This window comes from Arcanobacterium phocisimile, from assembly GCF_016904675.1.
GTDB lineage: Bacteria > Actinomycetota > Actinomycetes > Actinomycetales > Actinomycetaceae > Arcanobacterium > Arcanobacterium phocisimile.
This window is the reverse complement of sequence record NZ_CP070228.1, coordinates 576717-807402: the sequence shown is the minus strand read 5'-3', so window position 1 is coordinate 807402 and position 230686 is coordinate 576717. Positions and strand designations below refer to the sequence as shown.

At 51.8% G+C, this 230686-nt stretch carries 215 protein-coding genes, 5 tRNA genes and 10 pseudogenes (2 of these 230 only partly in view); 72 read left to right on the top strand and 158 right to left on the bottom strand.

Annotation, left to right across the window (positions count from 1 at the left end; all coding sequences use genetic code 11):
- The 3 genes from aceE to JTE88_RS03575 all read left to right on the top strand — a co-directional run.
- On the top strand, positions 1-1879 hold the 3' portion of the coding sequence (gene aceE, locus JTE88_RS03585; protein ID WP_204425442.1) for a pyruvate dehydrogenase (acetyl-transferring), homodimeric type. 875 nt of this gene lie to the left of the window's left edge; the window shows 1879 of its 2754 coding nt (coding positions 876-2754); its start codon lies beyond the left edge, outside the window; its stop codon occupies positions 1877-1879.
- 123 nt (positions 1880-2002) lie between these two features.
- Positions 2003-3775, top strand: a complete 1773-nt coding sequence (locus tag JTE88_RS03580) for an ABC transporter ATP-binding protein (protein WP_204425440.1) — start codon at positions 2003-2005, stop codon at positions 3773-3775.
- Complete coding sequence (locus tag JTE88_RS03575) at positions 3775-5568, top strand: ABC transporter ATP-binding protein (RefSeq protein WP_204425438.1); 1794 nt, start codon at positions 3775-3777, stop codon at positions 5566-5568. The genes JTE88_RS03580 and JTE88_RS03575 overlap by 1 nt, the downstream gene beginning before the upstream one ends.
- On the opposite strand, the gene JTE88_RS03570 is transcribed toward JTE88_RS03575, so the two are convergent.
- The 3 genes from JTE88_RS03570 to JTE88_RS03560 are packed head-to-tail and all read right to left on the bottom strand — an operon-like array spanning position 5543 to position 7529.
- A complete protein-coding gene (locus tag JTE88_RS03570) occupies positions 5543-6256 on the bottom strand; it encodes an HAD hydrolase-like protein (protein WP_204425436.1) in 714 nt (237 codons plus the stop codon). The two genes, JTE88_RS03575 and JTE88_RS03570, sit on opposite strands and share 26 nt — an antisense overlap.
- A 22-nt stretch (positions 6257-6278) precedes the next feature.
- A complete protein-coding gene (locus JTE88_RS03565) occupies positions 6279-6899 on the bottom strand; it encodes an L-threonylcarbamoyladenylate synthase (RefSeq protein ID WP_204425434.1) in 621 nt (206 codons plus the stop codon).
- A 24-nt stretch (positions 6900-6923) separates the two neighbouring features.
- On the bottom strand, positions 6924-7529 hold the full coding sequence (locus JTE88_RS03560; protein WP_204425431.1) for a hypothetical protein: 606 nt from the start codon (positions 7527-7529) through the stop codon (positions 6924-6926).
- 52 nt (positions 7530-7581) lie between these two features.
- On the opposite strand from JTE88_RS03560, the gene JTE88_RS03555 reads away from it, so the two are divergent.
- A complete protein-coding gene (locus tag JTE88_RS03555; RefSeq protein ID WP_204425430.1) occupies positions 7582-7911 on the top strand; it encodes a hypothetical protein in 330 nt (109 codons plus the stop codon).
- 6 nt (positions 7912-7917) lie between these two features.
- Here the strand turns inward: JTE88_RS03555 and JTE88_RS03550 are convergent, their stop codons facing one another.
- A complete protein-coding gene (locus JTE88_RS03550; RefSeq protein ID WP_204425428.1) occupies positions 7918-8424 on the bottom strand; it encodes a DUF3145 domain-containing protein in 507 nt (168 codons plus the stop codon).
- Between the two features lie 102 nt (positions 8425-8526).
- The gene (locus JTE88_RS03545) at positions 8527-9471 is read right to left on the bottom strand and encodes a TIGR01777 family oxidoreductase (protein ID WP_204425426.1); all 945 of its coding nucleotides are present in this window, start codon (positions 9469-9471) and stop codon (positions 8527-8529) included.
- Between the two features lie 188 nt (positions 9472-9659).
- Here JTE88_RS03545 and JTE88_RS03540 point away from each other — a divergent pair, with 188 nt between their 5' ends.
- Positions 9660-10406 (top strand): CDP-alcohol phosphatidyltransferase family protein, encoded by a 747-nt coding sequence (locus JTE88_RS03540; RefSeq protein ID WP_239519564.1) that lies wholly within the window; start codon positions 9660-9662, stop codon positions 10404-10406.
- A gap of 298 nt (positions 10407-10704) precedes the next feature.
- Here JTE88_RS03540 and JTE88_RS03535 read toward each other — a convergent pair whose 3' ends face one another.
- Both JTE88_RS03535 and JTE88_RS09250 read right to left on the bottom strand, forming a co-directional pair.
- Positions 10705-11076 carry a hypothetical protein gene (locus JTE88_RS03535; RefSeq protein WP_204425424.1) on the bottom strand — a complete coding sequence of 124 codons (372 nt, stop codon included), beginning with the start codon at positions 11074-11076 and terminating at the stop codon, positions 10705-10707.
- 422 nt (positions 11077-11498) lie between these two features.
- Positions 11499-11636, bottom strand: coding sequence for an IS1/IS1595 family N-terminal zinc-binding domain-containing protein (locus JTE88_RS09250; protein WP_420826939.1), 138 nt, complete (start codon positions 11634-11636; stop codon positions 11499-11501).
- Between the two features lie 66 nt (positions 11637-11702).
- On the opposite strand from JTE88_RS09250, the gene JTE88_RS09065 reads away from it, so the two are divergent.
- The 5 genes and pseudogenes from JTE88_RS09065 to JTE88_RS09190 all read left to right on the top strand — a co-directional run bounded on the left by JTE88_RS09065 (position 11703) and on the right by JTE88_RS09190 (position 14565).
- Positions 11703-12221, top strand: a complete 519-nt coding sequence (locus JTE88_RS09065) for a carbohydrate ABC transporter permease (protein WP_239519563.1) — start codon at positions 11703-11705, stop codon at positions 12219-12221.
- On the top strand, positions 12199-12450 hold the full coding sequence (locus JTE88_RS09060; protein ID WP_239519562.1) for a hypothetical protein: 252 nt from the start codon (positions 12199-12201) through the stop codon (positions 12448-12450). Before JTE88_RS09065 ends, JTE88_RS09060 begins: the two co-directional genes overlap by 23 nt.
- Positions 12447-12992, top strand: coding sequence for a carbohydrate ABC transporter permease (locus JTE88_RS03525; RefSeq protein ID WP_239519561.1), 546 nt, complete (start codon positions 12447-12449; stop codon positions 12990-12992). The genes JTE88_RS09060 and JTE88_RS03525 overlap by 4 nt, the downstream gene beginning before the upstream one ends.
- Positions 12993-12997: 5 nt before the next feature.
- Entirely contained in the window at positions 12998-13240 is a 243-nt protein-coding gene (locus JTE88_RS09055; protein WP_239519560.1) for an ABC transporter permease family protein, read from the top strand.
- Positions 13240-14565 (top strand): annotated as a pseudogene (locus JTE88_RS09190) (family 20 glycosylhydrolase). Before JTE88_RS09055 ends, JTE88_RS09190 begins: the two are co-directional and overlap by 1 nt.
- Before the next feature lie 311 nt (positions 14566-14876).
- Here the strand turns inward: JTE88_RS09190 and JTE88_RS03510 are convergent.
- The 6 genes and pseudogenes from JTE88_RS03510 to JTE88_RS03490 form a co-directional block, all read right to left on the bottom strand.
- Entirely contained in the window at positions 14877-17189 is a 2313-nt protein-coding gene (locus tag JTE88_RS03510; protein ID WP_204425418.1) for a Rib/alpha-like domain-containing protein, read from the bottom strand.
- A 277-nt stretch (positions 17190-17466) separates the two neighbouring features.
- The gene (locus JTE88_RS03505) at positions 17467-17919 is read right to left on the bottom strand and encodes an ABC transporter ATP-binding protein (RefSeq protein ID WP_275586625.1); all 453 of its coding nucleotides are present in this window, start codon (positions 17917-17919) and stop codon (positions 17467-17469) included.
- A 62-nt stretch (positions 17920-17981) separates the two neighbouring features.
- Positions 17982-18104 (bottom strand): annotated as a pseudogene (locus tag JTE88_RS09150) (ATP-binding cassette domain-containing protein); the annotation flags it as partial.
- A 19-nt stretch (positions 18105-18123) separates the two neighbouring features.
- Positions 18124-19383 carry an ABC transporter permease gene (locus JTE88_RS03500; protein ID WP_204425416.1) on the bottom strand — a complete coding sequence of 420 codons (1260 nt, stop codon included), beginning with the start codon at positions 19381-19383 and terminating at the stop codon, positions 18124-18126.
- A gap of 1010 nt (positions 19384-20393) precedes the next feature.
- Positions 20394-20708 carry a hypothetical protein gene (locus JTE88_RS03495; RefSeq protein WP_204425414.1) on the bottom strand — a complete coding sequence of 105 codons (315 nt, stop codon included), beginning with the start codon at positions 20706-20708 and terminating at the stop codon, positions 20394-20396.
- A 119-nt stretch (positions 20709-20827) separates the two neighbouring features.
- A complete protein-coding gene (locus tag JTE88_RS03490; RefSeq protein WP_204425412.1) occupies positions 20828-21922 on the bottom strand; it encodes an IS1249 family transposase in 1095 nt (364 codons plus the stop codon).
- A 708-nt stretch (positions 21923-22630) separates the two neighbouring features.
- Between JTE88_RS03490 and JTE88_RS03485 the strand changes: the two genes are divergently transcribed.
- From JTE88_RS03485 to JTE88_RS09145, 3 genes and pseudogenes are all read left to right on the top strand, one after another.
- Positions 22631-23236, top strand: coding sequence for a transposase family protein (locus JTE88_RS03485; RefSeq protein WP_204425410.1), 606 nt, complete (start codon positions 22631-22633; stop codon positions 23234-23236).
- A pseudogene (locus JTE88_RS09245) lies at positions 23196-23582 on the top strand (ISL3 family transposase); the annotation flags it as partial. The gene JTE88_RS03485 and the pseudogene JTE88_RS09245, both read left to right, overlap by 41 nt.
- A gap of 83 nt (positions 23583-23665) precedes the next feature.
- Positions 23666-23908, top strand: a complete 243-nt coding sequence (locus JTE88_RS09145; protein WP_275586624.1) for a transposase — start codon at positions 23666-23668, stop codon at positions 23906-23908.
- 192 nt (positions 23909-24100) lie between these two features.
- Here the strand turns inward: JTE88_RS09145 and JTE88_RS03475 are convergent.
- The 7 genes from JTE88_RS03475 to dnaG all read right to left on the bottom strand — a co-directional run bounded on the left by JTE88_RS03475 (position 24101) and on the right by dnaG (position 28664).
- A tRNA-Asn gene (locus JTE88_RS03475) sits at positions 24101-24172 on the bottom strand.
- 117 nt (positions 24173-24289) lie between these two features.
- Entirely contained in the window at positions 24290-24784 is a 495-nt protein-coding gene (locus tag JTE88_RS03470; RefSeq protein ID WP_204425406.1) for a hypothetical protein, read from the bottom strand.
- On the bottom strand, positions 24778-25017 hold the full coding sequence (locus JTE88_RS03465; RefSeq protein WP_204425405.1) for a hypothetical protein: 240 nt from the start codon (positions 25015-25017) through the stop codon (positions 24778-24780). Before JTE88_RS03465 ends, JTE88_RS03470 begins: the two co-directional genes overlap by 7 nt.
- A gap of 9 nt (positions 25018-25026) precedes the next feature.
- On the bottom strand, positions 25027-25815 hold the full coding sequence (locus JTE88_RS03460) for a hypothetical protein (protein WP_204425404.1): 789 nt from the start codon (positions 25813-25815) through the stop codon (positions 25027-25029).
- Positions 25808-26434 carry a DUF6318 family protein gene (locus JTE88_RS03455; RefSeq protein ID WP_204425403.1) on the bottom strand — a complete coding sequence of 209 codons (627 nt, stop codon included), beginning with the start codon at positions 26432-26434 and terminating at the stop codon, positions 25808-25810. The genes JTE88_RS03460 and JTE88_RS03455 overlap by 8 nt, the downstream gene beginning before the upstream one ends.
- Before the next feature lie 121 nt (positions 26435-26555).
- Positions 26556-26629: transfer RNA gene (locus JTE88_RS03450), tRNA-Ile, on the bottom strand.
- A 64-nt stretch (positions 26630-26693) separates the two neighbouring features.
- Positions 26694-28664 carry a DNA primase gene (gene dnaG / locus JTE88_RS03445; RefSeq protein ID WP_204425402.1) on the bottom strand — a complete coding sequence of 657 codons (1971 nt, stop codon included), beginning with the start codon at positions 28662-28664 and terminating at the stop codon, positions 26694-26696.
- A 137-nt stretch (positions 28665-28801) separates the two neighbouring features.
- On the opposite strand from dnaG, the gene JTE88_RS03440 reads away from it, so the two are divergent.
- Positions 28802-29137 carry a rhodanese-like domain-containing protein gene (locus JTE88_RS03440; RefSeq protein ID WP_204425401.1) on the top strand — a complete coding sequence of 112 codons (336 nt, stop codon included), beginning with the start codon at positions 28802-28804 and terminating at the stop codon, positions 29135-29137.
- Between the two features lie 143 nt (positions 29138-29280).
- Here the strand turns inward: JTE88_RS03440 and JTE88_RS03435 are convergent, their stop codons facing one another.
- From JTE88_RS03435 to JTE88_RS03405, 7 genes are all read right to left on the bottom strand, one after another.
- Positions 29281-30939, bottom strand: a complete 1659-nt coding sequence (locus JTE88_RS03435) for a galactose/methyl galactoside ABC transporter permease MglC (RefSeq protein WP_204425399.1) — start codon at positions 30937-30939, stop codon at positions 29281-29283.
- Between the two features lie 14 nt (positions 30940-30953).
- Positions 30954-32462 (bottom strand): sugar ABC transporter ATP-binding protein, encoded by a 1509-nt coding sequence (locus JTE88_RS03430; protein ID WP_204425398.1) that lies wholly within the window; start codon positions 32460-32462, stop codon positions 30954-30956.
- A 90-nt stretch (positions 32463-32552) separates the two neighbouring features.
- Complete coding sequence (locus JTE88_RS03425; RefSeq protein WP_204425396.1) at positions 32553-33785, bottom strand: substrate-binding domain-containing protein; 1233 nt, start codon at positions 33783-33785, stop codon at positions 32553-32555.
- Positions 33786-33904: 119 nt separating this feature from the next.
- Complete coding sequence (locus JTE88_RS03420) at positions 33905-35155, bottom strand: deoxyguanosinetriphosphate triphosphohydrolase (RefSeq protein ID WP_204425394.1); 1251 nt, start codon at positions 35153-35155, stop codon at positions 33905-33907.
- A gap of 43 nt (positions 35156-35198) precedes the next feature.
- Positions 35199-36422, bottom strand: coding sequence for a tRNA dihydrouridine synthase DusB (dusB, locus tag JTE88_RS03415; RefSeq protein ID WP_204425392.1), 1224 nt, complete (start codon positions 36420-36422; stop codon positions 35199-35201).
- Entirely contained in the window at positions 36419-37720 is a 1302-nt protein-coding gene (locus tag JTE88_RS03410) for a YibE/F family protein (protein ID WP_239519559.1), read from the bottom strand. The genes dusB and JTE88_RS03410 overlap by 4 nt, the downstream gene beginning before the upstream one ends.
- Positions 37644-39038 carry a glycine--tRNA ligase gene (locus JTE88_RS03405; RefSeq protein ID WP_204425390.1) on the bottom strand — a complete coding sequence of 465 codons (1395 nt, stop codon included), beginning with the start codon at positions 39036-39038 and terminating at the stop codon, positions 37644-37646. The genes JTE88_RS03410 and JTE88_RS03405 overlap by 77 nt, the downstream gene beginning before the upstream one ends.
- 192 nt (positions 39039-39230) lie before the next feature.
- On the opposite strand from JTE88_RS03405, the gene JTE88_RS03400 reads away from it, so the two are divergent.
- The 6 genes from JTE88_RS03400 to JTE88_RS03375 are packed head-to-tail and all read left to right on the top strand — an operon-like array spanning position 39231 to position 43167.
- Positions 39231-40352 carry a metal ABC transporter substrate-binding protein gene (locus JTE88_RS03400; protein WP_204425388.1) on the top strand — a complete coding sequence of 374 codons (1122 nt, stop codon included), beginning with the start codon at positions 39231-39233 and terminating at the stop codon, positions 40350-40352.
- A 4-nt stretch (positions 40353-40356) separates the two neighbouring features.
- The gene (locus JTE88_RS03395) at positions 40357-41082 is read left to right on the top strand and encodes a metal ABC transporter ATP-binding protein (protein WP_204425386.1); all 726 of its coding nucleotides are present in this window, start codon (positions 40357-40359) and stop codon (positions 41080-41082) included.
- Positions 41075-41938, top strand: coding sequence for a metal ABC transporter permease (locus JTE88_RS03390; protein WP_204425384.1), 864 nt, complete (start codon positions 41075-41077; stop codon positions 41936-41938). The genes JTE88_RS03395 and JTE88_RS03390 overlap by 8 nt, the downstream gene beginning before the upstream one ends.
- Before the next feature lie 49 nt (positions 41939-41987).
- Complete coding sequence (locus JTE88_RS03385; protein ID WP_204425382.1) at positions 41988-42374, top strand: Fur family transcriptional regulator; 387 nt, start codon at positions 41988-41990, stop codon at positions 42372-42374.
- 3 nt (positions 42375-42377) lie between these two features.
- Entirely contained in the window at positions 42378-42938 is a 561-nt protein-coding gene (locus JTE88_RS03380) for a DedA family protein (protein WP_204425380.1), read from the top strand.
- Position 42939: 1 nt separating this feature from the next.
- Complete coding sequence (locus tag JTE88_RS03375; protein WP_204425379.1) at positions 42940-43167, top strand: RNA-binding S4 domain-containing protein; 228 nt, start codon at positions 42940-42942, stop codon at positions 43165-43167.
- A 112-nt stretch (positions 43168-43279) separates the two neighbouring features.
- Here the strand turns inward: JTE88_RS03375 and dnaE are convergent, their stop codons facing one another.
- The 23 genes from dnaE to dinB all read right to left on the bottom strand — a co-directional run bounded on the left by dnaE (position 43280) and on the right by dinB (position 68663).
- The gene (gene dnaE / locus JTE88_RS03370) at positions 43280-46831 is read right to left on the bottom strand and encodes a DNA polymerase III subunit alpha (protein WP_204425378.1); all 3552 of its coding nucleotides are present in this window, start codon (positions 46829-46831) and stop codon (positions 43280-43282) included.
- A gap of 57 nt (positions 46832-46888) precedes the next feature.
- Positions 46889-47350 carry a GNAT family N-acetyltransferase gene (locus JTE88_RS03365; protein WP_204425377.1) on the bottom strand — a complete coding sequence of 154 codons (462 nt, stop codon included), beginning with the start codon at positions 47348-47350 and terminating at the stop codon, positions 46889-46891.
- Positions 47350-48207 (bottom strand): RluA family pseudouridine synthase, encoded by an 858-nt coding sequence (locus tag JTE88_RS03360; RefSeq protein ID WP_204425742.1) that lies wholly within the window; start codon positions 48205-48207, stop codon positions 47350-47352. The genes JTE88_RS03365 and JTE88_RS03360 overlap by 1 nt, the downstream gene beginning before the upstream one ends.
- A gap of 62 nt (positions 48208-48269) precedes the next feature.
- On the bottom strand, positions 48270-48782 hold the full coding sequence (gene lspA, locus JTE88_RS03355) for a signal peptidase II (protein ID WP_239519558.1): 513 nt from the start codon (positions 48780-48782) through the stop codon (positions 48270-48272).
- 86 nt (positions 48783-48868) lie between these two features.
- Positions 48869-49450, bottom strand: coding sequence for a DivIVA domain-containing protein (locus JTE88_RS03350; protein WP_204425376.1), 582 nt, complete (start codon positions 49448-49450; stop codon positions 48869-48871).
- Between the two features lie 170 nt (positions 49451-49620).
- Positions 49621-49917 carry a YggT family protein gene (locus JTE88_RS03345; RefSeq protein WP_204425375.1) on the bottom strand — a complete coding sequence of 99 codons (297 nt, stop codon included), beginning with the start codon at positions 49915-49917 and terminating at the stop codon, positions 49621-49623.
- Between the two features lie 2 nt (positions 49918-49919).
- On the bottom strand, positions 49920-50330 hold the full coding sequence (locus JTE88_RS03340) for a cell division protein SepF (RefSeq protein WP_204425374.1): 411 nt from the start codon (positions 50328-50330) through the stop codon (positions 49920-49922).
- A gap of 54 nt (positions 50331-50384) precedes the next feature.
- A complete protein-coding gene (pgeF, locus tag JTE88_RS03335) occupies positions 50385-51164 on the bottom strand; it encodes a peptidoglycan editing factor PgeF (RefSeq protein WP_204425373.1) in 780 nt (259 codons plus the stop codon).
- Between the two features lie 99 nt (positions 51165-51263).
- Positions 51264-52499: a cell division protein FtsZ gene (gene ftsZ, locus JTE88_RS03330; protein WP_204425372.1), complete on the bottom strand. Its 1236-nt coding sequence runs from the start codon at positions 52497-52499 to the stop codon at positions 51264-51266.
- A gap of 121 nt (positions 52500-52620) precedes the next feature.
- Positions 52621-53625: a cell division protein FtsQ/DivIB gene (locus JTE88_RS03325; RefSeq protein ID WP_204425370.1), complete on the bottom strand. Its 1005-nt coding sequence runs from the start codon at positions 53623-53625 to the stop codon at positions 52621-52623.
- Positions 53622-54974, bottom strand: coding sequence for a UDP-N-acetylmuramate--L-alanine ligase (murC, locus tag JTE88_RS03320; RefSeq protein ID WP_204425738.1), 1353 nt, complete (start codon positions 54972-54974; stop codon positions 53622-53624). The genes JTE88_RS03325 and murC overlap by 4 nt, the downstream gene beginning before the upstream one ends.
- Entirely contained in the window at positions 54974-56080 is a 1107-nt protein-coding gene (locus JTE88_RS03315) for a UDP-N-acetylglucosamine--N-acetylmuramyl-(pentapeptide) pyrophosphoryl-undecaprenol N-acetylglucosamine transferase (protein WP_204425368.1), read from the bottom strand. Before JTE88_RS03315 ends, murC begins: the two co-directional genes overlap by 1 nt.
- Positions 56080-57312 (bottom strand): FtsW/RodA/SpoVE family cell cycle protein, encoded by a 1233-nt coding sequence (locus JTE88_RS03310; protein ID WP_204425366.1) that lies wholly within the window; start codon positions 57310-57312, stop codon positions 56080-56082. Before JTE88_RS03310 ends, JTE88_RS03315 begins: the two co-directional genes overlap by 1 nt.
- Positions 57312-58814, bottom strand: a complete 1503-nt coding sequence (gene murD, locus JTE88_RS03305; protein WP_204425364.1) for a UDP-N-acetylmuramoyl-L-alanine--D-glutamate ligase — start codon at positions 58812-58814, stop codon at positions 57312-57314. The genes JTE88_RS03310 and murD overlap by 1 nt, the downstream gene beginning before the upstream one ends.
- Complete coding sequence (mraY, locus tag JTE88_RS03300; protein WP_204425362.1) at positions 58796-59881, bottom strand: phospho-N-acetylmuramoyl-pentapeptide-transferase; 1086 nt, start codon at positions 59879-59881, stop codon at positions 58796-58798. Before mraY ends, murD begins: the two co-directional genes overlap by 19 nt.
- Entirely contained in the window at positions 59882-61300 is a 1419-nt protein-coding gene (locus JTE88_RS03295) for a UDP-N-acetylmuramoyl-tripeptide--D-alanyl-D-alanine ligase (RefSeq protein WP_204425360.1), read from the bottom strand.
- On the bottom strand, positions 61297-62802 hold the full coding sequence (locus tag JTE88_RS03290) for a UDP-N-acetylmuramoyl-L-alanyl-D-glutamate--2,6-diaminopimelate ligase (protein ID WP_239519557.1): 1506 nt from the start codon (positions 62800-62802) through the stop codon (positions 61297-61299). The genes JTE88_RS03295 and JTE88_RS03290 overlap by 4 nt, the downstream gene beginning before the upstream one ends.
- Positions 62778-64664: a peptidoglycan D,D-transpeptidase FtsI family protein gene (locus JTE88_RS03285; RefSeq protein WP_239519556.1), complete on the bottom strand. Its 1887-nt coding sequence runs from the start codon at positions 64662-64664 to the stop codon at positions 62778-62780. The genes JTE88_RS03290 and JTE88_RS03285 overlap by 25 nt, the downstream gene beginning before the upstream one ends.
- Before the next feature lie 19 nt (positions 64665-64683).
- On the bottom strand, positions 64684-65082 hold the full coding sequence (gene ftsL, locus JTE88_RS03280; RefSeq protein WP_204425359.1) for a cell division protein FtsL: 399 nt from the start codon (positions 65080-65082) through the stop codon (positions 64684-64686).
- Entirely contained in the window at positions 65079-66089 is a 1011-nt protein-coding gene (gene rsmH, locus JTE88_RS03275; protein ID WP_204425358.1) for a 16S rRNA (cytosine(1402)-N(4))-methyltransferase RsmH, read from the bottom strand. Before rsmH ends, ftsL begins: the two co-directional genes overlap by 4 nt.
- A gap of 112 nt (positions 66090-66201) precedes the next feature.
- The gene (mraZ, locus tag JTE88_RS03270; protein WP_204425357.1) at positions 66202-66633 is read right to left on the bottom strand and encodes a division/cell wall cluster transcriptional repressor MraZ; all 432 of its coding nucleotides are present in this window, start codon (positions 66631-66633) and stop codon (positions 66202-66204) included.
- A gap of 336 nt (positions 66634-66969) precedes the next feature.
- Entirely contained in the window at positions 66970-67359 is a 390-nt protein-coding gene (locus tag JTE88_RS03265) for a DUF3040 domain-containing protein (RefSeq protein ID WP_204425356.1), read from the bottom strand.
- 71 nt (positions 67360-67430) lie between these two features.
- Positions 67431-68663: a DNA polymerase IV gene (gene dinB / locus JTE88_RS03260; protein WP_204425355.1), complete on the bottom strand. Its 1233-nt coding sequence runs from the start codon at positions 68661-68663 to the stop codon at positions 67431-67433.
- 66 nt (positions 68664-68729) lie between these two features.
- Here dinB and JTE88_RS03255 point away from each other — a divergent pair, with 66 nt between their 5' ends.
- Positions 68730-69557, top strand: coding sequence for a spermidine synthase (locus JTE88_RS03255; RefSeq protein WP_204425354.1), 828 nt, complete (start codon positions 68730-68732; stop codon positions 69555-69557).
- Here the strand turns inward: JTE88_RS03255 and JTE88_RS03250 are convergent.
- Positions 69529-70548 carry a PAC2 family protein gene (locus JTE88_RS03250; protein WP_204425353.1) on the bottom strand — a complete coding sequence of 340 codons (1020 nt, stop codon included), beginning with the start codon at positions 70546-70548 and terminating at the stop codon, positions 69529-69531. The two genes, JTE88_RS03255 and JTE88_RS03250, sit on opposite strands and share 29 nt — an antisense overlap.
- Before the next feature lie 168 nt (positions 70549-70716).
- On the opposite strand from JTE88_RS03250, the gene JTE88_RS03245 reads away from it, so the two are divergent.
- Both JTE88_RS03245 and JTE88_RS03240 read left to right on the top strand, forming a co-directional pair.
- Positions 70717-72972, top strand: a complete 2256-nt coding sequence (locus JTE88_RS03245) for a HelD family protein (RefSeq protein ID WP_204425351.1) — start codon at positions 70717-70719, stop codon at positions 72970-72972.
- Between the two features lie 102 nt (positions 72973-73074).
- A complete protein-coding gene (locus tag JTE88_RS03240; protein ID WP_204425349.1) occupies positions 73075-75195 on the top strand; it encodes an AMP-binding protein in 2121 nt (706 codons plus the stop codon).
- A 131-nt stretch (positions 75196-75326) separates the two neighbouring features.
- Here the strand turns inward: JTE88_RS03240 and nrdR are convergent, their stop codons facing one another.
- Both nrdR and JTE88_RS03230 read right to left on the bottom strand, forming a co-directional pair.
- Complete coding sequence (gene nrdR / locus JTE88_RS03235) at positions 75327-75776, bottom strand: transcriptional regulator NrdR (RefSeq protein WP_204425348.1); 450 nt, start codon at positions 75774-75776, stop codon at positions 75327-75329.
- A gap of 49 nt (positions 75777-75825) precedes the next feature.
- The gene (locus JTE88_RS03230; protein ID WP_204425347.1) at positions 75826-76431 is read right to left on the bottom strand and encodes a LysM peptidoglycan-binding domain-containing protein; all 606 of its coding nucleotides are present in this window, start codon (positions 76429-76431) and stop codon (positions 75826-75828) included.
- Positions 76432-76595: 164 nt separating this feature from the next.
- Between JTE88_RS03230 and lexA the strand changes: the two genes are divergently transcribed.
- On the top strand, positions 76596-77417 hold the full coding sequence (gene lexA / locus JTE88_RS03225) for a transcriptional repressor LexA (protein WP_239519555.1): 822 nt from the start codon (positions 76596-76598) through the stop codon (positions 77415-77417).
- A gap of 117 nt (positions 77418-77534) precedes the next feature.
- Here lexA and JTE88_RS03220 read toward each other — a convergent pair whose 3' ends face one another.
- Together JTE88_RS03220 and hflX are read right to left on the bottom strand one after the other, a co-directional pair.
- Positions 77535-79469 (bottom strand): ATP-dependent DNA helicase, encoded by a 1935-nt coding sequence (locus tag JTE88_RS03220; RefSeq protein WP_239519554.1) that lies wholly within the window; start codon positions 79467-79469, stop codon positions 77535-77537.
- The gene (gene hflX / locus JTE88_RS03215; protein WP_420826938.1) at positions 79462-80970 is read right to left on the bottom strand and encodes a GTPase HflX; all 1509 of its coding nucleotides are present in this window, start codon (positions 80968-80970) and stop codon (positions 79462-79464) included. Before hflX ends, JTE88_RS03220 begins: the two co-directional genes overlap by 8 nt.
- Before the next feature lie 46 nt (positions 80971-81016).
- Here hflX and JTE88_RS03210 point away from each other — a divergent pair, with 46 nt between their 5' ends.
- The gene (locus JTE88_RS03210) at positions 81017-81703 is read left to right on the top strand and encodes a class I SAM-dependent methyltransferase (protein ID WP_239519553.1); all 687 of its coding nucleotides are present in this window, start codon (positions 81017-81019) and stop codon (positions 81701-81703) included.
- On the opposite strand, the gene miaA is transcribed toward JTE88_RS03210, so the two are convergent.
- The 9 genes from miaA to JTE88_RS03165 all read right to left on the bottom strand — a co-directional run bounded on the left by miaA (position 81669) and on the right by JTE88_RS03165 (position 90713).
- Positions 81669-82610 carry a tRNA (adenosine(37)-N6)-dimethylallyltransferase MiaA gene (gene miaA, locus JTE88_RS03205; protein ID WP_204425346.1) on the bottom strand — a complete coding sequence of 314 codons (942 nt, stop codon included), beginning with the start codon at positions 82608-82610 and terminating at the stop codon, positions 81669-81671. The two genes, JTE88_RS03210 and miaA, sit on opposite strands and share 35 nt — an antisense overlap.
- A gap of 3 nt (positions 82611-82613) precedes the next feature.
- Positions 82614-84158, bottom strand: coding sequence for a tRNA (N6-isopentenyl adenosine(37)-C2)-methylthiotransferase MiaB (gene miaB, locus JTE88_RS03200; protein ID WP_204425345.1), 1545 nt, complete (start codon positions 84156-84158; stop codon positions 82614-82616).
- 94 nt (positions 84159-84252) lie between these two features.
- On the bottom strand, positions 84253-84837 hold the full coding sequence (locus JTE88_RS03195; protein WP_204425344.1) for a regulatory protein RecX: 585 nt from the start codon (positions 84835-84837) through the stop codon (positions 84253-84255).
- A 58-nt stretch (positions 84838-84895) separates the two neighbouring features.
- Entirely contained in the window at positions 84896-85942 is a 1047-nt protein-coding gene (recA, locus tag JTE88_RS03190) for a recombinase RecA (protein ID WP_204425343.1), read from the bottom strand.
- A 287-nt stretch (positions 85943-86229) separates the two neighbouring features.
- The gene (locus tag JTE88_RS03185) at positions 86230-86466 is read right to left on the bottom strand and encodes a DUF3046 domain-containing protein (protein ID WP_204425342.1); all 237 of its coding nucleotides are present in this window, start codon (positions 86464-86466) and stop codon (positions 86230-86232) included.
- A 2-nt stretch (positions 86467-86468) separates the two neighbouring features.
- A complete protein-coding gene (locus tag JTE88_RS03180) occupies positions 86469-86822 on the bottom strand; it encodes a helix-turn-helix domain-containing protein (RefSeq protein ID WP_420826935.1) in 354 nt (117 codons plus the stop codon).
- Positions 86823-86955: 133 nt separating this feature from the next.
- The gene (locus JTE88_RS03175) at positions 86956-87444 is read right to left on the bottom strand and encodes a CinA family protein (protein ID WP_204425340.1); all 489 of its coding nucleotides are present in this window, start codon (positions 87442-87444) and stop codon (positions 86956-86958) included.
- Between the two features lie 5 nt (positions 87445-87449).
- Positions 87450-88034 (bottom strand): CDP-diacylglycerol--glycerol-3-phosphate 3-phosphatidyltransferase, encoded by a 585-nt coding sequence (gene pgsA / locus JTE88_RS03170; RefSeq protein WP_204425337.1) that lies wholly within the window; start codon positions 88032-88034, stop codon positions 87450-87452.
- A 54-nt stretch (positions 88035-88088) separates the two neighbouring features.
- Positions 88089-90713, bottom strand: coding sequence for an FtsK/SpoIIIE family DNA translocase (locus JTE88_RS03165; RefSeq protein ID WP_204425336.1), 2625 nt, complete (start codon positions 90711-90713; stop codon positions 88089-88091).
- A gap of 136 nt (positions 90714-90849) precedes the next feature.
- On the opposite strand from JTE88_RS03165, the gene JTE88_RS03160 reads away from it, so the two are divergent.
- The 7 genes and pseudogenes from JTE88_RS03160 to JTE88_RS09040 all read left to right on the top strand — a co-directional run bounded on the left by JTE88_RS03160 (position 90850) and on the right by JTE88_RS09040 (position 94404).
- Entirely contained in the window at positions 90850-91758 is a 909-nt protein-coding gene (locus JTE88_RS03160) for a 2-hydroxyacid dehydrogenase (protein ID WP_204425334.1), read from the top strand.
- Positions 91758-92027: pseudogene (locus JTE88_RS09240) on the top strand (histidine kinase dimerization/phospho-acceptor domain-containing protein); the annotation flags it as partial. The gene JTE88_RS03160 and the pseudogene JTE88_RS09240, both read left to right, overlap by 1 nt.
- 54 nt (positions 92028-92081) lie before the next feature.
- A complete protein-coding gene (locus JTE88_RS09045) occupies positions 92082-92576 on the top strand; it encodes a sensor histidine kinase (protein ID WP_239519552.1) in 495 nt (164 codons plus the stop codon).
- Positions 92577-92591: 15 nt separating this feature from the next.
- A complete protein-coding gene (locus JTE88_RS03150) occupies positions 92592-93269 on the top strand; it encodes a response regulator (protein WP_204425330.1) in 678 nt (225 codons plus the stop codon).
- 213 nt (positions 93270-93482) lie between these two features.
- A complete protein-coding gene (locus JTE88_RS09235) occupies positions 93483-93638 on the top strand; it encodes a hypothetical protein (protein ID WP_366499767.1) in 156 nt (51 codons plus the stop codon).
- Positions 93575-93871, top strand: coding sequence for a hypothetical protein (locus tag JTE88_RS03140; protein ID WP_204425328.1), 297 nt, complete (start codon positions 93575-93577; stop codon positions 93869-93871). The genes JTE88_RS09235 and JTE88_RS03140 overlap by 64 nt, the downstream gene beginning before the upstream one ends.
- A 2-nt stretch (positions 93872-93873) precedes the next feature.
- A pseudogene (locus JTE88_RS09040) lies at positions 93874-94404 on the top strand (HipA domain-containing protein).
- Between the two features lie 165 nt (positions 94405-94569).
- Here JTE88_RS09040 and JTE88_RS03125 read toward each other — a convergent pair.
- The 3 genes from JTE88_RS03125 to JTE88_RS03115 are packed head-to-tail and all read right to left on the bottom strand — an operon-like array spanning position 94570 to position 100306.
- Positions 94570-96294, bottom strand: a complete 1725-nt coding sequence (locus tag JTE88_RS03125) for an ABC transporter ATP-binding protein (protein WP_204425325.1) — start codon at positions 96292-96294, stop codon at positions 94570-94572.
- Positions 96295-96299: 5 nt separating this feature from the next.
- Positions 96300-98039 (bottom strand): ABC transporter ATP-binding protein/permease, encoded by a 1740-nt coding sequence (locus tag JTE88_RS03120; RefSeq protein ID WP_204425324.1) that lies wholly within the window; start codon positions 98037-98039, stop codon positions 96300-96302.
- A 32-nt stretch (positions 98040-98071) separates the two neighbouring features.
- Positions 98072-100306: a YcaO-like family protein gene (locus tag JTE88_RS03115; protein WP_204425323.1), complete on the bottom strand. Its 2235-nt coding sequence runs from the start codon at positions 100304-100306 to the stop codon at positions 98072-98074.
- Positions 100307-100805: 499 nt separating this feature from the next.
- Here JTE88_RS03115 and JTE88_RS03110 point away from each other — a divergent pair, with 499 nt between their 5' ends.
- From JTE88_RS03110 to JTE88_RS03080, 7 genes are all read left to right on the top strand, one after another.
- On the top strand, positions 100806-101933 hold the full coding sequence (locus JTE88_RS03110) for a prolyl oligopeptidase family serine peptidase (protein ID WP_204425322.1): 1128 nt from the start codon (positions 100806-100808) through the stop codon (positions 101931-101933).
- Positions 101934-101940: 7 nt separating this feature from the next.
- The gene (locus tag JTE88_RS03105; protein WP_204425321.1) at positions 101941-102969 is read left to right on the top strand and encodes a FecCD family ABC transporter permease; all 1029 of its coding nucleotides are present in this window, start codon (positions 101941-101943) and stop codon (positions 102967-102969) included.
- Between the two features lie 18 nt (positions 102970-102987).
- Positions 102988-103980, top strand: a complete 993-nt coding sequence (locus JTE88_RS03100; RefSeq protein ID WP_091282028.1) for an ABC transporter substrate-binding protein — start codon at positions 102988-102990, stop codon at positions 103978-103980.
- A 5-nt stretch (positions 103981-103985) separates the two neighbouring features.
- Complete coding sequence (locus JTE88_RS03095) at positions 103986-104750, top strand: ABC transporter ATP-binding protein (protein ID WP_204425320.1); 765 nt, start codon at positions 103986-103988, stop codon at positions 104748-104750.
- A 157-nt stretch (positions 104751-104907) separates the two neighbouring features.
- The gene (locus JTE88_RS03090; RefSeq protein ID WP_338021082.1) at positions 104908-105921 is read left to right on the top strand and encodes an ABC transporter substrate-binding protein; all 1014 of its coding nucleotides are present in this window, start codon (positions 104908-104910) and stop codon (positions 105919-105921) included.
- Between the two features lie 31 nt (positions 105922-105952).
- A complete protein-coding gene (locus JTE88_RS03085) occupies positions 105953-107743 on the top strand; it encodes an ABC transporter permease (RefSeq protein ID WP_204425316.1) in 1791 nt (596 codons plus the stop codon).
- 47 nt (positions 107744-107790) lie between these two features.
- Positions 107791-108915 carry an ABC transporter ATP-binding protein gene (locus tag JTE88_RS03080; protein WP_204425314.1) on the top strand — a complete coding sequence of 375 codons (1125 nt, stop codon included), beginning with the start codon at positions 107791-107793 and terminating at the stop codon, positions 108913-108915.
- A gap of 594 nt (positions 108916-109509) precedes the next feature.
- Here JTE88_RS03080 and JTE88_RS03075 read toward each other — a convergent pair.
- Positions 109510-111099: a ribonuclease J gene (locus tag JTE88_RS03075; protein ID WP_239519581.1), complete on the bottom strand. Its 1590-nt coding sequence runs from the start codon at positions 111097-111099 to the stop codon at positions 109510-109512.
- A 171-nt stretch (positions 111100-111270) separates the two neighbouring features.
- On the opposite strand from JTE88_RS03075, the gene JTE88_RS03070 reads away from it, so the two are divergent.
- Entirely contained in the window at positions 111271-111852 is a 582-nt protein-coding gene (locus tag JTE88_RS03070; RefSeq protein ID WP_204425310.1) for a hypothetical protein, read from the top strand.
- A gap of 37 nt (positions 111853-111889) precedes the next feature.
- Here JTE88_RS03070 and JTE88_RS03065 read toward each other — a convergent pair whose 3' ends face one another.
- The 22 genes from JTE88_RS03065 to JTE88_RS02965 form a co-directional block, all read right to left on the bottom strand.
- The gene (locus tag JTE88_RS03065; RefSeq protein WP_204425308.1) at positions 111890-113212 is read right to left on the bottom strand and encodes a M16 family metallopeptidase; all 1323 of its coding nucleotides are present in this window, start codon (positions 113210-113212) and stop codon (positions 111890-111892) included.
- Between the two features lie 96 nt (positions 113213-113308).
- Positions 113309-114484, bottom strand: coding sequence for an MFS transporter (locus tag JTE88_RS03060; protein ID WP_204425306.1), 1176 nt, complete (start codon positions 114482-114484; stop codon positions 113309-113311).
- Positions 114485-114613: 129 nt separating this feature from the next.
- Positions 114614-116977, bottom strand: coding sequence for a polyribonucleotide nucleotidyltransferase (locus JTE88_RS03055; RefSeq protein ID WP_204425304.1), 2364 nt, complete (start codon positions 116975-116977; stop codon positions 114614-114616).
- A gap of 68 nt (positions 116978-117045) precedes the next feature.
- A complete protein-coding gene (locus JTE88_RS09140; protein ID WP_275586622.1) occupies positions 117046-117168 on the bottom strand; it encodes a hypothetical protein in 123 nt (40 codons plus the stop codon).
- Positions 117169-117299: 131 nt separating this feature from the next.
- Complete coding sequence (gene rpsO / locus JTE88_RS03050) at positions 117300-117569, bottom strand: 30S ribosomal protein S15 (RefSeq protein WP_204425302.1); 270 nt, start codon at positions 117567-117569, stop codon at positions 117300-117302.
- 142 nt (positions 117570-117711) lie between these two features.
- Complete coding sequence (locus JTE88_RS03045) at positions 117712-118119, bottom strand: hypothetical protein (RefSeq protein ID WP_204425298.1); 408 nt, start codon at positions 118117-118119, stop codon at positions 117712-117714.
- A 169-nt stretch (positions 118120-118288) separates the two neighbouring features.
- The gene (locus JTE88_RS03040) at positions 118289-119284 is read right to left on the bottom strand and encodes a bifunctional riboflavin kinase/FAD synthetase (RefSeq protein WP_204425297.1); all 996 of its coding nucleotides are present in this window, start codon (positions 119282-119284) and stop codon (positions 118289-118291) included.
- A gap of 3 nt (positions 119285-119287) precedes the next feature.
- Positions 119288-119578, bottom strand: coding sequence for a hypothetical protein (locus JTE88_RS03035; protein WP_204425296.1), 291 nt, complete (start codon positions 119576-119578; stop codon positions 119288-119290).
- Positions 119579-119749: 171 nt separating this feature from the next.
- Positions 119750-121009: an ABC transporter permease gene (locus JTE88_RS03030; protein ID WP_168917520.1), complete on the bottom strand. Its 1260-nt coding sequence runs from the start codon at positions 121007-121009 to the stop codon at positions 119750-119752.
- Entirely contained in the window at positions 121002-121667 is a 666-nt protein-coding gene (locus JTE88_RS03025; protein WP_204425295.1) for an ABC transporter ATP-binding protein, read from the bottom strand. The genes JTE88_RS03030 and JTE88_RS03025 overlap by 8 nt, the downstream gene beginning before the upstream one ends.
- Positions 121664-122935 (bottom strand): peptidoglycan-binding protein, encoded by a 1272-nt coding sequence (locus JTE88_RS03020; RefSeq protein ID WP_204425293.1) that lies wholly within the window; start codon positions 122933-122935, stop codon positions 121664-121666. Before JTE88_RS03020 ends, JTE88_RS03025 begins: the two co-directional genes overlap by 4 nt.
- A 53-nt stretch (positions 122936-122988) precedes the next feature.
- A complete protein-coding gene (locus JTE88_RS03015; RefSeq protein ID WP_204425290.1) occupies positions 122989-123963 on the bottom strand; it encodes a hypothetical protein in 975 nt (324 codons plus the stop codon).
- 537 nt (positions 123964-124500) lie between these two features.
- On the bottom strand, positions 124501-125340 hold the full coding sequence (locus JTE88_RS03010; RefSeq protein WP_204425288.1) for a hypothetical protein: 840 nt from the start codon (positions 125338-125340) through the stop codon (positions 124501-124503).
- A 381-nt stretch (positions 125341-125721) separates the two neighbouring features.
- Entirely contained in the window at positions 125722-125919 is a 198-nt protein-coding gene (locus tag JTE88_RS03005; protein ID WP_204425286.1) for a hypothetical protein, read from the bottom strand.
- A 96-nt stretch (positions 125920-126015) separates the two neighbouring features.
- Positions 126016-126963, bottom strand: a complete 948-nt coding sequence (locus JTE88_RS03000; RefSeq protein ID WP_204425283.1) for a hypothetical protein — start codon at positions 126961-126963, stop codon at positions 126016-126018.
- Between the two features lie 91 nt (positions 126964-127054).
- The gene (locus JTE88_RS02995; RefSeq protein ID WP_204425281.1) at positions 127055-127864 is read right to left on the bottom strand and encodes a hypothetical protein; all 810 of its coding nucleotides are present in this window, start codon (positions 127862-127864) and stop codon (positions 127055-127057) included.
- Positions 127865-128403: 539 nt separating this feature from the next.
- Positions 128404-129429, bottom strand: a complete 1026-nt coding sequence (gene truB / locus JTE88_RS02990; protein WP_239519551.1) for a tRNA pseudouridine(55) synthase TruB — start codon at positions 129427-129429, stop codon at positions 128404-128406.
- On the bottom strand, positions 129429-129884 hold the full coding sequence (gene rbfA, locus JTE88_RS02985; RefSeq protein WP_204425279.1) for a 30S ribosome-binding factor RbfA: 456 nt from the start codon (positions 129882-129884) through the stop codon (positions 129429-129431). The genes truB and rbfA overlap by 1 nt, the downstream gene beginning before the upstream one ends.
- Positions 129885-129916: 32 nt before the next feature.
- Entirely contained in the window at positions 129917-132817 is a 2901-nt protein-coding gene (infB, locus tag JTE88_RS02980) for a translation initiation factor IF-2 (RefSeq protein ID WP_204425278.1), read from the bottom strand.
- Positions 132818-132887: 70 nt separating this feature from the next.
- On the bottom strand, positions 132888-133310 hold the full coding sequence (locus JTE88_RS02975) for a YlxR family protein (RefSeq protein ID WP_239519550.1): 423 nt from the start codon (positions 133308-133310) through the stop codon (positions 132888-132890).
- Positions 133311-133377: 67 nt separating this feature from the next.
- Positions 133378-134355 (bottom strand): transcription termination factor NusA, encoded by a 978-nt coding sequence (nusA, locus tag JTE88_RS02970; RefSeq protein ID WP_204425277.1) that lies wholly within the window; start codon positions 134353-134355, stop codon positions 133378-133380.
- Positions 134355-134825, bottom strand: a complete 471-nt coding sequence (locus JTE88_RS02965; RefSeq protein WP_204425276.1) for a ribosome maturation factor RimP — start codon at positions 134823-134825, stop codon at positions 134355-134357. The genes nusA and JTE88_RS02965 overlap by 1 nt, the downstream gene beginning before the upstream one ends.
- Positions 134826-134944: 119 nt before the next feature.
- Between JTE88_RS02965 and JTE88_RS02960 the strand changes: the two genes are divergently transcribed.
- Positions 134945-135856: a hypothetical protein gene (locus JTE88_RS02960; protein ID WP_204425275.1), complete on the top strand. Its 912-nt coding sequence runs from the start codon at positions 134945-134947 to the stop codon at positions 135854-135856.
- Between the two features lie 170 nt (positions 135857-136026).
- Here the strand turns inward: JTE88_RS02960 and JTE88_RS02955 are convergent, their stop codons facing one another.
- The 11 genes from JTE88_RS02955 to JTE88_RS02905 all read right to left on the bottom strand — a co-directional run bounded on the left by JTE88_RS02955 (position 136027) and on the right by JTE88_RS02905 (position 146996).
- Entirely contained in the window at positions 136027-137814 is a 1788-nt protein-coding gene (locus JTE88_RS02955) for a proline--tRNA ligase (RefSeq protein WP_204425274.1), read from the bottom strand.
- A 163-nt stretch (positions 137815-137977) separates the two neighbouring features.
- The gene (locus JTE88_RS02950; RefSeq protein ID WP_204425273.1) at positions 137978-138826 is read right to left on the bottom strand and encodes a GNAT family N-acetyltransferase; all 849 of its coding nucleotides are present in this window, start codon (positions 138824-138826) and stop codon (positions 137978-137980) included.
- Position 138827: 1 nt separating this feature from the next.
- Positions 138828-139988 (bottom strand): flavodoxin-dependent (E)-4-hydroxy-3-methylbut-2-enyl-diphosphate synthase, encoded by a 1161-nt coding sequence (gene ispG / locus JTE88_RS02945; RefSeq protein ID WP_204425271.1) that lies wholly within the window; start codon positions 139986-139988, stop codon positions 138828-138830.
- A gap of 30 nt (positions 139989-140018) precedes the next feature.
- Complete coding sequence (locus JTE88_RS02940) at positions 140019-141260, bottom strand: M50 family metallopeptidase (protein WP_204425269.1); 1242 nt, start codon at positions 141258-141260, stop codon at positions 140019-140021.
- A gap of 15 nt (positions 141261-141275) precedes the next feature.
- Entirely contained in the window at positions 141276-142505 is a 1230-nt protein-coding gene (gene dxr / locus JTE88_RS02935; protein WP_204425267.1) for a 1-deoxy-D-xylulose-5-phosphate reductoisomerase, read from the bottom strand.
- Positions 142505-143056, bottom strand: a complete 552-nt coding sequence (locus tag JTE88_RS02930) for a DivIVA domain-containing protein (RefSeq protein ID WP_204425265.1) — start codon at positions 143054-143056, stop codon at positions 142505-142507. The genes dxr and JTE88_RS02930 overlap by 1 nt, the downstream gene beginning before the upstream one ends.
- Positions 143049-144338, bottom strand: a complete 1290-nt coding sequence (gene rlmN / locus JTE88_RS02925) for a dual-specificity RNA methyltransferase RlmN (RefSeq protein WP_204425263.1) — start codon at positions 144336-144338, stop codon at positions 143049-143051. Before rlmN ends, JTE88_RS02930 begins: the two co-directional genes overlap by 8 nt.
- A 35-nt stretch (positions 144339-144373) precedes the next feature.
- Positions 144374-145267, bottom strand: coding sequence for a phosphatidate cytidylyltransferase (locus JTE88_RS02920; protein ID WP_204425261.1), 894 nt, complete (start codon positions 145265-145267; stop codon positions 144374-144376).
- 2 nt (positions 145268-145269) lie between these two features.
- Positions 145270-145827, bottom strand: coding sequence for a ribosome recycling factor (gene frr, locus JTE88_RS02915; protein WP_204425259.1), 558 nt, complete (start codon positions 145825-145827; stop codon positions 145270-145272).
- Between the two features lie 9 nt (positions 145828-145836).
- Positions 145837-146577: a UMP kinase gene (gene pyrH, locus JTE88_RS02910; protein WP_204425257.1), complete on the bottom strand. Its 741-nt coding sequence runs from the start codon at positions 146575-146577 to the stop codon at positions 145837-145839.
- Positions 146578-146612: 35 nt separating this feature from the next.
- Positions 146613-146996 (bottom strand): RNA-binding S4 domain-containing protein, encoded by a 384-nt coding sequence (locus JTE88_RS02905; RefSeq protein ID WP_091282091.1) that lies wholly within the window; start codon positions 146994-146996, stop codon positions 146613-146615.
- A 154-nt stretch (positions 146997-147150) separates the two neighbouring features.
- Here JTE88_RS02905 and JTE88_RS02900 point away from each other — a divergent pair, with 154 nt between their 5' ends.
- The gene (locus tag JTE88_RS02900; protein ID WP_204425256.1) at positions 147151-148632 is read left to right on the top strand and encodes an MFS transporter; all 1482 of its coding nucleotides are present in this window, start codon (positions 147151-147153) and stop codon (positions 148630-148632) included.
- Here the strand turns inward: JTE88_RS02900 and JTE88_RS02895 are convergent.
- The 7 genes from JTE88_RS02895 to rpsB all read right to left on the bottom strand — a co-directional run bounded on the left by JTE88_RS02895 (position 148591) and on the right by rpsB (position 154503).
- A complete protein-coding gene (locus JTE88_RS02895; RefSeq protein WP_204425255.1) occupies positions 148591-148905 on the bottom strand; it encodes an SdpI family protein in 315 nt (104 codons plus the stop codon). The two genes, JTE88_RS02900 and JTE88_RS02895, sit on opposite strands and share 42 nt — an antisense overlap.
- Before the next feature lie 227 nt (positions 148906-149132).
- The gene (locus JTE88_RS02890; protein WP_204425254.1) at positions 149133-149435 is read right to left on the bottom strand and encodes a ferredoxin family protein; all 303 of its coding nucleotides are present in this window, start codon (positions 149433-149435) and stop codon (positions 149133-149135) included.
- Entirely contained in the window at positions 149435-150736 is a 1302-nt protein-coding gene (locus JTE88_RS02885) for an FAD-dependent oxidoreductase (protein WP_204425253.1), read from the bottom strand. Before JTE88_RS02885 ends, JTE88_RS02890 begins: the two co-directional genes overlap by 1 nt.
- A gap of 80 nt (positions 150737-150816) precedes the next feature.
- Positions 150817-151689, bottom strand: a complete 873-nt coding sequence (locus JTE88_RS02880) for an electron transfer flavoprotein subunit alpha/FixB family protein (protein ID WP_204425252.1) — start codon at positions 151687-151689, stop codon at positions 150817-150819.
- A complete protein-coding gene (locus tag JTE88_RS02875; RefSeq protein ID WP_204425251.1) occupies positions 151689-152465 on the bottom strand; it encodes an electron transfer flavoprotein subunit beta/FixA family protein in 777 nt (258 codons plus the stop codon). Before JTE88_RS02875 ends, JTE88_RS02880 begins: the two co-directional genes overlap by 1 nt.
- Before the next feature lie 313 nt (positions 152466-152778).
- On the bottom strand, positions 152779-153651 hold the full coding sequence (gene tsf, locus JTE88_RS02870; protein ID WP_204425250.1) for a translation elongation factor Ts: 873 nt from the start codon (positions 153649-153651) through the stop codon (positions 152779-152781).
- A 27-nt stretch (positions 153652-153678) separates the two neighbouring features.
- Positions 153679-154503, bottom strand: coding sequence for a 30S ribosomal protein S2 (gene rpsB, locus JTE88_RS02865; protein WP_204425249.1), 825 nt, complete (start codon positions 154501-154503; stop codon positions 153679-153681).
- 320 nt (positions 154504-154823) lie between these two features.
- Here rpsB and JTE88_RS02860 point away from each other — a divergent pair, with 320 nt between their 5' ends.
- Positions 154824-155438: a M23 family metallopeptidase gene (locus tag JTE88_RS02860; RefSeq protein ID WP_204425247.1), complete on the top strand. Its 615-nt coding sequence runs from the start codon at positions 154824-154826 to the stop codon at positions 155436-155438.
- Positions 155439-155507: 69 nt separating this feature from the next.
- Here the strand turns inward: JTE88_RS02860 and JTE88_RS02855 are convergent, their stop codons facing one another.
- From JTE88_RS02855 to rpsP, 12 genes are all read right to left on the bottom strand, one after another.
- Positions 155508-156443 (bottom strand): tyrosine recombinase XerC, encoded by a 936-nt coding sequence (locus JTE88_RS02855; RefSeq protein WP_204425246.1) that lies wholly within the window; start codon positions 156441-156443, stop codon positions 155508-155510.
- Positions 156440-157615: a DNA-processing protein DprA gene (gene dprA / locus JTE88_RS02850; RefSeq protein ID WP_204425245.1), complete on the bottom strand. Its 1176-nt coding sequence runs from the start codon at positions 157613-157615 to the stop codon at positions 156440-156442. The genes JTE88_RS02855 and dprA overlap by 4 nt, the downstream gene beginning before the upstream one ends.
- Positions 157615-159138 (bottom strand): YifB family Mg chelatase-like AAA ATPase, encoded by a 1524-nt coding sequence (locus tag JTE88_RS02845; RefSeq protein ID WP_204425244.1) that lies wholly within the window; start codon positions 159136-159138, stop codon positions 157615-157617. Before JTE88_RS02845 ends, dprA begins: the two co-directional genes overlap by 1 nt.
- On the bottom strand, positions 159135-159506 hold the full coding sequence (locus JTE88_RS02840) for a YraN family protein (RefSeq protein ID WP_204425243.1): 372 nt from the start codon (positions 159504-159506) through the stop codon (positions 159135-159137). Before JTE88_RS02840 ends, JTE88_RS02845 begins: the two co-directional genes overlap by 4 nt.
- 146 nt (positions 159507-159652) lie before the next feature.
- Positions 159653-159964, bottom strand: a complete 312-nt coding sequence (locus JTE88_RS02835; protein ID WP_204425242.1) for a DUF2469 domain-containing protein — start codon at positions 159962-159964, stop codon at positions 159653-159655.
- Between the two features lie 15 nt (positions 159965-159979).
- Entirely contained in the window at positions 159980-160648 is a 669-nt protein-coding gene (locus tag JTE88_RS02830; protein WP_204425241.1) for a ribonuclease HII, read from the bottom strand.
- Between the two features lie 13 nt (positions 160649-160661).
- The gene (gene lepB, locus JTE88_RS02825) at positions 160662-161495 is read right to left on the bottom strand and encodes a signal peptidase I (RefSeq protein WP_204425240.1); all 834 of its coding nucleotides are present in this window, start codon (positions 161493-161495) and stop codon (positions 160662-160664) included.
- 153 nt (positions 161496-161648) lie between these two features.
- A complete protein-coding gene (rplS, locus tag JTE88_RS02820) occupies positions 161649-161993 on the bottom strand; it encodes a 50S ribosomal protein L19 (protein ID WP_275586621.1) in 345 nt (114 codons plus the stop codon).
- 131 nt (positions 161994-162124) lie between these two features.
- Complete coding sequence (gene trmD, locus JTE88_RS02815) at positions 162125-163468, bottom strand: tRNA (guanosine(37)-N1)-methyltransferase TrmD (RefSeq protein ID WP_204425238.1); 1344 nt, start codon at positions 163466-163468, stop codon at positions 162125-162127.
- The gene (rimM, locus tag JTE88_RS02810; RefSeq protein WP_204425236.1) at positions 163468-163989 is read right to left on the bottom strand and encodes a ribosome maturation factor RimM; all 522 of its coding nucleotides are present in this window, start codon (positions 163987-163989) and stop codon (positions 163468-163470) included. Before rimM ends, trmD begins: the two co-directional genes overlap by 1 nt.
- 64 nt (positions 163990-164053) lie before the next feature.
- On the bottom strand, positions 164054-164290 hold the full coding sequence (locus tag JTE88_RS02805) for an RNA-binding protein (protein WP_204425234.1): 237 nt from the start codon (positions 164288-164290) through the stop codon (positions 164054-164056).
- A complete protein-coding gene (gene rpsP / locus JTE88_RS02800; RefSeq protein ID WP_204425233.1) occupies positions 164290-164754 on the bottom strand; it encodes a 30S ribosomal protein S16 in 465 nt (154 codons plus the stop codon). Before rpsP ends, JTE88_RS02805 begins: the two co-directional genes overlap by 1 nt.
- Before the next feature lie 246 nt (positions 164755-165000).
- Here rpsP and JTE88_RS02795 point away from each other — a divergent pair, with 246 nt between their 5' ends.
- Together JTE88_RS02795 and JTE88_RS02790 are read left to right on the top strand one after the other, a co-directional pair.
- On the top strand, positions 165001-165933 hold the full coding sequence (locus JTE88_RS02795) for a cation diffusion facilitator family transporter (RefSeq protein WP_204425232.1): 933 nt from the start codon (positions 165001-165003) through the stop codon (positions 165931-165933).
- A gap of 131 nt (positions 165934-166064) precedes the next feature.
- A complete protein-coding gene (locus JTE88_RS02790; RefSeq protein ID WP_204425231.1) occupies positions 166065-166454 on the top strand; it encodes a hypothetical protein in 390 nt (129 codons plus the stop codon).
- A gap of 100 nt (positions 166455-166554) precedes the next feature.
- Here JTE88_RS02790 and JTE88_RS02785 read toward each other — a convergent pair whose 3' ends face one another.
- The 9 genes from JTE88_RS02785 to ileS form a co-directional block, all read right to left on the bottom strand.
- Complete coding sequence (locus JTE88_RS02785; RefSeq protein ID WP_204425230.1) at positions 166555-167628, bottom strand: amidohydrolase family protein; 1074 nt, start codon at positions 167626-167628, stop codon at positions 166555-166557.
- 8 nt (positions 167629-167636) lie between these two features.
- Complete coding sequence (gene ffh / locus JTE88_RS02780) at positions 167637-169190, bottom strand: signal recognition particle protein (RefSeq protein WP_204425229.1); 1554 nt, start codon at positions 169188-169190, stop codon at positions 167637-167639.
- 91 nt (positions 169191-169281) lie between these two features.
- The gene (gene ftsY / locus JTE88_RS02775; protein WP_204425228.1) at positions 169282-170439 is read right to left on the bottom strand and encodes a signal recognition particle-docking protein FtsY; all 1158 of its coding nucleotides are present in this window, start codon (positions 170437-170439) and stop codon (positions 169282-169284) included.
- A gap of 37 nt (positions 170440-170476) precedes the next feature.
- Positions 170477-170860: a hypothetical protein gene (locus JTE88_RS02770; RefSeq protein ID WP_204425227.1), complete on the bottom strand. Its 384-nt coding sequence runs from the start codon at positions 170858-170860 to the stop codon at positions 170477-170479.
- Positions 170861-170935: 75 nt separating this feature from the next.
- Entirely contained in the window at positions 170936-174550 is a 3615-nt protein-coding gene (gene smc, locus JTE88_RS02765; RefSeq protein WP_204425226.1) for a chromosome segregation protein SMC, read from the bottom strand.
- A 4-nt stretch (positions 174551-174554) separates the two neighbouring features.
- Positions 174555-175163 carry a dihydroxyacetone kinase subunit DhaL gene (gene dhaL, locus JTE88_RS02760; RefSeq protein ID WP_204425719.1) on the bottom strand — a complete coding sequence of 203 codons (609 nt, stop codon included), beginning with the start codon at positions 175161-175163 and terminating at the stop codon, positions 174555-174557.
- Entirely contained in the window at positions 175163-175579 is a 417-nt protein-coding gene (ndk, locus tag JTE88_RS02755) for a nucleoside-diphosphate kinase (RefSeq protein ID WP_204425225.1), read from the bottom strand. Before ndk ends, dhaL begins: the two co-directional genes overlap by 1 nt.
- The gene (locus JTE88_RS02750) at positions 175576-177096 is read right to left on the bottom strand and encodes a bifunctional folylpolyglutamate synthase/dihydrofolate synthase (RefSeq protein ID WP_204425224.1); all 1521 of its coding nucleotides are present in this window, start codon (positions 177094-177096) and stop codon (positions 175576-175578) included. The genes ndk and JTE88_RS02750 overlap by 4 nt, the downstream gene beginning before the upstream one ends.
- Complete coding sequence (gene ileS, locus JTE88_RS02745; protein ID WP_204425223.1) at positions 177097-180282, bottom strand: isoleucine--tRNA ligase; 3186 nt, start codon at positions 180280-180282, stop codon at positions 177097-177099.
- Between the two features lie 584 nt (positions 180283-180866).
- Between ileS and JTE88_RS02740 the strand changes: the two genes are divergently transcribed.
- The 6 genes from JTE88_RS02740 to JTE88_RS02715 all read left to right on the top strand — a co-directional run bounded on the left by JTE88_RS02740 (position 180867) and on the right by JTE88_RS02715 (position 191127).
- Complete coding sequence (locus JTE88_RS02740) at positions 180867-182579, top strand: ABC transporter ATP-binding protein/permease (RefSeq protein WP_239519549.1); 1713 nt, start codon at positions 180867-180869, stop codon at positions 182577-182579.
- On the top strand, positions 182576-184318 hold the full coding sequence (locus JTE88_RS02735) for an amino acid ABC transporter ATP-binding/permease protein (RefSeq protein ID WP_204425222.1): 1743 nt from the start codon (positions 182576-182578) through the stop codon (positions 184316-184318). The genes JTE88_RS02740 and JTE88_RS02735 overlap by 4 nt, the downstream gene beginning before the upstream one ends.
- A 465-nt stretch (positions 184319-184783) precedes the next feature.
- A complete protein-coding gene (locus tag JTE88_RS02730) occupies positions 184784-185512 on the top strand; it encodes a DUF1643 domain-containing protein (RefSeq protein ID WP_204425221.1) in 729 nt (242 codons plus the stop codon).
- Between the two features lie 4 nt (positions 185513-185516).
- A complete protein-coding gene (gene proC / locus JTE88_RS02725) occupies positions 185517-186314 on the top strand; it encodes a pyrroline-5-carboxylate reductase (protein WP_204425219.1) in 798 nt (265 codons plus the stop codon).
- An 81-nt stretch (positions 186315-186395) separates the two neighbouring features.
- On the top strand, positions 186396-189068 hold the full coding sequence (valS, locus tag JTE88_RS02720) for a valine--tRNA ligase (RefSeq protein WP_204425218.1): 2673 nt from the start codon (positions 186396-186398) through the stop codon (positions 189066-189068).
- A gap of 232 nt (positions 189069-189300) precedes the next feature.
- Positions 189301-191127, top strand: a complete 1827-nt coding sequence (locus JTE88_RS02715) for an AMP-dependent synthetase/ligase (RefSeq protein WP_204425217.1) — start codon at positions 189301-189303, stop codon at positions 191125-191127.
- A 123-nt stretch (positions 191128-191250) separates the two neighbouring features.
- On the opposite strand, the gene clpX is transcribed toward JTE88_RS02715, so the two are convergent.
- The 6 genes from clpX to JTE88_RS02685 all read right to left on the bottom strand — a co-directional run bounded on the left by clpX (position 191251) and on the right by JTE88_RS02685 (position 197863).
- Positions 191251-192525, bottom strand: coding sequence for an ATP-dependent Clp protease ATP-binding subunit ClpX (clpX, locus tag JTE88_RS02710; RefSeq protein WP_275586620.1), 1275 nt, complete (start codon positions 192523-192525; stop codon positions 191251-191253).
- A 234-nt stretch (positions 192526-192759) separates the two neighbouring features.
- A complete protein-coding gene (locus JTE88_RS02705) occupies positions 192760-193440 on the bottom strand; it encodes an ATP-dependent Clp protease proteolytic subunit (RefSeq protein ID WP_420826937.1) in 681 nt (226 codons plus the stop codon).
- A gap of 41 nt (positions 193441-193481) precedes the next feature.
- Positions 193482-194123 (bottom strand): ATP-dependent Clp protease proteolytic subunit, encoded by a 642-nt coding sequence (locus JTE88_RS02700; protein WP_204425215.1) that lies wholly within the window; start codon positions 194121-194123, stop codon positions 193482-193484.
- 434 nt (positions 194124-194557) lie between these two features.
- Positions 194558-195652 (bottom strand): IS1249 family transposase, encoded by a 1095-nt coding sequence (locus JTE88_RS02695; RefSeq protein WP_204425214.1) that lies wholly within the window; start codon positions 195650-195652, stop codon positions 194558-194560.
- Between the two features lie 300 nt (positions 195653-195952).
- A complete protein-coding gene (gene tig, locus JTE88_RS02690) occupies positions 195953-197503 on the bottom strand; it encodes a trigger factor (RefSeq protein ID WP_204425213.1) in 1551 nt (516 codons plus the stop codon).
- Between the two features lie 283 nt (positions 197504-197786).
- Positions 197787-197863: transfer RNA gene (locus tag JTE88_RS02685), tRNA-Pro, on the bottom strand.
- Between the two features lie 139 nt (positions 197864-198002).
- On the opposite strand from JTE88_RS02685, the gene JTE88_RS02680 reads away from it, so the two are divergent.
- Both JTE88_RS02680 and JTE88_RS02675 read left to right on the top strand, forming a co-directional pair.
- Positions 198003-198073 (top strand) — tRNA-Gly (locus JTE88_RS02680).
- A gap of 282 nt (positions 198074-198355) precedes the next feature.
- Entirely contained in the window at positions 198356-199222 is an 867-nt protein-coding gene (locus JTE88_RS02675; protein ID WP_204425212.1) for a hypothetical protein, read from the top strand.
- Between the two features lie 113 nt (positions 199223-199335).
- Here the strand turns inward: JTE88_RS02675 and rpmG are convergent, their stop codons facing one another.
- The 4 genes from rpmG to rpsN form a co-directional block, all read right to left on the bottom strand.
- Positions 199336-199503 (bottom strand): 50S ribosomal protein L33, encoded by a 168-nt coding sequence (gene rpmG / locus JTE88_RS02670; protein ID WP_204425211.1) that lies wholly within the window; start codon positions 199501-199503, stop codon positions 199336-199338.
- Positions 199504-199511: 8 nt separating this feature from the next.
- Entirely contained in the window at positions 199512-199745 is a 234-nt protein-coding gene (gene rpmB, locus JTE88_RS02665; RefSeq protein ID WP_204425209.1) for a 50S ribosomal protein L28, read from the bottom strand.
- On the bottom strand, positions 199745-199867 hold the full coding sequence (gene ykgO, locus JTE88_RS02660; RefSeq protein ID WP_091282213.1) for a type B 50S ribosomal protein L36: 123 nt from the start codon (positions 199865-199867) through the stop codon (positions 199745-199747). The genes rpmB and ykgO overlap by 1 nt, the downstream gene beginning before the upstream one ends.
- Before the next feature lie 143 nt (positions 199868-200010).
- Entirely contained in the window at positions 200011-200316 is a 306-nt protein-coding gene (gene rpsN, locus JTE88_RS02655; RefSeq protein WP_204425207.1) for a 30S ribosomal protein S14, read from the bottom strand.
- Positions 200317-200414: 98 nt separating this feature from the next.
- Here rpsN and JTE88_RS02650 point away from each other — a divergent pair, with 98 nt between their 5' ends.
- On the top strand, positions 200415-201473 hold the full coding sequence (locus JTE88_RS02650; protein ID WP_204425205.1) for a CobW C-terminal domain-containing protein: 1059 nt from the start codon (positions 200415-200417) through the stop codon (positions 201471-201473).
- Here the strand turns inward: JTE88_RS02650 and JTE88_RS02645 are convergent.
- A complete protein-coding gene (locus tag JTE88_RS02645) occupies positions 201460-202281 on the bottom strand; it encodes a YdcF family protein (RefSeq protein ID WP_204425203.1) in 822 nt (273 codons plus the stop codon). The genes JTE88_RS02650 and JTE88_RS02645 overlap by 14 nt on opposite strands.
- Before the next feature lie 391 nt (positions 202282-202672).
- Positions 202673-202885, bottom strand: a complete 213-nt coding sequence (locus tag JTE88_RS02640) for a hypothetical protein (RefSeq protein ID WP_204425202.1) — start codon at positions 202883-202885, stop codon at positions 202673-202675.
- A 47-nt stretch (positions 202886-202932) separates the two neighbouring features.
- Here JTE88_RS02640 and JTE88_RS02635 point away from each other — a divergent pair, with 47 nt between their 5' ends.
- Entirely contained in the window at positions 202933-203310 is a 378-nt protein-coding gene (locus JTE88_RS02635; protein WP_204425201.1) for a hypothetical protein, read from the top strand.
- Positions 203311-203316: 6 nt separating this feature from the next.
- Here JTE88_RS02635 and JTE88_RS02630 read toward each other — a convergent pair whose 3' ends face one another.
- Entirely contained in the window at positions 203317-204711 is a 1395-nt protein-coding gene (locus JTE88_RS02630) for an FtsX-like permease family protein (protein WP_204425200.1), read from the bottom strand.
- Positions 204708-205391, bottom strand: coding sequence for an ABC transporter ATP-binding protein (locus tag JTE88_RS02625; protein WP_204425199.1), 684 nt, complete (start codon positions 205389-205391; stop codon positions 204708-204710). The genes JTE88_RS02630 and JTE88_RS02625 overlap by 4 nt, the downstream gene beginning before the upstream one ends.
- Positions 205392-205517: 126 nt before the next feature.
- Between JTE88_RS02625 and JTE88_RS02620 the strand changes: the two genes are divergently transcribed.
- The 6 genes and pseudogenes from JTE88_RS02620 to JTE88_RS02595 all read left to right on the top strand — a co-directional run bounded on the left by JTE88_RS02620 (position 205518) and on the right by JTE88_RS02595 (position 209644).
- A complete protein-coding gene (locus JTE88_RS02620; protein ID WP_204425198.1) occupies positions 205518-206261 on the top strand; it encodes a sensor histidine kinase in 744 nt (247 codons plus the stop codon).
- A gap of 35 nt (positions 206262-206296) precedes the next feature.
- The gene (locus JTE88_RS02615; protein WP_204425714.1) at positions 206297-206953 is read left to right on the top strand and encodes a response regulator transcription factor; all 657 of its coding nucleotides are present in this window, start codon (positions 206297-206299) and stop codon (positions 206951-206953) included.
- Positions 206954-207053: 100 nt separating this feature from the next.
- A tRNA-Gly gene (locus tag JTE88_RS02610) sits at positions 207054-207127 on the top strand.
- A gap of 792 nt (positions 207128-207919) precedes the next feature.
- A pseudogene (locus JTE88_RS02605) lies at positions 207920-208279 on the top strand (terminase TerL endonuclease subunit); the annotation flags it as partial.
- Positions 208280-208283: 4 nt separating this feature from the next.
- A complete protein-coding gene (locus JTE88_RS02600; protein WP_204425196.1) occupies positions 208284-208781 on the top strand; it encodes a DUF4258 domain-containing protein in 498 nt (165 codons plus the stop codon).
- 164 nt (positions 208782-208945) lie between these two features.
- Positions 208946-209644: a hypothetical protein gene (locus JTE88_RS02595; RefSeq protein WP_204425194.1), complete on the top strand. Its 699-nt coding sequence runs from the start codon at positions 208946-208948 to the stop codon at positions 209642-209644.
- 299 nt (positions 209645-209943) lie between these two features.
- Here the strand turns inward: JTE88_RS02595 and JTE88_RS02590 are convergent, their stop codons facing one another.
- The 3 genes and pseudogenes from JTE88_RS02590 to JTE88_RS09230 all read right to left on the bottom strand — a co-directional run.
- Entirely contained in the window at positions 209944-210291 is a 348-nt protein-coding gene (locus tag JTE88_RS02590) for a hypothetical protein (protein ID WP_204425192.1), read from the bottom strand.
- A gap of 333 nt (positions 210292-210624) precedes the next feature.
- A complete protein-coding gene (locus tag JTE88_RS09035; protein WP_239519547.1) occupies positions 210625-210819 on the bottom strand; it encodes a hypothetical protein in 195 nt (64 codons plus the stop codon).
- A gap of 163 nt (positions 210820-210982) precedes the next feature.
- Positions 210983-211153: pseudogene (locus tag JTE88_RS09230) on the bottom strand (hypothetical protein); the annotation flags it as partial.
- An 802-nt stretch (positions 211154-211955) separates the two neighbouring features.
- Here JTE88_RS09230 and JTE88_RS02580 point away from each other — a divergent pair.
- Positions 211956-212252, top strand: coding sequence for a type II toxin-antitoxin system RelB/DinJ family antitoxin (locus JTE88_RS02580; protein ID WP_204425189.1), 297 nt, complete (start codon positions 211956-211958; stop codon positions 212250-212252).
- Positions 212252-212584: a type II toxin-antitoxin system RelE/ParE family toxin gene (locus JTE88_RS02575; protein WP_204425187.1), complete on the top strand. Its 333-nt coding sequence runs from the start codon at positions 212252-212254 to the stop codon at positions 212582-212584. The genes JTE88_RS02580 and JTE88_RS02575 overlap by 1 nt, the downstream gene beginning before the upstream one ends.
- Positions 212585-213073: 489 nt before the next feature.
- On the opposite strand, the gene JTE88_RS02570 is transcribed toward JTE88_RS02575, so the two are convergent.
- On the bottom strand, positions 213074-213361 hold the full coding sequence (locus JTE88_RS02570) for a hypothetical protein (RefSeq protein WP_204425185.1): 288 nt from the start codon (positions 213359-213361) through the stop codon (positions 213074-213076).
- A gap of 208 nt (positions 213362-213569) precedes the next feature.
- Here JTE88_RS02570 and JTE88_RS02565 point away from each other — a divergent pair, with 208 nt between their 5' ends.
- Positions 213570-213776, top strand: coding sequence for a transposase (locus JTE88_RS02565; protein ID WP_204425183.1), 207 nt, complete (start codon positions 213570-213572; stop codon positions 213774-213776).
- Between the two features lie 34 nt (positions 213777-213810).
- On the opposite strand, the pseudogene JTE88_RS09030 reads toward JTE88_RS02565, so the two are convergent.
- Positions 213811-214160 (bottom strand): annotated as a pseudogene (locus tag JTE88_RS09030) (phage tail protein); the annotation flags it as partial.
- Between the two features lie 56 nt (positions 214161-214216).
- Between JTE88_RS09030 and JTE88_RS02560 the strand changes: the two are divergent.
- Complete coding sequence (locus JTE88_RS02560; RefSeq protein ID WP_204425181.1) at positions 214217-214837, top strand: hypothetical protein; 621 nt, start codon at positions 214217-214219, stop codon at positions 214835-214837.
- 279 nt (positions 214838-215116) lie between these two features.
- Here the strand turns inward: JTE88_RS02560 and JTE88_RS02555 are convergent, their stop codons facing one another.
- From JTE88_RS02555 to JTE88_RS02520, 7 genes and pseudogenes are all read right to left on the bottom strand, one after another.
- Positions 215117-215266, bottom strand: a complete 150-nt coding sequence (locus tag JTE88_RS02555) for a hypothetical protein (RefSeq protein ID WP_204425858.1) — start codon at positions 215264-215266, stop codon at positions 215117-215119.
- Positions 215267-215503: 237 nt separating this feature from the next.
- Positions 215504-215623, bottom strand: a complete 120-nt coding sequence (locus JTE88_RS02545; protein ID WP_204425179.1) for a DUF2283 domain-containing protein — start codon at positions 215621-215623, stop codon at positions 215504-215506.
- Between the two features lie 152 nt (positions 215624-215775).
- On the bottom strand, positions 215776-216204 hold the full coding sequence (locus JTE88_RS02540; protein ID WP_204425178.1) for a hypothetical protein: 429 nt from the start codon (positions 216202-216204) through the stop codon (positions 215776-215778).
- A gap of 32 nt (positions 216205-216236) precedes the next feature.
- Positions 216237-216395: pseudogene (locus tag JTE88_RS02535) on the bottom strand (BRO-N domain-containing protein); the annotation flags it as partial.
- A gap of 202 nt (positions 216396-216597) precedes the next feature.
- Positions 216598-216795 carry a hypothetical protein gene (locus JTE88_RS02530; protein ID WP_204425177.1) on the bottom strand — a complete coding sequence of 66 codons (198 nt, stop codon included), beginning with the start codon at positions 216793-216795 and terminating at the stop codon, positions 216598-216600.
- Positions 216796-217045: 250 nt separating this feature from the next.
- Positions 217046-217396, bottom strand: a complete 351-nt coding sequence (locus JTE88_RS02525; RefSeq protein ID WP_204425176.1) for a hypothetical protein — start codon at positions 217394-217396, stop codon at positions 217046-217048.
- A 167-nt stretch (positions 217397-217563) separates the two neighbouring features.
- Positions 217564-217812, bottom strand: a pseudogene (locus JTE88_RS02520) (terminase TerL endonuclease subunit); the annotation flags it as partial.
- A gap of 1219 nt (positions 217813-219031) precedes the next feature.
- On the opposite strand from JTE88_RS02520, the gene JTE88_RS02515 reads away from it, so the two are divergent.
- From JTE88_RS02515 to JTE88_RS02505, 3 genes are all read left to right on the top strand, one after another.
- On the top strand, positions 219032-219412 hold the full coding sequence (locus JTE88_RS02515; RefSeq protein WP_197672575.1) for a DoxX family protein: 381 nt from the start codon (positions 219032-219034) through the stop codon (positions 219410-219412).
- A gap of 21 nt (positions 219413-219433) precedes the next feature.
- Positions 219434-220888 (top strand): dihydrolipoyl dehydrogenase family protein, encoded by a 1455-nt coding sequence (locus JTE88_RS02510; protein ID WP_204425175.1) that lies wholly within the window; start codon positions 219434-219436, stop codon positions 220886-220888.
- A gap of 271 nt (positions 220889-221159) precedes the next feature.
- On the top strand, positions 221160-221807 hold the full coding sequence (locus JTE88_RS02505; protein WP_204425174.1) for an endonuclease III domain-containing protein: 648 nt from the start codon (positions 221160-221162) through the stop codon (positions 221805-221807).
- Between the two features lie 326 nt (positions 221808-222133).
- Here the strand turns inward: JTE88_RS02505 and argH are convergent, their stop codons facing one another.
- Both argH and JTE88_RS02495 read right to left on the bottom strand, forming a co-directional pair.
- Complete coding sequence (argH, locus tag JTE88_RS02500; protein ID WP_204425173.1) at positions 222134-223507, bottom strand: argininosuccinate lyase; 1374 nt, start codon at positions 223505-223507, stop codon at positions 222134-222136.
- Positions 223507-224727, bottom strand: a complete 1221-nt coding sequence (locus tag JTE88_RS02495) for an argininosuccinate synthase (RefSeq protein WP_204425172.1) — start codon at positions 224725-224727, stop codon at positions 223507-223509. Before JTE88_RS02495 ends, argH begins: the two co-directional genes overlap by 1 nt.
- Positions 224728-225361: 634 nt before the next feature.
- Here JTE88_RS02495 and JTE88_RS02490 point away from each other — a divergent pair.
- Entirely contained in the window at positions 225362-226027 is a 666-nt protein-coding gene (locus tag JTE88_RS02490; protein ID WP_204425171.1) for a deoxynucleoside kinase, read from the top strand.
- 184 nt (positions 226028-226211) lie between these two features.
- Positions 226212-227918, top strand: a complete 1707-nt coding sequence (locus JTE88_RS02485; RefSeq protein ID WP_239519545.1) for an SLC13 family permease — start codon at positions 226212-226214, stop codon at positions 227916-227918.
- An 11-nt stretch (positions 227919-227929) separates the two neighbouring features.
- On the opposite strand, the gene betT is transcribed toward JTE88_RS02485, so the two are convergent.
- Complete coding sequence (gene betT, locus JTE88_RS02480) at positions 227930-229954, bottom strand: choline BCCT transporter BetT (protein ID WP_239519544.1); 2025 nt, start codon at positions 229952-229954, stop codon at positions 227930-227932.
- A gap of 235 nt (positions 229955-230189) precedes the next feature.
- Between betT and JTE88_RS02475 the strand changes: the two genes are divergently transcribed.
- Both JTE88_RS02475 and JTE88_RS02470 read left to right on the top strand, forming a co-directional pair.
- The gene (locus JTE88_RS02475; protein WP_204425167.1) at positions 230190-230492 is read left to right on the top strand and encodes an ArsR/SmtB family transcription factor; all 303 of its coding nucleotides are present in this window, start codon (positions 230190-230192) and stop codon (positions 230490-230492) included.
- 30 nt (positions 230493-230522) lie between these two features.
- On the top strand, positions 230523-230686 hold the 5' portion of the coding sequence (locus JTE88_RS02470) for a hypothetical protein (RefSeq protein ID WP_204425166.1). The gene runs 133 nt beyond the window's last position; only the first 164 of its 297 coding nucleotides appear in the window; it begins with the start codon at positions 230523-230525; the stop codon falls past the right edge of the window.

Genomic DNA, 230686 nt, shown 5'->3' with positions numbered 1-230686 from the left:
ACTCGAAGCTTCCTTCAAGGGCGCTGGCTGGAACGTTATCAAGGTCATTTGGGGCCGTGAGTGGGATGAGCTCCTGGCCGCGGATAAGGATAACGCGCTCGTCAACATCATGAACGACACCCTCGACGGCGACTACCAGACCTTCAAGGCGAACGACGGTGGCTACATTCGTGAGCACTTCTTCGGTCGCGATCCGCGCACCAAGGCAATGGTTGCCGACTGGTCTGATGAAAAGATCTGGAAGCTCAAGCGCGGTGGCCACGATTACCGTAAGGTCTACGCAGCATACAAGGCAGCAACTGAGCACAAGGGCGCCCCAACAGTTATCTTGGCACACACCGTCAAGGGCTACGTGCTCGGCTCGAACTTTGCGGGCCGCAACTCCACCCACCAGATGAAGAAACTGAACTCCGACGATCTGAAGTTGTTGCGCGATACGCTACACCTCGATATCCCCGACTCCCAGCTTGACGATCCATACAACGCTCCGTACTACAAGCCAGATGAAAACCATCCAGCTATGCAGTACATGCAAGAGCGTCGCCGTCAGCTTGGCGGATACCTTCCAGAACGCCGCGTTCAATTCCACGGCATTGAGATGCCAAAGGACAAAGCCTTTGACGGGATCCGTGCCGGTTCAGGTAAGCAGAAGGTCGCTACCACGATGGCCTTCGTGCGTATGCTCAAGGATCTGTTACGTGATAAGGAATTTGGTAAGCGCTTAGTTCCCATCATCCCGGACGAAGCTCGCACCTTCGGTTTGGATGCGATCTTCCCATCCGCAAAGATCTTCAACATCCAAGGCCAGAACTACACCGCAGTTGATTCTGAAATGTTGCTGTCCTACAAGGAATCTGACTCCGGCCAGATCTTGCACACCGGTATTACCGAAGCTGGATCAGCTGCTGCGTTCACCGCTGTGGGCACATCCTATGCAACCCACAATGTGCCAATGATTCCGGTCTACATCTTCTACTCGATGTTCGGTTTCCAGCGCACAGGTGATCAGTTCTGGGCTGCAGCCGACCAGCTCACCCGTGGCTTCATCATGGGTGCAACCGCTGGCCGCACCACACTCACCGGTGAAGGCTTGCAGCACTTGGACGGTCACTCACACGTCTTGGCTTCCACTAACCCAGCAATGGTTCAATACGATCCAGCATACGCCTACGAGATCAGCCACATCGTCAAGGATGGTATCAAGCGTATGTACGGTGATGGCTCCGACGGCCGTGACCAGAACGTCATGTACTACATCACTATCTACAACGAGCCAATCCACCAGCCGGCAGAACCAGAAAACCTCGACGTTGAAGGCCTGCTCAAGGGTATCTACAAACTTGACGAAGGCGAAGGCGAAGGCCCTGAAGTACAGCTCTTCTCCTCCGGCGTGGGTGTTCCATGGATCCGCGAAGCGCGTGAAATGCTCCGCAACGACTGGGGCGTAAAGGCCACAACGTGGTCCGTTACATCCTTCTACGAGCTGCGTAAGGACGGCTTGGCTGTTGATGAACACAACTACCTCCATCCAGAAGAGGCTCCACGAGAGGCGTACTTGACTTCCGTATTGAAGAATACCAACGGCCCGGTAATCGCCACCTCGGATTTCGAAAAGCAAGTCCAAGATTCCATCCGCCCATGGGTACCAACCGACTACTATGTCCTCGGTGCTAACGGCTACGGTCTTTCGGATATGCGTGCAGCAGCACGTCGCGAATTCAAGATTGATTCTGCTTCGGTTGTTGTTCGTGCACTCCAAGCTCTCGCTGACCGAGGTGAAATCGATCGCTCTGTGGTCAAGCAGGCTATCGACAAGTACGATCTGTTCAATCCAAACGCTGGAACTTCCGGCATGTCGGACCCGAACGAAGTAGCGTAAGCGACTTTCACTATTGCGGGAGGGGCAATCAGCTAACAGCTGATTGCCCCTCCGTAGTTTTAGCATGCCCCACATCCGCGAACAGAGTAGCCTAAGAAAAGATAGTTGAAAGTAGGAGGACTCGTGACGCTCGTTCGATTGGTATGGCGATACCTGCACGATAAGAAACGACTTCTGGCATTAATCGTTGTACTACAATTTAGTCAAGTCTTGTTGAGCCTTTTACTGCCCAATCTCAACGCCCGCATCATCGATAATGGCATCATCGTCGGAGATACTTCCTATATTTGGCGTACCGGACTGCTGATGCTCGGAGTCTCGCTCGCGCAAATCACATGTATCGTGGGTGCCATGTATGTTGGTGCCCGTACTGCCATGAATTTAGGTCGCGAACTGCGTTCAGACGCTTTTCGCCACGTCCAAGGGTTCGCAGCCACAGAACAACACAAATTCGGCGCCTCGACCCTCATCACGCGTGCCACCAATGACATTACACAAATACAAAGTATCGTACTGAACTCCTTCGCGATCCTGATCATGGCTCCGCTTTTAGGCATCGGCGGAATCGTTATGGCAGTTCTCGAAGATGCACAACTGTCGTTATTGCTTCTCGTTGTGGTTCCGCTCTTATCGATTCTTATCATCGGAACAATGAAGGCCATGATCTCCCGATCGGTGCTTCAACAACAGCGTATCGATCGAATTAATACACTATTGCGTGAGCAACTGATTGGAGTCCGGGTTATCCGTGCTTTCACTCAAGAACAAGCCGTTGCAAAAAAGTTCGACCGAGCAAATCGGGATCTACGTGACGTCTGGCTACAGATAGGTCTGCTCTGGGCCTTCCTCATGCCAACTGCGCAACTCGTCGTCGGCGTTTCCTCAGTAGGTGTGGTCTGGTTCGGAGGCCAACGTATTGCTGAGGGCTTGATGAATGTTGGCGCGTTGACTGCCTACATCTCATATCTGATGATGATTATGGGCGCGGTGTTGATGTCGGGCTTTATGGTGATGATGTTCCCGCGTGGCCAGGTATCCGCCGGGCGCCTACAGGAAATTTTTGATACGAAGTCGTCGATCGCCTCACCTACCCAGCCACTTCTCTTCCCTCACCGCCCTCGCACCTACCAGCTACGCGAGGTCTCTTTGCAATATCCCGGTGCCGAACGAGCAGTCCTCAACGAGATCAACGTTGAACTGCGCCCAGGAAGAACCGTCGCGCTTATCGGTTCAACTGGTTCTGGAAAATCCTCAATCTTACGACTCTTGCCCAGACTCATGGATCCAAGTGCTGGCACAATCTTCGTCAACGACGTCGATATTCGCGATCTTGACCTAGAAAAGTTACGTTCGACCATTGCATTCGTTCCACAAAAATCCTTCCTATTTTCGGGAACCATCGCAACCAACGTCGCTGGTGTTGGCCGTGGTAACACTGATATTGATGTCGAACGCGTCAAACAAGCGTTGCGCGCGGCACAAGCCTGGGAGTTTATCTGCGAACTAGACGATACGATCGATGCCCCGGTGGAATCAGGCGGAGTGAACTTCTCTGGCGGGCAACGCCAACGCCTAGCTATCGCCCGCGCAATATACCGCTGCCTACCTGATGCTGAGGGCAACCGATCGGCTGATCTCATCGTCTTCGATGATTCTTTCTCCGCGCTCGATAATGCTACCGACGCGCAACTACGCGATGCCCTGCCGTCATATATTGGCGATGTCGCAGTTTTGATAGTCGGCCAGCGCGTATCGACGATCCGCAATGCCGACATCATCCACGTCCTCGATGAAGGAGAGATCGTAGGATCTGGCACACATGCCGAACTACTCACCCACAACTCCACCTACCAAGAGATTGTGGCATCTCAGATGAGCGAAGAGGAGGCGAAGTAATGGCACAACGTGGATCCTTAGACGATACCACCCGCGATATGAAGGGCTCTTTGATGCGCTTGGCGCGATTATTCCGGCCTGAGCGTGCTCGGATCATCGGCGTCGTCTTTCTAACACTCGTCGGCACAATCGCCATGCTCATGACACCGAAGCTCTTAGGCGATGCCACAAATATTGTGGTCGATGGCGTAGCACGCGACGGTGTTGACTTCACCAAGCTCGGCAATCTCGCTCTGTTCATCATCGGCCTATACGCCTTGCATGCTGTCGCCAATATTTCTGGAGGCGCTCTGGCACGCATATCAGTACAAAACCTCGGCTCTCGACTGCGTCGCGATGCTCAAGAAAAAATCGATCGCCTCCCGCTCGCCTACGTCGACCAACAAGCTCGCGGCGATCTGCTCTCGCGCGTGACGAACGATATTGATAATATCGTCCAAACCCTCATGCAGACCCTGGGGCAAACGATCTACGCCATCTATATGGTCATTGGCGTCCTGAGCATGATGTTCTATCTTTCGTGGTCGCTCGCACTGTGGTCCCTCTTCGTGGTACCTATCGGTATGTTTGCGGTGGCGAAAATTCTTAAACGATCAAAACCGGCCTTCCGTGAACAGTGGAAGCGCACCGGCGATGTCTCTGCAATCGTCGAGCAGACGTTCACCGGGCACGACGTGGTAGCCGTCTACGGTATGGAAGCCGATATTAATGAATCCTTTGATGAGGCGAACGAGAAACTCTTCAACGCCGGTTTCCGTGGCTTTTTCTTATCGATGCTCGCCCAGCCCATCATGGGCTTGGTATCGAACCTATCGTTCGTGGTCATCGCCGTCGTCGGTGGGCTACAAGTCATTAACGGATCCCTATCAATTGGCGGCATTCAAGCATTTATCCAATATTCTCGCCAGCTGAACAATCCAGTTGCGATGATCGCGTCGGTAGCAAATATGTTGCAGTCATCGGCCGCTTCCGGTGAGCGACTATTCGATTTTCTTGACACCCCTGATGTTCCGGCCGACGCCGATGCTGCCCTCCCACCGTTCAGTGGCGGGGGCACGATCCAATTTGAGAATGTGGAGTTTGGCTACGAGCCTGGAAAGGCAGTAATCAAGGGACTTAATCTTGACGTTGCGCGTGGTTCTCAAGTCGCAATTGTGGGACCGACCGGGGCAGGGAAAACAACATTGGTTAACCTGTTGATGCGGTTTTACGAAATCGATTCGGGTTCGATCCGGATTGACGACGTCGACATCCGCGAATATTCGCGCCAATCACTGCGGTCACGTACCGGTATGGTTTTGCAAGATACCTGGCTATTTGATGGAACCATCGAAGAAAATATCGCCTTTGGTGCCCAAACAGCCACGCACGACGACGTCGTTAAAGCGGCGAAAGCAACCGGCGTCGACCACCTTATCCGTCAACTACCCAACGGCTACAACACTCATATTGATGACGAAGATGGCAATCTTTCCACGGGCGAAAAACAGTTAATCACGATTGCGCGCGCATACCTGTCAGATCCCGATATTTTGATCTTGGACGAAGCCACATCTTCAGTTGATACCCGAACTGAAATGTTAGTGCAACGAGCTATGGGTGAGTTGCGTGCAGGGCGAACCTCGTTCGTGATCGCGCATCGACTCTCAACAATTCGCGATGCAGATCTCATTCTGGTAATGGTGGACGGCAATGTTGTGGAGCAAGGTAACCATGAAGAGCTCATGCGCGCTGGCGGGGCTTACTATGACCTCTACCAGGCCCAGTTCACAGGCTCCCAAGAAGCTGAGTGAGTTCGTCTATCGTACGCACATGTCGCCAAGCATGGGCATGCTCTGCGGCGCTACCTTCTCCCCAGTCCACAAGGATGGTACGAATACCGTGGACCGCTGCCCCGTCGGTGTCAAAATTACGGTCACCAACCATCACCACGTCATCCCGTAGATCACGCTGAGACCAGTCGGTTCCTAGTGGCAGAACCGGGCAACGCTGAGCTGCGTCGAGCACTCCAGTGTTTTCAAGTAGGTTCAAAGCTCGTTCAACGACTTGATGTTTGTGCGAGCGGCCGATGGCAGTATCGGCACCTGCAATTACATCAAAGAACTGATCGATCTGGGTTAATTTGAGGATTTTACGGGCAGGTTCTTCGCCTTTCGAAGTGGCAGTAGCAGTAGCTAGCCCTAAAGCCTTCACATCAGCTAGCAACTTCGCAATCCCGTCGAAAAGCGGAGTTGTCTCCACGATAAGGGCATAACGTTGACGATACTCTTCGATATAGTCATCGATCTGGTTAACCGCCACGCCGAGATCCAGGAAGGTCTCTTCCAATGGCGGACCAACATACCGTGAAAATGCTTCGTCTGGCATATTTATTCCGGCTCGACTTCGCATAACATCTGCCATAGTGCGTTTAATCAGCGGAGCCGAATCCGTTAGCGTCCCGTCGACATCGAAAAGTACGGCGCGCAGCATACCAACCATGAAACCTTTATTCTCTTTCTCCCTAGTCAAACATCGACGTATCGCCGGCACCTTGCCGAGCAACCGTGGTACCGCCGTCGCTCATATCGATCACCGTTGTTGGACCAGCTTCACCAACAGGTCCTTCAATGACGACGTCGAGGGCATTTCCTAAAACGTCAGCGATTTCCCAACCTTGATCCATCGGTTCTTCGTCCCCAGGCAAAATAAGCGTCGACGATAGGAGTGGCTCACCGAGGGTTTCAACAATCGCTTGGGTAATCTTATGGTCTGGAATACGCACACCTACCGTTGCTTTCTTTGGGTTAAGAGTCATCCGTGGCACTTCTTTTGTGCCTTTTAGGATGAAGGTATACGGCCCAGGCGTCAATGACTTCACAAGACGGAAAACGGCATTATCGACAATGACCAACTGCCCAAGTTGAGCAAAGCTATGGCACAGCAAGGTGAAATGATGCTTATCGCCAACTTGGCGAATGCGACGAATGCGCTCTAAACCACCCTTGTTGCCCATGGTACATGCGATCGCATATCCAGAATCAGTAGGAAGAGCAATGACTTCTCCGCGCCGTAACCGATCAACAACCTTGTCGATCAGACGTTGTTGTGGATCTTGCGGATGGATATCAACATACCATGCCATCTGGTATACGCCTTCTTTCGAATGCTAAAGCAGTTGCGCTAGTTCTTCTTTAATATCAAGTACGTCGTGATCGTGAGCAAAACGTTCATCTAAATAACTTATGAAACGTTGCGCATCACTGAGCTTTCCACTAGCTATCGCAGCCTTCGTCAACGCAACACCGACGCCGACAATATGTTCTTGTGGATTCCATCTTCCCATTCCGATCTGCATCGCCGTATCAGGGTATCCGGCTGCCACCAGTAAAGAGATGCCTTGCTCTAGCGCAAGGCCTGTCTCTTCACGACCCGCCGCAACTTCGATTTGATGAACAGCTGCTTCGGCGTCGTCCTTGATCGAAAGACGCGCCAGCTGAATCAGCGGATACCATGCCCGCGAATCAGAAGCGAGATCCTCTGATAGCGCCCATAAAACAAGCTTAATCGGAGTCTCGTGTGGTGGTTCTTCGTCAGCAGTAAGAGGATCGACGGTTGGATGTGATTGTCCCAGCGCCCAAATTATCGAGATAAGTTCCTCAAATGCTTCGCGATCGTTGGGATCTGCGGCTAACGCGACGCGCAACTCTCCTGCACGGTCGACGAGCGGAGATGATTCATCTGCTAGTTGCTGAATGAGATCTATAAAAGCCATACCTACAGCCTATAGTATTTAAGTAGCACGTAAGGGTTTATCTGGGAGAAAAATGAACAATACTGAAGCAAAAGATTTAGCACTGGCGCAAATTCGGGTCGCATTACATGAAATTGCACCAGAAATTCCAGATGATGAGATTGTTCCAGATGCGCAACTACGCACTGAACTACGGCTCGATGAGGTAAGCATCTGGGCTCTGGTAACCAATGCGGAAATGCTATCAAAGAAACATGTGGCTGACTCCCAGATTCCACAACTGCTCACGGTAGCGGATTTGATCGAGCTTATTGCAGACGAACCGCGTCACGTGCCTGAGGAGGAGACACGCGACGTAGCGTCAGCTGCAGCTGATCTCGCCTCGCTGTTTAACCAGCGATAATCTCGCCTAGCCTACGCGGTGTAGCCAGCGTACTGGAGCACCGGCACCAGCATAGCGGAACACTTCAAGTTCTTCGTCCCATGCGGTCCCCAATGCAATATCGAGCATTCGGCGAATCTCTACGGGATCGTCCCCGGCTTGTTCAAGAGCCGCGCGTACCCGGTTTTCTGGGACAACGACGTTGCCCAACAAATCAGTTTGAGCATAGAAAATACCGAGCCCCGGCGTGCATGACCAGCGTCCACCATCAGAAATTGGTGATGCTTCTTCAGTAATTTCAAATCTTAAATGCTCCCAGCCGCCAAGTGCTGAGGCGATAGCTGCCCCCATGCCGACTTCACCAGTCCACAGGACCTCGCCACGATTCATCGATGGCACTGCAGGCTGCGCGGTCCATTCAAAATGGACGGGGTATCCAAGTATGCTTCCGACCGCCCATTCAACATGCGGTTGAACAGCCGGCGTAACAGAGTGGATAAATATGACACCACGAGTAGTGTATTTTTTCTTCACCGTGACCTCCTCATGTAGGTGAAATTCCCCGTAACACCTATATTGAGATCACTCGCTATTTACACTATGCCATACTTTGACTAGGTTACGCTATCGTTCATCTCACTTATGAGCTTGCGGCAAAACTTGAGCAAATATATCGCGCACGGTTGGCGCAGTGAACGCGAACCCAGCCTCAAGTAGCACCTGCGGATAGACTCGCTGGGAAGCTAAAACTGTCTCCCCAACGGCATTTGGAAAAAGCTTTGCCAACGGTCCCAGCGGAGCACGCAAGACTGCTGGACGATCAAGATGCTGTGCCAGCAACTTATTCCACTGTTCATTACGTATCGGTTCTGGACAGGCCATATTCACCGGCCCATGGACAGTATCATGGCTAACGAGGTAAAGAGCCGCACGAGCATAATCGACAATTGATATCGTTGACATCCACATCTGACCATCCGAAAGCTGTGCTCCCAACCCCAAACGGTAAAGGTTCTTGAGCATGCCCAGCAATCCCCCCTCGGCTCCCATCACCAGACTCGTGCGTAGTTGGACACTCCGGACACCAAATTCTTCTTCGCACCGCTGAGCTGCTTGCTCCCACTCCTGGCAAAGATCTGCAAGGAACCCAGAGCCAGGCGCATCTCCTTCGGTCAATACGGCATCGCCCGAATCAGAACCATAGACGCCAATGGCGCTTCCTGAAATAAAGCAACGCGGTCGCTGCCGAGATGGAAGCCTGCCGATTGCATCGACGATGGTATTAACAGAGTCAATTCGAGAGTCTCGCAGGACTTCCTTATATTCGTCTGTCCACACCTTTCCAATCAGCGGTGCACCATTCAAACACACGACGCCAGCGCTTCGCACTAAAACCGATTCATCGAGCTTGCCCTCTCCTGGCAACCACAATATATCTTCGCAATGCGCCGGACGCTCCTGTGGATATGAACGAACGAGACGGATGACATCGTAGCCCACATGAATCGCTGCTTTCACAAGCATCGCGCCAATAAAACCAGTAGCACCCGCAAGAACAAGGGTTGGTCGTTGTTTACTCATACCAACAAGTCTACCAACGTATCACATACATCTTCGCCCGTTTACTAAATTCCAAATCTACCACTGACCATGTTTGTCTAGACTTTTACAAAATCAATTTCATACCCAAGCCATTGTAAATACCGCGTTTTTCGCCAACCGTCAGGTAGGATAAAACCCGTGACAATCGACTACCCGACGGAGAAAAAGTGAAAGAGACCGTTCAGCGCCCTTACCCCATCTCGCGTTATATGACGGCATGGGCAATTCACGCCTTTACTATGACGGGGGTTATCTGGGTAATCCTTGCCACCCGCGCCTTAATGGTGAGCGATTACAAAATGATGTGGCTTTGGCTTGGAGTCGCGCTCATTGTCGATGCTGCTGATGGACCGATGGCTCGCAAGGTGAAAATCACTGAGGTCATCCCCTGGTTCTCGGGTGTGATGATGGACAACATCGTCGATTACATGAGCTGGACCATGGTCCCAGTAATTTTCATGGCGCAGGTCTTGCCATTTGGCGGTGAAATATTGAGCATCATTGCTGCTGCGATGGCTGCGATGTCATCAATGTTCTGCTATGCCAACACCCGTATGAAATCCTCCGATTGGTATTTTGTTGGGTTCCCGGCTGCCTGGAATGTGGTTAGTGTAATTTTGTGGTTGTTTGGCACCAACGCTATCTTCAACTGGATAGTTGTCCTCGTATTCTCACTTCTTGCTCTCATACCGTGGAAGTGGGTACACCCATTCCGTGTGAAGCACCTTCGCGTTCTCAATGCGGTCGCAGCTATCGTCTGGGTTGCATCTACGGCAGTTTGGGTCGGGTTCTATCCGCAAGCCCCGTGGCTCGTTGTTATCCCGTGGTGGATTGCTGGTTTATGGCTGATGGTTGTTGGGGGCATTCGTACGTGGCGTGACCGGCCTGATCCGGAGGCGCTCGCCGAAAAGTAAATCCTTGTGTAGCGACGTTTTAAGAGGGTTGTGGTTAGTTACTTCCACAGCCCTCTTTCCTGTCTATAGAAGGGTTAAAGGTCAAAAAGTGTGTCTGGGTCGGGCGTGTCGGGGTTATTCTCGGTAGCGTCCGGCCCAGCCTTTTCTTATCCAGATACCGTCTTCCCATGGTGCGTGTTGGTTGTATGCGGTATCGAAGGTTGGGGTGCCGTGTGGAGTTGGTGGTGCTGGTTGTTCCGTTTGTTTTTCCTGGTTGTCGTGTTGCGGGGTAATCAGTTGTGTTGGGTCGGCGGGAAACTTACGTTTTCGTGTTCAGATACCATTCGGCTGGTCGGCAGGCGTGAGCGATACTTAGCCCGCGGTGTTGGGACAAGAGCCGTTTGATTGCGGCGTTGACTGTCCCTTCAAGTGGCGATGTTGTTTGGGTTTGTGGGTTTACTGTCAGTGGTTTGAGGCAGGTAAAGAGTGTGTTGTTTTTGATCATTGCTCGGTACATGCCTCGTACTGATCGTAAGTTTCGGTGAGTCCACCACCAACGGCGTTGGTCAGTGATTGATGTGGGGCGTGGGCCAAGGTAGGAACGTTCTTTGCCCATGTCGTGCCAGAGAGTTTCCCATTGGGTGTATTGGACTAGCCATGAGGATGCCTGGGTTGGAGTTGATATGTTCATCAACGTTTTTGTGAGCTGGAGAATCTCGATACCTGCTCGTGTTCGTGGGCGGGTAGTTATGAGTTGGATAACGCGTTGATAGATGTGGAAAAAGCACCGTTGTATGGGACGGGTTTGGCCATGTTTGTTTGATTGCTTGAGCACACGCACGGCGTCCGTCAGTGATGATGATATCGGGTTGGGCTAGGTGTGATAGTAGCGCGGTGTAGGCGGCTGTATTTTCACGCATAGCCCATTGCCAAGCAACAACATGTCTCCCGTTATAGACCACGAGTAAACACCATGAAGCGAAGTAGGTGCCATCGACCATGAGGGTTTGATATACCTCGCCAGTGGGTTGGGGATGTGGGACAGGGACATTCCAACACCATTGGTGGCTACGGCGTTGGGAACGAGTTATGGTGCGTTCTTTACGCGAACTATTACCCAGTATCGAAGTTGATGAAGCTTTTCATTTGAGCTTCTTTGGTCAGTCCTTGTCGGTGAGCTGTTGAAGACGCACCACAGGAATTACAGCGGTAACGTGTTTTACCCGCCGAGGTCTTACCATTCTTTTTCAGCTCACCACTGCATATATCACAACGTCGTTGGTCTACGTTATCGTCTGTGTTCCACTATTGACGTTCTTGCCACTTTTATTGGCACTCCTCGTTCACAACAAAATTCCTGGTATCGGATTCTTCCGAACCACGTTCTACTTCCCAGTAATCGCATCAGCTGTTGTGGTTGCTATCGTATGGGAATTCCTCTTCTCTGGTTCAGGTACTATCAACGAGGGCCTGCGCTTTTTCGGTTTAATTGATCGCCCGATCGAGTTCCTGTCAGATCGCTGGTTACTTATCGGCTGTGCTATCGGCCTAACCGTCTGGAAGGGCTTGGGCTACTACATGGTGGTCTACCTTGCTGCGCTCGGTAATGTTGGCCGTGATCTTCATGAAGCAGCCTCCTTGGATGGCGCTGGCCGCTGGCGCCGATTCTGGTCTGTCACCTTTCCGGGTGTTCGTGGCCCTATGTTGCTCGTTGCGGTTCTTATTTGCGTAGCCGCAATGCGAGTCTTTACTGAACTTTATATTCTCTCTGCCGGCTCGGGCGGCCCTGGCGGCCGTGCTATGAAGTATCGTAATGCTTATCCGGTCCAGTGGTAAGGGCTTGAACGTCCAAGTCGGATACGCTTCAGCTATCTCGGTCATCTTGTTCCTACTCACACTCTTCCCACTCCTTATCGTGGGTCTATCAAATAACAAAGATATGCTCCGTGAAGCGCTCTCCTCCTGGCGTAACCGCCGAGCCAACAAGAGTGTAGCAAAGAAGAACACGAAGCAGACCGCTAACCTGGCCGCTCAAGCAAATATCACTGAGGGAGTGCGATCATGAGTAAAGTAGCTGACATGGTCCGTCACGACCGTCCGTACCGCGCCAAGGGTTCTTCTGACATCATGAAGCCGTCACTAGCAGGCTTAATTGTTAAATATTTGATGCTCTTTGCCGTTTTCTGCATCATGGTGTTTCCTTTCTTTTGGCAACTCTCCACCTCATTCAAGGGTGCTAGCGAGAACATCTACGACTTCCCACCAACGATGATTCCAGCTGAGCCCACTTGGGATAATTACAAGGAAGTTTTCCGTACCATTCCAGTTTTGAACTACGCATGGCATTCCTTGCTTGTTGGTGTAGGCACGGTAATCTCTAACGTCATCTTTGCAACGTTAGGTGGGTATGCTCTAGGCTGCTTGAAGTTCAAGGGCAAGGCGATCATCATCGCGATCTTCTTCTCTACCCTACTTCTTCCCGGCGAAGTCACCCTCACCAGCCAGTATTTGACCATCAAGTCAATCGGTTTAGCAAATACTTTATGGGGCGTATTCCTCCCTGGCGCTATCGCTGCCATTAACGTTCTGTTGGTTTCCGCGACATGATCTCCGTGGTAGCACTCTTTTCCTTCATTGCCGCTTGGGACGACTTCCTTTGGCCACTGGTTGTGCTCTCGGATCCAAAGAATTACACGCTCACTGTTGGTATGCAGTACCTGAATTCTAACTTCTCCGCTAATCCGCGTGTGATCGCAGCAGGTACGATGATTGCGTTGATCCCGATCATCATCTTATTTGCCGCCCTCCAGAAGCAGTTCTTCAAGGGTGTTGAAGAAGGTGGCGTCAAGCAGTAATGGGCACCCGGCCTAACACCGCAATTGTGCCGGAAACTGTTGTCATCATATCCGATTCGGCTTTCAGCCATGAGGCACACCGGTTAGCCACTGAATTCGGTGACCGCGGCATTACTGCAATACTTGACGACGCTGCAATACTTCACGACGCCGCAAAACCCAACAGCTCGATCACTATCGATAGCTTCACAGATGCGGCTAAGGCTGCGCGTGTGAACAGCACTAGCCCCGAAACCTGCGCTATCGTTTTGCGTGCGCACACGCAGGCTATGCACCCCACAGAAGCCGTCCAGATCGACGTCGGCGAAACAACTATCGTCATATCATCTGCCAGCCCCCTAGGTATTTTCCGTGGCACCCGGCATCTGCTTGCCACCTACGATAAACACGGTTCGCTTCCGAGTGAATCGATCCGCATGTATCCGTTGGTTGGCGAACGCGGTATCCATATTGATGCAGGGCGAAAGTATTTTGATGCCCAGTGGATGAAGGATCTGATCCGCGAAGCAGCCAATCTTGGGTTGAATACGATCCAGTGGCACTTTTCTGAAAATGAGGGGTTCCGGTTAGAATCCTTGGCGTTTCCGCAGATCGTTTCTCAGGAACATATTACTCGCGCCCAAGCACGCGACATCCTTGCTTTAGCACGCGATCTGCATATTGATATTATTCCGTCCTTAGATATGCCGGGGCATTTACGGCAAGCCTTGGCTGCCTTTCCACAGTTACAACTGCCACCGGCTAATCTTGCGGCTGATGCGCAACCGTTAGCGATTCCAGATACTGGCCATGCTCTGAATATTACGTTGCCTGAGGCTTTGGACTTTGCGCGGGCACTCATCGATGATTTTGCTGATTTATTCGCTGATTGTCCATCATGGCATCTAGACGGGGATGAATTTGTTGATTTTGCGTGAATATCGGAATATCCGCTGTTAGCGCAAGCCGCCCAGCGTCGTTTTGGTCCAGATGCGAATGCTTTTGATCTGCTCACCGATTTCGTTAACCAGATCAGTGCGCACGTGAAGTCTCGCGGTTTCATTCCGCGGGTGTGGAATGACGGTATGTTGCGCGCACATGTGGTGCCTCTTGATCCAGACGTGATTTTAACGTGGTGGACTAATTGGCATGTACAAATGCGCCCTCTGGCATCGGCGCTGGAGGCTGATTATCGGGTGGTTAACTTCAATGATTCGTTGTTGTATTACGTGCTAGGTGAGAATGCCGGATACCGTTACCCAACTGCGGAGCGGTTGGCAGCTGCCGGCTGGCACCCTGGTCTTTTTCCGCAGTTACCGGCGAAGCTAACAGACTGCGTTAACTAGGAGCTTCAGCCTTCTGCTGGGCACTACCCTGATTCGCTCGTGGGGGCGTTCTTCTCAATTTGGTCTGATCAACCTGATGCGCAAACAGCTGCTGAGGTTGCGGCTGGTATTCGCGGCCCGTTTACTGAATTTGCTGCCCGCTGTTGGCATACGGAATTGGTTGACAAGTAACTACTTCAGGTGCGGCACTATGGTGCCCTTGACGCAGCGGTAGCGTTAGATACAAAAATACTCCCGGAAAGTTAGGAACTCGTTTGAGTCTAACTCCCGGGAGTATTTTACTGTAGCCTTGCGGCTAGCTGTGTGTTGGGTTAGGCCTTACGACGGCGTAGCATCGCTGCGCCAGCAAGTGCTGCAAGGAGCGCAGTTCCAGCTAGGCCAGCAATTCCAACACCGGTTTTTGCTAGACCAGTTGATGGTGTTTCTACCGGCTTAGGCTGGGTTGGCTTAGGATCACTTGGCTTAGGATCACTTGGCTTTGGCTCTTGTGGCGTCGCGTGTGGCGTTGCCGGGGTGAGCTTCAAAGCTGGGATTACAACCTTTCCAGGCTTTTGTGGTTGAGGTTCTTCCATCTGTGCATCAGCTTCAGTGACCTTGATGTTCACTGCCAACTTTTCCGTTTCGCCGTTGAGGTGTGTGACAACAACGTGGAATACGTAGCTCTTAATTTCTACGAATTCTGATGGCTTAACGGTAATAGCGCCGGTCTTTTCATCTACGGTTACCCAGCTTGGCATATCTGCACCCGGAGCGAATGTAACTCCGCGTGGTAGGGCGCGTTCCTTGCCGAACAAGGTTGCAGTGAGTTTAACTGTGGCACTCTTGAGTTGCTGGAGTGTGGTATCAGCGTAGGAAAGCTTCCATAGCTGGGACTTGAGCTCAGGTGCGTCGCCAGCCTTGGCAACCTTGACCATCACTGGAACTTCAGTCTTTGCACCGTCAGCTTGTGTAACCGTCACCATGTAGTTGTAGGTTTCAGCTGGAACATACTCATCGGTGGTTGCGGTAATTACACCAGTCTTGGCATCTACGGTGATCCAGTCAGGCATCTTTGCATCGCGAGTGAAAGATACATCAGCTGGAGCTGAGCTCTTCTTACCATCGAGCGTTACCTTAAGCTCAACGCTCTCAGTTTCACCCTGAGTCACAGCAAGATCATCATAAGAGAACTTGTATGCAGGCTTTTCAGGTGCTGGAGCCGGTGGCTGAGGAGCCGGAGCCACAGGCTTGGCAACAATCTTGATGTTCACATCACCTTGAGCAATTAGCCTACCATTATTGGTTGCGTTAACACGGACATTAAATTGGCCGATTGCTGCATCAGTTGCTGGGGCTACTGCAATAACACCAGTCTTTGAGTCAAGAGTAATCGCTGGATGGGGTGAGTCACCCTCAAATGCGTAAACAGTAGTGTTAGGTGCCGTTTGATCCTTGCCATTGTACTTAATCTTAGGAGTAAGCGTCTGAGTTTCCCCTTGGCGCACTTCTACATCGGCCGGAGTGTAGCCGATATCCCAAGGAGTATCGACGAATACACCGACAGATACTTCGTCGGAAGATCCATCCTCATATGTCACCATAACGAAAATATTGTACAGACGTGTTGCGACACCCGGTTCTGGTGCTACCGTAATCTCACCTTTATCATTGATACGGGCATGCATGACAGCTGAGGTTTTTTCACCGACAATAGCGTACTGTACCCCTCGGGGTGCTGCAGTCTTTACGCCCTTCGCATCCGTAAACTCTGGTGCAGCAAGAGTTTTTGCTGCACCAGTGTCCACTTTATCACCGGTGAATGCCGGCTGATACATATCCTTCTGAGGAGTTGATGGCACTTTTGGAGCCGTTTCCTTGGCAGCGATCGTAATCGTCACGGTACCACGAGCAATAACCGATCCAGTAGTTGCTGTTACCTTTACGACATATGTTTTAAGTTCAGCATTATCAGTGGCATTTACCGCGATATTGCCATTCGTTGGGTCAATTGAAATCACATCATTATTGGATGATCCACTCTCAATTGCGAACACAGTAGTCGTCGGAGTATTTTTCGGAGCACCATCTAGCTGAAGTTGAGGAGTAAGCGTCCGAGTTTCTCCCTGAAGCACTTCCACATTTGCTGGAGTGTAAACAATATCCCATAACGCTGTGACATTAACAGTGAAATTCGCAAAATCAGAAGTTCCGTCTGCATATGTTACCGTCACGAACACGTTATAGAAGTCTGCATTGAGATTAGCATCTGGCGCTACCGTGATCACACCCTGACCATCAATACGAGCATGGAGACGAGAGTCTGTTTTTTCATCAATGGAGTACTGCACTCCTGCAGGTGCATCAATCGGCCGTTTGTTAGCATCCTCGAACGTTGGGGCGTTAAGCGTAACTGTTTCTCCGCGTTCTACGCCAGCACCAATGAAGTTAGGCTTATACGCGTCAGCCATCTTCGCTGGAGCCGTATCTACAGCCGGTTGAATTGGCGCTGACTGACTTGGTTCAGCACCACCTTGCACATCTGCATGGGCAAAGCGTGGCACTAACAAACCACCGCCCAAAGTCATCAAAACGAGCGCTGCGGCTGTTAAGAAAGCCCAGACTCGTTGTGTTCGTTCAATAACCATCACTCTTCCTCAGTATCAAATTAGGGTAAAGCATTCCACCGAGCAGTGCTTCGCTTTACATACTCAATTCTTAAATCGATTCACCGATTCTTGAAATTTGAATGAATTCTCAATTCCTAAAAATGATAACGCAAAACGCCACCGAAAATAAACCCAAAAATAGCAATCAGTGATATATACCAAACAAAGATCTGAAAATACCGAAAGTCCTTACTATACGTTTCACCAAACCTGCATATCCCTAGGGAAAACTCGTAGTTTAACGTTAGTCCAGCAACTACACTTCGCGAACAATCCTGCCCGCATCCATAACACACACCCGGTCAGCAACCGCGTCGGCTTCCATCCGATCATGGGTAACAAAAATCGCCGTCATTTTCGCTTGAACCAGAATATCGCGTAAATCCCCCGCCAAACGTTCGCGCAAATCCTTATCGAGAGCCGAAAGCGGCTCATCTAACAACAACACATGCGGGCTAGGAGCAAGCGAACGCGCCAACGCAATACGCTGGGCCTGCCCGCCAGAAAGCGTTGCCACATCCCGATCCCCATAGCCAGATAAGCCAACTAAATCCATCATCTCCCGCACACGCTCATCACGCTGAGAACCACCAACCCCAGCCATCTCCAAAGCATACGAAATATTGCGGGCAACACTACGATGAGCAAATAACTGACCATCTTGAAACACCATGCCGATATTACGCTGATGAGTAGGGATACCAGCCATATCTTTCCACCCACCACAATACTGCCGCTATCGATCGGCTCTAACCCAGCAACAGCGCGCAACACCGTCGATTTGCCCGAACCAGAAGCCCCATGCAAACCCACAACCTCACCATGTGCAATCTCAAGGTTCACATCACGTAACGCCTGGAAACCATTAGGGTAGCTCAGATTCACATCAGACATCGAAATCGTACTCATTTTCTTACCCCTCACTAACAGTCGAATTGTTGCGCTGTTGCGCGTTAGTGCTCGTAACCATTTCAACACAGAGCATCACCACAGCCGTGATCGCACATAACACCACAGTGCCCGCATAACCCATCCCCTGATCGGCAGCGCCCGCTCGCCCAACCAACTGATAAATCATTACCGGCAGCGTAGGTTCGCGTTGTAATACCAAAAATGATGTAGCCGAAAACTCACCGATACTGATCGCAAACGCAAAACCACTCGCAACCCCCAGTGCACGCAACAATACTGGGCCTTCCACAGTGAAAAAAGCCCGCCACGGCGGTGCACCAAGCGTGAGGGCTGGCCGATATAGCGCTCGATTAACCCGCTGCAACATCGGAACCATCGTACGAATAAGGATCGGTAAACATACCAAAGATTGAGCCAACGGAAGCAACAATTGCGAATCAGCAATGACGTTCAACGGGCCACCCAAAGCCACCAACATGCCAAAACCCAAGGTGACTGAAGAAATTCCCACCGGGAAAATAAAAATACCATCATACATATTGTGGATCGTTTCCCAACGGTCTGCATGATGCCGGAACTTCCGGGTAACCAGTAATGACACCGCGCCGCCAATAACCACCGCAATCACCGTAGCGTAAAGCGCCGATTGCAGCGAATTCCCAATCGTCGTGGCAATAGCAAAATCAACTGATCGAGCAGCCCCAGGAATAAATAAATCAGTGTAGTAAGCGAACGTAAACTCACCATTGCGCCGCAATGACCGCAACACCCCCTGCCGGATCGGCAACACAATAAGCACAAAAATAAAGACGATCAAGGCATATAATAATAGCCGTTGGCGGGCAGATATCGGCCGTGGCGCAGCAACAAAACGCGAATACCGATCCACCACCACCCCAGATTTGCTCCACCGCTGGGAAATCACCAACGCAATAATAACGATCACCGCTTGGATCAATGACAAAATCGCGGCAGCACCCAAATTCAAAAACTGCGACGTTTGCCGATAAATTTCAGTTTCTAACGTGCGCGTACGAGTAGAGCCAAGCACCATCACCAACGAATAGGACGTAGCGCAATACAAAAACACCAACATTGCTGCCGAATAAACAGCCCCAGATAATCGCGGCCACGTAACCGAAGTAAAAACGCGCACCGGCGAAGCACCCAAAGTTCGGGCAGCATCCTCATAATTAGGGTTCAGATTCGCCCAAGCCACCCCCACCGTACGAGCAATCACCGAGATGTTAAAAAACATCATCGCCAAAATAATCACAACCGGCGATCCAGCCACATTAAGGAAACTCAGCAAACTGAAGTGCCCCGGGTTTTGTTCCTAGGTATGTGCTTTGATTTCTATTATTTTCTTGGCCGGTGTTGTCGTTCCAAAACTCCTGTTCAACCTCAGCCGGTGTACGGTAGCCCAAGCTCTGGTCAAGCCCTGACTCGTTCGGCCACGAAACCCATTCAAACGCCCGCGATTTCAACATCAAACCACGCCCCGCCCCATGACCACCTATGAATGAATCAGCTCATTCTTGAAATGAACCGTTGACGTTCTCAGCCAAAGCATTGTCATCCGAATCGCCAACCGTCCCTGGTCGAGGTAAGTAATCCCATGCTCGGCAAGACGCTCATTGTCAACAATGGACACATACTGCGAGCCGCGGGTTGCAATGGTGAATCAGCCCAGTTGTTTTCTTCGCACATACGATCGCCTGATAGTATGCCTGCAACAGTAACGCTTTACGTTCGCATTGAACCGACCAGCGCCCACCCGATAAATCCGTCCGTAGAGAACACATCGGTCACAAAAGCGGTGTAGAGAAAACCCCTTACGGGTACGGACATAGGTAATGTCACCCCACCCACAACCGATTCGGCCTCGAAAGCTCGACATTCACGTCACGCCAAGTCTAGGCGAGTATCTCACCCCTTGAGGTTTACGAGTTCTCACAAGCAAGCGGCCCTTACCTTTACCACTAACTCCAGCAAGGCGCATCAAACGAGCGGTATGCTTCACGACCAATATATTTTCCCCTCACGGCCCAACGCCGACCGCATCTTAACCAATCCCGTAGACATTGTAGTTACCTTCATAAATCTCAACGATATGTCCTATCGGCAGCAGCATCACGCAGGCTACGAGCACTCACACCACGGGATTTTGATTGACGATAGCCACAAACCACCAACACGGTCAGTGTTTAACGTCGTGCAGATGAACTGAGTAGAGAAACGATTTCGATACTCATCAATGACCCGAATCATTTACCAATGTTTCGGGGCCAGTTCCAACGTTAAAAGCCGACGCTGCTTATCTGAACTCATGAGTATCACAAAGCTCCTGATTCTCACGGCGTAGCCGCGCATTTTCGACTTCCAAGTCCTCCGGCAAGCGTTCAAGAACGCGCCCCTTCCACGGCGAGCTACCTGAGTCCATTGCCGAGCAGTGTGCCAAGAAACACCTAGTTTCGGTGCCACAATCTTGCACGCTTCTTGCAAGGAAACATTCTCCGCCACAATACGGTCTTCTACCAAGCGGACGACACGATCCTTCGCATCCTGATCAAATTCCTTTGGCATAGTCCAGACTATGCCCATCTACTCAAACGGAACAAAACCTGGGGCACTTCAAACTTGGGCCTAACTTATGCGGGACGTCAGAAAAGCAGGGTTATAGGACAAAAGTTATTGATTTTGGGTTAGTAGTCGTTGCGGTAGGGTGTGTGGGTGTGGAGTTCGTTCCAGTCAAGGCCGTTGCCCCAGCGATGGTTGTTGTGGTGGGCTCGGTGTCGGGCTGCGGCTTGCTGGTAAGCGCGCATGATGTCCGTGTTGGTGGGCATGATACGCAGGATTTCGGCTGGGTTGGCAGGGTTCTCGGTGTGTAGGTAGCACCACCATGACACTGCACGGATCCGGTGATCGATACTCATACCCCGATGACGGCGCAGCAGTTCACGTAAAGGCGAGTTGATACCTCCCTCGATCTGGTTATTCATCGCTGGTAGAGAACCGATTATTTCTCCGTCATCGTAAAGATCGGGATTGAGAAACGTGAACAAATGGCCACTATCGACCAGCCTAGACAGACTATTGCCAGCCTTGACGAGCCGCTCGTGTTTATCGACTAGTTTTCCTTTCTCGTTACGGGTTTTCTCGGCCAGGAACCCAGCCCAACGGTGACGCCAAGCATAGAAGCTATCGATCCATACGTGCGCGTGTGCGGGAGTTTTCACATGCAATAGATCAACACCGATCCGGTAGAGCTGTCTGCCACATTCAGTTCGTGAGCGTGTGGTCGTGTAGCGTTTGACCTGTTGATAGGCGTGGAACGTGCAGCGTTGGACACGCGTGGAGGGCCACAATTGTGCCCGAGCTGTTGTGAAACCTGTGCCCCCGTCAGCCACGACCATACCGGGTGGTGGGATTTTCGCGAGCAGGTCCAGCCAGGCTTGGGTCGATTCACGTCTGGCCACATGCCAGGCAATCACATATTCGGGGCTGCAGGCGATCAGAATGACAGCATCGCGGCCTAAATGGATACCATCAACATGGATCACGCGGTGGGCTTGCCCATCGGGTTCGCATATCGGCCAGATCTCCCACAACACAGCGCTCTTGCGTCGGAAGGTCCGGCCCTGTCCAGGAAGTTCTCGCTGCGTGGTTTTCCCAGTCAGAACCTCTAAGAACGCACGCAAATCCCGCGAAGTGACGTCGTTATGCCAACGCGAGGTTACCTTGCATGAGCGGCAGATCCAGCGTTGGTGGCCGCATTTGTCTTTACCGTTTTTGACCATGCCTTCACCACAAGTAGGGCAGTGTTTCTTGTTCGATCTCATACCCACTAGTATGCAACCGACTTTCACTACAATTTTTCCCTGCTATCACGCGGATAACTGGCAACAAAATCAATAACTATTGTCCAACCAAAAACTCGAGTCGAAACGAGTTTCTTTCCAGAAAACCCCACCCTAGCAACGAAAAACGGCAAAACCATCAATAACAATTGTCCGCTAGCCCGAAAAGCAACGTGGGGCTTTACGACGGTGGATATAGTAGCACTGGCCTGTAGTACTATCGTCCAGCAAATGTTTTCGCCGAGCTATTTTGGGCATAAAAAATGCGCACCCCGTTGTGCGCCTTCTTATGAGCATTGCTCTATTCACCATGTGCGAGAGTCGATTGCGAAATCGATATCCTTCGCACGTGCTTCGACGATGAGTGCATTCGCTGTCTCGCGGGTGCGGAATAGGTTCTTGAACTTCTTCATTTAGTTTCACCCCCTGCTTTTCTTCTTGATTTGCATGACAACTATAACTCTACGCCACGAGGGTCTTTTTTCCTACTCCTTGAGTTCGAATGTGAGGTAGGGATCGATATTCGAGCTGGTAATTGTGCCCGGCACAACATTCCCCTTTATTCAGGGCGATCTGAGCCATTCAAAGCGACTCTTCGCATTTTAGCGGGGTGTTGTGAAGATGGTGAAGAGAGTTCATGCTTAGAGTGTGAGCAAAAAACCTGAAACTATCTTCACCAGTTCTGATCCTAACGTAATCGTGGCTCGTTTACTGAGTTTAAAAGATGTTGTGCCTGTGGCTTATCATCGTCACGGACCACACCAATCAATCGAGATCGAGCAAGATCTTGATACCGTGCTATGTCCTCGATGCAAGGTACGGGCACGAGTCAAGGATAGACCACGAGTTCCTTATATCGATCTGCCCGTTTACGGACGCCCCATGGGTCTGATCTGGCGTAAACACCGCTGGTATTGTCCTAGCAATGATTGTGCTATGGGTTCATGGACTAGCCAGGACAAACGCATTGCTAGTAGACACTCTCGGTTAACGACCAGGGCAGCTAAACGGACGACCAAGCAAGTAGGAATGGGACGAACAATAAGTAAAGTCGCTGGCGAGCTGGGCTGTGATTGGCACACGATTAACCATACCGTGACCGTCTACGGGCAGGCCTTACTTGATGCTGATCGTAAACGTTTATCTCAAACTCCTGCGATTGGTCTTGACGAGACACGTTTCGTTCGTCTTAAACAAACGCCCTACCCAATATGTGACCACGCTACGCGATATAACCAACCACCAGACCATTGATATTATTCCAAACCGTAGCTATGTTGAGGTTGCCCGTTTCCTTCACCGCTTCCCTACCTATTGGAAACAAAAAATCAGCTATGCCCCACTCGATATGAGCCCGACCTACCGGGCTGTTTTCAACACGATCACACCGCACGCTACCCAAGTTGCTGACCACTTCCACGTCATCACATTAACTAACCAAGCCCTTGATCGTGTACGCCGGCGTGTTCAACAACAAACACTTGGACACCGCGGACGAAAAACCAACCCGCTCTACCGTATAAGACGCCAACTTGTCTACGGACAAAAACTCACCGATAAAACACAACATCGGATCGAATCACTCTTACGCCTAGGAGAGCCCTATGGTGAAGTAGCTATCGCTTACCGTGTCAAAGACACGCCTACGAAATTTCTACACCCGACATCACCACCACTCAAACCATGCTTGATCAACTCATCAACCACACCAGCCAAGACTTCATACCCCAAGAAATCCAACAACTTAGCCGAACACTCAAAAACTGGTATCACCAGATCCTGGCCTACCACCACGCCCGCCTATCGAACTCGATCACCGAAGCCATGAACAACCTCATCAAACGCATCAAAAGAATCGGCTACAGATTTACCAACTTCACCAACTACCACACCAGATGCCTCCGCTACACCAGCAAACCCAACTAGCGACTCCTCAACACAATCTACCCCACACCCCACCAAAATCCGAAGAGCCGCTATTCAAAGCTGGGCTAAGTTAGAGAGATTTTGTATATCGCTCTGACATCACTGATGGGCGAAGAACGACTTTCGAACCTACGATTTATCTACTGGGAAATAGAATGAGACCCGGTCAAATGACCGGGTCTCATTCCTTTGCTCCCGCAGCTGGACTCGAACCAGCAACCCTTCGATTAACAGTCGAATGCTCTGCCATTGAGCTATGCGGGAAGGCGACTCCAAAAACTATAGACGGTGACGGAGAAGGATGCAAATTCAAATTCGCATTTTTCTACGTTTTGTAAGCGCCATCACAAAATCGCCTGTTCCTACAGTCGATCGGCAACGCTAGCTAACCATGCCGACCATATCGCGCAACTCTATCTCTAAACCGTTTATTGCCTGCAAATCCGCCGATGTAGGTTCCCTGTCAACAATGATTTGAACGAAAAGGGTCTCATCAGAGCGTCTACGCACTTGCCCTCGGGCGACACCGCCTGAAGGTAAATCTGCAAACCCTTGACAGACAATTGATCGCTCAACTCGCTCATGAATCATCGTCAGTAGGTAATCATTTGCATCGTCATCGAGTGTGATTTTCAACGCCTCGACTCCTGGTTCGACGAATGTCAGTGTCAGGAGGCGTGCTTCATCGTCCCAGGAGGCTGTTTCAAACTCATACCATTCGTATGTCTGACGGCTGCCGTCATTTTCGATGATCGCCATTTCAGTGGCCCAGGCGGCTATCCAGCGCTCTGTTTGTCCAGCGATCTTCGTGGCAGTGGCTGGTCTTTTTCCGAGGCTGTTCTTGAGCTTCTCAGGATATTTTTTCTTTCCTAGCACAGTTGTTCTCCCAAAATCTCTATAGCGATGCTACTCCCCTGCTCCACTTCACTCGACGTCGAGTGGGCAAAGTTTTGACCAGCAATTATTCCCAGAACAAGAAGGATCAGCCCTGCTATCAAGGCGAGGAAGAAGTATTTTTTCTGCGCGGCTTTGAGCGTTGCCAGTTCGTCCTCAGATAGACCTGTTCCGGTGTTCACATCTTTTTCTTGCGAATTTTCATTTAGTTTCACACTGGTAGTCTAGCGTGTTCTGTAAGTGAGGACTGCTCGAGCTTCTCGTACTGTGAACTCCCGCCCAGTACTTTGTGTATAACCAGTTCCGGGCACCTGGATCCACGTTCCTGACGGTAATCGAACTACTGCCGACCAGGCCACGACTACTGTTGGTCGATAGGTACCTTGTTGGTGATACGGGTGTCGAATCTGCCCATCAGGCCACCCTCGGCCTCCAGTGGAAGTTATCTGCTCTTCGCCATCGCCAAACTGCCAATGATACGACTGCGGAGTAATTTTGATGGGAATTTCTTGTTCAGCAACTGTGAGCATAGTTGTGTGCTCAACTGCTGTACTTGAGAAATAGGTGTCTTTGTTTATAAGGATCGACGTGGTTTCTGGCTGTATATGGAATTCACCGGCATCAATAATTGTGGAGGCTTGGTCTTGAAACGCTGTTGAAATAGCCTCTAAGGTTAGGGATTGGTTCATATCTGCGGCACATATTTCTTCGCGTCTTGATTCAAGCTCGCCGAGATTTCCTATTCCCCATCCAACAGGCACGGTTCCAGGTACAGGAATACCCGCACAAAAGTCGCTTATCGTATAGCGCGGCGGTACAAATGTTGGCGCCGAGAGATCTGGTGGGAGCACCTCATCTGAGTCGTTTCTCGTATAACTATTAATCGGCACGACCATACCCACCTCAACAATGTTATCGGTCACTGATGATCCCCAACGGTCGCCCTCGGTCATAGCAGGAGTGTCGGCACTAAAAGTTCCAGTCAGAGCAAGAAAGAAGAAAAAACTATTCATTATTTTCTGCAGCTTTTCCGATTTGGAAATTTTTAACAGTCCATTGAGAATCTTTGCTCACGATCAGCAGAACTCTATTTTCATGGTTAGGAACAACTTTTTCGCCAGTCGACAAGTGCTCAACTACACCAGTGCGTTCCACGCTAAATTCCACTTGAAAGAGGGTTTCACCTTCATTCGCTACCCGTAGCAGCGGATTCTTCAGTTCCAGATCCCCATCGATCCACGCTCCGGACTTATTGCGTTCACGCGCAGCGTCGAGAGTCTCTTGACAGAATTTGCACTCAGGAGACGAGTAGCGCTGCCAAAATGACGTATCACCAGTCTTCAACATGTACGGATACACCTGCACAAAATGTTGAGCGACTGCCACAGCATCGGCACGGTTATCACCAGTCAACACCGGATCAACCGGTGGGTCCACAATAGGACGTTGAGGGATTGCTCGTTCCCCGCCTGACTCGCTGTTCTCTAATACTGTCGCTTCTTGTGAACTTAACGCCTCCATAGGCCGATCTGCCGGCTCACTTTTAGCCGTACATGCGCTAAGAAGTACTATCGAAGCGATGAAAATACCTGCCCATCGGTAAACCATTTGAGAAAAGTCTGTGCTGCTCATAGCGTAAATCTAACAACCTTTTCCTATACGCGAAAAAAGTTTTCCACAGCTCAAAAGGTTCTCGGTACACCGACGAAAAATCCTCTAGTAGTCAAACAAACTACTAGAGGATTTTACATTGTGCCCCCGGCAGGACTTGAACCCGCGACCAAAGAATTATGAGTTCCCTGCTCTAACCAGCTGAGCTACAGGGGCAACGGACACTATCGTACCGAAAACTTACACGCCGGCATAATTGACAACCGTAAAACTACACACATCACACGCCGTTAACCGAATCATACGCACGTCGGGCCGTTTCTAATTTCATGAGCATTTCAAACAAGTACTCCTGCTGTGGAGAATCCGCACTTAACGTGTTCATTTCCCGGCGCACATCAGCAATCTGTTGGGTAATCCCCTGCCGGATAAGGGAAACAATAATTCCACGCACGTAACGCCACGACTCTTCACCATCTCGTTCTGGTAAAGGCTCAACCGTAAGCTGACGAATAGCACCGCGAACAACGTCGTCAGCATGTAACTCTACTTCCTCAACGAACCACGAACTTGCACGAATCGAAGCAGTGTTCTTATCCATACCGCCAGCAGTCAGTTCACGGAACTTTGCGTCGTAAGCGCCAACCCCACCAGCGGCCATTAGCGCATCAAAAATACTTTGATGGATCGGGATGCGGAAGGTGCGCGACGGAATACGATCCGCATGCGCTCCCAACGCAAGTCCAGGCAATTGCAGCATTACTTCAAGTGCCTGGCGTTCAACCAACGCTATCGGGTCACGTAGCGCATCGCGCGGTTGTAAAACCGGGCGCGAATACTCTTCTTCAACTTGTTGAATTTGGACCGGCAATCGCGAATTTCTCCCCGCCCGGCGCACACTGTCACGAACCAGTGCCTCATCCATACCAAGCCAACCAGCGAGCTGGCGAGAATACTCCGACTGTAAGACGCGATCTCGGATATGTGCCACCACCGGAGCAGCCGCAGAAAGCCCAGCAGCTCGGCCCTCAACCGTGTTCAATGGAAGCTGATTAAGCATTGAACGAATAGCAAATTCAAATAGCGGACGACGATCGTCGATCAATTGCCTTACCGCTGCATCGCCCCCAGCCATCCGTAAATCACACGGGTCCATGCCATCTGCCGAAACAGCAACGAAGGTTTGTGCCGCAAAACTTTGATCTTCTTGGAAAGCACGCAACGCGGCCTTCTGACCCGCGGCATCGCCGTCGAAAGTGAAAATAACTTCACCGCCAAAAGCACGACCGTTACTCATCATCACACCAGCTGCTGGATTAGCAGAATCGCCCATCAACCGTCGCACAATCTTCACATGTTCACTACCAAAAGCAGTACCACAGGTAGCCACCGCGTTAGTCACCCCAGCAAGATGGGCAGCCATCACATCCGTATAGCCTTCGACGACGACAATAGCACGTTGCTCAGCAATTGACTTTTTCGCTACATCCAGCCCGTAAAGTACTCCAGATTTTTTATATATCATCGTTTCTGGAGTATTGAGGTATTTCGGCCCCTGATCAGAGTCGAAAAGTTTACGTGCACCAAACCCGATCGGGTCACCTGTAATGGACCGTATTGGCCACATGACTCGGCCTCGAAACCGATCGTAGAGTCCACGAGTTTTCTGCGTGGCAAGGCCTGACGCCAAGATCTCTTTATCATTAAACCCGCGACGGCGAAGCTCGGTTAGTACACCGTCCCACGAATCCGGAGAATACCCGACGCGGAAATCAGCGATAGCTTGCGGACTGAATCCGCGTGCTTCCAGCATGTCACGAGCTGGTTTCCCGGCTTCAGTCGCCAATTGCTGAATATAGAATTCTTCGGCGACTCGATGGGCATCGATTAGTCGCGAGCGCGTCACATCGCGTGGGCCGCGTTCTTCTCGCTCACCGTATGCACTTTCCTCATATTCGATTGTTACTCCGGCTTTACGGGCGAGGAGTTCTATTGCTTCAACGAAGGAAACATGTTCGATGCGTTCGATAAAAGAGATGGCATCTCCGCCTTCGCCACATCCAAAGCAGTGCCACCGGTTGACGTGCGGGCGCACGTGGAAAGACGGCGTCTTCTCATCGTGGAATGGGCACAACCCTTTCATTGAGCCGACTCCAGCGGTTTTGAGCGTAACGTATTCGCCAACAATATCTTCGATGCGCGTCTTGTCACGCACATCGTCAATCACTGATCGTTTTATCATCCCGCCCATGGTTCTATATTAGCCGGCAGTGTCAAATGATAACACCCCTCTGAGTTATGCTCTTGCAAAACATCTTTTCAAAGCTCGTTTGATACAGGTCTCATCGTCTAAGGCACCGATCGAGAAAATCTGGTTAGAATATTTCTATGGGTTTTTTCGATTTTCTTTATCCAGAAGGGCGTTCGCCTCAACTCACCACTGCGCAGGCATATAAGGAATATCAAGCTGGTGCTCGCCTAATCGATATTCGCGACCTCATTGACTGGAATAAAGGGCATATAGCAGGTAGCGAGCATATTCCACAAGCGCGTTTGCTTCGCCCGTCGTCTGGATTGGACAAAACTCAACGTCTGATACTGGTGTGTTCTGATGGGCAACAATCGCTACACACCGCATATCGCATGCAAAATGCAGGTTACGATGCGATTTCGATCCATGGTGGCTTAGCTAGCTGGAAGAGTTCTGGATTGCCGTTTTCATAGTAGTTCTTCTCCCGATCCATCTCGACGTCGTCGGTTGTTTATTTTGGCCGCAAGCATGCTATAAAGCATATGCGTACAAGACTTATAAAAGGATGGTGACTCGAGCGTCAATACTGGGGTCACCATCCTTTTACCACGTAGTATTACTTCTTCTGAACATACTTGAGAGAATCAAGTGTGACCGCAGCCAAAATAATGATTCCTTCGAATACGAACTGAAGATTGGTGTCAATACCGAGAATAGTCAACGAGTAGGTCAGACCGGTAAAGATCATCACACCGGTAACCACACCAGAAATCTTTCCAATACCACCGGTGAAGGAAACTCCACCGACCACACAGGCAGCAATAGCATCCATATCCCAACCCTGGCCGTAGGCGGCCGAACCGGAACCGAACATACGTGCTGCTTCAAGCCACGATCCGAAGCCGTAGAGGATACCGGCAAGGATGAAGGCTCCCATGGTCACCTTGAAAACAGAAATACCCGAAACGGCTGCTGCTTCAGGGTTACCTCCAACTGCGTAGAGGTTCTTCCCGAAGGTAGTCTTGTTCCAAATGAACCAGACCACGATGGTTGCTGCGATTGCCCACAGAATAATGGTTGGGAATCCGGAAACATTTGGCACGATCATCTTTGGAATATCGGATTCGATTGCACCGAAGCTAACACCCTTGGTTGCGTAGGTAACCAAACCGAAGATGATCAGCATATTTGCCATAGTGGAGACGAATGGGTGCATCTTGAATCGCGCGGTAAAGAATCCGGCGATCATGGTGAAGATCGTCGTTGCGATAATACAAGCGATCAATGCCAGCACAACACGACCACCAATCGGGATGCCGGTGAAGTCAAAGGCATGACCAAAGACGCTACCGGTATTCGGCCCCTTGTGCATAACTACTGTTGCAATAACCATGCCCATACCGACCATACGTCCGATAGACAAGTCTGTACCAGTAAGCAAGATCAATCCGGCAACACCCAAGGCTAAGAACATACGTGGGGAAGCCTGTTGCAAAATGTTCAGAACATTCTGCGTGGTGAGCAGGTCAACGCCCTTCGTCATCGGAGCCAAAATCGCCATTGCGATAAAGATTAAAATGATAACGATGTACAAGCCGTTCTTCAGCAGGAACTGGCGACGGTTGAAGGAGTAACGGTAGTTTTCCCACTTCTGCGCCAGGGACTGCTTAACTGTAAAGTTCGAATTACGCAGTAAGTCGATCATGTGGTACTTTTCTGCAACTGCTGCGTGGCGGCGATCTTTCGCAGCCTGCAAGCTGTGTTGCATAGATACCTTGGCGTCATATTGCTTATTTTTGTAAACGACTTCTTCGTCTTTAAGCTCTTGTGAAACGTCAGCTCCATCGCTCTGCTTCAGTTGAGCAACGGCTTCTTCGTGCTCCTGCTTAACTTCGTCTAAACGCCGTTGATACTCTTCTCGCGCCTGCTTCTTTTCTTCTTCAACGCTTGCTTCAACCTTGCTCAAATACTGCTTGTCAAAGTTCTCTTCAATATACTTTTCGGCTTTCGCGATTAGTTCATTGATGCGCGGACGATGAGCGGACTGCACCTTCTTAGCTTCTGCTAACTCTTTTTCATCCTGACGACGCAATTGTTCGCGCTCTTCTTTCGAGAGCGTGCGATCTGCTTTCATGTTGCGCAACTCATGCTGAAGGCGGGTAGCCTTGGTGGTTCCGTCTTCGCGCAAGGCATCAATCTCAGCTTGAATCGTGCCAACATATTCTTTGATTGGCGCGAGAAGCTGTTCTTCCTTCTCATAGGTGAGGATGGTCATTAAACTTCCCTTTCTTACAAATACTTTGCGCTGAGCCGGAGAAGCTCTTCTTGGTTAGTATCTTTAGTTTCAACAATGCCGGCGAGACGGCCGGCCGACATAACACCGATGCGGTTGGTAATGCCAAGAATTTCTGGCATCTCGGAGCTCACGAGGAGTACGGTCTTTCCACGCTTAGCCATCTGGATGATCAGTTCATAGATTTCATATTTTGCACCGACGTCGATACCACGGGTCGGCTCATCCATCATGAAAACTTTCGGTTCCCGCTCAAGCCACCGACCGAAAATAACCTTCTGCTGGTTACCACCAGAAAGCGCGGAAATAAGCTCTTCTGGGCCGGTAGTCTTCGTGTGCATCGTACGAATCTCAGACACCGTCGCAGCTTGCATACGCCGGTCAGAAAGAGCCACGTTCTTCTTATATGCTGGCAGGTTCGCAATCGTTGTATTGAAGGTCAAATCACCTTTCAAAAATAGACCGTCCGCTTTGCGCTCTTCAGTGATAAGCGCGAATCCGGAATCGATTGCTTCACGTGGTTTGTTAAAGTTCATGAGCTTGCCACGGTAGTAGACACGCCCAGTTGCACGGGTTCGGACACCGAAAATTGTTTCAAGGAGCTCAGTTCGTCCCGCCCCCACAAGACCATAGAGACCAAAAATTTCGCCTTCACGGACATCAAAAGACACGTCTTTAATGTAGGGAGCAAACTTAGTCGAAAGATGACTGATCGAGAGAATCGGTTCACCCGGAGTGTTATCTACTTCTGGGTAACGATTATCGAGTGAGCGCCCCACCATAGCGGTGATGAGCTCGTTCATGTTCGTCTTATCGGTATCCTTCGTCATCACTAGCTTACCGTCACGCAGCACTGAAACTTGATCGCAAATTTCGAAGATTTCATCCATCTTGTGCGAAATGTAAACCAAAGATATACCGTTGTCCCGCAACTTGCGCATCATTTCAAACAGCTTACGCACTTCCGGTTCAGTCAACGACGACGTAGGCTCGTCCAGTACAATAACTTGCGACTTATACGAAATAGCTTTAGCAATTTCACACATTTGGCGTTGCGACACTGACATTTTCCGCATTGGCTGAGTGAGGTTAACCGTCATTCCCAACTGCCGGAAAAGGTCAGCTGCTTCGCGCCGCATACGTGTTTCATCAATGGTTCCCAAGCTTGTTTTTGGGTAACGGCCTAGAAAGAGATTATCAACGACGGAACGCTCCAGTGCCTGGTTGAGCTCCTGGTGGACCATCGCAATTCCGTTTTCCAGAGCTTCCTTAGGTCCAGCGAAGGCAACTGGATGTCCATCGAGTGTAATTTCGCCTTCGTCTTTTTGGTACGTGCCAAAAAGACATTTCATCATTGTTGACTTGCCGGCGCCGTTTTCCCCCATCAAGCCAATGATTGATCCGCGTTTCACATCGAAATCGATATGGTCTAAGACTCGGTTACGACCAAACGATTTTGACATTCCCCGAATCGTCAAAACTAAATCTTCAGTGGTGTGTGTCATGAGATCTTTCCTCTTTAGAATGGGGTAATCGAAGCCGATGTTCGATTACCCCATTCTTTTATTTTCAGCTATTAAAACGACGGCTGAAAATTACTGGTTGAGAAGCGAGGTGTAGGACGAAGCGTTATCGGTCTTCACCATGTTGATCGCAAATGCATCATACGATCCTGGGTTACCTAGACGGTTGGTGATGTTGGATTCGGTCTGTCCGTCTCCACCGATGTACTCAACATCGAGGTTGAGGAGCTTGTCGTACTTCTGAAGAAGTGGCTGGTAGGTTGAACCGAGGAAGTTATCCGCCGAGTTGTAAATGTCAAGCCATACCTTCTTGGTGTCAGCGGTAACCTGGTTGCTCACTGGCTTGTAGGTAACGGTTGAGTCGAGGAAGTCTTGGTAGTTATCTGCACCTACTGCAACGTTCAATGCATAGAAGGAACGCTCGTCTTCTACATACTTGAAGTCCTTATCGGACAAGACGTTTCCAGCTTCGTCAGCCTTGGAAATGCCTTCCATGACATCCTTGCCGTCAAGCGCATTACGTAAAACGCGCAAGGTGAGGTATGCCTGAACGTCTGCGTGCTGGGAAATGGTACCGCCGTATCCATCAGCGATAGCTGCAACGGCGTCAGAATTTGCATCGTAGCCGAAAGTTGGAACCTTGGAAGCCTTCGCCCACTTATTGAACATTGCCATGCCCATACCATCGTTATTCGAGATGACAAGGTCGATATCATCGCCGAACTTACCGCTCCATGCTGTGATGGTATCGCCAGCTGTACCTGCATCCCAGGTTGCGCCGGCACCGGTCTTCATTTCCTTAGAAGCAAGCTCAACTACTTTGAAGCTTCCAAGTTCGCCTTCCTTAACCGCCTGTGCATTGGTTTCGGTAGGATCGGAAAGGATAGCTCCACCTTCTTCAACTGCGGTACCAAGTGCTTTACGAACACCTCGGGTGCGAGCAATCGAGTCATTATGGCCTACGTCGCCAATAGCAAGAACATAACCGATCTTGCCATCACCATTACGGTCAACTGTGTCCTTGTGAGCCTCGATATATTCCGCAACCATTTGGCCTTGGAGCTCAGCACCTTGGGATGCATCGAATCCGACGTAGTAGGTGTTGTCATTAAAGCTCAACGCGTCCATATCAAGATCTCCGGTTGAGGAGTTAGATGGTTGACGGTTGAACCAAACGAGTGGCTTTTGGTTATTTGCTGCACTTGAAGTTTCTGATGATGACGACGTAGCGTCTCCACCCGAGCAAGCTGCAAGCGCCATCAGCGATCCTAGGGATACAGCTACGACTTTGGTCATATTCTTCATTGCGAATCCTCTTCTAAGTCTTCATTGACAAACTGGCTTACCACGGACATCATCGTTGATGGGCTTCGCCAGACATCAGAAAGAATACACGGAAAATAATGCGACCTGCAACACATAGATCAATGGCGTAACATTCCACAAAAACGCGCATGCCATACCCTAGCCGACTGATCGGTCAAGGAAGCTATCTGGTCAATAATCACGCGAAGTTTTGCATCCTCATCCGGAGCTTGTTTCCACAGTTGGGCGAACATTGGTTCAAGGCGTTCCAGCGGATCTTCCACAAGCGCATCCATTAAGTCGAACAGCAACGAACGTTGCTCGAAATATGGCGCTTCGAGCTCCCGTGGTGCCATAACATAATGCACCGCTATCCCCTTAATAAACATTATTTCCAAAGCCGTATCGGTTGGAACAATGACGTCTCCGTCATACCTGCCCAGCGGATCAGAATACCGTTCTCGAGTCGCAGAGGTGACAGAGGAAACGAACCGGCCAATCAAATCGGACGTGTAATCTTTTAACCGGGCAATATCCCGTTGCGATCCTTGATAATCCACTGGGCGTGCAGCCATCTGTAACACTCGTCGCCCAGCCGCTGCTAAGTCATCAGCACTACACGCGGGTTTGTACCACGAAAGTGTCGAGTCAACAATCGCCGTTAGCTCAGATTCGTTCGAAGCCGATATCCGCTTCGGATCGATATAACCAGAAAAAATACCGTCTTCCAAATCATGCACAGAATAAGCAATATCGTCAGCCAGATCCATCATCTGCGCCTCAGCAGACCGCGAGCGTCCATGATCCTCATGTGCCCATAAGAAAGCAGGAACATCGTCGTCGTATGCACCAAACTTCGGCGAAGCATTGCCCGCCGGACCAGTGAAACGCGTCCACGGATACTTCACCGTAGCGTCCACGATCGCCCGGGTAAGATTTAACCCTGCGGGCGTACCATCACTGTGAAAACGTTTAGGTTCCAAACGGGTAAGAATACGTAGCGTCTGAGCGTTACCTTCAAAACCACCGAAAGACTGTGCAAGCTCGTCTAATGCTTTTTCACCGTTATGCCCAAACGGTGGATGTCCAAGATCATGGCACAAACAAGCCGTCTCTACGATATCTTGGTCAGCACCAAGATTCTTCGCCAACGAACGACCAACCTGTGCGACTTCCAGAGAATGGGTCAAGCGAGTGCGGATAAAATCATCTGATTCCGGCCCCATAACTTGGGTTTTCGCACCCAACCTACGCAACGCAGCTGAATGCAGCACTCGAGCACGATCACGTTCAAAATCAGTACGTGACGTACTCTTAATCCCTTCACTCAACCACCGTTGTGTATCTTGCGAGGCGTAACTGTAGCTCATAATCTTGCTATATCTTTCACTATCTCAAAAACTGAGTGTCGTCTCAACCACCAGACGTATTAACTTCTGCTTCATGAATTTTTGCTTGCTGGAGCTCAGAAAGCTCGTGCGAATCCAACCAGAATTCTGGAAGATGCGGGCGCTTTGCTCCACCGGCTCTGCCCCGTGGTCCGCCAGCGGCTTCTGGGAACGGTTGATCAAGATCTAACGTATCGAGTAGTTCCCTAAGCTGTTCAACTGATTCGATCAGACCTAGCTGATGGCGCATCTGCCCACCAACAGAAAAACCGCGCAAATACCAGCCCACATGTTTGCGAAGCTCACGCATAGCCCGGTGTTCATCAGCGAAATGGTCGACGGATAATTGAGCATGCCGGACAATAATATCGGCAACTTCTCGCAAATCAGGACGATACCGTTCCTGACTACCGTATGCTGCGGCAACAAGGTCAAAGAATAGCCACGGGCGCCCCTGGCATCCACGGCCAACGCTCACACCGTCAGCACCTGTTTGCCTAAGCATACGGGCCGCGTCATCAGCTTCAAAAATATCCCCATTACCAAAAACTGGTAACTGTGATAGCGACTTCAGTTCTTCGATATACTCCCAACGCGCCTGCCCAGAATAGTGTTGCTCGGTTGTGCGTGCATGGAGCGTCAATGCGGAAATTCCCGCGTCCGCACTCATCTGGGCTACGTCGCGGAAGGTGGTGTGATCGTCGTCGATACCAATCCGGAACTTTGCGCTCACCGGCACTACATGGGAGCGCCCAGCTTCGCGCGATGCCTGCTCAGCAGCTTCCACAGCGCCAGAAACAATATCGGAGAATAACTGATGCTTCCACGGTAGCGCTGAACCACCGCCCTTGCGGGTGACTTTGGGGACCGGGCATCCAAAATTTAGATCGATATGGTCAGCACGGTCCTCGCGTACCAAAATATCGACAGCTTGCGCGATAGTTCTTGGTTCAACACCATAGAGCTGAATCGACCTAACCGGATCGAGTGGATCTGGTTTGATCATCGTCATCGTTTCTGGACTGCGCTCGATCAGTGCCCGCGAGGTGATCATTTCACAAACATATAGGCCTGCTTGAGAAACACTCCCGCCACTATCAACTTTATCATTGAGTTCTACTCCAGCAGCACGCGCGCCCGCTTCACCAAATTCACGACACAACTGCCGAAACGGCGGATTGGTTACGCCTGCCATCGGGGCAAGAATAATCGGTGCCTCAAGTGATACGTCGCCAATGTGAACACTCATTCGTCAGTATTCTCTTTCGTGGTTGTCGGCGCTACCGGTGCGAAAATCGTGGCAATCGCAGTCGTCATTGGGATTGCAAGAACCAGACCGACGGAAGCTACCAGGGTGCGGACGATTTCTTCAGTAACCTGCCCGATCATCAAGAAATCGACAAATCCGCGATCTACTAACGTCGCACTCATCAGCAGCGGCAACGCCGAACCGACGTAGGCGAAAGCGAGGGTATAGACAGTTGAGGCAATATGGTCACGGCCAATAATCATTGCCTGCCGGAAGATTTTACGACGCCGGGCCGCTGGGTTGGCAGCATGTAATTCCCACACGGTCGACACCTGGGTGATTGTCACATCATTTAGCGCACCCAGACCGGCAAGAATCATGCCACACAGCAAGATCTGATCCATACGTAGATAGCCTAGTTGGCTATACAGCCCAACTGATTCTTCTCCGTAAGTGCCCGTTAAGTTAATTGAATCGATAGAAATCCACGCTACGACTCCGGTAATCAACAGGCCACCCAGGGTGCCAAGAATCGCAGTTGTGGTACGAATCGAGATTCCGTGTGCTAAATAGATAGACGTGAACATCATCGATACCGCGCCGATAATTACCACCATAATCGGTGATTTTCCGGCCATTAAGGCCGGCAACATGAATGCTGCAACAACAGCTAGCGAGACTCCTAAGCCAAGAACCGCTGCCAGCCCTTTTCCGCGCGCCACAATGAGCACAACAAGAATATAAAGAGTAATCAGAATCCAAACCGGAACAGCACGGACGAAATCGACGAATATGTATGGAGTATCCGTTTCAATAAGTCCCGGTGAAAAAATAGCGTTAATGCGATCGCCAACGTCAAGGCCGTTGTGGACGTACTCGTAAGGGACGTGCACGCCAACTTCCACCCCGTCAATTTTCATCTTTACAGGGGTCTGACGATTCTCATCTGTTTGCCCGATAAAACTAATCTCGCCGATCACTTTTTCTGTACCGGGAGCAAATTCCGCACGCGATGCGATAGCAGTAGATCCCGAACCGCCCAAAGTTCCCGTAGTCGGCCAGAATATGAATAGGCCAAGCATCGTAAGTAGGGCGATGGGTATCACGACGCACGCCAACGCAAAACGCACGCGACGGCGATCCTCCGGTGTAAGAGTTAAAGTACCGGAGTGAGAATGTGTGTGGTTGGTGAAGGAAGGACCTTCACCAACCACTGAATCATTAGCATCCAACAAGTTTACCTGCAAGATAAGATTCAACTTCTGCCAATGGAATACGGATTTGTTCCATGGAGTCACGATCTCGGATCGTTACCGAGTGATCCTCAAGAGAATCGAAGTCGACCGTGACGCAGAACGGAGTTCCGATTTCATCCTGGCGGCGATAGCGACGACCAACAGCGCCGGCGTCGTCAAAATCGACATTCCAGTGGCGGCGTAACTTTGCCGCAAGTTCGCGAGCCATTGGCGACAAGTCAGCAGAACGCGACAATGGCAAAACAGCAACCTTGACTGGGGCCAAACGTGGATCGAGCTTGAGAAGAACTCGCTTATCAACCCCACCCTTAGTGTTTGGTGCTTCGTCCTCCGTGTAAGCCTCGGTCAGGAAGGCCATCAGGGAACGAGTCAAACCTGCGGAAGGTTCGATAACGTATGGCGTGTAACGGTCGCCTGAAGCCTGATCGAAGTACTCCAGTTTCTTACCAGAAGCCTCCGAGTGGGAAGAAAGATCGAAGTCGGTACGGTTAGCGATACCTTCAAGTTCTCCCCAATCCGATCCTTGGAATCCGAATCGGTATTCGATATCCACTGTGCGCTTGGAGTAATGCGAGAGCTTCTCTTGCGGGTGCTCGTAGAGTCGGAGGTTACCACGGGAAATTCCAAGATCTTCATACCATGAGAGGCGAGCATCGATCCATGACTGGTGCCATTCTTCGTCGTCACCAGGCTTAACGAAGTATTCGATTTCCATCTGCTCGAATTCACGGGTACGGAAAATGAAGTTTCCTGGTGTGATTTCGTTGCGGAACGACTTTCCGACCTGGCCGATACCAAACGGTGGCTTTTTACGAGAAGCAGTAACAACGTTGAGGAAGTTAACGAAAATTCCTTGAGCGGTCTCAGGACGCAAGTAGTGTAGGCCTTCTTCGTTATCGACTGGACCAAGGAAGGTTTTCAGGAGACCGGAGAATGGCTTTGAGTCCGTCCATTGACCACGTGTTCCGCAGTTAGGGCAAGCGATGTCGGTCATAGAGACATCGGATTCGGCGATGCCTTTCTTTTCTGCATGCTGTTCGATGAGATCATCTTCGCGCAAGCGCTTATGGCAGTGCTGGCATTCGATAAGCGGATCAGAGAAGGTTGCGACGTGGCCGGAAGCTACCCATACTTCACGAGGAAGAATGATGGAGGAATCTAGTCCAACCATATCTTCACGAGCAGTCACATTAGCCTTCCACCATTGACGCTTGATGTTTTCTTTAAGTTCGACTCCCAATGGGCCGTAATCCCATGCAGATCGGGTTCCACCGTAGATTTCTCCGGAGGGAAAGACGAATCCGCGTCGTTTTGCAAGTGAAATAACGTTATCGAGTCGCGATGGGGCCTGCTTGGCCATGCGGCTGCTCCTTTCAAGTGTCTGCATCTGGATGATGCAGTGGGTATCTGTCCTTTCATTCTACGTCCCCACCAGATGAATCTCTCGTTTGAGTTGGTGTCACGGGAGTTTTCTCCACGTTAAAGCCACCACACTTCACGAATTCCGCACGCTACTGGTGACAATCGTTCTCATTTACGGTTACATGAAGATATGACACAAAATAACTTCCGAGTATCGACTCTCGCAAAATTTATCGCCCTGACTAGCGCTAGCGCTTTGGCGCTCATTGGTTGTTCAACTGACGCTTCTGAGAAAGCGACGACGGCGGATGGCAAGATTTCTGTCACCACCAGTTTTTATCCGCTAACATACCTTGTATCTGAAGTTGGTGGCGAGCACGTCAGCATTACTGACCTCACCCCACCGGGAGCCGATGCTCACGGCGTTGAACTCTCCCCTAAAGAAATTTCAGATATGCAAAAATCTGATATTGTCTTTTACCTTGCAAAGCTTTCGCCGGCAATTGACGATGCCGTTGCTTCAGCAGATGCAAACGCAATTAACATCGGCGAGTCAGTTCATTTACTAACAAATGAAGAAACTGGCGGTGAAGCTCATCATCATGAGCATGAGTCGGATGCTGATCACGACGAACATGCCGACCACGATCACGAAGCAGATCACGATGAACACGCCGACCACGATCACGACCACGAAGCAGATCACGACGAACACGCCGACCACGACCACGACCACGAAGCAGATCACGACGAACACGCCGACCACGACCACGAAGGACATGACCACGGCATCTACGACCCACATTTCTGGACCGACCCTGAGCGCATGGCTGAGGCTGCAGACGCAATTGCAACCACGCTAAGTGAAAAAGACCCAGCAAACGCTGAGGACTACAAGGCCAACACTAAGGCTCTCATCACTAAGCTCACTGACCTAGACCAGAAATTCGACACCGCCTTCAGCGCAACCTGCGAAACAAAGTCATTTGTTGTAACACACGCAGCTTTCGGATATCTCGCACACGAATACGGTCTCAAGCAGATTGGCGTTGCCGGAATTGATCCAGAATTCGAACCGTCCCCAGCTCGAATTGCAGAGATTAAGAAACTGGTTGAAACCGAGAAAATCAATACTATCTTTACCCCAACTAATGGTGAAGAGAAGGTAGCCCAGACTGTCGCTAAGGAAACCGGCGCACAATTCGCTGTCCTCGACGTCGCCGCAACCCGGGGTGAAGATTCCGCTGACTACATTTCCATTATGGAAAAGAATCTTCAATCTCTCACAAACTCCATGAGGTGTGTAAAGTAACCCCATGACTCAACCAGCTGTTAGCATCCAAGGACTGCATGTAAAACTCGGCGGAGTGCCGATTCTGCACGGTATCGACCTCACCATCGACGCCGGTAAAACCGTAGCAATCTTGGGGGCTAACGGTTCTGGTAAGTCAACGTTAATCAAAGCAATTGTTGGGGCAATCCCCTGCTCGGCTGGCAGAATCTCGTTATTTGGCCAACCGTTGGGACGTAAAACTCCATGGCAACGGGTTGGCTATGCCCCACAACGTGTTGCACAAGCCTCTACAGTTCCTGCCTCCGCCTTAGAAACCGTTCTTTCCGGTTTCGTCCACGGCTGGCATTTCTGGCTACCTGGGGGAGCCAAAACGAAAGCCCTGCAAGCTCTCCGCACTGTAGGGCTAGAGCACCGCGCCGACGAGTCGGTTCAAACATTTTCCGGTGGGCAACAACAACGAGTACTGATCGCGCGAGCTCTCGTGCGCGAACCAGATCTACTTATTCTCGATGAACCGTTTGCCGGTATCGATTCCCAATCTCGCGAACAGATCACGACGACGCTTACCGACTTGCGTAATTCTGGGACCACTATCGTCATGGTGCTACACGATATTTATAATCTTGGTTCCATTATTGATCAGGTTCATGAAGTATCACAAGGATGCCTACTTTCCGCGGAAAAAACACGATCTTTGACGGAACATCTTAGCCCGCTAGCATGCGAATGCGAGGATACTCATGCTTGAACTGCTCTCTTCTCCCCTGATGGTCCGTGCCCTGATCGTAGCGGTACTTGTTGGTCTAACTGCCCCCGTCGTCGGCACTTATCTTGTTCAACGTCGACTAACACTTCTCGGTGACGGCATCGGCCATATCGCACTAACCGGCGTCGCGCTAGGGTGGCTGGCGGCCAACGCAGCGCAAGCTACTAATCGTGATGCTTGGGCTGTTCCCGGTGCCATCATCGCCTCCGTTGTAGGCGCTTTACTGATCGAATGGATGCGCAACCGAGGTAACTCCTCAGCAGACGTTGCCCTAGCTCTCGTCTTTTATGGGGGTATCGCAGGTGGTGTGATTCTTATCGGAATCGCTGGCGGAACGACGTCGAACCTCACATCATACTTATTCGGCTCGATTTCTACCGTGACTGAAATCGACGTCTGGCTTACCGGCTTACTCTCAATCATTATCCTCGGTATCGGGCTCGGCTTACGTCCAGCGCTGTTCGTTTTGTGCCAAGATGAAGAACATGCACGCGCCTCAGGTCTGCCTACCGTGTTTCTCTCAGCGTTAATTGCGGTCACAGCGGCCCTTACTGTTTCGGTCGCAATGCGAGTTGTGGGCGCGCTACTCGTGTCTGCTTTAATGATCATCCCGGTTGCGATCTCACATATGGTAACTCGCTCTTTTCGTTCTACGATGCATCTAGCGATGCTCATCGGTGTTGTCGTCGCAACTTCTGGACTAATCACCACCTATTATCAGCCTTGGTCCCCCGGTGCAACAATCGTTTTGTACGCTGTTAGCCTTTACCTTCTTGTCGCAATTTTTCGTCCAGTTATACTAGGGTTACTAGGCAAGCAATATCGTGCCCGACGATAATACGTTTCGGGTACTGTACGAGCGATAATAAGGGGAACCAGTGCAACGCATGACGAAGCAGCGCGAAGCTATTTGGGAGCTGTTACGGACGGAAAATAACTTTCTCTCCGCACAAGAGGTCCATGATCTTCTCGAAAACTCTGGTGAATCTATTGGTTTAGCAACCGTCTATCGCAATCTCCAAGCGCTAGCAACCAATGGTTATGTTGATGTTTTACGTCTTGAAAACTCCGAAACTCAACTTTTCCGCTTCTGTGGCGAAGCTGTTCATCACCACCATATGGTATGCCGCTCATGTGGGAAGACCATCGAGATCTCTGGCGCAAATATCGAGAAATGGGCGGATGGAGTTGCCGCCGAACACGGATTTACTCGGGTATCCCATTCTTTCGAAATATTTGGCCTGTGCGCCGAATGCTCCGCAAATGAAGCTTAAGATATGAGCGATTTAGTTTCGATTATTTCGAATTTTATGTCCGAAGGACCATTCCTTGCAGTTTTCCTTTTCCTGTGCGTGGTTATTTTCTTCCGAGCACAAGGAACTTACTGGTTGGGCCGTTATATCACGCGTGTTGTTCAACGCACTGTAACAACGCCAGGATCCACCGCTGAATCTTCGTCACGCTTTGCTCGCTGGCTCGCGAGCGAACGCGTTCAAAACGGAGTCCATAGTGTACAACGACGGGGTTGGCCCGTCGTCACGCTCTCGTTCCTCACAGTAGGTTTCCAAACGATTGCTAACATGGCTGCTGGAATTTTGCGAATGCCTTGGCCACTATATACCGCTGCGATGATTCCAGGTGGCCTTGCCTGGGCTGCAATCTATTCAACTATTGGCTGGGCCGTGTGGAAAGCCACAGTGGCATCAGCAACCTACTCATGGTGGGGACCACTAATCATGATTAGTTTGCTCGGACTCTACGGAGTCTTTTTCCTTCGCCGCAAACGCGCTGGTGATGACATCATAAAGGCAGAAAATCCGTCCAATTCAGGAGAATAATATGGTTGAAGAATTCCCAGTCCGCCTCCCTATCCAATTGGGACAGTTTGTCAAACTAGCCGGGCTCGCAGAAACCGGCGGCCAAGCTCGCGAGATCATTATCGATGAGCTTGTTTACGTCAACGGTGAGCTCAACACTCACCGATCGTCAAAGCTCAACGACGGAGACCTTGTCGAAGTGCACTACCCTGACCAAAAGCCACTGCGTGCTCGGGTGGTTGAAGCGTAACATATCTGGCTCTCATTCCAGACGAATGACAGTGTGCGCAGGTATCTCGTCGATACCTGCGCACACTCATTTCTGTCTGGTTAAGGGAGGGCCACGGTTGTTACTAGTTCTCCTATTGGTCCATCATTAGTGCGTTCTTCCCCAGCAAGACACGCAAACTAGAAAGCAATGCAGGATTGACTTGGACCGCATAGGAATCATGAAGCTGGACAACAGTGGTCTTCCCCATCTGCCGAACGTGCACTCGAATCGGAGCTTTGCCAGGATGCTGAGCTAAGGTATCGGCAAGTTTACGCATCATCTGTTGAGTAAGCATGCGTTCCGGGATCTGAATATCCAGCGGTGAATCTTCGGCAATACCAGCTAACTGCGGAACTTTCATATCCATCGCGTTTAGCTGTACCCCACTGTCACGAACCGACATGCGAGCCTTGATCGTGACCACGGAATCTGGGATTAAAAACTGTGAGACCGACTGGTAAGTAGCCGGGAAGAAATTCACTTCAATGGAGCCAGTGAAATCCTCGATAGTTGCGGTAGCCCACGTCTTTCCATTCTTTTGCGAAATACGAGTTTGGACGGCCGTAATCAAACCCGCAACAGTCACAATATGTCCATCTACCGGGTTCTCATCGTTTTGGATACCCAAAATGGTGTGGTCAGCAGCCCGATCAAGAAACGCTTCCAATCCCGACAATGGATGATCAGAAACATAAAGTCCGAGCATATCTCGTTCAATATTAAGCTTTTCTTTCTTGTCCCATTCCGGAAGATCTGGAACTTCAACGTTGAACGATTGTGCAATCGGATTGTCTTCCCCGAGACCGCCAAAAAGATCGAATTGCCCGCCTGCCTCGTTACGTTTAACTGGCAAAACTGCTTCGATAGCTTCTTCGTGGATGGCTACAAGAGCACGCCTGGAGTACCCCAACGAGTCAAAGGCGCCAGCCTTGATCAAGCACTCAATCCCACGTTTGTTCAATACCGAAGCCGGAACTTTATCGAGGAAGTCTTGGAAGGAAGTGAAAACTCCCTTCTCTTGTCGCGTCTGGATAATGCCTTCAACGACGTTCTTGCCAACATTGCGAACCGAGCTCAAACCGACTCGGACTTCGTCGCCCACTGCAGAATACACATCCATTGACTTATTAACGTCTGGAACATTGACACGAATGCCCATACGGCGAGTGTCAGCAAGGTAGGTTGCTACTTTCGTCTTGTTGTTTTGATTTGAGGTCAGTAACGCTGCCATATATTCACTTGGATAGTGTGCTTTAAGATAAGCCGTTTGGTAGGTTACTAATGCGTATGCTTCCGAATGGGACTTGTTAAACGCATATTGAGCGAATGGCACAAGAATATCCCACAGAGTATTAATCGCGTTATCAGAATATCCATGATCGCGCATGCCTTGGGCAAAGCCTTTGAACTGCTGTTGCAGCACGTCAGCTTTCTTTTTTCCCATTGCCTTACGCAAAATATCTGCTTGTCCTAAGGAGAAACCAGCAAGCTTCTGCGCAATACGCATAACTTGCTCTTGGAAGACAATCAAGCCGTGCGTTGAACCTAAAATATCTTCAAGGGCTTCGGCTAACTCCGGATGGATAGGAGTCTTTTCTTGCAGACCGTTCTTACGTAGAGCGTAATTAGTATGCGAATTCGCACCCATCGGACCTGGACGATAAAGCGCTGAAACTGCCGAAATATCGCCGAACATATCGGGCTTCATCTGTTTGAGCAACTGGCGCATACCCGGAGAATCTAGCTGGAAAATACCCAAGGTTTCAGCGCGACCTAACAGCTCGTACGTTTCCTTATCATCGAGCGGGATAGCATCAATATCCGGAGCTTGTTTGCCATTGTTACGAATATTTGCCAACGCACCTTCGATAACAGTCAAGTTGGACAATCCGAGGAAGTCCATCTTCACCAGACCCAATTCTTCACATTGCGGATATTCAAATTGGGTAATAATCGCCCCGTCCTGAAGACGTTTCATCACCGGAATAACATCAGTTAACGGCGTGGAAGACATGATAACTGCACACGCGTGAACGCCGGTCTGACGAGTCATTCCCTCCAAACCAAGCGCGAATTCAAAGACACGTTTAGCCTCCGCGTTACCATCCACAAATTCGCGGAATTCATCTGCTTCGTTGTAGCGAGCCGCCTGCTGATTGTATATATCTTTAACCGCAATCGATTTGCCCTGAACATCAGGCGGCAAAGCTTTCGTTAACTGGTCACCCATCTGGAATGGCATACCTAAAACTCGGGCGGCATCCTTCAACGCTTGCTTCGTTTTAATGGTTCCATATGTAACGACCTGCGCCACTTTATCAGTTCCGTACTTTTCTTCAACGTAACGGATAACTTCATCGCGACGACGATCGTCGAAGTCGACGTCGATATCAGGAAGCGAGACACGCTCGGGGTTTAAGAATCGTTCGAACAGCAAGTCGTGCTTAATCGGATCGAGTTGAGTAATCTCAAGCGCGTAAGCCACCATCGACCCAGCGCCTGAACCACGACCAGGACCCACTCGAATACCGTGTTCTTTCGCCCACTTAATATAATCGGAAACAACCAGGAAGTATCCTGGAAATCCCATCGAGGTGATAACGCCAACCTCATAATCGGCACGTTCTCGTACATGTTGCGGAATACTGCCGTTATAGCGCTTCATCAAACCAGCTTCTACCTGGTTAATGAACCACGACGTCTCATCTTCCCCCGGTGGCACTGGGAAAGCCGGCATGTAGCTAATGCCATCCGCAGTAGTTTGGAACGAAACGTTGCATCGTTCAGCGATAAGCAACGTGTTCTCAACCGCTTCTGGAAGATCTTCAAACTGGCGCCACATCTCCTCCGAAGACTTGATGTAGTAGCCATCCCCGTCGAATTTGAAACGATCGGGATCCATAAGTGTCGAACCGGAATTAATACACAACATGGCGTCTTGAATATCGCGATCTTCGCGTTTGACATAATGCGAATCGTTGGTCGCAATCAACGGAGCACCGATAATACGAGCAATTTTGATCAAGTCTTTTTGCACTCGGCGTTCAATCTCTAGGCCGTGATCCATCACCTCAACGAAGAAGTTATCTTTGCCGAAAATATCTTGTAATTCACCAGCAGCTTTAAGCGCCTCGTCCCAATGGCCTAACCGCAGGCGGGTCTGAATTTCTCCTGAAGGACACCCGGCAGTACCAATCAAACCATCATGATAGGTTTCAAGTAGCTCACGATCCATACGCGGCCACTTGCCCATTTGCCCCTCGAGTGACGCAAGAGAGTTCATCCGGAACAAGTTATGCATACCGGTATTGTTCTCCGACAGAAGGGTCATATGGGTGTATGCACCACGAGCTGAAACATCATCTGAACGTTGTGCCTCAGTACCCCACAACTGACGGGTCTGATCGAACCGCGACGTACCTGGCGTCATATATGCTTCAAGACCAATAATAGGCTTAATCCCAGCCGCCGTAGCCGCCTTATACATTTCATACGCACCAAACAAGTAACCATGATCCGTAATCGCAACGGCGGGCTGTTCGAGGCGAGCAACTTCTGCCACTAGTTTATTAATCTTCGCCGCTCCATCAAGCAACGAATAATCCGTATGAACATGCAAGTGCGCAAAGTTTTTTCCAGCCATGGCTATAGTCTAATGACTGCGTCCCACACATGTCTGGTGTCTAGGTCACGTAGATTCTCACATGCTCGATAACTTGACCGACATATCTTGATGCTCGATACCCGCGTCAAGATAGATCTCATCACTCACCGGTTGATATCCAAGCCGGCGATAAAAATCTATTGCTGTGAGCTGCGCCGACAAGAAAATCTCCACACCCTCATCGCCGGCAAAAATTTCGCGCGCAATCTCATGCAACTCAGCCATCACGCGTGCGCCAATACCCATTTTGCGTGCCTCACGGCGCACCGCAATCCGGCCGATATGAACATGTCCATCGTCATCGGCGAAAACCCGCCCAGTTCCAGCCGCCTCGCCCTCCCCAACTAAACGTACAACCACATGGTATGTACCTGGTGCAGTATCGCGCTCATCATACTCAAGTTCGAACGGAACATGTTGCTCGTCGACAAAAACTTCCCGACGCAACTGATAGGCCGCAGTTAAATCACTATTCCACAAAAGACGTTGAACATCCATTACAGTAAACCTGCACGCATCATGTCCAACGATTTTTGCAAGTCCTGCGGATAGTGCGATTCAACCTCTAGGTAATGTCCCGTCCGAGGATGATCAAAACCCAACCGCACTGCATGCAACCATTGACGCTCAAGCCCTACACGAGCAGACAGACGAGGATCAGCTCCATACATATCATCACCCACACACGGATGTTTCAACGCACTCATATGAACACGAATTTGGTGGGTGCGCCCAGTTTCAAGATGAACCTCAAGCAGGCTCGCTCCGGCCATCGCTTCAAGGGTGTCATAGTGTGTCACCGATGGCTTGCCGTCTGCTCGTACATTCATTCGCCATTGATGGCGATGATCACGCCCAATAGGAGCCTCTACCGTACCATTCATCGGGTCTGGATGGCCTTGGACAAGAGCGTGATAAATCTTGGTGACAGTACGATCTCGGAACGCCCGCTTCAAAACCGTATACGCCAGCTCTGACTTAGCGACAACCATCGCTCCAGTAGTACCTACGTCGAGCCGGTGCACAATTCCCATACGTTCTTGTGGCCCCGACGTCGTTAGCCTCACTCCCGCGGCAAGCAACGCACCTAATACATTCGGACCTTCAAAATTTTGCGAGGCGTGCGCAGCAACACCAGCGGGTTTATCGACGACGATAATATCTTCGTCTTCATACAACACACCCATGCCATCAACTGGGGTAGGCTGCGGTTCGAGACTCGCCGGTTGCGGAAGACTTACCGAGACCAATGCTCCAGCTGCAACTCGCTCAGACTTTCCAGGAACATGGCCATCAATGTGGACCTCGCCTCCCGCAATAAGCTCTGCAATTTGCGAGCGCGAAATCCCTGTCATTTTAGCTAGAACAACATCGATACGTTCGCCAGCAAAACCATCAGGAATGAAATATGTATGTGTCACGGCTTCTCCTCTGAGATGGTTTGAACCGTATGCGTCGTGGCATTGGGCGAACTGGGACTAAGTAGCTCATATATACCCCATACGGCAAAGCCAGCAACGAGCGCTATATCTGCAACATTGCCAATGAACCAATCTGAGTATTGAATAAAATCAACAACATGGCCTTGTGGGAAACCTGGATCGCGAAAGAGACGATCAATCAGATTCCCGATCGCGCCACCCCAAACTAGCGCAGCGGAAACGAGAACGACGCGAGAGCTTACCGACCGCAAGAAAAATGGAAAAGCGACGACGAAGGCCGTTGCTATGAGCGTAAATACCCACGTAGCGTTATCTAAGAATGAGAAAGCCGCACCCGGGTTATGTACCAGATGTAGGCTCAACCAATCGCCCAAGATAGGGAGAGTCCTGCCATCATTGAGAGCCAAAAGAGCCCAATGTTTAGATAATTGATCAATGATAACGGTAACGGTTGCAATGGCTAGGAGTATGAGATTCTTTTTCGTCACCTAGTGATTGTAGCAAAACTCCTGCGCAAGCAACGAGAAAGGGACCGACACTAACCGAGTGCCGGCCCCTTGAAACTCATATGCGACTACTGCTGGCTTGAGTCGACGTTGTGCAACAACGACTCCAAGTAGCTCTTCAAGCGTGTACGGTAGTCACGCTCGAAGTCACGAAGTTCAGCGATCTTGCGTTCGATGAGCGAACGCTCTTCTTCGAGCTTAGCCAAGGTACGGTTGTGAATATCCTCAGCTTCAGTGACGATACGTACCTTCTCGGCTTCACCTTCAGAAATCAATCGAGCATTCTCAGCCTTGCCGTCAGCAACAAACTGATCGTGCAGTTGCTTAGCCATTGCCAAAACGGATGCTGCTTCAACTGCTTCATTGTCAGTTGGCACAGGGGCCAATGATGTTGTGGATGTAGCATCGGTTGGAGCACTAGCCGATGCCTGTGGCTGGGAAGTACCCTGCGCATTTTCGAGTTCAGTGACCCGAGCCTCTGCACGTGCTAGCTTCTCCTGTAACTCTGCCTTTTCAGCAGTAAGCTTCGCAATAGTCTCAGCGACTTCATCCAGGAAGAAATCGACATCATCCTGATCATAGCCATCTGTGATGGATGCGGGCTCCTTGAACTGCTTGTTTACGACATCTTGTTCAGAAAGCTGAGCCATTTTTCACCTCGTTATAATTCTTGTACTCCGAATTGAGTACCTACCAGCATAGATTACTAGAGGATTGGCTTGAACGGGTAATTAAAGGCGAATTTTATCTAGGAGAAGGCGAAATAAAACACTTTTACCATAAGCTACTAGCATCTTATAGGATTAAGTACCCAAAGGAGCTAAAGTGCCGTAGCAAGTGCAATAGCGATGTTTTGTATCACCCGCACTGCGATGAAAACCACGATGAACCCGAGATCCAATGCAATCCCGCCCAAACGTAACGGAGGGATGTACCGATTGACCAAACGTAACGGCGGGTCAGTCAAAAAGTACACAGCATTGAAAACCACAACAAAGGCACTATCCGGATGCCAATCTCGCGTGAGGGATAACGTCAGGTCAACAATCACGCGTGCGAAAAGTACGAACGTGTAAAGACTGCAAAGCCAAATAACGGCGATAAAGAGATATGACATTATCACCCGAAGTTATGCGGTTCTTCAGCACCCATAGAATCAAGCTTAACTGCCTGAGGAGTTAGTAGGAAGACGTCCTCAGAAATCCGCGAAAATGCACCTTCAAGACCGAATACGAGACCGAGCGCAAAATCGACGATTCGTTTACGGTCTTCATTGGTCGCGTCAGAAAGATTCAAAATCACTGGAAGCCCATGTCGGTACTCCGTTGCAAAATCTTTCACATCCTTGAAGTCGGTTACCCAAACCGTAACGATCCGAGCGACCTCAGGAACTGCTGGAATCGAATGCAATGGGGCCACTGGAGCCTCATCCTCGAAATACTCCTCCTCTGGGTACTGATCGTATTGCTCGTAATCAACCTCATCTTCGTAAGGTGTAGCTTTTGCTGCGATTCGATCAAAAATTCCCATTGCACTCTCCTTTGGTCCTACTGTCATTAAACTATGCGCAAATCGCTGAAAAACCTAGTACATTGCGAGCGTGTCGTGCGGAATCAGCGAAATAATTCCAGCGAAGCGACCAGTGGGCCCAGATAACTGGGTGGCACGACGGTGGGAATAGTAGAGGGTAGATTCATAAGTACACTGATTGCTGATGTGAACAGATACTCCTCGTTCTTGCAATTGATGGATCCCACCGAGCGCAATATCAAGCCCCGGGCTCCCCCACCGGGTTACAGATCTCACTGCAGTGGGCATCTGTTGCGCGAGCTCTGCACCCACTTCATAGCATGCCTTACAGATATGCGGTCCAAACCAAACAGATATGTCATTAGTGTGTGAACCTCTAGCCAAAAACATGTCCACTGCCTTTCCCACAATCTCTTTTTCCATTCCAGCTCTGCCCATGTGTACAGCAGCAATTCGAGAACCTGTGCGGTCGGCTAAGAGGACAGGGACACAATCGGCAACCATAACAGCGAGTGCTAAACCTGTTTCGGGCACATCTCTACGCTCGAGAATAATCCCGTCTGCTTGTCCGACAGTAAGAAAACCATACGGATCTGTCGGTAAAATATCTGGATCCTGTGGGATGACCGACGCAACGTGCGCTCCATGGACTTGTTCCATCCACACAATCGGAACTCCGGTTCGCTTTTCCAAAAGTTTTCGATTCTGGACTACATTATCGGGGCGGTCACCAACATGAAAACCGAGATTCGCAGACGCGTAGAGCTTCTTAGACACGCCCCCTTCAACTGTCGTGAAGAAATGCGATATTCCAAAATTGCGATCATCAGCCATCAACTATTCCCTTGCTAGTACGTGATGCCAATGACAATATACAGCAGAGGCTGCAATGCGCCGAGCATTGCAGCCTCTGGATTGGACGTGGAATCGATCTTAATTACCGTTGACGAGGAAATCAGGAATGTCGAGGTCTGGTCGACGGTTAAACTTCTCATCTTCCAAAGTTGGCGGGACGTCCAAGGAGGTTGGTTGTTGCGGGGCTGGTTGAACTGGCACCACTGGAACATCTGGTGCAGGAGCTACTGGGGTACTCGCCTGCGGAGCAGGCTGACTTGGCTGCGAAGCAGGTTCAGCACTATGCGATGCTGGGTCAGCAATCACGTGCTTAGCACGGCTTTCATGACGCGCTTCACCTGGAGTGTGCTTCTTGGTTTGGGCGAGCAAATAATCGTTTTCCTGATCAAATCCAGCCGCAATAACAGTGAGGCGAACTTCGTCGCCAACGTTGTCATCGAACGTAACACCGAAGATGATGTTCGCATCGTCTGCGACCGATTCCTTGATCAGATCTGATGCCTGAGCTAATTCGTTCAAGCCGAAGCTCTCGGAAACTGTATAAGCGAGCAAAACACCGCGTGCACCATCGATGCGCGCTTCGAGCAGTGGCGATGATATTGCCATTTCAGCAGCACGCATTGCGCGATCTTCACCGGTAGCCACACCAATACCCATCAGCGCAGTACCAGCATCCTTCATGATTGCCTTCACATCCGCGAAGTCGAGGTTCACGAGACCCGGCTTGGTGATGAGATCTGAAATTCCTTGAACACCAGAGCGTAGGACTTGGTCTGCTAGACGATATGCCTCAATAACGGAAAGTGATTCCTCAGAAATCTGTAATAGGCGATCATTTGGGATGACGATTAGCGTATCGACTGCTTCACGTAGAGCTGCAATACCAGCATCGGCATTATTAGCACGCTGGCGACCTTCGAAGGTGAATGGGCGTGTGACTACGCCAATCGTCAAAATATCAAGGTCGCGTGCTATTTGCGCGACAACTGGCGCTGCGCCGGTTCCTGTACCGCCACCTTCGCCTGCTGTCACGAATACCATGTCAGCATCTTTAAGGGTTTCTTTGATTGTATCGGCGTTCTCTTCAGCAGCACGGCGACCGACCGTTGGATCTGCGCCGGCACCTAGACCGTTAGAGATATCGCGACCAATATCGAGTTTTGTCTCAGCTTCTGACTTAGCAAGACTCTGGTTGTCAGTGTTAACTGCAACGAAATCGACGCCAACCAGGCCGTCTTGAACCATGCGATCAACCGCGTTGACGCCGCCACCACCAACACCAACAACTTTGATGTTTGCATTGCTACTAAACATTTCTCTCGTTTCCCTTCGAAACCCTCAAGTGGAACTTGAAGTTTTATTCGTCCAACCTCGCGCAAAAGGTAGAGAAATATGGTGGCAGTTGCAAGAGTTTCCGGGGCGTGTTGCGAAATTGCTAACTAGTTACCGGAGCATTCGGTGCAGAAACATCAATTCTTGACACCGGCTGATTGACTAAGACCGCCAAAATACCAGCTTTTTGCTCATTATGTTCTGCCTGTCCCCACACAACGTTCCGCCCGTCACTCAAGGTTAGCGATATGAGCATATTGCGATCGATTGAAATCTGTCCGACAATCGCTCGCAGAGCCTCATTGAGCGAATTGAGTACTGTGGTCATCGAGTCCATGGCGATTTCTTGATCTAATTCTTCGGGGAGCTCACCAATCTTGATAAGTGAAGCCACACGATCTTGCGGCACCGCAATCCGTGTTCCATCCTGCGCAATCGCCTGACATTGCTCGCCGCTAACAACACATGCTACCGCCACACGTTCGACGACGTTGAAAACCAGCTTGTTTGGGAACTGATACTCCGAGGAAATCTTCGCTATTTCTGGGAGTACCTGGGAGACTTCTGCTTGGAGCTTCTGATCATCAAAAAGCAAGATTTGTTCCCCGTTATGTGCCCGCAGTACATCAGCTAATCGCGCACGATCGACGATCGATTCAGCAGACAGACCGCGAATATCCGTATCTTGAAACGAGTATGTCATAATCGACGAGAAGAAAATAAGCCAGATCAACACTGTGCTAGCAATTATCGAGCCAGAGAAAATCGCAAATCGCTTGAACTGAATACGACGCTGTTCCGCGCGCCGTTCGAGACGTCGTTGGCTGAGTTCAATCGGCTCGTCTGCACGATCAACTAAATCATGATCATTTTGGACAGATATCTCCAGATAGCCGGCTTCCTCGGTGGTGTCGCCATAATTATACGATTCATCCGACTCATCGATGTCTAAATCCGCAAAATCCTGAGGGTCAACCGGAGCAGTAGGAACGTAGTCTTGCGTATAATCTGGCAGATCACGCGCCGACGTTTCACCCCCAGAGGTTCGTTCGACGACCGCACTCGGATCGAGCGGCATAGGCTTGCGCGGTTTTCGTGGTGTCCTCATGAGTTCAACTCATCGATGATTACTGCAGCCATACGTGTGATATTACCGGCTCCCATTGTCAAGATGACATCTCCAGGTTTGGCACGTTGAGCTATAAGGCGTGCCGCTACTGACATATCCGGTTCATAGCTCGCCTTGGAAGAGAGCTCCACGATGGCATCACCTTCGACACCGTCAGTAGGGACTTCTCGTGCTGCATACACGCTGGTGACGATCACGTCATCAGCAAGGTCAAGTGCCTGTGCAAAAGCTGAGGCGAAGTTTTTGGTGCGCGAATACAAATGTGGCTGGAAAATGACGTGCACCCGCTCAGAAGTAATAGATCGTGCAGTATGCAAGGTCGCTTCAACTTCTGTCGGGTGATGAGCGTAGTCGTCTATCACTCGGATGCCGTCAACCTCTCCACGCACTTCGAAGCGGCGCCCGGTCCCTCGGAAGGATTCCAAAGCGTGTCCACATGCTTGAGGCTCATAACCGAGATCACAACATGCCAACCACGCACCAACTGCATTAAGTCCCATATGCTCCCCGGGAACAGGGAGAACAAAATTCACTGTCTGAGAAGCACGCTGTGCACCTATTTGAGTTTTACCCCTGTAGTTGGTGTCGAAAATTACCAGAGTGTGATCGCCGGGATAGGGACGGGTTCCGTAGGTGGCAACACGTCTGCCCGCTTCACGAGCGATATCTGCAAGCCAGCGAGCCCCTGGATCATCGGTGCAGCAAATCAATAAACCGCCTGGCACAATCTTATTGGCGAAATCAACAAAGGCTTGCTGAAACTTTTCGGTGCTTCCATAGTGGTCTAAGTGATCGGGTTCCACATTGGTCACTACCGCGATACGCGGAGAATAGTTCAAAAATGAGCCGTCGGATTCATCGGCTTCGGCTACCATGGCCGATCCAATACCCAAGTATCCTCCTGGTTGAGCGCCGGCCAAATGACCCCCAATAGCACGGGAAGGATCGGCTCCTAGTTCACCTAGCGCAACAGCGATCATTGCTGAGGTAGACGTCTTTCCGTGCGCACCGGCAACAGCGATAAAATCGCGATCTCCGGCAGCATAGGCAAGAGCTTGGGAACGATGCCAGATTTCTTGGCCGCGTTCGACAGCGATTATCATTTCGGGGTTATCTGGCTTGATGGCGCTTGAGCGTACAACGACCGCATCTGAAGGCACGTTGAGCGCATTATGCCCAACCGACGTCGCTACACCAAGCTCACGCAGTTGTTCCAAGACAACCGATTCTTCCCGGTCCGATCCCGATACAGTATGCCCTTCGGCGGTTAACAAACGAGCGACGACGTTCATCCCCGCTCCGCCGACTCCAATAAGATGAAACTTCATCATTCACCTGCAATTTCAATCGCGAACTGAGCCAACTTCGTCGCCGCATCTGAAGGAGCGACACTGCGCGCCTGCTGACTCATGTGTTGGCGCCGATCAGTTTCTAACAACGCTGGCACATGCTCACGCACCCACTCAGGAGTGAAATCACTGTTGTCAACGAGTACTCCTCCGCCTACATCGACCACATCTTTTGCATTTTTTGCCTGCTCGCCATTGCCAATGGGAAGCGGCACAAAAACTGTGGGGATGCCAAGGCTTGAAGCTTCTGAGACCATGCCCGCCCCAGAGCGTGCGATCAGTACATCTGCAAGAGCATAGACTTCTTCCATATCTGTCACATAGTCGACAACAACATAATCTGGGTTGTCCCCTACTGAGTCACGTACAGGCCGGTCTTTTTCTTTTCCGGTGATATGCAGTACCTGGGCCTGCAGATCAGGACCTGCTTCTTGCATGGTTTCGTTAAGTTTGACAGCACCGAGCGAACCGCCAGAAACGACGACGATGGGCCGCTGGGGGTCTAATCCAAAGCGTTGAGCTGCGACTTGACGACGGCGAAGTCGCGACGAATCATCAGAATTTGCAAGTTCCGAAATTGCGGAACGCAACGGCAACCCGACAGTGACCGTAACGCCTTTCTTTGCCCGGAGCGGCGTGGACGGGAACGTGAGCGCCACAACACGCGCATGCTGGGCACCTAACTTGTTAGCCATACCGGGAACCGCATTTGCCTCATGGACAATAATCGGAATTCCTTCTTTCACTGCCGCGCGATACAGGGGCGACGAAGCATACCCGCCAAATCCAATCACACAAGATGCTTGAGTGTCCCGCAGTATTTTCCTGCCTTGGCGCACTGCACGCAAAAAACGCCATGGAAATGTCACCATGTTGGTGTTGATACGACGCGGAAAAGGAGCCCGCTCTACTAATTCCAGGTCGAAGCGAGCTGCCGGAATGAGATCGTTTTCCAAGCCCCCGGTAGTTCCGACTGCAGTAATGCGGGCCTCAGGAACAGCCGAACGAATTGCCGACGCGGTTGCAATCAAAGGATTGACGTGACCGGCTGTACCGCCACCACACAACACAACACTTAAAGTCATTACTTCCTCCGAATAAGTGCTCGAGCTTGGCGTACAAGACCACGTCGGGCAGTAAACGATTCTTTCACGCCCGGAACATCAAACGCGGTTGCGGCCACAACACCTAACATCCATACGGTAGCCATCATAGACGAACCACCCATTGAAACGAACGGCAACGGCACACCGAACACTGGTAGTAATCCAGCCACAACCCACATATTTGCAAATGCTTGACCACACAGCCATAGTGCTGCACCAACTGCCAATAACTGTGCATAGCGATCATAGTGGTTCATAGCAATGCGCAACAGTGCCCAGCCAAGAGCTAGGAAAAGCAAAATGATCGTCACTACACCAATTAATCCCAACTCTTCGCCAATAACAGCGAAAATAAAATCGGTGTGAGCTTCTGCCAAATCCCGCCATTTCTCTTTCCCAGCACCGATACCGGCACCAGTAACACCACCAGAGCCGAACGCAAATAATGCATAGTCAGACTGGGTGGGTGTGATTGTTCCTGGTAGCGTAAACAGATTCGCAAGATAATCACCCACACGGTACAAGCGTGAGGGACGGATGACAACCAAAATAGTTGCCGCAAAGCCGAACAGGAATGCTGGTGGGACTAGCTGACGTGCGCGCATGCCAGAAAGCCAAAACATTCCGCCACCAATAAGCACGAACACCAGGCCCGTACCCACGTCACCGCCCATCACAACGACGCCGATAGAAATTCCGAATCCGAGTGCCGGGATGATGATCGTTTTATAGCTTTGAATTTCTGCCAACGATAAGCGAGCGAGCATCATAGCTAACCATATGATGAGCGCCAGTTTGAGAAACTCCGAAGGCTGGACGGCAGCGCCGCCGATACGCAACCAGTTGTTGTTTCCTGCCACGCCGTCACCGTCTTGGAGCAAAACTAATGTTTGCAAGAAAATACCTAGGAAGAGCAAAAGTGGTGAAAAACGTTTGACGAATCGGAACGGGACTATGGCAAGCACAATAGCACCCACGATACCGAGCACAGCAAAGACTGACTGACGCAAAGCTACGGAGAATAACTGCGTCGTCGGGTCGTTAGCAACTGCTGAAATTGATGATGGCGCGGTAGCGGAAAACACCATAAAAACGCCAATAGCAATGAGCATCAATGCCGAAGCTACCATCAATAGCAATGAGTGCAGAATGACATTGCGCCGAGCAAGATCCGCGTCCTCAAGATCGTGTGCTGGCCGGTGTGTCGTCATTAGTCCTCCTCGCCAACAGTCACAAGCTCTTCAACGGCCTGCGCAAACTTATCTCCGCGTTCGCCGTAACTGAAAAATTGATCTTGCGAGGCAGACGCAGGAGCTAGAAGAACAGTTTGCCCTGGCTGTGCAAGGTGGTATGCCTGTGCCACAGCTTCCATCATAGGGTGTTCCACATGAGCGTCTATATATGTTACTGGGATATTGAGCTGGTCTAAGGCGGCACGCCACGGCGATTGATCTACGCCGATGACGACAACCCCGGCTAGTCGGTTTGCTATGCGGGTAACCAGATCGTCAAATGTCGCACCTTTTGCGAGACCACCAGCGATCCAGACGGTGCTTTTCGGATCTTGAGCGAGTAGGGAGGCTTGTGCCGCATGGGCGTTCGTAGCTTTCGAATCGTCAATAAACCGAACCCCGTTATGTTCAGCCACAAGTTCAATTCGATGCGCGCCGGGATGGAAATTGCGTAAACCTTGCGCAATCGCCGGAGCCGGGGTGCCTACAGATCGTGCTAGGGCACTCGCAGCTAATGCATCTTTAACTATATGGACAGGGAGATCGTATCCAGGTGGCGCTAAGTGGGCAAGATCGTCAATCGTAAAAAGCTCTGTAGCGTTGGCATGCGCCTGACGAACAAACGCTCGATCTACTGCAACCTCTTCAACAAAGCCAAGTTCTCCGCGCGAAGGAATACCAAGTGAAACACCGATCGCACGCGCACCTTCGGTAACGTCTGCATTATCAACCATACCTTGTACCACCCGATCTCCTATTGGATATACACAGGCAATATGGGTACGTTCGTAAATGGAGGCTTTTGCACCAGCATACTCGGCGCGGCTGGCATGCCATTCGAGGTGGTCGTCAGCGAGGTTGAGCACAACGGCCGACGTCGGTTCCATCGAATAGGTTGCAGCTAATTGGAAAGAAGATAGTTCCAAGGCGAACACTTCAGGTGCTTGATCACTGAGATCCGATACTGCAGTAACCGCTGGCGTGCCAACATTGCCCACCGCAAGAGCGCGTTTCCCCCCGGCGTTAAGCATAGCTTCGAGCATGGAGACCGTTGTTGTTTTACCGTTTGTTCCAGTGATACACAACCATGGTGAGAACTGGCCGTCTTCATCACACGAGCGCAGATGCCAAGCCAATTCAATCTCGGACCACACTGGCACCCCTGCTGCACGCAAGGCCTGCCATTCAGGGCCAGTTTGCCGGAAGCCAGGCGCAATCACCACGAGTTCTGGTTCCCAAGCAAGGAGCCGAGCAAGCAACGTCGCGGGCTCGTCAGAGGCGAAAGACTCTTCAATCCGGGCAGAAGTTATCTGTAAAATCGCCTTTTGCGAGCTGTCCCAGATACTCAAACGTGCAGAAGTATGCTCCGTGAGGGCATCAATGCATGCACGTCCGGAAACCCCCACACCAAGAATCGCAATCTTTTTATTATCGAAAAACTGAGCTTCTGGAATATGCCGCTTCACTGTTGAGCCAACCATTCAGCATAAAATAAAAACATTCCAGCGGAGATGAACAAACCTTGGATTAGCCAGAAGCGTACTACGATAGTGACTTCTTTCCAACCTTTCAGCTCGAAATGGTGATGCAACGGAGCCATGCGGAAAACTCGTTTACCCGTCATTTTAAAAACGCCGATCTGAATAACGTCGGAGATAACGATAACGACGAACAGACCACCAAGTAAAACAGCGAGAACTTCGGTACGCGTCAAAATTGATACCCCAGCAAAAGCGCCACCGAGAGCTAGCGAACCAGTGTCACCCATGAAAATCGCTGCAGGTGAGGTGTTGTGCCATAAGAATCCAAAACAAGCACCAACGATGGCTGCACAAATAATGGCGATTTCGCGCGGATCGCGCACATCGTAACAGCCAGTGTTCGTCGCTACAATCGACTCACACGGCTGATAATACTGCCAGATCCCAACGATCGTGTATGCACCAAACGCCAGCATAGAAGCACCGGCGGCCAAGCCATCCAAGCCGTCTGTAAGATTGACTCCATTTGACCATGCACTAATGAGGAAATTTGCCCATAGTACGAAGAGGACAACGCCGAGGATTGACCCCCAGGCGGCAAGATTAATCGGAGTATCGCGGACAAAGGAGATAGCTGTCGAACCCGGAGTGCGGTGTGCCTCATTCGGGAATTGCAAGGAAAGCACCGCGAACGTGATGCCCACGGTTCCCAGACCGAGCATTTTTGCGCGGGGAGTCAAACCAAGCGATCGTTCTTTTCGGACCTTAATAAAGTCGTCCATAAAACCGACAGCACCCATTCCAAGCATCAAGCCGAGCAACAAGTATCCGGTGATGGTCGGGATGCGCTGAGTAGCGATATTTGCAATCGCCCAACCTACAATGGTTGCGGCAATGATGACGACACCACCCATCGTCGGAGTACCACGCTTGACGAGATGGGTTGTTGGCCCGTCTTCACGAATAAATTGACCATACGAACGTCGTTCAAGGACCCTGATTAAGAACGGGGTACCTAGCAACGCAATGATCAGCGCTGTTCCAAGTGCTATAAGAATCGCGAGCATTTAGCGATCTATCTCCTTTAAAGCATCTGCGAGGCGCCATACCCCAGAACCATGTGAACCTTTTATTAAGACTACGTCGTCAGCGAGCATAAGAGTATTAAGCAACTCTATACCTTCGCTCACACTAGGTAGTTCATATACATGCACTCCGCCTTCACGGGCCTGCGTGATAGTTGGTTCCATTCCAGAACCAATCCCGATAAGGATGTCGATCCCTAGATCGGCCACGATTCGACCGACTTCGTGGTGCTCAAGTACTGACGACTCCCCCAGTTCAAGCATTTGGCCAAGCACAGCAATAGTGCGTTTGCCCCGCCCTAGATGAGCTAAGGCCCGCAAACCGGCACGCATTGAATCCGGGTTTGCATTATAAGAATCATCAATGATTGTGACTTTGTCACGATCCCACACATCCATCCGGTGCGGACTTCCAGCATGGGTGTGGGAGAGAATATGGGCGCATTGGTCAACTGTTGATCCCAAAAGAATCGCAACGCTTGCTGCAGCCAAAGCGTTTGCCACATGATGTTCGCCAACCAAACCGAGTTCGACTGCCGCTTGTTGGGTGCCATAATGGAGAACAAAAGAAGCATGACCGGTATCGGATGTGTGTATATCGGAAGCCCACACGCCTTCGGTATAAGCTCCCGAAGCGGAGAAAAAGAGAACCTCACCGTGGGCTTTGTGTACCATGTGGCGTACTCGTTCGTCGTCGTAGTTCAAAACGACGACGCCGCCGGCGCGAGTTCCACGAACGAGCTCTGACTTGGCAAGAGCAATGTTGTCGATTCCACCAAATTCACCGACGTGGGCTCGCCCCACCGCTAAAACTACAGAAATGTCTGGTTGTACGATGCCAGTCAGGTAATCGATATTACCGATATGGTCCGCACCCATTTCCACAACCAGGGTGGCAGTTTCTTTCGTGGCTTGGAGGACAGTTAACGGCAAGCCCAGCTCGTTGTTGAACGAGCCTGGCGGGGCAACCACTGGCCCGCGGGCTGCAAGTAACTGCGCTAGCAGATCTTTCGTCGTTGTTTTCCCTACTGAACCGGTGACACCAACGACGCGAAAATCAGGTGCCCCACCAGCACGCAATGCTGCTGCTTGGTCGTGTGCCAATAACCCCAAAGCACGAATCGGATCATCAACTGTCACCAGTGCCTGCGGGTCAGCACCACTGGCTATCGCTTGTTGCGGATTGGCTGTTAAAACACCTGCCGCGCCGGCTTCAATAGCCGCGTGCGCGAATCGGTTTCCATCCACCCGCTCTCCAGCGATAGCAACGAACAAATCACCGGCACTGATACGACGATTATCAGTCGACACTCCGTTCACTTCACGCACTGCCATATCGGCAGGTGCTGTGAGGCACCCTTTAACACTATGTGCTACCTGCTGTAAGGAGACGGTAATCATCTACTGGCCTTTCGCTGAGAGAGTCCGGCACGAGCAACCTCACGATCGTCGATTTCAATCAGAGTACCGTTGACGTCTTGGAAACGTTCGTGCCCTCGTCCAGCAATCAGTATAGTATCTGCTGGTTGTGCGCCCACAATTGTCTCTACGATTGCGGTGCGCCGATCCGGTATTTCCTGCCATGTAAAGCCGTCTGGGATCCCGGCAATAAGATCTTGGCGAATTTGGGCTGGATCCTCACTGTGTGGATCGTCATCTGTAACTATTAATACGTCAGCAAGTTCAGCAACAACGCGAGCCATTGCGGGGCGTTTCGAGACGTCACGGTCGCCTGCCGAACCAGTAATCACAATAAGTTTTCCGCTGGTTGATGAGCGAAGCGCAGTCATTGCCTTAGCAAGCGCATCCTCGTTGTGGGCAAAATCGACCACCACCCGCGGCTCCTGGCCAATGATTTCCATCCGGCCAGGCACTATTGTGTTCACTCCACCGGTTTGTTGGAGTGCCCGCTCGATGCTCTCTAACGAATGCCCTCCACAGGCGACCATTGCGACCGCCAATGCCGCGTTGGCAATATTGAACTCCCCAGATAGCGACGACGTGGTGTGCACACGTTCTCCATTCGGCGCAACCAACGTAAATGCTTGTCCATCACGATCTGTCAGGTGCCAAGCATCAGCGTTGATTTCGTTGATATAAAGCGCCTCGAGATGTATGCGATCGCGCCCGACGATACGTCTACCCCATTCACTGTCGGTAATAACGACGCCAGTTTTTGCATATTTTTCCGTGAAAAGTTCAGCTTTGGCCTCAAAATATTCAACCAAAGTGTGATGAAAGTCCAGATGATCTTGTGTCAGGTTTGTAAATCCAGCAACCGTATATTGCACTGGATCAATTCTTCCTTGCGCGATGGCATGAGAAGAGACCTCCATAACAAGGCTCGTTCCGCCTTGTTCGACCAGTGTTGCCAACATTGCCTGCAAATCCGCTGGCTGTGGAGTTGTGAGTGTAGCTGGAACCTCGACGCCAGCTATCTGCACCGAAACCGTACCGATAAGACCGGTTGTTTCGCCGAGCGCACGTAGGATGTGGTCAATCATAAAAGCGGTCGTGGTTTTACCGTTGGTCCCGGTAACCGCGTACGTTGTCAGGTGTTGTGCTGGATTGCCATAGATGACCGCTGCTAGTTTGCCAACATTAGCGGTGACATGCGGATCTATCACTAACGGGATATCGGCGCTAATCAGTTCAGCTCCAGCAGGATCAGTGATAATAGCGTGCGCACCGGCTGCCGCCGCCGCATCCCCATAACGGGCGCCATGAACGTGTTGCCCTGGCAACGCAAAGAAAAGATCACCAGGGAGCACGTGGCGGTTATCAGCAGTTGCTCCGGTCAGAAGAATATCTGCGTACTGGGGGTCGCAATCAGGCACTACCTGGCCTAAGCTGACCGGGCTAACATGTTGAGGACGTATCATTGCATCTCGCTTAGAGTCCATGGATATTTCATAAGAGGTTCACTTGAGGGGGCTACGCCTAACAGGCGCATCGCAAATTTCCCAATATCGGCAAATACTGGGGCTGCGGTAACCGAACCATAACCGGGGCCTGAAGGATTATACATAACCACGGCGATAGCTACTTGTGGTTTCTCCGCAGGCACCAATCCTACGAAGGTACCCACACGTTTAGTCAAGTTTCCGTTTTCATCTGGAACTTCCGCAGTACCAGTTTTTCCGGCAACGTTATATCCCGGTATTCGCGCTAATTCACCGGTTGAATCGCTACGGGTGACGCCTTGGAGGATACTATTTGCTGCACGAGCTGCTTCTGGAGAAACAACTTGTTCGGATGCACCAATCACGGTTGGTTCAAAAACTCCGTTCCCGTCGTAGACACCATCGACGATATGTAACGGGACGCGCACCCCATCATTTCCTACGATGGAGATCATCTGTCCGAGTTGGACGGTTGATGCTGCCCATGACTGGCCGATCATCGTGGTATATCGTGTTCGATCATCCCATTCGGCGTCGGACTTCAGGAAACCATCTACTTCGCCAGGCAGTTCGATACCGGTTTTATGGCCAATTCCGAATTTTTGGAGCATGCCGTACCGATAGTTATCGTCAACCAAGTCACCTATCTGAATGAGACCGGTGTTGTAGGATTTCCCAATGATACCTGCAACCGTCATTGTTTCAGTCGCATGGGGGTCATTATCCGAAAATTCTTGACCGTTGGGCATGGTGATGCGATCTGGGACGACGAAAGTCGACGTTGGTGAAATAGCACCTGTTTCCAATGCGCTAGATAGGGTGATAATTTTTCCGGTCGATCCCGGCTCAACAACTGCCTGGACAGCTCGAGAATTCCAATCTCCTGGTTTCACTTCAGCCAAGTTTGACGGATCTGGCGTTGAAGAGTCGCCTAAAGCCAAAATACGCCCAGTACCGATTTCGATAGCAACAGCAGCTCCCCACTCGGCGTTTGTACGCTTGACAGCAGAATCGAGGGCTTCTTGTGTAGCTAGCTGCAAATCACGATTAATAGTGAGTTGCACTTTACCGCCATCAACAGCAGGTACTTCTTTCTTCGGGGCTTGTGGGAAGACCGTACCCCATGGCCCTACTTCAACTGATAGCTCACCGTTTTCACCACTTAACAAACTGTTGTAACTAGCTTCGATACCAGCGCGACCAGCAACGGTGTCGTCGTCAGCGGTGACACCTGTGTACCCGAGAATATTTCCACCCACATATCCGTTGGGATAAAAACGTTGCATATAACGCTCTGGATAGATGCCATGAATCCCCAAGGCTGAGATATCTCGCCAGGTATCCGGTGAAACATCACGCTTAACAAGGGTCCACTGATTTTTTTCTTCACCGCCGAGGAATATACCGGCAAGTTCTGCTTGATCCATATCCAAGATTGGAGCAACTTTTTTTGCAGCCGCCGCCGCTCCCGTTCCAACGAGATTATTATCATCGTCGTATTCGTTAAAGCTCGCAATTTCCAGCTGATTGACGCGAATATTGTAGCGTTCAACTGATGTTGCCAGGATATTTCCTTTGCCATCAACAATATCGCCGCGCTTGGCTTCTAGCATGATGGATTGCGTACGCAGCTGCCGAGCAGTCTGCGCTAACTGTGGTGCACTGAGTACTTGTAGTTGGAAAAGACGGAGGAACAATAGTAAGGCGACGATCAACACGACGACTATCGTGAACGATAGTCGCTTGTTAGTAAATTTCCGGCCAGCAACTCCGCCACCCCGCCCTTGGCCCATCCCGGCGCGATAGTTGTCAATGAGTCGCTGGGTAAGGGAGACCGAGTCGTTTTCTATACGGTCATCCACCTTGACCCTCCTGACTAACTTAATCGTTGCGAACTTGTGGTGTGGAAACTAAACCTGCCTCTACATCGATATATAGCATATCGGCTGCTGGCACCATTCCCAGACTTTCAGCGGCGTTTCGAAGGTGATTCGGAGACGTGTTAATAATAACTTCGCTCTTTAACGTTGCTGCACGGGCCGAAATCTCATTGTTTTCAACAGCAATATCTTTTAGCTCATAAGCACCCGCCACCATAAGGGTATTCAGATAAAACGCTGCGGCCAACGCTCCTAAAAACAAGGTTGCACAAATGACGACGGTGCCAATGAACCCACGAGCAGTGGCCGGTGTAGGCACTACTTGCAGACCTGGAGTGTCAATGACCGGACGCGAGGACTGCGAAAAGTTAAGCTTTCGTGCTTGCGATAGGGCACTCATGAGGCACTTCCTTGACGACGATATGGCTGGCTAATATGGGACGGGGTAGGGCGAAGACGTTCAACTGCTCGTAGACGTACGGACGCTGAGCGTGGGTTCTGCTCTTGTTCGTGCCTGTCAGCCTTCTGCGCTCCGCGCGTCAAACTCTTGAGATATGGGGCATGATCATCAAGCTCTATCGGTAGTCCTGGTGGCGAGGTAGACACCAAACCGGTATTCAACGCATCTTTAACGATTCGATCTTCCAGCGATTGGTATGACTCAATAGCTAAGCGCCCGCCAACCCTTATTGCTTCGATGGCTCGTGGAACCGCTGCCTCAAGGACGGCAAGCTCATTGTTGACTGCAATGCGTAAAGCTTGGAAAGTTCGCTTTGACGGGTTTCCACCTTTGCGACGAGCTGGGGCTGGGATTGTTTCTCGCACGAGATCAGCCAACTGACCGGTACGCTCGATAGGTTGCATTTCACGTTGCCTGATGATCTCCCGTGCAATCGGCGAAGCGAATTTTTCCTCACCATACACTCGTAAGACCCGAGTGAGTTCTGCGTGCGAAAGTTCGGCGAGCAATTGAGCTGCCGTCTCGCCGCGAGAGGTATCCATCCGCATATCAAGCGGAGCATCATGCGAGTAGGAAAAACCACGATCGGTTTCATCTAATTGTAAAGAAGAAACTCCCAGGTCCATCAAGATAGCATCAACCTGACCGTCATGCCCGAATTGTGCCGCGACTTGATCGACGTCGTCATAGGTGGTGTGAACTGCAGTAAAACGCTCACCAAACTGACTCAAACGTTCACTAGCTAGAGAGATCGCTTGCGCGTCACGATCAATACCTACCACCTTGAGCTTTGGAAAAGCAGTTAAGAACGCTTCGGAGTGGCCTCCCATACCCAACGTACAATCGATGAGCACTGCTTCATCCTGAAGTGCCGGCGTTAACAAATCAATAATCGGTTGCAGTAAAACAGGAACGTGTAATGCGTTGTTGTGCGCACTTAATGACATAACACATTCCTTCCTTTTGAGTCAGATACTTGTGTGCATTAGTGGTCCCCCGCCAATTGCCTGAAATTGGGGAAGTATCTCAGGAGAATTGGAGAAGGGCCACTAACTCACATCAGAAGATTCCAGGGATGAGCTCTTCTTCGCGATCAGCAAATTCGTCTTCGCTTGTTGCAAGGAAGGACTCCCAGGCTTGGGCGTCCCAAATTTCAACATGGTCACCAGATCCAATGACAGCGAGGTCACGCTCCAATCCTGCATAACCGCGTAACGCGGCAGGTAAGGTAATGCGACCTTGCTTATCAGGAACCTGATCATTAGCTCCAGAGAGAAACACTCGCGTGTACGTACGTGCTTCTTTCGATGTCATCGGAGCCTGACGCAACCGTTCCAAGATGTTTTCGAATTCTGCGAAAGGGAAAACATATAGACAGTGCTCTTGACCGCGGGTGACAACGAGACCATTTGCCAATTGATCACGAAATTTTGCCGGGAGGATCAAACGCCCCTTGTCGTCGAGCCGTGGCTCATAGGTGCCAAGAAACATTTTTCACCCCCTTTTCTTCCATTGGCTCCACTTTACCCCAAAACCCACCACTTATGTTACCGAAACGCAAAATCACTCCGATTTTTGATTGGATTTTAGAGGAAAAATAAGTGGAGTGAAAAACGTTATAGATATTACATTTGTCCCTTTAGCGAATAAGAAATGACGAAAATAAGCATGACTGAGCGCTAGACAAAGCGATAGTGGGGCAAAGTGGAGCACTGCGCACACACAACAAAAAGCAGTGAGAGCTGGAACATGACGTTCCAGCTCTCACTGCATAACTTGTTATTTCGCGTTCACATAGTTGCTACCCGCAAATGGCTAGGGTCCGCTTTATCGGCCGCCTTCTTCACGGCGTTGCTCGAAAGCACGCTTTTGACGTTCCATAAAACTTTCCACTGTGGGTGGAGCTGCCTTCGCAGGCCTTCTCCCAGGTTCAGCCGAAACTCGGGACATTCCACCAAGGATGTACATCAGACCAAACCACACAATGACCGCTCCAACAACACCAATAATAATCATTTCAGTAGCAACACCAGTTGCAACTACACCTAAACCCGCCACTGCTGCGATGAGACCAAGAACCACGTGTCGGACGGATAGTGCCAGGCGCGTTTGTTCGACATCATCCGACGCCAGCGATGTGGCCAACTGCGGATCTTCGCCTTTTAATTGCGCTTCAAGCTGTTCCAACATATTGCGCTCGTAGTCTGATAGAGCCATGAATGGTTCCCTCCTTCGACGGTTATACCCTCACAATACCCGAACTGAGCTAAGTATCAAATAGCGAAGCATCAATTAACAGGCGGTTGGCGACGTTCCGTTTCAAGCAAAGACCCATGCTGTAAAATTTCGCCGCCAAACTTTTGCCTAATCTCATCCATCGTCTCTTCCGCACGCGAGCGCCGGCCGTCATCATCCAACGCCAACTGGACTCCTTGTGCCGAACGTGAAAGTTGCCCTACTCGCACTCCTAACAATCGAATCCCCATACCTGACGCAGGGAGCTGGTCAAAGAGGTTTCGCGCCGCATCATAGATATCGGCACCGGTGTTTGTTGGGGCACCGAGGGTAACTGAACGGGTAATAGTAGAGAAATCGGTGTATCGAACTTTAATCGAGACAGTACGTCCGAAAAACTCGTTCGCTCGTAACCGCCGGGCAACATCATGGGCTTGATCTAACATCATTTTCCACGCAGCTGGCGGATCATCAATAGGATCGAAGAATGTGTGCTCTTTCGAGATAGATTTTTCTTCGCGGTAGGGCTGGACTCGCCTCTCATCTCTCCCGATTGCTAAATCGTAAATATGGTTCCCGTGCGCTTGACCGAGAATTGCCACTAGTCGTGGCCGACCGAGAGCAACAATATCTGCTACGTCGACAATACCTTTTTTCTCAAGCGTTTCACGGGTCTTATCCCCTACTCCCCACAGTGCTCCTACAGGCAGCGCATGTAAGAAATCTGTTGTGCGTTCTTGCGGGATTAAAAGTAGCCCGTCGGGTTTGGCATGGGCGGAAGCAACCTTGGCGACGTGTTTGGTGCTGGCGATTCCGATGGATGCAGCCAACCCTTCGGTTGAGCGGATATGTTCGCGGATACGTTGGGCAATCTGCATTGGAGTTCCGAATAGTTTTCGTGCACCGGCGACGTCGAGAAAGGCTTCGTCGACGGAGAGCTGTTCGACGAGCGGAGTTATGGAGCGTAAGTAGTCCATAATACGGCGTGAAACTTCGGAGTACTTGTGGTGTTGAGCGGGCAAAATGATCAGCTGTGGGCAACACCTCCGAGCTTGGGCAACCGGCATTGCCGAGTTCACGCCGAAGGTACGTGCTTCGTATGACGCTGCAGAGATAACGCCGCGTTCTTGCCCACCAACTGCGACAGGTTTTCCCACAAGTTCGGGGCGTTCAAGTAATTCGACGGCGACGAAGAAGGCGTCCATATCCATGTGGAGAATTGGGGTATGAGAATCATCGTCACCCCAAAATCGCCGAGCGGCTGTTGAGCGGGGTGCGCGCGACATCGTGTCTCCTTCATCGTTTCTTCACTATCTTTAGCGTAGCGTGGCTCACCCCGATATGCTATGGGGATGGCTCGAAGAACACGGATTGACACTTTCGACACTGCTAGTTCAACAATACGTATCGATACACGTGAGAATCTTCGCACGCTGTTTATCGATGACGCCGAATCGTCAGCTATCGATTTATCGGATCCTACCCACCTCGAGTTCGAATATATGCAACATATTCGAGTGGCGGTCGATGCAAGTTTCCCGGGTAATGGTGGCCTGCGCGTATTGCATTTAGGTGGGGCTGGTTGTGCGCTCGCCCGTTGTTTTGCCGCGTTGCGTCCGCGTTCACGTCAGTTAGCTATTGAAATCGATCCGGAGCTGGCAACGATTGCTCGCGCCCATTTCGATCTGCCTGCTTCGCCAGCGCTTCGGATCCGCACCCAAGATGCGCGAACTACCCTGGATACAAATTCGGGGAAATGGCAGGTGATTGTGCGCGATACGTTTATGGACGGGGTTATCCCCCAGCATATGGCAACCGTGGAAGCTTATATACAAGCTGCTCGATTGCTTGCCGAGGACGGGATCTACTGCGTCAATATCGCAGATCGGCAGATACTGCCCTCGCTATATCGCGAGGTTGGTGCAGCTAGTGGGTCCTTCGCTCATCTGGCCGCTATTACCGATCCAGCGATTATGAAGAAACGCCGCTATGGCAACGTCATACTGTTAGCTTCACACAGCCCGATCGCACACGATGATATCAACCGTGCGTTACGCAAATTACCGATGCCAGCCCAGGTTGTCTCCGGGGAAAGTCTCCTGCGGCAAAGTAACGGATACACGCCGCTGACAGATCAAGGCATAGGCTGGCCTAGTTCTCCGGATCCTGCTTCCGATTAAATAGCTGCGCTAACGAATTCTTCAGATGCGTACGTAGATCGTGAACGTCGCCGTCTTTCGACTTGGTCTTTGCTACCGGCTCTGGCTCTGATTTCGCGCCTTCGAGCGGGTTGGAGTTTTGCATTGCAAGAAACTTTTCCACGACCGCGCCGATTTCTTCCGACGTCGGCAACGGACCGGCGTCGTCATGGGCCGTGACGAACCCTTCTTCAGACGAATCGTAGCCGGTCTCGAACTGTTCAACCATGGCAGAGAACTGCGAATCCTGTTCAGCTATTGCCGCTAGCTCAACACTTTGCTGGTCTTCATGCTGTTCGAGATCGCCCAGTGGAATTGTTGGCCCGCCCAAAGCCGCAAGCTGGCGGACCACCGCGAGCGCGCCTGAAAAGAATGGCATATCCGAACGTGACATATACAGCGGAACGCGTACTCGGATGTTTGTTGCAGCGTGCCCTGACTGCCCTAGATGAAACTCAAGATAGTCAGCTAACGACGCTGGGTGGCTAGCTTGTCCATAAACCACGTCAGAGTTCTCTACCTTCTGTGTGGTGCGAATGAGCATATCGGCTGCTCGAGTGTGCGGAACTGGAGCTGGCATGCCGTGGATCGAAAAGACTTTCTCTACGCCGAAACGCTCGATAATCTCAATGATATCTGCCGTTAACCGAGGCCAATGGAAATCTGGTTCAGTTCCATGCAAGAACAAGAACGATTCGCCACGGACGTCAGTGACTAAATCGAGTTCCATGCTTGGCTCAGCACTTGAGGCAAGTTGGCCGTCAACATAGGTCACGATCGGTCGCTGAGCTCGGTAGTCGTAGAGCGGATCGGAATCGAAGGACAGCACCTCAACTGAATCTAAAAGATCTATACAGGCGTTCACGGCCTGCCCGATAGCACCGGGATCGACAAGGTGATCGACAAGACCGATAACAAGAGTTGGAACTTTGAGTTCTCCAAGTTGTTCTGGGTATATCGCGTAATTCGTCATCTCTCCCCCTGGCAAGCTATTGTATGCCTCTACCTTAAATCATGGAGGGCTTCGATGTCTGTATTGAATAATGAGAACCACATTTCATGATCTGCACTTAGCTATGCTTTCATCCGTGAAATAGGGAATAATTATGGAACTCAGTTTCTCAAGCGAAGGGCATAAGTGATGGCTGAAACCTCAGAACAGAATGCACAATCCAGGGCGATTGCTGAAGAACAAGAGTTCGTTTCTTATGCTTACCAAGCACTCGATAAGCAACGCCAGTACTACGATGAGCAACTGAGGAAAGTACGTGCGCAAGGCGGGCGCGGCACCCCGGGCCAAGTCTCTGAACGCGATTCGTTCGCTACACATTACGAGGACAATCTTGCTCGACTACGCAATGTCGAAAATCGATTGGTTTTAGGCCGTCTCGATTCTCAAGACGGCGCAGTCCACCATATCGGTCGCACCACATTACGCGATGTGAATAATGATATTGTGCTCACAGACTGGCGCGCTCCCCAATCAGAGCCATTTTATCAAGCAACCGCCGCACATCCGGGCAATGTTCGCCGTCGTCGACATATCCAAACAAGGCTACGTGAGGTGATTGGCGTCGAAGACGAACTCTTAACTGATTCCGGTGAACAATCAGACGACCTTAACCTCACTGGTGAAGGCGCACTGTTCGCAGCAATGAGTAAAGCCCGCGACGGACGTATGGGCGATATTGTCGCCACAATACAAACAGAACAAGACCGTATTATCCGCTCTGACATTAACGGAATTATGGTTGTCCAAGGCGGTCCAGGAACTGGGAAAACCGCAGTAGCATTGCACCGTGCGGCCTACTTGCTCTATACCTATCGTGAACGTCTGGCCCGGTCTGGAGTGTTGATCATTGGCCCGTCGCCAATTTTCTTGCGATACATTGATCAGGTTCTACCCGCATTGGGTGAATCCGACGTAGTTTCGACGACGGTGGAGGATCTACTCCCCGGCGTGCGCGTAACAGCACACGAGGACGCTCGCGTAGCCGAGCTGAAAGGGGACCGACGTTGGGTAACGTTTGCCGAACGCGCCATCACACGGATCGTGGAAAAACCACGTCGTAGCACTGCCTCGATCACCGTCAATGGCAAGAAACTCCATCTCACACCGAAGATGGTTGAAGCTGCCCAACGCCGGGCCCGGCGAAGCCAAAAAGCACACAACCAGGCACGCGAGGTGTATGCGAAATATTTGGTGGAACGGCTGGCTGAACAGTTAGCCGATGCGTTAGAGATCGACTTGTCGAATAACGACTTCCTCTATGGCGATATTGTGGAATCGATTGATGCCCGTCGGGAAATTAATCTTCATTGGCTACCTTCTTCAGCAACCACGCTCCTAACGCGTATCTATCACTATCCTGAGTTACTGGCACGAATCGCACCGGAGCTGACCGAAGAAGAACGTCAGTTGTTGCGCCGGGACCGTAACTCCGGGTTCACCCGCGCCGACATTCCCATTCTTGATGAACTAGCTGAGCATCTTGGCGAGTTCAGTTCGGATGCGGAACTCGCCCAAGAACGTGCCGTGAACGAACAACGTCGTCGTCACGATTCCTATGTGTCTGAAACCATGGATGCAATGGGTTTAGGCGAAGGCATTGTCAACGCCGGAGATGTCGCTGATCGTCTTTACGGCGATCGCTCAGCTGACTCGCTTGCGGATCGAGCCGCCGCCGACCGCGCATGGACCTACGGGCATGTTGTGGTTGACGAAGCTCAAGAACTATCTGATATGCAGTGGCGGATGATTGCTCGACGCAATCCAGCACGCTCGATGACTATCGTCGGGGACGTCGACCAGCGCCCTGACGGTGCTCCAGCAGGCGGATGGAAGCAAGCTCTCGGAGCCCTCGGTGAGTTCACCCGGATTGACGAACTGACGATGTCCTACCGCACCCCATCGTCGTTGCTAGAGCGAGCCGCGAACGTTATGACGCATATCGGCCATCCCGTTCGCCCTATCAGAGCCGTCCGGGATCTACCTGATACCTACGGCTACGACGAAACAACAGCAGAACAGCTCAACGACACGCTGGTCAAACGCATCGCCGTTGAATCAGCTCGTTTGGATGCTGAATATGGCACCAACCACGGGACTTTGGCGGTGATAGTCCCAACTAGCATGCGTTCAACTGCCGGTTCTGCTATCACCAACCATCCTGATCTCGCTCAATGGTCCATTGACTCGTCAGGCACCGACGTCAGCCAACGTATCCACGTCATGACCGCCCGTCAATCGAAAGGCCTTGAGTTCGACACGATAGTCCTAGTCAATCCATTGTCTCTTGGCGACGAGGGCCCGGGCGATCTGTATGTCGCCATGACGCGAGCAACACGAAGAATGGCTGTGGTTTCTGATGCCCACCTGCCTGAAGCGTTGCGCTAAACACACATAAAAATAGAACTTCACACACAACTTACGGTCTGGTAAGTTTACAGATGAAAGTAGTTCGTTATCCACTCACAACCACATTGAAGGAGCACGGATATGACAACCCCGCCGCGTGGCACAGAACACTACCCTGAAGGTGTCAGCACCACAGTCTCGATTCCAGATTTCACTATGGAACAGATGCTTGTTGAGGCCATTGCGGATTTTCCGAAGAGAGTTGCAATTGATTTTCTTGGTCGTGAATGGACATACGAGGAAATCGGCGCAGATGTTCAGCGTGCGATTACTGTTTTGAAAATGTGTGGCGTACGCGAGGGCGACGTCGTTTCAGTTATTCAACCCAACTGCCCGCAGCATTTCACTGCTTTCTATGCCATTATCGCTTTAGGAGCCACGGTTGCGGAACATAATCCGCTAGCACCTGTCGCGCAACTCAACCGGGAGATTGACCTTGTTGGCTCTAAAGTTGTCATTGCCTGGGAACAGACTATCGAAAAAATGCTTGCCGACGGCGATTTCCGCGGACGGACTTACCTATCAGTCAATCTTGTTAAATCTTTACCTACCAAATCGCAGCTACTGTTGAAGCTACCGATTAAGGCAGCTCGCGAGCAACGTGCAAAACTACGAGGAAAAGTACCTGCGGGCGTACACTCGTGGGACAATCAAGTTCGTTATGCCGATCCTTCGGATATCGCTAGTGCATCACATGTCACGCAAGATGCGATCGCAGTTTTACTACAAACTGGTGGAACAACTGGCGTTTCAAAAGCGGTTAAACTTTCGCATCGCAACATTATTGCAAACGCGAAGCAAAACGAAATGTGGCTCAATGGATTTAAACGTGGCGATGAGACGGTAGCTGCTATTTTGCCGTTCTTCCATGCGTTCGGCCTTCAACTATCGTTGAGCTTATGCGTCAATTCTGCGACAACGATTGTGATGACGCCTTCCTTTGATGTCGATATTCTACTCGCTGGGCATGCCCGCCATCCGATTACTTTCTTCGGTGGTGTCCCGCCAATGTATAAGAAGATTTTGGACGCGCTGGATTCGGGCAAAAAGGCCGATCTTTCGACGATTCGCTTCTCAGTTTCTGGCGCAATGGCATTAGACCCCCAACTAGCCACACGCTGGGAGAAAGCCACAGGGGGCTATCTCATCGAAGGTTACGGCATGAGTGAAGCATCCCCGGTTATTGCAGCTTCCCCGGTTGCTCCGACACGGCGACCCTCCACTTTAGGCGTTCCATTTCCAGGTACCGAAGTCAAAATAGTTGATCCAGATGACCCTTCCCGCGAGTTCACCGAGGACGGTCAAGTCGGTGAGATTTGCGCTCGTGGACCGCAGGTTTTCCAAGGTTACTTAGGCAACGATGAAGAAACCGCCTACGCACTGCTAGAGGGGGGCTGGCTTCGCACTGGCGATCTCGGGAAGTGGGATAACGGTTTCATTGTGATGGCTGACCGGCGGAAGGAAATGATCATCAATGGTGGCTTTAACGTCTACCCATCACAAGTTGAAGAGGCCGTCCGCCAAATGCCGGGCGTCGTTGACGTAGCCGTAGTAGGAATGCCTACTGACTCATTTTCGGAATCCGTTGTCGCAGCTCTCGTGCTGGAACCGGGTTCGAAGGTTGATTTGGAAGCTGTTCGTAGGTGGACTGAAGACAAACTTTCGCATTACGCAATGCCGAAGTCGATTGCCATTCTCGATGAGCTGCCGCGATCGCAGATCGGTAAAGTGATGCGTCGCTCGGTCCGGGAAAAACTAGCTTCGTTCGAGTTGAGTTCGGGTCAGTGGCGGGAGAAGATTTCCGAAGTTTCGGCATCTGCATCTTCGATGGTTGATGACTATCTGGCAAGTCTGCGCGATCGTACTGAGGCTTCTCGTGAAGATTGGAAGGTGTGGACGGAGCAAAATGCTGAGAAATTTGAGGCTTTCCGTGCACGCATGGCCGATCAGCTCTCTCAGCTATCGGATCGGTCACAGATCGAAAAAGAGCTCGAAGTATCTGCAACCCAGTCCGGTCTTTCGATCGAGAACTTCAAGATGTGGTTAGCGCAGCAACGTGAGGGCATTGACGGATTTTTCGCTTCAAAAGGAACAACAACACAGAGCGAGAAACCTGCACCAGCTGATGAGCCGGAACACGACCGCAATACCGAAGCAGACGGTTCAACAGATGATTCTTCAGATGGTCCGACCAACAAGTAGCTGACGTGCTGACGAAGTATCTATGAGTGTGGCCCAGATAGTTATCTGGGGCCACACTCATACTATTAATGACTAAACTGTGTCAGAAACTTGGACCATCTGAGACATTGGCAAAACTAAGTCGGATACAATCATTGCGCTTCTGCACGTAAATCGGCTATTGCCTCTTCGAAATCTTCGAGTGAGTCGAAGTTGGAATATACTGAGGCGAATCGAAGATAAGCAATTCGATCGAGGTTCCGCAGAGGATCAAGAATTTCGCGACCGATATCGTGTGCTTCGATTTGAGCGAGCCCCTGGGCACGGATGCTTTCTTCGACCTGTTGAGCCAGTACTGCCAACTGATCGTCAGTAACCGGCCTGCCTTGGCAGGCCTTTCCAACACCTGAGACGATCTTTTCACGTGAGAATGACTCTGAGGTTCCCGAGCGTTTCACAACCATCAGTGTTGCAGATTCAGACGTTGAAAAACGCCGTTTACAGTTGGGGCACTCACGACGGCGACGAATGATCATTCCGTCATCCGACGTTCGGGTATCTATGACGCGCGAATCAGCGTATCTGCAGAAAGGACAATGCATACAACAAGATTATCGCGATATTGCAAAGTTTTACAGTTTAAGAGACACCTTAGTATTGCGGAAGAACGATTTCTTGACCTGGAATGATTCGCTCACCCTCAATAGCGTTGAGAGCATAAATATCTGCCACTACTTGATCGGTTTCGATCGGTGCTTGCATTGACGAAGCGATGGACATAACTGTATCGCCTGGTTGGACCACGCGAACCGCTCCGGCACTGGGGAAAAGGCCGAGTGCTCCAACGACTAACACGCCAGCGATAACCGAACTTGCCATTAATCCAAGGAATCCCGCTACTGCTTTGAAATGCAATGAGACTATAACTTCCTTCAACTGCTGCCATCCCGATACGAGGTTACTGGCTAAGTCAGAACGGACGACCTCTTCTCGCTGATCTACAGAGCACTGACCTTGTTGGAGCCGCCATACGGCTCCAACTGCCCCGGCTGAACTAGCCGAAGGCGCTGTAGGTACAGCATAAAGCGCAGGAGCTCCGCTCGTACGGGGATGATCCGGACACACAAGACGAGGTTGACGAACAGCGGCCGATGTGGAGCGCAACTGATCAGCGCGCACAACTTTTAATTGCGGCTTCTTGACAGGCTGAGCACCAGCATTAACGGCTTCATAATTACGGATATCTGCTACCGACATGTTAGCCCCCTCGTTTTCCTATTCGAACATCTGTTCTAAGTGTAACGGATGTTCGAACGCTTGTCTAGAACACATGTTCGAACGCGTCCGAACATGTGTTTGATTCTTTCTTCCACCTGCATTAGGCTTGATATCAGTTAATCAACGAGCTCCCACACATTTTGATGTACACCCCCTATCGAGATGTCGTTAAAGCTCACCGCCAACACCAGCCAGCCGTACGTAGAATTGAGCCTGATATGCCACTGCCCTCATCACTTAGCGCCAGGCAACTCGCTATCGTTCAGGCCATGCGCGACCTGACTGCGCAACGTGGCTATTCACCCACAGTTCGTGAAATCGGTGAATATGTTGGTTTGAAATCGTCATCGTCGGTTAAGCACCAAATCGATGTTCTTATTAAAGCCGGTATCCTCACGTCCGATCGCGGCAGATCACGCACTTTGGAAATCACCGAACTCGGCATGCGGTTAGATACCGAAACTGGCACATTCAGTGGTTCCATTCTCGAAACTGGTTCTGGATCTACCCCGCGTACTCACCAAGTGTCTGATCCAACTAATTCGTTCTCCGAGCGCCAAACGGATATTGCGTCACCTTTCTCTGAACACAATACTGTCGCTGTTCCACTCGTTGGCCGGATTGCCGCCGGTGCACCAATTCTTGCCGAACAGCACGTCGAAGATACCTTCCCACTCCCCCGTCAGCTAACTGGATCGGGCGAACTCTTCATGCTCCAAGTCAGCGGGGATTCAATGATTGATGCAGCGATCTGTGATGGCGATTGGGTGGTTGTGCGCCGTCAGCCCAACGCTGAGCAAGGCGAAATCGTCGCTGCCATGATCGATGGCGAAGCAACCGTTAAAGTTTTGTCGCGTACAGATGGGCACCAGTGGCTACTCCCGCGCAACCCAGACTACGCACCTATCCCAGCAGATGATGCGCAAATTATTGGCCGCATCGTCACTGTGCTGCGTGCACTATAACAGTCGGAGACGCGCGCTATAAGGCCCGGCTACACTGGCTATTAAACCCGGCCACGCACCACGTTACACCTAGCGAACGCGTACAACCAACGCTCACGCAAACAACGGCCGCGCTCATCAGTCTTTTTTAGCGAGACGTTGTAACACCTCACGCACAATCATCGGATCCACCGTCGGCCACATTCGTGGCATTGAAGCAAGAAGAAAACCCGCATATCGCTTAGTTTTCAATCGCGGATCCAACACCGCTACTACCCCACGGTCAGAAGAACGACGCAATAACCGGCCAGCGCCCTGTGCCAACAACAACGCAGCTTGAGTCGCAGTAATGCTCATAAAACCACTACCGCCTGCTTGTTCCACCGCTTCCGTACGTGCCTGAGTCAACGGATCGTTAGGCCGCGGAAACGGAATCCTATCAATAATCACCAACCGGCACGTCCGGCCCGGAACATCAACACCTTGCCACAACGATAACGTGCCAAACAAGCATGCTCGCTCGTCGCCTGCAAAGCTAGCCACCAACGTCGACAGCTGATCTTCACCCTGCACAAAAATCGGAAGATCAACTCGCTCACGCACATACTCCGCCGCACGCACTGCCGCAGCCCGCGAAGTAAACAAACCCAGCGCCCCGCCGTCGGAAGCCAGAATCAACTCCGTAATCTCTTGCAACTGCTCGTCGCCATATCCCTCTTTACCAGGAATCGGCATATGCGCTGCAATATACAACACACCTTGCTTTTCCGGAGTGAACGGACTACCAACATCGACGCCCTCCCACGGGCCCTGGCTCGGGAACGACAGTCCAGCGCGACTCGCCATCGCATCGAATGAGCCGCCGATCTTCAACGTCGCCGATGTCAAAATCGTTGGCTGGTCTTCAAACAAATTATCAGCCAACGAATGCGCAACATCCAACGGCGCGATATACAGCGCAGACGTACCATCGCCATATTCGGCCTTCCACACCACCAGCTGATCGTTGCCAACCGCGTCACCCAACAAATCGCTGCACAGGTCATGGAGTTCACTCACTCGCGAGCGCAAAATATACTTCGCCGTTGCTTGCTCTTCGTTCAGATTCGATAACCCTGCAATATCCTCACCGGCCACCTGCAAACGGCCCGCGATTCGGGCAATAACGTCGAGTAGCTCTTGAGAAAGTTCAGTTAACCGCCCCTCTGGCAGCTCGGCAAGCAGTTCACTGAGCTCGTCCGTACAATCATCGAGTCCGGCATCATCCAAACCACTTCGTCGCATGAGACGTGCCACCGCCGCAATCTCATATTTGGAAAGCATACGCGTAAGCTGGGACGTCACTCGATCGGCAAGGTCATGAGCCTCGTCAACGATATATGCGTGGGCTTCAGGTAAAACAGGGAAACCAGTAGCAGCAACACCTAACATGGCATGGTTGGTGACGATCACTTGCGCGTCATCAGCCTTTTCCCGGGCAAGATACGGGAAGCAGCTTTGCCGCACAGGACATTTATCGCCGATACATTCGCGTTTAGGAACAGATACTTGTGCCCATGCCCGATCGGACACACCCGGCACCAAATCGTCACGATCGCCAGTGTCGGTGCTCATCGCCCATTCGCGCGCACGCATGACTTCTTCGCCGGTTGCAGTTGCCCCCACCTCGCCTTCGGCGCGCGACAGCAGTGTTCCTTCTTCCGGATATCCGCCAGTGGCTTTCCGCAAGCACACATAGTTGTGCCAGCCTTTAAGTAACGCTACTTCAACGTGTGTGCCGAGTTCTTTATGGATGACGTCTTTGACACGCGGCGCATCGTTGAGCATAATCTGGCGTTGGAGGGCCAAGGTTGCAGTGGAGATAATCGCTCGTTTGCCACTGGTTGCCGCCCACTGTAGCACCGGCACAAGATACCCGAAGGATTTACCAGTTCCGGTTCCCGCCTGAACTAGGAGGTGGCCTTGACTTTCCAGGGCTTCTGCGACCCGGTGAGCCATCTCGATTTGCCCTTCGCGTGCGCTACCACCAACCGATTCGACGACGCCGGAGAGTAGCCCTTCAAGGTCACTCACGTGGCATCAGTCCAGCCTCGTGTAATAAGCCGACGATTTCTTCAGTGACGTGCGCGTTGATGTGGGTGCCGTCCTCGGCGAATGTTTCAGCGAAAATTTCGCCGTCGTCGTGGATACGCGAAACGATGTCACCGCGTGAAAATGGCACGGTGACGTCGATTAAAATTTCTGGATGTGGCAGGAGCTGATCGATACGTTCGTTGAGTTCATCGATCCCCTCTCCGGTGACGGCCGAGACGAGAACAGATTTTGGGTATCGGCTACGTAACGTGGCAACATCGATGGGGTCTGCGAGGTCAGCCTTGGACAAGACGATAAGTTCGCGAACTGTATCAGCTCCGGGCACATCTGCTAAAACGGCGCGCACTGCCTGGATTTGGCTGACCGGATCGTGGTGGGAGGCATCGACGACGTGAAGCAAGAGATCTGCTGAACCAACTTCTTCAAGTGTGGAACGGAAAGCTTCGACGAGCTGGGTAGGCAAGTTCCGTACGAAGCCGACTGTATCGGTGAGGGTGTATTCGCGCCCGTCACGGGTTTGGGTACGTCGAACTGTAGGATCAAGGGTGGCAAACAGGGCGTTTTCTACCAGCACCCCGGCACCGGTGAGGGTGTTAAGCAACGAGGATTTTCCGGCGTTTGTATAACCGACAACGACGACGGCGGGCACGGAGTTTTTGGTACGTGAGGCACGCCGGGTGACACGTGCCGGTTCCATCGCTTTGATATCGGCACGTAGTTTCGCCATGCGGGTACGGATTCGGCGCCGATCCATTTCGAGCTGAGTTTCACCTGGTCCACGTGATCCGATACCAGCACCGCCTGCCACTCGCCCTCCGGCCTGGCGGGACATCGATTCACCCCATCCGCGTAGACGCGGCAAGAGGTATTCCAGCTGAGCAAGTTCGACTTGGGCTTTGCCTTCTTTTGATTTCGCGTGCTGGGCAAAGATGTCGAGGATAAGTGCGGTACGGTCAATGACTTTAACATTGACAACGTCTTCTAATGCGCGACGTTGGGAGGGAGCTAGTTCTGAATCAACGATGACGGTGTCCGCTCCGGTACTTTCGACGATAGCGGCGAGTTCTTTCGCTTTTCCAGAGCCGAGGTAGGTGGCCGGGTCTGGCAGTTGGCGTTTTTGGATCAAGCCATCAAGGACGGTCGAGCCGGCGGTTTCTGCCAGTGCAGCTAGTTCGCGTAGCGAGTCTTGGGCGCCTTCATAGGGCCCTTCTCGCCACAGGCCAACAAGTATGACGCGTTCGAGCCGTAGCTGGCGGTATTCGACGTCGACCTTGTCGTCGCGTTCGGTGGCCAAGCTGGTAACTCGGCGGAGTGAGGAGCGTTCTTCACGTTCGAAGGACTCGCCTGCCCACTGGCCGTCATAGGCTGGGTTTTCTTGAAGCGCGGTTCCTTCATAGGAACTCAGATCGACGTGTGCGCCGTTGGACGTGTCATTTTCGTGTTGTGTTGGCTGTGCTGCCTTTGGTTCAGAAATTGAAATCTCCTTTTGTAAAAATACGTATTCTTCATTATCTCACTTTCTGCCGGTGTACACAGCATGGACATCTATTCTTCGGCAACGTATCGTTGGATGGGTGAACGATCATTACTTTTCTGATTCTCCGCTTAGTGCTTCTGATCCGCGTACCCGTTCGTATTCAGCGTTGGGGCGCGAATGGTCTGCAACAACTGATGGCGGTGTTTTTTCCCCTTCTGGTTTGGATAAGGGCACGGCGGTTTTACTTCACAAGGTTCCGCTGGTCGAACTTGATGCGGGCGCGCTGGTTGCCGATATTGGTTGTGGCTGGGGTCCGATTACGCTGGGTCTGGCCTATAGCTATCCGCAGGCGCGGGTTGTGGCGTGTGACGTCAATGAGCGTGCACTGGATTTGACTGCACACAATGCTGCTGAGCAGGGTTTTTCAAACGTCGAGGTGAAGCTGGCTGATGAGCTTTCGGCTCAGTTGGATGCGGAGATTGCGGCTGGTCGACATGAAGGTATCGACTTGTTGTGGTCCAATCCGCCAATCAGGATCGGTAAGGCGGCGTTGCACGAGTTATTGCTGACATGGTTGGATAAGTTGTCCCCTACCGGCCAAGCGTTTTTGGTGGTTCAGAAGAATCTTGGTGCTGATCCGTTAGCGAATTGGCTCAACGAGCAGGGCTTCCCAACCGAAAAACTGGGTTCAGCGAAGGGCTTTAGAGTCCTGCACGTGCGTTCTCGATCAAACTAACAGCTTCGTGCGTGGCGCGGTCGAGGTGTTCGGGAGAGATATCTATCCAGTTGATCCGAGGATCTGGCCGGAACCAGGTGCGCTGTTTTTTCGCTAGGCGTCGCGTAAAGAATGCGACTTCTTCGGCAGCTTGTTCGATACTGATTTTCTTATCGACGACGTCGATTGCTTGCGCATACCCGGTTGCTTTGGATGCTGTGGGACTTTCGCGCAAACCGTGGTCAATAAGGACCAGAGTTTCTTCGACGAGGCCGTCATCAAACATGTTTCGTGCACGCTCAGCGATGGCCTGATCAAGTTGGGCTCGTTCGCGCCGCACACCGAGATGGATCGTATGTTGGTAGTGGCTGGTATGCCGCGGGAAGACCGGCGTATAGGATTTTCCGGTTAGCCGGACGACTTCTAATGCACGTATAACACGGCGGGGGTTTGCAAGATTAATGGTCTGCGCCGAAACCGGGTCTTTTTCAGTAAGTTCGGCTATCAGCGGCTCTAGCCCACGGGTTTCAGCGATTGATTCAAGCTCAGCACGAATCTCCGGATCGGTTCCAGGGAATTGGAGTTCATCAAGCAGGGCACTGACATACAGTCCTGATCCGCCAACAACGAGTGGTATTTTGCCGCGTTGTTGGATCTGCGCAATATTTTCCCGCGCATGTTCTTGATAGGCGGCAACGGACGCGGCTTGCGAGATCTCGAGGACGTCAAGCTGATGATGTTTGATTCCTTGGCGTTCTTCGCGGGTTATCTTTGCAGTTCCGATATCCATGCCTCGATAGAGTTGCATGGCGTCTGCGGAAATGATCTCAACTTTTTCGGGGCCGCCGAGCGCATAGGCGAGGCGGATAGACAGCGCAGTTTTTCCAGATGCTGTTGGCCCGACAAGAGCAATAACCGGCGATGACATGTGTTAGTTCTTTCGGACTAGGATACCTGGAATGCCGAGTGAAACTGGCGCACGTCCAGCGGCTTCTTCAGCGAGCTGTGCTTTGCGGCGTTCACCGGATTCGTAGGCGTCTCCCGCACGTGTTGGACGTACTTCAAACAATCCGCCGTCGAGTGCGGAATCGGCGACGAGGTGCGAGGGTGCCGCATGGGTGACGATTGCCGACACCATATCCCCTGGGCGCGGCTGGGGGGCAAGTTCGTTGGGCAATGCAATATGGACGAGGCGGTTATCTGCCGCACGGCCGGTTATACGTGCCGTGGCGGCATCCTTTCGGCCTTCGCCACTAGCGATGAGCACATCAACCCGTTGGCCGACGAGTTTCTCATTTTCTTCAAGCGTGATCCGCTTTTGTAGCTCGTGGAGGCGCTGGTAGCGTTCGGAGGCTACTTCGGCCGGAACCTGGTTGTCCATATCAGCTGCCGGAGTACCTGGGCGCGGTGAGTAGAGGAAGGTGAATGCTGAAGCGAAACGAGATTTTTCGACGATATCGAGGGTCGCTTGGAAATCTTCTTCAGTTTCGCCTGGGAAGCCAACAATAATATCGGTGGTAATGGCAGCATGCGGGATACGCTCACGAACCCGATCGAGAATACCAAGGAATTTCGCCGAGCGATATGAACGACGCATTGCCCGCAAGACGGCGTCTGAACCCGATTGTAACGGCATGTGCAGCGACGGCATAACATTTGGTGTTTCTGCCATGGCGTCGATGACATCGTCAGTGAATGCTGCCGGATGTGGCGAAGTGAAGCGCACACGCTCTAGCCCTTCAATATCTCCACAAGCGCGCAGCAACTTGGCGAACGCTCCGCGATCGCCAAAACCTACGCCATAGGAGTTGACGTTTTGACCCAGGAGGGTAACTTCGATCGCTCCTTGAGAAACGACTGCCTCAATTTCGGACAAGATTTCGCCTGGTCTACGGTCACGTTCTTTTCCGCGCAAATGCGGCACGATGCAGAAGGTGCAGGTGTTGTTACATCCTACTGAGATGGAAACCCAACCGGCATATGCGGATTCGCGGTGGGTTGGTAGCGTGGACGGAAAGACCTTTAAGGATTCTTCAATTTCCACTGCAGCTTTTTTATTGTGCCGAGCGCGTTCAAGAAGTGCTGGTAAAACATCGAGGTTGTGGGTTCCGAGGACAACATCCACCCACGGTGCCCGCTCAACGATACCTTCGCGCAATTGTTGCGCTAGGCATCCGCCAACTGCGATTTGCATTCCCGGGCGGGAATCTTTAACTGCTTTAAGCTGACCGAGATGTCCAAACAGCTTATTCGCAGCGTTTTCGCGCACCGAACAGGTATTAATGACGAGAATATCGGCTCCTTGATCACCGGCTTCGGTGGCACGAGCAGCCTTTTCGGGTACGAGCTCGACGGGCACTACCCCCGCATCATCTAATAAGCCGGCTAGTCGTTCAGAATCGTGTACGTTCATCTGGCACCCTAAAGTGCGTACCGCATACGTTTTGAGTTCTGAACTACCTTGTGTGTTAGTCATCGATTGCCTATCCATCTCGTATGTCCTACAACCGGCCAGTCTAGTAGAGGTGGTTGTTGCCTGGCACCTCGAGGCATATGCGATTTTAGACGCACTATGCTTCGTCTTGGAGAGATTCCAGCGCCTGATTGAGAGCCTGGCTGATATGGCTCGGACTAAATCCGCGCCGGGCGAGTGCGCCATATAATCGCCGCTTGATAACGTGGGGCTCAAGCCCGCGCATCGTGCGGATCTTGCGTATCGCAAAATCTTGCGCCGCTTGGCGTTCATCTTCCCCATCGATCTGTTCTAACGCGGCTTGGGCTATTTCCGGATCGATTCCTTTGCGTGACAGCTCTTGTTGTAGCCCCCGCCGAGAGATTGTTTTTTCCGCGAATTTCGATCGCACAAACATCATGGCGAAACGTTCATCATTGACCAGGTTGGCAGCAATAAAAGCATCCAGCGTCGATTCGATAATCTGTGGTGGGACGAGATTGCGTTCCATCGATTGACGCAGTTGTGCCACCGAACGTTCCATCATTCCTAGTTGCCGGTAACAGAGATCTTTTGCGTACTGGATCCACTCTTCTTCACTACGTGCTTGCGCGCGTTCTTTCTTCCGCTGAGCAATCTCACTCGCAGACCGATACTTGCGTTTAGCAGATCGCTCCTCAGCATCTTCAGCGTAATTCACCATGATTTCACCACTAACAGTTAGGGTAGCTATCTTCCCAGACAACTACCCTAACTATCGCTTACAGCTCTGGAGCTTCTTCTGGTTCTTCAATCGGTGTGCCATCTTTATTGATGCCAATCGAAGCGAGAACTTTACGTTCGATCTCTTCAGAAATTTCTGGATTATCTAGTAGGAATTGGCGAGCCTTTTCCTTACCCTGACCCAGCTGATCGCCTTCATAGGTGTACCAGGAGCCTGAACGACGAACGATTCCAGTATCAACAGCGAGATCGATAATGCCTCCTTCGGTGGAAATACCCTTACCGTAGAGGATATCGAACTCAGCCTGCTTGAATGGTGGCGCCATCTTATTCTTGACGACTTTGACGCGGGTGCGGTTACCAACCGGGTTCGAGCCTTCCTTCAACGTTTCAATGCGGCGTACATCCAAGCGCACTGAAGCATAGAACTTCAACGCCTTACCGCCAGTAGTTGTTTCTGGGTTACCGTAGAAAACACCGATCTTTTCACGCAACTGGTTAATGAAAATTGCGGTAGTTCCCGCAGCAGAAAGTGCACCGGTGAGTTTACGCAATGCTTGCGACATCAAACGAGCCTGCAAACCGACGTGTGAATCACCCATCTCGCCTTCGATTTCAGCCTTCGGCACGAGGGCAGCAACGGAATCGATAACGATAATATCTAACGCTCCCGAACGGATCAGCATATCGGCAATCTCTAGCGCCTGCTCTCCAGTATCTGGCTGAGAGACGATCAGCGCATCGGTATCAACGCCGAGCTTACGGGCATATTCTGGATCTAAAGCATGCTCAGCATCCACGAAGGCGGCAATACCTCCCATTTTCTGAGCGTTTGCCACGGCATGCAACGCCACGGTGGTTTTTCCAGAAGATTCAGGTCCATAAATTTCTACCACGCGACCACGAGGCAAGCCACCGATGCCAAGCGCCACATCCAGCGCCAAAGAACCAGTAGGAATAACTGCGACGCGTTGTGGCGGAGCATCACCCAACCGCATAGCTGAGCCTTTCCCAAACTGTCGATCGATTTGGCCGAGGGCAGTTTCGAGCGCCTTGGTACGCGCTTCCTTATCTTTTGCAGCCATAAAGCTTCCTCACATCCGTGATAGTAATGAATGAACAGAACAGGTCCTTTACACGAGACCTCTCCCCGAGTACCTCATGAGAACAGCTTATGCCCGACCTCCGACATAAAACGTTGGCGCCTAAACATTCGGTGGAAAGGACGTACCTCCAACGTGTTCCGTGGACAACCTTATCCGAACACTTGTTCGATTTCCACCCGACATTCATAGATTTCACCCGACACCCATGAGCCACATATTCCTTGAAAAACAAGAAGAATGGGCGACTAAAAGTCGCCCATTCTTCTTCATCCATCGAGACTCACATCTCGTGGATGAATCTTATGTAAGTAATCAAATCTTTCTGGAAGATCCATACTCCTGCGCAATGCGCTCCACACTATCTGCGGATCCATATGGTCTTCTAAAGCCTGTTGCGCAGTCCGTGAACCCAGCTCTGGTATCACCAGATCGTTAACTAATCCATGCCCTAATCCAGGCGGAAAAGCTCGCTCAACACACTGCCAGAACTCCGTATGCTTCATTACTAGCCACGCATAGCAGCCAATTCAGCACGCACGATCGATTCTGGAACAGAATCCGGAATACGTGGCTTGCGCATCATTGGCGGGATGCGACCTTCAGCAACATCGATGCGATCTGCAACAAGGCGAAGTACGTGGCTCATTGGCACGTTGAGCGCCATAGAGATCGACTGTAGCAATTCAGAGGACGCTTCCTTCTGGCCGCGTTCGACTTCCGAAAGGTAGCCAAGTGAGACTCGGGCATCAGAGGACACTTCACGAAGTGTGCGTCCTTGACGCTGACGGTACTCACGAAGGACTTCGCCCAATTCACGACGGAACAGGACAGTTTCGCGGGTGGTGTCATTCATAGTCATCTTTATTCAACCTCTTCTTGCCAAGCTATTTCAGCTCTTGGCATTAGCTTTCATCAATAAGCTCAACGCCTCTTGATGTAGATATCTTCCCAAGTGAACCTGTGAATTGCCTGAATAGCTCCTGCACAAGCTCTCAAACACATTCAATTTCCGCTAGAAGCCGGGACAAACTCGCTATCACTGTACGATACCTCACATCGGATCGGTCGCCGTCAAAATCGTACACGAATCCTTGCGCATCTCCTCCACGCCGCCACAGTCCAATCCACACGTGACCTGCCGGATGCCCATCAGCTGGACCCGGACCAGCTACTCCGGTTGTTGCCAAAGCTGCATCCACATCAAACAACTTCCCAACGCCAGCGGCCATCTGCTTGGCCACTTCACGGTCAACCGGGCCGAAGTCCGCTAGACGTTGCGCATCAACACCTAACACATGCGCTTTGGTATCCGTAGCGTAAGTAACTGCTCCCCCACGAAAAACGCGAGAAGCTCCCGGTACAGAGACAAGCGTAGAAGCTAATTGTCCACCTGTCAGGGATTCAGCAACCGCTATTGTTAAACCCTTTTCGGCACAACGTTCTAATAACTGGTGAGCTAAATCGTCTTGGTACTCAACCATGAAAATCACTCCGCTTCAGGCTGTGAACTAATCTTTCGCGCTTCGACGATGTATTCCACTGCGCTGCTAATGGCAAAGACCAACGCGATGCCCATTAGTGCATAGGACGCAGTAACTAGCAAATCAGCTATTGTCAGAGGTAGAAAGGTATGCCATGGCAAAATCAAGCCAGCAATACCAAATGATTGAGCGACCATCTTAATCTTGCCGCCCATACCCGCAGCCATAACCTTCTTCTTCACCATAAACATACGCATGAGGGTGATACCTAGTTCGCGCACGATGAAGATGATGGTCATCCACCACCATAGTCGCCCATGCCATGACAAAAGCAAAAGCCCAGAAATAATGAGCGCCTTGTCGGCGATAGAATCTGCGAGTTTTCCGAAGTTAGTCACCATATTGTATTTACGAGCATAGTGACCATCGAGTTTGTCGGTAAAAGCAGCGATCGCAAAAATTCCCCACGCCAACCAGCGGCGCGGATCAGTATCTTCGATAAAGGACACGACAAATACCGGCACAAGTGCCAATCGGATAACCGTGAGCACGTTGGCGATATTGAGATTAGAGATACGCTTTTCTTTCACACTACTATCATAGAGGTTTTATTACCAAAGTGTAACTAACGCACCGGCAGGCTTTCAGCGACCAGTGAGTTGCCACGCATCCTCGCCCGATTCACCTTCGTCGTCAAGCTCGTCGTCATACCAATTTTGCGCAACCGGCATTTCGCTGGTTGCTTCTAACGGGTCAGTTTCGTAGCGATTCGTAGACATCACGACGGTACCTTCGTCAGCGTTGGCATACTCTTCGGTGTTCACGATCTGCGTTGCCTCAGCGTTCACGTCACCGTCGACGATTTCCCCATTAGCAATATCCTCAATCGCCGGATCGTCCTTCGGCGCCGAAAGATCGACGTCTTCGCCCTTAATGAGTGCGATGACATCGTCGAGTTGATCTGGGGTGACCAGCACATCGCGTGCTTTTCCGCCGGTTCCCGGCCCAACGATTTCGCGCGATTCGAGCAGGTCCATCATGCGGCCAGCTTTAGCAAACCCGATACGCAGCTTTCGTTGAAGCATAGAGGTTGAGCCGAACTGGGTATTAACAACGAGTTCTGCGGCTTGGAGCAAGACGTCGAGGTCGTCACCGATTTCGTCGTCGACCTTCTTCACTTCACCGGGCTTCGGAATGACATCGTCACGATACGACGGCTGCATTTGTGCCTTGACGTGCTTGACGGTGGCGCCGATTTCTTCTTCGTCCACCCAAGCGCCTTGCACACGCATAGGCTTCATCGAGCCTGCTGGTGCGAAGAGCGCATCACCCATACCGATGAGTTTCTCGGCACCCACCGAGTCGAGAATTGTACGTGAATCGGTTGCCGACGACGTCGAGAACGCCAAACGTGACGGAACATTCGCCTTGATCAGGCCGGTAACGACGTCGACGGATGGCCGCTGGGTTGCCAAAACCAAGTGGATTCCAGCAGCCCGCGCCAACTGAGTAATACGCTGAATGGAGGCTTCCACGTCACGCGGAGCGACCATCATCAGGTCAGCTAATTCGTCAACGACGACGAGCAGGTAGGGATACGGTTGAAGATTGCGCTGCGATCCCTCGTGTGCGGTAACTCGCCCTTCGTTAACTGCCGCATTGAAATCGTCGATGTGCTTAAAGCCGTAAGCAGCCAAGTCATCGTAGCGTTGGTCCATCTCACGCACCACCCATTCGAGCGCTTCAGCAGCCTTCTTCGGGTTAGTGATAATCGGGGTGATTAAGTGTGGGATGCCAGCATAGATTGTTAGTTCAACGCGCTTCGGATCGACCAGAATCATGCGTACCTGCTCTGGGGTGGCACGCACCATAATAGAGGTGATCATCGAGTTGATGAACGAAGATTTACCGGCACCGGTTGCACCAGCAACCAGCAAGTGAGGCATCTTTGACAGATTTGCAACCACATACTGCCCGCCAACGTTTTTACCAACGCCCACGACAAGTGGATGGGTTTGCTTACGTGCCACTGAAGATCGTAGGACGTCGCCGAGGAGAACAGTTTCGCGGTCCGCGTTCGGAATCTCAATACCGACGGCGGACTTGCCTGGGATCGGCGACAAAATACGGACATCGGAGGATGCTACAGCGTAGGCAATGTTCTTCGACAGCGACTCGATTTTGTCGACCTTCACACCAGGTCCGAGCTCAACTTCGTACTGGGTAACTGTTGGGCCCCGCGAGAATCCGGTAACTTCGGCGTCGACCGAAAATTCGGAGAAGACGCGGGTGAGGGATTCGACAACCTTGTCGTTAACCTCCGAACGCTCCAGGTGTGGTGGTCCTTGTTTGAGCATCTCCATTGACGGCAAGGTGTAGGTGATATTCGAGGCAAGTTCGAGCTGCTCGATACGTTCCGGCAATGGTTCTGGCTTGGGCGCTTTGCGTTCTGGTTCGCTCGCAGTTTTTGCTGGAACCGGGGCGACTGGAGCTGGCCGGGAGGCTGGCTTTGGCTCAACAGGCTGCGGTTTTTGCGCTTTAGCAGGTTGCAGGATTTGGGTAGCGTCGGCTGCCTTCGCCTTCTTTCGTGGGCGACGCAGACGTGAAACTGGTTCTTCGTCATCGATTTCTTCTGGGTGATCGAACGGAACCGACGGCGTGTGCTCTGGCTCGAATTCGGTACGTTCGGCACGTTTGTTCGACACCCAATCCATAATGTCTTTGACGGAGGTGCCGGTGGCGTACAGCAGTGCATACATGATGAGGAAGACTAACGATGGAATCGCGCCCCATACTGACAGTAGTTTCGCTAATCCAGTTCCCACCAGGAAGCCGATCAACCCGCCGGCTGCCTCGATTGCTGCAAATCCGTCGGTGACCATAGGTTGCCCCATAAAGATATGGATCATGCCGGTTACCGCGACCACGATCAGTGCGATACCTACAAGGAAGCGTGGCGTGGAATCGGCACGCGAGCGCCAGAAGAGTTTAACGATAATGCCGAGGAGGACGATAGGTACAAGGACAGACAGCACGCCAACGAAGCCTGCTGTTGCATGGTGTATTACTGGGCCGATAACGCCAGCTAGTCCGAACCATTCGCGTAATGCGACGATGATGGTCAGACCAATCAGTATGAAAAGCCGGCCACCGTTTCCACCGAGGATACGATCCGATGCGCTCAGCGCCGGAGCTTCTGGTTCGGCTTTGGCGCGTGCGGGTTTCTTCGGTTTACGTGATGAACTCTCGGCTGATTCAGACCGTGCCACTATGTTTCCTCCTCTTTGCTATGCGATGGGCATAGCTGTTAGTTAGCCTAGGACGTTTCCGAAAATAGTTCATTAGTGGCGCGCCGGATGGTCGATGATTGCGACCCAGATCGCTCCCATGCATTACGCTAAAGGTATGGCTTTTATTGTTTCTTCGCCCAACGATATTGTTCGCGGCGCTCTCGAAAAATTTGGTTCCGATGTTCAGATCGTTGATTGGGATATTCGCGGTCCGGCACCGGTGAAGAAAATCGACATGGTTGTTACGCCGTTGATTAGTGGGAATCCAGAATACCAGTATCTTGACGACGTCGAGTTCACCTATATGCAGTGCTCGACTCTCGGATACGAGGCGGTTCTCCCCCATCTTTCGGCTCACCATGTTTTGGCTAACGCGAAAACTGTTCACGAAACATCGACGGCGGAGTTGACGCTTGCGCTCACCCTTGCGATGCAGCGCCAAGTTCCACGTTCGGTGCGCTCCCAGGCTGCCGGGAATTGGGATACATTCTATTCGCATGGTTTAGCTGATCAGCGTGTTGTGCTGGTGGGGGTAGGCGGCGTCGGAACAGCGATTGCTCAGCGTTTGGCGCCGTTCGAGGTTGATCTGGTGCGTGTTGGTCGTAGTGAACGTGACGACGCCGATGGTCATATTTTCGCTACATCGCAGCTTCCGCAATTGTTACCGGACGCCGATATTGTTATTTTGATTGTTCCAGCAACCAACGAGACGCGCGGCATGGTTGACGACAAGTTCTTGAGCTTGTTGAAGGATGACGCGTTGGTTGTGAACATGGCTCGCGGCGTGATTGTCGATACGGATGCAATGGTGAAGCATGCTGACCGGTTACGCTTCGCGTTCGACGTCGTTGATCCGGAACCGCTACCAGCTACTCACCCGCTCTATGCTCACCCTAACGTGCTTATCTCAGCACACAATGGCGGATATTCCGAGGCTTTAGCACCACGCCTCGAGCGGTTAATTGAACGCCAAGTTCGCCACCTGCTCGCTGGTGAGGAACTCGAAAACATTATTCGACGTTAATGCTCATGGTCATACTATTGGTCACATTGACGACACTGTGCGGCATCAGCGCAGTCATGTGGTTATGGACGTACCGTTTGCTACGCAAAACACGGCAACAAAACGCCACTCTACAGCAGCGCGTCTTATCCAACCTTGTTTCCCCAGCATATCTTTCTCACGAAATCCGAACTCCATTGACAGTTATCAAAGGCGCCTCAGAGATCCTGACGACTGGGGATTTGGGACCAATCAGTTCCGTCCAAAGACAATTCCTGAATACCATAGCTGAAAATTCAGCAACGGCCTGCGCTCTAGCAGAGGATTTTCTAGTACTGTTTCGTATGGAAAAATCGCTCGCCACTGTGGATCTAGTAAAGATCGACCTTCGGCAACTCATCCGCGAGGCAGTTCACGAATTCCGAATTATGCACCCGTGCGATATTCGCCTTGATAACCACGGAGCACCAATTTTTGTCGAAGCAGATCCACGCATGTTGAAACAGGTCGTATGGAATTTACTAACAAATTCCATACGACACGGTGGCAAGAATGTACAAACTTTTATTCGCGTCTCTTCCGACGATGGAATTGCTCTTGTCGTTGTCGAAGACAACGGAAAAGGTATTACAGCTCGTCCATCTTCGCCTCAAGCCTCCCCGTCAGCCCTAGAAGTACATGACGATTTACCGCAGGCCGGTTCTGGAATAGGAATGAAAGTCGTAGACCATATCATTGCTGCGCATCGCGGAAGGCTGATTATTGATACTGTACTTGGCAGTGGAACCCAAGTACTTATTCAGCTCCCGATTCACGGGACACACAGCTTTTTCTGCTAGAACGGAAGAAATAGTATGAACGTTGTCCTTGTTGTCGATGATGAACCTCAAATTCGCGCCATTATCGGATTCGTTGTTGAATCAACCGGGCGGGAATGGATAGGCGCGCAAAGCGCAGAAGAAGCACAAGAAATATTGAAAATTCACAATGTTGAACTCGTATTGCTTGATGTCATGTTACCAGGATCAAGTGGAATCGAGTTATGCCGTTCTATCCGGAAGAGCTCCACACCAGTTATCCTTTTATCGGCTCTGGGCGAGGAAGAGGACCGTATCCGAGGCTTGGAGGCCGGAGCAGACGATTATATCGTTAAACCATTCTCACCGCCTGAAGTCGGCTTGCGCATTGAGGCGATTCTACGGAGACGTGGTGAAACTTCGTGGAGCGAGGCCGAAGGCATCCGAATTGATTCAGACACCGGTGAATTGAGTTTTGCCGGATCGACGACGGTGTTGCCGGCGATGGAGTCTCGCGTCTTGGAGCAACTCTTGCATAATAACAATCGCACGGTGAGTTTCCATGATCTGTTGCTTCACGTATGGAATACGGATGAGAGTGTGGGTGGGCGTGAAATGGTGCGGATTACGGTGCATCGGTTGCGTGCGCATTTGAAGGCTCTTGGGGTACGGGAGAATCTGATTGAGACGGTGCGCGGAACGGGCTATCGGGTGCGTCAGCAGTCAACTACATGATTTAATGTTCACTTCACATAACATAAAGATATATATTGTTATGTATTAAGAACATTATAGAAGATGAAAGAAATGGGGAGCTCATGAAAAGTAATGACTTTGTTACTCGTCAGAATCTCCTAGAATTCGGTAAACACCTCCGCAACTGGCAAATTTGTTTCAAGCGAGTTTACCTATGATTCAGAATGGCTTCATCGCAGAGATTCTTACGCAATTAGTCCAGATCTACCGCTCACTAATAAAACTCTGCCATTTTTCGGAAACCCGTCCTTACCTGGTGCAATTGATGATGCAGGACCAGATTCTTGGGGCAAAAACTTATTCGCATCCAGCAAGGTCCTCAAGAGCTATCTATTTTTGATTATATAAGCCTTGTAGACGATAGAAGCCGGATGGGAAACCTACGGTTTTTCAGCAATGGTGAGTTACTTGCAGAGCACACTTCTCTTCTCCCAACAGAAAATGACGTTCTTTCTATTGCAGGTAAGGCTCAAAATCTCACTCATCTTAGCGAAGAAGATATTTCACATATTGCTTTCGCAGGATCGTCTCTCGGTGGCGCGCGTCCCAAAATTAACGTAATTGATTCACTTTCGGGCTGAGCTTGGTCAAATTTTCATATAAATCAGATGATGATGACGTTGAAGCGTGGGAAGCTGTTGCACTCTCATGTGCACGTGATGCAGGACTGCCTGTTCCAGAATTCCGCCTTGTTCGGATTGACACCTATGGTTCAGCATTGATCGCTAAAAGGTTTGATCGAATTGGAGACGAACGGATCGGATATATTTCCGCCACCTAGCTTCTTCATCTTCACAATCTTTCTCAACCATATTCCTTCGAAATGCTGGCGAGCTATATGGATTCTTTCTGTGTCTCTCCCTGTGAAGATAAGACGTCCCTTTTTGATCGGATCGCTCTATCAATCATTTTGAATAATGTTGATGACCACATGCGAAACTATGGTTTCATTCGCAATGATAAAGGATGGAGTTTGGCTCCACTTTTCGATGTCTCGCCAGATTTTCGTTCTCAAAGGATTGCAGGAACACCCATTCTTCATAACAGCACAGGTTTTCAACGTAATAAGAAAGAACTAATCCAAGCCGCCCATTGTTTTGGCCTTACAGCTTAACAAGCAGCCGGACATTATTCCCAAATTCAAGAAGCTTGTTCTGCGTTTAAAGATTATGCAAACACCTATAACATCGCAGAAATTGATGGCAATATCCTCGTCAAAAATATCGAACAACAATTAAACGAATAACACGCGGAGCCTTGAACACGTGCTAGCACGACCCTAGGATAGCTGGTCTCCTAATAATTCCTGATATGAGGGTTCGTGCATGAGTTGTTCGTGAGTACCTTGTGCACATATCTGGCCATTTTCGAGTAGGATTATATGGTCTGCCATCAAGATGGACGTCAATCGATGTGCGATGACGATCGTTGTTCGGTTGTTTCGTAGAGTCCTGACATTGTGAGCGATACTCGATTCTAGGATCGGATCGATATTTGCTAGGGGTTCGTCGAGTATGAGCATCTCCGGATTGCGCAAGAAGGCGCGGGCAATACCGATACGTTGGCGTTCTCCTCCAGATAGTGTTGTCCCACGGTCGCCAATGTGAGCGTCTAAACCGCCAAGTTGGGTGACTAAATGATCGATGTGGGCAGCACGAAGGGATTCCCATATCTCCTCATCGGAGGCGTTCGGAGCGGCTAATGCGAGATTATGCCGTACAGTTCCGGCGAATATATGGCAATCTTGCGGAACGAGCGCGAGTTGTTTCCGGTAGTCATCAGGACCATACGATCGTAGGTTGGTTCCATTAAACCTGAGTTCGCCGTGTTGCGGGTCTAAGAATCGCATGACTAGGTTGGCGAACGTCGTTTTTCCGGCACCGGATCGCCCCACCAGAGCTATTGTCTGGTTTGGCTTTGCAACAAGACTGACGCCGTTGACAACAGGTTCGTTTGCGTAGGAGAAAACGACGTTCTCGCTGACTAACGTTCCTTCTTCATGTTCTCGCGTGAGTGATTGCATCTCTATAGCAGCAGGTATTGGATCTGGAGCAGCGATGATAGTGTTAATACGTTCTGCGCAGGCGCCAATTTCTCCAATTCGTCCCATCATGGCAACGAACGTCATTGTTGGCATCACACACATATTTGCCGTAACGATGGCGATTGGCAATATTTGTCCATCACTATGCCCATCAAGAACGCGGCCAGTGAGGATGATCAGAATGATGGTTGTCCCTACTGCAGTGATGACCGAGGCAAATGTACTTTCCCAGGTTCTGCGCAGCATTTGGCGAGCGTATATATGTTGGACTCTATCGGCGATTTCTCCGATGTGTGCATGCTGATGCTCGGTCATTCCCAAAGAACGTAATTCGCGTTGTCCTTGGATGGAATCAAGCACAGTTGCTCGTAAATCCACGAGCCCGGATCGTAAAATCTTCCCTTGCTGGCGTTGAATCGGCATAAGAAGTAATGGAAAAACTACCATCAGGGCAATCGGAATGATCATGACAAGAGCGAGAGGTCCGATAAGCACGTATAAAATGGATATAAGAATGCTTGGAGTTACCACCGCGCAGACAGCTGTGGAGGCGGTGTGGGCGTAAAACCATTCAAGTTTTTCTGCATCGTCCATGGCTGCCGATGCGATATCTGCCGTGCGGCGTCCGTGAAGGCCTAAAGGCGCAATGCGGCTAATAGCAGCATATATATGGCGCCTGAGTGTGTGAAGAATCCGGTAGGCAACTTCATGGGACCACCACACTTCACATAGGGTTGCTACGGCCTGCGTAAGAACCAAAGTCCCCAAGAGAGCCACAAAACCAGTGAGTTCTGCGTGCGTATCGAGGAGAAAAGACGTGGAAATCCACACTGATGTTATCCCCGCGCCAACGACTGCTAATTGCGCTAGCATCGTGACGATCGTGGATGCTATAAAAAGTGGGAGACATTCGTGTAACCGCACCATCAGTTGCACGATATTGTTCATGGTGTTCTTCATATCTGCTACTGTCTTTTCTGCATTTCAAGGAGGCGCGACCATGCTGATTCTGGATCTTGAGCTAAGAGATGTGCATTACCAGAACACGCCAGCTCTCCATGAGCCATCACGATAATGTGATCCGCTTTCGCGGCAGTATCAATTCTGTGCGTTACGAGTATCAAGGTCAGATCAGGACGAGCCGTTCTTATTCCGGTAAGGAGTAGTTCTTCCGTATGCGTATCAAGTGCAGATGTGGATTCATCCAAGATCAACACGTCAGTGTTCCGGATGAGTGCTCGCGCAATCGCAAGACGTTGCTTTTGTCCACCTGATAGATTCGTTGCATGTTCGTTTATAAACAGATCCAACACATGATTGTGCGAACAGGTGTCCTCCATTTCCATCTGCAACATATCTGCCTGGGCTAGCCGAAGCGCACTAATCATGTCGTCGTCGTTCGCGTCCGGTTTAGCCATGTGGAGAATTTCTCGCACAGTTCCTGGGAAAATAAGTGGATCTTGAGGAACTAACGTCACTAACTGAGATATATCAATATCTGCAGGGTTGTTCTCTCCCACCAGTACAGAGCCTGATTCTGGCTGATCGAACCCCATAAGTAATCCGAGTGCCGTGGATTTTCCTGAACCTGATGATCCTACTAAGGCAGTCGTTTGCTTTTCTGCAATGGTGAGGTTGAGGCAAGGAAGCGTTGGAGTATCGGACCCCACATACGTGTAAGTTACGTTCTGAAACGTGATAGTCAAAGGCACGTCCTTGTGAGTTTCTGGCTCTTTTTTACAGTTTTCTGTGGCGGACATAGATAAGATGCTGTTCATCGACGGCAATGCAGAAATGCCAAAGAATGCCTCATGCCAGGATGCTGACAGTTGGTTGAACGGCCGGAACATCTCAACCGATACCAAGGTCACTGTAAATACGTCGCCAATTTTAAGGCTCCCCGACCGAACCTGAATAAAAGCAATGATCAATGCTACAGCAGGCCCTAGGCCTTTCATTAACGTACTGAGCCCCGTCTCCCCTAAAGAAAGACGTAACTGCCCGAGCGTCGTCGCCAATAAATCACGTGACTGACGCTCAAGTCGTTCTCCGTACGCACCCGCTGCGCCAAAAGATTTCAAGGTAGTCATACCGAACATCGCGTCAATAAAATCTGCGTTCAATTCTTCGTAAGCTGCCCAGTGAGATTGACCTCGCTCCGCTAAAGCTTTGTCCCATAGTCGAGGAATAGCCACCACAGCAATCCCACACGTCAATAACACAACGGAAATTAACGGCGATATCATCGCAAGCCCAAATGCGAGCCCTATTGCTGTTACTACTGTAACAACCAGCTGGGTAAAATATTTAATAAAGTAGGTTTCAACCGCTTCAACGCCATCTGTTATCACAGATTGAACAACGCCCGCCCTATCAAGCCCAATTCGCATCGGCCCTTGTTGCTCAACTTTATTCAACAATGTTTGACGAAGATTGCGCTTCACGATTAACCCGGCACGGTTCTGTGCAAGCTGCCCAACAACATCTATCAGTGGGCGAATCAGAAGTAACACTGACACGATACACACGAACCAGATGATTCGCGTTGTATCTCTTTCGCCTAGTAACTCTACGAATAGGCGCGCATTAACTAGCGCTGTTATGACGTATATACAGGAAACGACGAGGCCGATCACGATACACGGGAGCAAGAGAATCACACGTAAACCTGCTGATCGAATAACCATCATTTGTTGAGTGAACATGCGTTATTACTTTCTTTGTGAGATGAGCCTGCTCATGCATGCGGCATCGGAAATAGATTTATCTCAGCATCCGTCAAGGCACGTTCTCGCCATCCAAGTTCTACCGCTTCACGCGCCACGACACCTTGCCCTAGATACGGGAACGCAGCCGGAGAGTTCCCAACTGAACCCGGGACAAGAGCACGTACCACCCTCAAACCACACGAAGCTACATCAGGGGACGTGATATCAACGATTATGACGCGCTTCCCTCGAGCTTCAATTTTTTCTACATAGGAAGCAAGAGAATTGTCTTTTAGGTGAGGAACACTATTGGCCTGACGCGTTGCTGGGCGATCAATCAAATGTGCAACACGCCGTACAGCACGTGGATCCAGAAATACTTCTTGTTGTACGAGTAAATCGTCAACATCTTTCATATCTTGGCGGAAGTCATCCAGATAGCACCGATCGCCGCGCCATTTTTTATAGGATCTGCCAGGCAAGAAGCCTTCTGCAATAGCTTTCCAATGGACTCCCTCTGGATTTAAGAGATCAAGGGCACCTTCTTGCAACGTTAACGCCTCGCTCCATGCTTTTAACGCAGCATCATCTATCGTTGAACGACACGAGAAACCAACATGTACCAATTGGTGTGAATCATTATGAACGATTCCAGCTGCTACAGGCACATCAAACGTGTTATCAAGATGGACCAAGGAAGGGCGCAGAATATCTTGTGAACTCTCAAATAGCTGGCATTGTCCTGGCGCTAATTCAATACTCGGAAGAGCCTGTGCATTAAGCCACCACACCATCGTGGCATGGCGTTCCAAGATCTCGCTGACTCCTGAACGCGTAGCTTGTTCTATTGTTTCGCCTGCCGCAACTCCTGCAAAAGCTGGAAAGTTCACGCGAGGTTCATGGTGGTACTGATTCGTATACCAGTTGACATACACAAGAGAGGCAGGAACAAAAACGGGAGAATCCGAACCATAATAACGGCCTTCTACCCATGAAACTGGCAAATCATGAGAGAATTTTTCAAAAGGAAAGCCTGGTTCCGCATATTGTTGTTCAGAAAACAATACTAATTCTGAAGGATCAAGAACAGGGTAGCCACGTCGAAGAAGGCTATCGTAACTTCCATGAATAACTGGGAGAAGATCAATAAGATTCGAACAGTATCGCTCTACAGACTCCCCGATTGCGGACTTCATGTTATATTCAATTTTTTTCTTTCGTTCCGAACCAGCACAAGTATCAGAAATAAGCGTGGAACCTTGACAGAATACCGTATTGGCATACCCCGCTACCCGAGCCAAGTCGGTGACTCTAGCTTGTGTTGTGTGAAGAGTTTTAGGCATCGAAGGAGAATAACGGACCTCATTCAACTCTCTAACTATGCCGAATTTTGAGTCTACCAGGTATGTTGGTGGGTGTATCTGAATTTGTTTTGAGGGTCCGTTAATAAAGGAACACTGCAGTACTGCACGCACATCTAGCTGACCATCTAACCCAATTTCCCAGACAGTATCGAGTGGAGATACTCCTTCTTTGTTTTCTACGTCTTTCTTAATTAGTCCCCTTACCAGATGTGCAAGCATTTCCATTGCAGGATGAGCAGAGATTAAACGACTGAGGAAGTTTCCCCATAACGCTGGTTGTAACTCTGCCAAATAAACTTCTTTATTGATAGCGTTTCCCCATGATCGTTTCATACAATCAGAAAAACGTGCACCTTTCCCATCTTGAACAACTGGGCCAAACAAGAATGATCTCGCAGCATAGTCAACCACTGCCCAGGTTATATCTAAAACTTCTAAAGCCCTCACTTCATCAGCAAACAGCTGACGCGACCCAGGGCCTCTACATATAAGTAGAAATCCTCCTCGAATAACTTCATACGAGCACTCTCGGATGGTTTTAGAAGAATACTGGGCCTTGACCCCCTCATTATGTAATATTGCCACCAAGCGTGTCCCAACAGGTTCATAACCACATACAAGAACCTCAACGCCGCTTTCGCCTTGGTGTACATGACAGTCATTTTCAGCAATAACTGCTTCATTGCAAGGACGTTCAATTGGAAGCACAGATCCATGCTTAAGAAGCATCTTTTTGAGAGGGACACCCAAACAATCAAGATCTTGACATTCTTCAGCACGTTTGATTTCCTCAATAACGGAATACGTGTTAGCAGTCACAATTATCTTGGCATCATCTACACAGTGGATCAAAGTACGTCCTTCAGAAAGGTGACGAGCCTCAAGACATAACGAAAACATCTTCTCTTACCATCCGATTTTCAATACACACTATTGAAAATGTGGAAGGCGATAGATTTCCTACCACCTTCCATATCACCCATTTTTGCTATGCCCACGCAAAGGTTGGCGTGACTTGAGCGTGATGGCAATGCGGAACAGTAATCTGATCCGTAATAGTTTCGTCTACCTCAATGATTTCAATATCGGACATAATGTTCTCCTCTTTGACGAACATCCTTTTCACTACAGGATAGCCAGGTTAGGCTAACCTAAGTCGATTCTAACCATCCAACACTTTTTTCACAAGAACCAAATTTCCCCAACTAAGGTTATCGACACAGTAAAAATGAATTGTTCCAAGGTCTTGAACTTAGGTAAACCTAATTATATATTTTTGTCCATGCACACTCGATTCCCTTCCTTGATGGAGTATATAGATCTACAACAACATAATGAAAACGCTCAAAGAGCTACGTTGGAGACATTCTCGGACCCCGCATCCCGCTTTAAAGGGAAGATGAGCCAAATTAATGGATGCGCACATATTCAAGGCACACAAAAATGTTATTTAACGTCCGCGATCTCAAATGAGAATTCTATCTATATCGGACACTACGATGCCGCTTGTGCAATAGTTTTCTCTTCAAAAGGTTCAGCTAAGGCACTAGTTACCGGATTCGATCTCCCAGCGGGGAACCGAATAGATGTTCTAAGTTACACAGCAAAAAACATATTATTCCAAACATCTTCCTTTATCGACCCTGGAAAAATATGGAGTGTGGATTACCCCTCAGGGAAAGTCAAGCTTCTAGGATCCCTATCTACCCTTGTTCCCAATCAAGGATTGCACTATCGTCGACTTTCTTCTTTTTCAGTTGATGGCACCAAAATCCCAATCGATTGCTATGGTTCATTCGATCAACCTCGGCCAACAATAATACACATATATGGAGGTTTTGGAATTAACAATGACCCTTTTTTCTCCTTCCCTATTTATGCTTTATGGCTAGCTCAAGGAGGCAATATCGTCCTTGTCCGCAGTCGTGGCGGAAGAGAGTTTGGTCCAGCATGGCATACCGCTGGACAACGATCAGGACGATCTCTCGTTAGGAAAGACGTTGAAAATAGCGTAAGGACACTCATCCAAGAAAACATATGTAATGCAGATACAACTTTCCTTCATGGTATGTCACATGGCGCGCTTCTTACAGCAATAACAGCGCTACATGCTCCTGATCTCGTAAAAAATATTATCTGTCAAGTTCCTATAACCAATACCAAGTCTTTATTAGAGAATAAATTTGGTTCTTCCTGGATAACAGAATATGGAAATCCAGAGAGTGCTGACTGGGATAGGTTCATGGCATCCGAGGATCCAATCTTTTTTTATCCTCGACACAGTCTCCCCTCAGACTCAACATGCTATATCTCTGGCTATGTTAATGACCAAACAACACCAATAGTTCATTCGGACCAGTTGGCTCAAAAACTGGCAGAAATGGGATCTCAAGTTACATACAAACGATATAATGTCCCTGGTGACCATCACGGCGCTAAAAATAAAGATACCCGCATAAAACACACATATGAGTTATGGGCTTACCTTGAGAAAACGACGTCACGCCGTTTTCATAACAATATTTAGGGAAACTATGCTCCTCACAAGAAAATCACGCCTATTAATCACCCTTGTCACCGCAATAATTCTCAGTGTCAGCCTGATCCTTGCCATCATGATCGGGGCAAGCGATATCTCAATCAGCTCTACTGTGGACGGAATTTTCTACGCCTTCGGCACGTCGGATAGTTCACCTACAGACGTCGATTTACAGATCATCATCGAAATACGAATTCCGCGCGCGCTCCTCGGAGCAACTATCGGCGCGGGGCTCGCTATCTGCGGGCTCATAACTCAATCTCTTTTACGCAATCCTCTTGGCGATCCATATATTTTAGGTATCTCTTCTGGCGCGTCCGCCGGAGCTGCGCTCGTTATCGTCGTGGGAGCTTCGAACACGTTGTTGGCTTCATTAGGAGTCACTCTGGGCGCCTTCTTTGGAGCTTTAATCGCAATCGCCGCGGTTTCGTTTCTTGCCACGGCTGGTGGTGGCGCTTCCCCTACCCGAATTATTTTTGCGGGAATGGCAGTCAGCTATCTGTTTTCCGCCCTCACCAGCCTCATTGCTATTTTGGCGAAGAATGCTGCAGGAACGAAGTCGGTTATGTTCTGGACGCTTGGTTCACTTGGTTCAGCTTCGTGGAACGACGTCGGGATCGCATCGATCACCACAAGCATCGCGTTCATTCTGTTCTTTGTTTTTGGACGACGAATCGACGTGTTAAATCTTGGCGACGATTCAGCTCGAGCGTTAGGCACACACCCAGCGTTTTATCGAAATCTTTTATTTATCATCGTTGCATTTACTATCGCGGTGCTCGTGTCCTTAACCGGCGCAATAGGTTTCATCGGACTTGTGGTTCCACATCTTGCCAAGCTACTGGTTGGAGAGATGACTCGTTGCGCACTTCCACTCACTGCCTTGCTTGGTGCCATTCTGGTTGTCAACGCAGACATCTGTACACGAATTATGCTGCGCCCCGCAGAACTTCCTATTGGAATTCTGACCGCCATCGTTGGGACTCCTATGCTCATGGTCCTTATCAAAAAATATGCCTCATAACTATCAAAGGAATACCTTATGAAAACTAGCAGAAAACTTGTATCGGGAATATGCGTGCTAGCTCTAGTTGGAGCTTTGGGCGCGTGTTCCACTCCTTCTGGAAAAGCAGAAGCTTCAGATTCTATTGCCTACGATTCTCCGGTAGTAGTGAAGAACTGTGGGCAAGAGACCACACTAACCAGGATTCCAACAAAAGTAGTCTCTATGGGAGTCACTGGTTTGGCGTATCTTCTTGCCGCAGGAGGCGAGAACAATGTTATTGGGCGTGCCAACGAATGGGGCGAACAAGCAGCATCATGGATGGGAAAGCGCGCGGATTCCATTCCCGTTATCACAGATGACGCACTTTCGATCGAAGGGCTTATGAGTGTAAAGCCAGACTTGGTGTACGGCGGAGGCTTCGATTCAGCTGGCCTCTCCCCTTCGAGTGTTGCCGATAAGGGAATTCCCGCGATTGTTGATTCTTCAGAATGCCACTATTTCTACCCAGACCAAACCCCTGATGAATCTTTCACAACTATTCTTCGTGAGATCACCCAGCTTGGAAGAATACTGGGAACCGAAGATGCCGCACAAAAAACTGTACAAGATCTTCAGACTCGCATCGCAGAAATCAAAAACGAACAACCCGGTCATGGAGAACGAGTCTCCTATGCCTACTACTTCGGCGAAGACGATGGCTTGTTTAGTTACGGAGAACAAGGTGTCATTGGTGATATCAACAAAACACTTGGCATCCATTCGGCAATCGATCCGAACTACCATCCACACCAAGGCCCGCTCGCACCCGAAGTATTCGTGAAATCTGATCCAGATATGATCATCATTCTGACGGGCATGGGCGGTGCAACCAAAGAAAGCACGCTCAAACGGCTTGAAAAGATTCCAGGATATGGCGATATGAAAGCAGTTAAAAATAACCGGATCTACTATGCGGAATCTGCGATGGCCTACGCCTCCCCTAGTGCCATTTACGGAACTATCGATCTTGCCCAACAGCTCAAGAAATAACACTCATGTCTGATTTCCCTCTCTCAGTACGAAACGCTTCCATCAGCTTCGGAGAACGAACAGTTCTTAACCACGTTTCTTTCAATGTTTTACCTAACCGAATTTTGGGGATTGCGGGCCCCAATGGTTCTGGTAAAACCACGTTGTTACGGTCACTCTTCGGTGCACAACCATTACACGAGGGGGAAATCAGACTATTCGATGTGCCTCTTAAAAAGCTCAAGCCTTCGCAGATTTCGACCCAGTTAGCTGTTGTTTCTCAATTCGAATATGACGCAAGCCGTATGAGAGTGTGGGATCTTGTTATGCTTGGCCGTGCCCCGCATCGCAAAGACATGCAAGGATACAGCAAAGTTGACGTGACACATGCGCAGCGTGCGCTGTCATTAGTCGGCATGTCCGACGCGAAGGATCGTTATCTCCACTCTTTATCGGGAGGTGAACGGCAGCGTGTGCTCATTGCGCGTGCACTCGCCCAAGACTGCCCGTGTATTGTGCTTGACGAACCCACGAATCATCTAGATATCACGTATCAGCATCAGATCCTGGCTCTCATACGTGAGCTATCAACAACCGCAGTTATCGTACTTCACGATCTCAACCTTGTCTCTCGATATTGCGATGACGTTATCGTGTTAAAAGACGGAAAGGTCGCCTGCTACGGGACGCCATCCGATGTACTCACGCCCTCAACCATCAGAGAAACATATGATATCGATACGTTAGAGGTCCGCGATTCTGGAATGAAACAATTTATCTTTCGTGGCTAAATATTCGTGCATGTAACACATCTGTAACGATCTGTAACAGAAAATGCTCCCTAAAAAGGCATCATATGTGAGACTGTGGAATCATCACAATGATGTGATTTATGCAAAGGAGCAACCAATGTCATCGTTGACTAAAAAATCGTTTACACTAGTCTCCGTGCTCACTTTAGGAGCCGTTTCGCTAACTGGATGTGCAGTTGACGAAGGTAAACAAGCAGAAGGTAGTGGAAGCCTGACAGTCGCTTGCGGCGCACTCGATCAGCTATGCCAAAAGTGGACCGAAACATTCCAAGAAAAAACTGGTATTCCAACTAAATTTGTCCGTCTTTCGTCAGGTGAAACAGTAGCTCGTCTCACCGCCACCAAAGGGAATCCAGAATTTGATATCTGGCACGGAGGCCCAGCAGACGGATTCGGCGCCGCAAATGAAGAAGATTTGTTAGAGCCTTATAAGTCACCAGAAGCTGAAAAGATTCCGGCGAAGTACAAGGATGAAAAAGGCACATGGACCGGAGTTTATATCGGCGTGCTCGGCTTCTGCTCTAACCAGAAACAACTTGCTAAGCTCGGTTTGCCCGCTCCAGAGTCATGGGACGACCTGCTCAAACCAGAACTGGCTCAACAAGTCGAATCTGCCCACCCATCAACCTCGGGTACCGCCTACACCACACTCTGGGCACAAAACCTCCGACTAGGAGGCGAAGATGCAGCTATCGATTACATGAAGAAACTCTCTGGAAACATTCTCCAATACACAAAGTCTGGTACTGCGCCCGGCCAAGCAGCTGGACGTGGCGAGGTAACTACCGGAATTTCATTCATTCATGACTGCGCTCTCTATAAAGAACAAGGCATGAGCGACATGGTTATCACTACACCTAAGGATGGAACCGGATACGAAGTCGGTGGCGTAGCAATCATCAAAGGCACCAAGAATCTTGACCTAGCGAAAAAGTATGTTGATTTTGCTATCTCGCCTGAAGCACAGAACATTGGACCTGAGGTTGGTTCCTACCAGGCACACACTCATCCAGATGCCAAAGACGATCCTCGTATCACCAAGCTTGACGAAGTCAACCTACTCACTTGGGACTTCGCCGAAGCTGGCGCAAAGCGAGCTGAACTAACAAAACGGTTCGATAACGAAGTCGTCGCGCCACCGTCGAAATAAGTTGTCACACGAATAGGGAGCGACAAAAATCATGAGCACTGCACCAATAGTTGGAGCGGTTCCGCCACAGCCAGGCACAGATACAACTGCTACTGCGCGGGAAATCCGACGCACCATTCAGAACAAACGTAAACACGGACGAGACGTGCCAACGCTAATCATTACCATCGTCGTCGTCTCTATTCTGTTACTCCTCACAGTGTTCCCGCTAATCCGCGTCTTCTCAGAGGCACTCGGCGAACGCGGCCTTGAAGTATTAACGTCTATGGTTTCCGATCCTTACCCTCGGCAAATCATCGTCAATACTCTCATTCTCGGGGTTGTGGTCGGATTAGCGGGAACGCTCATCGGGTTCCTGTTGGCGTTTGCACACGTTCGCCTTGACTTCAAAGGCAAGAAACTTCTCAATCTACTAGCACTCATCCCGATTGTTGCGCCACCATTTGCAGTTGCAACCGCAGTCATTACTCTTTTGGGACGCAACGGCATCATCACCAACGGGTTACTGGGCCTAGATAATTTCAATATCTACGGTTTAAAAGGCATGGCCTTAGTACTCACGCTTTCTTTCTTCCCAGTTTCCTATATGAATTTCCGTGGGTTATTGTCCACTCTCGATCCTTCGTTAGAAGAAGCCGCAGCGGATTTGGGAGCAAGCAAATGGAACATTTTCACACGCATTACCCTGCCACTCATGTTGCCTGGTTTTGCAGCATCGTTCTTGTTGTTGTTTGTTGAAGCAATCGCAGATCTGGCAAACCCACTAGTGATCGGTGGCGATTTTACTGTGCTTTCGTCCCGGGCATATATCGCGTTCACCGGCGAATACGACATTCCTGCTGGTGCTGCCTACTCCCTCATTTTACTCGTACCATCTCTGTTGGTATTTATTATCCAGCAGTACTGGGTTGGACGAAAGAACACTGTGACTGTTACCGGAAAACCAGCCGGTAAGAAGAAGCTCATCACAGATAATTCTTGGCGGATTCCAATCCTCGCCGCCGTCGGGCTCGTTGTGGCAGTCATTATTACTCTGTATGTCACCGTTATTATTGGATCCTTCGTCAACATTTTAGGTGTTGATAATACCTGGACATTGGATAACTACCGTTACGTCCTATCCGGCATCGGCAACGAAGCAATCCTCGATACCACCGTGATGGCGCTCATCGCAACGCCTATCGCTGCTTTCCTTTCTATGATCATCGCATGGCTGGTAGTAAGAAAACTCAAGCATGGGCGCGGAATTGTTGATTTTATCGGCATGCTCGGTCTGGCGGTACCCGGTACTGTAGTCGGCTTGGGATACGCTATTTCGTTTAATAACCCAGTCATTTTTGGTGGCCGTATGTGGCTTCCGGCTCTTGGTGGCGGTGCGGCACTCTTCGGTGGAGCAATTGCCATCATTATGGTCTACGTCATCCGTTCGGTGCCCTCCGGCCAGCGAACAGCAATCGCCACCTTGCAACAAATATCGCCATCTATCGAAGAAGCCTCCGCATCCCTTGGCGCTGATTCGTTCAAAACCTTCCGCAAAGTCACATTGCCGCTGATTAAGCCGGCACTCGCGGCTGGTTTGATCTACGCGTTCGCGCGGGCCATGACAACCCTCTCCCCCGTGATTTTCTTGGCCACTCCAGATGTTCAGATTATGACGAAGAAAATTTTGGCAGAAGTTGATGCTGGCCGATTCGGAAACGCGTTCGCGTTTTCAATGGTGTTGTTCTTGATCGTCATTGTAGTAATCGGAATTATCGAACTGATTCTTGGCGATGGTTGGACAAAGTTGAAGAAAAAGCTACCTAACAGTAGCCACAAATAATAGTCAATTCATACTGAACGTGCACGAACCTAGGAAAGAAACCTCTCATGAATAAGACAACAACTTCCCCAACAGGCCCGCAAGGACGCGTGGTTCTACGAGATATTATCAAAGAATTCCCTACCGATCATGGCGTTTTCCGCGCTGTCGATGATGTGAATATTGAGATTGAGCCGGGCGAGTTTTTAACTCTACTTGGGCCTTCTGGCTGTGGAAAGACAACAACACTACGCATGGTTGCCGGTTTCGAAACACCATCCTCTGGCGTTATCGAACTCGATGGCAAGGACATCGTGGCAGTGACACCGGAAAAGCGGCCGATGACTATGGTGTTCCAATCTTATGCGCTCTTCCCTCATCTGACAGTCCGCGAGAATATCGAATATGGCTTAAAGATCAAGAAAATGAAGCGCGCTGAGATGGACTCTGCTGTGGATGCAGTGTTGGCATCGATGAGTTTGACGGGTTTGCAAGACCGCGCTCCTTCTCAGCTTTCTGGTGGCCAACAACAGCGCGTGGCGTTAGCCCGAGCAATCGTCATGCAACCGAAAGTATTGTTATTCGATGAACCGCTCTCTAACCTGGATGCCAAGCTCCGTGAACGCATGCGTATGGAATTACGGCAGATGCAACGCCGGCTGGGGATCACCTCGCTGTATGTGACCCACGATCAGTCTGAAGCTATGACCTTGTCAGATCGGGTGTTAGTGATGAACAACGGCCGAATCGAGCAGGTGGCATCTCCCGAAGAAATCTACCGCCACCCTGCTACCGTGTTTGTTGCTGATTTCATTGGACGAGCAAACTTCTTGCCTTGTGACGTTCTGGAGCGAGGCAGTGGTCAAGTGCGGGTGAATGTGTTGCAAGCGGAGTTAGCAGTTCCGGCGCATAGTTCAGTAGCCGGTAGCGATGAAACAGTTGTCCTCGTCCGCCCAGAATCGATGCGCCTCGTAGGACTTGCCGATAGCGATCCACGCGCAATCGTTGGCCGCACGGTTCGCGTATTATCTAGCGTGTTCTTCGGTGACCATGTTGAATACGAGGTAGAAAGCGAATCCGGCACGATCGTTGTGATTGAATCCGATCCGAATATCGACAAGATCGCTGCCGAAGGTGATTGGGCGAGAATCTCCTTCGATCCGCGTAAAGCGTGGGCGTTGCCAGCAGCTTGATGCTTAGAATTACCTCTCCACTGGTGGCCGGGTTCTGAGATTTTTCAGAACCCGGCCACCTCTATGGCGCCTCTTGTACATCCAGTTTGCATTTCCAGCCAAAAACCCGCAGAAATCACCAGTTTCATACCGAAAATGCAAACTGAATGCACACGGTACCGGTTACTTGGGCTATAGGCCAGCAACGGTTTTCACAATAATGACAAATGGTAAAATAAATTAGAATATGATGAGGTGACTTTTCCATGAAAAATCCTCATAAATGCCCAAAGTGCGGCAGTAATGAACTTGGCAAGGTCCCCGGAAGCGCAAGGGCCTACGGCGTAGGAAACAATATAGTAGTAGGTTTGACTTATTTTTCCGCAGTTTTAGTCGATAGATATGTCTGTTGTAGTTGCGGCTTTTCCGAGGAATGGATCAATCAAGCGGGCATTCAGAAGCTAAAGAAAAAATACCTATAATAGTATTAATCTCAGTATAAAAAACTTTTGCGTCGTTCACATTTTTCTCACGACTCATACGAAGAAGGTTGGGAGCATCGGTAAATGTTCCCAACCTTCAAAACCATTAGCCTAACAGCTTTCGAGCTTACCCTCAGGCTTCGATCACCGTTGGAATGATCATCGGTGAACGGCGAAGCGACTTGGCAGCCCAGCGGCCTAGTACGCGACGCATAGCTTGCTGCATGTGATAGGTTGTTGCGCCTTCGGAAGCGATTGCTTCTTCGAGGGCTTCAGTGACCTTGGGCAAGATATTGTCAAAGACTGAATCGTCTTCTGCCATTCCACGAGCTTGAATATGTGGGCCAGCAATAATCGAACGCTTCTGCCCATCAACCACAGCAAAGACGGCGATGAAGCCTTCCTCGCCGAGCGTCAAACGATCGGTGAGTTCAGCTTCGGTGATTTCACCAACCGAAGATCCGTCAACGTAGACGTGGCCGCATGGCACTTCGCCAACGATGGCACATTTACCGTCGTGCATGTCAACAACCGAGCCGTCCTCTGTAAGTAAAACGTTTGCAGCTGGAACACCGGTCTTGACTGCAATAGCACCGTTCGCTACCAGGTGGCGTGGTTCGCCGTGTACTGGCATGACGAACTCTGGTTCGACGATGTTGTAACAGTACATCAACTCTCCTTGCGCAGAGTGGCCCGAAACGTGGACTTTCGCGTTTCCTTGGTGGACGACGCGGGCACCGAGTTTCGTTAACCCGTTAATCAGCCGGAAAACCGAGTTTTCGTTGCCCGGGATCATCGAAGATGCGAAAATGACGGTGTCATTCGGTCCGACTGTAATCGACTTGTGGCTACCGCTAGCAATACGAGAGAGGACAGCCATCGGTTCGCCCTGGGAACCGGTGGACATATAGACGAGTTGTTCTGGAGCAACTGAATGTGCGTTCTTCAAATCAATGAGCACGTTATCGGGGACATCGAGATATCCGAGTTCTTCAGCGATCCCCATGTTGCGCACCATCGAACGCCCCACGAAACACACCTTGCGGTTAAATTTCGCGGCAGCATTCAGCACTTGCTGGACGCGGTGTACGTGCGAAGCGAAGGATGCAACGACGATTTGGCCGGCTGCTTGTGCGAAAACGTTTTCTAGTACTGGCCCAATTTCGCCTTCAGATCGCACGAATCCGGGCACTTCAGCATTCGTGGAATCAACCATAAACAGGTCAATTCCTTCATCAGCGAGACGAGCAAACGTACGCAGGTCAGTGATGCGACCATCGAGTGGTAACTGGTCCATCTTAAAATCGCCGGTGTGTAAAATCGTGCCGGCTACTGAGCGGATAGCTACTGCAAGCGCATCCGGAATCGAATGGTTGACCGCGACGAATTCACATTCAAATGGACCGATTTGTTCGACATCGCCTTCTTGAACAACCATCACATACGGCTTGATGCGATGTTCGGCAAGTTTGGCTTCAATGAGCGCAATAGTCAGTTCCGAGCCAATGATCGGGATATCATTTCGCAACCGCAAAAGGTAGGGAACCGCACCGATGTGGTCCTCGTGACCGTGGGTGAGAATGATGGCTTCGACGTCGTCCATCCGGTCTCGAATATAGTCAAAGTCTGGAAGGATAAGATCCACGCCGGGCTGAGATTCTTCTGGGAAAAGAACGCCGCAGTCGACGATGAGGATCCGCCCGTTGAGTTCGAAGACGGTCATATTTCGGCCGATTTCGCCAATTCCGCCGAGCGGGACTATGCGTACGGTATCTGGTTGGAGTTTTGGAGGCAATAATTCATTCACACTTCCAGTATCTCACGTTTACGAACACAATAGGAACGGTATTGGGATCGATTCGCTTTCTCCTGTCAAGATTGCAAGAATGGGTGCGTGAGTAGCGATAAATTATCTGTACGTCCCGCAATTGTGTCCGATGCGTTAGCTATTGGGCAGATCCAGTCTGAAGCGATGTTGGAGGCGATCAGTGCCGGCATGGGTTCTAGCCCTGGCGTGTCTACCCGCATGATGCTCGACGTCGGTTCGTTGGCTTCAGTGTGGACCGATACGTTATCGCGCCCAGCGATCCCCGGCTATCACGTTCTGGTTGCAGATGCGAATGAAACCGTAGAAGGTTTCGCAGTACTCGCACCAGCAGATCCGGTGATTCTCGACGGCGATGACCCGAATGGTTTCGACGAGGAAACCGGTCATAAGCGCGTGGCTTTCGAGATCCAGGCGTTTGATGTGCCTTCACGTTTTGCTACGCAGCAGCACGACGCACGGATGCTTGCCGCGATGACCGATATCGCAAAAGACGCCGGCGCTACCGAAATACATATCTGGGTTATTGCAGGCCACGACAAGATGACCAATCTGCTCACCCAAACCGGGTTTAGAGCTCGCCCATTGCGCCGCGTGGCCAACGTCGACGGCGGCGAAGTCGCTGAATTCTTGTGGTGGGCACTGCTCTAACGCCGCGGCCACCACGTTGTTGGCGTCAGTGTTGACGTCAGTGGGTCTTTTCTGGCCCAGCAATCACTAGCGAGTGTGGCTGTAGAAGAATCTCCGACGCTAGCTGTTGCACATCTGTAGCACTCACGTGACGTGACTTCTCCAGTGAGCTCTCAATAGAAGTAATATTTCCATGAAAAATTTCTGACTGGCCCAGCCTAGAGCGCCTAAAACCATTCGATTCGGCAGAAAACACGAGCTGTGCACGTCGCTGGTTAAACGCCGTCAGCATCTCTTGCTGGCTAACCCCACCAGTGGCAATATCTTCTAAACATTGAGTCATAATCGCCGCAACGTCCTCAGCGTGGTCTGGCTGGCATTGCGCTTCGAGCAAGAACAGTCCGCCTTCTGCAGAAGTCATCTGCCACGCATACGTTGAATACGCCAAGCCGCGCTTTTCGCGAACCTCTTGGAATAGCCGCGAGGACGGGCCACCACCGAGAATCAACTCGAGAGCCATCGCGGTGTATTCCCGCTTGTCCCCGATCTTCAAACCGGGCCATCCCATCGCTACCGCAGTCTGCCGGCCTGGACGTTCCAAACGCACATGTTGGCTGGTCGTCGAATAACTAATATCCGAGACTCGGCGTCGTCCAGCTGGCATCGCACCGTCGTCAAGCTTCCAGCCACCGCCAAGCAGCAGAGCCTGAACCAGCTCGCAAAAATCTTGATGATCGACGTCGCCCACCGCAGTGAAAATGATTTCGTGCGGCTGATAGTTCGCCGTGTAATGCTCAAGCATGTGCGAATGCTTCAGCCCAGCAACCGTCTCTGGCGTACCGCCAACCGGACGGGCTAACGGATGATCCCCCATCACCAACGGAAGCAAAGCATGTTCGGCGACGTCGGTGACGTCGTCTTCCGAGGCAGCTAACTCTTCGAGAATAACGCCACGTTCGGTCTCCATCTCCCCTTCGTCGAGCACTGACCGGGTGAGCATGTCGATAAGAAGCTCCATAAGCTGCGGCAAATCTGCAGCAAACACACGCCCATAATACGAGGTGTATTGCCGGGCTGTGGCCGCGTTCAAAGTGCCGCCTAAAAAATCGCCGAGTGCCGAAATGTCGGCCGCGCTCTGAGTGTCAGTTCCCTTAAACAACATGTGTTCGAGGAAGTGGGTAGAACCTTCATGGCCTGGCTTTTCGTCACGCGAACCGGCACTGACCCAAAAACCTGCAGAAACTGAACGCTGGCCGGGGACTTTCTCAGTCAACACCCGCACACCGCCAGGCAGAATCGTGCGTTGCCCAACGATGCCGTCCTCAACGAAGGTCAGCGTCTGATAGGTATCCATCGGCAGGTTGATGGTTTCGAAGGTCATGTATTCCTCCTCGTGCGACAAGACAGCCATCAGTTGAAAGCATCCGATGGCACTTGTCATATCCTACTGCATTATTTCAATTAGCGACGTTGTAAGTCAGACCGGTGAAATATGGGGTTGTGGCATACGTACCGAGATGACCGCGATGCCAACCGCACAGACCGTCACGAGCAGGTTGAACACCAGTAAGCTCGTCATAGATGCGTATTCTAGAATCGAGCCGCCAGCTAGGGAGGCCAACACTGTTGAGGCTGGCATCATACTCGTCATAAATGCCTGACCGGTGTTTTGGTCTGCCTCTTCTATATAGATGCCAGTGTAGTAGACCGAGGCGGCCGCAAGAATCGCGAAGCTACACATCTGCGTCAGCTGAGTGACGTAAAGCATCGGGATAGTGCTCGTAGCAAGATACATCAACGCGCGAACCACATAGCCAAAACTGGCCACAAGCATCAGATTCTTCATCGCAAAATAGCGCATTAACACAGAAAACCCGAACAGCACCGGGATTTCGACTGCCGCCTGCAACGCAAGCGCACTGCCTAAGTTGGTACTATCCCCACCGAGAGACTGGACAACCTGCAAGAGGTAAATGCTCAGGAGATTGTGGGAAAAATACATTAGGAGTACTGCGAAAAGCATCATAGAAAACGTCGGGTATTTACGCAAAAAACTCAATGTATTCACCCGCGAACGTTCCTGGTGATGTTCGGTGTTGTCGCGGTCGATCGTGTAATACGGCATGAGGAGCGTCATGCCGATTAAGAGCGCGGATGTGCCGGCACCAAAAACCGGTATGATTCGTGGACCAGAGCTTTGCGCAACACTGCCGATCACGAAAGCCATCATGGCGAATGCGGCCGATCCAGCTCCGCGTGCCACCCCGAAGTTGATAAAAATCCCCCGGGTCGAATAGTGATAGTGCGCAGTGTTGATAAACGGAGCGATAAGGTTTCCAACAAAATAGAGCGCCCCGAGTAAGAACACGTTGACGAGCCGGTTCGGGATCGCAATCATTACTACACACACCACGAAATAGGCGACGGTCAACGCCAACACCATACGTTTCCAAGTTAAGGCTTCCACATGGTCGCTGAGGTTACCCAACATGGGTTGGGCGAGGAAGGTTGCCCCGCAAAAGATCGCGGTGGCGATGCCGATCTGCACATCAGCTAACCCCATGGCCTGCAGGTAGAGAGAAATAAAGCCGACACATACGCAAAAGACCATCCAGTAGCAGGCCTGAAGCATGACATATTTTATGTTGGTCACGCGAGGGTTCACGTTCTCCCTTTCAGTGGAAGTGGACGATAGCTAGCAACATGTCTGTTACTAGCTATCGTCCACTTATTTATCGAGTATCGCTACTCAACGTGAGTCTATTTACTCAACGTGTGCTGATCACTCAGCTGATTGAGCGGTTTCGTTGTTCTCGCCAGACTCTTCACCCTTGCGGGTGCGACGACGTGGACGGCGCTCGCGGCGTTCGCCACGGTCACGGCGTTCGCCGTTGTCGGAGTTCTCGCCGCGCTCTGCACGCTTTGCCTTGAACTCTTCTTCGGCGGCCTTCTCAGCTTCGAGCTGTTCTTCGGTGAGAACGGCGTGCAAGGAAAGCTTTCCACGCTGATCGATTTCAGCGAGTTCGACTTCGACCTTGTCGCCCACGTTGAGAACATCTTCGACGTTCTCAACGCGCTTGCCACCAACGAGGCGGCGGATCTGCGAGATGTGAAGCAGGCCGTCCTTGCCTGGTGCCAAGGAGATGAATGCACCGAAGGTGGTTGTCTTAACGACGGTTCCAACGAAGCGTTCGCCAACTTCTGGCATGGTTGGGTTTGCGATCTGGTTGATGGTTTGGCGAGCTGCCTCAGCCGATGTTCCATTGGTTGCACCAATGAAGACAGTTCCATCTTCTTCGATCGAGATGTCTGCGCCAGTATCTTCTTGGATCTGGTTGATCATCTTGCCTTTAGGTCCGATGACTTCGCCGATCTTGTCAACTGGGATCTTCACGGAAATGATGCGTGGAGCAGTTTGAGCCATTTCTTCTGGTTCTGGAACTGCTTCTTCGATCAGGTCGAGGATTGCTTGGCGAGCATCGTGTGCTTGGCTTAATGCCGCCCCCAATACTTCTGCTGGGATACCGTCGAGCTTGGTATCAAGCTGAAGCGCGGTGACAAAGTCACGAGTACCAGCAACCTTGAAGTCCATATCGCCCAGAGCATCTTCGGCACCGAGGATGTCTGTCAAGGCAACGTAACGCTGTTCGCCGTCGATCTCGCCTGAGACAAGACCCATAGCGATACCGGCAACTGCTGCGCGCAGTGGAACACCGGCGTTCATCAACGAAATAGTTGATGCACATACTGAGCCCATCGAGGTTGAACCGTTTGAACCGAGTGCTTCGGAGACTTGACGGATAGCGTATGGGAATTCATCACGCGATGGCAAAACTGGCACGAGGGCGCGCTCTGCGAGCATACCGTGGCCGATTTCGCGGCGCTTTGGTGTGCCTACGCGGCCGGTTTCACCGGTTGAGTATGGTGGGAAGTTATAGTGATGGATATAGCGCTTGGAGGTAACCGGGGAAAGGTTATCCATTTGCTGTTCCATCTTGAGCATGTTCAGCGTGGTGACACCCATGATCTGGGTTTCGCCGCGCTGGAAGAGTGCCGAACCGTGAACTCGTGGCAAAATACCAGATTCTGCGGTGATGGTACGGATTTCAACCGGGGTACGGCCGTCCATGCGCTCACCGGTGGTCAATACGCGTTCACGCATTGCCTTCTTCCAGTGTGCGTTGACTGCCAATGACAGAGCTTGTTCACGCTCTGGGAATTCCTCGGTGAGGGATTCGACGATTTTGGCGGTGAGCTCATTGAGAGCGTCATCGCGTTCGTGCTTATCAACAATGCCCCACAGCTCTTCGAAACGGTTGCCGAGCTTGCCTGCAACTGCTTCGTATTCTGCATCTTCATAGGATGGGAAGAGTGGGTATTCTTCGGTTGGCTTTGCTGCCTGTGCGGCGAGCTCTGCCTGTGCTTCACACAGTACGCGAATGAAGGTCTTTGCGGCGTCGAGGCCTTCAGCAACAACGCTTTCGGTTGGCTTGACGCCACCCTTAGCGATGTTCTCGATGGCGTTTTCGCCACCTTCTGCTTCAACCATCATGATGGCGACGTCGTCGCCTACGATACGGCCGGCAACAACCATGGTGAAGGTTGCGCGTGGCATTTCTGACCAGCGTGGGAATGCTACCCATTGGCCGTCAATAAGTGAGATACGAACGCCACCGATGGGGCCAGAGAATGGCAAACCGGACAGCTGAGTGGACATCGACGCAGCGTTGATGGCTACGACGTCGTATGCATCATCTGGGTGAATGGTGAGGATGGTTGCCACAACCTGGACTTCGTTACGCAGGCCCTTAACGAAGGCTGGGCGTAATGGACGGTCGATCAGGCGAGCAGCCAAGATAGCGTCGGTGGTTGGACGGCCTTCGCGGCGGAAGAACGATCCTGGGATGCGACCGGCAGCGTATGAGCGCTCTTCGACATCCACGGTAAGTGGGAAGAAATCGAAGTGTTCTTTTGGCTGGCTGGAAACAGCGGTTGCCGAAAGAACGGTGGTTTCATCATCTAAGTATGCGACTGCACAACCTGCAGCCTGGCGTGCCAATAGGCCTGTTTCGAAACGAATGGTTCGAGTGCCAAATGATCCGTTATCAATAACGGCTTCAGCAAATTTTACGTCTGGACCCTCCATGGGATCTCCTTTACGGTTATCGCCCGGGTGCGGTCATCGATTCTCATGAACGGGCGGGCTAGCTTTCGCTAGTTTCCGTTCACCACAACCGAGGACCGAACCTCGCGGGCAGCTTCTTTATCTTCGATGCGTACCGACGAGGTACGCGGTTTTCCGTAGGCGCTTAGCGCCGTGCATAACACTGGACGCATTATGCATATTGACGACGACGGGCCGCCAGTTACGTAATCTATACTACGCGATTACATGCCTTTATGTTGTGAAAGGCGCACATTAAACTTATCGGCCCGAACCGTGGGCGGCCGGGCCGATAAGTTTGACGTCAGCGGCGTAGGCCGAGACGGGAGATCAATGAACGGTAACGCTCGATGTCTTCTGCGGCGAGGTAGCCGAGGAGGCGCTTGCGCTTACCGATAAGAAGCATCAGACCACGACGTGAGTGGTGATCATGCTTGTGAGTACGGAAATGCTCTGTCAATTCCTTGATACGGGCAGACAGAAGTGCAACCTGGACCTCCGGAGAACCGGTGTCGCCCTCGTGGGTTGCGTATTCCTTGATGATCTCGTTCTTACGCTCTGCAGATAGAGCCATACGATCACTCCTTTTATCCTTGTTGCACGGAGCCCGAGGCTTGTTCTCTCGAGCGATGACACTCCGTGGCCGATCCAACGGCTGTTCGATTCTACCACGGGTGGGCCCCATGCCCGAATTGGGTGCTGTGAGATTGGGTACCTCACCGAACGCGGGAGTGTTCGGTATCCTTACGCAGGAGCCTCAGATAGCGATACAACCACTGCACAGCGAGCACCATGCTCAGTCCAGCGAGGACAAGATACTCGCCTGGCACGTTGAACTCAGCACCGGCAAATGTAGTGGACCAGGCGAGAATAACACTCCCCCAAGCCACTCCACATGCTACAGCAAGTATCACTACCCCAATCACGGCAATACTTCGCGATAATTTCGCCCCACTATGTGCAGCCACGTGTGCTAATAATCCAACGAGAATGAGCAACCAAACAATGAACTCTGAAACGAACATTGAATTGTTTCCGGTATCCATCGTTAAGAACCGCCAGACCCCGACAAACGTAAAAATACTAGACGAGGCAACAGCTTCATTGCGTAAATACTGGCTCATAATGAGACCACCGCCTTTCAATCATGATTAACTGAAATATATTAAGACCAAGTCTAGCACTAGCACCTAACACGCAAAACAGAATTCGCCAGAAATTTCAAACGTTCTAGTACCTTACAATTTCAGCCTATCGGTACGAATGATTCACGTGAATATCCACGCGTATTACTCAGATTGCTGTCACTGAATCCGGATCAACTCTGCCTGCTAACGGCACCGATAGCACATCTGCAGCAGTTCGCAGATCGTCATCCATCTGGCATAGCAATCCATCAAGCTCATCAAAACTCATCATCGGACGCACATAGTCAATAAAGTCGATCGCAACCTCTTCCCCATACAGGTTCAGGTCACTACGCCCAAGCACATGAGCTTCCACCGTGCGCTCTACCCCATCAAAATGCGGATTCGTACCAATCGAAATAGCAGCCGGCAAATGCTCAGTCGCTTTCGTCTCTGGAACAGTACGCACCAGCCAACCGGCATACACGCCGTCGGCCGGAATTTCGCCAACACCTACGCCTGGCAAGTTCGCCGTCGGGAATCCTAACTGCCGGCCACGCTTAAACCCATGCTGGACTATTCCACGGATCCGATGAGGACGGCCCAACACTTCCGCAGCTTGGCGTACGTCTCCAACACGCAACAAATCTCGCACCCACGTCGACGACCATCGGCGGCCATCATCTAAATTGCATACGTCATCAACAATGACAGTTTCTAATCCAATAGCCGTTCCGAAGGTGCGCAACAACTGACCATCGCCGGTGTTTTGCCGGCCAAAATGAATATCTTCACCCGCCACAATAACCGACGCGTGAAGCATGCCTACAAGCTGGGACTCGATAAATTCTTCCGGTGCCTGGTTTGCATACTCCAACGTGTAATACTGGACGAAAACCGCATCGATACCAGCAGCCTCAAGGCGCTCTAATCGGTCAGGAAGTGAGGTAATCAGCGGCATCGGGGCGTCAGGATTGTGCACGATGCGCGGGTGGGGATCGAAGGTTAAAGCAATTGCTTTTAAGCCTCGTTCACGCGCTTGCTTCACCGTTTCTTGTACCACGACTTGATGGCCTTTGTGTACGCCATCAAAAATTCCAATAGTAACAACGGTAGAGCCGATATCGGCCGGGATATCGGAACTTTTATGCCATATCTGCATTCGTTAGATTCCACGCAATCCTAGTTGGGTGCGCCCTTGCGATACGTCGTCAGGTGCGCCGGCTGGCGTGTTTTCGGTACGCACACCGTGGTGGCGTCCTTTTCCACCGCAGCCGCAACCGCCCTTGCCGTGGTCGCGCCCGCCGTGACCCTGCTTGCCATGACCGTTTGCTCCGTGGCCGTGGCCGCCGCAACCGCAGCCGCGCTTTTCTTCTGTTGCTACCTCAACCGTTTGGGTTTCGGTAGCTTCTGCCTTTTTGCCGCCGCAACCGCAGCCCTTTTTCTCTTCAGTCATGGGCACCATCATAATACGGCCGGCGCACAATCGGTTAGATGGTTCTCCAACGGCGATATGCCACCGCAAATATGGTTATAGCGCAAACCTTGTTCATATACGCCGAGGTTTGCGCTATTGCCCCACTTACTGCACATGAGGACCGGCCACACGCACCGCCCCACATAGTCTCTAGTTCGAACGCACCGCAATCGCCGGATGAATCATTGACGCTCGTGCCGCCGGGTATGCCGAAGCAACAACGCCTACCGCAGCACCCAGCACCGGTCCGAGCATGATCCATCCAATATTCAGTAACGCAGTCCATCCGCTAACTGCTGAAACGCCAACGATAATAACCGACGCCACTGCACTTCCCACGAGTCCGCCGAGTGCTCCGGTCACGGCACCTTCAACCCAAAACACTGCCGCAACTCGCCCGCGCGAACTCCCCAATGCTCGCCGCACTCCGATCTCAGTTGTGCGAGCGGTGACTGAAACAATCATGGAGTTAGCAATGAGCAAGACGGTCAGCACAATCAGGAACGCCCCTACCCATGCGGCTTGTTGAGCTAATTGCCCGGAAACGTTTTCTCGAATGCTCTCAACTGAAACGACTTGCGAGACTGAGAGTTTTTCGGGCTGGTTTGGCATAAGCGCTAGCCGTGCAACGTTTGATACTTGGGAGCCGGCACCAATTTTGGTGCGGATAAGAATATCGGTTTGTTTGTCTCCACCGGCGAGGTGAAAGGCTGTTTTCAACGGGAGGACGATGTGGTTTTCCAGTGTTTCACCGGGGAGGAATCCGGCTACGGAATAGGCTAGTCCGTCAACTAATACTTTGAGCCCTCGGGTATCGGAAGTTACTGGTATATCAAGTTTTTCTGCCGCGCTTTCGCCAAGGAAAACGACATCGTATGCTTGGTCAAGCATCCAGGCTTGTGTGGGCTTGTCTACGTTGGCCGCATCGAGATATGACGCTTCGGCACCGATAATGCTGATGGTATTGATCTCATCGTGGGTTATCGGATGGGTAATGGTCGGATGGATGGCGTCTAGGAGGTTTGACCGTCGCCCGACGGCTGCTACCGTATCGATTTTGAGGAGTCGTTCTTTTGCATCGGCGGGGTAGAAATATGTTTCGACTTTTTGCCCGTCAGGGCCGCGAGACGCTCTATCTGCATCGCCTCCTGGCCCGTCACCAGTCCCATCGGCTTTCGTCAGTAGGATTTGGTCAATGGTTGAGGCGGCGATGTCTGCGTCTACTTGGTGGGCAGCATTTTGCGAAATACCTACCGACGCTAGTAGAGCTCCGGTGCTTAATGCTACGGCCGCCATCATGAGGATGGTTCGCGCCATCCGGGCGCGCAGTTCGATCGCTACGTCGGCGAGGAGGTCGGCGATAGCGGCGCGTCGTTGTCGTATTTTGTGACCGATGTTGTATTTACTCATAGATTTTGCCGTCCTTTAGGTGCAGGACGCGTTGTGCCCACGATGCGAGGCGATCATCGTGGGTGATGACGACGACGGCGACTCCGTTGGCTGCTTGCTGGTCGAAGAGGTCGAGTACGGTTTTGGCGTTGACGGAGTCGAGGTTTCCGGTGGGCTCGTCGGCGAGGAGGACTCTGGGGTGGGTGATGATGGCGCGCGCGATTGCGAGGCGTTGCTTTTCTCCGCCGGAAAGTAGCCTGGAGAGGGAATTTTTCCGCTCTGTTAGTCCAACATTTGCTAATGCTTCGTCGACGACGGTTTCGCGCTGTGCCGGATCAATCCCTGAGATCGCGAGTTTGATATCGAGATTTTCGCGTACGGTTCGATGCCCTAGTACGTGATAGTCCTGAAATACGAATCCCAATACTTCGGCTCGGAGCCGATCGCGTTTTCGGGCGCTGAGTTTTGTTGTCAGGTGCCCGTCGAGCTCGTATTCGCCGGAGGTTGCTTCGTCAAGTAGTCCCATAATGTTGAGCAGTGTGGATTTTCCTGCTCCTGAGTATCCGACGATTGCTACGCGTTCTCCTGCTTCGACGTCGAGGTCAACGCCGTGTAGTACGGGCACCGGTGGTTGTACATCATAGGTTTTGCGGATGTTGCGCAGTTTGAGTACGCTCATTGGCCTATGACCACGGTGTCGCCGGCTTGGATGTTGTCGCTGGTGATGAGGGCGAATCCGTCGAAGGTTCGTCCTACACTGACTTCTATTTTCGCTGTTCCTTCTGGTTTGATTGCTGGGTCTTTCTTTAACACGTAGGTTGTGCCGGTATCTTCGCGTAGTGCGCTGAGCGGAACAGTGAGTCCGGAGACGGCTTGCCGTTCGGTGTTTGCGATGGAGAGGATGATTTCTTGCCCGTCGGTGTATCCTTCGCCGGGTAGGTCCACGCTAACATCGTGCCCGGGCAGTTGTGCGGCGGGGTTGTTCACATCGGCGTCTTTGAACTCACTGATTGCGTTGACGGTGGCTTGTTGTTTTTCGGTTGAGCCGACGGCGCTCAGTTCAACGTTTGCTCCGACGCTGAAGAGGTTTTTGTCTCCGACGCCGACGCGGGCGACTGCGATCGCTTTCCCACTTCGGAGTTTCGCAAGTGGTGTTTCTGCACTGATTTTAGTGTTCAGTGGCGCTATCTCGATAATGGTTGCAGAGCCTTGGGTGAGGGAGAATATTTCGTTTGCTTTTATTGTTGGGAGGTTGAGTTTTTTCGGTGCTTGGGTAGCTGATGGCGCTGGGGGGTTAGGCGGTGTTGACGTTGCGCCTTGATCTGCCGGATTGCTCTGTGGTTCTTGTGCTTGGCTTTGCACTGCGGCTGGTTGTGCCTCTGGTTCTTTGGGTGGTTCGGGCAACACTGCCCCAACGCGCTTATATAGTTCCTTCATAGCGTTTGCGGTGAGCGGTCCATATTCGCCATCGACAACGCCACGGTATAGTCCGAGTCGTACCAGAGCACGTTGTAGTTCGCGAACATCGGCGCCGGTGTCTCCGGTTTTAATATCGCGATACATATCAAAGGGAAGATCGAGTGCAATAACTGGCCTGCCAGATACTTGGGCGAGAAGTTGCCCGGAGGAGATTGTTTCGCCTGGCGAGCGTGGTGTGGCAGTGACGATTGCTTGTCCACCTTCACCGGCTGCAACTGTGACCGGGAAGGTTGAGCCTAGTTGTACGCTTCCCTTAATTTCTATCGGCTCAGCGGGGAATTCCCGTTCTTCGACTTGGGCGGTTATTTCTGGTTTATGTTGTGCGTTGGCGATTGCTTCATCATTTCCTGAACGCACAAATCGTCCCAGCAAGAATGCACCAATAAGTACCGCTATGGCTATGATGATGGTGACGATGATCCATGCGTAGCGTTTTTTATTCGTTTGCTGCGGTTCTTCATTGTGCATCAGTATGCTTTTCCTTTTGATACTTGAAATTACACGAGTTATTCTAAGTGCTTTTATTTAATTGGTAGTTCAAATAGTTCGGGGTGTTCTTGTATATATTGTTTTGCTTCTGCTACTCGTTCATCAATCAACGCACGCTGCGCGATCAGCTCCTTGGCATACTTCTTCACAATCGGAGCCTGCAAATCAGCCCACACCTGCGCCAACCGCGGCGTCGCATCAGTTTCTTCTTGACACTGCGCCGCCTTCAACGCAAGCGCAATACTCTCCTCAGTCGGATCAACAAAACCATCAACACCTTCCACAAACCCAGGCGCTTCAGAATTCATCTGCAACCCTTGCTTATCAAAACACGCCTCCAACTCACCCGCAATCTCCTGCGCCCGCGGATCATCAAACAACCTCATACGCGTCTCAGCAAACTCATTCTTCCACGGACCCGAACCACTAACCTCTCTCACATCAAACTTCTTCAACATTGGATATGAATCGCATGCTTCACTCATCTTCGCCTCAGCCTTCTCCAGCATTTTTCCGTTCGAATCTGACCGGCTCGTCCAACCAGCTTTAATTTCCGCGCTTTGCGCGCTCAATCCACGATTAGCGATCGGCGTTTTCGAAGTCTCAACCCGGGTAAACCCAAACTGCGCAGCCATATCCTTATTCCACGGACCAAACTCACTAAACACCGGCGGATTAACCGGCATAAATATCTCTGGCGGGAAGCCAGTCCACGCCACCCCATCTAACTTCGTACGCGTGCACTCCGCCATTGCCACCGAGCCCGCAGACAGCAAATAGGCTTGATCTTCGCTGGAAAGCGTATACCTATGGACTGGAAGTTCGATAATCCATGAATCACGATCAACCTTCGCCGAAACATCTACCCCAACTGGCGAGACAGAATCATCCGCCGCAACGGCGGAAGCAGAATCATCCACCTCGCCAGCTGAAGTATCAGGAGAACACGCTCCACTCAAAAACAAAACACTTGACAGCGCAATCATCGAAATTACATGTTTTTTCACAGAACTATTCTCCTGCTACTACTCTCGATCAATTAGCCACAAATATAGGTAATCCGGCTTATACGATTAGCCCAATTCTCATGAGCATATGGACCCGTTCCTGCTCCATCACCCAAAGAAGAATCCCGGTAATTGGTTCCTACTATTCTTTCACTATATAAAGTGAAATAACTTCCTGAACTAGCCCACGTGTTATCATAAAATCGCGTAGCCCAACACGATGCGCCATTTGCGGCAGCAGAATTTCCTCGATTATTAATACTTGGATGTACTGGGGATGAATTATCATAATTTTCTCCCCTAATCTGAGTATAATAACTACCGGTCCACACACAAGACGCGCTAGGAGGACAGTTACTTCCCACAGCCTCAGCAACAGGAATCGTGGCGACAAAACCTGTTGCACCGAGAGCTAAAACAGCTACCATGGAACTTAGAACTTTCCTGATTTTCATTGTATTCTCCTTTGAACACTGTTATTTGCAAGCATTATCACTTACTACGTGCTGAATACCCCAAAACAATATCGGTCCCCAATCAGTGAGCCGGAGGTTCCAAGAACTCAGGATGTTCTTGCATATACTGTTTTGCTTCTGCTACCCGCTCGTCAATCAACTCACGCTGGGCTATCAACTCTTTGGCATACTTCTTCACAATCGGAGCCTGCAAATCAGCCCACACCTGCGCCAACCGCGGCGTCGCATTAGTTTCTTCTTGACACTCCACAGCCTTCAAAGCAAGAGCAATACTCTCTGAAGTCGGGTTACGTTGTGGGCTAACTCCTTCTACATATCCGGGAACGCCCTCAATTGGTTTAAGCCCCTTACTTATGAAACATTGAGCCAATTCTTCCACAACTGCTTTACCGCGACTATCCTCGAAAATTTGATCGCGAGTATCAGCCAGTAATTTTGTCCATGGACCCTGCACATCGAGTTCTTTTAACTGAAATCTCTTAACTTGGGGATACGAATCACACGTTTCATGCATAAGCTCTATGTCTCGCTCTGAAAACGTAGCATTGCTCTGCATCCCTTTTCTTTCTCGATCACGTTGTTCTTTGCTCTTAGCCACAAGATCGCGACCATTGATCGGTACATCTGAGAATTCGGCTGACGAAAAACCATATTGCTGTGCCATTTCTTCAACCCACGGCCCAAATTCCATAAAAACATGCGGGTTAACACCCTTGAGGGCTTCCGGCAATGTTGCAGTCCATGCAACGTCTTGCATATTCTCACGTGTACACTCGGCAAGTCCAAAAGATTCTGCAGAAACAAGGATAATGCGCTGTTCATCCGTCATCGTGTAACGATCCCATGGCAACGTTACCGTCCATAACTCTTTATCAACTTCCGCGCTCAGATTCAGACCCATGCTGGAAGACGCAGATGAGTCTACATCTGCCCCAGGATCAACAGAAGAACATGCACCTACTGTCGCCAAAAGCAATACACAGCAACTTTGCCGAAAAACAGAACGAACCACATTCCTTCCTTTCCATTTCCACCTTCACGCTGCGGTACTAGTCACAACCACTGCCACCAAATTCAACCCACCCAATCCGATTAGCCCAATTTTCATGAGAATACGCACCATACCCAGCTCCGTTATACAAATTAGGATCGCGATAGTTATACCCTGCTAGAGTTTGACTAAAAAGATAAATATACTTACCAAACGGCCCTCGATCTTCATCGAAAAATCGAGTTAGTCCACATGTCCCACCATTCGCAGCGATAGATTCCGAATTATTATTCATTGCAGGATAAACCGCTGAACTTGGATCTTCGTTAGTAGCCCGCCAGCCGTCATACGAGTCTGACTCCATAAACATGCTTTTCCGCGTGGACAAAACGGATTTCCAGCACTAGCTGTCGGAACTATGGTAATAAAACTGGTGGCACCGAGAGCCAAAACAGCTACCATGGAACTTAAAACTTTCTTGATATTCATCATTGTTCTCCTTTGAACATGGTTCAATAGTAAGCAGTACCACTTACCACTTAAAGGATAAAACGCCCCCTAAAAAAATCAACCACTCCCGCTACATCACTGAGCCGGTAGTTCAAGTAGCTCAGGGTGTTCTTGAATATATTGTTTAGCTTCTGCTACTCGCTCATCGATCAACTGGCGCTGCGCTATCAACTCTTTGGCATACTTCTTCACAATCGGAGCCTGCAAATCAGCCCACACCTGCGCCAACCGCGGCGTCGCATCAGTTTCTTCTTGACACTGCGCCGCCTTCAACGCAAGAGCAATACTCTCCTCAGTCGGATCAATAAAACCATTAACACCTTCCACAAATCCAGGAATTTCAGAGCTCATCTTCATCCCCTGCTTATCAAAACACGCCTCCAACTCACCCACAATCTCCTGCGCCCGCGGATCATCAAACAACAGCATACGCGTCTCGCCAAGCTCATCAACCCATGGAGCTGATGGAGCTATCTTTTCCCGGTTGAATTTTTCGACCGCGGGATACTCGTCACATTCCTTACGCATCAATTCCATATCTGCTTCAGAAAACAAGCTATTCGCATCAAACCCACGGCGAAGTTTTAGAATTTCTGTTTCTGTTGGTGGCTTAATATCTCGGCCGACGATTGGATCATTAGATAGATAAGGTGATGAAAACCCATATTGTTGCGCCATCGCTTTTCGCCACGGACCAAATTCTGAATAGACATGTGGATTTACTTGGCTAATGAAATCCGCATTAGTACCGGTCCATTGCTTTGCCATATTCTTCTCTCGGGTGCATTGTGCTAGTGCCATTGAACTGGCAGAGAGTAAAATATTTTTCTCTTCGTCCGAAATAAGGTAACGATTCCAAGGCAACGTCACTGTCCATGACTCTTTATCAACTTCCGCACTAAGATTCAGACCCATGCTAGAAGATTCAGACGAGTCTACGTCTACCCCAGAATCAACAGAAGAACAGGCGCTCACAACCATCATGAGAGAAACAAGGAATACTCCATATTTCTTAATGAACATACTTAAACCCCCTATCCTCACCATCTTCGTTCGAAACGCAGACAACTCACGACTCTATATCCGTGATGAAGAGACCGACTGCACATAAGAACTAGTCCGTTTTAACGTAAACATCGGGATGTTCTTGTATGTATTGCTTCGCATCTGCAACGAGAGCATCGATCTTTTGGCGGCCCGAAACAAATTCATTCGGATATTTCTTTATAATGTCGGCTTGTTTCTCCGCTAAAATCTCAGCAAGCTTCGGTGTAGCATCGAATTTCTCCTGGCATTGAGCTACTTTCAGTGCTATATCTATCTCTTCTTTAGCAGGATAAGGATTATTCTTTTTACGCCGAAAATCGAAGTTCTCAACTCCCCCAAACCCTTCCTCTGCCATTTTCAAACCCTCGGATTCGAAACAACTAGCAACGTCGTTATAAATTTGGCGAGCCGCATCGTCGTCAAATAGCTTGGCTCGCGCCTGATTAATCTCATCCCACCACGGCGCAATAACTAACTCGTAAGGGTTTTTGAACTTTTGAATATCTGGATCATTCTCGCACGAAGCAACTGCTTTTTCGAAAACATCCGTAGGGATCGCCCCTCGATCTTTGTAAACTTTCGCAACTACTTCTCTGGAAATAGGTGTGCGAACATCAGAACGCCCTGCAATAGGAATACGAGCAGTCGCAGGAACATCAAAACCAAATTGCTGCGCCATACCTACTCGCCACACGCCAAATTCCGAGAAAACAGGAGGATTCATCGTATTTAAGCCAGAAAGAGGAGGTAAATCTACCCAAATTTGATCAGGCGCATATTTCTTGTAGCACGTCATACTGGCTCCCATATACGCCGAAGAAATTATATCTTCTTCATCTCGAGAAATACCAAAACGATCTGCCGGCAAAGTAATCATCCATGAGTCACGATCGATATCTGGCTTCAAGTTCAACCAGTAACATCAACATCGTCCACTAAACTTTGCGGTGGAGACGGTTCTTCGCTACAGGCGCTTAGGATACTGCCGGTCAACATCATGGCAACTACAACTCGCGAAAACTGTCGCATATTTTCCTCCCGAAAATTTCTCACCGTTGAGCTTTTCATCTCCACATATTAACGAAAAAGAGCTCTTTGTAAAAGCATTTTCCTGCGTGTTCAAAGATGCATCAAAGCTACCTGATAGTTGACACAACCGCCTATATTATTTTCCCTATCATCAAGTTGGGTGGCGCTCAATTATGCTCAACACGGAGCTGATCTCCCACAAACTACTGCAGTAAATATGGTCATAACGCAAACTGCGTCCATATATGACGAGGTTTGCGCTATAACCCGAATCAGTACACACTGCTCAGAAAGAACGGGCCGGAGCCTGTGGGACTTAGCAGTAACCCGCAACCTCGGCAGTAGCCCGCAACCCTGCCGCGCCTGACAGCAGTGCACAAACAACGCCTAGATCCGAATCTGCAAATCCGGTTTCAACTGTTTGGAGCGCGGCGAAACGATAGCAACCGCCTGCTCACCTAAGAATGCACATGCCGGCCATTTATTTGCGCCCGCAATACGTTCCGGATCACGCCGCTCAATAAAGAGACCGCGCCCGAGACGTTCAGCTTCCTGGGCCGTCACCGAAATCCGGGAGAACGTCTGAGCACACACAGCATCAATGCCCACGATCGGCAACGACTGCTCGCCCACTATCAGCTCACGCAAGGCCTCGACCGTATACGCATCCCCAATATCCCACTTGCCAACCTGGGTGCGGCGCAACATCGTCAAATGCGCACCCACCCCCAGTTTTTCACCAAGATCGCGAGCCAACGCACGAATATAGGTTCCCGAAGAAACTGCCACACTCACATCGAACGTCAACACCGGGAAGCTCAACCCGTCCATCTGGTGCGTTTGTGCAACAACATCGCTGGTACGGTCAAAACTGTGGATCGTTACTGACTGTGCAGCAAGCTCCACATCATGCCCGTCACGAACCAGATCATGGGCGCGCTTGCCACCGATCTTCTTCGCCGAGACTGTTGCCGGAACCTGCTGAATTGGGCCCGTAAGTTCAGCCATCACACTATCAATATCTGCTGCCGTAATCTGACCAACGCGGGCGCTCTGCTCGGCACTTGGCACTATCGCAGTACCGTCAGCATCATCCGAATCCGTACCAACACCAATAACAATGCGTGCAAGATAGGTTTTATCTGCACCGGTAAGATACTGGACGAGTTTCGTGGCCCGCCCAAACGCTACCGTCAATAACCCGGTAGCCATCGGATCAAGAGTGCCGGTGTGCCCGACTTTACGAGTCGCACCCAACCGGCGCATCGCACCCACAATATCGTGCGAGGTCACACCTTGCGGTTTGTCAATCAAAATTAACCCATCGGCAGCTTCATGTCCACCACGCGGCAGATCGCCCCACGGCATTATGCGCCGGGGGCGATCTGGCATCTGTTTACGATTTCGCGCCACTACTGTGCTGAATCCTCGACAGGTTCGTCCTGCTCGTCGTCTTCTGGACGACGGTAGGGATCAGGATCCCCCGCATACTGTGCTTCTTCAGCCATCTTGCGGATCTGCTCATCACGATACCGGGCAGCAACCAGCAAGTCTTCAATAGACTTTGCTGACTCTGGCAGGGCGTCGAGATGGAAAGCCAACGATGGAGTCAAGCGCAATCCGAGTTGCTTTCCAACATTGGAGCGAATAACTCCAGTGGCGGAACGCAATGCGGCTGCGGTGTTCTTCGCATCGTGCTCGTCACCGAAAACGGTGTAGAACACGTCAGCATGCTGGAGATCTCCAGTAACTCGCACATCAGTAATTGTCACCATGCCCAGACGCGGATCCTTGATCTGCTTATCGAGCATGGAGGCAACTACTTGCTGAATACGTTCAGCAACTTTAGCTGCTCGTGGATTAACCATGTTTCCTCACTTCGCGTGTTGTCACGTAACGATCAGTCGCGTGGCTTTTCACGCATCTCGTACGTTTCGATGATGTCGCCTTCGGCGATGTCCTTGTAGCCGAGGGTGATACCACACTCGTAGCCTTCGCGAACTTCGGTCACATCATCTTTTTCACGACGCAACGATACGATCTCGAGGTTCTCAGCAATCGTCTTTCCGTTGCGGATCAGGCGCGCCTTGTGACCACGACGGATCGAACCGGAGCGAACGATCGAACCAGCGATAAGACCGGCCTTACCGGACTTAAATACCTGGCGAATCTCAGCAGTTGCCACTTGGACTTCTTCATAGATCGGCTTGAGCTTGCCCTTCATAGCAGCTTCAACTTCGTCGATCGCAGCGTAGATGACCGAGTAGAACTTCATCTCCACGCCTTCAGCATCAGCCAATTCAGTTACTCGCTCTGCTGGGCGAACGTTGAAGCCGATAATGATTGCGTTGTCAACGGTTGCCAAATCGACGTCAGACTGCGTAATCGCGCCGACACCGCGATGGATAACGTTGAGTTGGACTTCGTCGCCACCGATCTCGATATCAAGCAAGGATGCTTCGAGTGCTTCAACCGAACCAGAGGAGTCTCCCTTGATAATGAGGTTGAGGTTTTCGATCTTGCCTTCTTCGATAGCGGCGTTGAGGTCCTCAAGCGAGACGCGCTTGCGGCGCTTAGCCAAGGTAGCTGCACGCTTAGCAGCCTCACGACGTTCGGCAATTTGACGGGCAGTACGATCATCTTCAGCGACGATGAGTTGATCGCCTGCACCTGGAACCGACGTCAAACCGAGAACCTGGACCGGACGTGCCGGACCGGCTTCATCGAGACGGTTTCCATGCTCGTCAATCATGGCACGCACACGACCGTATGCGGTACCAACAACGATCGGATCACCGATACGCAACGTTCCTTCTTGAACGAGCGCAGTAATAACCGAACCGCGACCCTGATCGAGCTTTGCTTCAATCGCTACACCACGAGCCGGCTTATCTGGGTTCGCCGTTGGCGTTACCAAAATATCGGAGGTGGTCAACACGGTTTCAAGCAATGCTGGAATGTTGATCTGCTGCTTTGCCGAAATATCGACGAACGCGACGTCACCGCCGTATTCTTCTGCAACCAAGTTGTATTCGGTGAGCTGGGCACGAACCTTGTCTGGGTTTGCCCCATCAACATCGATCTTGTTCACAGCGACGACGATCGGCACGTTTGCTGCCTGTGCGTGGTTAATTGCTTCAACGGTTTGCGGCATGACGCCGTCGTTTGCGGCAACAACCAAAATGGCAACGTCAGTGATGTCAGCACCACGGGCACGCATCTGCGTGAAGGCTTCGTGACCTGGGGTGTCAATGAAGGTGATGGCGCGTTCGCCGTCTTCAACCTTGACGTGGGTCTGGTATGCACCGATGGACTGGGTAATGCCACCGGCTTCGCCTTCGACGACGTCGGCGTTACGGATCGCGTCGAGGAGCTTGGTTTTACCGTGGTCGACGTGGCCCATAACGGTCACGACTGGTGGACGTGGCACCCGATCTTCTTCAGATTCGTCAGCGTGCTCGGCGTCGATATCAATATCGAAGGATTCGAGGATTTCACGATCCTCATCCTCTGCGCTCATGATCTTGATGTCGTAACCAAGTTCGGCACCAAGGAGTGCGAAGGTATCTTCGTCCAAGGACTGATTAGCTGTTGCCATCTCGCCCATACGGAACAAGACAGTAACCAATGCTGCTGGATCTGCTTCGATACGTTCTGCGAAGTCAGCTAGGGATGCACCGGCGCGTACACGAACCACAGTGGAACCATCGCCACGTGGAATCTGGACGCCCTGGAGCATCGGTGATTGCTGCTCTTCCCACTCTTGACGCTTTGCCCGCTTGGACTTGCGGTTGCCACGGCCGCCACCTTGGCGTCCGAATGCACCTGCAGTTGAACCGCCGCGTGCTTTTCCACCCGAACGGGTGAAACCGGGACGTCCGCCGCCGAAGCCGCCGTTGCCGCCGCCGCTATTACCACCGCGACCGCGACCGCCGCCGCGTGCTGGTGTTGGTGCCGGCATCTGCTCTGGCATCATGTTTGGACTTGGACGGTTACCTGATCCGCGCTGTGGGCGTGGTGCGCCTTCAGTGCGTGGAGCGCGACCTGGAGCGCCTTGGGCTTGACCGCCACGGCCGCCGCCTTGAGGCTTGTTTCCGAAGGAAGCACCGTTTGGACGTGGGCCTCGGCCACCGCCTTGGCCATTACGGCCACCCATTCCCTGCTTTGGTGCAAATGGTGAATTTCCTGGGCGCGGTGCTCCTGGACGTGGTGCGCCTGGGCGCGGTCCACGACCTGCGCTTGGACGCGGTGGAGCCGACTCACGAGCAGCTTCCGCAGAAGCATGTGCTGACCCTGGGGTTACGCCACGGCCAGCTGGACGCGGAGTTGCGCCTGACTTTGATGCAGGCTTGGCTGCGGCTGGAGTCTTTGGTGTAGCAGACTTAGCATCTCCAGCTGGCTTCTTTGCAGCTGGCTTGGATGCAGGCTTTGCAGCTGGCTTGGCACCAGGCTTTGCTGCTGGTGTAGTTGCAGCTGTTTTAGCTGTTGCCTTCTTGACCACTGGTTGTGGTTCGGAAGGAGCTGGCACTGCTGGCTTTTCGGCTTCAGCTGGTTTCGCACTCTCAGCAGATTCTGCTGGGGCGACCTTTGACTTAGCAGCTGGCTTCTTTTTAGTAGCCTTCTTGGAATCGACCTCTTCTGGGTGCGATTCAAAATATTCACGTGCTTTTCGCACGACTGGTGCCTCGATAGACGAGGACGCAGATTTGACGAATTCGCCTTCTGACGTTAGTACTTCAAGCAACTTCTTGCTTGTCACACCAATCTCTTTAGCAAGTTCATGGACGCGGACCTTAGCCACATTTCTCCTTATGTCTTGGCCCGCGCAATCTGTGCGTCAGGCCCCTGTTTGGCAGCTCATCGCTGGGTACTCATCGGGTGCCCATCGGCTCTCTACCCGCTTTCATTGGGTTATTCGCACGAAATCGTGCTGATCGAACAAAATTACTAGCAGAGGGCTCAAGTTCATCAGATACGCGCACTGGGCGACGAAACGCCCGCGCAAACTGAGAGGTTTTGATTGCCTGTGCTATGCATTCGGAACGCGGATGGATCCACGCTCCACGCCCTGGCATCGTCGCGTGGGGATCGGGTTGAACACAACCCTCACTATCAGCAACAACGCGCAAAAGCTCGTTCCTGTAAGCCTTTTGCCGGCAACCAACGCATGTACGAATCATGATCTGCCCCTGCGGAGCGACCATCTTCTCACCGATTGTTGGTATTGACATAGACATACGTAATCTATTGTACTGCACATACCCCATATCGCTAAACGAATCGGGCCGTGCCACTGCACACAGTGTGCTGGCACGGCCCGGAACGCTCAGAATAATCAGCGATTATGGTAGCTGTTAAGGCTTATTCAGATTCCTTACGGATATCAATCGACCAACCGGTCAGTTTCGCAGCAAGACGCACATTCTGCGCTTCCTTACCAATAGCCAACGACGCCTGATCATCAGGGACCACTGCACGCGCTTGACGCAAATCATAGTTAAGAATCTCAACCTCAGTAACCTTCGCCGGCGAAAGTGCTGCTGCAATGAAGACCGCAATATCGTCGTCGTAATCAACAACATCAATCTTTTCGCCATGAAGCTCTTGGGTTACCGCGCGAACACGCTGGCCGTTGTGACCAATCAACGCGCCCTTAGCCCCAACCGTATCGTCATTACTCCACACCGCAACCTTCGTACGGTGGCCAGCCTCACGAGCCAACGAAACAATCTCGACAGTGCCATCTGCGATCTCTGGAACTTCAGTCTCGAACAACTGGCGAACGAAATCTGGATGGGAACGTGACAAGCGAATAGATGCGCCCTTAGTACCGACAGAAATATCGAGGATCAGCGCACGAATCAAATCACCATGCTTGAAATGTTCCGAAGCGACCTGCTCATCAGACCGCAACAAGCCACGGTTTTCGCCAAGCTCAACAAAAATATCTCGCGAAAGCGGATTAGAACCAATGTTGCCTTCAACAACACCGGAAATAAGTTCGCCCTTCTTACCTTGGAAAGTACCCAGAACGCGCTCAGTTTCAGCATCACGCAGACGCTGAGCAATAATCGAACGGGCAGTCGAAGTAGCAATACGACCAAAATCATTCGGCGTATCATCGAACTCCCCGATGACTTCATCGTTCTCATCAACTTCTGGAGCCCACACAGTGACCTTGCCAGTTGTGCGATCAAGCTCCACGCGAGCTCCACGCACTGCGCCCGGAACCCGGTTATAGGCGTGCACGAGGGCTTCTTCAATAGCATTGAGCAGAACATTAAGGTCAATACCTAACTCCGATTCAACAATTCGGAGTTCATTCATCGATAGTTCCATTAGTTCTCTCCCTCAGCCCGATTCAATTCAATAACAACGTGAGCACGTGCAACGTCTGCAACAGCAATTGTACCCGGATCACCATCGAGAGTGATGATGCCATCGGCAACATCTACCACACGTTGGATAAACTTCACCGAATCCTGACGCTGGAATTCAACCTTCCGGCCAATCGCACGGGAAAAATGACGCTCCTCGGAAAGTTCACGAGTAGCACCCGGCGTCGATACTTCAAGGGTATAGGCGCCACGCACCGGATCGTGCTCGTCAAGCACAGCGGAAATCGCACGCGAAACATCCGTAAGCTGCGTGGAATCTACACCGCCAGGACCTGCAGGTAAATCTACAGTCACTCGCACCACAGTATGCTTTCCAGCACCCACGACACGTACGGTTTCCAGCCATAGGCCAGCATCCTTCACGACCGGATCAAGAAGTTGCGCGATATGCGCCGAAACATTGTCTACCATAAGCTCAAGAGTACCGGTTTCCACCTAGGCATGCCATGATACCTAGAAAAATCACGTTCTTTGTCATACCTTGTCGCCGGTTCGCCCACTCGCAGGTGAACCTATGGCACAGTAGAGCTATGACCGATACACCGCATATTCGATCTCGTTTCGCATCGTGGCTCTTGTTCGTTTCTATCGCCATTACTGCTTGCGCCATTTTCGTTCTGACACTGGTTGTTATGGGAACCCGGCTTGAAAATCAGTCCGTGGCACCTAAACCGCCAAGTGCAAGCGAAATCGAACGGCAAGACATTGCCGTGAGCATCGCGCAAACGCGTGCAACTGCGCAAGAACTACAAGCAGCCAACCAAGACCCGGCACTGCAACCACTCTTAGGCGAGCTCGTATCGGCATCTGAAACCTGGCTAGATCACGTCGGTGGCGTATGGATTCCGTGGCCACAAGGCGCACCAGAAGGATATGAGAATCCCGAGCTTGACTTGTCCGCACCTGAGGTGAGCATCTCCGCCTTGCAAAGCCAGCTCGCGGCTATCTCGGACAAACTCTCGGCTGCTACCGACGTCGATCCGGAGCTGTCGTTATCAATCGCAACGAGTGCCCGCACCTTCGCTGCCCATTTTGCACCTGCGGCAGAGCGTGCGCAGGTCTGCTCCTCCCCCGATATTTCTGTGTTGGCTAGCGCAGTAAATTCGGCTCCGGCCATTGTCACTTTTGATACTGCCCGCCAATGGCTCGAGCATGACGCTGCGTTGCGCGAACCTGAAAATCGCGGCGACGAGGAATACAAGATCACTCTTCTGACCGAGCTAACCAACAGTGCGCTCGATAGTGGCGGAAAGGACGCGCGCCATCCGATAGCTCCGCTTCCACAAACCGAAGATACGGATTCGGCGGTCAGCTCGTTGGTAGAACATGAGCTTTTGAGCCACGCAGCGCAACTCGATCAGCCACAGCGCACTGCAACTGTTGCGTTGCTCTGTACGTTAAACACGCAAGCTTCGGTTGCCGGTTTACCGGGCGCGGAATAGGCGCGGTCAGCACGACACCAGCCAACGCCCAGCGCGGCCGACGCCTAGGGCCGCCACTCTAAGCCAAACAGACCCGTTAAACATGTTTGTGGGGAGCTACCGTTATCGGTAGCTCCCCACGATCATAGGCGTTATCATCCATGCACAACGACGCGCATGCGCCTAACAGACTACTGAGCGTTGGCCATCACTTCATCGAGCTTTGCCATTGCTTCTTCGACAGGAACTTCGAAGCTCTCGCCACTACGGCGATCACGAACTTCAACCTTGCCGTCCTTCAAACCGCGACCAACCACGATAGCGAACGGAACACCGATGAGTTCGTAGTCAGCAAACTTCACGCCAGCCGAAACCTTCACGCGGTCATCGTAAAGAACTTCAAGGCCACGATCAGAAACCTGCTGAGCGAAATCTGCAGCAGTGCCGAAGATATCTTCGCCCTTACCGGTAGCAATCACGTGAACCTGAGCTGGAGCCAAGTGGCGTGGCCACTTCAAACCGAGATCGTCAGAATTGAGCTCGGCAAGCGCCGCCATCACACGCGAAACACCAATACCGTAAGAGCCCATTGTCACCACGGAAGTCTTGCCGTTTTGATCCAAGACGGTCAGACCGAGAGCCTCAGCGTACTTGCGACCCAGCTGGAAGATGTGGCCGATTTCGATACCGCGTTCGATGGTGAGCGGACCAGAACCATCTGGCGCTTCATCACCTTCGCGAACTTCAACAGCTTCGATAGTGCCATCAGCTTCAAAGTCACGGCCATAAACCAAATCGAAAACGTGTTCATCGACCGCGTTCGCACCAGAAATCCAGCGCGAACCACGAGCAATATGCGGATCGAGTAAGTAGCGTACCGAGCCAGAAATCTCACCCTCATCAGTGACTTGACGGTTAGCAGAATTCGGGCCGATCACCTGTGGGCCGATGTAGCCAGCAACGAGTTCTGGATGCTTGGCTAAATCTTCTGGCATAGCCATCTCAACTTCAGCTGGGGAAACACTAGCTTCCACACGCTTCAAATCGACTTCGCGATCACCTGGAACACCCAAAACAACAACTTCGCGTTCGCCATCTGGATGTACGAAAGCCACGACAACGTTCTTCAACGTATCGGTTGCCTCCCATGGGCGATCGGCACGTGGCGCAACCTCGTTGGCCATCTCGACGAGCGAAGCAATCGTGGTAGCACCTGGTGTTGGCACAACATGTGACTGTGGGACGTCCGAGAAATCCTGCTCTGACTGGGGTGGAGTGGTTACAGCTTCAGTATTTGCTGCGTATCCACCGGCAGACATCACGAAGGTATCTTCACCGATAGCGCACGGAGCGAGGAACTCTTCCGAGCGCGAACCGCCCATCGCTCCCGACTGCGCAGAACAAATAACGAACGGAACGCCCAGACGCTCAAAAATCCGCTGATATGCGCTACGCATGGTTTCATAGGAACGATCCAGACCGGCGTCGTCAATATCAAAAGAGTAGGCGTCCTTCATGATAAATTCGCGGGTACGAATAATACCTGCACGCGGACGCGCCTCGTCACGATACTTGTGCTGGATCTGGTACAGCGACACTGGAAGATCCTTGTACGAGGAGTACATGTCCTTCACCGCGAGCGTGAACATTTCTTCGTGGGTAGGCGCCAGCAAGTAATCGTTATCGCGGCGATCCTTCAACCGGAAGAGGTTCGGGCCGTATTCTTCCCAGCGGTTTGTTGCCTCGTAAGGCTCGCGTGGGAGCAGGGCTGGGAAGTGCATCTCCTGGGAGCCAGCAGCATCCATTTCTTCGCGGACTACGGCTTCGACTTTGCGAAGGACTTTAAGCCCGAGTGGCAGCCAGGTGTAGATTCCTGGTGCGGCGCGACGTACGTATCCGGCACGCACGAGGAGTTTATGCGAACGGACCTCTGCGTCGGCCGGATCGTCGCGGAGGGTTCGGACAAAGAGTTCAGACATTTTCAACACGTTACTAGTTTAACCTTTTCCGCGCCTTGACCCTATTCGCCTCCGTTACTGGGGCGTGGCGTTGGCAACATCTGATACGCATTGGCTCAGTTAAGTCCGTGTTCGACGTCGGTTTTCCGCCCTGCGTGGGCAGTCTTCCACCCACACGGACGGTTTAGAGCATCACGGTTGCATATTCGCCGACGACGTCGAAGCCCGCTTTTTCGTAGGAACGTATTGCCGCGTAGTTGTAGTCGTTCACATAGAGCGAGACTGTCGGTGCGATGGTCGCCGCAGCGAAACGCGCCACGCTCACCATTGCCGGAGCAGCAATTCCGCGGCCACGCAAATCCGGATGAACCCACACTCCCTGGATCTGAGCAACCCCACCAGCTAACGCCCCAATATCGGCTTTAAACTCAACATACGGGTATCCTGCCTGGGTGCCCATACGAACAAACGTATGACCATTACGCACCAGCGAATGCACCCGATGCTCATAGCCCGGACCGTAAGCGGTCGGATCATAGCCGACCTCTTCAATAAACATCGCCACAGAGGCTGGCATCACTAACGCTCCTTCACCCAAATGCGCTTGCCGCACATCCGGATCCGGCACGCACTGCCCCGCCCCGCTCCACACCATCGACAACTGATGCGGGCGAATATCGCGCGGTTCGGGATACCAGCGCGCAATACGCTCCCACAAGCCAAGAACTTGGTCTGCTGGCCCAACAATCGAGTTTGCCTGCCGTCCGTGGCGCACAATATAGCGCGCCAAAAGATCCAGCCCGGCTTCATCGAAACCAATCGGAACAATGTTGGCACCAACATGGCACACGGCGCTCAGCTCTGGCCCAAGATCGCTGGTGACCATGTGGGTCATGCGCGGCGCCTCAGTTTCCACCGGAACGCGCGCCAACACCGAAGCTACCGGATCGCGCGAAAGAAAATCGCGAACTTGGCCCAAGTCCGCCGATCCTAGCCGGCGGACACGAGGCTCGCGCCGTAACAGCCAACGCATGTCACACGATCACTTCAGGTGATGCGTCCGCATCCTCTTTCAATCCGAGTTCTTGCGCAACAATGCGAGCACGCGCAATAAGAGTTGGCACAATATCTGCTTCTGGAACAGTATCGACAACCTCACCACGCACAAAGATCTGCCCCTTGCCGTTACCTGAAGCAACACCCAGGTCAGCTTCACGAGCCTCACCTGGACCGTTAACAACACAACCCATCACAGCTACTCGCAGCGGGAAGGAAATATCCTTCAAGCCTTCGGAAACCTGCTCGGCCAACGTGTAAACATCAACTTGTGCACGGCCACACGATGGGCAAGAAACAATCTCGAGCTTCTTCGGGCGCAAATTCATCGAACGCAAAATCGCTTCGCCAACCTTGACCTCTTCGACCGGTGGCGCAGAAAGCGAGACCCGAATCGTATCGCCAATACCTTGGGCAAGCAACGCACCGAAAGCCACCGAAGACTTAATCGTTCCCTGGAAGGCGGGGCCAGCTTCGGTCACACCGAGGTGTAACGGCCAATCCCCGGCCTCGGAGAGCAACTCATAAGCGCGAACCATCGTCACTGGATCGTGGTGCTTAACCGAAATAGCGAAATCATAGAATCCGGCATCTTCAAACAACCGAGCTTCATTCACTGCCGACTCCACGAGAGCCTCCGGAGTAGCTTTACCGTACTTTTGCAGTAGACGCGGATCGAGGGAACCGGCATTGATACCGATACGCATTGCGGTACCGTTGGCGTTCGCAGCAGCCGCAATCTCCGGGATTTTATCGTCAAACTTTTTGATGTTTCCCGGATTCACACGCACACCACAGCCGGCATCGATAGCTGCAAAAACGTAGCGTGGCTGGAAATGGATATCGGCAACCACTGGGATTTGCGACTTCGTTGTGATGATTGGCAACGCTTCGGCATCTTTATCCGTTGGGCAAGCCACACGCACAATATCGCAACCAGCAGTTGTTAATTCTGCAATCTGCTGCAAGGTTGCGCCGATGTCGTGGGTTTTCGTCGTCGTCATTGATTGAACCGAGACCGGAGCATCACCGCCGACGAAAACATCGCCCACGCGGATCTTATGCGTCTTCCGGCGCGGAGAAAGTACGGGAGCTGGTTCTTTTACTGTTGGTATTCCTAAAGCAACTGGCGTATTCACGATCAGTATTATTCCACTCTTATTCAGTTCTCACACGATGGGATTAACAATATCTACCACAATAAGCAAAACAGTCATGAAAACAAAGAACATAATCATGGCATAGCTCACCGGCAAAAGCCGGGCAGTATCGAACGCTCCAGGATCGGGTTTCCCTTGAGCAAATGCGATTTTCCGGCGGGTACCTTCAATGATTGACCCAAGAATGTGGCCACCATCGAGAGGGAGTAATGGGATGAGGTTGAAGATGAACAAGGTCATGTTCAGCCCTGCGAGTAGCATGGTTAAATCGGCAAGCCGATCAAGGAACCCATAGTTTTGTGCCTGTGCGGCACTGATGGATCCAGCCACGTCGGCAATCCCGACGAGTCCCACAACCGAGTCTGGGCTACGCTTTTCGCCTGTGACCAGCGTCGATGCAGCATCCCAAAGTTTCACCGGTAGCTGGGCAAGAATCTTTGTTGTTCCGACCGCCATCTGCCAGGCTTGGCGTGGCACATCGGCTAGCTGGCCGGAGCGTCGCTCAATAATCGGGCCGATTCCCACATAAGGCCGCGTGACTGTACTTCCAGAGCCGTCAGTGGTTTCGCGCATCACCGGGGTCACCTGGAGGGTTTCTTTCTTCCCCGCACGTTCGACGACGACGTCGGTTGGTTCGGTTCCGCCATCAGCGATCGCCTGCTGGATTTGCGGCCAGGACTCCACTGGGGTCGAGCCCCACATGGTGATCGTATCGCCTGGTTTAATGACGTCGCGCGCCGGCGCCGGCGTACATGAAAGCGAAGAGTCGACGCAGTCCGCAACTTGCGCAATCGTCGTCGACGCATGCGGCAATCCGATTCCTAGCGTCACTGCGGCAAGTAGCACAACGCTGATAATCAGGTTTGTGAATGGGCCGCCAAACATAACGATCAGCTTCAGGCGGGCGGGTAACCGCCAAAACGCACCAGGTTGCGCCGGATCGTCAAATTCTTCAGCTGATTGGAGGCGAGCTTCTTGAGCTAGCGTGAGCGAACCGTCAGCCTTTGTCGTTACTGTACTAGGTCCAGCCGGCGGCAACATGCCTGCAATGGAAACGAATCCGCCCAGCGGGATCGCTTTGATTCCCCATTCGGTTCCGCCTTTATGCGTCGACCACACGGTCGGACCAAATCCCACAAAGTATCGGCTCACTTTGGCACCGAACTTTTTCGCCGGAATCAAATGACCTAACTCGTGGATCGCTACCGACAAGACGAGACCCACAACCATAAAAAGTATTCCAGGAAGCATAGCTAATTTTCGTCCTTAGTTTGCGCGACGAGCCATCAGCTCGTGGGCACGTTCGCGGGCACGACGTTCGATATCAAGTACAGTTTCGACGTCGTTACCGTTCGGAAAATCTATCGTTTCTATGACGTCACGTACCGTGTCAATAATGCCCAAATACGGCAACTTTCCAGCCAAAAACGCCGCAACGCATTCTTCATTTGCTGCGTTGAGTACAGCTGGGTGCAGGCTGGAAGCCGCCACCGCACTTTGTGCCAGGCGCACGGCTGGGAAGACGTCGTGGTCGAGGGGTTCAAATGTCCACGCCACCGGCTGATCCCACGCGTTCGCGCGAGCAACATCCGGCAACCGGTTCGGCCAGGAAATACCGAGCGCGATCGGTAGCCGCATATCTGGCGGCGATGCTTGGGCAAGAGTCGAACCGTCACGGAACTCCACCATCGAATGAATGATGGATTGCGGATGGACAACCGGAACAATATCGGTTGGGTCAACGTCGAACAGGTAGGCAGCTTCAATGAGCTCCAGGCCTTTGTTCATCAACGTCGAGGAGTTAATCGTGACCACCGGCCCCATTGACCACGTCGGATGGTTCAACGCCTGCTCGGCGGTGACGTTACCTAAATCGCTGCGGCTCATACCGCGGAATGGGCCGCCGGACGCGGTAAGGATAATACGTGAGACTTCACTCGTGCCATCCACTACTGGCGAGGTTAAACCTTTGCGGTGCCGCCCCGAACGCAAGGCCTGCGCAATAGCGGAATGTTCGGAATCTACCGGCACTATCTGGCCGGGCCACACCATCGCGTCAGCGATAAGCCCACCGCCAACCACGAGAGATTCTTTGTTTGCTAAAGCGAGCGTCGCACCAGAATGCAGTGCGGCGAGCGTGGGCAACAGCCCAACCGATCCGGTCATGCCGTTAACGACGACGTCAGAATCAGTGATGCTACGCCCGGAGCCTAGCCCTGCCAGCTCAGACATTGCCTGTTCACCGCCAACCAGGTGCGGCATAGGTTGTTCGCTATAGCGATCTTCCCAGATCCGGCTGAACTCGGCGAGTTTTTCCTCAACCGCAATCCCCACAACTACAGGTTGGAACACCGCGGCTTGCTCAGCTAAAAGTTCTAGCTGACTGCCACCGGCACCAAGCGCACGAACCCGGAATTGGTCACGATGGCGTGAAATAACATCAAGCGTCTGGGTACCAATAGAACCGGTAGACCCAAGAACAATCACATCACGCATTATTCAACACTCATCAGTACTGACACAACCCGATCAAGGAAGACATCCACTACGCCTTCATCATAGGCACTTTCACCCTTTGCCTGCGAGAACGTCGTGTTCCGAACCTCAACGGACGTTAACGGTTCAGCCTTGTCGAAGAACGCAATAACGCGTTCGATGAGCTGATCTACTTCGGTCACCGAGTAGCCGTGCGTGTCCGGATGAGCGAACCGTTGGCCTTGCGGGCGACGCAATCGCGGATACAAGCTGGTAGCTCGATCATAGATTGTGCGCACCCACTCTTCTTCGCCCTTGTCACGCACACAGTTAGCGCGACGGCGTTGTACGAACGCCTGCTCGAGACGGTCAAGTGCCGCATCAACAAGCTGAGCATGGTAGCCGTTGCGTACCCATGGGAAAGACACATCGCGCACAGTCGCTTCAGAAAAATCGTTAGCTTCTTCGCCACTCATATCGTAGGCATCTTTAGCCCGGGCAAAAAACGAATCCACGTCGGCCGGACTGTATCCAGAATGTAGCCAACCAACCCGTGAGAAAGTATCACTCATCGTCGTTATCTCCATTATGCGAAGCAGCAATTGCTGCCAGTGTTGAATCAAAATCTTGAGGTTCGCTACGGTGCGCATCGATACGTGCGTCTACCGCAGCTTGGGCTTTTGCTGCGCGCCGAGAAACATGCTCACGATCCACAACCTCGGCCGCCAACTGACCACAGGCACCATCGATATCGGAACCGCGAGTGTCGCGAATCGTCGTCGAAATTCCAGCGCGTGACAATGTTTTAACAAACGTATCAGTAGCGTGGGCAGTTGAGGCAGTCCAAATCGAACCAGGTGTAGGGTTCAACGGAATCGGATTAATATGCACCCAGCCGCGACCGCGCGAATTAAGCTCAGCAGCTAGCAGTTCGGCACGCCACTCGTGGTCGTTCATATCTTTAATTAACGCATACTCAATCGAGACGCGGCGCCCAGTGCGCACGAAATAGCGTCGCGCAGCATCCAATAATTCACCAACTTTATAGCGAGAATTAATCGGGATGAGATCGTCACGCAATTCGTCGTCAGGAGCATGCAACGACACAGCCAACGTCACTGGCAGGCCTTCGTCAGCAAGCTTGTTGATGACCGGCACCATGCCCACAGTCGAAACTGTGACATTGCGTGCCGACATGCCAAAACCTTCAGGAGCTGGATCAATCATACGATGGAGCGCATCGCGTACTGCTGGATAGTTAGCCAACGGCTCACCCATCCCCATAAACACGACGTTTGACACGCGAACCGGTTCGCCGAAAACACCATCAGCAGCTGCTTGGCGGGCATAGCGCAACTGTTCGATAATCTCAGCAGTAGTGAGGTTACGCGTCAATCCCGCCTGGCCGGTGGCACAAAATGGGCACGCCATGCCACAACCCGCTTGGGAAGAAATACATAACGTAGCTCGGTCCGGGTACTTCATCAAAACGGACTCAACTACTGCCCCATCGAACAGTTTCCACAGAGTTTTGATCGTTTTACCTTGATCGGCGACTTGGTCGCGAACTTTAGTGATCAGGGGCGGCAACAGCATATCAACGAGTTTCTCACGTTGGGCTTGCGGCAGATCACTCATCTGCAACGGATCGATGCAGTTATGTTCAAAATAATGCTTGGACAACTGATCTGCACGGAACTGCGGATATCCCAGATCAGCAACTAACTCGCGGCGCTCGGTGCGCGACAGATCAGCTAGATGGCGCGGGGGTTTGCCATGTCGTTGAGCAGTGAATGACAGCGACGGGCGCGGCCCCTGCTCTACTCGAGGCAAAACCTGTTTCGTTTTCTTCATTCCAGTCCTTCACAACCACGTCACAATGCGTCTGGCTAGTTTAATCCGAATCCGTAGGTAAGAATAACGTAGAGAATCGGCGCGCAAAACAACAACGAATCTACCCTATCGAGCACACCGCCGTGACCTGGGAAGATAGATCCCATATCTTTAACGCCAAGATCACGTTTGAGCAACGATTCCGAAAAATCCCCGGCGGTTGCAAAGATGGGGATCGTTAGCCCAATAATCACTGCCGCATACCAGGGCAATCCGAGACCGAGCCACACGGTGACAAGCGCAGCAAGTAACGCACCAATTGTGGAGCCGATATATCCTTCCCACGATTTTTTGGGCGAAATCGACGGCGCGATCGGATGTTTGCCGAAATTAATACCGGCAAGCCAACCACCCGTATCGGAAGCGACCGGAAGCAGAACGAAGGCAATAACGGCAAAAGCGCCCTGCGATAGGGCAGCTAGCGCCACGGCGAACATGGAAAAAATACCGATCCATGCCAGTGCAAAAACACCAGCGATCCCGTCAGTTAAAACATGATCTTCTGCCATATAGGTACGCCACAACATCGCAACGCCAGCGGCGAAGAAGAACACAATGAGTCCATCGCGCAATCCGCCCGACCACGTCGCTAGCATCATGCCAACTCCGCCAATGATCAACGGAATGAAAGGTATACGGATATTACGTGCTAAGAACGCTCCCGCAATCTCCCATATACCTACGACCAAAAAAGCAATCGCAAGCGCCACAAAGATTTCCATCTTGTAGGCCAAGGATAGACCGACCAAGCCCAACAATCCCAGACCGGTAGCTACTGCTGCCGGAACGTTCCGTCCCGCACGCGATGTCACCTCCTGTGGTGGACGTGGCGGATGCGGTACGAGACGGCTTAAAAACGTAGCGTTTTTTGTTGGGCTTGGACTGGTCAAAATCAGATCTCCATTAATTCCTTTTCCTTAGCTTCAAGAAGAGCATCGATCTTGTCGACGTACTTCTTGGTAAGGGTTTCGAGTTCTTTTTCAGCGCGCTCGACATCGTCTTCACCGGCATCGCCGTCCTTCTTGATCTTGTCAAGAGTTTCCTTTGCCTTGCGGCGGATAGCGCGGATCGAAATGCGGGCGTCTTCGCCCTTGGTCTTCGCCAATTTGACGTATTCACGGCGGCGCTCTTCAGTCAAAGCTGGAAGGTTAATCCGCAACACTTGACCGTCGTCAGTTGGGTTGAGGCCCAGATCTGATTCTTGAATTGCGCGCTCAATATCCTTCATTGCGGAACGATCGTACGGAGAGATGAGAACGGTGCGTGCTTCTGGAACAGACACAGTTGCCAGCTGCTGGAGCGGGGTTGGTGCTCCGTAGTAGTCTACGACCAGCGAGGTAAAGAGTTCTGGGTTTGCTCGACCCGAGCGGATCTTGGAAAAGTCATTGTGGGCGACGTCGATCGCCTTACCCATCTTCTCTTCAGCTTCGAGCAGTGTTTCGTCAATCATTGTTGTTCCTCAATTGTTGGGGGTTGTTGTCACTAGGGTACCGATCTTTTCGCCGCGGAGTGCACGAGACACGTTTCCTGGTGTACCCATTCCAAAAACGCGCATAGTCATGCCATTATCTTGACACAGCGAGAATGCTGCTGCGTCAACGACTTTCAGGTGGTCACGCAAAGCTTGCTCGTAGGTGAGTTCTTCTAACATGACAGCTTGTGGATCCTTGCGTGGATCAGCAGTGTAGACGCCGTCTACTCCGTTCTTACCTACCAGCAATTCGTTGCAGCGAAGTTCAAGCGCACGTTGGGCGGAGACGGTATCGGTGGAGAAGTATGGCATTCCGGCACCAGCGCCAAAAATAACGACGCGGCCCTTTTCTAGGTGGCGGATAGCACGCAACGGGATATAAGCTTCGGCAACTTGACTCATGGTGATTGCGGTTTGAACGCGCGACGGAATACCAGAGTTCTCGAGGAAGTCTTGTAAGGCGACTGCGTTAATGACAGTGCCGAGCATGCCCATGTAATCAGCTCGTGCCCGATCCATTCCGTTTTCTTGAAGTTCGATACCACGGAAGAAGTTTCCACCGCCGACGACGACGGCGACCTGTACCCCGGCCTGCACAGCTTCGGCGATTTCTTCGGCAGTTCGGCGCAGCACTTTGGTATCGAGGCCGATGCCTCCACCACCAAAGACTTCTCCGGATAGTTTGAGTAAAACACGGCGAGTGCCGTGTGAAGCTGGTTGAGAAGACATAGAGCACCTTTCATCTAGTTCACGCTAAATAAAGTCTACCCCATGTGGCCATAGTTAGAATTACGTCCAAGGATTCGATCTAGTTCGCGTCGTTCTTTTTTCGTGGGCCGGCCCGCTCCACGTTCGCGAGTGAAAACCGGGATATAAACTTTGGGGCGTTGCGGGCTCTTGTCGATATAACAGGCTTGGGCTTGGGTAGCGCTCGAGCGCTTAGTTAACAATCTGGTGACCTGCAAAATCCGGTCAAATCCTTGGAATCGGTAGCGTACTTCGTCGCCGATTTTCACTGGCGACGAGGGTTTGGCAACGTTGCCGTTGATCCGCACGTGGCCTGCTTTGCATTCGTTTGTGGCAAGGCTGCGCGTTTTAGTTTGGCGCACTGACCACAACCAGACATCTATTCGAACCGTTTCACTCATACCCTCTAGCCTAAATGGTCAGGAAAATCACCACAAAATTGTGCCGCCGGCCATGTTAGTTGAAATCTAAATAGACTAAACTCGAATAATTACATTGAACAATACTATTGACTAAATACGCAGCTACGTCACGGCACTTAGAGGAGCACACAACATGACAGCACACGAATTCACGGTGCCCGGATCATCGCGAGTTTATGACCGACGGCAACTGCTCGTTGTACTCCTCATTCCGCTCATGATGGCCCTCGTGCAAGTAAGCTCAGTGAACAATGCACTACCAGCATTAACCGAAGCACTTGGTTCTTCCCCATCTGAAGTGCAATGGGTGCTCTCGGGATACACCCTGGCAATCGGTGTTGTTCTTGTCCCAGCCGGGCGATTAGGAGACATTTTCGGACGGTCATCATTGTTCATGATTGGCCTCACCATCTTCACACTTGCATCCCTTGCTGCTGGTCTGGCACCAACCACTCTTGTACTTAACATTTTGCGCGTCTTTCAGGGTATCGGTGCAGGCGTACTCTCCCCACAAACCACCGGCTTAATTGTGCAATATTTTGAAGGCAAAGCCCGGACCCGAGCATTTGCGTTATTCGGATTAGCCGTTGCTATCTCAGTAGCAATCGGCCCTATTCTTTCCGGATTGCTCATTGGCTGGTTCGGAAACGACCTCGGCTGGCGCGGTGGATTCGCAGTTAACCTCCCTTTGGGCGCTCTCGGACTCATTCTCGGCGCGCGCTGGCTCCCTTTCGGCAAAGAACGACGCGCTCTCGGCTTAGATCACGCAACTACCGGACAGCCCGTCGTTGTCCGTCGCGAAAAAATCGATCTTGACCCGGTCGGTTCATTACTGCTTGTGTTAACTGTTCTTTTCATCATGCTGCCGTTCATGTCCCGCACCTCGCCGTGGGTGTGGGGATTACTTCCGTTGGGAATTCTTGGAGGTACTGTATGGGTGGTGTGGGAGAAACGCTACAAAGCCCGCGGACGATTCCCGATGATGGATCTCGATCTCCTTAAACTACCAACATATGGCCTGGGAACGTTAACCGGTTCGCTATTCTTTATGGCCGGGCCAGCAATCATGGCAATCGTTGCTATCTATCTTCAAAACGGCGTGGGAGTCAGTGCCCTAAGTGTCGGACTTCTTACACTACCCAATGCGATCTCATCTGGTTTCGGCGCCATGTGGAGTGGTCGCCACTCCTATGTACACGGCGCAGCAATCCAGGTACTAAGTACGATCCTCATCGTTGTCAGCTCGGCAGCTTTGGCATTCGCAGTCTGGGAAATTGAAAATGGCGCAAGCTACTGGTGGGCTGCCATTCCCCTCGTCTTGCAGGGCTTCGCATTCGGCGCCTTCGGTGCAGCAAACCAAACTCTGACTATGATGGACGTGCCTCGCACACATGGCGGAATTGCTGGCGGCTTCTTACAAACCGGTCAGCGCATGGCAACCGCGATCAGCATCGCCATCGTCACTGGCGTGTTCTTTGCTGGTCAGTCGCTCGGCTCTAGCGGCTCAAACTGGCTCGCCGGAATGCTTCTGGCACTCGGCGTTGTCGTCTTCCTTGCCGCACTCACCACAACATCAGCCCTGGTCATGTGGCGTATTGAGCGCAAACGCGCCTAAGCGCTCTTTACGGCGTCTGATTCCCCTAAAGTAAATAATCCACAACAGGATAAAGAGGAATATCTGCACAGCTACGGTTGCATATAAAAAGCCAACGTTGTCAGTGAACTCTAAGGCGACGAAAGCTGGAACCCATAAAAACTGGGCGTATCCCAACCATTTTGTTGGTGGTCCGGTTAAACGCTGTACAAAGTACCAGTTTTCATCTGATTCTAGGGCAAATGATGTTCTAGTGCCCGCTGTCTCGTTGGGAGGAAGCTTTCCAGATGTCATCCGTGATCCTACAACGACTATGAGTATCCCACACGCGACCAAGACTATTGCGCAAAAAGCTAATGCGATTGTTTCGACCATGCCGCACCTCCGTTAATGTGTACCACTACATCTTGTTTGACAGTATAGTCGTGAAAGTTTCTTAACGGATTGAGTTTCGGGGATGGTCCGGCTGAAGACCGTGTTATCGTCTCCATTGTTCTGCGAATCGCGCAGCGTAAGAAAGCTCAGCCTTCGCGGTAGCTGATACCCATACCGGAATCTGGATAATGCCAGCTCAACGTTCCCGCAGGAGCTGCTGCTAAACACGTGCCGCACTCGAGGCAGGCTGCGTATTCGGCGGCAACCGTGCCATCAGGGTTCTTCGAATACACCTTCGCCGGGCAGATACGGATCAACGTATCGGCAAAACCACTGGCTGCGAGGGCTTCTTGATGAACCTCGATATGCGAGTTGCCGTCGTCGGTTTCATAAGAATTACCAGCTAGTCGGCGATTAAGTGGTGGAAGTGAGAACTCACTCTTAGCCATCACAGCCCTCCTCGAATCTTGCGGATAATCTTGACGAGCTTCCACACGTTCAATCCGGACGTCTTCATTTTCTTCACAACGAGCGAGGCGATCTTGGTGCGTGGAGTTTGATCCATGCGATATACCCCGCGCAACACATTAGCCGCGTATTCGCCGAGCTGACCGTATAGTTCTGGCGTGTTAGCAAGTAGCTCTGGAGCTTTCTTGAACGTGACCATGTCTTTGCCTAGCCAGGACTGGGCAATGTTTTCTTCATATGAGGCCAACGCCGATGCCGAATAATCGCCAGTGCTCAACGCCAAATGGATTGCTTGGGCAGCGCAACGTCCCGATTCCGCCGCCAAATCCATGCCACGAATAGCGAAACCGTTGTTGATCGTGAACCCGGCAGCATCGCCAACAATCACTGCGCCATCGAATGCGAGGCGCCCAACCATTGCTTGCCCGCCTTCGGCAACCATATGGGTGCCGTATTCGAGCAACTCGCCGTCTGCAATGAGTGGCTGGATGAACGGGTGGGCCAGGAAATGATCGTGGAGATCGACGACGTCGTGCCCGGACTTTGCTAGGTCAGCAACGTTGACCACGATACCTAAACTGATCGAATCCTTGTTCGTATACAAGAAGGCGCCGCCTGGTACCCCGCGGGTAGCATCGCCAACGAGCGCATATGCCGCGCCGTCGTCGCCGCCGACGCCGAAACGCTGGTTCACTGCGTCTTCACCGATACGAATAACCGACTTCACGCCCACCCCAACGTGAGATGGTGCTGGCGCCGCACGCAGCCCGGCAGCCCGGGCGAGGAAAGAATTCACGCCATCTGCCAAAACCACGATCTTCGCATGCAACACATCTTCGCCGGCACGAATCCCGCACACGGCACCCGACTCACTCTTTACAAGCTCATCGACCTTGACCCCGCTCATCAGCGTCACACCGGCTTCTTCTGCTTGCTCGGCAAGCCACGGATCAAGCCTCGCACGCAATACTGTCACCGCATTGGTTGGCTCGGAAAGCGAGGCATCCCAATAGTCCACTGATACAGCCGACTCGGCGTTCAGCAAGGTCAAGACGTTGCGGGTAATCGAACGCTCAACTGGTGCTTGGGTGGAGAATCCTTCGAAGATCTCATCCATCACACGCGAATAGAAAACTCCGCCGGAAAGGTTCTTCTCCCCCGGCTCATTACCGCGTTCGGCCAGCAATACTTCATGGCCATCTTTTGCCAACAAATACGCGGTCGTTAAACCGGCAATGCCAGCTCCCACAACGATAACGTCAAAATCGTATTCGATATCCATCAAGCTTCTTTCACATAGTGCCGGCGTAGAACTAGCTATTCGATGTTAGCGGAGTCAGTACCGGGCCCAAAAGCCGCAACCTAGTTAGCTAGTGCGGCAGTGAGCTCTGGCAAGACCGCATAAAGATCGCCAACAATGCCGTAATCAGCGAAATCGAAAATCGTTGCGAGCTCGTCGTTGTTGATTGCCACGATTGTTTGCGAATCAGTCACGCCAGCAGTGTGGTGAATCTGGCCAGAAATACCGATAGCGATATAAAGTTCCGGTGCAACAATCTGACCCGATACGCCAATGTAGCTTTCACGCGGCATCCAACCATAGCCTTCTGCCAATGGACGCGATACGCCGAGCTCGGCACCCAAGGCGTCTGCTAGATCGTGAGCGAGCTGCAGATCTTCTTTGTTTTCGAAACCGCGACCAGCGCAGATAACACGCTGAGCATGTGCAATATCAATATCTGGGGTTTCGCTGACGTCATAGGAAGAAACTCGAGCAGCATGCGGCTGACCGGTAGCGCTTTGCGGCGCAACTGCTTCACCCTCGACCGCTGAACCGCCGGCGTGAACAGCAACGACTGGACCGTCGAAGTGCACTGTTTGCAAGGTGATAGCACCGAATCGAGAAACTTCGGCGGTGTGCTCGCCTAAGGAACGCACCCCAACGAGGACGGGCGCATTAAGCTTGGCAGCCACTGCCCCACCCAAAACGCGATCTGTTGGCGTATCTGCAACGAGCACGACGTCGTCGGCACCTGCGCTAACAGTTTGCGCAACAACTGGTGCTAACGCTTCAACCGGCATATCGGCGTCGAGAGCAATAGTGATCGCTGAATCTACGCCCGCAACGTCTGCGTCACCAACGACGACGGCTGTGATGCCGTCAGCGCGCTGACGGCCAAGTTCAACCAGGTCAGCGATTTCTCCAGTGGAGCTAAGAATCCAAGTGGTTGCCATCAGGCTTCCTTTCCGTCGAGTACGCCGTCTGTGCGCAGGGCTTGGACGAGTTCATTAACAGCGTCTGGTCCAGCAAAAATGACGCGCTTGCGTTCACGCTCAGCTGGCTTGGCATGACCGGTGATCGTTACACCTGCAGGTGCTGATTCGACGTCGGCCATCGACACAACCTCAACTGGCGTCTTTCCGGCGGCGAGAATTTCTTTCATCGACGGCGCTGGGACGCGGGCCGCATCAGAGGTTACTGCTACAACAACCGGGCCAGCAACTTCCACCCTACGACTACCGCTGGGAACCTGCTGGGTAAGGACAAATCCATCGCCTTGTGGCTCAATCTTTTCCACCTGCTGGAAGGTTGGCCAACCAAGGTAACCACCGAGGATCGCGGAAGTCATAGCGGCGCCATTATCGATAGAGGCATCGCCGGTGATAACAATGGTGGCATCGTCAACTCGGGCAATGAGCTGGGAGAGCAACTGTGCGTATTGGGTTGGGTTGAGATCGGTGGCTTCATCATCAGCCAAAATCAATCCGCGGCTAAAGCCTTTAGACATTGCGTTCTTGCGTGCCATCGAACTGCCGATAACAGCTGGCCCGACGCTTATCCCGATAGATTCAGTGCCGAGCTTCGCAGCGAGCTCCTTGCCGACTTGTGCCGCTACCGGATCGTAATCACTCATTGCTGGTTTTGCACGTGACCAATCAACTGTTCCATCGTCACTCACCCGAGCATCTTGCGGGTTCGTGGTGTACTTGTATGCAACAACCACGCTCATGAATGTGCTCCTTAGTATCGCGGACTAGATATGCTATGCGTTCCCGATAACGACGCCGGTTCAGCGCCGAGTACCGCTTAAAACTAGAACTATTCTACCGGGTCGCGGCAGGTAGTAGGCAGGGGACTACGGTGGCATTAGTCGCTAAACCTTGGGCGGGCAGGTGCCGTGATGGTCGGGAACTTTGACGGGTTCGCGTAAATTTCTTCAGGTAAAAACAATAATGGCGAGGTTTTTCAACCTCGCCATTATTGAGAGTAAGTATCTAGCTATAAGCTAGCGTGAACTCCGAAGAGTCCATCGAGCTTCTAGCTCACTCAGCCTCAGCCTCGGCGGCTGCAGCAGCAGCTTCACCAACGCGAACGCGCTTGAAACCGGTGACCTTACCGCCAGCAGCTTCAACAACCTGGCCAACAGACATCTTTGGATCACGGGCGAATGCCTGATCAACAAGAGCGATCTGCTTGAAGAAGCCCTTGAGACGGCCTTCAACAATCTTGGCCACAGCTGCTTCAGGCTTGCCTTCAGCAACGGTGATTTCGGTTGCAATGCGACGCTCGTTCTCGATAACGTCTGCTGGAATTTCTTCCTCGTTCAAGTACTGTGGGTTCATAGCTGCAACGTGAACTGCAACATCGTGAGCCACCTTGGTGCCTGCTTCGTCGGTAGCGACGAGAACAGCGACCTGTGGAGGAAGATCGGTTGCAGTGCGGTGCATGTAAGACTCAACGTGAGCACCGGAGAGAACTTCGAGGGAGCTAATTGCAAGCTTTTCGCCGATAACACCGGTGAAGGTGTCGATGCGGTCCTTAACGGTGCCGTCAGCTAGTTCAACGCCAAGAAGTTCCTCAACGGAGGTGGACTTGGAGTTAACAGCAGCTTCAAGGATTTCCTCAGCGAAAGCAATGAACTTTTCGTTCTTTGCAACGAAGTCGGTCTCGGAGTTAGCTTCGAGAATGTAGCCGGTCTGACCTTCAGCGGAGTCCACGATCTTGGAAAGAACGAGACCTGCACTTGCGGTACGGCCTTCGCGCTTTGCAGCAACCTTGAGACCCTTGAGGCGAAGCAGCTCTTCAGCCTTTGCGGTATCGCCTTCAGCGTCAGCCAAAGCCTTCTTTACGTCGAGCATGCCGGCGCCGGTCTTCTCGCGAAGAGCCTTAATATCAGCAACAGTGTAGTTTGCCATAGAATTTACCTTCCAGTATGCCTAAGATCAGGCTTCAGTCTTTTCTTCAGCTGACTCAGCTTCTGCAGCTGGAGCCTCTGGAGTTTCTTCCTCAGCCTTCTCGGATGCGAGCATCTCGCGCTCCCATTCAGGCATTGGCTCTTCTTCAGTGTTCTTGCCGCCACCACGTGCGAGCAAGCCCTCTGCTACTGCGTCAGCAACAACGTTGGTGAGGATTTCGATGGAGCGGATAGCGTCATCGTTTCCTGGGATGCCGTAATCGACGGTGTCTGGATCACAGTTGGTGTCAAGAATAGCAACGACTGGGATGTTGAGCTTCTTAGCTTCAGCAACCGCGAGGTGCTCCTTGTTGGTGTCAACGATCCAGATTGCGGAAGGAACCTTGCCCATATCGCGAATACCACCAAGGGTACGCTCAAGCTTTTCCTTCTCGCGGCGCATCATCAAAAGTTCCTTCTTGGTGAACTTTGAGCCTGCGACATCGTCGAAATCGATAAGTTCGAGTTCCTTTAGACGCTGGATACGGGAAGCCACGGTGGAGAAGTTGGTAAGCATACCGCCCAACCAACGCTCGTTGACGTATGGCATACCAACGCGCTCAGCGAGTTCGCGGATTGGCTGCTGTGCCTGGCGCTTGGTACCAACGAAAAGGATGTTTCCACCGTGAGCAACGGTTTCCTTGACGAAATCGTAGGTGGCGTTGATGTCCTCGACGGTCTTGCGGAGGTCAATGATGTAAATGCCGTTGCGTTCGGTCAAGATGAAACGCTTCATCTTTGGGTTCCAACGACGGGTCTGATGACCAAAGTGGACACCAGCTTCAAGCAGCTGGCGCATAGTAACGACTGCCATGGTCGTCCTTTCTCAGGCGCAGAAATTTTGCGCATTGTTTACGGTTACTGCTTACTAGCGGGATTGCTAATAAACTCTAGCGCGCCATCCAGTACAACATAAGCACCGAAGCACTGGAGACCTTTCGGCATACACGCGCGTGTATTTGCTATTTTCATAGCCTGTTCATTCTAGCTGAAAGCGCGAGTTTGTGCGACTAACAGGGGTTTTTCTCGGCGTGGTCTTGACAACATTGTCCACACCTATCCCCTGCTAACCAGATGTCCACCATTTTATGTTCAAGCCCTCGGCGCACCTATCGCATGGCGAATACTAGCTATATGGTTCGTTTAGTAAAATTTCTTCCACTCGTAGCTGGTTTAGCGGCGATCGGCACGCTGGCTTCCCTGCCCCTAAACCCGGCACCCGATACTGTTTCCGCACCGCATAAAATGCCCACGCCCAGCGACTCCTCTTTCCACGTGCCGCGCGTTGCTCCAAGCGTTCCGGTGCCGCCGCCATCGTCGACTGCGACGTTGCATACACATCACCAGAAGGTGAGGTATCAGTGGCCCACGGGAGCTCCGGCCGAAATCCGTACCCCGTTTCGCATTGGGGAGCATAACTGGAACCGCGGGCATCGTGGCGTCGATCTGGAGGTCGACGTCGATAGCCCGATTTTTGCTCCAGCCGACGGCGTGGTGGTGTACGCCGGGCAGATTAATGATCGCATGGTGATTTCTATCGAACATCCTGACGGCATTCGCACTACCTACGAGCCGGTGTCCCCGCTGGTAACCAAGGGACAACGAGTGTCACAAGGCGAACTCATCGCAACCGTTCAACTAGGTCATTGTGGTGTGGAGACCTGCCTGCATTGGGGAGCCAAACGCCCGCCAGATCGTTACCTCAATCCGCTATATCTCATCGAGGGTGACATCATTTTATTGGAGTAAGTGACGCCCGATGCCGGAAGCCACAAGCCAGGAGCCTGGAATCTGCGTAGCTTGCCCCGCCTCTCCTTTTCAGGCTCGCGGGTGGGCTTGTCCGAATGCGGCCCGCAGGCGTTCGGCGCTGACGTGGGTGTAACGCTGAGTGGTGCCGATGGAAGCGTGCCCGAGAATTTCTTGCACGGTACGTAAGTCAGATCCGCCATCGAGAAGATGGGTGGCTGCTGAGTGGCGTAAATCGTGCGGGGTAATATCGGGCAGTTTGGCGTAAGCGGTGAGCTTGCTCAGTGCAGCGCGCACGATGCGCTGATCTAGCCTTTTTCCGCGAGCGCCGATAAAGAGTGCCTGCTCGGTAGCGTCGGCGCCTTCTTGGGCTAGGAGCTGGGCACGGACAGGTAGCCAGGCCATGAGTGTTTCGCGTGCGGGCCTGCCAAATGGCACGATGCGTTCTTTGTTGCCTTTTCCGATCACACGCAGGGTTCCTTCGGGAGAAATATCGGATACGTTAGCTCCGGTGAGTTCGCTGACGCGGATCGCCGTGGCATACAGCAGTTCAAAAATTGCTCGGTCGCGAATCATGAGCGGGTCTGCTGATTCGGCTCGTTCACGGGCGGCGGCAAGCAGCGTACGGGCTTGTTCTACAGAGAGTACGTGCGGTAGTTCGTTTGCGGCGCGGGGTGCTCTGAGTGAGATACCGGGATCTGTTTCGATGATGGAGTTTTTATACATCCACGAGGTGAAGGTACGGATAGCTGCCGAATGACGGGCAATGGAGGCTCGAGCATGGCCTGATTGTTGGCGTTGGGCGAGCCAGGCACGCAGGTCTCGAATATCGATGTAGGCCAATGCTTGGCTCGCGTCGTCACTTCGTTCCGTCAAGAATGCCAGCAGTGAGCGCGCCTCGCTAACATAGGCCCGGCAGGTGTGTGCCGACAGGCCTCGCCGGACTTCTAATTCACGGCGGTAGTCATCGAGGATGGTTTCGAGTTCTTTAGCTAGCTCATTGCTCACTGTTTGATCTTAGCGCGTTTCCATCCACGAACCGAACGGCTCACCCGGCCAGTAAGTTCGAGCAACGCGAGTTTTGCTTGCGCTTCTTGCACGCTTACTCCGGCTACACGAGCGACGGCTTGCGCATCAGCACACGAACGCACCGGTATCGCCTCCCACACTTTTTCTAACACCGGATCGAAACCGTCGTCGGGCATGGAAAAAATATCTTCACCCATACCGTCTCCTAGTTGGAGCTGCTGCCAAGAAACCATTTCCCGCACATCGTCAGCGTGGCGAATCAGCGTGGCGCCATCGCGAATCAACGCATGCGAACCTTGCGAACCTGGAGAATCCACCTGACCCGGGCATGCGCCAACCGGCCGCCCGCAATCAATCGCGTGACGAGCTGTTGAGAGCGCACCCGACCTCATCGGCGCTTCAACAACAACCGTGCCAGCCGCTAAACCAGCAATAATACGATTGCGTGACAAGAATCGGTGACGTTGCGGAGCCGAACCAAGCGCAGATTCTGAGATGACCGCCCCGTGCGCGATAGCCTGGGTAAACAGGTCTGCATGCGAGGCCGGATAAGGGCGATCCACTCCACCTGCCGAGACGATGATCGTCGACTGCCTGCTATTGGTAGCCTGCCCATGCTGTAGCGCACCGACGTGTACCTGCGCATCAATACCAAATGCGCCTCCAGAAACCACCACGTGACTCTCAGATATTTCGTAGGCGAGGTTACGCGCCAGCCGCTGCCCGTAAGTACTTGCAGCACGCGAGCCAACAATCGCTATCCCGGGCTTGTTCAACACTTCCGCATCTCCACGTATCCACAACGCTAGTGGCGGCGCAAACATATCGTTGAGAATGCCCGGCCAGCACGAATCTGCCGGAATAAGGCACTGCGCTCCCAACCTGCCAAGCGACACCTCCGATATTTCACTATAGTGTTCCAGGCGTAGCTGCCAAGCGCGAATCGTTCGCTCTACAAAGGATTTACTCGTACGCAATCGCGCCACGACGTCGTCAAATTCTTGGGCAAGCACACTTCCGGTTCCGTATTGTCGCACCCATGCTAGAGCCTGTTCGTAGGAGCTGGCGGTGATGAGGGCGTGCGCTAATTGGTTCCCACCCTCAGCGATATATGTCCACGCCTGAGCTGCTCGATGTTCGGCGTCAATCATTATCCCTCCAATGCAGTACGTAGTGAAAAAGCCAGCGCAATATCGTCGTCGCTCGGCTGATCGTGACCAGCAAGATCAGCCACACTCCAGGCCATACGCAACACCCGGTCCATTCCGCGCATCGACAACTGCCCGGTACGCAACCGGGTATCGAACAACGCCGAAATAGCTGGGCTCAACGCCGTGTTTTCCCGCAGCCACGAGCCAGGAAGGCGCGAGTTCAACATTCTGGCACGGGCGTATTGGCGAGTCCGAGCACACGTTACTCGTTCGCGTAGCGTGGCCGACGAGGGTGCCGCAATATGCAGATCGCTGCGTGTTGGGCGGATAAGTTCGACGACGACGTCGATCCGGTCGCGAACTGGGCCACCGAGTTTGGACTGATAGGTTCGTAGTTCGCGAGATGAGCAAGTGCAAGCCCCTGGGCCGTCGAGTATTTTTCCGCAGGCACACGGGTTGGCTGCTGCAACAAGTTGGAATTGTGCCGGGAAGCGTACAGTTGCACGCGACCGGGCAATATCGATGTGCCCATTTTCCAAAGGTTCTCGCAAGGCTTGGATCGTGCGCACCCCAAATTCCGCGAACTCGTCGCAGAACAAGATGCCGTGATGCGCCTGAGTGACAGCTCCAGGTTGCGGTATTCCGCTACCACCGCCGATGAGCGAGGTTGCCGAAATCGTGTGGTGTGGGGCGGCAATAGGTGGGCGTTGACGCAGACGAGTAATACGTTTACCTTGGATGGAATCGATCGCAGCTACTTCGACTGCTTGTTCGTGGGAGAGGTCTGGCAGGATCGACGGCATGCGGTAGGCGATCATTGATTTTCCAACTCCCGGCGGGCCAACCATCAAAATATGGTGCCCACCGGCAGCTGCCACTTCTACCCCGGTCATAGCGGCTTCTTGCCCGCGCACGTCAGCCATATCTGCGTAGTCGTCGGCCGCCTGCATGATCGCAGTAGGGTTCTCACTTATCGGGTAAGAGATGATTGATTGCGGTACGGGTATATCGCTGCCCATCCATTGAGCTACCTGGGCAATATGGCTGACCGGGATAATTTCTATGTCTTCAACTAAACGTGCTTCGTCGACATTGGTTGACGGTACTAGCGCGTGCGTATATCCGTGGTCTCTAGCTGCAACAATACTGGGCAAAATACCGCGGGTAGATCGAATAGTTCCGTCTAACCCTAGTTCACCAATGACAATCGTTGTGTCGCTTAACGGCTGGTATCCTTGCGCTGCCAGAAGAGCGACGGCGACCCCGAGGTCCAAAGCGGTGCCAGTTTTGGGCAAGGACGCTGGTGAGAGATTAATCGTGACGCGTTCGTTGGGCCAGCGCAAGCCTACGTGTGAAAAACTTGCTCGCAAGCGTTCGCGGGCTTCATTCACTGCGGCGTCCGCCAAACCCACCATGGACCAATTCGGTAGGCCGGGTAACACGACGGCTTCGATAAAGACTGGATGGGCTTGGATTCCGACGAGTGTCATGCCCGTTGCACGCCCGACGATACCGATACTCATGAGATACCTTTGAGGTGGCGGAGACGAAAATCATCAACCGAATGGCACGTTAAGGCAATAACATCGATCGCCATCGTTGAAGCCCGACGGTGGTGGCTATAAAGCCACGCCGTAAACGTCTTGCGAATCTTGGTGATTTTTTCTTCTGTGACTGACTCTTCTGGAATCCCAAAACGTTGCGAACGCCGAGTCTTTACTTCGACGGCAACAAGCGCATCACGGTGCGGATCGAACCCAAGAATATCAATCTCGCCGCTGGCACACCGCCAGTTGCGATCTAGTATCGTCCATCCGTGAGATTGCAAATATCGTGAGGCGGTTTCTTCGCCCCACACACCGATAGCTTGTGAATCATTAACGTGTTCCATACAGTCAATGAGACCAAATCATACTATCGGCCCGTAGCCTAAAATAAAAAGATGTGGACAAGCATCCCAGCGCCCACTGCTGTGGATTAAGTTAGCTGCACCCAGCGCCACCGCCACCAGCGCAGCCGCAACTAGCGCAGCTTCACCTAGCGCATCTGAAGTTCATTGGAAAAATCTGGCTTGTTCAACTCTTCAACGTTGACGTCCTTGAACGTCACTACGCGCGCCTCACGAATGAAACGCGAAGGCCGGTAAATATCCCACACCCAGGCATCTTTAAGCATCACTTCGAAGAAAATATCGCCAGAAGCTGAGGCACGGACCTTCACATCGACGTCGTTCGCTAAATAGAAACGACGCTCAGTTTCGACAACGAACCGGAATAGACTAACAACGTCACGGTACTCGCGATACAGTGCGAGTTCGGCGTCGGCTTCAAAATTTTCCAACTCACTCATTATTACTCCCGTTCGTTACTTTCCTTGCGCCACCCCAGGGAGTTTCCACGCAGTGCGATGGAAACTCGATGGCCCGCGTTCCCGTAGTGCTTCGATGTGAGCGGCTGAAGAATATCCCTTGTTTCGTTCGAAACCATAACCTGGGAAACGGCTAGCAGCGTCAATCATCATTGTGTCACGTTCAACCTTGGCAAGCACACTAGCCGCAGCAATGACTGCACAGCGCGCGTCACCTTTAACTTCCATCCGTACCGGAACATCAGGCAGCGATGCTCCCGGATCGAACAGTCCTTCCGAAGACCACCAGTCATGGCTACCATCAAGCAACACTGCACCGATTGGAAAATCGCTCAGCTGTGCGACTGCCCGACTAGCGGCAATCCGCAACGCGCCCATAATGCCGAACTGGTTCACATCCTCCGGGCTGGCATGGCCCACCGCATAGCCACATACCCAGCCACGCACCGGTTCGACCAGATTTTCGCGTGCCCGTGCCGAAAGCATTTTGGAATCACGCAAACCATCCGGAAATTCATCACTTGTTTGGGCATCAATCACAGCGATTCCCACCGAAGCTGGCCCGGCAAGCGCACCACGGCCCACCTCATCGACTCCAGCGAGAAATGTGCCAGCAGGAATTGTGGCCAATAGTTCTCGTTCAATGACGCGATCTGGAAGTAACACTCACTCCAGCCTTTCACTGTTTGGGAGCTGGCACGCCCTCAAACACTTCGGAGACATCCGGGAGTTCGCCAAAGCGCGACAGTGGCAAGATACGCAACCATGCCCGGCCTTCAACATTACGGATCGGCACAAATCCTGATCCTTCAACCCGCTGGTGGTAACGCGAATCGCTGGAGTCGGAACGGTTATCGCCCATCACCCACAGGTGGCCGCGCGGTACAGTCACGTCGAAGGGCTCATTGGACGGAGTTACACCTGGCTTGATATAGGTTTCGTCAATCGGCGTATCATTAACCGTTACTCGGCCTTTATCATCACAGCAGGCAACATGATCACCTGGTAATCCAATCAGGCGTTTAATCAAATGGCTTCCGGCATTCCGTGGGAGCAACCCGAGAGCTTCTCCCACGTTACGCATCCCGGATTGGAAACCGGAGAGTTCTTCCTTTGGAGCGTTAGCTAACCATTGCCCTGGATCGAGGAAGACGATGATATCGCCACGGTTGAGTTCACCTGCGGTATCGGCCATTTTGTTTACGATTACGCGGTCGTCTTTAATAATCGTATCTTCCATAGACCCTGACGGAATCTCGAAAGCCTGCAAGAAGAAGGTTTTAAGCACAACTGAGAACAGTAATGCGATTGCGAGAACCGTAGCAATTTCGAGCAGGGAGGAGAAGATCTTGCGCCACAGCGGAATATTTTTTTCCGTTGTATCTGGCAGCACGATACGTAGCCGTTGGGCGCGCGCTTCTTCAAGAGATTCCGGCTCAAAAATCGGCGGCATCTCTGCTGGAGCCGGCGCGTAACGTTCGGCATCAAATTCTGCATCGTCGTGCGATGACATCGTGCTCCCTGACCTATAATTTTTCTTCTTCTTAAGATTACATAAACAGCTGGGATTTCGTGCACTGCCGGCGGGCGAGTCAGGTATCAGTTCTATCACAAAACAAAATGCCCTGGTCTAACCAGGGCATTTCGACGATTGTGATCAGCGAGCTTAGTTGCGCTTTTCCTTAATCTTTGCAGCCTTACCACGTACGTTACGCAAGTAGTATAGCTTTGCACGACGGACGTCACCGCGGGTAACGACCTCGATCGAGTCAACATTTGGAGAGTGCAATGGGAACGTACGCTCCACTCCAACGCCGAACGATGCCTTACGAACTGTGAAGGTACCGTTGACACCGTTGCCACCCTTGCGGGCGATAACGAGGCCCTGGAAGACCTGGATACGGTGGCGGTTACCTTCAACAACCTTGACGTTGACCTTAACGGTATCGCCAGGGCGGAAGGATGGACGCTCGGTGAGCTGGGACTCAGTAATCTTCTTTAGAAAATCCATGATTCTCTCTACCATTCTGCACGCAGGCCAGAATGCTTTCCGGGGCAAGCCCCGTTCGTATGTGCATTATTCTTGCTCCATATACGGCCCCCTGCGGCAGGCGTGTGTATATCTTTTTACAGCAAGCGTTCTTATTCTGCCAGATTTAGGGAACGCACTAAAGTGACATCGGTATTATCCACGTCACCTACGACGAAGATGCGTTTGCCGTACGTGGTAAATCCTGCTTTTTTGTAGGCTTTGATAGCCCGACGGTTGGTTTCGCTAGTGCCGACCCACAGCAATGTTTCACGATCATTAGGCGCAATCTCGGTGGTATGGGTGATCGTGGCGTTCATGAGTAGCCTAGCAAGTCCACTCCCGCGCCAACTGCGCTCGAGATAAAACTTTGACAAGTAAGCAAGTGACTCAGTTTCGCTCACCTGCGGAGCTCCTGGTTCTCGCGCTGCGTCGGCACCGGTGAGCGTCACGCTGTACCCAATAAGTTCGTAGTCCATCTCAGCAACCACGACGACGGCGTGCGGGTCACGCAACCAGTCTCGGAATTGTTCCGGTGACAAATACATCCTTACATGCTCAGCGATAGCTTCTTCAGGTAAGTATCGCGGACAAGCATCTGGGAACGTCGCTGCCGCGAGCGCAACGAGGCGTTCGACGTCGTTGTCCGTTGCGGTTCGTAACGTTACCTGACGTACCGGAGCGGTGGTTTTCGCTGGCCGAATCCAGCCGTAGCGCACCAAGACAGCGCAGTCTTTTTTATCGAGGTCGGTCAGGCGCGCAATCATGTCTGGGCGGCGTTGCGCGGTGCGTTCGAGCGCGCGGTCGCGTCGCCAACGGTCTACTGCTCCGTGGTTTCCCGACGTTAAAACCTCCGGAACCTCAATTCCGCGAAACTCTGCCGGACGCGTATAGACCGGGTATTCGAGCAGACCGGCTGCACCGTGGGATTCTTCAACGAGAGACTGCGGGTTGCCCACCATACCAGGCACGAGGCGGCCGACTGCTTCGACGAGCGCGGTGGCCGCAACTTCCCCACCGTTGAGGACGTAGTCGCCGAGCGAATATTCATAGACGACGACGTTGGGTTGTTCAGCGTAATACTGCGCGACACGTGAGTCAATTCCCTCGTACCGGCCACAGGCGATGATCATGTGGTCTGCTTGGGCGAGCTCGTAGCATTTTTGTTGCGTCAGCGGCTCACCTGAGGGGGTGGGAATTGCAAGAACGCATGTTGCTTGCGCGTCGGTGTAGCTGCGCACGTCATCGATAGCACGCCCCCACACGTCCGGTTTCATCACCATGCCGGCACCGCCACCAAATGGCGTATCGTCAACGGTCCGGTGTACGTCTGTGGTCCAGTCGCGAACGTCATGGACGTCGATACTTAACAGTCCGCGCTGGCGGGCTTTGCCCACGAGGGAGACGTCAAGTACCGAGAAGAACTCCGGGAAAACCGTCATGATGTCGATACGCATTAGTCGATCTCCAGCTCTGCGTCGGAGAATAATCCTGCTGGGGCGTCGATGATGACGCAGTTGTCATCGAGATCGACCTCGGTCACGATTGCTTTGACGAATGGAACTTTGGTGAGGATCCCGTCGGGTTCGCGCACGATCAGGTAATCGTGGGCTGGTCCGGGTTCAAGGCCGGTGACTTCGCCGAGTTCGTAGCCTTCGGGATCGAGTGCTTCGAGGCCAACGAGTTCGTGGGCATACCAGGCATCTTCTTCGATTTCGTCTTCGTCGGTTTCGACGACGAGTTTGACGCCGCGTAGTGCTTCCGCACCGGTGCGGTCAGCATACTCAACGAACGTAACATAGGTGGAACCTTTATGTGAACGTACCGAGGCGATAGTTACTGGCCCGAGTTCTGCTGGTTCGGTTTCATACATTTTTCCGACGACGAGGCGGCGCTCTGGAGAGTCCGTGCGCACGTTGAGTTTCACATCGCCTTTAAGCCCGTGTGGCGCTCCGACAATCGCAACAGTTAACAGCATGAATAGCCTTTCTAAGAGATAGACCCGCCCTCGGTATCCAAGGGCGGGTCTATGACACGTAAATTCAGCGATCTGTTTCGATCACATCAACGCGAACGGAACCGTTCGTAGCCAGTGCGCCCATAACGGAACGCAATGCCTTGGCCGTGCGGCCATTACGACCAATCACGCGGCCCAAGTCCTCCGGGTTTACGCGAACTTCAAGAAGTTCACCGCGGCGGTTGGTTCGTGATGAAACCTCGACGTCGTCGGGGTTGTCCACGATTCCACGGACGAGGTGTTCCAAGGCTTCGGCTAACATCAGGCTTCCTCAGTCTCTTCAGCTGGGGTCTCAGCTTCGGTTTCTGCTTCAGCAGCTTCGGCGGCAGCCTTAGCTTCAGCTTCTTCACGAGCCTTTGCCTGTGCAGCACGACGCTTCTCAGCTTCGTCCTGGACAGCCGCGATAGCTTCTTCGCGAGCCTTCTCTGGATCGACCTTCTCGAGAGTCTTGAGGGTGGAACCACCTTCGAGACCCTTAGCTGCTTGCCAATCACCGGTGATCTTCAGCTGAGCAAGTACTGCTTCGGATGGCTGTGCGCCAACGCCGATCCAGTACTGAGCACGCTCAGAGTTGATGTCGATAACTGACGGGTTGGTGTTTGGGTTGTAGTAACCGATCTCTTCGATGACGCGACCGTCACGCTTCTTACGAGAATCGACGACAACAACACGGTAGTGCGCTTCACGGATCTTACCCATGCGCTTTAAACGAATCTTGACTGCCACTTTTGTGGTCACTCCTGGTTCTATAGTTGGGCGGAATTCCAAGATTTTCCGGTGGGAAATACACGTAAAATCTCATCATTCCTAACTGAGGTATTCACTCGGTGAGAGGCCCGAATTGCAACCTGAGTACAACGATCTATTGTGCCAGAATTCGCACTACTTCGCTATTCTTTGACGAAAAGCTCGAAGGTGGCATCCCTCACCTCACATTGTGGAGATGCCCATAAACATGGGCACAATAGAGGTATGCATTCATCGTCCAGTTCACCGCGCGATATCTCCAAGTACGCCTGGCTTTCTGTGGGGGCCGCAATTGCTACCATTGCCTTGAAGTATATCGCCTACGAGATCACCGGTTCCGTATCGTTGCTTTCGGACGCAATGGAGTCTGTGGTGAATCTGGTGGCGGCGATCGTGGCAGTTATTTCGCTCAAACTTGCCGCACAGCCAGCTAATGCACGCTACACGTTCGGCCGCGCAAAGGCCGAATACTTTTCCGCAGCCGTGGAAGGCGCAATGATCTTCGGGGCGGCCGCGTTAATCATTTTCTCGGCTATCGGCCGGATTTTACGCCCGGTTCCGGTGGAGTCGATTGGGCTAGGTATCGCAATCTCGCTGATTGCCGGTTTGATCAACGCCGCAACCGGATTTGTGTTGCTCCGCGCAGGCAGACGCTACCACTCCCCGTCGTTAACTGCCGATGCTCATCACCTCTTCACCGATATCGTCACTTCTCTAGGCGTTATTCTCGGTGTTGGTTTGGTGGCGCTGACGCATTGGGTCTATCTCGATCCGATTGTTGCTATTATCGTGGCGCTCAACATTATCTACGTGGGCATTGGGCTGATGCGCGACGCCTTAGCTGGACTGATGGATGTGGCGTTGCCAGATAGTGAGAATCAGACGATCGTGGCGATTCTCGCGGCGCATTCGCATCCGCGAATGATCGCCTTTCACGGGTTACAGACTCGCGTTTCTGGCCATCAGCGGTTCATTAAGTTCGACGCCTTGGTTCCTGATTCCTGGACGGTGAAGAAGGGCCACGATTTTGCCGAGATGCTCGTGACCCAGATCAAAGAGGTGCTTGACGACGCCGTCGTGACCGTCCACGTCGAGCCGATTAACGATCCGGAATCGTATAAAGATATTCCGCAAGGCTTCATTCCGTTGGGAGATTGATTCGAACACTTTCAGGTGAAATCTCCAATATACTATATGTATCAACTTTTGCGTGGCGTGCTTTTATCACTGAGGGGACACATCCGCGTGGAAGTGCAGTAATGTACTCGCACTAGTGCATTGGAGTAATTATGACGAAAGCACTGACCTTGATGTCATTCGGTAGCTTGCTATTGGCGGCGATGATCTACGTGGTCTTCGCTTCTCCGCTAGTATCAGGAACCGGTTTTCCATTCCTGCCGATGATCATCGCATTCTTGTTGACTCTCGTCGGCATTGCGGCGCTGGATGCTCTATTGGTGACGTCCACCTGGAATTCTGAGTCACGTAATCTCACCATCGCGTTTTTGCTCGGCGAATTCTTGTTGTTCCTCGCACTCTACAACGGTGTTGTGAATATTGAAAAATATCCGTCGATGCTGAACTATCTTGCAGGCACGCCACTGTCGGCAGTTCTGAGCATTGCGGGGATCACGGTCTGGCTAGGCACATTGGGCTTGTACACCCAGCGTTCTCGCTAATGCTAGTGGAACGAAAAGTCTGCAGCTGAAGCTGTATGATGCTAAAAATTCGAGGCTCAATCTACTCAGATGTAGATTGAGCCTCGAGCTATACGATCGATCAATTCTTCCCTGGGAACCGAATACCGTCAATGAAGACTGATGCTGGGGTGAGAGTTTGCCGAATGTCGACTTCTGGATCGTTGCCGTAGACGACGAAGTCGGCTGGCATTCCTTCTTCCCAGGTAGGGAAACCGAGCCTGCGCCGGCCAGCGTAACTAGCGTTCGCCATGGCTAGTGCTGGCGAGAAGCCGTCCTCGACGGCGGCTATAAGCTCATGCGGCATAGCAACCTCGGTGACGTTCTCTGCCGTGTCTGTTCCCATCAGCATCGGAACCCCAGAATCGATCATCAGCTGCAGGTGTTCGCGGCGATGCTCATCCATGCGTAACATCCGTTGCGCATACTTCGGGAAGCGTGCCCCGGCGTGCGCAAATTCCGGGAATCGGCGGATTTGATGGACAGTTGGGGTAATCAAAATTTCGCGGCGGGCGACTTCTTGTAGATGTTCGGCGGTCATTCCAGTGCCGTGTTCAATGCCATCGACTCCGGCTTCGAGCAGATCGTCGATGGTTTCAGCACAAAACGAATGCACGGTCACTTTTCCGCCGCGCTCATGCACAGCAGCGACTGCCTCAACGAGTGCTTGACGTGGCCAGACCGGAAGGTTGTCCCCTGCTTCACGATCGATCCAATCGCCAACAAGTTTGATCCAACCATCAGACTTTTCGTATTCAAACAATGCTTGTGCTACGAGGTCTTCTGGTTCGACTTCTACCGCCAAATACCGGGTGTAGCGGCGTGGACGCGAAATATGCTGGCCACAGTGAATAATTCGGGGAAGCCCAACGGCACGGTCATGGCTCGGGTTTTGTTGGCCACCACTGTCACGTACCGCAGTAACACCCCAGCTGCGCAACGCCTCTAAACGCCGACGCACCTCCTGGCGTGATAACAGGTTACCGTCCCGGTTCAGGCCGGGATGGGTATGAGCATCAAGCAGGCCCGGATAGACGTACCCGCGCATGTCAATGACTCGCCCTTGCGGCGCCCGATACGAGATCACCCCGTCCACGATCCATACTTCGTGACGTTGGGTTCCGCGTAACGTGCCGCTGAGGCGATAGTTTGCCATGCGGGTACTTACCGTAGGAACTTCGCGAGGCTATCGATATCTACCTCTGGCTGCCCGGCATCTGCAGCGCCGAATGCTCCACTCTTGTTCTGTTCCTTCTTCCGGGCTGATTCGAGTTCCTGCTGGCGACGCTTTGCTGGATTACCCGAGCGTCCCTTCTTCGAACCAGACTTCTTCTTCGCCTTCTTGTTTTGCTTCTTAGTGAAGCCGCCACCAGCTCCAGGCAGTCCGGGCATCCCTGGTATGCCTGGCATACCGCCACCGCGGGCCATGGACGTCATCATCTTCTTCGCTTGTTCGAAGCGTTCCATCAAAGAATTAACTTCTTGAACAGTGGTTCCCGAACCCTTAGCGATACGCTGCCGGCGCGAACCGTTAAGAATCTTCGGGTTTTCACGTTCTTTCTTCGTCATCGACAAAACGATGGCTTCTTGGCGATCGATCTCGCGCTCATCAAAGTTTTCAATCGCATCACGGAATTGTCCCATGCCCGGGAGCATACCCATGAGCTTCTTCATCGAGCCCATCTTGCGCATCTGATTGAGCTGAGCCAAGAAATCTTCCAGCGTGAAGGTACCGCCGGCCATCTTCGTTGCCAAATCGGCAGCTTCTTCTTCATTCCAGGTACGCTCTGCCTGTTCGATCAGGGTGAGGATGTCACCCATATCGAGAATACGCGATGCCATACGATCAGCATGGAAGCGCTCAAAGGCATCGAGCTTCTCACCTGTGGAGGCAAAGAGCACTGGCTGACCAGTAACCCCACGAACTGAAAGCGCCGCACCACCGCGAGCATCGCCGTCGAGCTTCGAGAGCACAACGCCGGTAAATCCAACCCCATCGCGGAACGCGAGTGAGGTATTGACAGCGTCTTGACCAACCATCGCATCGAGGACGAATAAAATTTCGTCTGGAACAACCGCATCGCGAATCTGGCGAGCTTGTTCCATCATCTCTTCGTCAATACCCAAACGCCCCGCGGTATCAACCACCACGACGTCGAAACCATTCTCACGTGCGTGTGCCACACCCGTGCGAGCAACCTGAACCGGATCACCAATACCGTTACCTGGTTCTGGCGCCCAGACCGCTACCCCAGCTTGCTCGGCAACAACCGAGAGCTGCTGAACAGCGTTTGGACGCTGCAAGTCCGAAGCAACCAACAATGGACGCTTTCCGCTTTCACGCAACCAGCGACCAAGTTTTCCGGCAAGGGTGGTCTTTCCAGCACCTTGAAGACCAGCAAGCATGATCACTGTTGGAGCAGTGCCGGTTGCCCAGTTCAGCTCACGAGTTTCCCCGCCAAGAACCGAAATCAGTTCTTCGTTAACGATCTTAACAACCTGTTGGGCCGGGTTCAGGGCTTGGGATGCTACAGCTCCCACAGCTTTCTCACGGACAGCTGCGGTGAACATGCGAACCACTGGAAGAGCGACGTCCGCATCAAGTAGTGCCCGGCGAATATCAGAGATAACCGCTTCGACATCCTGCTCAGATAGCCGGCCCCGCTTACGTAGATTACGTAATGAGCCAGTTATGCGATCAGACAGGGAGTTGAACATAAGTTACCTTTCAACGGTTAATTATTCACAGACTACAAGGTTATCAACAGTAGCGGTATTGCGTAGTGTGCTTAGCACACTACGCAAGTCACTAGGAGAGCAACGAATCGACGAAGTTTTCTGGATCGAACGGTGCGAAATCATCGGCGCCTTCGCCAAGACCAACGAACTTCACTGGAACGCCCAGTTCACGCTGTACCGAAATAACGATTCCGCCCTTAGCAGTGCCGTCAAGCTTGGAGAGCACAATTCCGGTGATCCCAGCAGCTTCAGCGAAGACCTTTGCTTGAGTCATACCATTTTGGCCGGTAGTGGCATCCAGGACCAGCAAAACTTCGCTGGTAGGAACAGTTTTTTCCATAACGCGCTTGATCTTGCCAAGCTCGTCCATCAAACCAGCTTTGTTTTGCAAACGCCCCGCAGTATCAACAATAACCACATCGACACCGTTATCAGAGCCTTGCTTAACTGCCTCAAAAGCAACCGAGGCTGGATCTGCGCCTTCACGATCCGAACGCACAACCTCAACGCCAACTCGCTCACCCCACGTACCGAGCTGATCTGCAGCGGCCGCACGGAATGTATCAGCCGCACCTAAGAGCACAGTGTTTTCTTCAGCAACGAGCAACCGAGCAAGCTTTCCAGTGGTGGTGGTTTTACCGGTACCATTCACGCCAACCATCAGAATCGTGCTGGGCTTGCCGGTAAGGTTCAACGAACGATCTTTATCAATCGAGACCGCAGCAAGAAGCTCAGAACGCAATAACTCGCGCAAGTCTGCATCAGGTCCAGCAACTTTAACTGCAGTGCGCAAGTTTTCCAAGATTTCGGTGGTGGCATCGAGGCCAACATCGGCCATCAGCAGAGTATCTTCAAGCTCTTCCCAATCAGCGGGTGAAAGATCGCCACGCGAAAGAATACCCAAAAGTGCTTTGCCTAGTCCGCCAGAATTAGCCAAGCGAGCACGTAGCCGCTGCATACGCGACGGTACTGACTCGGGCACATCCACGCCAGGGTGGCCCGCAATTGCTTCGCCGCCGGCTGGCAGTTCGGGCGAGACTTCTTCGCCTACTTCTGCCCACTCGCCATCAGGCGTGCTATCTTCAGCACCGTAGCCAGTTGGCAGACTTTCCCGGTGTACCGGCGGTAGTTGCTTATTATTCCGAGTTTTAACGTAAGCAATAGCTCCACCAACAATGAGTAGAGCTAGGAGCGGGCCAACGATGAGGAGAAGAGTAAAAGTATTCACGTATTAATTTTCTCCCAGAACGGGAGAAAAATAAACTTTAAGCGACGTGATCTTCCTTCTTGAACTGATCTGCGACTTTCTTGACCTTATCCACACCAGTTGCCGACGTGATCTCACTAACTGCATCATTGAGTTCACGTGGACTCATATAAGCATCTCCCTCGTACTGTGGGAAGGCAGAAAAAACATCAGCGACAGCAACATCTTGATGCTCAACAGCAATGTGTTCTGCTTCATCGTCATGATGCCGAATAGCTTTGACGGAATCCAGATATGCCTCAACAAATCCTTGTTGCGGACGACGCTTATATGCACTGAGCCCGATAACGCCCATTGCACAAAGAAAAACAAAAACGACTACACTCAACGCGAACCACACACCTATAGTGTGCCCGGAAAATTCGCCAAAAGAAACGAACAAACGCTATATAGTCGCTCACATTTTAGGTACGTCGTGCTGATGGCGCATGTTCACGTCCATGCTCAAGGCCTACTTTTACGGACTGACGTCTTTGAGCCGTTGCGAAATAACCGACGTCACTCCGCCTTCGCGCATCGCCACACCGTAAAGTGCATCCGCAATTTCCATCGTGCGCTTGTGGTGCGTAATCACCAACAACTGCGAGTTATTCTTCAACTCGTTAAAAATATCGAGCAAGCGCGACAGATTCACGTCGTCGAGCGCGGCCTCAACTTCGTCCATCACATAGAACGGGGACGGGCGAGCCTTAAAAATCGCCACCAAGAAAGCCACCGCCGTCAACGAACGTTCACCACCAGAAAGCAACGACAACCGCTTGACACGTTTGCCTGGCGGGCGTGCTTCGATATCGATTCCGGTCGTCAAAATTGACTCCGGATCGGTCAATACTAACCGCCCTTCTCCCCCAGGGAAAAGCCGGCCGAAAATGTCAGCGAATTCGCGGGCGACGTCCTCAAATGCCCCAGCCATCACGTCGTGGACGCGCTGGTCGATGTCGGCAACGATCTGTAGCAAGTCGGTGCGTGATTGACGCAGGTCGGCGAGTTGTTCGGAAAGATACGTGTGGCGTTCTTCGAGCGCAGCATGTTCTTCCAACGCCAGCGGATTGATCTTTCCAAGCTTGGCCAGGTCACGTTCGGCGCGCGCCAACCGCTTTTCTTGCTCGGCGCGCACATACGGATAGCGGTGAATTGCCCGGCCGTCGTTCTCCCCCGCGTCGCCACCGTCGCCCGCACCAGACTTGGCCCTGCCCTCCGGCTCAATTTCTTCAATGAGCTGGTGTGGCCCGTATTCGTCGATCAATGTCTCAGCTTCCATACCAGCCTCCGCGATCGCACGTTCAGCTAACTGGCGGTACGTCAGCGTTAACTCGGCCAAGACAAGCTCGTGTTGGTGGTGGTTATCGGCGAGCTGGCGTTGATCAGCCAACGCCGTGTCAAGAGCTTTACGTGCCGCACCCAATTCGGTTTCGCGCAACGCGTGCGCTTCTTGGAAGTCAGTGCGCTCGGCACTTGCCGTTTCAACAATGCGTTGGGCAATAATCAAGGCTTGGTCGGCATAGTCGTATATAGAGCGGGCAACCGCGGCTGCTTGGGCACGGCGCTGCGCGGCGCGTTCTTCCTGAGCTATCCGGGCCGCCACCGATTCTGCCGTGTTTTCTAAACTATCGGCACGTCCAGCAATGGCTCGCAGTCGTTCTTCGCGAGTGCGCAACGCCAGCCGAGCTTCGGTTTCGCTGGTGCGTAGTTCAACGGTGGTGCGGTGTGCGTGTTCGCGTTTGGCGGTGAGCTGGTTAAGCAGGTCAGAGCCGTCATCCGGATCAGTTGTTGCATGTTGATGACGTTGTGCAAGTTCTTCATGCTCCGCTGTACGGGCAGCAATATCAGCATCGATACGTTCCATACGTTGGGCGTATCGTTCGTCTTCGCTTTGGGCAGCGGCCAAGGTTTGCCGCAGTACGCCGAGCTGGGCGCTCACGGCAGCCATATGCGAGTCGCGGCTGGTGAGCTGGCTTTGTAAGATGTCGAAGTTGTTTTGCTTATCTGCCACTTCTGTATGGGCTTGCTCGATTTCTTCTTGAGCTTGCGCTTCGTGTTCGCGTGCTACCTGAGCTTGGGTGACGGCGTCGTCGTAGAGGGCTTGGCGGGCCAGTGTTGCACTGTGCTCGACTTCGCCACCACTGGCGGTAGTTGGGGTGAGCAGGTCGCCGGCGAGGGTGGCTACGCGCTGGGCTCCGGCATGCATGAGTTCGCGTGCAGTCGCTAAATCTACTGCCACGATCGTGTCGTTGAGCGCGTAACGCAAGGCGTGTGCGACGTCGTCGTCACCGTGAATAAGCGAGGCTGCCGAGCGTACCTGGTTGGTTGCGATACCTGTTTTTTCGACGACGGCGAGCGCTTCGTCGCGGTCAGTGTGGGCTCCGGAGACCAACAGTTCGACGTGTCCGGCGTTGGCATGGCGGGCGGCACGCAAGGCGTCGATTGCCTCATCGATACTGCCAACCACGACGCCTTCGGCAATTCCGCGCAGGGCGGCTTCGATTCCGGCTTCCCATCCGCTGTCGATACTGATGGCGTCGCGCACGAGCCCGGTGATGCCGCTACGGTAGGTCTCGAGTGCCCAGGCGGTGGCATCTTCTGGGGCGAGGGAGAGTTTGAGGGTATCGGCTTTGGTCTGCCAGGCAACTGTTTGGCCTTGGGCGTGAGTGAGGGTGGCCCGTGCAGCTTCAAGTTTTTCTTGAGCGTGCGCTAAATCCTTCGCTGCTTCTTCGTGTTCGATTGCGAGGGTGTCGTCGCCGTCGGTATGTGCCACGACGTCTTGTTCGAGTTGGGCTACCTGCTGGGCTGCTTCGTGGGCACGACGTTGGGCGTCAGCTGCGGCGCTCACGACACGCTCGCGTTCAGCGTTCAGTGCTTCGAGTTTCGACGAAACAGTGGCGAGTTGACCGTTGAGGCGCGCTAGGGCTTCACGTCGGTCAGCAATTGACCGGTTAAGGGTGGACAGTTCGATATCGATTTCTCGTTCGGCGCTTTCCGCTTTTTCCCGGTTGGCGACGACGACGGTGAGGTTGTCGTGGGCTTTCTGGACTGCAGCCCGCAACTCCTCTTCTTCCTTGCGTGCAGCCTGAGCTCGTTCCCGAATCGACTCGGGTGATTCACCACGGTGAATTTGCGGACTGGCGTGGGTAAGCGAACGTTGACGTTCCATTGCCAAGGCGCGCAGCGACGAGAAACGTTCGGTGAGCGAGGTGGCACGCTGCCAGGTGTCAGTGAGCTGCTCAAGTTTGGGCATTTCTTGCGCAAGTTCAGCTTCGAGCTCGTTGACCGTAGCGCGGGCACGCGCCACGGCTTGATCGGTTTCAGCTCGCCGAGCGGCCAGCACTTCCTCGTTAGTGGTGTGGCTAGCTAGCCGCGCTTGGGCTTGGGCTAGATCGTCGGCGAGCAGGCGGGCGCGCGCATCAAAAACATGCTGCTGAATAGCTTGGGCTCGCCGTGCAGTGGAGGCTTGACGGGCCAGCGGGCCCAGTTGCCGGCGCAATTCGGTTGCTAAATCTTCAATACGCGTCAGGTTTGCTTGCATCGCGTCCAGCTTGTGCAAAGCTTTTTCTTTACGACGGCGATGCTTGAGCACTCCGGCGGCTTCTTCGATGAAGGAACGCCGATCTTCAGGAGTGGCGGTGAGGACTTGGTCGAGTTTTCCTTGGCCAATAATGACGTGCATCTGCCGACCCATGCCAGTATCTGACAGTAGCTCTTGGATATCAAGCAATCGGCATGCCGTGCCGTTAATCGCATATTCTGAACCACCGGCACGAAACAAGGTGCGCGAAATGGTCACCTCAGAATAGTCGATAGGTAACGCCCCGTCAGTGTTATCGATTGTGAGCGAAACTTCTGCGCGTCCTAACGCCTGCCGGGAGGCAGTTCCAGCGAAAATAACATCCGCCATATTGCCGCCGCGCAGATTCTTTGCGCCTTGTTCGCCCATCACCCAGGCCAGGGCGTCAACAACGTTCGATTTTCCGGATCCATTGGGACCCACAACGCAGTTTATCCCTGGTTCAAAATGCAGTGTGGTTGCCGATGCGAACGACTTAAAACCACGCAGAGTGAGGGTTTTGAGGTGCACGAGTCTAGTTTACACACTCCGAGAATGCTTGGAGGATGAGTTGTGAAGATGCCGCACCTGGATCCATATGTCCAATGGTGCGTTCCCCTAAATAAGCTGCCCGCCCCTTAGTGGCAACCATATCGACGGTTGCCTGGGCGGCTACTTCAGCGCTTTCACTGATAACATCGCGCAACTGATCGATATCAGCACCTTCATCAACAGCATGGTTTACCGCATCAGCGACCGAAAGCCACACATCGAACATAGTTTTTTCGCCAGCAACCACATGTCCGCGCTTTTGGATTCCACCAACAGCACGATCGAGCATCGCGGCAATAATGGTTGGGGTCAGCTCTTTAGTTGCCACTTCGCCCATGCGAGTATAAGCAGAACCAAACAACGGACCCGATGCGCCGCCAACGTGCGCAATCAACGTATATCCAATACCGCGGAAAAGTTCGGCCACATCAGTTTCGTTCGCCGTCTCCACATAGTCAACCACTGCTCGGAAACCACGATCGAGGTTCTCGCCGTGATCGGCGTCGCCGATAGTGCGATCAAGTCCAATGAGATATTCACGGTTGTCGGTGATACGTTCAGCGGCAAGACGCATCCATTGGTTGATCCACATCAGAACCACACGGCTAACTCGTGTTCCGCAGACTGCGGCGAATCCGACGAATGAATGAGATTTTCGATAGCGTCAGAGCCGGTATCGTAGCCGTAATCGCCACGAATCGTACCGGCAGCTGCGGTGGTAGGATCTGTTGCTCCACTCAGTGCTCGCACGCCCTCAATTACCCGGTGGCCACTCACGCGCAACGCCACCAGTGGCCCGGACGTCATGTAGCGCACGATTCCTGGATAGAACGGCTTATTAACCAGTTCGTGGTAGTGCGTAGCAAGCTGCTCTTCGCTCGCCTGCACCATACGAATATCGTCAAGGAGGTATCCTTTGGTTTCGATACGCGCCAAGATTTGGCCCACCAGACCGCGTCGCACACCGTCAGGTTTGATCAGAACTAGCGTTGTTTGTTTCTCACTCATGCGTGGGACTCCATATCAACTATGCTCGCTCCTAAAAGCTCACGAGCGTGTCCGGCTAACATTATAGAACCAAGAACGGTGACTGAGGCCGGAGCGATCGCATCCGGGTCCACAGTTTCCGCAATATCGACTGCTGCCGCAACCGCGTCGAGCAGTTCAGTTTCGACACGAACCCGATCTTCACCGAAAATATCGACGGCGATCTCCTGTAGTTCGTCAATATCCATGGCCCGATCCCCAACCATTTCGGTCAGCACAATCGAATGGAAGGCAGGTTCGAGCTCAGTGAGAATACCGGCTACGTCTTTATCTGCCATGGCGCTAAACACAGCTACTCGCGGGCCAGGGAAATACTCTTCGAGCCCCTCACGAGTCACGCGCGCGCCAGCCGGATTATGGGCTGCATCAACGATGACCAGTGGCGAAGACTTCACCACTTCGAGTCGGCCCGGCGAGGAGGTAGACATCAGCGCATGTTCAACCACGTTTGCCGGTAGCGCGGCTCCACCAAAGAACGCTTCAACTGCGCTCAACGCAGCTGCCGCGTTTTGAGCCTGGTAGGCGCCGAGCATCGCCAACGGGATGTCTTCATAAACGGCTGCCGGAGTGCGCAACGAAATGAGCTGACCACCAACTGCAGCCTCGCGGCTCAATACCTCGAAGTTGTCCACGATATTGGCCTGGACACGGTGGGCTTGCTCGTATGCCATTGCGCGCACTTCTGGATCTTGCGGCGCCAAAATAAGCGTCGAACCAGGCTTAACGATACCAACCTTCTCAAAGGCGATATCGGTCAATTCATGGCCAAGCCACTTTTCATGATCGTGCGAGATCGGCATAATCATGGCAACATCGGCGTCGATCACGTTGGTAGCATCCCAACGTCCGCCCATGCCTACTTCCACAACAGCCACGTCAACAGGTGCCATTGCGAACGCCGAATAGGCCATCACCGTGAACACTTCGAAGAACGACATCCGCGGACCGCCAGCCGCCTGGGACTCCGTATCCACCATGTCGATGAACGGTTCAACATCATCCCAGGTTTGTACGAAATCGGTAGCCGAAATAGCTTGACCGTCAATCGAGATACGTTCCCGAACCGAACTCAAATGCGGGGAGGTAAAACGCCCGGTACGCAAACCGCGTTCGCGCAACAATGCTTCAACGATACGTGCAGTCGACGTCTTACCGTTTGTTCCGGTGATGTGAATGGTCCGGAATGACTCTTGTGGGTTACCCATCAGATCTAGAGCGCGGCGCACCCGATCAAGCGAAGGCTGAACCTTGTGTTCGGGAGCACGCGAGACGATAGCGGTGTAAATCTGCTGCACACGCGCATACACTTCAGCGTCTTCTACCCATTGGGTAGCTTCGGCTTCCTCATGGCTCTGCACATCAGAAACGACGCTAGGATCCGGCCCCGCAAACAGCGGGGAGGCAAAAAGCGCAGCCAACGCTTCACTGTTGTCATCGACCTCGTCCGGCGTAGGAGCCGAATCCATAGCGTCATTCATTTAGTTCACCTTTTCTACTGCAACTTGGAATTCACCACTGAGAACTTCGCATTCTACTGCAAGAGTTTCTGCACAAATCATTTCTTCATGCGTCTTAACAGCATCGATGCGCTCTTGTGGAACAGTCAAGGTTAGTCGAATGCGATCGGCAACGTGAAGATCTTCCGCCTTGCGCTGATCTTGGATTGCACGAATCACGTCACGAGCATAACCTTCAGCTTCAAGTTCGGCGTCGAGAACCGTATCGAGCACCACGAACGCACCGGAAGCCAACACGGTTGCAACCGAACCTTCTTCGGCGCTTACCGACGTCGTCAATTCGTACTGGTGTGGTTCGAGAACGATTTCTGGGTCAATAAGCATCTTGACGCCACCGTCGACCTCTTCCCACTGTCCACTCTTAGCAGCCTTAAACAGCGCCGAGGTGAACTTACGGACGGACGGATCGAGCTCGCGAGGCAAAACTGCCAGGTCAGTCGATACTTCCAAACCAGATTCGGAGGCGGACTGGATCTGAACATCCTTAACGTTCACTTCGCTCTTGATCAGCTCAGCGTATGGCGCCAAATCGAGGCTGGTCACCACGCTCAACGTGCGCAACGGCTGACGGACACGCAGCTTGTGAGCCTTACGCAGCGAATGCGCAGCCGAGACCACGTTACGCACTTCGTCCATTACGGCAACCAGATCGGCGTCGATCTCGCCCACTTCTGGGTAGTCGGTCAAGTGAACCGAACGTCCGCCAGTCAAACCACGCCAGATCTCTTCCGAAATCAGCGGCAGCATCGGAGCAACGATCCGCATCAACGTTTCCAAAACCGTGTAGAGCGTATCGAAGGCTGCCTTGTCCTCGTTCCAGAAACGATCACGCGAGGTGCGCACATACCAGTTGGTGAGCAGATCGAGGTAGGCGCGGATTGCCTGGGTTGCTGCTGGGATGTCGAGGCCGTCGAGGGATTCGCGGACTTCTTGGGCCAGCATCGAGGTGCGGGAAAGCAAGTAGCGATCCATCACGTCGGTTGGTTCGCTGGTCAAGCCCTGCGAAACGTATCCCTTACCGCCATCAACCGTGCCGGCGTAGAGCGCATAGAAGTACCAGGTGTTCCACAGTGGCAAGATCACGTGACGCATTGCTTCACGGATACCTGCTTCGTCAACAACGAGGTTTCCACCGCGAAGTACTGGCGAGCTCATGAGCATCCAGCGCACCGCATCTGAACCGTAGGCGTTGAACATTTCCATCGGGTCTGGATAGTTGCGCAACGACTTGGAGGCTTTGCGGCCGTCGTTTCCGAGCACGATGCCGTGTGAGATACACGAGGTGAATGCTGGCTTGTCAAACAGTGCGGTCGAAAGCGCGTGCATGACGTAGAACCAGCCGCGGGTCTGACCGATGTATTCAACAATGAAATCACCTGGGAAGTGAGACTCGAACCAGTCACCGTTGTTGAACGGGTAATGCACCTGGGCGTAGGACATCGAGCCGGAGTCGAACCAGACGTCGAGGATGTCGGTGACGCGACGCATGGTGGACTTTCCGGTTGGATCGTCTGGGTTTGGTCGGGTCAGATCATCGATGAATGGACGATGCAGGTTTGGTTCGCCGTCGCGTCCGCGTGGCAGGCGGCCGAAGTCACGTTCGATTTCTTCAAAGGATCCGTAGACGTCGATACGCGGGTAGGCTGGATCGTCAGACTTCCACACTGGGATTGGGGTTCCCCAGTAACGGTTACGCGAGATTGACCAGTCGCGTGCACCTTTGAGCCAGTGTCCGAAAATGCCGTCCTTGATGTGTTCTGGCTGCCAGGTGATTTCTTGGTTAAGTTCAACCATGCGGTCACGGAATTTGGTGACGGCAACGAACCAAGAAGTTACTGGCTTGTAGATCAGTGGTTTACGGCAACGCCAGCAGTGTGGGTAGGAGTGAACATAGGACTTTTCTTGAACGAGTACGGCGCGCACGGATGGATCCCGGCGGGCAATTGGGCCGGTGGCGTCCCGCAGGTCGTTGATAATTGGCCGGTTGGCGTCAAACACGTGCATGCCGGCATAGTCCGAGACGACGTCGAAGAACTTACCGCCTGCGTCCACGGTTTCGATCACCTTCACGCCAGCTGCGGAGAGGACGAACATGTCGTCTTCACCGTATGGTGCGGTGTGGACGAGTCCGGTTCCGTCTTCGGTGGTGACGTAGTCTGCGAGGCAGATCTTCCATGCGTTTGGTCCGGGGGCTTCCGAATCGCGCGTGTAGTAGTCGAAGATTGGTTCGTAGCGTAGACCTTCGAGGTCGCGGCCTTTGACTTCTTTGACGATGCGTGGTTCTTCGCCGAGTTCCTTGGTGTATGCGCCAAGGCGTTCTTTTCCGATGATGACTTTTTCACCGGCGAGTTCACCTTCGGTTGGTTCGACGACGACGTAGTCGATGTCTGGGCCGACGGTGATGGCGAGGTTGGATGGCAAGGTCCATGGTGTGGTGGTCCAGATCAGGGCCAGTTCACCGGTTTCCATGCGCAAGCCGACGGTGACGGTTTGGTCTTGACGGTCTTGGTAGACGTCGTCGTCCATCTTCAATTCGTGGTTGGACAACGGGGTTTGATCGTTCCAGCAGTATGGCAGGACGCGGTAGCCTTCGTAGACTAGGCCCTTGTCATAGAGCGACTTGAAGGACCAGATGACCGATTCCATAAAGGTTGGATCGAGGGTCTTGTAACCGCCGTCGAAATTCACCCAGCGGGCTTGACGGGTGACATATTCTTTCCATTCGGCGGCGTATTTCATCACCGAGCTACGGCAGGCATCATTAAACTTTTCGATACCGATTTTTTCGATCTCAGACTTATCTTCAATGCCAAGGATGCGTTCTGCTTCAAGTTCTGCTGGTAGACCGTGGGTATCCCAACCAAAAACGCGCTCAACGCGGTTGCCCCGCTGGGTTTGGTAGCGAGCTACGAGGTCCTTGACGTAGCCGGTAAGCAGGTGGCCGTAGTGCGGCAGACCGTTAGCAAAAGGAGGACCATCGTAGAAGACGAATTCACGGCCTTCCCGCTGGTCAATGGACGCCTGGAACGTTTCATCTTGTTCCCAGTAGGCCAGAATGTCTTCTTCTATGCGCGGGAAATTAGGGGATGCCACCACATCATCGTTGCGGTGGAGCGGATAGCGGCTAGATGTAGACTGCTCGCCCATGAAAGAACTCCTCGTTTGGTTCGGTCAGGCGAGGACGCATAGCCACCTTGGGGCGTTTGCGCGGTACCACCTCGCTTGCCAAACCGCGATCGCTCACCAGGGGTGGTGGGCGGAGCCTCGGCGTGGCCGCTCGTTATGGGCGATGACGAGCCCATCCGTTCGGTTCTAGTAAGCGCTGTGAGTGCCTAGGAAAGCGCAACGCCGTTCTTCCGAATGCTCCCCGGTGATAGCCGGATCTCTGCAGTTCCAGAGTTTAGTAAATATATGGCGGTTTTTCTATAGCGGATACGGATTTCTCAACGTGATGTTCACCGCCAGCACTCCGGCAGTGATAGCATGCTCGCCGCCATTATAATACTCGTCACATTTTTCAACGATACTATACATAGGACGCAATTAATGTCGCTATCTTTTTCAGGGTTAGGAATCGCCGATAACTCTTTTCAACCTCCCATCCCCACATACGGGTGTCGCGAAACCGAAACGAGATTAGCACATATACTAGGTCCAACATCGCTACCTCCAACTTATCAGTTAGGCTACCCTTAGTAACCAGAAATTACTGTCTACTCTGGGAGAACACCGTGTCACACACGCCACGACGCGATCCGCGCTCCAAAATCCGAGTCATCTCTCCGGCCGGATCTCGCGGCACCCGCTACACCGCAACGATGCGGGTTTTCGTCGAACTAGCAATCGCAGTAGCACTTACCGCCACCGCACACCAACTCGGCACCTACCTAGCTGCGGGCACACCCGCGACCAGCGGATGGATCTTCGCCGTCGTCGCCGCACTGGTCGCTGGCGTTTTCGGAATACTCGAAATCGTCTCAGGTGTCTCCCACGCCCGCGCCGAAGAAAAACGCATCCGCCGCCGCATACTCACCCACATCTTCACCTCAGAATCGCTACCCAAAAACGATTCCGACCAGTTCTCCTCAGCAAAACTCATCCAGCTCATGACTGACAACGCCGAACGGCTCACCGACTTCCGGCAGCAATACCTCGGCTCCACCCTGGCAGCGCTACTCACCCCGGTCCTGCTTGTGGGTTACATCGCCGTTGGAGTCGACTTGTGGTTGGGGCTCGGCATGGCGATCAGCATTCCGCTCGTGCCGCTACTCGTCGGCGGTTTCATGCGCGTCTTCCGTGGAGTCTCCGCACGCTCACGCGCCGAACGCGCCAAACTCACCACCCAATACCTCGACGCGATCCGCAACCTCACCGCCGTCCGCCTCTTCGGCGCCGGCCCGCGCCTTGAAACCACGCTGCGTGCCCAAGGCGAAAAGAACCGTCGCGCAATCATGCGGATCTTGGCCGGCAACCAGATCGTCATTATTGTTCTCGACGGCGTATTCTCACTGGTCTTTATCTGCTGGTCAGTCTTGCTCATTTCCTGGGGGATCGACGCTGGCCGAATCGACATCACCGAAGCCCTCACAGCACTGTTCTTGCTCGTTTTGCTTCTCGAACCGTTGAACCAGGTCGCCGGATTCTTCTACATCGGCATGGGCGGGATCGCCGCCCAGCGGGCAATCAAACGCTACCTCGAACAACACCCATTGCCCGAAGCACAGGCTGGGGTTGAGAGCGCCGCCGATACCTCGCACGCCGCCATCGACCCCGCCGATACTCACCTCATCGACGTCCATGACGTCACCTACGACTACGGACGCGGCGAAGTGCTCCACAACGCTCGCCTCCACGTCGACGCCGGCGAAAAAGTCGCCGTCATGGGACCATCTGGCGCCGGAAAATCGACCCTCCTCGGACTGCTCAAAGGCTCACTGCCCATGCAAGAGGGCTCAATAACGATCTCCGGCAAAGCACTCGCGAACCTATCCCCTGCCGAGATTCGCAAACTCGCCGCATCCGTATCCCAAACCACCTGGCTCTTCACCGGCACAATCGCCGACAACCTACGCCTGGTACACAAAAACGCCACCGAAGAGGACATGTGGGCAGCACTCGAACGCGCCCACGTCGCCCACGACATCCGACGCATGCCCGAGGGCTTAAACACTGATGTTGGAGAACGCGGCTCACGCCTATCCGGTGGCCAAGCACAACGCATTTCGCTCGCCCGTGCCTTCCTATCCGGACGCGACATCGTGTTCCTAGACGAACCAACCTCCCACGTCGACGTCGAATCCGAAGCCCACATTATCGACGCCATCGAGCAGATCGGTGAAGAACTCACCGTCGTCATGGTCACCCACCGCGACGCACTGCTACGTATCGCCGACAAACTCTACACAGTCACCGACGGCACTGTCACCGAAGGAGCACGCTCATGAGTGAAGCAACCACACCAATCCAACCCACCAACCGTGAACTGCTCACCTGGCTCACCGGCATCACCCGCCCGGTACACGCACCACTCCTGCTTTCTACCTGCTTCCGGTTCATCAACCTCACCATGGACGTGGTGCTCTTCGCGTGGGCCGCATGGACAGTCGTCAACGCGCTCGCCGGCCAGCCCATCGGCTCACACCTCATTGCGATCGTCATCGTGGCCGCGATCAAGGCACTCGCCTATTATTTGGAACAGTTCCTCGGGCATTTCGTGGCATTCAAAGCGCTCGAACTGCTCCGCGGATACGCGTTTTCCAAACTCTGGCCGCAAGCACCGATGATCACCACCCGCACCCGCTCCGGCGACCTCTTGGCTTCTTTGACCCGCGACGTTGACCGCATCGAAGTGGTCTACGCGCACACGTTCGCGCCAGTCATATCCGCGATCGTCGTCCCGCCCATTATCTTCTTGGCAATCGGGATGAATATTGGATGGTTGGTCGTGCTACCGCCGGCAGTATGCTACCTGTTGGCCATGACCCTGGTGCCATGGTTAGGCGCTCGTGATTCATTCGAAGCCACCACAACCCAGTTGGCACATCGCGCCGACCTTGTCTCTCACGTCACCGACTCAGTGTTCGGCGCCGAAGAAGTTGTTGGCTACGGTTTAGAACATGAACGCCTGGACCGGATGGAAGAACTTGGAACAATCGTCGCTGCCGACACTCGCCGTCCGGCACTCTTCCGTGGTCTGCGCCGCGGCCTGAACATTTCGTTGGCTGCACTCTCGGTTGTCGGTCTTGCGTTTGCCGGGCAGGCTTCCGGTGTCGATCCGGCGCTGGTTATCGCACTATCTGCCGGCATGTTGCGGATTTTCGAAGGGCCGAAGGGAGTTGAAGACGCGGTGGGTGCGCTCGATGCGTCCTTCGCCTCCGCGCGTCGCATCTGGACCATTGCCCATAGCGATTACGGGGTTGTCGACGGTGAACTGGACTATCCGGCTGGCTCACCTGCTGATTCCGCGTCGTCCAGTATCCCGGCCTCACCTACTACCCCGGCGATCGAATGGCGCAACGTCACCTACCACTACCCGCTGACTGGCGACGATTCCCAGCCCGCGCTTCGCGACGCAAACATCGTCATTCCGCGCGGATCCCACACAGTTTTCGTCGGGCATTCAGGTTCTGGAAAAACAACCGCCGCCCAGCTGCTCTTGCGCTTCGACGATCCGAGCACTGGGGAAATCCTGGTCAACGGCGTCAATGCGCGCGATATTCGCCTCGAGGAGCTGCGCTCCCACGTGGTGCTCGTGACTCAAAAGAATCAGATTCTTGACACCACCATCGCCGACAACGTTCGACTCGGCGCACCGAATGCCTCTGAGGAGGACGTGTGGGCGGCGCTCGAAATGGCGGAATTGGCTGACGAAGTTTATGCAATGCCAGATGGTTTGCAGACGCGTACCGGTCAAGACGGCACACAGCTGTCGGGCGGTCAGGCACAGCGACTCGGGTTGGCACGCGCGCTGATCATGAAGCCAGAAGTGCTGGTACTTGACGAGTTTTCGGCGAATTTGAATGTTGAACTCGATGCACGCATCCGCGAGCGCCTCGCCCGCGAACTGCCCGGCGTGACAATTATTGAGGTCACCCACCGGCTGGCACACACCGAACACGCGGATCAGGTCTACTCCTTCGAACGCGGAACGGTTCGACCAATCGAGTCAGCAATCAGCCTCTGAACTGTCCCACTCCGCATCACGTCATCAGTTACCCACCCAGATCGGTGGCATAGTGCACGCTGGCGCTCTATAGCGCCCCGCCATGTGCTATGCCGCCGATTTGGAACATGCAGGTCATATACCGGCGCCCTATGTCTAGACTTGCGCGGGGAGAATCTACCTATCCATCTGTCATCCATCTACCTATCTGCTTCTGCCGAGCAGCAGTAAAACAGGGAATAGCGCAAACTGCGACGTATATGAACGAGGTTTGCGCTATTGCCCCATTCACTGCAGATCACTTCCCTCATTCGACGTTAAACATCTGCACAGGCAGGGCCAGTAGAACAACCAGACAGTACCTGTTCTCCAGTTATTTCCAAGTTCCCCACCAACTATTCATAAAGAACCTAGATGTCGATACGCGCTCAGAAATAAAGCTCGAAAAAGACGCACTAAAATCAAACCGAATGCTAATGTTTTACTATGCATAGTTGGCAAAATATTCTCCAAAAAGTAGTCCAGGCACCAGATCCAGTAAATGGCAACAACATCGGCCATGCCGTATTTGCTAAGCTACCCGGCAACAAGCTTGCCGATATAGAGCTATACGATGACGTTTCGGATCTGACTGATCCAATAAAACTTCGTTTACTCCTGACGCATAAAGCTGCCGAACGAAATACCAGCAAACACTGTGTAGTTATTGGAATGAATCCTTCGACAGCTTCCGCTTTCCAAGGAGAAAAGGCAGACAATACTGCAAGGCAAGTCTACAATTGGTTCGCAGGAGCTTCTGCTCTTGAGGGCTATGAGCGACTGACCATGGTGAATCTTCTACCGATTATCGAAACAGATAGCTTAGAGGTATCTAATCTTCTTGATCAGACTACGGATAACTATAGAGAGGTCTTTCACAGGACGCTCGACGCACTGCTTCGAACCGAAAAATACGATCTCGAACACACGCTCTTGATCTGCGCATGGGGTTCATCAAGCAATAAACGGTGGGTTCGAGACGGACAAGCATGGTTCTACGATTATCTAAATGCCAACAAAGAAATACCTCGAGAGAATATCCAAAGGCTAAGATCTAAATCTCTAGGGTCCCCAACAGATTATCCGCCTCACCCGCGAGGCTCTGTTGGCTTACAAAACGGTAATGAGCTAATCGGAATGCCTCTGGAGAATCCTGACAGAAAATCTCAGCGGTAACCCCATGACGACTCTTGGTTTTATTGGCGCTGGTTCGATGGCCAGCGCGATCATCCACGGCCTTATTTCTTCCGGCACGCCTGGCGAGCAGATTATTTTTTCGCGTCGCAACACCGACGCCGGCACCCAGCTTGCCACCGAACTCCGCGCCCGCTTCACCACTGACAACACTGAGGTGGCGGCGGCCAGCCAGATTGTCGTTCTCGCAGTCAAGCCGTACCTCATTGGCAGTATGCTCGATGAGATCAGCCCACACCTGTCCCCTAACACGCTTCTGGTCTCGGTAGCTGCTGGGGTGTCGCTCGCAGATATTGCCAGCCACGCCCCGGCCAATCAGCCGATTGTGCGTGCAATGCCGAACGTCAATTCACACATCGGTATGGGTATGACGGGCTTGTGCGCCAACGATCATGTAGCGCCAGAACAGTTCGCTGCGGTTGAAGAGCTGTTCGGTGCGGTGGGTGAGGTAGCCACTGTGCCGGAGCATCTTTTCTCCGCATTTTCCGCGATTGCGGGTTGTTCTCCGGCGTGGACGTATACCTATATTGATGCCCTTGCTCGTGGCGCGCTCGCGGAAGGCATGACGAAGCGTGAAGCTGTGCGTGTTGCCGCCCAGGCAGTGCTGGGTTCGGCGCAGATGGTTGTGGATTCGATCGATACGGCTGTCCCCGCCGAGCTGGTCGATCGCGTAACGTCGCCGGGCGGCACCACGATTGCAGGCTTGTTGGCGATGGAAGACGCCGGGTTCTCCCCTGCGGTTGTTGCCGGGGTTCGAGCTGCGGTGGCGCGCAATCAGGGTTAGCCTCAAATTCACCTCCCAACGTGACAGCTACCACCTTACCCACCGGCGCATGAATGCTGGAAAACATGGAAGAATAGAGCCATGACTGAAAATAATTCCGCATTGCTCGATAACACCGAGGTTCCGGACAAGGTATCGCTCGAGGGTCTCGAGGACCGCTGGGGCAAGGCTTGGGCCGAGAACGGCACCTACCGCTTCGACCGTGACACTGAGCGCGCTCAGGTCTATTCGATTGACACCCCACCTCCTACCGTCTCTGGTTCACTACACGTTGGCCACGTGTTCAGCTACACCCATACCGATACGGTTGCGCGTTACAAGCGTATGCAGGGAATGAATGTTTTTTACCCGATGGGTTGGGATGACAACGGCCTACCGACTGAACGCCGTGTACAGAACTACTACGGCGTGCGTGTAGATCCGTCGTTGCCGTATGTTCCAGATTTTGTGCCACCGCATGATGGTGGCGACGGCAAGTCGATCAAGTTTGCTGATCAGATGCCTATTTCTCGCCCGAACTTTATTGAGTTGTGTTGGAAGCTAACCCAGGAAGACGAACAGCAGTTTGAGGCGTTGTGGCGTCATTTGGGCTTGTCGGTTGACTGGGAGCAGAACTACCAGACGATTGGCGCGAAGGCACAGAAGGTTGCCCAAGCTGCGTTTATTAAGAATCTTCAGCGCGGCGAGGCTTACCAGGCGCAGGCTCCTGGCTTGTGGGATATTACGTTCCAGACGGCGGTTGCCCAGGCTGAGCTTGAGGCTCGCGAGTATCCGGGTGCTTACCATTCGCTCGCGTTCCATCGTGCCGACGGCGACGACGTCATTATCGAAACGACTCGTCCAGAATTGTTGCCGGCGTGTGTGGCGTTGATTGCCCACCCGGATGATGAGCGTTACCAGGCGTTGTTTGGTACGACGGTGAAGTCTCCGGTTTTCGGTGTTGAGATCCCTGTTTTGGCTCACCCGCAGGCGGAGATGGATAAGGGCGCGGGTATCGCTATGTGCTGTACGTTCGGTGATGTGACCGACGTGGTGTGGTGGCGTGAGCTTGATTTGCCGATGCGTTCGGTGCTTGGCAAGGATGGCCGCCTACTCCACGAAACTCCAGAGTGGATTACGGATGCTGATGGTATTGCCATGTATGAAGAAATGGCTGGCAAGACCACCTTCTCTGCTCGTAAGGCTCTGGTTGAGAAGTTGGCTGAAACCGGTGAGATGCTGGGTGATCCGAAGCCAACCACTCGTATGACGAACTTCTTCGAAAAGGGCGATAAGCCGCTCGAAATCGTAACTTCTCGCCAGTGGTACATCCGTAACGGCGGCCGCGCACACGAAGAGTCTAACGGTAAGGATTTGCGTGATAACTTGCTCGCTCGTGGCGAAGAAGTTGCGTTCCATCCGGACTTCATGCGGGTGCGTTACAACAACTGGGTTGAAGGTTTGAATACTGACTGGCTGGTATCGCGTCAGCGTTTCTTTGGTGTTCCGTTGCCGTTGTGGTATCGGGTGACTGAAGCTGGCGATGTTGATTATGACGACGTTATTGTTCCGTCGGTTGACCAGCTTCCGATTGATCCTACGACTGACGTTCCTGAAGGTTTCACTGCGGAGCAGCGCGGCCAGGCTGGCGGCTTCGTTGGCGAAGTTGACATTATGGATACGTGGGCGACGTCGTCGTTGACTCCGCAGATTGCTGGCGGCTGGTTGACTGATGAGGACTTGTTCGCCAAAGTTTACCCGATGGATGTTCGCCCGCAGGGCCAGGACATCATCCGTACCTGGTTGTTCTCCACGATGGTTCGTGCACATCTTGAGTTTAACGATGTGCCATGGAAGCATGCCGCTATTTCGGGCTGGATCCTTGATCCGGACCGTAAGAAGATGAGTAAGTCGAAGGGTAATGTTGTTACCCCGATGAGTCTGTTGGAAAAGCATGGTTCGGACGCTGTTCGTTATTGGGCAGCTTCGGCTCGTCTGGGTACTGATGCGGCGTTTGATGAGCAGCAGATGAAGATCGGTCGCCGCTTGGCGATGAAGCTACTCAACGCTTCGAAGTTTGCGTTGCAGATGGGTGGCACTGGTTCGAAGATTGATTTAGATGCTTCTGCTGTTACTGAGCCGATCGATCGCGCAATGCTTGCTGAGCTGGTTCACGTTGTTGAACAGGCTACCCAGGCATTTGAAAACTATGATCACACTCGTGCATTGGAGATCTCTGAAACATGCTTCTGGACGTTCTGTGACGACTATCTTGAGTTGGTCAAGGACCGTGCTTATGATCGCGACGGCAAGTACGCCGAGGCTGGTCAGGAGCAGGCTATTCGTTCAGCACGTGTTGCATTGAACTTGGCTGTTGATACATTTGTTCGCTTGTTCGCGCCAGTGTTGCCGTATGCTGCTGAAGAGGTGTGGTCGTGGTATCGCACTGGTTCGGTCCACCGCGCTCAGTGGCCGTCGATTGTTCCATTAGCTCAGGCTTCTGGCGATGCCGATCCAGCTACCATGCATATTGCCGGCCAAGCTTTGGCTGCGTTGCGTAAGGTGAAGTCGGAGAACAAGGTTTCCCAACGTACGCCGTTCTTGTCGGTCACCTTGAATGTTCCAGCACATGATGAGGCTAAGATTGCAGCTGTTCGCGGTGATCTTCTTGCTGCCGCTCATGTTTCCGGTGAGTTCACTGTGGCAACTGACGCAGAAGAGGGCGCATCGGTAACCGCTTACGAGTTAGCTGAGCCAGAGCCAAAGAAGAAGTAATTCTTCTACAGTTTCCTAGCCTTGGGGTCCGCTTTTTAGCGGGCCCCAAGCTTTTCCCAGTTTACTCCCTGCTCGTCGATACATTACTACGTGACAGTTCTCGTACATAAAACGTATGTTCGCCGTCGTCAGCGGTAAATCCAACACACCAAGGTCACATATCAAATATCCCCCACAAACCACTAAGTTACGGTATCGTAGGGAGCGGTAAACTTTCCTAGGAGGACCTTCCGTGAGTAAATATATTGAAGACGAAGGCGTGGCATTCATTCCTGGCCTAGTCAAAATCGAAGATACGATGACTGTACCGGCAACGATTCGCCGCTATGGCGAAGAGCGTTCCAAGCACGTCGTCATCGAACGCAAGTCGAATCTTGGAAACACGTGGGTTCCTGTCACTTGGCGCCAATTGATCGACGAGGTTCGCGAACTTGCTCGCGGTTTCATTGGCATGGGCGTTCAGCCTGGTGACCATATCGCTATTATGGCTCACACATCATACGAATGGACACTCTTCGACTTTGCCATTCAGTTCGCCGGCGCACATGCGATTCCGATCTATGAAACATCGTCCACGGCCCAGGCCGAATGGATTATCAACGACGCCAACATCAAATTTGCCATTGTTGAAAATCAAGGAATGTACAACGTTGTTGCTCCGATCCTCAAAAAATACGAGCACTTCGAAAATATTTTTGTCATCAGCGACAATGCGCAAAGCAAAATCGCTGCAAACGGCACAATGGAAGACGACCACATCATCGACGAGCGTATCGATGCGTTGCGTGCTGACGATTTGTGGACCATCATTTACACTTCGGGAACCACTGGCCGCCCGAAGGGTGCAGAACTCACCCACCGCAATATTTTGCATGTAGCGCTCAACGGCCCAGCTGATGAAGGCCTCATCAACGTTATCTCGTATAAAGGCTCACGCACTCTTCTTTTCTTGCCACAAGCCCACGTTTTCGCTCGATTCATTAACCTTGTTGCCATGATCGGTAACGCTACGGTCGGCTACTGCGACACCAAAAACTTGGTAGCTGACATGCAGTCGTTCAAGCCTACTTTTATTTTGGCTGTGCCACGTATTTTCGAAAAGATTTACAATTCGGCAGATGCTAAAGCTGGCAAGGGCGTCAAGCTCCGCATGTTCCGCACGTTCGCTAAAGTAGCTATCAATTATTCGCGTGCTTTGGCCACCGAGGAAGGTCTGTCGGCTAAGCTTACTGCGCAACATCGTTTAGGTGACAAGCTTGTCTATTCGAAACTGCGGGAGATCACTGGTGGCAAACTGCGCTTTGCTATTTCTGGTGGCGCGCCGCTGGGTGAACGCCTGGGTTCTTTCTTCCGCGGCATTGGCTTAACTGTTCTTGAAGGTTACGGTTTAACTGAAACCTCTGCCCCAACTACCGTGAATCGGTCCAATAATATCCATGTGGGATCAGTTGGTCCTACCTATCCGGGTTGTTATGTCAAGCTTGACGAAGACGGCGAAATCCTTGTCAAGGGTGATCATGTTTTCCGCGGCTACCATAATAATCCGGAGGCGACGAAGGCTGCGTTTACCGACGATGGCTGGTTCCGCACGGGCGATATTGGCAAGCTTGACGACGACGATTTCTTGTGGATCACTGGGCGCAAGAAGGAACTAATTGTCACTGCTGGCGGTAAGAATGTTGCCCCAGCTTCTCTCGAGGATCGATTGCGTTCTCATCCGATTATTTCTCAGGTTGTTGTGGTTGGCGACCAAAAACCGTTCGTTGGCGCATTGGTGACTCTTGATGCTGAAGCTCTTCCCCAGTGGTTAATTAACCATGGCTTCCCGCCTATGACAGTTGCTGAGGCGATTAAGGATCCGCAAGTTCTTGCGGCTATCGATCGTGCAGTCAAGCGCGTAAATGAGCGAGTTTCGCGGGCTGAGTCAATCCGAAAGTTTGCGGTTCTGCCAACTGATTTCACCGTCGAGAACGGTTATTTGACACCCTCATTGAAGGTTCGCCGCAATGTCGTGCTCGAAGGTTTTGCGGATAAGGTTCGCGAAATTTACGGCGAGTAAGCGATACGTGATGCAGGTGGGGCACGTCAGGTTGACGTGCCCCACCTGCATTGAAGGTTTATTTGGCTGGGCTTATTGTCAATGATCGCTACCCGCTATCGGCCGCGCCCACAGTCTTGTGCACTATGCAGTCTGGTTTTCTGCTCCGCGTAACATCAGTCGCGGCTCGGCTTTTCCTTTGACAACATCAGCGTCGATAATGGCCCGTTCGACGTCGTCTCGTGATGGAATCTCAAACATCAGTTCGCGAAGCAGGTTCTCCATAATGGAACGCAAACCACGAGCACCGGTTCCGCGTTCGATGGCTTCGTCTGCGATTGCGCGAAGTGCGTCGTCGGTAAGATCGAGTGTTACGCCATCGATGGCGAACATCTTCTGATATTGCTTGACTAGCGCGTTCTTCGGCGTGGTCAAAATTTCTACGAGGTCGTCAACCTTGAGTTCTTCGACGTTTGTGATAATCGGCAGTCGACCGATGAGTTCTGGGATGATCCCAAACTTATGCAGATCTTCTGGGGTTACTTCGCTAAAGACTTCGGCCCCGCGGTCGCCTTGGTGTAGCTGTGCTCCGAAGCCGATTCCGCGCCGGCCGGTACGGGAGGTGACGATGTCTTCCATCCCGGCGAATGCGCCAGCAAGAATGAACAGCACGTTCGACGTGTCGATTTCAAGGAATTCTTGTTGTGGATGCTTTCGTCCGCCTTGAGGTGGGACTGAAGCGACTGTGCCTTCAATAATCTTCAGCAGTGCTTGCTGTACGCCTTCGCCTGATACGTCACGGGTAATCGATGGATTTTCTGATTTGCGGGAAATCTTGTCGATTTCGTCGATATAGATGATTCCACGCTGGGCGCGCTCAATATCGTCACCGGCTGCTTGGATGAGTTTAAGCAAAATATTTTCAACGTCTTCACCGACGTAACCAGCTTCTGTTAACGCGGTGGCGTCGGCGATAGCGAATGGAACATCGAGCATTTTGGCAAGCGATTGGGCTAAATATGTTTTACCGGTTCCGGTTGGTCCCATCAGCAAAATATTGGACTTGCCGATTTCGACTTCGTCGGCTTCCTGCTTGCTTTTGAGCGTTGATCCGCCGTGTTGGGAGCGGATTCGCTTGTAATGGTTATAGACAGCTACTGCAAGCGTGCGTTTTGCTCGCTCTTGGCCGACGACGTACTGGTTGAGGAACTCAAAGATTTCAGTGGGCTTTGGTAGCTCTTTTTCTTCGTGATTCTGGGCGTCGTTGCCGAATTCCTCTGCGATGATCTCGTTACATAAATCGATACATTCGTTACAAATGTAGACACCTGACCCGGTGATGAGTTTGCGTACCTGACGCTGGCTCTTCTGGCAGAAAGAACATTTGAGGGCGTCTGCCGCATCGGCGGTCCGTGTCACGAACTTCTCCATTCATTGAGATTTTTCTTCAGTCTCTATTCCACACTATATTTACGCTCGTGTGAAGCTCTTCCTGCCCTGGCGTGTATAGTTCGAAATTTGACGGCTCGACGGCCCGGTGACGTTCGGGACGAGCATGATATCGGCGGGGGAAATACTGGTGTTGACTGTCAAGACAGCGGTGAAGCCACTGTGTGGCCTCACCGCTGTCTAGTAAGGTACTTGGCTATGCCATTATCGTCCAACTTGTGGATTGACGTTTTTCCGGGATGCTAGAACTTGATCAACAAGGCCATATTCCTTAGCCTGCTGAGCGGTGAGGATCTTGTCGCGTGCGATATCGTTCTTGATAATCTCACGATCCTTACCCGTGTGGGAAGCTAAAGTATCAATGAGCCAGTCGTTCATGCGATCAATTTCGTCAGCGACGATAGCGATGTCGGAGGCTTGCCCTTGGACACCTTCCATAGCTGGCTGGTGGATCAGGACACGCGCGTTTGGCAATGCGAGTCGACGTCCCGGTGAACCGGCAGCCAAGAGAACAGCTGCTGCAGAGGCGGCTTGGCCCAAGCAGACGGTCTGGATTTGCGGCTTAATGTACTGCATGGTGTCATAAATTGCTGTTAAAGCAGTAAATGAGCCACCTGGCGAGTTGATGTACATCGTAATTGGCGATTCTGGATCAATCGACTCAAGAACGAGCAACTGAGCCATGACATCGTCTGCTGATGCGTCATCAACTTGTACACCGAGGAAGACGATACGGTCTTCAAACAGCTTGGCATATGGATCCTGACGCTTGTAGCCGTATGGAGTACGCTCTTCAAAGTTTGGGAGAATGTAGCGGTTCGACGGCATTTGTGATGCTGAGCCACCTGGCATTATTCCAGGCATTCCTGCTCCCATCATTGGCATCTGATTCGGGTTCGTTGCGTTCATCATATGCGTCTCCTTCCTCAGTTTTCGCCTAGTTCTGCAGAGCCGCGATCGACTCCGCCACCACCTACAACAGATGATGAGTCTTCAATGATGTGATCTACGAATCCGTATTCGAGTGCTTCACGGGCAGTAAACCAATGATCACGATCGGAATCAACGAGGATCTGTTCTACACTCTTGCCAGTGTGCTTTGCGTTGAGTTCAGAAAGTTCTTGCTTCATCTGCAAAATGAGATCAGCGTTGATACGAATTTCGGTTGCGGTACCGCCAGCACCACCCAATGGCTGATGCATAAGAACGCGGGTGTGTGGGGTGATGTAACGCTTACCTTTTGCGCCCGCGGTGAGGAGGAACTGCCCCATCGATGCGGCCAAGCCCATGCCTACGGTCGCCACATCAGGCTTAATGTATTGCATGGTGTCAAAGATTGCCATACCTGCAGTGACCGATCCACCCGGGGAATTGATGTAGAGGTAAATATCCTTTTCTGGATCTTCAGCAGCAAGGAGAAGGAGTTGCGCACAGATCATGTTTGCGTTTTCATCCTTGACCTGGTCTCCGAGCCAAATGATGCGCTCTTTGAGAAGACGATTGTAAATTGAATCGCCGAGTCCGAGGCCGTTTGAGTGGCCTCCGGCGAGCTGTGGCGTGGTAGTCACATATTCTCCTTCGTTGTGGCGGGGTGCCATAAGTTTTGTTTATGTAGCGGATTTGGGGTTCCTGCTAGATTTCCTGCACTCTGACAGAAAATGATAGAGCTCTGGATAATCCATTTCGCCACTACACGTTCCATATACGAGAGTACCTTGTTTGGCGTCTTCTACACAGGTTCGTTCGCTAGTGGCGTGGACGAATCAGCGACTGCACTGCCCGAGGCCGTCCATACATCGGTGGAACCATCCCTTCTCCTTTTCTCCACTCTCCCCTCTCTATAACAGCACTGAATAGGGTTATAGCGCAAACCTCGTCCAAATACGCCGAGGCTTGCGCTATAACCCCATTTACTGCATGAGCCCCTGCTCCCTGCTGATTAGCTCCAAAATCGGACATCAGCACATATCGGGGTTATAGGACAAAAGTTATTGATTTTGGGTTAGTAGTCGTTGCGGTAGGGTGTGTGGGTGTGGAGTTCGTTCCAGTCAAGGCCGTTGCCCCAGCGATGGTTGTTGTGGTCGGCTCGGTGTCGGGCTGCGGCTTGCTGGTAAGCGCGCATGATGTCCGTGTTGGTGGGCATGATACGCAGGATTTCGGCTGGGTTGGCAGGGTTCTCGGTGTGTAGGTAGCACCACCATGACACTGCACGGATCCGCTGATCGATACTCATACCCCGATGACGGCGCAGCAGTTCACGTAAAGGCGAGTTGATACCTCCCTCGATCTGGTTATTCATCGCTGGTAGAGAACCGATTATTTCTCCGTCATCGTAAAGATCGGGATTGAGAAACGTGAACAAATGGCCACTATCGACCAGCCTAGACAGACTATTGCCAGCCTTGACGAGCCGCTCGTGTTTATCGACTAGTTTTCCTTTCTCGTTACGGGTTTTCTCGGCCAGGAACCCAGCCCAACGGTGACGCCAAGCATAGAAGCTATCGATCCATACGTGCGCGTGTGCGGGAGTTTTCACATGCAATAGATCAACACCGATCCGGTAGAGCTGTCTGCCACATTCAGTTCGTGAGCGTGTGGTCGTGTAGCGTTTGACCTGTTGATAGGCGTGGAACGTGCAGCGTTGGACACGCGTGGAGGGCCACAATTGTGCCCGAGCTGTTGTGAAACCTGTGCCCCCGTCAGCCACGACCATACCGGGTGGTGGGATTTTCGCGAGCAGGTCCAGCCAGGCTTGGGTCGATTCACGTCTGGCCACATGCCAGGCAATCACATATTCGGGGCTGCAGGCGATCAGAATGACAGCATCGCGGCCTAAATGGATACCATCAACATGAATCACGCGGTGGGCTTGCCCATCGGGTTCGCATATCGGCCAGATCTCCCACAACACAGCGCTCTTGCGTCGGAAGGTCCGGCCCTGTCCAGGAAGTTCTCGCTGCGTGGTTTTCCCAGTCAGAACGTCTAAGAACGCACGCAAATCCCGCGAAGTGACGTCGTTATGCCAACGCGAGGTTACCTTGCATGAGCGGCAGATCCAGCGTTGGTGGCCGCATTTGTCTTTACCGTTTTTGACCATGCCTTCACCACAAGTAGGGCAGTGTTTCTTGTTCGATCTCATACCCACTAGTATGCAACCGACTTTCACCACAATTTTTCCCTGCTATCACGCGGATAACTGGCAACAAAATCAATAACTATTGTCCAACCAAAAACTCGAGTCGAAACGAGTTTCTTTCCAGAAAACCCCACCCTAGCAACGAAAAACAGCAAAACCATCAATAACAATTGTCCGCTAGCCCACATATCGGCTAATACCAGCACACAAATGAGGAGGGACTCACACCAAACGGCGTGAGTCCCTCCTTGATAGTTTCTATCAGGCCAGAGCCATGATGGTCTTGCGTGCCTTGCCAGCCTTCTCAGCTTCAAGAACGCGTGCCTTCTCAGCATCATTAGCAGCCTCGAGGTAAGCAACAACTTCATCGACCTTGTGAGCTGATGGATCGAAGTCACCAGCTAGATCCTCAGCCTTCTCTACCTTCTCAGCAGGCTTCTTCTCAGCCTTTTCGGCCTTCTTCTCGGCCTTTGCGGAAACCTTTACCTTCTTTTCCTGGGCGGAAAAGTCTGGAACGGTTTCGCCTTCTGGCGCATCGCCAAGGATGGTGGTGACATCAACAGTGTTACCCTTTGAGTCTTCAACCTTGGCCAAACGCAATGCTGCAATGAGTGCCTTGTTGCGGGCAATTTCACCGGCAAATGCACCGATCTGGTTGGTCTGAGCTGCGGCCTGGATAAACTGGTTTGGATCCATACCGTACATCTGCGCCTGGGAGATGAGGAATTCAATAAGCTCGTCTTGTGCGACGTCAACGTTGAACGCCTTTGCGTAGGCGTCCAGGAGAAGCTGGGTGCGTAGACCTTCTTCGACTTCGACACGAATTTCTTCGCTGTGTGGGTCGTTCTCTTCTTTGCCCTCACGCTCGAGGTGGTTCTTGACTTCTTCGTCAACTACGGACTGTGGAAGTGGGAACTCAACTGCTGCAAGGAGGGCATCGGAAAGCTTTTGGGTACCTTCGGCAACTGCTTCGTCGCCCTTGTTCTTTACAGCCTTGGTGCGCAGATCTTCCTTGAGTTCGTCGATGGTGTCGAATTCGGAAGCTAGCTGTGCGAAGTCGTCGTCAGCTTCTGGAAGTTCTGCTTCTTTGACGGAGTTGACGGTGATCTTGACGTTAGCGTCTTCACCCTCGTGTGCACCGCCCATGAGCTCAGCAGTGAATTCAACTTCATCGCCTGCCTTTGCGCCGGTGAGGGCTTCATCCTGGCCTTGGAGCATGTTGCCATCGCCGATCTTGTAAGAAACACCGGAGACGTCGTCGATCTCTTGACCATCGATCGTTGCGACCATGTCGATGTTGACATGGTCGCCCTTCTTAGCTGCACGGTCAACGTTGGTGAGGGTTGCAAAACGCTCACGTAGTGCATCGAGTTCGGCGGTGACGTCCTCATCGGAGACTTCCATGCCGGAGACCTTAACGGTCATGGTTGCTGGGTCGGCAAGGATGATTTCTGGGCGAACATCTACTTCGACGGTGAACTTCAGGGCTGTTTTATCGCCCTTACCCTTCATTTCTGGCACTTCATCGATGGCGATTTCTGGGCGCGACATTGGGTAGAGGTCAGCTTCGGCTACTGCCTGCTGATAGTACTTATCCATGCTGTCGTTGATGGCTTGCTCGATGATGTAGCCCTTACCGATCTTAGCTTCGAGGATGCGGCGCGGGGCGTGACCTGGGCGGAAGCCTGGGATATTGACCTGCTTAGCGAGGGTCTTTGCAGCCTTGTCGTAGTCTGGGCCAAATTCTTCGGCTAGGATTTCGACGCTTAACTTGGCGCGGGTTTCGCTGAGGTACTCAACGGAATTCTTCACTGGGATTTCTCCACTCACGTATTCGGGGGCCGTAGCCCATTGGATTCACTGTTGGGTGAACATCTGTCAGAGGCGCAGAGCTTTCTAGCTATACATAACGACGCCGGTCTGGCACGTTGCGTTTGCGCATACCGTTACATTCTAAAACAAGTAGCGGGATAGATATGCATTAAGCGGGAATGAATGAAGACACAACTAGATCTGCCAGTTGTTTATTGCCCAAAATCAGCGACAGTGACATAACGAGAGAAGCCCGAGAGGAATTCTCTCGGGCTTCTCTTATTGGTCGGGATAGCGGGATTTGAACCCACGACCTTCCGCTCCCAAAGCGGACGCGCTACCAACCTGCGCTATATCCCGTTGCTCTAAAAACTTTAAAGGAGAATTTTAAAAATTCCTAATTGAATCGAAGCTTGAGTCCCAGATCACGTTCGCTGAATTAATTTTGCACTCAGAGGCATCTTCTTGCTATAGTCATTTAGTCAGTTTCGGCTGACAAGCGAGTGTAGCTTAATGGTAAAGCCTCTGCCTTCCAAGCAGATGACGCGAGTTCGATTCTCGTCACTCGCTCTTTTTATACCCGCTTCCAGCTCATGACCACAGTGTCGAGATTCTCCCACTTTCACCAATGTGATCCAAATAACCCAACCTTCGCGCTTCCTGAATGAAATCTGGGAAATTACTGAGAATCATTGCTTTCGTCGGCGTGTCGCACTTTACTTCAGAAGACAGAAAGGGGTATTTTGTGTCCCGCCTCCCATAGCATTTTCAATTTTCTGTAGCATGCCGGGAAAAACGAGACTAAAGTATTTACCGAAGCATTTAGAAGCTAGAACAATTAGGAGATCCTAAATGAAGAATTTTAAGAAGGGTGCGGCATTCGGCGTTGCATTCGCAGTAGCAGGTCTTGGTTTGGCCGCCCCAGCTTTCGCAGCTGAAGATACCACACCAACTAAGCCAACCTGTGACTCACTTCCAATCGCTGAGCGCATTCTCTGCCTCAAGGGTGATCCAAAAGTCCAAGGACTCATTGATCCATTCGAAACACAAAACAATTACATCGAAAAACAGACCAATGAAATGAACGCTTTGATTGAGGATTTAGCGAACGACGATATCCACAATAATCTTTCAACAGAAAAACGCAAACAACTAGAAGATACTATTCAAAATAAAAGCGATGCCATAGAAGAAGTTAAGAAAGCTGTTGCTGAGAACAAGGTGGCCATTAAAGAGGCTCGCCGCAAAGCAGAACGTAACGCTAAGTTTGAAGCTTACAAGAAGGATCCAAACGTCCTAGAGGCGACTGAGAATCTCAGCCTTGGCATCAAGGGCGAAGAGACCCTCAAGTCACGTCTCGACCGCTACAAGAAGGATCCCAACGTCCTTGACGCAACGGAGAATCTCAATCTCGGAATCAAGGGCAACGAGACCCTCAAGTCACGTCTCGACCGTTACAAGAAGGATCCAAACGTCCTCGAAGCGACCGACGGTCTAGCCAAGGCACTCCACGATGGTTTCCCTATCATCGAGAAGTCAATGGAAACTGTTCCAGCTATGGAGCTCACCCCAGCGAAGAAGGTTGCAGAGCCCAAGAAGGCTGAAGAGGCTAAGGCTGGCGAGCTCGCTAAGACCGGTGTTGGCGTTGGCGTTCTTGCCGGTATCGCAACCCTCTCCACCATCGGTGGTGCAGCAGCTCTTCGTCGCCGCAACCACTGATTCAGTTCCATGGGTAAAACTACAGTATTATAGCTGAACGAGGTTCAAGGTGTGGGCCGCAGGTTTTCCTGCGGCCCACACCTTTTGCTTCATATATGAATGCATTATGCGCCTTAGCGCGATTCCTTAAACTCGACATGCTTACGCACTACCGGATCATACTTCTTCAACACCATGCGTTCAGGATCATTACGTCGATTCTTCTTTGTAACATAGGTATAACCAGTACCTGCTGTTGACACGAGTTTAATAACTGGACGCACATCGGATGTTTTTGCCATCTGTTAATTCACAACTCCCCTCGCCGAATAAGTTCAGCTACCACCGAATCGATTCCTCGCGAATCGATAGTTTTTATCCCCTTGGCGCTCACAGTAAGCGTTACCGTTCGCTTCAAGGACGGCACATAATATCGCTTTGTTTGCAGGTTGGGGTTAAATCGCCGACTGGTACGCTTATGTGAGTGGGAAACAGATTTCCCGAACCTTGGGCGACGGCCGGTTACTTGGCAATAAGTCGTCACTATCCTTGCCTTCCTTTAAATTTTGGATTGAGCTTGTTAATTACGTAGACCCGCCCTCGACGGCGAACTACTTTCGATCCTGGTTGGTTCTTTAAGCTGTGTAACGATGCACGGACTTTCATTATTCCTTCTCCATTTAGCCGTAGTTACGCCGGCATGAAAGGGCTAGACGTAGGTACACCGGTATGCAAAAGCGTACTGTTCTCTCGAAGGCGTACACCTTTATAGAACACCTGCCCTCGCACCACCAGTTCCTATTTTGATTTCACCATGAAGATTTGGTTACCCCTGGCAGTTTTCCTTCTAACGCCATTTTGCGGAACCGCACTCGTGAAAGACCAAACATGCCAAGGTATCCACGCGGCCGCCCGTCAACAACGTCACGGTTACGCAACCGAGTCGGCGACGCGTCGCGTGGTAGCGCATGGAGTTTAGCCATCGCTTCTTCGCGTTCATCAGCCGACAAGTGCACGTTGACTGACGCCTTTTTCAATTCCGTGCGCAGCTGCGCATACCGTGCGACTTTTTCGCGACGACGGCGATCGGCAACAATTTTCGATTTCTTTGCCACAAACACTCCCTAGTGAGAATTGTTCTCAGTTGATTACTCATGTAATAATAGAGAACGATTCTCATTAACGCAATATTCTATCCAGCGAGGAGCTTATGATGCACCGCACAATACACTTGCTTTCAACCGCGAACCCGATCCTCTCCGACCTCCTCGCCCTGACCCTCATCCCCGATCCCACAGCAATCTGGCAAACCCGCCTTACACAAGACGTATCCGAATCCACCATCGGTACCCTAACGTTCTCCAATGCAGTAAACATCGAAATCACTGAAGAACTCACCGGAACCTGCGTGACCTGTGCAATCCGCACAGCTCTCATCTCCTTTCTCCACAACCCGTACACACGCAGCAACGAACTGTTCGTCATACTCCCTCCAGGTGTAGAACTCCCCCACCTATGCCCCACCTTTGCTGCAGACCTCAAGAGCATTGATGTCACCCTCGGAGCCGTGACCCACGCGCTCGACGCCACAAACGCAACCTCAGAGCTCCTCGCCCACATCCCGCTCGCCGAGCGCGGCGCTCAACTCATCGACGACGATGAACGTTGCCTAGCTGAAATCCATGCCATCAATATGGGATACGCCGACCTCATCTTGCTCTGCGGAGATCACAACAGCCCAGGCGGGGAACTCGTCGAACACCTTCGCCCCCATGACACTCTGCTCGCCCACCCATTCGAAGACAACATCGCCGAACTAGTTATCAGCATCGATCACGATCCACAACGCGCGCTCGCCCGCATCCACCCTTCTACCCTGCAAGCATGGGGTGGGCCGCAAACACACGGCACCTGGACACTCGACTTAACATCGTCAAAAGCACTACACCCCGAACGCCTCTTTGATTTCGCCCAAACACTATCCGATCTCGAAGTCTACGCACGCGGTTGCTTTTGGGTACCCGCCCGCCCCGACGTCGTCTGCGCTTGGGATGCGCTCGGCACACACGTTGCCATCTCCAACGCCGGAAACTGGGAAACCCCCAGTGAAGCAAGCACGCATATTGTCGTCGTCGGCCAAGGAGAAGAAACAATGGCACAGCACATCGAAGACGCATTTGCACACGCGCTCGCCACTGAAACCGATATGCTTTTCGCCGAACCAGACGACGGACTTGATCAATGGCTCGGTGAAAACGTCACTGAAGAATAAGCAACGCCCCAGTGAGAAAAACCAGTGGGCCACAAACATATGGCCACCACACCAGCGACAGAGCAACAAACTCGCGCAAGAAACTCACCGACGTCAGGAAAGTTGGCGCGTGCGCACCGAAAATCTGCCAGTTAAGGCCCAGCCGACGCGCCAGCACCTGGGTACGCAATACATGGTAATTACTTGTAGCTACAGCTACCGGAGCTCCGCTATCCAGATGTTCATCAAGCAACTCCTGGGAAAAGACGAGATTTTCCTGGGTCGACGTCGATCTCTCTTCTTTCAATATTGTTAACGGCTTCTTCACCATCGCGTTAGCATAATTTTCCATCGCCTGTGCTTCGGAAACTACCTCATCACTGCCTTGCCCTCCAGAACAGAGCAGAAGCGGACGTTTTGGAAGCTCTGCTGAAGCGCAGACCAGTTCTATACCGCGATCTATGCGGCGCGCTAGTAACGGACTCACCCGATCACCAATCAGCCCGGCACCTAAAATCACGACAGCGTCGAAACCCTCAGCGCTTCGCCGTCGTTGGGCACGCCACGTCAACCATGCAAACCCTGCCAAGAGAAAACCGAAATATCCGCCAACACATGCTATCCACAACACAACGGATTCCACATAGGACGGCAAACCGCCTCGTATCAGCAGCGCGCAACAGGCCAACCATTGCAAGGCCACACCACTTATAAAAAACGCGCCGGTATGCCGGCGTCGAGGATTACACATATAGCGATATATCCCCCAGAAGATAATTCCGATACCGGCGATCGCTAGGACAAGCGTGATTACGACGAAGAGGTTCATACTCCCATCGTACTCACATAACTTTGATATCCCGCTATTGCACGACATAACACAACTGCAGGAGCAGTCCGGGAAGACACTACTCCTGCAGTTGTGTTGTTTTGTGTGGCTAGAAGCTAGCTTTACTTCTCACGCGCTTCGTGCACAGCGCGGGCCACCATCCCATGAGCATCCCACTTCTCTTATGAGAGATAAGCGAATTGCTCAAGAAGTTCGTTGCGTGATGTGCTTTCCTGTTCCCGCAAGTCTGGGTCGATCTCGAGCAAGATTTATGGTTTTCATGCGAGCCAGTAAATCCATCGAGGTTGGGTTGATCTATCAGTAACAAAATACCGATTAGGGTTTCCGGACTAGTATGCCATGTCAATTCCAACTGCATGCTTGCATCAATTCATATCTTGGAGAATTTCAGGGAGATTCGTCCTTTCCTCTTTATCACGCGGCTTACCGCAGATTGTTTGACATAGCCAAACTTTTTTATTTCCTTTTTACAAACATCATAACTGCTATGAACATGATTAACTGGGACTAAAGGAATATAGTCAGCAACGGCGGCCTGGCTAGAAAGCGCAGACCGCCGTTGCTGATGAGAATTAATAATCATGCTCCTTATGGGTAGACTACCCATGTCCGAACTCTTGAAAGGCATCAATGAACTCTCGAAAAAGTCCCAAACCCTATTCCCCTGACTACGATTGGCTCTGGACCCAGCCCCCAAGCTATACGCGAACCCTTCGAGCCATCATCTCGCACTCTGATGCTGCCGTGCTGCGCACCGCATTCACATCTTTCATCCGCTCCCTACAGCATGATGAGAATGGCGTAGCCGGGCGTGGCGGATGGGCAATATACCCCAACGTCAGCGAATCTGAGCCACACGCCGTCGTCGCTGATATTGTTTCCGGTGGCGAAGACGTAGCCGACGCGATCTGCGACGGCGCGGACGAACTCTTCGAAAAACTCACTGCAACGCCGGGAATAAAAATTCAGTGGCGCCAGCTTGACACCGGCGCCACCAAATCTGACTAACGGAGACTAATCGTTGCGGCGCACCCGCGCCGATAAAATACGATGCTGAATCGGAACCGTGACGGCCACAGCAGCAAACGTCAAAGCGATACCCAAACCAATCATCGTCATCAGTGCGAGCATGTTCCCCCACTTCACCAATGCCGGATGTGTTAGCGAAGGCACAAATGACAGCCCCACCACGATCACCAACACTGCGAGCAACGGATACATCACCTGAATAAACCGGGCGCGAATGAGCGTCGAGACGGGCGTGCCAACATACACCAAGGCGCGGGTTTCATCACTGCGGTCAAAAACATCCGAGACTTGGTGAATCATCGTCGATACCGCACCGATAACCAAGGCAAAAGCAAACGCAATCAACACTCCTTGCGGAATATCGTGGGCCATCAATTCCGCATACGATTGTGCTTGATCGTCAACTGGCGTATCTAGCGAAACAATGGCCATTGTGGACACCAACGTTGCCACGGCACCCATGAGTGCCACCGCACTGACATTGCGCCACGCCGCCCGCGAATGCGAAACCACCCGGCGAATACCGATGAGCCGTGCTGGTGAGCCGGTAAAAACGAGCGGTCGCATCGTCAGCTGAATAAACAACGGCCCTGCCAAGGCCAAACCGCCAAAGAAGATCACCACGGCGAGACCGATAGAAAGAACTTGACCAACATCAACCGAGCTTGGCGAGAAGGTTGCCGTCATATACAACAGGAGAGCCAACGCTACGCCTAAAACAGCTAAACGCCACATTTTCACATTCGTTGGGATAACGCGATGCGCAACTCCCAGTGGCGAAATGGTTACCCGCTGCAGGCCAACAACCGTTGAAATACTAGCAATAACGAGCACCAGAACGTAGGCCGCTAACAGCATCCACCACGGGAGTAACATATGAGCCGTACTAATCGGCAACGTACCAAAGGTGAGCTGAGACCAAGCCGGCAAAGTTGCCAAGTAAACAGCCAAACCTAGCACATAGCCAATCGTCGCCTGCAAAACACTTTCCACAATCGACATCACCAAGACTTGACTGGCGCTCATACCCATCAGACGTAACGATGCTAGGCGGCGTTCCCGGCCACCAGCACCTAACCGAGCAGCACCTGAACCGAGCGACAACAACGGGATCGTCAGCAATGCCAACGCAATAACTGCGAACGCCGCATAGATTTCGCCAATCGATTCGGTGCGCACATCGCTATGGAACGCCGTCGCAACAGCCCTGTTGATCGCCCCAACACGCGTTTGGAACATGAAGACGCCACCCAACGTGGTTAATGTCAGCCATGACGAGACCGCAAACGCAAGAACCGCAAACACATCCAAAATACCGCTGCCAGTGCGTGCCCCTAATCGGGCACGTGTCAGCATCGCGGCCAAAGACAGCGACTTCATCGTGACACCGCCCCGTCATAGTGAATCAAACCGTCACGGATTTCCACCAAACGCTGGCACCACGAGGCCACCTGGGTATCGTGGGTGATAACCACCAAGGTCGTGCCGTTCATTTTTGCGGTAGCTGTCAACAACTGCATCACTTCATGGCCGGTTGCCTGATCGAGTGCGCCCGTTGGTTCGTCAGCAAATAAAATCGCCGGATCGTGAACGAGTGCGCGTGCAATAGCCACACGCTGTGCCTGGCCACCAGACATCTCCCCTGGACGCTTAGCAGCTTGCGAACGCACCCCGAGCCGTTCCAACCACGTTTCCGCGGTTTTTAACGCCTTGCGGCGCGAAACACCGTTAAGCAACAGCGGGAAAGCCACATTCTCGCGAGCCGTCAACTCCGGCACTAGCTGGCCGTCTTGGAACACGAAACCAAGCTTGGACCGGCGCAACTGAGAACGCTTAGCATCCGACATCGACGAGATCGACAGCTCCCCGAGTTCCACCTGGCCTTCATCTGGCTGCAAAATACCCGACAGCACGTGAAGCATGGTTGACTTACCCGAACCAGATGGCCCCATAATCGCCACCTGCTCGCCATGCTTGATATCAATATCGACGCCCGCCAACGCATGGACGTCACCGTATGTTTTCAGTAAACCGCGACCGCGGAGATTCATTTCGTTCATGGTTCCTATTTTCCCGGCTCACGGTAGCGAACACCATGGTGCTACCTCCCATTTTCAAGGTAGAGCCAGCCCTACCTTTCGCGTCTGTGGCGGTTGCGCCAGCTTCCACCCGCTAATATTACTAGTATGAGTTTTCTGCGCCGGCTATTTTCTTCGCGTTCGACGTCGTACGCCCAGAAAATCGCTCACCTGACCGAATCACGCCGTGAAATCGTGCAAGCGTTCGAAATCGAACGACGCCGGATCGAACGCGACCTTCACGACGGTGCCCAACAATACCTTGTTGCTACCGGAATGGCGCTCGGCGAACTCGAACTCATTGTCACACTGGCCGGCGAATTGCCTGCCGAACTGGCTGATCTGCCAGAGATAATAGCTCGCGCGAAAACCGCTAACCAGCAAGGGTTAGCAGCTTTGCGTGCAACGGTCAACAATGTTCACCCCAAACTATTATCTGACATGGGATTGGCAGCTGCCGTACGCGATATTGCTGAACGCAGTGAGCTGCCGGTGCGCGTCGTCGTCCCTCATCCGCTCCCTGATCTGCCCGAAGGCGTGGTTGCTACGGCTTACTTCCTGGTGGCTGAAGCGCTCACGAATACTGCGAAATATGCACCAAACGCTGAGGCTACGGTTATGCTTGCCGCCGACGAATACCTGCACGTATCGATCGTTGATACCGGGCCAGGCGGAGCACAACTAAGTAGCGGGCACGGGCTTGCCGGAATGCGCGAACGGCTCGCCACATTTGGCGGAACACTCGACGTCGTCTCCCCTACCGGTGGCCCCACGAAAATAACCGGGAGAATTCCGCTACTCTTACGCACCGGCGAATCAAGTATCGTTCTACACTCAGGAGAAAACCAGTGACTCGCACAATTTTTATTGCCGACGACGCCGCCCTGATGCGCGCCGGACTCTCCGGTATTTTGCAACGCGTGGGTTATGAGATTGTAGGCGAAGCCAGTTCTGCCCCCGAACTTGTGTCCGGGGTGCGCAAGATTATCGACGACGGCGGGCAGATCGACGTCGTTCTTACTGATGTCCGTATGCCGCCGACGATGACTGATGATGGCCTACGCGCTGCCGACGAATTGCGCTGTGCCTATCCCAACCTCGCGGTGATGGTGCTATCTCAATATGTTGCACCTGCCTATGCCCAATCACTGTTTGGCTCGGCGCACGGAATGGCCCGCGGCGGTATCGGATATTTACTCAAAGAGCGCGTCTCCCAGGTGGCCGACTTCGTCACCTCGCTGGATATGGTTGCTGGCGGAGGCGTCGTCGTCGATCCAGAAGTTGCTGCTGGGCTCATCCGTGGCCGGTCTACCGCGCTCGCGGCGCTCACGCCCCGCGAGCGCGAAGTCATTGAACTCATGGCGCGCGGGCTGTCCAATGCGCAAATCCAGGCAGACTTGTTTTTATCTGCGGCGGCTGTATCCAAACATGTGGCAAATATTTTCAGCAAACTCGGGCTGGCGCCGGGCGAAGAAAACCGCCGGGTGCGCGCCGTGCTGACGTATCTAACTGAAACAGGTGGAACGGGCGCCGCGTCACGGTGACTCTTGCAAGGTGACGTGACTGAGCGTGACTCGAGGTGTCTTCCTCAAGGTGACGAACGGGGCGCAAATGTGTATAGTTAAGTCGTTGGCTTTCGCCACTGCGGGCGTAGTTCATCGGTAGAATGGCAGCTTCCCAAGCTGCAGAGGCGGGTTCGATTCCCGTCGCCCGCTCCACTTAGACGCCCATTTGGATACAAATAGTCCAGATGGGCTTTTTGTTTGTCAGCGCTGGTTTTCGGGCTCTTCGGATTTTAGCGGGGTGTGCTGGAGGCGGTTCGCACTTAGAGTGTGATCAGCCTAAAATTTATCCTCGCTTGTGTTCCTATTGTTATGGCTTGTAGCTTTGTCTGTTTGCACGTGGTGTGCGGGCATAAAATCTCGCCCTAGGCGACAGCAGTGTCCTATAGGGCACTGCTGTTGGCTCTCGCGAGATTTTGTGCTGATCTGGCCTCATTCTTACCATCATCACCAACCGGTTACCAGACGTTTAGGGCTTAGTAGCCATCTAGAAGTAGAAACTGTGCAGGTGTGATGAGGTTAGCGCGTTTAAGAATACGGTATTGTGCGCATACTCATCTGGCGTGGTGAAATGTTGGGCTGCCTTGAGTGGTTGTCATTGCTTTTTGCTTACTGTGAGGGCAACTGTTTGGTGAGTAAGACATGATATGAGAGCTAGCGTTGCCTAATCTCGGCAATAGCGCAAACCGAGGCGATATACGCCTCAGTTTGCGCTATTGCCGGGTTTAGCTTACACCTACCTATTCACCCACCGACAAACCCAACGAGCACCCCTCAACAACGTCTACCCCAAACCCCGCTAAAATACGAAGATCCTCAAAAGGTGTAGCCTTCCGTCAAAAAGTATGGGTGTTTCCGTCAAGAGGTATGGCTTGAAAAAGCTCCCTAAAACGATTGTGCTACTCCTTATGTGCTCCACTAGGTCATGGGCGTGTAGATGAAACGAGAGCCAGCTTATCCGTTGTGCCCTTCGGGCAGGGTTTTCGTGACATGAGTCCACCATCAAAGGCACTCATGAAGCTAGCGTTAGAAGGACGCCTCGCTCACGGCGGCCACCCAGTCCTTTCCTGGATGGTGGATAACATTCACGTACGCACCGGCCCAACCGGAAACATCAAACCCGACAAACAAAAATCCACCGTGAAAATCGACGGCGTCGTCGCGACCATCATGGCCCTCGACAATGCGATTTACTTGCAGCAGTCTTTAAGTGTTACGTACGTAACACGTTTTACAATACGGATGCGAAGCCCCTATTTCCCTGCATCGCATCCCTCCACACTGAAGTGGTCAAACAGGAAGGGATAGACTGATGAAAAGTAGAGCATTGAAAGCTGTTGTGGCTTCCCTAGCCATGTTGATGGGCTCTGCATTAGGTACAGTACCTAGTTTCGCTGACTCGAATGTTGGCGGGGACCTAACGTATGTTGGTGAAAACACCTATGCTCATGCCTCTGCGTTGCCTGAGCGTTCAATTCCCTGCACTCTACTCGGGTTGCTAACCCCCATGAATGTGCAGGTAATTGATTTCACCGAGATTGTACCGATGTGTGGTGGAAGTAGAATTCCAGCTACCATCGCTGGTTTCCGGGTTTCAACTCATGCAGCAACACTCATGACCAAGAGGAATATCTCTACTTCTCAGGTTCACGCTACATTGACTAAAGGACGCAAATATTACGATCCGGAGTATAGGAACCATCCCTACTATCGCCGTAACGTAGTGGTTGCCACAAAAGGGAATGCTATTCTCACGGTTTATATCTCCCATAGTGGTCTGCCTAGCCGTTTAAAACTTATCATGCACTAGGAAATGAATTGGCTTCAGCAATCTTGATTAGTTTCGTAGTTGGTAAGCGACATAATGACGGCACTGGCGAGGCTTTGATTTCTATTCAGGCATCTGGACCATCCGGATATTGGCAGTTTTGCACAGTGACAGAATCGCGGAGTTTAGTTAGGCAAATCCGTGAAATGACTGTATGGAGCGACCTAGCGAACCAGGGTTCTGGTTTCAGTGATGAAGATATGGAGCTAGCGAGTTTCGTTCCTCTCGAGGGAGGTTTTGAGCTGGCTCTTATTTCGACACCCAAAGGATTCGTTATCGAGGCTCGTGAAGACGATCAAAAACTGGATCTTCGCAGACACACACGTATTCACGTTAGCCCGGAGGACATTACGGGATTCGTGGACGGAATGCTTGCATGTAGCTGTGGCGATCGCTTGGAGGTGACTATCGGCGAGATTGATTATTTCGCGGAAACGAACCCTGAATCAGTTCCGATGGTTCGGGTATTCCGAGATGGTTTGGTTGAACTACGTAATCAACCCGGACAATTTGTTGGCTTATCTATAAATCTCGATGATTTGAGCTTCGTGCGAGATATTCTACAGAGTACTTCTGCGAGATTGACTAATGCCGATGGATGGAGTGAACCAAGCAAGCAGACATATTGGTCTCCATCAGCGGCTTTGCGTCTAGAAACGAAGATTATTACCGACCCAGAATCCTTGCAACGATATCTTGATCTCACGGTTTGTACATCTGAACATGGCGCTTTATGGACCGTGCCTATGGCGCGTTCCGAGGCTATGGAGAGTATAGATAGCTTTAGTAAAGATTCAGAATCGGTGGTCCTTTACGGCCGGGTACTTCCGGCTCTGCCAGTTTAGTGACACTCATGGATATTGTCGGTCTGCTCAACTCAGACAAGTTGTCACACATGTAAGTTTGAGTCGATCAGATGCTTGGCTTGATTAGGGGTTACTTCCAATTTTGATTGGGAGTAACCCCTTTCGAGTTAATGCGCAATATCATGTGAGTCATAAGGCAAAGTCCTTTCTAGCCGTGCGCCTGTTGCATTGCTGCTAGCTCTCCAGCGGGCAAATCCGCCACGGTAACCACCCGGTGCTCTCGTGAATGGTCGACAACATTACGGGAGCGTGGACGACGGGCGCGGACTACTCGTGTTCTAGTGGCGCAGCTTGCGGATGGCTTCAACGCATGAGTTAGCGATGATCCACCGTGCGGCATCAGGATTGATACGCATGGCTATGTTTTCTAGTGCTGTAGCGTAGGCATCGAGCCGTTTGGTCTCAGCCGTTGTCGGTGCTGCCTCGAAGATCAACGGTTCTTGATGTGAAGCCCGATTACGTAGCTCGCGGATGAGCTCTACGTCGGATTCGAAGTCGGCTCGGTTGCGACTTCGGTAATGACGCATGCCTCCGTTGTTGAGATTGACGAGTGCTTTCCAGATGGTGACTTCATGGCGAGGAGTCAACAAGAAGCGCCAGTTATCGAATGAGAGTTCTGCGATCACTTGATCTGGGGTCGCTGCCCGTCCGCGTTTTTTGAGCCGGCGTTCGACTTTGGCTACGGAGTTCTGGAATTGAAGCGTACTGGGTTTTGTTCTGCTTCTTATACGGGGTCAGTTGGCTGACCTGGTGTTGATTGTAGCTGGTTATGGTTTCTTCTGGGATGGTCTAACCCAACGCCTGGTGAAGGTGATTGTTGTTCCACCAGTGAACCCAGTCCAGGGTTGCCCATTCAACCTCTGTGCATGATCGTCCATGGCTGACAGTAGATCAACTCGGTCTTGTATAGCCCGTTGACCGTTTCAGCTAGGGCATTATCGTAACTATCACCCACACTTCTAAGTAGATTCCATAATTCCGGCATCTTTTAGCCGCTGGTTATACACAATCGAGGTGTATTGACTACCGTGATCTACATGGTGGATCAGATCAGTAAGATCTTCTTTGCCGTTGCTGATTGCCTGCTCGAGGGCTTCTAATGGAAGAGCTTCGGGCAAACCCCGATAGGGTGCGAACGTAGGTAATATCGCCAACCCACAACTGGTTTGGACTTTTGGCTTTAAAGCATCGCTGGACAAGATCGCGGCGAGTATCGGGCACTGGTGCTGGCCGGGTAGTAACAGGTTGACAACACCAACAAACCCCTTTGACCCCAGCGATTTTCATGATCCTGGCGACCTGATCACGGCCAATATCCCAGCCAGCGCGCCAAGCTGCGTGCCAGAGTTTCCTCACCCCATATACGCCATAATTTTGCTCATGAATCTGTGTTAATTCCCCGGCTAAGATCTTGGTCACGCATACTCCTAGCACTGACAGACCGGCTCTTGGCCAACCGGTAGGCACGAGAAGTGATACACCCTCCATCAAAGTATGAGTTTAAAAGTAGGGCAAATCGGCTCGAGCTCGAATTGATCCTTAAAAAGCATCGATATAAGCGATCATCATCGAGCCGGTCGGTCGAGCTCGGCTGCGAAAAAGCCGAAGCAGTCCGCAAAATCTCATTGGCTCACCGCAGTTCAGCGTTCTTGAGTTTGAGTCGTTTGATCTCCTGGTGTTCTTCACGCGTAAACCCCGAACACTGACCGGTGTCAATCAAAGATTATTCGTACCAGCAGCGCATCGATTCCACCGATACCCCTAGATGTGGGGCAATCTCGCTAATCGCTTTCCATTGAGTGCATGAACGATCATCGGCAAGACGGTCACTAACTATCCGCACCACTCGATCCCTAAAATCTTGTGAATACTTCTCTGACATATCCCTATCCACTCAAAAACAGGTAGGAACAAAACCCAGTACGCTTCACATCCTCAATGTTTAACTTCAAAAGAGTATATTGAGTTCACAGGTTTTACATAAGAGGCAGTCTGCCATGGATTCACTACCGATCCCACAGATTCATTGAGGTCTTCATCCCAACCTCAGCTAGCTTAGTTGTAGCATTAGCTTCAAACCTAGCCTTATACAACCCTACCAAACACTCATACCGACTCACGCTCACCTTACTCGATGTAAACATAGAAGTACTCCCTGAAAGAAAGAACCCAATTATCCAGTCCAGCTTTCCGAGAGCAGTACAATTTAACCCGCCCCTCCCCCTAGATTTTGTATCGCTATCTGCAACACATGTAGTACAATAAATACAACAAAGCAGGAGGTGATTTTATGAAAGACGCAACCGTCAGCGCCCGCGTTGAATACCATGTTAAAAACGAGGCAGAAGCCATCTTACAAAAGCTTGGCATTCCTACGTCCGTCGTTATTAATTCTCTTTATCGTCAGATTATCTATCGACGTGGTGTTCCGTTTGACTTGATGCTTCCGGCCATGCCAAAGACAGAAGATGAATTCACCAAAACGGAACTCAATGCCAAGCTGGAGCACAGCTACGCTCAGTCCGTCCATGGTGAAGGAAGACCATTTGAAGCCGTGTTTGATGATCTCGAAGGAGATATCAAATAGTGGATCCCCATCACGTCATCATTACGCCTGACGCAGAACAAGACCTAACCGAACTTCGGGACTACATCTCCTACGTGTTGCTAGTTCCTGACACAGCAAGCAACTATCTACAAACGCTAAGGAAAGCGATCAGTAAGCTTTCCTATCAAGCGGGGATTCACGCTCCTATTCCGGATGAGCCGTGGCATTCTCGGGGTGTCCGAAAAATAGCCGCTAAGAACTTTTATATCTACTACCGCATCGATGAAGATGCGAGCCGTGTCTACGTTCTTAACGTTATCTACGCCAGGCGAGATCAGCTCAATATGCTCAGGCGAATGAAAATGGAATAAACACGAAAGTCACTCCGTCCGGAGTGGCTTTTGTTACACCAGCGATCTCCCATAAGTACGGCGATCCTGGGTTAAAGGCCAAAAAGTGTGTCTGGGTCGGGCGTGTCGGGGTTATTCTCGGTAGCGTCTGGCCCAGCCTTTTCTTATCCAGATACCATCTTCCCATGGTGCGTGTTGGTTGTATGCAGTATCGAGGGTTGGGACGGTCTGTGGAATTTGTGGTGCTGGTTGTTCCGTTTGTCGTTCGCGGTAGTAGTGTTGCGGGGTGATCAGTTGGGTTGGATCGGCGGGAAACCGACGTTTTTGTGTTGAGGTACCATTGGGCTGGTCGGCAGGCGTGATCGATACTGAGCCCGCGGTGTTGGGACAAGAGCCGTTTGATTGCGGCGTTGATTGTCCCTTCACATGGTGATGTTGTTTTGCGGTATGGGCGGGCTTGTGGGTTTGTTATGAGTGGTTTGAGGTAGGTAAAGAGGGTGTTGTTTTTGATCATTGCTCGGTACACGCCTCGTACCGATCGTAAGTTTTGGTGAGTCCACCACCAACGGCGTTGGTCAGTGATTGATGTAGGACGTGGACCAAGGTAGCTACGTTCTTTGCCCATTGAAGTGTCAACGAGTTTCCCATTGGGAGTATTGGACTAGCCAAGAAGATGCTTGGGTTGGGGTTGATATGTTCATCAATGTTTTTGTTAGCTGGAGAATCTCGATACCTGCTTGCGTTCGCGGGCAGGTAGTTAAGAGTTGGATAACGCGTTGATAGATGTGGAAAAAGCATCGTTGTATGGGACGGGTTTGGCCATGTTTATTTGATTGCTTGAGCGCAAACACGGTGCCCATCAGCATTAGCTTCAAACCTAGCCTTAAATAACTCCACCAAACATTCATGCTGACTCACGCTAACCTTACTCGATGTAAACATAGAAGTACTCCCTGAAAGAAGGAACCCAATTATCCAGTCCAGCTTTCCGGGAGCACTTCAGACGTTGTTCATCTCAAAGTTATTCAGCGAGCAGTTCAAGGCTGACGCAGTCGCACTAGTCGAATCAGGGATCAGCCGCTACCAGATGTGTGCTGCTCTGGGGACCTCACGATCCTCGCTACAAAAGTGGATCACAAACGCACGTTTGCAGCCTCGTGGGATGAATCCTTCAAACGATCTCGCGGGTGCTAAAGAGATGCATGCTCTTTGAACCGGATCCGTGAGCTGGAAATGGAAAACGAAGTCTTACGCGCCACACCAGCCATACCCCGCCCAATCGAGGTAATAGCACGACCAAAATACCCTTCGCGCCCTCAATGATGGCTTCAGAAGCAAGATTAGTTTTAAAATGTCACCGGAAATACGCGTCTTGCCCGAGGCGGAGTCCATCTCATCGCTGAGATCTTCGACCGCACCCGCGTTGTTTAGTTGGATCTGCCAATTCTTCGTCCGGCTATCGTTTTCCCCGAACGAGGAGGCTACAAGCTTCATCTCCGAGCAGAGCACCCGCATCTCACGGTTAATATCCGTGATCGCACTTAAACTCGTGCTCACCCTTCAAACCAATCTTCAAACCAAAGCTGGAGTCAGTCATCAGCGTTGCACCTCTTTTCACAAATTTGTGTCGCTCTCGAGTGCTAAGGTTGAGACATGTCAACGACGATCGATGTATATCCAGCGACGGGCTTCATGCCGTTTGTTGAACAGACACGTGCTCGAACCCAGGAGCTTTTCCAAAATCTCCTTGACCGTTACGAGATTGGCTCTCAAATCGAGATCAAAGCATTCTACCCCTCTACGAAGCCACTGCGTTACATCGATAAGGACCTAGTCTGGGAACCGGGTATGGACCTTGGGTTTGCCTACTGGATTAACGGTGAATGGGATTCCAGCTCTTGGCCCAGCTGCCTCGCAGTTGGGAATGACGATCGAATTACTGAAGAAGATCTTGTGTACCCGTTCGACTCAAAACCGGAGCATCTCGGCTTGTGGAGTATCGTCGAAGAATTTGAAGATCTGCTTCCTCCCAAGCAACTGGCGAAGATACTCGCCCAAGACCATTACTGGTTCGAATACCGCAATGTTGGCGGGCCAGCTCTCGCCTCAACGGGATACGGGCTGGTCGCGGCTGCAATCGCTGAGGCAACGCAAGGGATCATTGCCACGTTTGACTGCGCATTTGAAGAACGCAATGGACAAAGTGCCGATGAGTTTCTTTCTTGGTGGGGCGATAGTCAACTCAGGTTGTATGGAGCTAAAAGCTTCGCGTGAGCGCGGTATTAAATCCCAGATGGAATCACGGCGTCGATAAACCATTGACGCAAGGCTGAGTGCATCCTGTTTCGATCCGCCAGCAGTCGACGGGGGTAGAGAACATAATACTGTCGCCTTTGAGGTCAAATCGCCACCGGAGCCCTGCCATCCTCAGAAGCGGAGATGGCTTTACCAGGGGTGTGGGAGTAGCGTAGGTTTCCTCACCCGTATCAGGGTTTTCGGTTACGCGCGCGTAGTAGAGCTTGTCTAAACCAATAGTTGCCACGGGGCTTGTCCTTATCTGTAGGTGTGGTGGGTAGCGACGTCGATCGCATAAAGGTGGATTCCGGTATCGTTTTCGAGCCGACATAGGTGCAGCCAGTGATCGTAACTCCGGCGTCGAGCAGTACGCGTGGCGCTACCGCGTCGCCAATCAAGAAAACCCATCACTGTTCCTCGGTTAAAAAACAAGTGATCCCCCGCGCCTATTCAGACACAAGGGACTACTCGCAGGAAACAACTAGTGACATTCGAATAGCCACATTTGCGTTTCACAACAAAAATATAAAGGTAAAGTGCTCACAGATGCTGTGCTTTGTTCAAAACTTCGGCACGTAGACCAGCTGACACTGCAAGTATTTCGATACCGATAAGATACCCTTCACTATCAACATCTATCGTTACTTATGTTTGCCCGTTAGGAATCTCGATGAATGGAACCTGCTGAGACGCCTCGTTTGGTTCAACACTTTTACCGAAAGTGATATAAGCTGCGTCGGCTTCTTTATCGTATGTTAGCTGCATGAGTTTCAACCTTTTATGACCGTGGTAATGTTTCCAGTTTTATTAGCTACGATAACGCGAATCCTATTCTTCGCTTTACCTTGTGTAAATACCGATGCCCATTTCTTATCTGCCGTTTTCACACCAGTTGTTACCACTTGTTTTATCAATGCTTAGCTCACGCCCCTGGCGGTAGCCTGAGTTGATGCATGACGAGTAACGTGTGCCACTACAGCTAAAGCAGGAATCCAGAAAGGATCAGCAACTACGGGATAAACAGTTGTGTCATCGCTGTGGACACGCTGAATTATGCGGTTGCCATCAATTATATAGTCAGTGTTAACTTTTACTCCGTTTGCATCAACAGCCCACGACGATGTAAAGGTTCCTACAAGATTCTCATTTTGATCCCACGCAGCGATTCCACCATCTTCCAAATATGTCAAATGGAAATCTGGATCTACCGAAATTGAGTATTCTTTTGGCGATTTCGCATCAGGAATATGGAATAAAGATCTGAAAGCGCCGTCTCCTTCATCGTGCACCTCTAATGAATAGTCGCCTGCTTCACTCGAACTAGGAATTTGAAAATCGTTAAGCAATTCAGTTGGAAGTGTTAACGAGAACTCTGCCTCTGTTCATCAGCGAGGAGCTCCTCGTACGCATACATGCCGTGACAGCGAATCGTCGGCAAAAGCTCATCAAACACCCAGGATTCGAACTTCTGAGTAGCCGGAAGCTTCGAGGAGATAATGAGACGGTAGAGATCACCTTCGGTAATGAAGCGGACCCGAGCATTCTTCTCGACGCCCAATAAGAGTTAGTCCTTGCGGTAGTAGTCTCACTCGTACCCGTCCGCATCCAGCGGTATGCCTTACTGCTCACTACAGTGAAACAGCATTTGCGCAACAACTTTTGTTGCTTAAACACTGTTATTAACATTAGCCCAGAACCTTGCAAGAAGGGTGAAGGGTAAAATTTCATAGAAGAAAATATTACTTTTGCTTCTTCGACTCATACTTTGAATACATGGCAACTGCAGGAATTACCACCGAGATCGCCACGGCTGCAGCCATATTCTCGTGTAGCATGTCGTTAAAAGAATTCGAAATCAAGGCACCAATAAAAAATAAGAAACCGATTAATACCGTACACGTAATCGATAGTAAAACGTATCGAAATTTATCTAGCATCAGCATCATCTTCCATTTCATTGCCGCGACCAGGGAGTAGCACACCAAATAGCAGATGCAGCCAACGATGCAGCAAGACCTACAACGCCACCTTTAAATGCATTTTTCCTACAATTTTAACAATGTAAAGAGCAGCCTCTTTCCAAAGTTCTTTTTCGATCAGCTTTGTAAAAGCTCCGGTAAATAGTCCCCCAATAGCTCCAAGCCCGGTAACATCAATGACACACTTTGCGTAATCACTCGACCTGGTTTACATGCCAGCATTATTGACAGATATCTTGCTATTTAATCTTGCTGCTATCACTTCAAGATCTGATTGTTTGATATTTGAACCGTATCCTGCCGCAGTGACAAACCAATGCCCTGCATTATTTTGAGATAAATATGTAGTAAAAATATTTTCTAGCTCTTGTGCAAGCTGTTCTACTTCTGCATCCGAAACTACACCTTCTGCATCCGAAACTACACCAAAGTCCACTACAGAGAGTTCAGATTTGCCTCCGCTTACAGTGTCTAAATCTACTGCTGTTGCAACTCCTGCACTCGATATAAAAAGAGCAACACTTGTTATAGTTGCTGCCATTACCATTTTAGCTTTCATGATACCTCTCATTATGTGTCTCGTTGTCGGCAACCTCTGTGCCGCAGTAAGCGCCAGTGCTCGCTGCAGTGAAACAGCATTTGCGCAACAACTTTCGTTGCCTAAATACCGTTATTAATATAACAACGTATCTCACATTGTGCTGTAAACGGGAAGTTCTCGTTATCCTACAAAACAGGTAGCTCACGCTGATCGTAGATGCCGCCGTTCGTTGTTCCTTGGCCGCATCTGATTGCACGGTCGAGGGCCATGATCGTAGCGACCACACCGTCGTTCTCCTCGGTGCTCTTTCGTTTGTCGGGTTTGATGTTGCCTGCCGGGTCGGTGCGCATGTGAATGTTGTCCACCATCCATGACAGGACCGGATGAGTGCCATGGACGAGTTTAACTTCCAACGCCAGCTTCTTTAGAGCCCTTCTTTTTTGTTCTCTCGTATTCTCAGGAAGATTCCGATTACAAAACCCACTAGGGCAATACAGCACATGGTCAAGGCTGCTTGCCACGGGAAAATATCGAAAACAAAGTAACTAATCAGGAGCATTAAGACTGTTATGACAACCAACATCAATGCATCACGAAACCATACGTGACTATACGGCGAAAACATCATATTCTCCTGCCAGTTTTATGCAAGTTTCCGTCAGGACGCACGGATTGAGCTTGTTCGATGATCTTTTCAATGGGCTCACTTCACCCCATCGCGCCTAGCGTGTCCTAAAACACTAACAAAGACATACTTTAGTTTCAATTAATTACATTATTTTTTCAATGACTTAATTAGACCCTTGAGCAAGCACCGTCTCTTTCAGCCACGTACATCACCACTGAACAAGCGTATCTAACCTGAAATATCCTACGTCATACCAAACTTTTCAACTTCAAACTTGCCATTATTAGAAGAATTCTGCATTAACTGGGCATCTACCTGACTACGCTGATCGTTAAGCTCTGGGAAATAACACTCAATCTCAAAAGTACCTCCCGTAGGCAACTTGTCGACTTTCTTCAGCTCAGTTAATTCTTGATCTTTTTACAATTGCACAGCAAACGATGATTATCAAAGTCGTGGGTGCAGCCATGTTCCCACGGGAGAACACGGTGGACTTCCTGCACCGGCGCGTGACACCCCACCTTCAAGGCAGTCCTCACACAGCGGGTGGGCTGCGACGTAGGTAGCGTGGATCTTTTTCCACCTCGACCTGTAACGCTTGTTAACTTTCAGCCCCCTTTAGTAGGGCTGGTAACGTTTGTCCTCAGCCTTGGCATGCGTTTGATAAAATGCTCGTGAGATAGCTTAGGACAATCCTGATACGAATATGGAGACAGTGGTTTAACTGACATCGTCAAGCCCGCGTTGGGTCTTTTCACGATCATGCCACCAAAACATTCTCGTCACCTCACTTGGACACAGCGCTAAAACCACTTCACCACGCGCTCCTCATAATCTGTACACCTGCTATAAGAGTTTGGTGTTCAACAGTCCTAGAAAGCATATTTCAGAGAATTTCACTATCACCTTAAACGCACCTGCACCGTACCACAACAGTGCTAGTGTGGTTTCAAGATATGCGCTCGACGCCGTCGAGTAGCATTCGGTTAATGCCTACGTGGTGTATTGGAAAGTTAGGTGAAGTAATGAAACTTTCACAGATTCTTTTGTCTGGAATTTTTGTCACAGCGGGTTTTGATTCCGTCAAGGAGCCAGGTGGTCGCGTACAGATCACACAGGACTTCATGGCTGATCTTGGCATTGAGGTTAGTCACGAGAATGCTGAACTCATGGTTCGCGCAAACGGAGCTGTTATGGTTGGCGCCGGCGCGGCACTAGCTCTTGGCATTTTTCCGAAACTTTCCGCGCTCGGCCTTGTTGGTGCTCTTGTTCCGACGACGCTCGCCGGGCATCCTTTCTGGAAGTCTGCTCCGGAGGCAAAAGGTATGCAACAGATCCAGTTCTTTAAGAACCTCGCCGCAATTGGTGGTCTCGTCGGCGTACTTGAAGCCAAACGGAAGCACTGATTTCAGTTATAGCGTGATTATATGAATAATAAAGCAGTAGATGTCATTGTTATTGGCGCCGGCCCGGTAGGCGAAAATGTGGCGCAATATGCCCACGATGGCGGACTCTCCGTCCTCCTCGTTGATAAGGAACTGTTTGGGGGCGAATGTTCCTACTACGCATGTATTCCAAGCAAAGCCCTCCTGCGCCCCGTGGATCTAGCACATGCAACAGATCACGTGCAGGGTGTCAGCGGCGCGAGTATCAATGCGCGCGACATGTTGGCTCGCCGTGACGAATGGGTGAGCGAATATGATGACAGCTCCCAAATAACCTGGGCACAAGATGCCGGCTTGGAAGTGGCACGCGGCCATGCACGTATCGTGGGAGAACGCCGGGTTGAAATCACGCCAGTAGATGGCGGCACAACCGCTAATGATCCTCAAACCACCGAACCCTACACCGTCGAGGCACGCGTTGCAGTCGTTCTGTCCACCGGGTCAACGCCGGTCATTCCAAACATGTACCAAGGTGTGAATGCCTGGGGATCGCGTGATGCAACTGGAGTCGTTGAGGTCCCAGATCGTTTAGTTATTGTAGGCGGTGGTGTCGTCGCAGTCGAAGCAGCTACCTGGATGCAAGCACTAGGAAGTACGGTAACGATGCTTGTACGCGGATCGTCACTCCTAGATCGCTCTGAACCTTTTGCTGGCCAATTCGTTAAGGAATCCCTTGAAAACCAGGGCATCACAGTCTTAACGAACGCTGAAGTGACGGCAGTTAAGCGCGATCCGGCATTGAACCCGAACCCAGAAATCGGGCATATTCACGGCGGAACCGTACACCTCGACGTCGTTACCCGTTCACATTCCGCAGATGGTGACACAGTGAAAACTCTCGATGCCGATGAGCTTCTGGTTGCAACAGGCCGGCGCCCGGCGCTGGATAACGTCGGACTCGATACCGTTGGCCTCACCCCCGATGACATACGCGAAGGAAACCTGCCTGAGTGGCTACATGCTATTGGTGACGCCGGAACCGGCGCACCTCTCACCCACCAAGGCAAATATGAGGCACGGATGCTCGGCGCGAAACTTGCGGGCACACCCGAAACCGCACCGAATGTAGAGGTTCCTGTTCCCCAGGTCGTATTCACTGATCCGCAAGTCGCATCGGTTGGCCTGACTGAAGCTCAAGCACAAAATCAGGGACGCGAGGTAATCACCAGCGAAGTTGAGATCACATCCGCTGCCGGAGTTGGACTGTTACGTGACGATGCGAACGGCAAAGCCAAGCTCGTCGTAGACGCACACACCGGCGTGCTACTCGGTGCAACATTCGTCGGCCCGGATGTTGCTGAATTGCTCCACGCAGCCACAGTTGCTGTCGTTGGCGAATTGCCGGTGCGAGTTCTGCGCCATGCCGTGCCGGCATATCCGACCGCATCCGAAATTTGGCTGCGATTGCTTGAGGAGTTCCCGGTAGAGCTGCGGTAGAGCTGCGGTAGAGCTGCGGCAGCACTGTTTGGACTGCGGGGCTCCCGTTTATACTTGCGGGCACCCTGCTAGAACTAGCGTCCCTGCCTAAACTGGGGCGCTCTTGCCTGAGATACGCCGCCAGTTGCAACAGCTAATGTGGCAATAGGGCAAACCTCGGCGTATATGGTCGAGGTTTGCGCTATTTCCCTGTTTGGTGTACAACCTCTCCGCATAAAACTGCGATGCAGCGGCATGATAAAGACGGTCAGTACAATGACGGTGAGACGATATGAGCCATACAATGCGAGAGCTCTTTGAGCTTTTGGAACAGCAGATACCTGCCGGAACCTGGTGGCCAGGCGAATCCAGATTCGAAATCGCCATCGGCGCGGTACTAACCCAAAACACCTCGTGGCACAACGTCGAGTCTGCCATCGATAATCTACGCGAGGCCGGCATGCTGAGCCCGGAACGCCTCCTGGCTGCCAGCGACGAAACGGTGGCTAGCTTGATTCGCCCGTGTGGATACTACAACACCAAGACACGCTACCTCAAAGAGCTCACCTCTTGGTTCATCGAACGCAATCAGCACACCGAGCACTTGAGCACGCCGCAGTTGCGCGAGGAGTTGCTGCGGATTCGTGGAGTTGGTGAAGAAACTGCCGATGATCTTTTGCTTTATATCTATGACCGACCGGTTTTTATTTACGATCTTTATGCCCGTCGGCTATTAGCAGCCGCCGGATACGGAGAGTATCGAAACTACACGGCAGCTAAACGAACCCTCGATCCACTTATTGAGCACAGCCAATTTACTACCTCCGAGTTAGCAAAATTTCACGGGCTTATCGTCGACGGCGGGAAACGCGCTCGCCAACTAGGCGGCTGGGAACGGGCATATCCACTCCTTGTCTCCAGAGCTTTTAACTCCGTGTAAAACAGCGAGTTGTGCATATAGAGCTAGAACCAGCTGCGGGTGGTACCCAGCTCTTTATTTCTATCGGGTATATTCCGACCTCAGCCACACGCCGGCGATCGGCACTGCGCCGAATACTCCGGCCACTACATCGCTATGTCTGCCTATTACAAGGACAACAAATCAGCCAATCGATCATCAAAGAATTGAGTTGAACACCGGCATTTTTGTGGCTCGGCCCCCTGATACACTTCTACCTTCGGCAGCTAATGTGGCAATAGCGCAAACCTCGTCCATATACGTCGAGGTTTGCGCTATTTCCCGATTTACTGCACACCCCTTCTGCTTTACAGCTTCTTCTCAACTTCTGCTATGTCTCGTAGCACGGCTTCCTTAGCCGGCCCGCCCACAACATTGCGGCGCGCCACACAGTTGGCTATATCGAGATAGTCATAGACGTCGTCCTCAATAAGTTCGCAGTGTTCGCGCAGCATCTCAAGCCCGAGCTCTTCCAAATGAATACCTTGACCTACGCAATAATGCACGAGCTTGCCGGTAATTTCGTGCGCCTGACGGAACGGGACGCCCTTAAATACCAAATAGTCTGCTAAATCAGTCGCATTGGTAAAACCGCCACCAGCTGCTCGCCGCATCTCCCCTGCATTAACTCGCATTGTCGCCACCATTCCAGCGAATGCTGGAATACACAACTTCACGGTATCAACCGCATCGAAGATTGCCTCTTTATCTTCTTGAACATCCTTGTTATACGCCAATGGCAAGTTTTTCATCATTGTCAGCAGCGTCATCGCATCACCGATCACGCGGCCAGTTTTACCGCGCGTCAGCTCTGCCACATCCGGATTTTTCTTTTGCGGCATAATACTGCTTCCGGTGGCATACGCGTCATCAAGTTCGATAAAGCCATACTCTGCACTCGCCCACAAAATAATTTCTTCACTGCACCGCGATAGATGCACCATGAAAATCGCTAAATCCGCGGCTATCTCCATCACATAGTCACGGTCTGAAACTGCATCGAGCGAGTTCGTTGCCACCCCATCGAAACCTAGCAGTTTCGCGGTGAGCTCTCGGTCTACTGGATACGTCGTCGTCGCTAACGCTGCCGCCCCTAGCGGTGAATAGTTCAACCGCTTCCCGGCTTCGCCTAACCGCTGGAGGTCACGCATAAACATGTGCACATATGCCATCAGATGGTGTGCAAGTGTAATAGGTTGTGCCCGTTGAAGATGGGTGTACCCCGGCATGACAGTATCGACATGTTGCTTCGCAACTTCAATAAACACCGCAACCAGCTCACGGATTAGCGAGTCGATCTCCCCTAATTCGTCGCGCATCCAGAGCTTGAGATCGGTGGCGACTTGGTCGTTGCGTGAACGAGCGGTGTGGAGCTTCTTGCCAGGATCGCCTATTCGTTTGGTGAGTTCTGCTTCGACGAACATGTGTATGTCTTCAGCTGCGCCGCCGATAACGAGCGCGCCACTGTCGATATCTGCTTTGATACCGGCGAGCCCGCCTGTGATCGCTTCAAGCTCAGTGGGTGTCAAAATCCCAATCTGCGCGAGCATAGTTGCGTGTGCGATACTTCCGGCGACGTCGTGAGCATAGAGTCGCTTATCGAAGTTCAGCGAGGAGTTCATGGCCCAGACGGCCGCATCGGTGGCTTTTTGGAATCGTCCGCTCCATAGTGCCCCTGCCATTATTTTTCCTCCATCATGCCCGCGCGCTGTTTCATCTGGGCCACAACTTGGGTGGGGAGCCCGAACAGGTTGATAAATCCGGTGGCGTCAGACTGGTTGTAGACGTCGTCTTCATCGAAGGTGGATAGGGCTTCGTCGTAGAGCGAGAACGGTGACGAGGTTCCTGCTGGAATGATGTTGCCTTTATATAGTTTGAGTTTGACGGTTCCGGTGAGGGTCTCGTTGGCTTTGTCGACGAAGGCGCTGAGGGCTTCGCGCAGTGGATGGAACCATTGTCCGTTGTAAACGAGGTCAGCGAAGCGTTGGGCAACGAGATCTTTATAGTGGAGAGTATCGCGTTCGAGGCACAGGAGTTCGAGTTGCCGATGGGCTGCGTAGTAGACTGTGCCGCCTGGTGTTTCGTAGACGCCACGGGACTTCATGCCGACTAACCGATTTTCGACGATGTCGATGACGCCGACGCCGTGTTTGGCAGCTTTGTCATTGAGGTAGGTGAGCATGTCGACGTCGCCCGTGACGTTATCTACCCGGACTGGGATGCCGGAGACGAATTCGATCTCGACGTATTCACCTTGGTCTGGTGTCTGTTCTAGGCTGGCGACAATGTTGAGTAAGTCCGAATAGGTGGGTTCGTTTTCCGGGTTTTCGAGGTCCATGCCTTCGTGGCTGAGGTGCCAGATGTTTTGGTCCATCGAGTAGTTGTCCTCTTTAGTGACCGGGACTGGGATGTTACGAGCATTGGCATAGTCGATCTCTTCGTCACGGGATGTGATATTCCATGTCCGCCACGGCGCAATAATCTTCATCTCCGGGGCAAGGGCTTTGATCGCTAGTTCGAAACGGACCTGATCGTTTCCTTTGCCCGTACACCCGTGGGCAATGGCGGTGCAGTTTTCTGCCCGGGCAATCTCGACCATGCGCTTGGCGATACATGGACGTGCAGTTGAGGTGCCTAAAAGATAGCTTCCTTCGTACCTAGCTTGGGCTTTAAGACTTGGGTAGATGTAGTTAACAATGTAATCCTCGGCGAGGTCTTCAATGTATATTTTTTCAGCGCCGCATGCTAAGGCTTTCTTCTTTAGTGCCTCGTCGTCGACACCGATTCCGACTTGTCCAACCATCGCAACCACATCACAGTCGTAATTTCCCTTGAGCCACGGGATAATTATCGAGGTGTCGAGTCCACCAGAGTAGGCAAGGAGGATACGTTCTTTGGCCATGTTATTCAACCAACCCTTCGGAATAGTTATGCACTGTTACGTATAACTATACGCTTAGAGTAGTGAGTCGCCATCATCAAACGTCAACTGTGAACCACGCCTCGTCGTTTTCCGGTAGAGATGGGGGCGAGATTTCAAACCGAACCCGCAACAGGACGTAGGGCGAATCAATCTTCTATCAACAGAATCTATCGCCGGTTTGACAGCTCAAGGCATACTTGTCTCAACTGACCCCAATCAGATATCGGTAGAAATTCAATAGACCACTGAGAAACTGTTACGCCCCGAAGAACGCTCACTCCAAGCGCAACATACTTGAATTCCAAATTCTTTAACTCCATGACGCAAGGCAACAGTCACCCACTTTGCCCATGATTGTTCCGACAAACATAGCTGACTTAATTAATCACCAGGCTCAGCAAGCCCAATCCACATCAAACTCAAATATCTTCCACAAACAGCACGCGTGAACAATTCGCCTACCACGTGAAACAATACGATTCCCTAGATAGCGTGTTCCCATCCACTAAACAATCCCAGATTTAGCGAAACTACTCACATCGATTTGTCACGCAGAACTACACATACAGGAATAAGATTATGTTCGACCTTTTTGTTTCATCTGAGGAGAATTATGCTCGTCGTCGGAGGAATGATCGGAGTTGGCAAAACCACTCTCGCATCAATTATCGCAGCAGACCTCGATATTGACCTATACACCGAAAACGTTGAGGGTAATGATATTCTCCCGCTTTTCTATACAGCCTCTGAGGAAGAACAAAACCTCAAGCGCTACCCGTTTCTATTGCAGTTGGAGTTCTTAACTTCACGCTATCGGGATATCAAGCGCGCACTATTTGCTGGCCCTTCGATTATGGATCGTTCGATTTATGAGGATTGGTACTTCGCGAAAGTAAACACGGATCTAGGACGAATCGCTCCTGAGGAATTCAAGCTCTATGCCAAAATCCTCGATGAGATGATGAAAGAGATCGCCCAATTCCCAAAGAAAGCGCCTGATCTCATGATTTACTTGCACGCCTCATTCGACACAATCATAGAGCGTATCGGTTCTCGCGGTCGCGATTTCGAACAAGACGAGAAGCTCGTTTCCTACTACCGCACTTTGTGGGAAGGGTATGACGATTGGGTTCACAACCACTATTCCGCCTCCCCCGTACTGATGGTTAATGCTGACGAATTCGATTTCTACCGCGCTGAAGATCGGCAGCTATTGGTTGAACAAGTTGATCGCCTACAGTCCAATCCCACGGCTCAATATATGGTTCTTTCGCGTTGATCCGCACATGTCACCGCTCAAAATATCGCGCACCATAATCCGTATCACCGCACATAGTTCTTCATAAAAATAGTTTTAAACTTTTCCTACCCATAATGCGTTATCTTTATATAAAGATAACGCATTATGGGTTTTCATCGCATCGCCGTGCTGAAATAACTGCCAACCACATAAGGAGAATCTCATGAGCGCAATAACCACCACCTCGCCAACGCAGCGTCCACCAATAGATAATTACACCCCTCCCGAACGCAAAGTATGGATCATCCGCGTCGTCGGTCTCCTCGGTGGCGTCACAGCCGCGCTTCTCGTATTCTTCCTTATGCCAGACTCCGCTATCGACATCGCCCAAAAAGCCGCCGGCGACAATCCCCCAAATAACTTCAACCCGGCCGGTCTTAAAATCACTGCTGCAACCACAATTCTCATGGGAATCTGGTGGATGACCGAAGCTATCCCACTTGCCGCAACTGCACTCGTCCCCCTCGTTATCTTCCCTATATTCCAAGTAACATCCTTTGGTTTAGCGTCCGCACCCTACGCCTCAAGCACCATCTTCCTCTTCATGGGCGGCTTTATACTCGCGCTCGCTATGCAACGCTGGAACCTTCATCGTCGCGTTGCCCTTGTCACCATCTTGCTTCTAGGCACCACCCCGAAACGCATAATCGGCGGAATCATGCTCGCCACCGGCGTGATGTCCATGTGGGTGTCGAACACGGCAACCGCCGTTATGATGCTTCCGATCGGCATCTCAATCCTCCATCTCGTGGGACACATTGCCGGCACAGACGACGCCGACGAAGCCGCCATTAGCCAAGAGGTCCAAGAGATGCCGAGTATCGCACGCGACGCAACCAAAGGCGGCGTCGCCGCAGCACTCGTCTCCAAAGGCAAAGACGCGGTCGAGACCATTAAAGAAAAAGCTGGACTCCATCACTCCGATTTCGCCGTCGGCCTGATGCTCGGAATCGCCTATGCAGCTTCAATTGGCTCCTTAGGAACCCTTATCGGAACTCCCCCAAACGCACTTTTGCAGGGCTACCTCAAAGAAACACATCATATCGACATTGGCTTTGGCCGTTGGATGTTGATCGGCGCTCCACTCGCTATGGTATTCATGCTCATCGGATGGTTCCTTATCACCCACGTCATCTTTAAGCCGGAAATCGACCACATTCCTGGCGGTAAACAACTCATACGCACCGAATTAGAGAACATGGGTGCCATGTCGCGGGGCGAAAAGCTCGTCGGTATTATTTTCCTGCTTGCTGCATTATCGTGGATCTTTGTTCCAATCATCACCAAGGCGTATTTCCCAGGAGTGAAGATCAGCGACTCGGCAATTGCAATGACAGTCGCCCTCCTCTTGTTCATCATTCCAGCAGATCCAGTTAGAGGCGTTCGTCTGATCAATTGGGAAACAGCAAAGAATATCCCGTGGGACGTCCTGCTTCTTTTCGGCGGCGGTTTGGCACTTTCTTCGCAGTTCACTGCCACCGGTCTGTCATTGTGGATCGGTGAGCAGGCAACTGGCTTATCGAATTTCAACATCGTCATCATGATCGCTGCAGTAACCGCGATGATAATTTTCTTGACAGAACTAACCTCTAACACAGCCACCGCCGCAGCTTTCTTACCAATTATGGGCGGGGTTGCAATAGGCACCGGAACCGATGTTACGTTATTGACAATTCCGGTGGCGTTGGCGGCGACATGCGCATTCATGCTTCCGGTTGCGACCCCGCCAAACGCTATCGCTTACGGTTCTGGATACATCCGAATGTCTGACATGATACGCGCCGGCGTCTGGCTTAATATCATCGGTATATTTCTCATTACCGCAACTATTTTCGGATTAGTTGTACCAGTTTTTGAAATTTCATTGTAAGCCTGCGTGCGTCACTGTGACGACGACGGTTCACCGTGCAACATTTCAGAGTGACGCACATATCGCTCAAATTGGCCAAGCACATCGTAGATAATTGCTTCGCCAGAATAACCCATGATGTCGTACGGCTCGTCGGCGTTACTGCTTTGCACTTCCAAGCGGGTTGAACGATCGTGCTCGGTCGGAATCTGAGTACCGTAAACCATCGCCGGTGCATCGACCGACAACACCCGGTAATAGAACTCCCCGTGCGCATTTTCCACACGCAACGACAGGTGGTCGTAAACGATGCGTTCGACGTCGAGGTCCCGATATTCATCTGCTTCGCCACGAATGATACGCACCTCAAAATCACCTTGTTTGTCCATTTCCCGCACCAGCGTTTCGAGCGCTGGAAACACGACGCGATCGAGGTAGTTTTGCGCTTGTGCTGGGCTAACAGTTCCGAAAATTTGGGACAGCCACTCGCGCCATGACGCATTCGCTAAAACACTGCCCGGCGAAACCCCAACCGGTGCCGGATAGCCAGCTCGATGCAACACCATATTCTTCGCATCCTGGCTAATTTCTTGATAGAACCCTGCCATAGTCAGTGCTATGACGAACGCGAATGGCAAGCCCATGATAACCGATGCGGACTGCAACGCAGGGATTCCTCCCACTATCAACATACCCGTAGTCAAAATACCGGTAAGCGTTGCCCAAAAGATGCGCAGCCACGAACGTGCATCCGTCGTCGGCGTCGGCAAATTCGAACACAAATTCGCCATCACCAACGCACCCGAATCAGCTGACGTGACATAGAACAAGAACCCGACTGCGGTTGCCAGAAGGATCACTGCTGTACCGCCCGGGACTTGTTGGAGCAGATGGTAGAAGCCAAGCTCTGGAATGTTGACTGTCATTTCAGCAAATTCCAACCCGTCTGGGGCGTGCAAAATATAATCGATGGCACGGTTACCGAAAATCGAAATCCACAACACGACGTACATAAACGGGATCGTCATCACACCAAAAACGAACTGTCGGATTGTGCGTCCGCGCGAAATGCGCGCTAGGAACATACCGACGAATGACGCCCAAGCCACCCACCACGCCCAGAAGAACAACGTCCAGGCATTCTTCCATAATTCAGCATCCGAGTATGCCATGGTATCTAACGTCATTTGCGGGAAATGCGCTACGAGATCACCGACATTGGTCACCATTGCGTTGAGAAGAAATTCTGGTCGACCAGTGACAAGAACCCATGCAATCAAGGCTAACGCGCCGACGACGTTAATTTGCGACAGAATGCGAATACCACGCGAGACGCCTGAAACTGCTGAAACAATCGCTAGTGCGACAGCAATAACGATCAACACGATCTGAGCCGGTAGACCTTTGTCGATGCCAAACATAATATCTAGACCCACGTTGATTTGCACGACGCCGATACCTAGTGTTGTCACCACGCCAAATACGGCGCCCAGAATCGCAGCGATATCGACGACGTCGCCAAGAATTCCAGCCATCTTCTGTTCTCCGAAAATTGGCTCCAACGCGGTGCGTGCCGCGATCGGTCTACCGCGTCGATAGGTGAAGTAGCCGAGCGCTAAGCCCATGAGGGCATACATTGCCCACCCGGTTATTCCGTAATGGAATATCGCCCACACCGGAACTTGTTCCGCAGCTGGAATAGATTGAGGTATTTCCTGTGGCGGATGCATGTACTGCGAGACCGGTTCGGCTACGGAGAAGAAGAGAATATCAGTGCCAATTCCAGCAGCAAAGAGCATCGAGGCCCAAGCGAGATTAGAGTATTCTGGCCGTGCGCTTGGAGATGATAACCGAATATTGCCGTAGCGAGAAAAAGCAATATAGAAAACGAAAACTACGCAAGCTGTGCCCAGCAGGATATAAAACCAACCAAACCAACGGCCGATCCACAGTGTCGCAGCACCTAGGGCACTCCCGGCCGTATCTGGGCCAAGGATTGTCCAGGCAGCTAAGGCAGTGATCGCTAGCGCAGATCCCCAAAAAACATGGTGTTTCACGGTGATTGATTTTCTGGAGTTATCAGATGTGGTATGCACAAACATTGTCCTTTTCGGGTTGGCCCTTTTCGCTTTTCGGTGCCAGTTTAGTCAAGCTAGCTCATAAAAACTATCAGTGCGGCGATGTGTGTAGGTTCGTTGACTCACCCGTGATTCTCACGCGTTTGCAAATGACATCCATTATCAGTTTAATAAACATATTGCAATTTGTTTATATATGTGTCATTCTTGAGATATGGGAAACGAACAGAATCTCGCACGAGTGGCCGATTTATTCAAAGCATTAGGCAATGAATCTCGCCTCGGAATCCTCGTTGCGCTAGATGGGGAAGCGATGTCAGTGGGGATGCTCGCAGAGCAAACTCAGATGTCACAACCCCTCGTTTCTCAACACCTTCGCACACTCAAAACCGTTGGAATTGTTTCCGCCAACCGACATGGCAAGGAAATGATTTACCAGCTAGCTGATGAACATGTTGCACACGTCATCAATGATGCGATAATCCATGCTCACGAAACACCAGATTCTTCAATCTAACCAACCCACCAGTCAACCAAAGGAAGAAAAATGACTACACAAGATGTTCATGCAGAACACACAGTTGCCGAGCACAAGCACGGCGAGAACTGTGGCCACGAAGCAATCCAGCACGGCGACCACATCGACTACGTGCATGGCACCCACCATCACGCGCTTCACGGCGATCATTACGACGAGCACGAAGCAGTAGC

Excerpts from the sequence above, each read along its gene's own strand:
- JTE88_RS03575 (WP_204425438.1), top strand. The coding sequence starts at position 3,775 with ATGGCACAACGTGGATCCTTAGACGATACCACCCGCGATATGAAGGGC.
- JTE88_RS03570 (WP_204425436.1), bottom strand. The coding sequence starts at position 6,256 with ATGGTTGGTATGCTGCGCGCCGTACTTTTCGATGTCGACGGGACGCTA.
- JTE88_RS03565 (WP_204425434.1), bottom strand. The coding sequence starts at position 6,899 with ATGGCATGGTATGTTGATATCCATCCGCAAGATCCACAACAACGTCTG.
- JTE88_RS03560 (WP_204425431.1), bottom strand. The coding sequence starts at position 7,529 with ATGGCTTTTATAGATCTCATTCAGCAACTAGCAGATGAATCATCTCCG.
- JTE88_RS03555 (WP_204425430.1), top strand. The coding sequence starts at position 7,582 with ATGAACAATACTGAAGCAAAAGATTTAGCACTGGCGCAAATTCGGGTC.
- JTE88_RS03545 (WP_204425426.1), bottom strand. The coding sequence starts at position 9,471 with ATGAGTAAACAACGACCAACCCTTGTTCTTGCGGGTGCTACTGGTTTT.
- JTE88_RS03535 (WP_204425424.1), bottom strand. The coding sequence starts at position 11,076 with ATGAACATATCAACTCCAACCCAGGCATCCTCATGGCTAGTCCAATAC.
- JTE88_RS09060 (WP_239519562.1), top strand. The coding sequence starts at position 12,199 with ATGCTTATCCGGTCCAGTGGTAAGGGCTTGAACGTCCAAGTCGGATAC.
- JTE88_RS03525 (WP_239519561.1), top strand. The coding sequence starts at position 12,447 with ATGAGTAAAGTAGCTGACATGGTCCGTCACGACCGTCCGTACCGCGCC.
- JTE88_RS03510 (WP_204425418.1), bottom strand. The coding sequence starts at position 17,189 with ATGGTTATTGAACGAACACAACGAGTCTGGGCTTTCTTAACAGCCGCA.
- JTE88_RS03505 (WP_275586625.1), bottom strand. The coding sequence starts at position 17,919 with ATGGCTGGTATCCCTACTCATCAGCGTAATATCGGCATGGTGTTTCAA.
- JTE88_RS03500 (WP_204425416.1), bottom strand. The coding sequence starts at position 19,383 with ATGATGTTTTTTAACATCTCGGTGATTGCTCGTACGGTGGGGGTGGCT.
- JTE88_RS03495 (WP_204425414.1), bottom strand. The coding sequence starts at position 20,708 with ATGCCAAAGGAATTTGATCAGGATGCGAAGGATCGTGTCGTCCGCTTG.
- JTE88_RS03490 (WP_204425412.1), bottom strand. The coding sequence starts at position 21,922 with ATGGTCAAAAACGGTAAAGACAAATGCGGCCACCAACGCTGGATCTGC.
- JTE88_RS09145 (WP_275586624.1), top strand. The coding sequence starts at position 23,666 with ATGCTTGATCAACTCATCAACCACACCAGCCAAGACTTCATACCCCAA.
- JTE88_RS03460 (WP_204425404.1), bottom strand. The coding sequence starts at position 25,815 with ATGAATAGTTTTTTCTTCTTTCTTGCTCTGACTGGAACTTTTAGTGCC.
- JTE88_RS03455 (WP_204425403.1), bottom strand. The coding sequence starts at position 26,434 with ATGAGCAGCACAGACTTTTCTCAAATGGTTTACCGATGGGCAGGTATT.
- dnaG (WP_204425402.1), bottom strand. The coding sequence starts at position 28,664 with ATGGGCGGGATGATAAAACGATCAGTGATTGACGATGTGCGTGACAAG.
- JTE88_RS03440 (WP_204425401.1), top strand. The coding sequence starts at position 28,802 with ATGGGTTTTTTCGATTTTCTTTATCCAGAAGGGCGTTCGCCTCAACTC.
- JTE88_RS03435 (WP_204425399.1), bottom strand. The coding sequence starts at position 30,939 with ATGACCATCCTCACCTATGAGAAGGAAGAACAGCTTCTCGCGCCAATC.
- JTE88_RS03430 (WP_204425398.1), bottom strand. The coding sequence starts at position 32,462 with ATGACACACACCACTGAAGATTTAGTTTTGACGATTCGGGGAATGTCA.
- JTE88_RS03425 (WP_204425396.1), bottom strand. The coding sequence starts at position 33,785 with ATGAAGAATATGACCAAAGTCGTAGCTGTATCCCTAGGATCGCTGATG.
- JTE88_RS03420 (WP_204425394.1), bottom strand. The coding sequence starts at position 35,155 with ATGAGCTACAGTTACGCCTCGCAAGATACACAACGGTGGTTGAGTGAA.
- dusB (WP_204425392.1), bottom strand. The coding sequence starts at position 36,422 with ATGAGTGTTCACATTGGCGACGTATCACTTGAGGCACCGATTATTCTT.
- JTE88_RS03405 (WP_204425390.1), bottom strand. The coding sequence starts at position 39,038 with ATGGCCAAGCAGGCCCCATCGCGACTCGATAACGTTATTTCACTTGCA.
- JTE88_RS03400 (WP_204425388.1), top strand. The coding sequence starts at position 39,231 with ATGACACAAAATAACTTCCGAGTATCGACTCTCGCAAAATTTATCGCC.
- JTE88_RS03395 (WP_204425386.1), top strand. The coding sequence starts at position 40,357 with ATGACTCAACCAGCTGTTAGCATCCAAGGACTGCATGTAAAACTCGGC.
- JTE88_RS03390 (WP_204425384.1), top strand. The coding sequence starts at position 41,075 with ATGCTTGAACTGCTCTCTTCTCCCCTGATGGTCCGTGCCCTGATCGTA.
- JTE88_RS03385 (WP_204425382.1), top strand. The coding sequence starts at position 41,988 with ATGACGAAGCAGCGCGAAGCTATTTGGGAGCTGTTACGGACGGAAAAT.
- JTE88_RS03380 (WP_204425380.1), top strand. The coding sequence starts at position 42,378 with ATGAGCGATTTAGTTTCGATTATTTCGAATTTTATGTCCGAAGGACCA.
- JTE88_RS03375 (WP_204425379.1), top strand. The coding sequence starts at position 42,940 with ATGGTTGAAGAATTCCCAGTCCGCCTCCCTATCCAATTGGGACAGTTT.
- dnaE (WP_204425378.1), bottom strand. The coding sequence starts at position 46,831 with ATGGCTGGAAAAAACTTTGCGCACTTGCATGTTCATACGGATTATTCG.
- JTE88_RS03365 (WP_204425377.1), bottom strand. The coding sequence starts at position 47,350 with ATGGATGTTCAACGTCTTTTGTGGAATAGTGATTTAACTGCGGCCTAT.
- JTE88_RS03360 (WP_204425742.1), bottom strand. The coding sequence starts at position 48,207 with ATGACAGGGATTTCGCGCTCGCAAATTGCAGAGCTTATTGCGGGAGGC.
- JTE88_RS03350 (WP_204425376.1), bottom strand. The coding sequence starts at position 49,450 with ATGGCTCAGCTTTCTGAACAAGATGTCGTAAACAAGCAGTTCAAGGAG.
- JTE88_RS03345 (WP_204425375.1), bottom strand. The coding sequence starts at position 49,917 with ATGTCATATCTCTTTATCGCCGTTATTTGGCTTTGCAGTCTTTACACG.
- JTE88_RS03340 (WP_204425374.1), bottom strand. The coding sequence starts at position 50,330 with ATGGGAATTTTTGATCGAATCGCAGCAAAAGCTACACCTTACGAAGAT.
- pgeF (WP_204425373.1), bottom strand. The coding sequence starts at position 51,164 with ATGGCTGATGATCGCAATTTTGGAATATCGCATTTCTTCACGACAGTT.
- ftsZ (WP_204425372.1), bottom strand. The coding sequence starts at position 52,499 with ATGTTTAGTAGCAATGCAAACATCAAAGTTGTTGGTGTTGGTGGTGGC.
- JTE88_RS03325 (WP_204425370.1), bottom strand. The coding sequence starts at position 53,625 with ATGAGGACACCACGAAAACCGCGCAAGCCTATGCCGCTCGATCCGAGT.
- murC (WP_204425738.1), bottom strand. The coding sequence starts at position 54,974 with ATGAAGTTTCATCTTATTGGAGTCGGCGGAGCGGGGATGAACGTCGTC.
- JTE88_RS03315 (WP_204425368.1), bottom strand. The coding sequence starts at position 56,080 with ATGACTTTAAGTGTTGTGTTGTGTGGTGGCGGTACAGCCGGTCACGTC.
- JTE88_RS03310 (WP_204425366.1), bottom strand. The coding sequence starts at position 57,312 with ATGACGACACACCGGCCAGCACACGATCTTGAGGACGCGGATCTTGCT.
- murD (WP_204425364.1), bottom strand. The coding sequence starts at position 58,814 with ATGGTTGGCTCAACAGTGAAGCGGCATATTCCAGAAGCTCAGTTTTTC.
- mraY (WP_204425362.1), bottom strand. The coding sequence starts at position 59,881 with ATGCTCGCGATTCTTATAGCACTTGGAACAGCGCTGATCATTGCGTTG.
- JTE88_RS03295 (WP_204425360.1), bottom strand. The coding sequence starts at position 61,300 with ATGATTACCGTCTCCTTACAGCAGGTAGCACATAGTGTTAAAGGGTGC.
- JTE88_RS03290 (WP_239519557.1), bottom strand. The coding sequence starts at position 62,802 with ATGGACTCTAAGCGAGATGCAATGATACGTCCTCAACATGTTAGCCCG.
- ftsL (WP_204425359.1), bottom strand. The coding sequence starts at position 65,082 with ATGAGTGCCCTATCGCAAGCACGAAAGCTTAACTTTTCGCAGTCCTCG.
- rsmH (WP_204425358.1), bottom strand. The coding sequence starts at position 66,089 with ATGTCATTAAGTGCGCACAACAACGCATTACACGTTCCTGTTTTACTG.
- mraZ (WP_204425357.1), bottom strand. The coding sequence starts at position 66,633 with ATGTTTCTTGGCACCTATGAGCCACGGCTCGACGACAAGGGGCGTTTG.
- JTE88_RS03265 (WP_204425356.1), bottom strand. The coding sequence starts at position 67,359 with ATGGCTCTATCAGACTACGAGCGCAATATGTTGGAACAGCTTGAAGCG.
- dinB (WP_204425355.1), bottom strand. The coding sequence starts at position 68,663 with ATGTCGCGCGCACCCCGCTCAACAGCCGCTCGGCGATTTTGGGGTGAC.
- JTE88_RS03255 (WP_204425354.1), top strand. The coding sequence starts at position 68,730 with ATGGCTCGAAGAACACGGATTGACACTTTCGACACTGCTAGTTCAACA.
- JTE88_RS03250 (WP_204425353.1), bottom strand. The coding sequence starts at position 70,548 with ATGACGAATTACGCGATATACCCAGAACAACTTGGAGAACTCAAAGTT.
- JTE88_RS03245 (WP_204425351.1), top strand. The coding sequence starts at position 70,717 with ATGGCTGAAACCTCAGAACAGAATGCACAATCCAGGGCGATTGCTGAA.
- JTE88_RS03240 (WP_204425349.1), top strand. The coding sequence starts at position 73,075 with ATGACAACCCCGCCGCGTGGCACAGAACACTACCCTGAAGGTGTCAGC.
- nrdR (WP_204425348.1), bottom strand. The coding sequence starts at position 75,776 with ATGCATTGTCCTTTCTGCAGATACGCTGATTCGCGCGTCATAGATACC.
- JTE88_RS03230 (WP_204425347.1), bottom strand. The coding sequence starts at position 76,431 with ATGTCGGTAGCAGATATCCGTAATTATGAAGCCGTTAATGCTGGTGCT.
- lexA (WP_239519555.1), top strand. The coding sequence starts at position 76,596 with ATGTACACCCCCTATCGAGATGTCGTTAAAGCTCACCGCCAACACCAG.
- miaA (WP_204425346.1), bottom strand. The coding sequence starts at position 82,610 with ATGTCATCGCCGGTTATTGCTCTTGTCGGGCCAACAGCATCTGGAAAA.
- miaB (WP_204425345.1), bottom strand. The coding sequence starts at position 84,158 with ATGACTAACACACAAGGTAGTTCAGAACTCAAAACGTATGCGGTACGC.
- JTE88_RS03195 (WP_204425344.1), bottom strand. The coding sequence starts at position 84,837 with ATGGTGAATTACGCTGAAGATGCTGAGGAGCGATCTGCTAAACGCAAG.
- recA (WP_204425343.1), bottom strand. The coding sequence starts at position 85,942 with ATGGCTGCAAAAGATAAGGAAGCGCGTACCAAGGCGCTCGAAACTGCC.
- JTE88_RS03185 (WP_204425342.1), bottom strand. The coding sequence starts at position 86,466 with ATGAAGCATACGGAGTTCTGGCAGTGTGTTGAGCGAGCTTTTCCGCCT.
- JTE88_RS03180 (WP_420826935.1), bottom strand. The coding sequence starts at position 86,822 with ATGACTATGAATGACACCACCCGCGAAACTGTCCTGTTCCGTCGTGAA.
- JTE88_RS03175 (WP_204425340.1), bottom strand. The coding sequence starts at position 87,444 with ATGGTTGAGTACCAAGACGATTTAGCTCACCAGTTATTAGAACGTTGT.
- JTE88_RS03160 (WP_204425334.1), top strand. The coding sequence starts at position 90,850 with ATGGCTTTTATTGTTTCTTCGCCCAACGATATTGTTCGCGGCGCTCTC.
- JTE88_RS09045 (WP_239519552.1), top strand. The coding sequence starts at position 92,082 with ATGGAAAAATCGCTCGCCACTGTGGATCTAGTAAAGATCGACCTTCGG.
- JTE88_RS03150 (WP_204425330.1), top strand. The coding sequence starts at position 92,592 with ATGAACGTTGTCCTTGTTGTCGATGATGAACCTCAAATTCGCGCCATT.
- JTE88_RS03125 (WP_204425325.1), bottom strand. The coding sequence starts at position 96,294 with ATGAAGAACACCATGAACAATATCGTGCAACTGATGGTGCGGTTACAC.
- JTE88_RS03120 (WP_204425324.1), bottom strand. The coding sequence starts at position 98,039 with ATGTTCACTCAACAAATGATGGTTATTCGATCAGCAGGTTTACGTGTG.
- JTE88_RS03115 (WP_204425323.1), bottom strand. The coding sequence starts at position 100,306 with ATGTTTTCGTTATGTCTTGAGGCTCGTCACCTTTCTGAAGGACGTACT.
- JTE88_RS03110 (WP_204425322.1), top strand. The coding sequence starts at position 100,806 with ATGAGCCAAATTAATGGATGCGCACATATTCAAGGCACACAAAAATGT.
- JTE88_RS03105 (WP_204425321.1), top strand. The coding sequence starts at position 101,941 with ATGCTCCTCACAAGAAAATCACGCCTATTAATCACCCTTGTCACCGCA.
- JTE88_RS03100 (WP_091282028.1), top strand. The coding sequence starts at position 102,988 with ATGAAAACTAGCAGAAAACTTGTATCGGGAATATGCGTGCTAGCTCTA.
- JTE88_RS03095 (WP_204425320.1), top strand. The coding sequence starts at position 103,986 with ATGTCTGATTTCCCTCTCTCAGTACGAAACGCTTCCATCAGCTTCGGA.
- JTE88_RS03085 (WP_204425316.1), top strand. The coding sequence starts at position 105,953 with ATGAGCACTGCACCAATAGTTGGAGCGGTTCCGCCACAGCCAGGCACA.
- JTE88_RS03080 (WP_204425314.1), top strand. The coding sequence starts at position 107,791 with ATGAATAAGACAACAACTTCCCCAACAGGCCCGCAAGGACGCGTGGTT.
- JTE88_RS03075 (WP_239519581.1), bottom strand. The coding sequence starts at position 111,099 with ATGACCGTCTTCGAACTCAACGGGCGGATCCTCATCGTCGACTGCGGC.
- JTE88_RS03065 (WP_204425308.1), bottom strand. The coding sequence starts at position 113,212 with ATGACCTTCGAAACCATCAACCTGCCGATGGATACCTATCAGACGCTG.
- JTE88_RS03055 (WP_204425304.1), bottom strand. The coding sequence starts at position 116,977 with ATGGAGGGTCCAGACGTAAAATTTGCTGAAGCCGTTATTGATAACGGA.
- JTE88_RS09140 (WP_275586622.1), bottom strand. The coding sequence starts at position 117,168 with ATGCGTCCAGTGTTATGCACGGCGCTAAGCGCCTACGGAAAACCGCGT.
- rpsO (WP_204425302.1), bottom strand. The coding sequence starts at position 117,569 with ATGGCTCTATCTGCAGAGCGTAAGAACGAGATCATCAAGGAATACGCA.
- JTE88_RS03045 (WP_204425298.1), bottom strand. The coding sequence starts at position 118,119 with ATGAGCCAGTATTTACGCAATGAAGCTGTTGCCTCGTCTAGTATTTTT.
- JTE88_RS03040 (WP_204425297.1), bottom strand. The coding sequence starts at position 119,284 with ATGCAGATATGGCATAAAAGTTCCGATATCCCGGCCGATATCGGCTCT.
- JTE88_RS03035 (WP_204425296.1), bottom strand. The coding sequence starts at position 119,578 with ATGACTGAAGAGAAAAAGGGCTGCGGTTGCGGCGGCAAAAAGGCAGAA.
- JTE88_RS03030 (WP_168917520.1), bottom strand. The coding sequence starts at position 121,009 with ATGAGTAAATACAACATCGGTCACAAAATACGACAACGACGCGCCGCT.
- JTE88_RS03025 (WP_204425295.1), bottom strand. The coding sequence starts at position 121,667 with ATGAGCGTACTCAAACTGCGCAACATCCGCAAAACCTATGATGTACAA.
- JTE88_RS03020 (WP_204425293.1), bottom strand. The coding sequence starts at position 122,935 with ATGCACAATGAAGAACCGCAGCAAACGAATAAAAAACGCTACGCATGG.
- JTE88_RS03010 (WP_204425288.1), bottom strand. The coding sequence starts at position 125,340 with ATGGGTCTGAATCTGAGCGCGGAAGTTGATAAAGAGTTATGGACGGTA.
- JTE88_RS03005 (WP_204425286.1), bottom strand. The coding sequence starts at position 125,919 with ATGAATATCAAGAAAGTTTTAAGTTCCATGGTAGCTGTTTTGGCTCTC.
- JTE88_RS03000 (WP_204425283.1), bottom strand. The coding sequence starts at position 126,963 with ATGTTCATTAAGAAATATGGAGTATTCCTTGTTTCTCTCATGATGGTT.
- JTE88_RS02995 (WP_204425281.1), bottom strand. The coding sequence starts at position 127,864 with ATGATTACTTTGCCGGCAGATCGTTTTGGTATTTCTCGAGATGAAGAA.
- rbfA (WP_204425279.1), bottom strand. The coding sequence starts at position 129,884 with ATGGTTAATCCACGAGCAGCTAAAGTTGCTGAACGTATTCAGCAAGTA.
- nusA (WP_204425277.1), bottom strand. The coding sequence starts at position 134,355 with ATGGAACTATCGATGAATGAACTCCGAATTGTTGAATCGGAGTTAGGT.
- JTE88_RS02965 (WP_204425276.1), bottom strand. The coding sequence starts at position 134,825 with ATGGTAGACAATGTTTCGGCGCATATCGCGCAACTTCTTGATCCGGTC.
- JTE88_RS02960 (WP_204425275.1), top strand. The coding sequence starts at position 134,945 with ATGACCGATACACCGCATATTCGATCTCGTTTCGCATCGTGGCTCTTG.
- JTE88_RS02955 (WP_204425274.1), bottom strand. The coding sequence starts at position 137,814 with ATGTCTGAACTCTTTGTCCGAACCCTCCGCGACGATCCGGCCGACGCA.
- JTE88_RS02950 (WP_204425273.1), bottom strand. The coding sequence starts at position 138,826 with ATGCGTTGGCTGTTACGGCGCGAGCCTCGTGTCCGCCGGCTAGGATCG.
- JTE88_RS02940 (WP_204425269.1), bottom strand. The coding sequence starts at position 141,260 with ATGCTTCCTGGAATACTTTTTATGGTTGTGGGTCTCGTCTTGTCGGTA.
- dxr (WP_204425267.1), bottom strand. The coding sequence starts at position 142,505 with ATGCGTGATGTGATTGTTCTTGGGTCTACCGGTTCTATTGGTACCCAG.
- JTE88_RS02930 (WP_204425265.1), bottom strand. The coding sequence starts at position 143,056 with ATGAGTGATACTTTCTCACGGGTTGGTTGGCTACATTCTGGATACAGT.
- rlmN (WP_204425263.1), bottom strand. The coding sequence starts at position 144,338 with ATGAAGAAAACGAAACAGGTTTTGCCTCGAGTAGAGCAGGGGCCGCGC.
- frr (WP_204425259.1), bottom strand. The coding sequence starts at position 145,827 with ATGATTGACGAAACACTGCTCGAAGCTGAAGAGAAGATGGGTAAGGCG.
- pyrH (WP_204425257.1), bottom strand. The coding sequence starts at position 146,577 with ATGTCTTCTCAACCAGCTTCACACGGCACTCGCCGTGTTTTACTCAAA.
- JTE88_RS02905 (WP_091282091.1), bottom strand. The coding sequence starts at position 146,996 with ATGAGTGAAACGGTTCGAATAGATGTCTGGTTGTGGTCAGTGCGCCAA.
- JTE88_RS02900 (WP_204425256.1), top strand. The coding sequence starts at position 147,151 with ATGACAGCACACGAATTCACGGTGCCCGGATCATCGCGAGTTTATGAC.
- JTE88_RS02895 (WP_204425255.1), bottom strand. The coding sequence starts at position 148,905 with ATGACATCTGGAAAGCTTCCTCCCAACGAGACAGCGGGCACTAGAACA.
- JTE88_RS02890 (WP_204425254.1), bottom strand. The coding sequence starts at position 149,435 with ATGGCTAAGAGTGAGTTCTCACTTCCACCACTTAATCGCCGACTAGCT.
- JTE88_RS02885 (WP_204425253.1), bottom strand. The coding sequence starts at position 150,736 with ATGGATATCGAATACGATTTTGACGTTATCGTTGTGGGAGCTGGCATT.
- JTE88_RS02880 (WP_204425252.1), bottom strand. The coding sequence starts at position 151,689 with ATGGCAACCACTTGGATTCTTAGCTCCACTGGAGAAATCGCTGACCTG.
- JTE88_RS02875 (WP_204425251.1), bottom strand. The coding sequence starts at position 152,465 with ATGAGCGTGGTTGTTGCATACAAGTACACCACGAACCCGCAAGATGCT.
- tsf (WP_204425250.1), bottom strand. The coding sequence starts at position 153,651 with ATGGCAAACTACACTGTTGCTGATATTAAGGCTCTTCGCGAGAAGACC.
- rpsB (WP_204425249.1), bottom strand. The coding sequence starts at position 154,503 with ATGGCAGTCGTTACTATGCGCCAGCTGCTTGAAGCTGGTGTCCACTTT.
- JTE88_RS02860 (WP_204425247.1), top strand. The coding sequence starts at position 154,824 with ATGGTTCGTTTAGTAAAATTTCTTCCACTCGTAGCTGGTTTAGCGGCG.
- dprA (WP_204425245.1), bottom strand. The coding sequence starts at position 157,615 with ATGATTGACGCCGAACATCGAGCAGCTCAGGCGTGGACATATATCGCT.
- JTE88_RS02845 (WP_204425244.1), bottom strand. The coding sequence starts at position 159,138 with ATGAGTATCGGTATCGTCGGGCGTGCAACGGGCATGACACTCGTCGGA.
- JTE88_RS02840 (WP_204425243.1), bottom strand. The coding sequence starts at position 159,506 with ATGGAACACGTTAATGATTCACAAGCTATCGGTGTGTGGGGCGAAGAA.
- JTE88_RS02835 (WP_204425242.1), bottom strand. The coding sequence starts at position 159,964 with ATGAGTGAGTTGGAAAATTTTGAAGCCGACGCCGAACTCGCACTGTAT.
- lepB (WP_204425240.1), bottom strand. The coding sequence starts at position 161,495 with ATGTCATCGCACGACGATGCAGAATTTGATGCCGAACGTTACGCGCCG.
- rplS (WP_275586621.1), bottom strand. The coding sequence starts at position 161,993 with ATGGATTTTCTAAAGAAGATTACTGAGTCCCAGCTCACCGAGCGTCCA.
- trmD (WP_204425238.1), bottom strand. The coding sequence starts at position 163,468 with ATGCGTATCGACATCATGACGGTTTTCCCGGAGTTCTTCTCGGTACTT.
- rimM (WP_204425236.1), bottom strand. The coding sequence starts at position 163,989 with ATGCTGTTAACTGTTGCGATTGTCGGAGCGCCACACGGGCTTAAAGGC.
- JTE88_RS02805 (WP_204425234.1), bottom strand. The coding sequence starts at position 164,290 with ATGTTAGCCGAAGCCTTGGAACACCTCGTCCGTGGAATCGTGGACAAC.
- JTE88_RS02795 (WP_204425232.1), top strand. The coding sequence starts at position 165,001 with ATGCATTCATCGTCCAGTTCACCGCGCGATATCTCCAAGTACGCCTGG.
- JTE88_RS02790 (WP_204425231.1), top strand. The coding sequence starts at position 166,065 with ATGACGAAAGCACTGACCTTGATGTCATTCGGTAGCTTGCTATTGGCG.
- JTE88_RS02785 (WP_204425230.1), bottom strand. The coding sequence starts at position 167,628 with ATGGCAAACTATCGCCTCAGCGGCACGTTACGCGGAACCCAACGTCAC.
- ffh (WP_204425229.1), bottom strand. The coding sequence starts at position 169,190 with ATGTTCAACTCCCTGTCTGATCGCATAACTGGCTCATTACGTAATCTA.
- dhaL (WP_204425719.1), bottom strand. The coding sequence starts at position 175,163 with ATGTGGATCAACCAATGGATGCGTCTTGCCGCTGAACGTATCACCGAC.
- ndk (WP_204425225.1), bottom strand. The coding sequence starts at position 175,579 with ATGAGTGAGAAACAAACAACGCTAGTTCTGATCAAACCTGACGGTGTG.
- JTE88_RS02750 (WP_204425224.1), bottom strand. The coding sequence starts at position 177,096 with ATGAATGACGCTATGGATTCGGCTCCTACGCCGGACGAGGTCGATGAC.
- ileS (WP_204425223.1), bottom strand. The coding sequence starts at position 180,282 with ATGGGCGAGCAGTCTACATCTAGCCGCTATCCGCTCCACCGCAACGAT.
- JTE88_RS02735 (WP_204425222.1), top strand. The coding sequence starts at position 182,576 with ATGAGTGAAGCAACCACACCAATCCAACCCACCAACCGTGAACTGCTC.
- JTE88_RS02730 (WP_204425221.1), top strand. The coding sequence starts at position 184,784 with ATGCATAGTTGGCAAAATATTCTCCAAAAAGTAGTCCAGGCACCAGAT.
- proC (WP_204425219.1), top strand. The coding sequence starts at position 185,517 with ATGACGACTCTTGGTTTTATTGGCGCTGGTTCGATGGCCAGCGCGATC.
- valS (WP_204425218.1), top strand. The coding sequence starts at position 186,396 with ATGACTGAAAATAATTCCGCATTGCTCGATAACACCGAGGTTCCGGAC.
- JTE88_RS02705 (WP_420826937.1), bottom strand. The coding sequence starts at position 193,440 with ATGCCAATGATGGGAGCAGGAATGCCTGGAATAATGCCAGGTGGCTCA.
- JTE88_RS02695 (WP_204425214.1), bottom strand. The coding sequence starts at position 195,652 with ATGGTCAAAAACGGTAAAGACAAATGCGGCCACCAACGCTGGATCTGC.
- JTE88_RS02675 (WP_204425212.1), top strand. The coding sequence starts at position 198,356 with ATGAAGAATTTTAAGAAGGGTGCGGCATTCGGCGTTGCATTCGCAGTA.
- rpmG (WP_204425211.1), bottom strand. The coding sequence starts at position 199,503 with ATGGCAAAAACATCCGATGTGCGTCCAGTTATTAAACTCGTGTCAACA.
- ykgO (WP_091282213.1), bottom strand. The coding sequence starts at position 199,867 with ATGAAAGTCCGTGCATCGTTACACAGCTTAAAGAACCAACCAGGATCG.
- JTE88_RS02650 (WP_204425205.1), top strand. The coding sequence starts at position 200,415 with ATGCACCGCACAATACACTTGCTTTCAACCGCGAACCCGATCCTCTCC.
- JTE88_RS02645 (WP_204425203.1), bottom strand. The coding sequence starts at position 202,281 with ATGAACCTCTTCGTCGTAATCACGCTTGTCCTAGCGATCGCCGGTATC.
- JTE88_RS02640 (WP_204425202.1), bottom strand. The coding sequence starts at position 202,885 with ATGATTATTAATTCTCATCAGCAACGGCGGTCTGCGCTTTCTAGCCAG.
- JTE88_RS02635 (WP_204425201.1), top strand. The coding sequence starts at position 202,933 with ATGAACTCTCGAAAAAGTCCCAAACCCTATTCCCCTGACTACGATTGG.
- JTE88_RS02630 (WP_204425200.1), bottom strand. The coding sequence starts at position 204,711 with ATGAAGTCGCTGTCTTTGGCCGCGATGCTGACACGTGCCCGATTAGGG.
- JTE88_RS02625 (WP_204425199.1), bottom strand. The coding sequence starts at position 205,391 with ATGAACGAAATGAATCTCCGCGGTCGCGGTTTACTGAAAACATACGGT.
- JTE88_RS02620 (WP_204425198.1), top strand. The coding sequence starts at position 205,518 with ATGAGTTTTCTGCGCCGGCTATTTTCTTCGCGTTCGACGTCGTACGCC.
- JTE88_RS02615 (WP_204425714.1), top strand. The coding sequence starts at position 206,297 with ATGCGCGCCGGACTCTCCGGTATTTTGCAACGCGTGGGTTATGAGATT.
- JTE88_RS02600 (WP_204425196.1), top strand. The coding sequence starts at position 208,284 with ATGAAAAGTAGAGCATTGAAAGCTGTTGTGGCTTCCCTAGCCATGTTG.
- JTE88_RS02595 (WP_204425194.1), top strand. The coding sequence starts at position 208,946 with ATGACTGTATGGAGCGACCTAGCGAACCAGGGTTCTGGTTTCAGTGAT.
- JTE88_RS02580 (WP_204425189.1), top strand. The coding sequence starts at position 211,956 with ATGAAAGACGCAACCGTCAGCGCCCGCGTTGAATACCATGTTAAAAAC.
- JTE88_RS02570 (WP_204425185.1), bottom strand. The coding sequence starts at position 213,361 with ATGCTTTTTCCACATCTATCAACGCGTTATCCAACTCTTAACTACCTG.
- JTE88_RS02560 (WP_204425181.1), top strand. The coding sequence starts at position 214,217 with ATGTCAACGACGATCGATGTATATCCAGCGACGGGCTTCATGCCGTTT.
- JTE88_RS02555 (WP_204425858.1), bottom strand. The coding sequence starts at position 215,266 with ATGGGTTTTCTTGATTGGCGACGCGGTAGCGCCACGCGTACTGCTCGA.
- JTE88_RS02545 (WP_204425179.1), bottom strand. The coding sequence starts at position 215,623 with ATGCAGCTAACATACGATAAAGAAGCCGACGCAGCTTATATCACTTTC.
- JTE88_RS02530 (WP_204425177.1), bottom strand. The coding sequence starts at position 216,795 with ATGCTAGATAAATTTCGATACGTTTTACTATCGATTACGTGTACGGTA.
- JTE88_RS02525 (WP_204425176.1), bottom strand. The coding sequence starts at position 217,396 with ATGAAAGCTAAAATGGTAATGGCAGCAACTATAACAAGTGTTGCTCTT.
- JTE88_RS02515 (WP_197672575.1), top strand. The coding sequence starts at position 219,032 with ATGAAACTTTCACAGATTCTTTTGTCTGGAATTTTTGTCACAGCGGGT.
- JTE88_RS02510 (WP_204425175.1), top strand. The coding sequence starts at position 219,434 with ATGAATAATAAAGCAGTAGATGTCATTGTTATTGGCGCCGGCCCGGTA.
- JTE88_RS02505 (WP_204425174.1), top strand. The coding sequence starts at position 221,160 with ATGAGCCATACAATGCGAGAGCTCTTTGAGCTTTTGGAACAGCAGATA.
- argH (WP_204425173.1), bottom strand. The coding sequence starts at position 223,507 with ATGGCAGGGGCACTATGGAGCGGACGATTCCAAAAAGCCACCGATGCG.
- JTE88_RS02495 (WP_204425172.1), bottom strand. The coding sequence starts at position 224,727 with ATGGCCAAAGAACGTATCCTCCTTGCCTACTCTGGTGGACTCGACACC.
- JTE88_RS02490 (WP_204425171.1), top strand. The coding sequence starts at position 225,362 with ATGCTCGTCGTCGGAGGAATGATCGGAGTTGGCAAAACCACTCTCGCA.
- JTE88_RS02485 (WP_239519545.1), top strand. The coding sequence starts at position 226,212 with ATGAGCGCAATAACCACCACCTCGCCAACGCAGCGTCCACCAATAGAT.
- JTE88_RS02475 (WP_204425167.1), top strand. The coding sequence starts at position 230,190 with ATGGGAAACGAACAGAATCTCGCACGAGTGGCCGATTTATTCAAAGCA.